Here is a 224,899-nt window from a genome sequence, read left to right as displayed (position 1 = left end):
ATTATTGCGTTCTTTTCGGAGGCTTCTTTGCCTATCGCTTTTCGACGGCTTTTTTTGCAATCTCGGCCCTAGGCTCAAGTGTCATGCTGATGACGTGGGACTTGTCGCCCTTCCGCCTCGGGGCGACCGCTGCCGGATCTTTCTCCGAGGCTTAGCCCGCCGCAATATCCGCAATCATCTTGGCGAGCCGATTTGCGTCTGCGGGCACTTCTGTCCTTTGGGGCTGCGAGGTATCAGTCTTTCCCCAAACTCTTGTTGAGTTCATCCAGCACTTCTTCGCTCTGATCCAGAAGATCAAGCTTTTCTTTCGTAAAATATCCACGGGCTGCAAGGCCACCCACCAGTGCTGATCTGACCTCTTCATTGGCAATCCACTGAATGCGCTGATGGATAGCGGTTAGGCGTGCGTTCAGCCATCTATCACGCTCTTCATCGGTCCGAAATTCCATGCTTTCCTCTGTGCTTTCCGATGGGCATGCAGGAGTCCCACCGCGATGCGACCGCTGGTCAATCCCCGTCAGGTTTTGAACCGAGACACTACCGCGGCGCGGTGAAGTAGCGCCAGCCCGCGACGGCGAGGTAGAGGCCGCACAGGCCGGCCATGACGACGATCAGGCCGTGGGGGTCCCAGAGGTCCATGCCGATGCCGGCCATGGGCGGGCCGATGAGGGCGCCGGTCGAATACATCAGCACGAAGGCCGCGTTGGCGGAGGCGAGGTCGGCGCCGCGGAACCGCTGGCCGAGCAGCGTCAGGCCGACCGTGTAGAGGCCGACCACGACGCCGCCGAAGATGAAGAGCGTGGGCGCGAAGAGCCAGAGATTGTGGGCGACAAGCGGGATGGCGCTCGCGCCGAGCAGGCCGACAAGCGCGCAGACCAGCAGCACCATGCGGCGGTCTGCGCGATCGGCCCAGATGCCGATCGGGATCTGGCAGAAGATGTTGCCGGCAGCGAAGATCGACAGCACGAAGGCGGCGGTCTGTTCGGTCATGCCGGTGCGCACGCCATAGACCGGCAGCAGGTTGAAGATGTTGGTTTCGGTGGCGCCGTAGACGAGGCCCGCGAGCGTGGCAGCCGGAGCGACGACGAGGAAGCTCACGAAGCTCTTCGAGGGGCGCTCGGTAACGCGCGGCGCGAGGCCGCGCCCGAAAAGGATCAGCGGGACGCCGGCCAGCAGGATCAGGCTGCCGATGGTGGCGAAGGGCAGGAGGCCCTGCGTGCCGACCAGGAAGAGCAGCACCGGACCGGAGGCGAAGCCGCAGGACAGCACCGTGCCGTAAATGCCGATCAGGCGGCCGCGATTTTTCTCGTCGGCCAGCGTGTTGACCCAGAATTCGCTGACGACGAAGAGGCCGGTGAGCGCGAGGCCGTTGGCGAAGCGGATCGGAAACCAGAGCCAGACATTGGGGAAGAAGTAGTAGGCCGGCATGGCGATGGCCGAAACCAGGATGCAGACCAGCAGGAAGGTGATGGCCGGGACGCGGCGGAGCAGCGCCGGGATGAAGGGCGTCAGCAGGAAGGTGGCGAGCGCCGGCATGGCCGTGTTGAGGCCGATGATCGAGGCGGGCACGCCCTGACGCTCCATCAGCAAGGCGAGCAGCGGGATCGAAACGCCGAGGCCCATGCCGACAACACTGATGCAGGCGATGACCGCGATCAGGCTGCGGCGGCGCTCCGCAGGCGAGAGCGGCGCCTCGGCCAGCATTGTGAGGGTTGTCGGGTCTTGCATGGATTCTTCTGTGTGCCGATGTTCAGCGCCCCCGCCCCAAACGGTCTTCGACCATTTGACCCTCCCCCAAGGGAGGGTGGAAGAAATGGAGCAGCCTTAAGCCCGCACGATCGGTTTGTCGTTGCGGTAGGAGTATAGCGGGATGCGGGTGCGGGCGCCTTCGCGGTGGCGGCGGCCGATCTCGCGCAGGACGAATTCGGTGACGTCGATCACCGGTAGTTTCAGCGCATCGGAAAGCGGATACCAGTCGAGTTCGCTGAGTTCGCCGCTGCCTTGCAGCGTGCCTTCGGCGCTCGATGCCGGGGCGGCAAAGAAGCGGGCATGGAAGCGGATCGGGCTTGAGGCCGGGGTGATGGCGCGGGCAACGAAATCGAGCACGTCGAGGCGCGGCGCGATCCCGCGTTCGCGGAAAGGCTGCCAGCCTTCGCCTGCCGTGTCGCCGACATGGCCGGACCGCGCGACGATGAGGCCGGTTTCCTCGAAGGTTTCGCGGATGGCGGCCATGGCGAGCGCCTCGGCCTTCGCGCCGGCGGCGGCGCTCTGCATCATCCTTGCGGTCTCGCCGGAGAAGCCGGTGGCGGGACGCGCCAGAAGATCGCCGGCGTCGAGCTTGCCGCCGGGAAATACGAAGGCGTCGGGGATGAATTTCATCCGGGCATGGCGGCGGCCCATCAGGATGCGCGGTTCGCCGCCCGCGTCGTCGATCAGCACGAGGCTGGCCGCGTCGCGCGGACGGATCGCGCGGGGGCGCGGCGTTTCGACATTCACAGGCTTCAATCTCCGATGGTGTCGCGGATGGCGTTGCCGCCGCGAAAATAGATGAAAGGGGTGGCACGCGCGTTTTGCGCTGCCGTTGCGAGACGCAGGCGCTCGTCGATTTCGTCGAGAACGACGCGGGTGATGTTGGGCAGGTCGAGGTCGCGCGCATCGGCGAGGGTCAGCCAGTGCAGTCCCTGCAATTCGCCGGAGCCCGCGACCTTCAGCGGATCGCCCTGGATCGCTTCGGTATCGGCGATGAAGAAGCGCGTGTCGAAGCGGCGGGTGCGGTAGGGCGGGGTGATGGCACGGGCGACGAAATCGAGCGAGCCGAGCGCCGGCGCGACGCCTTGCGCGAAGTATTCGTTCCAGTCGGGATGTTTGCTGCGCGCGGGCGCGGCGACGGGCTGGCCGATGACGAGACCGGTTTCCTCGAAGGTTTCGCGGATTGCCGCCAGCGCCAGCGCACGGGCGCGGCGTTCGGTCGGGGTGCCGCGCATGCGCGCCATCAGGCGGCGCGCAACCGGCGCGCGCAGATCTTCAGCCGGTGCAATGCGGCTGTCGGCCGGATCGACGCGGCCGCCGGGAAAGACAAATTTGTTGGGCATGAATTTGTGATCGGCATGGCGCTGGCCCATCAGCACGCGCGGCGCCGAACCGTCGCGACGCACGATGATGAGTGTCGAGGCGTCGCGCGGACGTACCGCACGGCCTTGCGTCGTCTCGCGATATTCCTGCTCGCGCGACTTTTTGGGGTCGAAGACGCCCCGATGTTCGTCGGCCATGTTTTCGTTCCGATTCCCGAATTTCGTTGTGCGGGCAGGATGCCCGGGGGCGGGGAGACTGTCCAGAGAGGGCGGAAAAGGCCGTTTTATCGGCTATTTACGCGCAGTACACAAATATGCCGCTATCGTAGGGGAAGTGTGGTCTATTCCCGCACATCATTGTACCGCCCGCGCCGTTCGCCCTTACAGATGCGACCGCCCGGGTTCAGCACGGGTCTTGCGCATTTGAGTATTGGGCACAACACAGGCGCACCCGCCGCCGCAGCACGTACCTGGATACAAATTCTCAACCGCTACAGGGAACCGAGCCACGGGCGCGGCGCCATTGAGCTCGCGATCACGGCCTTGCCGCTCGTTGCGCTGTGGTTTGCCGCCTGGTTCACCTATTCGCTCGGCTATTGGTGGGCGCCGCTCGCCATCGCGATACCGGCTGCCGGCTTTCTGGTGCGGCTGTTCGCGATCCAGCACGATTGCGGGCACGGTTCGTTTTTTCCGCGACGCTGGATGAACGACTGGGTCGGCCGCGCGATCGGCGTGCTGACGGTGACGCCCTACGACGTGTGGCGGCGCAACCATGCGATCCATCACTCGGCGGCCGGCAATCTCGACAAGCGCGGCGTTGGCGATGTCGATACGCTGACGGTGCGCGAGTATCTGGCGCTTTCGCGCTGGGGGAAGTTCCGGTATCGCCTTTACCGCCATCCGCTGGTGCTGTTCGGCATCGGGCCGGCCTATCTGTTCCTGCTGGAGCAGCGGTTGCCCATCGGCATGATGCGCGGCGGCTGGCGGCCCTGGATCAGCACGCAGGTGACCAACGCGGCGATGCTGGCAATCGCGGCGGGTCTGATCTGGCTTGTCGGCATCAAGGCGTTCCTGCTGGTGCATGTGCCCATCGTCGTCATCGCGTCGTCGATCGGCGTCTGGATGTTCTATGTGCAGCATCAGTTCGAGGACACGTTCTGGAGCGAAGAAGGCGGCTGGGATTTTCACGAAGCGGCGCTGCGCGGCTCGTCCTATTACGATTTGCCGTGGCCGCTGCGCTGGCTGACCGCCAATATCGGCATTCACCACGTCCATCATCTTCACGCGCGTATTCCGTCGTACCGGCTGCCACGCGTGTTGCGCGACCATCCCGACCTGCGCGAAATCGGAAGGCTGACGCTACTCGACAGCTTGCGCTGCGTGCGGCTGGTGCTGTGGGACGAGGGGAAAAAGCGGCTCGTGACATTTCGCGAGGCGCGCACCGGGAGCTGATTGCGGTCAGTCTTCGGTTTCGCCGCCGAAGCCGTGCATGCGCAGCGCCCATTGCCAGCCGACAATGGCGCCCTTGAGACGCGGCAGGAACCAGAGCGAGAGCGCGAGCGTCATGGCCGGCCAGAGCGCGGCATGGACCCAGATGGGCGGCAGGTAGGCCAGCTCCGTCCAGAGCATCATCGGCACGACGATGTGGCCGACGATCATGATGGTGAAATAGGGCGGCGCATCGTCGGCGCGGTGATGGAGTAGCTCCTCGCCGCAGTGGCCGCATGTGTCGGCGATCTTCAGGAACTGGCGAAAGACATTGCCGTGGCCGCAGGCCGGGCAGCGCATGGCGAAGCCGCGGCGGATCGCCGGGAAGGCCGGGCGGGGCGCTTCATCCGCTGCCTCGAAGATGCGGGGTTCGGTCATGTCCATCGGGTACTCATTGCGGATCGTACAAGGCTAGCGGCCAAAAGAGCCGGACGGCGGGCCGCTGCCGCAACGTCTCCCAGCAAAATGGTCGGATTTGGCGCCAGATGAAATGTGGCAGGTTGCCGCGCGGCGCGGGGCCCCAAGTCAGCGGCGGGATTTGGCTTTGCGTTCGGCACCGGGCTTGCCGCGCGGCGGGCCGCGCCGGGGGGCCGGACGGCGATTGCCGCCACGTCCGGCGGGTTTGCCCTCGCTTCCGCCTTCGAGAAGCTCGAGGCGGAGGCCGCCGGTGATCGGCACGGCTTCGACGAGGCGCACCAGCACGCCGTCGCCGAGGCGATAGGTGAGGCCTGTGCGTTCGCCGATGAGGGCGTGCAGGATTTCGTCATGGTGGAAGAAATCGCCACCGAGCGTCGAGATCGGCACGAAACCGTCGGCGCCGGTTTCATCGAGTTTGACGAACAGGCCGAAGCGCGTGACGCCGGCGACGCGGCCGCGGAACTCGGCGCCGATGCGCGCTTCGAGGAAGGCGGCGATGAAGCGGTCCTTCGAGTCGCGCTCGGCCAGCATCGAGCGGCGCTCGGTCATCGAGATGTGTTCGGCGATTTCAACGAGGCCGGCGGCTTCGTCGTCGGTCTGGCCGTCTTTGCCGAAATCGAGGCTTGCGACCAGCGCACGATGGACCGTGAGATCGGCGTAGCGGCGGATCGGCGACGTGAAATGCGCGTAGCGGCGCAGGTTGAGGCCGAAGTGGCCGATATTGTCGGGCGAATAAACGGCTTGCGCCTGCGAGCGGAGAATAACGTCGGAGACCATGCGGTCGTGCTCGGTGCCGTCGACCGATTTCAGGATGCGATTGAAATTCGCCGGGCGGACCGTTTCGCCTTTCGCGAAACTGAGATTGAGCGTCGCCAGGAATTCGGCAAGCGCAACCAGCTTTTCGCGCGTCGGCGCGTCATGGATGCGGTAGATGACCGAGCGGCGCTTCGCCTCGGCGCTTTCGGCGGCGCAGACATTGGCCTGGATCATGAACTCCTCGATGAGTTTCATCGATTCATGTTTTTCGCCGATGCGGATCGCGCCGATGCGGCCTTCGGCGTCGATGTCGATCTTGTATTCGGGCATGTCGAGGTCGAGGGGCCCGCGCGCCTCGCGCGCTTTCGCCAGAATGCGGTAGGCGGCCCAGAGCGGTTTCAGCACAGGCTCGAGCAGCGGGCCCGCGACGTCGTCGGGGCGGCCGTCGATCGCCTGCTGGACCTGTTTGTAGCTGAGGCTCGCGGCCGAGCGCATCAGACCACGGATGAATTCGTGGCCGCGCTTCTGGCCGTTGCGATCGAAGACCATGCGCACCGCGAAGCAGGCGCGATCCTCGCCATCGACCAGCGAGCAGAGATCGTTGGAAATGCGTTCGGGCAGCATCGGCACGACGCGATCCGGGAAATAGGTCGAGTTGCCGCGTTTGCGCGCCTCGCGGTCCATCGGCGAGCCGGGCTTCACATAGGCCGCGACATCGGCAATGGCGACGATGGCGACGACGCCGCCTTCGTTTTTCGGATCGTCGTCGGGCGCCGCCCAGACCGCGTCGTCATGGTCGCGCGCGTCCGGCGGGTCGATGGTGATGAGGGGGATGTCGCGCAGATCGGTGCGGCCCTTGAGGCCGTGATGCTTCGCCGCCTCGGCCTCGGCTATCACATCGTCGGGAAAGGCATCGGGGATGCCGTGCGTGTGAATGGCGATCAGGCTGATCGAGCGCGGATCGGCGCTGTCGCCGAAGACCTCGCGGACGCGGGCGCGCGGCGTGCCGTAACGCTTGCCGGGGATGGTTTCGGCGAGCACCAGGTTTCCGTCCTCGGCGCCTTGTGCGTCGTCGAGGCCGATCTCGAATTCGACGCGGACTTTCTTGTCGACGGGGATCAGGCGCGCCACTTTCGCGCCCTTCGCGCGGCGAAAGAGACCCATGATGCGTTCGGCGCCCTTGCCGACGCGGCGGATGACGCGCGCCTCGAAGGGCCATGTTTCGTCGTCGGTCTTTTCGATGCGCGCCAGCACGCGGTCGCCGACGCCGGCCGGTGGCTCGTCGACGGTTTCGTGTTTGCCGCGGCGCTTCATGTCGGGTGTGACGACGATTTGCGGCGGTGGCGTTTCGCCGGGCCATGAGACCGGGCGGGCGATCAGGTCACCATCGATGTCGGTGTGGGTGATTTCGATGACGGTGACGGGCGGCAATTCGCCGACGCGGCGCAGGCTTTTCGTTTCGTCCTTTGCGATCAGGCCTTCGTCCTTCAGCTCCTTCAGCAATTGCTTGAAGGGCAGGCGGTCATCGCCCTTGATGCCGAAGGCCCGGCCGATCTCGCGCTTGCCGAGCTTGCCGCCGTTTTCGGCGATAAATTTCAGGATGTCGTCGCGCGAGGGGAGGTGGCCGCCGGATTTTCTTTTCTTTCCGGCCCCGGATTTTTTCGGCTTGCTGCGCTCGGCCAATGTCAATCCGCCGGTTCTGCGATTTTAGCGGCGCTCTTCGATTTCGAGGCGGGCTTCTTCGCGGGCGTTTTCTTCTTTGCCGCGGGTTTCTTTTTCGTGGCAGGTTTTTTCGCGGCGGCTTTTTTCGCGGGCTTGCTTTCGCCGCCGGATTTTTTGGCGGCGGCTTTCTTCGCCGGTTTCTTCTTGCCGCTTTTTGTTTCGCGTTCGGCGACGAGCGCGAGCGCTTCTTCGAGCGTCACCGCCATCGGGTCGCCCGATTTCGGCAGCGTCGCGTTGGTGGAGGCGTGTTTGACGTAAGGCCCGTACTTGCCTTCGCGGACCTGCACCGGTTTGCCGGTTTCAGGATGCTCGCCCAGTTCCTTCAGCACCTTGCCGGCGCGCTCTTCGGCGCGAATGATTTTCTCGGCGAGGACGGCGATCGCACGGTTGAGGCCGATGTCGAAGAGTTCCTCGGGGTCTTTCAGGTTGGCGTAGGTGCCGTCGTGCAGGACGAAAGGTCCGAAGCGGCCGAGGCCGGCGGTGATCTTCTTGCCGGTTTCGGGATGAATGCCGACCTCGCGCGGCAGCGTCAGCAGGCGCAACGCCTTTTCGAGATCGACATCGGCGGCCGACATTTTGGCGGGCAGGCCGCTGCGCTTTGGCTTTTCGTCGGGACTGAGCGGCGCGCGTTCGACGTAAGGACCGAAGCGGCCGGTCTTCAGCGAAATCTCGGCATTGGTTTCGGGGTCGGTGCCGAGCACGCGGTCGCCGGACTGTTCCTCGCCGTCGGCGCCGACCGTCAACTGGCGCGTGAAGCGGCATTCGGGATAGTTCGAGCAGCCGACAAAGGCGCCGAAGCGGCCGACCTTCAGCGAGATGCGGCCGTCGGCGCAGGCCGGGCATTTGCGCGGGTCGGAGCCGTCTTCCTTTTCGGGGAAGACATGCGGTGCCAGCACTTCGTTGAGGCGGTCGAGCACTTCGGTGATGCGCAGTTCGAGCGCCTGGGCGACGTCGACGGTGAATTCCTTCCAGAATTCGCGCAGCAGATCCTTCCAGTCGAGTTCGCCGGCCGAGACCTTGTCGAGTTTTTCCTCCAGCGCCGCGGTGAAATCGTATTCGACGTAGCGGGTGAAGAAGTTTTCGAGGAAGGCGGTGACGAGGCGGCCCTTGTCGTGCGGCACGAAACGGTTCTTGTCCATGTGGACATATTCGCGGTCGCGCAAGGTCTGCAGCGTCGAGGCGTAGGTGGAGGGGCGGCCGATGCCGAGTTCTTCCATGCGCTTCACGAGCGTCGCTTCGGTGAAGCGAGGCGGCGGTTCGGTGAAATGCTGTTCGGGCCGCACCTTGTCGAGGCCGAGCTTGTCGCCGCGCGCGACTTTTGGCAGGCGGCCGCCATCCTCGCCTTCCTCCGGCTCGTCGCGGCCTTCCTGATAGAGACGCAGGAAGCCGTCGAAGACGATGACGGAGCCGGTGGCACGCAGGCCGATGGGTGCGTCGTCGGCCTCGATCTCGATGGTGGTGCGTTCGAGCTGCACGCTTTCCATCTGGCTGGCGACGGTGCGGTTCCAGACCAGTTCGTAGAGGCGGCGCTGATCGTCTTCGAGGCGGGCGGCAACGTGTTTCGGCAAGCGGGCGAGGTCTGTCGGGCGGATCGCTTCGTGCGCTTCCTGTGCGTTCTTCGCCTTGGTCGTGTAGACGCGCGGCGCGTCCGGCAGATAGGCCTCGCCGAACTCGTTGTTGATGACGGTGCGCGCCTGGGCGATCGCTTCCGGCGCGATCTGCACACCGTCGGTTCGCATGTAGGTGATGAGGCCGGTCGTTTCGCCGTCGATCTCGACGCCTTCATAGAGGCGCTGCGCGACCTGCATGGTGCGGCTCGCCGAGAAGCCGAGCTTGCGCGAGGCTTCCTGCTGCAGGGTCGAGGTGGTGAAGGGCGGGTTCGGGTGACGGCGTGCCGGCTTGCTCTCGACCGACTTGACGGAGAAGCGCGAGGCCTTGATGCGCGCTTCGATTTCTCGCGCGGATTTTTCGTCCGGGATGTCGAACTTGTCGAGCTTCTTGCCGTCGAGATTGACGAGGCGGGCGACGAAGGCGGCGTTCGAGCCGGTCTTCATGTCGGTCTCGACGGTCCAGTATTCGCGGGCGCGGAAGGCCTCGATTTCGAGTTCGCGGTCGCAGATGAGACGCAGCGCAACGGATTGCACGCGGCCCGCCGAGCGCGAGCCCGGCAGCTTGCGCCAGAGGACGGGCGAGAGCGTGAAGCCGACCAGATAGTCGAGGGCGCGGCGCGCGAGATAGGCGTCGATCAACTCCTTGTCGAGGCCGCGCGGATGCGTCATCGCCTCGGTGACCGATTGCTTGGTGATCGCGTTGAAGACGACGCGCTGGATCTCGACGTCCTTCAACACCTTTTTTTTGTTGAGAACTTCCAGCACATGCCAGGAAATCGCCTCGCCCTCGCGATCCGGGTCGGTGGCGAGGATCAGGCGGTCGGCGCCTTTGACGGCGGCGGCAATTTCGTTGAGGCGCTTCTGGGATTTGGCGTCGACGTCCCAGGCCATGGTGAAGTCTTCGTCCGGCAGGACCGAGCCGTCCTTGGAGGGCAGGTCGCGGACATGGCCGTAGGAGGCCAGGACCTTGTAGCCCTTGCCGAGGTACTTGTTGATCGTTTTCGCCTTGGCCGGCGACTCGACAATGACGACGTCCATCGAACGCTCGAACTCTCTTTATATTGTGGCCTGCCGTCTCCGGGCGCCATCAGCGCGCGGGCGATCCGGTCGCCGATATGCCGTGAGAAACCGGAGGCCGCCGCTGCATCCGGCTGCCTTCAGCCGCCGGGTGAACATGGTGAAAAGGGCAGAGACTGTCAAATCCGGCGGAAATCCTTGGAAAAATCGATGCCGCAGCGCAGTCGGACCGGATTGGACCTTGTCGGGCAGGTTCGCCAACCCCCGATACGATGAATTGATATAGTCTAAGGGTCTAGATCGTTAGTCCTGAACGGTGCCTTGTCAGAGCATCGCGCGGGGTAAGGATGCGGAGGATGCGGATGAGTGTCATGCATGTGGAAACGGCTGGATTCTCGCGGGTAGCGCGAGATGAGGGCCTCCAGACGAAGGCGGCGGTGCGCCCGGAACCGCTGGAAAATGCGGAGGATGCCGAGATTGCGGCCTATCTTCTCGACCTGACGATTGCGGCGCGGCGCATGGCGATGGCGCGGGGGTTCGAATTCCTCGCCTATCTCGTCGGCGTGGCGGCGGAAGAGGCGCGGATGCTGAGTCTCGGAAAGTCGGCGGTTAAGAAGAAAGAGTAATCCGAACAGAGGGTTAGATCAGGCTGAGGCGGTCGCCGGGATCGCGGTGCAGGCGGCCGGCAAGCTCCAGTTCGAGCACGACGGCGCGCACCACCGGAACCGAAACGCCCGACTGGCGGACGATTTCGTCGAGCGGTGTGGGGGTCGGACCCAGCGCGGCGAGGACGGAATCGCGGGCACTGTCATCGAACTGCCGAGAAACTGTCATGCCGGATTGGGCGCCGTTGTAGGCCGGGGGGCCGGGTTCGCGCAGTGCGCGGCCGAGAGGGGTCGCCAAGGCCGCGATCACGTCCTCCGCCGTCTCGACAAGGGGCGCCCCGTCCTTGATGAGGCGATTCGAACCGCCGGCGCGGGGATCGAGCGGCGATCCGGGAACGGCGAAAACATCGCGGCCCTGTTCCAGCGCGAAACGGGCGGTGATGAGCGAGCCCGAGCGGTGCGCCGCCTCGACCACGACGACGGCGAGCGCGAGGCCGGAGATCAGGCGGTTGCGGCGCGGGAAGTGACGGGCCTGCGGGCTGGTGCCGGGCGGCATTTCCGAAACCAGCGCGCCGCTCTCCGCGATCGACGCCTGCAGATCACGATTTTCTTCCGGATAGACGATGTCGACGCCGCCGGCGAGCACGGCGATGGCGCCCGTGTCGAGCGAGGCGCGGTGCGCCGCCGTGTCGATGCCGCGGGCCAGACCCGAGACGACGGCAAAACCCTCCGTACCGAGAGCTTTGGCGATGTCGCCCGCGATCTTGCGGCCGGCGGCCGAGGCGTTGCGCGAACCGACGATCGCGATCGACGGGCGGGCGAGATGCTCTGTGCTGCCTATGACCGAGATCACGGGCGCGGGCGGATCGAGGGCGGCGAGGCGCGGGGGGAAGTCAGCATCGCCCCAGACAAGAAGGCGGGCGCCGAGCCTTTCAAGGCGCGACAGTTCGGCGTCGGCTTCGGCGGCGCTCGCGACTTTTATCGCGCGCTTCGCACCGCCGCGCGCCGCGAGATCGGGTAAGGCGTCGATGGCGGCAACGGCGTTGCCGCAATGTTGCAGGAGATCGCGGAAGGTAACGGGACCGACATTTTCGCTGCGGGCGAGGCGCAGCCGCGCGATCCGCTCGGTCTCGGAGAGCGGTGCGATCATGGCGGTCAGGACCCGGCCGGTTTTTGTCCGATGCGGGATTCGGTGCCGGCAAGCAGGCGGCGGATGTTTTCGCGATGGGCGATGTAGATCAGGACCGCCAGTACAACGCCGAGGCCAACCAGATGCCAGTGATCGAGCCAAGCCAGATAGACCGGCGTCAGCAAGGCGGCGACCAGCGCCGACAATGAGGAGTAGCGCGAGATCGCGGCGACAAGCGCCCATGTGGCGCAGAAGAGCAGGCCGACCGGCCAATGCAGCGCCAGCAACACGCCGATGAGGGTCGAGACGCCCTTGCCGCCCTTGAAGCCGAGCCAGACCGGATAGAGATGACCGAGAAAGGCGGTGAGCGCCGCGACCGACGACATCCAGCCGATGTCGGTTCCCGTCATGGCGCCGAGCCGCGCGGCAAGGAGGACGGCGACGGCGCCCTTGCCCGCGTCGCCGATCAGCGTGCCGGCGGCGACCCAGCGATTTCCGGTTCTGAGCGCATTGGTGGCGCCGATATTGCCCGAGCCGATGTCGCGAATGTCGCCGAGGCCCGCAAGACGCGTCAGCAGCAGGCCGAAGGGGATGGAGCCCAACAGGTAGCCGAGCGCGGCGACGGCGAGCAGCAGAGGCGCAGCGGCCATGAAATCGATTTCAGCGGGCATTCAGTGTTCCTCCCCCAAAGCCACCCGGCGGAAAGACTAGCGCCCCGCGTCCTCGCCGTGAACATAAACTGTGCGGCCGCCGACCATGGTGCGGATGGCGCGGCCCTGGAAGCGGCGGTCCTCGAAGGGCGTGTTCTTCGAAATCGACTTCAGCTTTGCCGGATCGAGCACCCAGGGGGTGTCTGTGTCGATGAGGACAAGATCGGCGGGGAGGCCGGCGGCGAGACGGCCGCGGCCGAGACCGAGCAGGTCGGACGGCGCGTGGGTGAGCGCGGCAAGAAGGCGGGCGAGCGAGAGATCGCCGGCGTGAACCAGCGCGAGGCCGGCGGGAAGCAGGGTTTCGAGACCGATGGCGCCGAAATTCGCCTCGGCGAAGGGGCGGCGCTTCACTTCGGCGTCCTGCGGGTCGTGGCTCGAGACGACAACGTCGATGGTGCCGTCGGCAAGGCCCTCGACCAGCGCGCGGCGGTCGGCCTCGCCGCGCAGGGGCGGCGAGAGCTTGAAGAAGGTGCGGTAGCTCTGCACGTCGTTTTCGTTGAGCTGCAGATGCGCGGCCGAGACGCCGCAGGTGACGGGCAGGCCGTGGCGCTTGGCGCGGCGGATGATCTCGACCGAGGCCTCGCAGGAAACCTGTGCGACGTGATAGCGCCCGCCGGCAAGTTCGAGCAGGCGCAAATCGCGCTCGATGACGATGGTTTCGGCGACGGCGGGGATGCCGGCAAGGCCGAGGCGGGTCGCGAGTTCGCTTTCGTTCATCACGCCGCCCGAGAGCGAGGGTTCCTCCGCATGCTGAACGATCAGCGCGCCGAAATGCGCCGCATAAGTCATGGCGCGGCGCATCACCTGGGCGCTTGCTAGGGCCTTGTCGCCATCGGTGAAGGCGACCGCACCTGCATCGCGCAGCAGACCGATTTCGGTCATCTGTTCGCCGTGGAGGCCCTTGGTAAGGGCAGCCATGGTGTGGACATTGACGATGGCGGTGTCGCGGGCGCGGCGCTCGATGTAGTCGACAAGGGCGACATCGTCGATCACGGGATTGGTGTTCGGCATCACGATCATCGTCGTGACGCCGCCGGCCGCCGCCGCCTGGCTCGCCAGCGCCAGCGTTTCGCGATATTCGGCGCCCGGTTCGCCGGTGAAGACGCGGCAGTCGATGAGGCCGGGCGTCAGAACATGGCCGCCGCAATCGACGATCTCCACGCCGTCGGGCAGGCCGTCATTGAAGAGTTGGGGGCCGAGATCGGCGATGCGACCGTCTTCGATCAGCAGGCCGCCTTTTTCGTCGTAGCCGCTTGCCGGGTCGAGCAGGCGCGCATTGGTGAAGGCGGTGCGGCTCATGCGGCGCCTCCATTGCCGTTGCTGCGCTCGTTCGGCAGGTTGCGGGCCAAAGCGTCGAGCACCGCCATGCGCACGGCGACGCCCATTTCGACCTGTTCGCGGATGACGCTGCGGGCGAGGTCGTCGGCGACGGCGCTGTCGATTTCGACGCCGCGGTTCATCGGGCCGGGATGCATGACCAGCGCATCGGGCTTTGCGACCGCGAGCTTGGCGTAGTCGAGGCCGTGGAAGTGGAAATATTCGCGCTGCGAGGGGACGTAGGAACCCGTCATGCGCTCGAGCTGGAGGCGCAGCATCATCACGATGTCGACGCCTTCGAGGCCCTTCATCATGTCGTGGAAGACCTCGACGCCGAGACGCTCGACGCCTTTCGGCAGCAAGGTCGGCGGGGCGACGACGCGGACGCGGGCGCCCATCGCATTGAGCAGCAGGATGTTGGAGCGGGCGACGCGGCTGTGCATGATGTCGCCGCAGATCGCGACGGTGAGCCCTTGCAGCTTGCCTTTGCGGCGGCGGATGGTCAGCGCGTCGAGAAGGGCTTGCGTCGGGTGCTCATGGGAACCGTCGCCGGCATTGATGACCGAGCAGGAGACTTTCTGCGAGAGAAGCTCGACCGCGCCGGACGAGCCGTGGCGGATGACGATGAGGTCCGGGTGCATCGCGTTCAGCGTGACCGCGGTGTCGATCAGCGTTTCGCCCTTCTTCACCGAGGAGGCGCCGACCGACATGTTCATCACATCGGCGCCGAGGCGCTTGCCGGCCAATTCGAAAGAGCTCTGGGTGCGGGTGGAGGCTTCGAAGAAGAGATTGATCTGGGTGCGGCCGCGCAAGACCGAGCCCTTTTTGTCGACCTGGCGGTTCTGCTCGACATAGGTGTCGGCGAGGTCGAGAAGGGCGGTGATGTCGGCGGGGGAAAGGCCCTCGATCCCCAGCAAATGCCGGTGCGGGAAGAGGGTTTGGGGCTGTTTTTCAGCGCTGGTCATTAAAGCCGCATTGTATAGGGCGGATTCCCGGGGGCGGCAAGGCTCGGATTCGAATGCTGGCGCGGGGATGTTTGCGGAATAAATCCCGTTCATACTTCGGGCGGCTTGCGGGCGAGAATTATTGGGGGTACATTAATTCGTGTTCACGTGGGATGAGAAGAAGCGCGCCGCGAACAAGATCAAGCACGGCGTCGACTTTGCCACCGTCGAAGATTTTGAGTTCGATGCGGCCCTCATTCACGTCGATGACCGTTTCGATTACGGCGAAGTCAGAGAGGTTGCCCTCGGGCCAATAGGCCGGCGGCTCTATGTTCTGGTTTTCACCCGCCGTGGCGATAGCGTGCAGGTTATCAGTTTACGCAAGGCGAATGCGAAAGAGGAGGCCGCCTATGGCCGAAGGTAGAAAGAGGACAACCAAACCGGCGCATATCAGCCAAGCCGATTGGGACGCCGTCGACTCGCCGCCGTTAAGCGATGAATTTCTTGCGAAGATGCGTCCGGTCAAGGAGGCCGCACCGGAACTCATAAGGAAGCGCGGCCGACCGAAATCAGACGCGCCCAAGGAAGCAATCAAGCTGCGGTTGTCGCAAGATGTGCTTGCTTACTTCCGGTCCACCGGGCCCGGATGGCAGACACGCATCGACGAGACGCTGCGAAAAGTTGTGAAAGGCGGAAAACGGCAATGACGAATCCCAACGCCTTCGCGACGCATGAGGTGTTCAACCAGCCGCCGCCGCTGGAGGACGTCAATCTGTTTACCGCCGATACGGCGCTTCAGGAGACCGTGGAGCGCGAGGGCGCGGGCGCGGCGAAGGCGTCGCTGACGGCGTTCGGGAAAATTGCCGGGAGCGCCGAGACGATCGATCTCGGGCGGCAGGCGAATGCTTACCTGCCGGTGCTGAAAAGCTTCGATCGCTTCGGCCATCGGGCGGACCGGGTGGAGTTTCACCCTTCGTATCACAAGCTGATGGCGATTTCGGTCGCGCAGGGGCTGCACGGTTCGCCCTGGGATCATCTGAAGGACGGGCTCGACGCGCGCCCGAAGCCCGGCGCGGTCGTGGCGCGGCTCGCCGGCACCTACATGATGACGCAGGTGGAAGCGGGGCATGGCTGTCCGATCACCATGACCAATGCGGCGGTGCCGGCGCTGATGTTCCAGCCTTCCCTCGCCAAGGAATGGGTGCCGCGGATTCTTTCCCGCGACTACGACGAGCGGTTTGTGCCGGCGGCGGAAAAGAAGGGTGTGACGCTCGGCATGGGGATGACCGAGAAGCAGGGCGGCACCGATGTGCGCGCCAACACGACGGCGGCGATGCCGGTGAACGGCGGTGGGCCTGGGGCGGAATATCGGATTACCGGGCACAAGTGGTTTTTCTCGGCGCCGATGTGCGATGCGTTCCTCGTGCTGGCGCAGGCACCGAACGGGATCTCATGCTTTCTGATGCCGCGCTTCACGCCGGACGGGGAACCGAACACCATCCGCATCCAGCGGCTGAAGGACAAGGTGGGGAACAAGTCGAATGCGTCGTCCGAAGTCGAGTTTCAGGCCGCGTCGGGCTGGCTGATCGGCGAGGAAGGGCGCGGGGTGCGCAACATCATCGAGATGGCGACCTATACGCGGCTCGACTGCGCGGTGGCGACGGCGGGGATGATGCGGCAGGCGGTTTCACAGGCCGTGCATCACTGCTCCTATCGGACTGTGTTCCAGAAGAAGCTGATCGACCAGCCGCTGATGGCGAATGTGCTGGCGGACCTCGCGCTCGAAACGGAGGCGGCGACGGCGTTGTCGTTCCGCGTCGCGCGCTCGTTCGACCGGGCGCATGAGGACGAGGCGGAGGCGGCGTTCCGGCGGATCATGACGCCGGTGGCGAAATACTGGGTCTGCAAGCGGGCGCCGAACCTTGCTTATGAGGCGATGGAATGTCTCGGCGGCAATGGCTATGTGGAGGAGGGGATTGCGGGGCGCATCTATCGCGAGATGCCGGTGAATGCGATCTGGGAAGGCTCGGGCAATGTGATGTGCCTCGACGTGCTGCGCGCGCTGGCGCGGGAACCGCAGGCGCTCGATGTCGTGTTTGCCGAGTTCGACGGCGCGCGGGGCGCGAATGCGGCTTATGACGGGGCGCTCGAGGCGCTGAAGGAGGCGTTTGCCGATTTCGGTTCGCTGGAGGTGCGCTCGCGGCAGGTGGTGGAGCAGATGGCGAAGGTGGCGGCCGGATCGGTGCTGCTGCGGCATGCGCCTTCGTTTGTTTCGGACGCCTATTGCGCGACGCGGCTCGGGCGCGACTGGGGCGATGTCTACGGGACGCTACCGGTGGGCGCCGATGTGCGCGCGATTGTCGAGCGGGCGCGGGTGGCTTAGTTACCCCAACAACCACAACATCAGCGGCATGGTGATGGCCGCGAGGATGGTGGAGCCGGTGATCAGGCTTGCCATCAGTGTTGCGTCGCCGCCGAGCTGGCGGGCGAGGATGTAGGAGGATGTCGCGCCCGGCACCGCGCCGCAGAGGATGACGACGGCGGCGGGGAGGCCCGTTACGCCGAAGACGAAACACCAGCCCGCCATCAGCACCGGCATGACGAGAAGCTTGAGGCCGCTCGTGAGCGCGACGATCCAGCCGGTTTCGAGGGCGTGTTTCGGTTGCAGGCCGGCGCCGATGGCGATGAGGCCGATGGTGAGGGCGGCGGCGCCGAGAATGTCGAAGGTTGAGGCGAGCGGGCCTGGCAGACCGATGCCGGAGACATTGAGCGCGATGCCGGCGGCGCAGGCGAGGATCAGCGGGTTCTTCGACAAGAGGCGCAACACCGCGACGATGCCGGCCGGTTCGTCGCCGGCATAGCGCGTCAGGATCAGCACCGAGAGCACGTTGACGGTGGGCACCAGCACCGCGAAGGCGACGGCGGCGAGCGTGACGCCTTCGGGGCCGAAAAGCGAACCGATGGCGGCGAGCGCGACGAAGCCGTTCCAGCGCGCGGCGCCCTGGAACACCGACGAGAATTGCGGGCCGGAAAGCGGCAGCGCCTGCTTCATCAGCATCAGGATCGCGACCATCGAGAAGAGGCCGGCGCCGAGCGCCGAGGCCATGGGTCCGATGTCGTGATCGGTGAGGTTGGCGGTCGCCAGCGTGTGCAGCAGCAGGGCAGGGAAGAAGACGTAATAGGTCAGGCGGTCGAGCGGCGCCCAGAGGCCTTCCCCCGGAAAATCCATCCGCTTGATGACGAAACCGAGCGCGATGACCAGGAAGACGGGGATCAGGGAGTTCAGGATGGGGAGCATGGGTGTTTCTTCTTGTTCTTTGCTCAGAGCTTCTTAAGCCGGTCGAGCGCGCCTTGCAGAATGTACGCCGCCGCCATCTTGTCGACCAGTTCGGCGCGGCGGGCGCGGCTGGCGTCGGCGTCGAGAAGCGTGCGGGTGACGGCCTGGGTGGACATGCGCTCGTCCCAGAAGGCGATGGGGAGGGCGGTCAGTTTTTCGAGGTTGCGGATGAAGGCGCGGGTCGACTGGCAGCGCGGGCCTTCGGTGCCGTCCATGTTGAGCGGCAGGCCGACCACGAGGCCGCCCGCATCGTGTTCTGTGGCCAGCGCCAGCAGGCGGGCGGCGTCGGCGGCGAACTTGGTGCGCTTGATGGTTTCGAGGGGGCTTGCGATCGACAGCGAGACATCGGAGAGGGCAAGGCCGATGGTTTTCGAGCCGAGATCGACGCCGAGCAGGCGCTGGTGGCGCTTCAGCGCCGATTTCAGCTCGTCCAGTGACTTCAGATTGCCGCTCAAGTGGCTGTCATCCTTGAAAAAATTGGTTCGAGCGGACAATAGTGAGGCGGGGGGAGCGGCGCAATCGGCTTGCCTCATATAAAGAGAGCGGCGGCGTTGCGGCGCGGGCCCGCCGCTTGTTATGTTCCCCCGCGATTCAGCGAGCAAGGGGCGGCTTCCGCCCCCCGGACCCCGCTCTCAAAACCAGGATAAGGCAGGCCCATGTCGGTCGATCAGAAAACGGTCCGGCACATCGCCCGGCTTGCGCGGATTGCCGTGCGGGACGATGAGCTGGAGGCGCTCGAAAAGGAACTCAACGGCATTCTCGACTGGGTCGAGCAACTGGGCGAGGTCGACGTGACCGGCGTCGAGCCGATGACCAGCGCCGTGGAGGTCGCCATGAAGATGCGCGACGACGTGGCGGTGACCGAGAACCTGCAGAAGGAAGTGACGCGCAACGCGCCGGGCGCCGAGGACGGCTTCTATGTGGTGCCGAAGGTGGTGGAGTGAGCATGAGCGAGTTGACGAAACTGACGCTGGCGGGTGCGCGCGACGCGTTGCGGAAAAAGGAAATCAGTTCGGTGGAGCTGACCGGCGCCTATCTCGCAGAGATGGAGGCAGGCGCGGCGCTCAATGCCTATGTGACGGCGACGGGGGAGAAGACGCTGGAGATGGCGCGCGCGTCCGACGCGAAGCTCGCCAAGGGCGAGGGCGGGCCGCTGGAAGGGCTGCCGCTCGGCATCAAGGATCTCTTCTGCACCAAGGACGTGCTGACGACGGCATCGAGCCACATCTTGGACGGGTTCCAGCCGCCTTACGAGTCGACCGTGACGGGGAATCTGTGGCGCGACGGGGCGGTGATGCTCGGCAAGCTGAACAATGACGAATTCGCCATGGGTTCGTCCAACGAGACGAGCTATTACGGGCCTGTCGTCAATCCGTGGCGGCGCAAGGGCGATGCGACGAAGCTGGTGCCGGGCGGTTCGTCGGGCGGCTCGTCGGCGGCGGTGGCGGCGAAGCTCTGCCTCGCGGCGACGGCGACCGATACGGGCGGTTCGATCCGCCAGCCGGCGGCCTTCACCGGCACGGTCGGCATCAAGCCGACCTATGGGCGCTGCTCGCGCTGGGGGATCGTCGCCTTCGCCTCGTCGCTCGACCAGGCCGGGCCGATCACGCGCGATGTGCGCGACGCGGCGGTCATGCTGCGCTCGATGGCCGGCCATGACGAGAAGGACACGACCAGCGTCGACCGGCCGGTGCCGGACTACGAGGCGGCGCTCGGGCAGGGCGTGAAGGGGCTGAAGGTCGGTATCCCGAAGGAGTACCGCGTCGACGGCATGCCGGCCGAGATCGACGCCTTGTGGTCGCGCGGCATCGAATGGCTGAAGGCGGCGGGGGCCGAGATCAAGGAGGTCAGCCTGCCACATACCAAATATGCGCTGCCGACCTATTACATCGTCGCGCCGGCGGAATGTTCGTCGAACCTCGCGCGCTACGACGGCGTGCGCTATGGCCTCAGGGTCGAGGGACGCGACATCACCGACATGTACGAGAAGACGCGGGCGGCGGGTTTTGGCGCCGAGGTGCGGCGGCGGGTGCTGATGGGCACCTATGTGCTGTCGGCCGGCTATTACGACGCCTACTATCTGAAAGCACAGAAAGTGCGGACGCTGATCGCGCGGGATTTCGCCCAGGCGTTCGCCGATGTCGATGTGCTGCTGACGCCGACGGCGCCATCGGCCGCATTCGCTATTGGCGAAAAAACCGACGATCCGCTGTCGATGTATCTCAACGACGTGTTCACCGTGACGGTCAACCTGGCGGGACTGCCGGGGATTTCGGTGCCGGCCGGGCTGTCCGCCGAAGGGCTGCCGCTCGGGTTGCAGCTTATCGGGCGGACGTTCGACGAGGAGACACTGCTCAGGGCGGCCTATGCGGTGGAGCAGGCGGCAGGTTTCAGCGCGGAACCCGAAGCGTGGTGGAAAGCATGACGACGATGGTGAGCGATTTCGAACGCGCGATGCGCAAGCGCGAACCGCGCGAGGAAGACTTGATCCGCGGCGCGACCGGCGACTGGGAGATCATTCTCGGGCTTGAAGTTCATGCCCAGGTGACGTCGCAGGCCAAGCTTTTCTCGGCTTCGTCGACCAAATTCGGCGCCGAGCAGAACAGCCAGGTCAGCTTCGTCGACGCGGCGATGCCGGGCATGCTGCCGGTGATCAACCGCTATTGCGTGGAGCAGGCGGTGCGCACGGGGCTTGGGCTCAAGGCGCAGATCAACCTGCGTTCGGTCTTCGACCGGAAGAACTATTTCTATCCGGACCTGCCGCAGGGCTACCAGATTTCGCAGTTCAAGCAGCCGATCGTCGGCGAGGGCGAAGTGGTGCTCGACATGCCGGATGGGCGCACGGTCGTTGTCGGTATTGAGCGGCTGCATCTCGAACAGGACGCCGGCAAAAGCCTGCACGACCAGCATCCGTCGATGAGTTTCGTCGATCTCAACCGGTCGGGCGTGGCGCTGATGGAGATCGTTTCGAAGCCGGACATGCGCTCGGCGGAAGAGGCGCGGGCCTATGTGACGAAGCTGCGGACCATCCTGCGCTATCTCGGCACCTGCGACGGCAACATGGAAGAAGGCAGCCTGCGCGCCGACGTTAACGTTTCGGTGCGCAAGGTGGGGGCGCCGCTCGGCACGCGCTGCGAGATCAAGAACGTCAACTCGATCCGGTTCATCGGCCAGGCCATCGAGCATGAGGCGCGCCGGCAGATCGACATTCTCGAAGACGGCGGCGCCATCGTCCAGGAAACGCGGCTGTTCGATCCGAAGACCGGCGAAACGCGGTCGATGCGCTCCAAGGAAGAGGCGCATGACTATCGCTACTTCCCCGATCCCGACCTGCTGCCGCTCGTGCTGAAACAGGACGAGGTGGACGCCATCCGGACGTCGCTGCCGGAGCTTCCGGACGAAAAAAAGGCGCGGCTGATCTCCGAATACGGGCTTACGCCCTATGACGCGACCGTCCTGATCGGCGAATCCGCACGCGCGGACTTCTTCGAGGCGGTTGCGAAGGGGCGGGATGCGAAGCTGGCAGCCAACTGGGTGACGGGCGATTTCTTCGCCGCGCTGAACCGCGAAGGGCACTCGATCGAACAGTCTCCGGTCACCGCAAAACAGCTCGGAGAGCTCCTCGACCTGATCTCCGACGGCACCATCTCCGGACGAATCGCCAAGCAGATTTTTGATTCGATGTACAAAACGGGCCGCGACCCCTCCAAAATCGTCGAAGAAGAAGGCCTAAGGCAAGTCACGGATTTTGGGGCTATCGAGGCCGCAATCGACGCCGTCATCGCGGCGAACCCCGATAAAGTCGAGCAAACGAAAGTCAAGCCTCAACTTGCAGGCTGGTTTGTCGGACAAGTGATGAAATCCACGTCTGGCAAGGCAAATCCGCAAGTCGTGAACGAAATCCTCGCGCGAAAACTCGGTCTATCATCCGACGGCTGACGAAAATTTCCGGCCTCGAAGTGAACCGTTTGTAAACCTATCTCGGCAGAGAGTGGGGCGGGCGCGCTTGCACAAAACTGTTGCAATGTGTTGCCGAGCGCTTTTTCGGCGCTCATATTATTCGTGTGCGCCTGAGGGGTACGAGGGCGCTCGTAGTGTGTGCGTTGCGAATACACAGATTGTCGCCAACGATAACGGCACATCAGGAGCTAGAGAAACATGGCTACCAAGACCAAAGCTAAGCCGAAAGCGGCGGCCAAAAAGGCCCCCGCCAAGAAGGCCGCGGCCAAGAAGAAGCCCGCTGCCAAGAAGAAGGCTGTGAAGAAGCTCGCCGCCAAGACCAGCGCGGCGAAGAAGGCCCCGGCGAAGAAGAAGCCGGCCGCCAAGAAGAAGCCGGCCAAGAAGAAGGCCGTGAAGAAGGCCGTCGCCCGCAAGACCGCCGCCAAGAAGGCGCCGGCGAAGCGGAAGCCCGCGAAGAGGAAGCCCGCCGCCAAGAAGACGGCTGCGAAGAAGGCTCCTGCGAAGCGGAAGCCTGCGGCGAAGAAGAAGCCGGCCGCGAAGCGCAAGCCCGCTGCCAAGAAGACCGCTGCGAAGAAGGCCCCCGCGAAGCGGAAGCCTGCGGCAAAGAAGAAGCCGGCCGCGAAGCGCAAGCCCGCTCGCCGGAAGGCCGCCAAGAAGGCCTGAACGAACGATACTCGCCGGCCAAAACCCGCGAAGGCGGCGGCGAAGCGTTCTTCCATCAGGCGGAGTCCCGCATCCTCGCGGGACGAAGCCGAAGCGATTGGAGAGTGCAAGCCGCCTTACGCGGTCCGGCCGGTGAATATCGGTATTGGTGACCCGTTCAAGCGATCCATTTGAAGATCGCGCTGAACAAACGGATGCCGGCCATCGCGGACCCGACGGTCCCGGGGGGAAACCGATTTCGATCTTCGAGTCGGGGCTATCCTTCAATATCTCGACGCAGGGCGGGTGTGATCCATCCGCCGGCGGAGGTTCGAGAGTTGAGGTCGACCAATGGCTGATCCAGCGGATGGCTGGGCTTGGTCCGATGACGGACCAAGCCCATCATTCCGCTCAACGACGAGATTCCATTCCCGAGGGGAAGGTTCGAACGGGTTCACATCCCACCGGCCATCCAGAGGGAGTTTGCCCTGGGCGCGATTGGCGCCGGGGTTTCATCGGCGACAAGCCCAAGGAGCCGGACGGGCCAAGAAAAATCCCGTTCGGGCAACGCACACAATGAGTTAACGGGCCGCTCTTAACGTTCGGTCCCAATATGCTAAGCTGGCGGCGCTTTCGGGAAACCGGAGGCGCCGTTTGCATTCCCGGGGAGCCCATCATGCGTGTCTACATACAGGCCATGCTGCTCGCGGTCGCCACCGCGCTGGCGCCCCATGCGGCGGGCGCCGGGACGGCGACGGGAACCGGAAGCATGATCAAGAAGGATGCTTACGGCACCGAGCGCCAGTGGGGGCGGGCGCTGGTGGTCCCGCGCGACGGCGTCGTGACGCGCGTGATGTACGGCACCTACGGATTTTCGATCTTCGACGCCGAGGGCCGGACCGTCGGCGATTTCCTGGCGCCGGAAATGGCGGTGGGCACCCGCCTTGCCGCCGGCGAATATCGCATCGAGCCCTACGTCTGCGAAAAGCACCGGCATCATCACGTCGAAGTGACCGTCGCCTACTAGGCGCCGCTCGCGGCGGCGCGTCCGCTTCCTATATGTCCTCAATCCCTATCCATGCGGGCTTGGCCAGAGCCCGCAATTCCGCATATGCGAAAGGCGCCGCGCGATGATCGATCTCTATACCTGGACGACACCCAATGGCCGCAAGGTCTCCATCATGCTCGAGGAGGCAGGGCTTCCTTACGCGGTGCATCCGGTCAACATCGGCAAGAACGAACAGTTTGCGCCCGCCTTCCTGAAAATCAGCCCCAACAACCGCATTCCGGCGATTGTCGACAATGATGCGGATGACGGCCCGCTTGCGGTTTTCGAGTCCGGTGCGATCCTGATCTACCTCGCCGAGAAGACCGGAAAGTTTCTCGCCGCCAAGGGCGCGCAGCGCGCCAAGGCGCTCGAATGGCTGATGTGGCAGATGAGTGGCATCGGGCCGATGTTCGGGCAGCTCAACCATTTTGCCAACGCCGCGCCCGAAAAAATTCCTTATGCGATCGACCGCTACGCAAGCGAGGCGGCAAGGCTGATTGCCGTTCTCGACAAGCGGCTCGGGGAAGCGCAGTTCCTCGGCGGCGATTATTCGATTGCCGACATGATCACCTATCCGTGGATCGTGCCGGCGCTGGACCTGATTGTGGGACTGAAGCCCGAGATCGCCGGCGAAGCGGCCAATGCGCGGCGCTGGCTGGCGGAAGTCGGCGCGCGGCCGGCCGTGCAACGCGGCATGGCCGTGCCGAAGGTCTGACGGCGGTTCCGTTCAGACGGCCTTGATCGAGAATTCTCCGGCAAGCTTCATTGCGAGTTTCATCGACTGGAAGCCGTTTTCGGGATCGCGCACCCAGGCGAGGTAGTCCGCGTGGTCTGCGGGAAAGGCTGCCGCGTTGCCGCAGAGCACCGCAGCGCCGGCGCGCATATGCGGCGCCAGAAGTTTCAACACCGGCAGCGTGAAACGCGGGAAACCGTCGTTGAGCAGGAAGTCGACAGGGCCGTCGATGTTGCGCAAGGTTTCGAGCGCGTCGCCCTCGCGAATGTCGACAAAGGCGTCGAGGCCGGCATCGCGCAGGTTCGTTCGTGCACGCGCGACCTTTTCCGGCAGCATTTCCGTTCCGATGACGATGCCGCCGCCATTGTCGCGCACGGCGAGCGCGAGATAGATCGTCGAGACGCCGAACGACGTTCCGAATTCGACGATGCGGCGCGCCTGCATGGCGCGCGCGAGCAAGTAGCAAAAGACGCCGTTGGCCGGATCGAGGGCGAGATACATCTCGGAGAGTTTCGGTTCGAGCCGTGCCCAGGGGAGAGGGCGGCCGCGCAACAGCCGCGGAATTTGCGTTGCGAAGCGGGCGGCAAGGCCGACGTTCTGACGCGATGCCTCGCCGTGAAGATGGATCAGGACGTCGCGGGCGCGTATGTCGGTGATTGCCTTGAGGGCGGGGTGAGCGGCGGCCATCCTCTATCTCCTTGTTCGGTAAGGGTTTTTCTTCGGACTAGAATACAAGTAAAAGCTCGCATATGTTACTCGCATGCCGCGACGCCCCTCATCGAGCGACCTGACGCCCCGAAAACGCCCGCGACAGGCGCGGTCCATCCGCATGACCGAAGAGTTGCTGGAGGGGGCTGCTCGCGTTTTGGCGCGCGACGGCGCGGCGGCGTTTACGACCAATCGCGTGGCGGAAGCCGCGGGTGTGTCGATTGGATCGCTCTATCAATATTACCCGAACAAGGTGTCGCTGTTGCTGGCGCTGCACGAACGCGACGCCGAGCAAGTCTGGGGCAAGCTGGCCGGCGTACTCGACGACGAGACATTGCCGCCGCGCGCGCGACTTGATGCTGCGATACAAGGGTTTTTCGACGCAGAGATCGCAGGCGACGAACTTCACGCGGCGCTGGCCGAAGCGCAGGCATTGATCTCGGCAACGCCGGCATTTCAGGAATTTGAATCGCAGGTCATTGAGAAGCTGCGCGCTTTTCTCGAAAAGTCGCTTCCTCACCGCCGCGACGAGCATGAGTATCTGGCCAGGGTCTGTTTTGCGGTTGTGACGGCGACCGGCGAAAGGGCTGCCGTGCGGCGGCTGGACAGCGCGCAGACGCGGGAACTCGGCGCGGCGACGGCACGCATGATGTGCGATTTCCTTGGCGTTTGAGTGAGCCTGACAAAGCCTTGTTTGGTGACTCCGGCGTTAACCATTTTTTCAGGGGGGTCATGGAAAGTGGTCTCGTGGGCAAGGGGGGAATCCTTGCCTCTTCGATGAACGGCGGGCGCAGATGGGCAATGGGCCGGGGCGCACCGTTCCTTTGAGGAGGGACCGATATGGCGCGCATGCAGCTCGACGAGATCGGGAAAGGCGAACTGGCCGGCGATGTCGGCAAGTGCGACGCGCTCTACAATCTCGGTCTGATGTATTCGACGGGCCGGGGCGTCGATGTGGATCTCGTGACCGCGCATAAATGGTTCAATCTGGCGGCGATGCAGGGCAGCGACGCGGCGCGGATGTGCCGGGCGGAACTGACCGTCGAAATGACGCCGGCGCAGGTCGCCGAAGCCCAGCGCCAGGCGCGCGAGTGGCTGGCGAACCAATAGACCCCCGCTGATTTCTTTGCCCTTCCGGCCGTCCCAAAGACGGTGACAGCCCCGCGACGGGCGCTTATGTTCCGCCTTTCCGAATGCCTCGCGCGACAGGAGAGACCGGGCCCATGACCGACAAATCCCCGAACGATGGCGCAAGCGCCGACAAGGACGCGGTCGAAGACCTCATCCAGATTCTCGACCTCGAGCAGATCGAGGTGAACCTGTTTCGCGGCCACAGCCCCGATGTGAGCTGGCAGCGCGTCTTCGGCGGGCAGGTGATCGGGCAGGCGCTGGTGGCGGCCTACCGGACCGTCGAGGAGCGGATATGCCATTCGCTGCATGCCTATTTCATCCGGCCGGGCGATCCGAAAATCCCGATCCTTTATGAAGTCGACCGCTCGCGGGACGGCAAGAGCTTCACGACGCGGCGCGTCGTGGCGATCCAGCACGGCAAGCAGATTTTCAATCTGGCGGCGTCGTTCCAGGTGCCCGAGACGGGCTTTGAGCACCAGGCGGCGATGCCCGACGTGCCGGCGCCGGAAGACCTGCCGAACGAACGGGAGCTGCGAAAGGCCATCGAAGGACGGCTGCCGCCGGAAATCGCCAAACATTTCGCACGGCCGCGGCCCATCGAAATACGTCCGGTCAATCCGCAGGATTATATCGATCCCTCGCCGATGGAGCCGCTGCAGCATGTCTGGTTCCGCGCCCGCAAGGAGGTCGAGGATCTGCCGTCGCTGCATCAATGCATCACGGCCTATGCCTCCGACATGACGCTGCTCGATACCTGCATCCGGCCGCATGGCGTGAGCTGGCTGTCGGGGAAGCTGCAGACGGCCAGCCTCGACCACGCGATGTGGTTTCATGCGCCGTTCCGCAGCGACGAATGGCTGCTCTATACGCAGGACAGCCCGTCGGCCTCGGGCGCGCGGGGCTTCAACCGGGGCAGTATCTATACGCGGGCCGGGCGGCTGGTGGCGTCCGTGGCGCAGGAAGGGCTGATCCGCTATCACGACAAGGCCGGGCGCTGAGGCGTGGGGCGCGCCTGGATATGGCGCTTGAAGCGGGGCCCGATCTTGGGCATACACGGGGGAGCCGGAGAGGTGGCCGAGTGGCTGAAGGCGGCGGTTTGCTAAACCGTTGTGCAGTGTAAAGCTGTACCGTGGGTTCGAATCCCATCCTCTCCGCCATTTTCCCGCGTGATCCGGCTGAACAATCCCTACCCGCACCCGCAGGAACGGAGCGCGCGGCCATGACCCATTTTCATCTTCTGATGTCGCTGCAATTCGTCGGTATTGCGGCCTTCGCGGTGTCCGGGGCGCTGGCGGCCGGTGAGCGGCAGATGGACTGGTTCGGGGTGATGGTGCTCGGGATCATCGTGGCGGTCGGCGGCGGGACGCTGCGCGACTTGCTGCTCGACGCGCCGGTCTTCTGGATCGATCAGTCCTGGTATGTCGTGGCGGCGGCCGCCGCGGCGCTTGCGACGATCCCGGTGGCGCGCTGGGCGCAGAAGGCGCGCCGTCCGGTGGCCATTGCCGATGCCGTGGGGCTTGCGGTCTTCGTGGCGCTTGGCACGCGCAAGGCGCTGGAAATGGATATGCCGGGTTTTGTCGCCGTCATCATGGGCGTCGTGACCGGCATTGCCGGCGGCATCATCCGCGATGTGCTCGCCAACCGGACGCCGATCATTCTCAAGAAGGAAGTTTATGCGCTGGCGGCGCTGACAGGGGCGGTACTCTATGTCGCCGCCGACAGCTATGGCGTCGATCCGGTTCTCGGCCTGTGGGGCTCAATTGTGGCGGTGCTCGCCATCCGGTTGCCGGCGATTCTTTACGGCTGGTCGATCCCGACATTGAAAATCGATCCCGACGAGGGCGACTAGCGATGCGCCGGCGGCACGGGGGACGGGGCTTGTCGTTCGTGCGTCTTCTCGTTTGCGTGATCATGGCATTGACGCTGTGGCCGGCCGGTCGTGCGATGGCCGACACGCATCGCGTATTCATTTCGAGCAATGGCTGGCACACGGGCATCGTTGTTGCGATCGCCGATATTCCCGACGAGCGTATTCCCGAGGCGGCGGATTTTGCCGGAGCTGCCTATCTCGAGTTCGGTTGGGGGGACGCGGATTTCTATCCGACACCCGATCCCGGTATCGGCATGACATTGCGGGCGACGTTTCCAGGCCCCGCCGTCGTTCATGTGGCGCCGCTCGACGCGCCGCCGGGCGAGGCATTCATCGATGTCGAGGAGGTCGCGCTGTTGCTGGACGCAGATCAATTTCGACGGCTGGTCGACTACCTGCATGAAAGCTTTGAACGCGACAGGAAGCACCGCGTTTGGCCGAGCGCGCGCGGGCTTTACAGTTTCAGCATGTTCTATCCGGCGACCGGACGGTTTCATCTGTTCAACACCTGCAACACATGGACGGCGCGCGGGCTGGCGGCGGCGGGGCTGGATGTTCGTGTTGCGGGCGTGCAGCGGGCGGAAGATCTGATGCTGCAGTTGCGCGGCATCGGAACGGAGTGACGCGGCCGCCTTTCGCGCCTAAGCTTTGCAAAACAAAGAGGGAGGGCGGGTGTGGGCAAGTGGCAGGTTGGTGCGGTGACGATCACCAAGGTGGTCGAGGTGGAGGCGACGGGCGGGACGAAGTTTATCCTGCCGCAGGCGACGCCGGAGGCGGTTGCGCCCTATGACTGGATGAAACCGCATTTCGTCGATGAAAACGGCAGGCTTCGGATGAGCGTTCATGCGCTTGTTGTCGAGACGCCGTCGCGCCGGATCGTTGTCGATACCTGCCTCGGAAACGACAAGGAAGGCCGCGGCGTGCCCGGCTGGAACAAGCTGCAGGGACCCTTTCTCGAGAATATGGCCAAGGCCGGCTATGCCCGAGAGAGCATCGACACGGTGATGTGTACGCATCTTCATGTCGATCATGTGGGCTGGAACACGATGCTGGTCGAGGGAAAGTGGGTGCCGACATTTCCGAATGCACGCTATCTGATGGCGCGCAGCGAGTTCGACTATTGGCAGGCCGAAAGCGACAATGCCGAGCAGCGCAATGTTTTTGTCGATTCGGTGCAACCGGTTTTCGATGCCGGGCTTGTCGACCTTGTCGATACGGATCATCGAATTTGCGATGAGGTTTGTCTTGTTCCGACCGTCGGTCATACGCCCGGGCATGTCAGCGTTCGCATATCGTCGGAAGGCGGGGAGGCGCTGATTACAGGCGATTTCATTCACCATCCTTGTCAGATGGCGCGACCCGACTGGGCGGCGACCGTCGACTACGATCCCGTGCAATCGACGAAGACGCGACGCGAGATGTTTTCCAATCTCGCCGGTTCAGGCGTGCTCGTTGTCGGTACGCATTTCGCGACGCCGACAGCCGGACATATAGAGCGCGATGGCGATGCGTTTCGTCTCGATGTGTGACATCGCTTGATTGCATACGCGGTAACGCACGGATATCGGACGAATTTCGCATATTTCACGCTTGCAGGTTGATCCATGCGGCATGCTTTGTTAGCTTGCATTCGCTGAGCGGGCTTATTTGTGCTGTGCATTTGCATATGTGGCACACGCCGCCAGTCGCTTCCCTGCGGCACCTGTCGCTTTCGTCGCACGATCTATCGTCGACTTCTATGGGACGCGGCCCGTTTTCGTGCGTCTTGCGCGACTGAATTTTGCGGGCAAAAGAAACAGTTTTCATAGGCGCCGGCCACAAGTTGACCCGGAGCCGTTTGTGCGTCTGGCGGCAGCGGAAACGCGCGTGCGCGATGCATTCACTATTTCCGAAGGATAGCCCGATGAAACCGATCGCCAACAAGAAGCAGGAATTCGGCGAGGACCCGCTCACGGTCAGAGAGACCGACCACTATGTGGAGGAGTATGTCGAATCCTTTGTCGAGAAGTGGGACGACCTGATCGACTGGGACAGCCGTGCGGAGAGCGAAGGGCAATTTTTCATCGACATTCTGAGAGAGCGCGGCAAACACAAGATTCTCGATGTGGCGACCGGCACCGGCTTCAATTCAGTTCAGCTGATGAAGGCGGGGTTCGACGTAACGAGCGTCGACGGCAGCGCGGAGATGCTTTCAAAGGCCTTCACGAATGCCCGCGATCATGGCTTCGTCATGCAGACCGTGCATGCGGATTGGCGTTGGCTGAACAAAGACGTGCACGGGAAGTTCGACGCCATCATCTGTCTCGGAAATTCATTTACGCATCTTTTCGAAGAGCGCGACAGAAGGCGCGCGCTGGCGGAGTTTTACGCCGCGCTGAAGCATGACGGCTTGCTTATCCTGGACCAGCGCAATTATGACGCCATTCTCGACAAGGGATTCAGCAGCAAGCATAAATATTACTATTGCGGCGATCGGGTGACGGCCGAGCCCGAGCATGTCGACGACAGTCTGGCGCGCTTCCGCTACGAATTTCCCGACAAGAGCGTCTATCACCTCAACATGTTTCCGCTGCGCAAGAACTACACGCGGCGCCTGATGCACGAGATCGGCTTCCAGAAGGTCGAGACCTATGGCGATTTCCAGGAGACCTACAAGGACGCCGACGCCGACTTTTTCATTCACGTTGCGGAGAAGACCTACCATGACGAAAGCTAGATCGACCGCGGTGGAGCAGGCGGAGGCCTATTACGACAGCCCGGACGCGGACGCATTTTACTTTCATGTGTGGGGCGGCGAAGACATCCATATCGGCATGTACGAAAACGACGACGAGCCGATCGTCGAAGCGAGCCATCGCAACGACGAAACGCTGGCGTCGATGCTGGAGGGATTGGGGCCGGAACATCGCGTGCTCGACATCGGCGCGGGCTATGGCGGCGCGGCGCGGCATCTGGCGAAGACGCGGGGATGCCATGTGACATGCGTCAATATCAGCGAGACGCAGAACAGACTCAACCGCGAGCTGACGCAGAAGGCAGGGCTCAGTGGGCTGATCGACGTACAGTACGGCGATTTCGAGAACATTCCGGCGGAAGACAAGAGCTTCGAATTTGTGTGGTCGCAGGATGCGATCCTGCATAGCGGTAACCGGCGGCGCGTGCTCGACGAGGTGAAGCGCGTGCTGAAGCCTGGCGGGGAGTTCATCTTCACCGATCCGATGCAGGCTGACGGATGTCCAGACGGCGTGTTGCAGCCGATCCTCGATCGCATTCATCTCGAAACGCTCGGCAGCTTCGGCTTTTATGAGAAGGAGCTCGCGGCGCGCGGATTCGAGAAGATCGAAGTCAGGGAAATGACGCACCAGCTTCGCCGGCATTATGCGCGGGTTGCCCGCGAGCTGACCGACGGCTATGACCGGCTCTCGGACATTGCGTCCCGCGACTATCTCGACAACATGATCAAGGGGCTTGGCCATTGGGTTAACGGCGCCGACAAGGGCTATCTCGCCTGGGGCGTCATGCATTACCGCTTGGCAAAATGAGACGGCAGGCATAGATTTGCCGCCGCCGGACAATCCCGGCGCGAGGACAGAGCGATGATCGAAGCGATCCGCATCAACGGCGCGTGGTGGACCACCTAGAGGGTGGCCCCGTTTCGTCGTCTGTCGTCTGACCCGGACAAGGCCGCCCCGCTGGAGGCGGCCTTTTCGTTTGAGGATTTTCCATCGAAGGCGCCTCCCGGATGCGGTTCCGGATTTTCGAGGAGTTGGAAATGGTCAAGGAAGTGCAGCGTATTTCATCGCCGGAGTTCGATCTCGGGGGCGTCGTGCCGTGGGGGCGGCGTTTCGACGAGTACCAGGCGTTCTTCGCGCTCGACAACATGGCGGGCATCGGACCGGTGCTCGATGCCGGTGGGGGGCCTTCGTCATTTGCGGCGGAGACGGCGTCGGCGGGCGTACGTGTTATCGCGGCCGATCCGATATACCGCTTTCCGGGCGAAGCGATTGCCGCGCGCTTCGAGGAGACGGCGGTCGCGATGCGTGAGGGCATGACGCGGGCGGCCTATCGTTTCAACTGGCAGTATTACGGCTCGGAGGCGGCGATCCACCGTTTGCGGCGGGAGGCGCTGGCGCTGTTTCTCGCCGACTTCGAAGCAGGCAAGGCGGCAGGGCGCTATGTGCCGGCGGCGCTGCCCAATCTGCCGTTTGCCGATGGCACGTTCGGGCTGGCGCTTTCCTCGCACCTGCTCTTTCTCTATGGCGACACGCTCGATTTCGATTTTCATGTGGCGGCGATGAGGGAGCTTTTGCGGGTGGCCGACGAGGTCCGGGTTTTCCCGCTGTTCAATCTGGACGGGCGGCCGTCGAGCCATTTGCCGGGTGTGGTGGAGGCGTTGCGCGGAGACGGCGTGCGCTGCGCGTTGCGGGAGGTGCCGTTCGAGTTTCAGAAGGGCGCGCGGCGGATGCTGGTGGCGTGGCGGGAGTGATGCACGGGGGTCTTCCTTCGGTCCCGGAAGTTGCGATAATCGGCGCGGCGGAAGGAATGTCTGATCCATGAGCATCGAAAGCGCGACCGGCCTTCTGGGCGGACTTGGGCTCTTCCTCGTCGGCATGTGGCTGATGACCGAGGGGCTGAAAGTCGCGGCCGGACCGTCGCTGAAGCGGATACTCGAAAGCTGGACCGATACGCGGGTGAAGGGCCTTGCGGCGGGCTTCGCGTTGACGGCACTCGTACAATCGTCGAGTGCGGTCACCGTGACGGCCATCGGTTTTGTGAATGCCGGAATATTGACCCTTGGACATGCGGTTTGGGTCATTTTTGGCAGCGCGGTCGGCACGACGATGACCGGCTGGATTGTGTCCGCGGTCGGTTTCAATGTGGACATCAAGTTTCTGGCGCTGCCGGCTATCGGTATCGGGATGATCCTGCGCCTGTCCGCACCGGGCCAAAGCCGTGGCGCCATTGGCGAGGCTATTGCGGGGTTCGGTATCTTCTTCCTCGGGGTCTCGGTGCTGAAGGACGCGTTTGAGGGTGTTGCCGCAGGCGTACACATCGAAGCTTTCAGCGGAACAGGGTTCTTCCACTATCTGGCGTTTGTGATGGCCGGCTTCGCCATCACGGCTATGGCGCAGTCGTCCAGCGCCTCGATTGCGGTCGCTCTCTCCGCTGTCTCCGGCGGATTGATTGGGCTTGAAACCGGTGCGGCAATGGTGATCGGCGCAAACATCGGCACGACCGTCACCGGTATTCTGGCGGTGATCAACGCAACGTCGAATGCCAAGCGCGTGGCGGCAAGCCACTTCATTTTCAATTTTCTGTCGGCGACGATCGCCTTCCTGATCATGCCGCTGTTCTTTTTCGGCCGTGCGTGGATGGACACCGCCGGCTGGGCGTTGCCCGGCCCGGCAATGACGCTGGCGATCTTTCATACGTCGTTCAATGTACTTGGGTTGCTGGTGGTCTGGGTGTGGGCGGATCGCCTGATTGTCTGGCTGGGCGGCCGGTTTGTGTCGCAGGAGGAAAACGAGGCGCGGCCGCAGCATCTCGACAGGACGCTGGTGGACATGCCGCCGCTGGCGGTCGAAAGCCTGATGATGGAAATGCGCAGGCTGGGACGGATCGTATTCGAAGGAGGCTCCGCCTACCTGCGGGAGCCGTCGCAATATGAAACGCAGCTGCGCCGCCGGTTCGTGGTGTTTGAGACACTGGCTGATTCAATCCGCGAATATGCGGCCGCGCTTTCGGAATCACGACTTTCGTCGGGTTTGCCGGATGCGCTCGCCCATCTGCTGCGTGCGCTTCAGCACTGTAACGCCGTCGTTCACGAACTCAGAAATGTGACGTCGTTTGTCGCGACGGAGTCCCGGATGCCGTCGATCGTCCGGGAGCGCGTGGAAACATACAGAACGGCGCTGATCGATCTTATGAATGACGGACGTCTTTTCGACGAACAGGCAGATGTCGAATGGCTGAACGCGCAAGGCAAGGAGTTCGAGGCCAATTATCAGTCGACAAAACAGTTCATTCTATCGGCGGCGTCACGAGGCGATCTTGAGTATCTCGCCTATCTCGACGACGCGATGCGCGAAACGGATTTGTTGCGCCGGATTGCGCATCACACCGTTCGCTGGGCGACGCGATTCAAGGCCGCGCGCGATGTTCTTGCCGTTCCGGTCGATACAGCGCCTCAGGAAAGCGCACCAGCGCCTACCGAAGTCGTGCGCAATGAGTGAGTGCGTTCAGCCGACGTCGTTTTTCAGGAAATCGCCGATGGCGGCCAGCACTTCCGGCTCGTCGAGGAAGGGCGCGTGGCCGCGATCCCGCGCGACCACGGACTTCATGCCGGGATGTTCGACCGCCATGCGGTCGACGATTTCAGCGGTCAGCAGATCGGAGTTCTCGCCGCGTACGACCAGCACCGGCACCTGAGCCAGCGCCTTGAACTGGGGCCACATCGTCGGCACCTCACCCTTCGATGCCTCCATGCCCTTGCGCATCGCCGTGCCGATCTTTGCGTCGTAGTCGAGCTTCGGTGCGCCGCTTTCCTCGGCGAAGGTTCGCCGCGCGAAAGTGCGCCATTGCTCGGCCGTCAGATTGGGAAACTCGCGTTCATTCATCATCCGCAGTTTCACCGCCGCCTCGTCCCATGTGGCGGGTGTCTCCATGACGCCGACATAGCCGGCAATGCGCGCGATGCCCCTGGGGTCGACTTCCGGGCCGATGTCGTTCAGCACCGCAGCCTTGATGACATTGGGCCGGAAGGCGGCCAGTAGCATGGTGACGAGACCGCCGCGGGAAGTGCCGATGAACACGGCGCTGGAAATGCCGGCCGCACCCATCAGGTCGAGCGTGTCCATCATTTCGTGAACAGGCGTGTAGTCGTCCCACTTGTCGCAATACTGGGAGCGTCCGCGCCCGCGAAAATCCGGACAGAGTACACGGTGACGCTTTGCCAGGTGTGTTGCCAGCGGCTGGAAGTCCTTGGAGTTGCGTGTCAGGCCCGGCAGGCAAACGATCGGCGGACCCTTGGCCGTGCGCTCGCCATAATCGAGCGCGAAGAGCTTCAAGCCGTCCTGGCTGGTATAGAAAATTTCGCGAATGGGGGGCTTCGCCATGATCGTCTCCGGGCCAAAGGGAAGGGGATCATGGGCGAGACGCAACGAACCGGCAAGGCGAGATGATGTGTTGTCAGCGAACCGCTGAAGCCTCGTCGTCCTCGACGACCGGCGCCATGGCGGCCGTTCCCGCGGGCGGCGCGACTGGCGCCGGCACCGAAATCGGCGTCGAGGCCGGCGTCGGGGTGGCAGGCGGCGCGAGCGGTACACTCGACGGACGCGGCGTCGGCGCCGGCGTCGAGAAGGGGGCGCCGGTGTGGCGACGCAAATCGTCCTCGATGCGCGTCGGCAGGGCCTCGCCGGCCAGACGGCCACGATAGACTTCCAGATTTTCGATGACGCGCTGGACGTAGTTGCGCGTTTCCGAAAACGGGATGGTCTCGATCCAGTCGATGGGATCGACCGCGCTCGAGCGCGGATCGCCGAACTGGCCAATCCATTGGCGGACCCGCGAACCACCGGCGTTGTAGGCGGCGATGCTCATGATGTAGGAGCCGGCAAAGTCGTTCTCGATGAGATCGCCCAGATGCGCGGCGCCAAGCGTTGCGTTGTAGACCGGATCTGTCAGGCGGTTGGCCGAGTAGGGAAGGCCGACCTGCCTGGCGACGATGCGCGCGGTGCCGGGCATCAATTGCATCAGGCCGCGCGCGCCGGCGGGGCTCAGGGCCTTCGGGTCGAACTCGCTCTCCTGACGCGAGAGGCCGTATACCAGCGCCTTCTCGACCGGTGGGCCCTTGTGCGTCCATTGGGGCATCAATGTCGTCGGGTAGGCATGTTCGGGCAGGATGATGTTGCGCGAGGCGGCCGCTTTGGCGATGCGCAGCGACAACTTCTGATCGCCGAAGCTGCGGGCGAGGTCGGAAAGTGCCGCAAGTTCAGCCGGATCGGTCAGCGTGTCCGCCATGTGCAGCATGACCGTCCAGCGCGTGCGCTCGCGATCGAGGTCCTGAAGGATGCGTGCGGCATGCACCAGCTCGCGATTGTTGAAGCGCTGTTTCACTTCGGCGGAATGTGCGGGGTTGGCGGGAAAATTCAGTTTTCCGTCGCCGCCGGCGCCCGCAAGCGCGGCCGTCGCGAGCTGACCGTAGAAACTGACGGGATAGGTTGCAGCCTGGCGATAATATCCGTCTGCCGCTTCCTTGTTGCCGGTGGCGGAGGCGGCGCGGCCGCTCCAGTAGTAGGCGCGGGCCTTGCTGATCGGCGTCGAGACACCGCCGCCAAGGCGCTTGAAATGCGCGAGCGCCAGATCGCCCTTGTTGAGAAATTGCAGGGCGATCCAGCCGGCCATGAATTCGCCTTCGGCAAACTCGACGCCTTCGGTCAGTCCATGCGCGGCGCTGAGGTCGTAGGCCTGCTGGTAGAGGCCGCCCGCGAGCGCCTTGCGGGCCAGTATCTTGCGCTCGACCCACCAGATGTCCGGACGGATCATCTTGTGCGGCTCGGTCGGCGCGGTCAGCAGCAACGGAAGCGCGGTGTGATCGTTGCCGCGGCGGCGTTCATAGCGCACCTGGTCGTAGAGCAAGCCCGGATCGGCGCGCAACGCATCGGGGACGCGCGACAAGGCGGTATTTGCCTGGCTGGAGCCGGCGATAAACTGGATACGCGCGTCAGCCAGCATGCGCGCATCCTGACCAACGAGATTTGCCGCCGTCTTTGCGTCCGTCGTTCGTTGTTCCCAGAGCAGGCGCGCAAGGCGCGCTTTCTGGGTTTCGGCATCGAAATGGCTTCCGTAGGCGGTCAGAATTTCCTTCTGGCGCGTTGCCGAAAAGTCGTGATCGACCCAGCCGCGACGGATCCAGCTCACGCCTTCGTCGGCCTTGCCGGTGTCGATCAGCGCCTTGCCGTAGCGAATTTTGCCTTCGCCGGTGGCGGGCGGATTGGCCGAGAACCAGGCCACGACGTCGCTGCTCGACATCGGGTAGGCGAGAAGCGCGTTTTCGGCGCGAAGGGCGAGCGTCGCGAGCCGCGGCCAATCGGGGTTTTGTTCGCGGAAGGTGGTGATCTCGGCGAAGGTCGAGCCGCTGTTATCGGCCTGCAGGCGGGTCCAGAGGATCAGCTTGGCGGCCACGGGATCGGAAATGCGTCCCGCGTGCTGGCGGGCGGCGATCCAGTTGGCCCGGTCGGCCTCGGCAAAGGCGTCGCGTGTTGCGGCGAGATCCGCGGCATTGAGCCGCGAGACGGTGCCGGTCGTGGCGGCGGCGGCACGGGTCGCAGGGTTGGCGGTGGCGCTCGGCGGCTTCTGGCCGTCGGGACGCGCCAGCGGAACGATCGACGCCGCCGCAGCCGAAACGGACAGCATCAGGCAGACGGCCGCAACGGCCGCGCTCCGCGCACGCAATTTCAAGCTAATTCCCATGTCGATTATCACAACGCGTTCCCAAAACTCCAAAGGCGCGCGGACCGGTCGAAGCGGCCTCCACTGGAGGTTCCTCCGGTCCGGGATTTCCGCATCGGGACATCCGGCGCGGTCGGCCTCGGCGTCACGGATTATCCACCAATGAGACTACCTGTGTGCTAACGCTCCCGGCAATAGGCCGCAGGCCGCGAAGTTGGCTGTTTTCTTGCCGCTGGTGCCGCTTATGGGTATCTTGCGCGCCTTCGGAGCAGCCGAAGAATTTACCGCCCGCCGGACCGGCCGGGCGGCACCGGAGCCAAAGCCATGTTCAAGGGATCGTATGTCGCGCTCATAACGCCGTTTCGGGACGGCGCGGTGGATGAGGCTGCGTTCGTCAAACTCGTGGAATGGCAGATCGAACAGGGCACGCATGGGCTCGTTCCCTGCGGCACGACCGGCGAGTCGCCGACGCTGAGCCATGACGAGCACAAGCGGGTGGTCGAGCTTTGCGTCAAGACCGCCAGGGGCCGGGTGCCGGTGATCGCGGGGGCAGGGTCGAACAACACGCTTGAGGCGATTGAACTGACCAGGTTTGCAAAGAAGGTCGGCGCCGACGCCGTGCTGAGCGTGACCGGTTACTACAACAAGCCGTCGCAGGACGGCATCTACGCGCATTTCAAGGCCGTCAACGACGCGGTCGATATCCCGATCGTGCTCTACAACATTCCCGGCCGCACCATCGTCGATATCAACCTCGAAACGATGACGCGCCTGTTTGAATTGAAGAACGTGATTGGCGTCAAGGACGCAACGGCGAACCTCGCGCGGGTCAGCCAGCAGCGGCTGGCCATGGGATCGGATTTCTGCCAGCTGTCGGGTGAGGACGCGACCGCGCTCGGATTCAATGCGCATGGCGGCGTCGGCTGCATTTCGGTGACGGCCAATGTCGCGCCGGCGCTTTGCGCGCAGTTTCAGACGGCGACGCTCGACGGCGACTTCGGCAGGGCGCTCGACATTCAGGACCGGCTGATGCCGCTTCATCATGCATTGTTCCTCGACCCCAATCCGGCACCGGCCAAGTTTGCGTTGAGCCTGCTCGGGTTCTGCGCCAATGAATTGCGGTTGCCGCTGGTGACCGCCTCGACGGCGACCGAGCAAAAGGTTCGGGAGGCCATGCGGGCCGCCGGACTGGTCAACTGAGACGGCCGAGCAAAGGGCCGGTGAGCCATGTCCTCCAAAAGCGGCGGCGCCAAGAAGAAGGCCGGAGACGGCCGGAAGATCATTGCGGATAATCGCAAGGCGCGTTTCAACTACAGCATTTCCGAAACCTATGAGGCCGGCATCGAGCTGAAAGGCTCGGAGGTCAAATCGTTGCGTGCCGGCCAGGGCAGCCTCAACGAAGCCTATGCGCAGGCGACGAAGAGCGGCGAGATCGTGCTCGTCAATGCCTATATCCCGGTCTACCTGCAGGCCAACCAGTTCAACCACGAAACGCGCCGTCCGCGGAAGCTGCTGCTGCACAAGCGCGAAATCGAAAAGCTGATCAACGCCATGCAACGGCAGGGCATGACCGTCGTGCCGTTGAAGATGTATTTCAACGACCGCAACATGGTGAAGGTCGAGATCGGGCTGGCGCAGGGCAAGAAACTTGCCGACAAGCGCGAGACGCTGAAAGAGCGAAGCTGGGCGCGCGACAAGGCCCGGTTGCTGCGCGAGAAGGGCTAGTCGAGAAACGCCCTGACATCGGCGAATACCGAGCGGAACATCTCTTCGGTCAGACGCCGCGTATTGGTGTTGTAGCGCGAGCAGTGGTAGCTGTCGAAAAGGCGGAGGCCGCTGCCTATGTCGTGCGACGCGCCGTGGCCGAAAACCGCCGACGAACGTTTCAGCCCGCGTGCCGACAATGCGGCGTCATGGGCGATGCGGCCAAGCGCCAGCACCGCCTTGAGGCGCGGCAAGGCGGCCATTCGTGCGGTCAGGAAACCGAGACAGGTTCTGGCCTCCTCCGGCGTCGGCTTATTCTGCGGCGGCACGCAGCGCACGGCATTGGCGATCATCGCGTCGACGAGTTCGAGGCCGTCGTCGGGACGGGCCGCGTAGGTGCCCTTCGCAAATCCGAAATCGAGCAATGTCGAATAGAGAAGGTCGCCCGCGAAGTCGCCGGTGAAGGGGCGGCCGGTGCGGTTTGCACCCTGAACGCCGGGCGCCAGTCCGACGATCAAGAGGCGTGCGTTTTCGGTACCGAACGAAGGTACGGGCGCATTGAACCAGTCGGGATGCGCGACGGCGTTTTCGCGGCGATAGGCGACGAGCCGCGGACAGAGCGGGCAGTCGCGCGGTGCTTCGGGACCGGGTGTCGGCACGCGGCGCGACTCAGGCGCTGGCCGGCCGGTCGAGGGCTTCCTCGTCCTCGTCGTCATATTCGTAGTCGAGATCGTTGCGCATGGGCGCGGGCGCCACCGCCGGGCGGTCGCTATGGGCACGGCCAACAGCGTCGCGCAGCGATTCCAGCTCGATGAACTGATCGGCCTGACGGCGCAATTCGTCGGCGATCATCGGCGGTTGGCTGCGCATGGTCGAGACGACGGTCACGCGCTTGCCGCGACGCTGGACCGCTTCGACCAGACGGCGGAAGTCGCCGTCGCCGGAAAAAAGAATCAGATGGTCGATCTGATCGGCCATTTCGAGGGCGTCGATGGCCAGTTCGATGTCCATATTGCCCTTGACCCGCCGGCGGCCGTCGGCGCCGGTGAATTCCTTGGCGGGCTTGGTCACGACCGAATAGCCGTTGTAGTCGAGCCAGTCGATCAACGGCCGGAGCGGCGAATATTCCTGATCTTCGAGAAGGGCGGTGTAGTAATAGGCGCGGACCAGCGTGCCCTTGGCGCGGAAATGATCGAGAAGGCGTTTGTAGTCGATGTCGAAATTCAGTCCGCGGGCCGCCGAATAAAGATTGGCGCCGTCAATAAAAAGAACCATGCGTTCATGCGCATAAAAGATCATCCTGAAACTCCTGTGTATAAAATGCTTGCGATCAAATTTCGGCGACGGAATCGGTTCGTAATTCGAAGTGTTGGCAAAGCATTACGTGCAAATGCCCGGCTTCGGCAAGTCTCTCCGCCGTAATTTCATGAGGGCCGGCGCCATGAACAGCCTTGCCGTGAAAGATATAGAGCGGCCTGCCGGTGCGACCAGCGTCGTCCTCGTGGCGCTTGGCGGCAATCTGGCAAGCGCCTCGGGCGGGCCGCGACAAACGCTTGAGGCCGCATTGACGATGATGCCGGCGTTCGGGCTGCGGGTTCGCAAAGTAGCGCCCTTCTACCGGACGCCGTCGCTTTCGATTTATACACAAGATTATTATGTTAATTCGGTAGTCGAGATCGAAACGGCGTTGCCGCCCAATGCCCTGTTGGCGGCGCTGCACCGGATCGAAGCCTTGTTCGGGCGCGTCAGGCGGGACCGCTGGGGGCCACGGGTGCTCGATCTCGATTTGCTGGATTATCGCGGCCTGATCGTGCCGGCGGTAGGGCGTCGCGGTCCTGAGGCCGGCGCCGGGCCGCTGCCTCTGGCGCTGCCGCATCCGGCGATTACCGAACGGGCTTTTGTGCTGCTGCCGCTGCGGGACGTCGCGCCGGGCTGGCGGCATCCGGTAACCGGGGAGCATGTCGACGCGCTGATCCGCGGTCTTCCGGCGGATGCCTTGCGGGGAATTGAGCGGTCCGGCGGTTAAAATTGCCGCAGATTGACTTCTAAATGCCTGTTCTTGCTTGCGTTCTGCTATTCTGGCCCCTACATAAAGGGCCAAATCAGGTTCCCGCCCATACTGGAGTTTTGCAATGGCCCGCGTGACCGTTGAAGATTGCGTCGACAAGGTGCCCAACCGATTCGAGCTGGTTCTGCTTTCGGGGCACCGCGCGCGCGCCATGTCGGCCGGTGCCGAATTGACGGTTGAGCGCGACAACGACAAGAACCCGGTGGTGGCGCTGCGCGAGATCGCCGAGCGGACCATCCTGCCGGAAGATTTGCGCGAAGACCTGGTCGCCAGCATGCAGAACCGGGTGGAGACCGAGGAGCCGGAAGTCGAGAACATGCAGCTCCTGATCTCGGGCGAAGCGGCCGGCGAAGTCGCCGACACGTTCGGCGCGGCGGAAGGCTCGTCGGACCGCATGAGCGAGGAAGAGCTGCTGCGCGCGATCCAGAGCCAGATCGACTCGCCGCAGCAGAAATCGGCCGACGCGGACGACATGGACGGGGAAGACTGAGAACGGGCGAGGAGGGCTTGGTCCCACCGCAGACGTCAATCGGTTTGAGCGCCGCCCGGCCGGAAGGTGAGGGGCGGCGCTTTTCGTTTGTAAGGGCGGGTCGTTTGTAAGGACGGGTCGTTAGGAAGTTGGCAAGACGCGGCGCAGGAGAATCGTTGGATGTTGCGTCAGTATGAGCTCGTCGATCGCGTGCTCGGCTACGATCCGAAGGCGGACGAAGCCCTGATCAACCGCGCCTACGTCTATGCCATGAAGCAGCATGGCAGCCAGATGCGGGCCAGCGGCGACCCTTATTTTTCCCATCCGATCGAAGTTGCCGGCATCCTGACGGAATTGAAACTCGACACCGCGACCATCGTGACGGCGCTCCTGCACGACACGATGGAAGATACCGGTTCGACGATGGACGAGCTGACCAAGCTGTTCGGCTCGCAGGTCGCCGGTCTTGTCGACGGCGTGACCAAGCTGACGCGTCTCGAACTCACCTCGGAACGCTCGAAGCAGGCGGAGAATTTCCGCAAGTTCCTGCTCGCCATGTCCAACGACATTCGGGTGTTGCTGGTCAAGCTTGCCGACCGGCTGCACAACATGCGGACGCTGCACTTCATCGATTCCGCCGACAAGCGCCAGCGTATCGCGCAGGAAACGATGGAAATCTATGCGCCGCTTGCCGGGCGCATGGGCATTCAGGAAATTCGCGAAGAGCTCGAAGATCTCGCTTTCAAGGAGCTTAACCCCGAAGCGCGCGAGGCGTTGTTGCGGCGCCTCAACGAGTTTCGCGAAGAGAGCGGCGACACGGTGAGGCAGATTGCCGCCGAGATCGAAGCGAAGCTCAAGGAAGAAGGTCTTGCCGCCGAGGTGATCGGGCGCGAGAAGCGCCCCTACTCGATGTGGCGGAAGATGGAACGCCGCGGCATTTCGCTGGAGCAGCTTTCGGACATTTTCGGCTTCCGGGTCGTTGTCGATGAAGTGCCGGACTGCTATCGGGCGATCGGCATTCTGCATACGTCGTGGCCGATGGTGCCTGGCCGCTTCAAGGACTACATTTCAACACCGAAGAACAACGGATATCGCTCGGTCCATACGACGATGATCGGGCCGCAAAAAAAGCGTGCCGAGGTTCAGGTTCGGACGCGAAAGATGCACGAGATCGCCGAATACGGCATCGCCGCGCATTGGCTCTACAAGGAAGGGCCTGTGGACACCGAAGCGTCGGGGGAGTTCGCGGCCACATTCAGCTGGCTTCGGCAGTTGATTGAAATGCTCGAACATGGTGGTACGCCCGAAGAATTCATGGAGCACACCAAGCTCCAGATGTTCTCCGATCAGGTTTTCTGTTTCACACCCAACGGCATGCTGATCACGCTGCCGCGCGGTGCGACGCCGATCGATTTCGCTTACGCCGTACACACGGAGATCGGCGACACCTGCGTCGGTTGCAAGATCAATGGCCGTCACATGCCGCTGCGCACCCGGCTTGAAAATGGCGACGAAGTCGAGATCATCCGCTCGCAGGTGCAGCGGCCCTCGCCCGCGTGGGAAGCGTATGTTGCGACCGGCAAGGCGCGTTCGGCAATTCGCCGTTCGATCCGCGCCGCCAAGCAGGCCGAATTCAGCCGTCTCGGCCGGCAGATTCTCAAAAGTGCCTTCGAGGCAGCCGGCAAGGATGCGTCCGACACGATCCTCGAACGCGCGCTCGGCCCGCTGCGCAAGTCCGATGTTGCCGAGCTGCTTGCTTCGGTTGGCGACGGTACGGTGAGTGCCGAACAGGTGCTGCATACGGTCTATCCCGAGGAACCGCTCGCCAAGCGCGGCCGGAAGCGGGTCGGCGCCAACGGGAAAGACCAGCGCAACGGTGCTGTGCGTGTGACGGGGCGCGGCGCCGGGCTCGGCATTCAATTCGCGCCCGATACATTCCCGCTTCCCGGCGAACGCATCGTCGGCATCATGATGCCGGGCGAGGGCGTCACGGTTTATCCAATCGATGCGCCGACGCTTGAAACTTTCGATGGCGAGCCGTCGCGCTGGATCGACGTGACGTGGGATATCGACCCGGAAGTTCCGCAGACCTTTCCGGCGCGGCTGCGCGTGACGGCGCGCAACGAAGTCGGTTCGCTCGGTCACATCGCGACGCTGATCGCCGATTACGGAAGCAATATTTCCAACCTGACGCTGGCGCAGCGCGACGCGGACTTCTACGACCTGCAGATCGATCTCGATGTGCGGGATATCAAACACCTGACCCGCATCATGTCGGCGCTCAACGGACTGTCCTGCGTCAACACCGTTGCGCGCCCGCGCCATTGACCGACACTGCCTCAACATCCGAAAGCCGGTGAGCACAGAAAAATGAAAGAAGCCAAGGTCCTCAAGGAATTCGAGAAAGCCGGTGCGCTGCTGAAGGGGCACTTCATCCTGTCATCGGGTCTGCACAGCCCCGTTTTCCTTCAGAAGGCGCTCGTCTTCATGAGTCCGAAGCGGACGGCGCGGCTTTGCAAGGCATTGGCGGCGAAAATCGAGGCGGAAGTCGACGGTCCGATCGATGCCATTATTTCGCCCGCTGTCGGGGGGATCATTCCGGGCTACGAAACGGCGCGTCACCTGGGCGCGCCGGCAATGTATGTCGAGCGGGAGAAGGGTGAGTTCGTTTTGCGGCGCGGGTTTCCGCTGAAGAAGGGGATGCGGGTGGTGATGGTCGAGGACATCGTGACGACCGGATTGTCGTCGCGCGAGTGCATTCAAGCGATCCGCAAGACCGGTGCGAAGGTTGTTGCGGCGGCATGCCTCATCGACCGTTCGGGCGGCCGGGCAAAGGTCGGCACGAAGCTGATCTCGCTGGCGCGTATCGACATACCGGCTTATCCGGCCGACAAGTTGCCGAAGGAGCTTGCGGCGTTGCCAGCCGAAAAGCCCGGCAGCCGCGGCATCGCCTAGAGGAGACGGTTCCTTGTTTCGGCGTCGCGTCGATCTTCATCCGCTGCGGAAACTGCGCGAGACCTTCTGGCCGAGCGCGGGCTGGAAGCGCGCGATCCAGTATGGATGGCGGCGGGTGTGGCGTTTGTCGGGAACGCCGCACGCAATTGCGATAGGCGTCGCGGCCGGCGTGTTCGCGTCGTGCACACCGTTCATCGGCTTTCATATTCTGATCGCGATGCTTGTTGCCTGGGTATTGCGCGGGAATCTGATCGCGAGCGCGCTTGGCACTTTTGTCGGCAATCCGCTGACTTTTCCGGCGATCTGGCTGATCGTTTATGAAGTCGGGAAGTACATGGTGGGCGCGCCGGCGGGGCCCGATCCCGACATTGCGGAGACGCTGCAGAGCGATCGTGCCTTCGACATGATCCTGCCGCTGCTGGTGCCGCTGACGGTCGGCGCCGTCCCGGTCGGTATCGTCTTCGGATGCGTCGGCTATGTCATGACACGCAGCGGCGTCGAGGCGTATCAGTTGCGGCGGCGGCGGCGTTTGGCAGAGCGTTCGCAGGCGCCTGCGCCATTTCTCGACCCGAACCCTCCGGCCGGCGAGACGCGGGATTAGTCATGGAAAAACAACGGAACCGGCAGCCATGAGTCCGAAATCTCATCTGCGCCTCGGCGTCAATATCGATCATGTCGCGACGATCCGTAATGCGCGCGGGGGCGAACATCCGGACCCCGTGCGCGCGGCGAAACTGGCCGCGGCGGCGGGGGCCGATGGCATTACCGCGCATCTGAGAGAAGACCGGCGCCACATCCGCGACGGCGACATTGCGCGGTTGAAGGACGAAACCGGATTGCCGCTCAATCTCGAAATGGCGGCGACGCCCGAAATGCTCGAGATTGCGCTGCGCCACAGCCCGCATGCCTGCTGCATCGTGCCGGAGCGGCGCGAGGAAGTGACGACGGAGGGCGGGCTCGACGCCGCGGGTCTTCACAATCATCTGGCGCCGGTCGTCGCGCGACTTTCCGACAAGGGCATTCGCGTGTCGCTGTTCATCAATGCCGAGACGCGGCAGCTTGAAGCGGCGCGTTCGCTCGGCGCGCATATCGTGGAACTTCACACCGGCGCCTATTGCGATGCGGTGATCGCGCGGGAAAGCGCCAAGCGCGACGCAGAACTGGCGCGGCTGGCGGAGGCGGCGCGCAATGGCGCGGCGCTGGGGCTGGAAGTCCATGCAGGTCATGGACTTACGTTCGACACGGTGGCGCCGGTGGCGGCGATGCCGGAGCTTGCCGAACTCAACATCGGTCACTTCCTGATTGGCGAGGCGATTTTCACGGGGCTCGATGCGAGCATCAAACGGATGCGGGCCGTGATGGACGAAGCGCGGCACGGGGCCGACGCCGGCGAAGCAATGGGCCGCGCATGATCATCGGAATTGGCAACGATATCATCGACATACGGCGCATCGAACAGACGCTCGACCGCTTTGGCGAACGGTTTATCGGCCGCATATTCACCGACATCGAACGCGCGAAATCCGAAGGACGGCGGATGCGCGCGGCTTCCTATGCCAAGCGTTTTGCCGCCAAGGAAGCCTGCTCAAAAGCGCTCGGGACCGGGTTCCGCCGCGGCATCTATTGGCGCGACATGGGGGTGGTGAATCTGCGCTCCGGACAGCCGACGATGGCGCTGACGGGGGGTGCGGCGGCGCGGCTCCAGGAGATCACGCCTGAGGGCATGGAGGCCGTCATCCATCTGACGATCACCGACGATCACCCGCAAGCACAGGCTTTTGTTATCATTTCCGCGATATCCCGCGTTTGAACCACGGGGAAGACGCGACGGCGGATTGTGGTATGGTCCGCCGTTTTCGAGGGGCAGGAGCCGAGAGATGACGTTGATGGAAAATGCCAGGAAGTTGCGCAGCGGGTCGCTGGCCGAGAATTTACGGACCATCGGCTATGCGCTGCTGATTGCGCTTTTCATCCGGGCGTTCCTTTTCCAGCCCTTCTTCATTCCGTCGAGCTCGATGGAATCGACGCTGCTGATCGGCGACTATCTCTTTGTTTCCAAATACAGTTATGGCTATTCGCGGCACTCGCTGCCGTTCAGTCCGGGGCTCTTCAACGGACGGATCATGGGGGCGACGCCGCAGCGGGGCGACATTGCGGTGTTCAAGGTGCCGGTCGACAACCGGACCGATTTCATCAAGCGGGTCATAGGCTTACCCGGCGACACCGTGCAGATGAAGGACGGGGTGCTCCATATCAACGATGCGGCGGTGCCGCGCCAGCGCGTCGACGATCATATCGAGCGCAGTCCTTCTGGCAATGTGCGCCGTATTCCACAGTATCTGGAGACGCTCCCCAACGGCGTTTCATATATTACGCTGGATATGAGCCCGAATAGTGTGTGGGACAATACCGGTCTCTACATCGTTCCGCAGGGCCATTACTTCATGATGGGCGACAATCGCGACAATTCGAGCGATAGCCGGGTGCCGGATGCTGTCGGATACGTGCCGTTCGAGAATCTGGTGGGCCGCGCCGAGATCATTTTCTTCTCGGCCGACGGCAGCGCCTCGTTCTGGCAATTCTGGAAATGGCCATCGGCGATCCGATGGGAACGGATCGGCAAGTGGACCGATTGAGCGCCGCGCTCGAACAGAAATTGTCCTATAAATTCAAGGACATGGGCCTTTTTGCGCGGGCGCTTACGCATCCGAGCGCCGGCCCGGAAAACTACCAACGGCTCGAATTTCTCGGCGACCGCGTGCTGGCGCTCACCGTCGCGGACTGGCTGATGCGGCTTTTTCCGGATGCGGATGAAGGCGAATTGGCAATCAGATTCAATGCGTTAGTGCGCAAGGAGGCGTGCGCCGAGGTGGCCGCGCGCATCGATCTCGGCCGGTACATCACGATGGGGCCGGGCGAGGAAAAGGCCGGCGGAAGGCGGAAAACCGCCATTTTAGCCGATGGCTGCGAAGCGCTGATCGCGGCGCTTTATCTCGATGGCGGGATGGCGGCGGCGACACAATTCATCGAGCGCGAATGGGCGCAACTCGTTGATAAACATGCGGAAATTCCGCAGGACGCCAAGACGGCATTGCAGGAATGGGCGCATGCGCAGGGGCTTCCGGCGCCGACTTACCGGCAGACCGGGCGCAGCGGACCGGACCATGCGCCGGAATTCACGGTCGAGGTGTTGCTGGAGGGCTGCAAGCCGTTGACCGGAAAGGGAAACTCGAAACGGCAGGCGGAGCAGGCGGCAGCCCAGGCGGCGCTCGAATCCGCGAATGTGCGGAAAGGCTAAGTCATTGATATTTCACACTGTCACGCAACTGTCAGCCAACTGTCAAAATACTGTCAAATAACTGTCACAACCGGGATTCCATGCAAAACCAGACCGACCGGACGGAACCGACACGCTGCGGGTTTGTCGCCATAATCGGGGCGCCGAACGCCGGCAAGTCGACGCTGGTCAACCGGCTGGTCGGATCGAAGGTGGCGATCGTCACCCACAAAGTGCAGACGACGCGGGCGCGCATCCGCGGCATCGCGATGGAGGGCCGCACCCAGATCGTGTTTGTGGACACGCCCGGCATCTTCAAGCCGAAGCGGCGGCTCGACCGGGCGATGGTGGACGCGGCCTGGGGCGGGGCGGGCGACGCCGACCTGATCGTGCTGATGGTCGACATGGAGAGCGGGCGCGACAGCGATGTCGAGCGGATCGTCGAGGGGCTGAAGCGCCAAGGCAGGAAAGCCATCCTTGTACTGAACAAGGCGGATGCCTGCGACCGCGAGAAGCTCCTGAAGACGGCGGCGAAGCTCAACGAGACAGGACTCTTCACCGAGACCTTCATGGTGTCGGCGCTGACGGGGGACGGCGTTTCCGATCTCAAGCGCCATATCGCGGCGCTTCTGCCGGAAGGCCCGTGGCACTACCCGGAGGACCAGGCGGCCGATGTGCCGCTCCGGTCGCTCGCCGCCGAAATCACGCGCGAGAAACTTTTTCTTCGGCTGCATGACGAGCTTCCCTATTCGCTGACCGTCGAAACGGAAGAATGGGAACAGAAGAAGGACGGCTCGATCCGCATCGCGCAGGTGATTTATGTCGAGCGCGACAGCCAGAAGAAAATCGCGCTCGGCAAGGGCGGGCAGACGATCAAGACCATCGGCCAGATGGCGCGCGAGGAATTGCAGGAGATGCTGGAAACGAAGGTCCATCTTTTCCTGTTTGTGAAGGTGCGCGAGAACTGGTCGGACGACCGCGAACGCTACCGCGAGATGGGGCTCGACTTTCCGAAGGAGTGAATTGCGAAGAACGGCCAGGGGTTCGCGACGCCGGATGGAAGTTCCGGCATGGGGCTTGTAAAGCACCGGGGCGAATGATTAAGTCGTTGCCTGACGAGCGTTTGAAAGATATGGCAATCACGACAACAATTACGGCCGCGAAGGCGGGTGCGGGCGCTGCCCTGCGCGCGATGTTGTGTTTTGCCTTAATCCTGCTGGTTTCAATGTCCTGGGGACCGGCGCCCATGACATGGCCGGCGGGCGGAACCGCCGGATCGGCCTCGCCTTATCCGGAAAACCATGCCGCCGGCGCGCTTGCACCTTCCCGCGACACCGTCCGAAACGGCTGGGCCGATCGCAATGCGTTCGCTTCGCGTTTGTCCGCGGCTAACGGCGATGACCTGCCGGCCGGACTGCCATCGGTATTTGCACAAGCCCTCCCGCCGGCCGGATTTACTGCCGATTTCGTCTTCGAGGACCATGCGCTTCACCCGGTGCGATTTGTTCGTCCGGGTGCTACGGGCCCGCCAGCGGCTCTCTAGGCTGCGCCCGCCTCGGTAGCGGGCAGCGAAAACTCCCTTTCTGAAATTTTCGGGGTCATTGCGAGCGCGCGCATCGGCGCGCCCGGCGATCGTCCCCGCATGGAGGCACTTGATGCGCACATCACGATCCGTGCTGGCGAGTTATGTGGCGATTGTCCTGTTCGGTATCGCTGCGGCCCTACCCAATCTATTGACCCCAGCGCAGCTTGACGCCTTGCCCGGTTGGCTCCCTCATCAACAGGTGACGCTGGGTCTCGATCTGCGTGGCGGCTCGCATCTCGTGCTCGAGGTCGATGCAGATACGCTTGTCGGCAACAAACTCGAAACGATGGCCGACGACGCGCGGCAGGTTCTTCGCGAAGAAGGGATTGGCGTCACCGATGTAAAACGGCAGGGCCAATCGATCGTCGTGACGCTTGCGCGGCCGGATGTGACGGCGCTTGCCAGCGCGGAGCGGGCGCTCCGGCAAGTCGTTTCGCCGGCTCAACCGACAGCATTCGGCGAAGCCGGCAAGGACATCGACGTGCGGCCGGAAGAGGACAGGTTCATTCGCCTGACGCTGACAGAGGCAGGTGTGCGCGCACGCGTGAATGCCGCCATCGAGCAAAGCCTTGAAATCGTCCGGCAGCGCGTGGACCAGATCGGTGTCGCCGAGCCGACACTCCAGCGTGTCGGCGCCGACCGGATTCTCGTCCAGTTGCCCGGTTTGCAGGATCCGACGCGACTGCGGACCATTCTCGGCAGTACGGCGCAGATGAGCTTCCATATGCTTTCCCGCGAAGCGCCCGCCGATGGACGGGCACCGATCGGGACAAGAATGCTGCCGTCGGCGCAAGGACCGGAACGTTATCCGGTGGAGAGACGTACGGCACTGAGCGGCGAGCGGCTGACGGATGCGCGCGCCGGGTTCGATTCGCAGACCGGCGAGCCGGTGGTGACTTTTCGTTTCGACAGCCTGGGGGCGCGGCAGTTTGGCGACATCACCCGGAACAACATCGGACGGCCCTTTGCGATCGTGCTTGATGGCAAGGTGCTGAGCGCGCCTGTCATCCGGGAGCCGATTACCGGCGGGACCGGCCAGATCAGCGGCAACTTCACAGTGGAAGACACAGTGACGCTTTCGGCGCTGCTGCGCTCCGGCGCGCTGCCGGCGCCACTCACCGTTATCGAGGAACGAAGCGTGGGCCCCGGTCTCGGCAGCGACGCGATCAATATGGGCATATGGGCGGGACTGGCGGGCTTCGGGCTCGTGATTGCCTTCATGCTGACGCTATACGGGCGGTGGGGCCTTGTCGCCAATCTGGCGCTCGGGCTCAACGTGATCCTGACTTTCGGTGCGCTCAGCCTTCTCGGTGCGACGCTGACGCTGCCCGGCATCGCCGGCATCATTCTCAGCATCGGCATCGCGGTCGACGCGAACATCCTGATCAATGAGCGCATACGCGAGGAGACGAAAAAGGGGCTGAAGGCGCTGGCGGCGCTGGAGACCGGATTCTCCCGCGCCTATTCGACCATCATCGACGCCAATGTGACGACGCTGATCGCGACGGCACTGCTGTTCAGTTTCGGTTCAGGGCCGGTGCGCGGTTTTGCGATCACCATGATGATCGGCATCGGCATCTCGATGTTCACGGCAGTGGCGGTCGTACGGCTCGTCATGGCATGGATCGTGAGGCGGCAGCGAATAAAGGTGCTGCGGATCGAGCCACCCGTTCGCTTCATGCCGGAGGGGACGAAGATCGGCTTCATGAAGGCGCGTTACCTGGGGATCGCGGTTTCGATTTTTCTGTCGCTCGCTTCCGTCGGCCTCTTCATCAACCCGGGATTGAGCTACGGCATCGACTTCAAGGGCGGCATCCAAATGGAGGTGAAGACGGGCGCCCCCGCCGATCTTGCGCAGATGCGTGCCATGCTGGGCGGGCTGGGGCTCGGCGAGATAGCGATGCAGGAATTCGGCGACGACCGCAGCGTGCTGATCCGCGTCGAGCGTCAGCCGGGCGGCGATGCGGCGCAGAGCAAGGCTGTGACCGAAATGCGGAAAACGGTGGCTTCGGTCGACGGCGGTGCAAGCGTGGAGCGCGCGGAAGTCGTGGGGCCGAAGGTGAGCGGCGAGCTGGCGCAGGCGGCGCTGCTTTCCGTCGCTCTCGCGAGCCTCGCGATGCTGGTTTACATCTGGTGGCGTTTCGAGTGGCCGTTCGCGGCTGGCGCCATCGTCACACTCATTCTCGACGTGACAAAGACGGTCGGGTTTTTTGCGCTGACGGGGCTCGACTTCAATCTTACGGCAATTGCCGCCTTGCTCACCATCGTCGGCTATTCAGTCAACGACAAGGTCGTGGTGTACGATCGCATGCGCGAAAACATGCGGCTCTACAAGAAAATGCCCCTGAGAGACCTTATCGACATGAGCATCAACCAGACATTCGGGCGATGCCTGTTTACGTCGATGACGACATTTTTGGCATTGCTGCCAATGGCCATCTGGGGCGGGAGTGCGGTTGCGAGTTTTGCCTTGCCGATGATCTTCGGTGTCGTGATAGCCACAAGTTCGTCGATCTTCATTGCCGCGCCGATTCTGCTGTTTCTCGGCGACTGGCGCGAGAGGCGGCGGAAAACAGGTTTGGAGGCCGGGAAAGCGGCAATGCGCGCAACGGTGCGATAACGGCAGGAGACCGCTTACCCCGCCTTCCGCATCAGCGCCACGTCGGGAGCGGGGAACTCGCAGGACCAGTTGCGCGTGGTTGCGACGGCGCGGAGTGTCGCTTCGTTGTAGAAGACGACGTGCGTTGGATCCTTGCGGTAGTGCCAATCGGCAAATTTTTCGTCGGCGGGGCGGAAGGCGGTCATCAGAGCTAGCCAGCCGCCGGGGCGCAGCAATGTGTCGAGGCGGTCGAACTCGTCGGCCGGGCGGTGGAAATGTTCGGCGGTTTCGGTGCAGGCGATGAAATCGTAGTTGCGGGCGAGGGCGCTTTCATCGGCGTGGAAAAACGGGTCGTAGAGCGCGACGTCGTGGCCGGCTTCGCGGAGCATCGCGGCGAGCGCCGGGCCGGGGCCGCAGCCGTAATCGATGCCGGAGGAGGCGGGCGAGAGGCGGGCCAGCAGCGGCATTGCGAGCTTTGCGAGAAATTTGCGGTAGCGCGGATCGGCGGGATCGTTTTCGTGCGTCAGGTAGTGGGCGCGCTCGACATCGGGCGCCGGGTGCTGCGCCGGATCGAGGAAGCGGGCATCGCAGGTTTGGCATTTCCAGTAGCGTTGCGGGCCGACATCCATGAAAGGTAGCGGCGCGGCTGCGCGGCAGACGGGGCAGGTGGCGGTACTTTCCATTGCCGACATCAATGGCACAACAAGGCCGGGCGCGCTACGCTTGGCGGGCCGGGCGCGCTACGCCCGGGCGTGTGGAGGCCAAATGACGGAAAAAGCACTTGCCGCGCGTTTCCGGCCGCTGCTCGAAGCGGAGCTTGCGGAGCTGCGTGCGCAATCGGAGATGAGAGCGGATGACCGGGCACCGGTGACGCTCGACCAGCAGAGCGTCGGGCGGCTGTCGCGCATGGACGCGATACAGTCGCAGGCGATGGCGCAGGCGACCGAAAAGCGGCGGCACCAGCGCATGGCGCAGATCGAGGCGGCGTTCCGGCGGATGGAGGCCGGCGAATACGGCTATTGCGCGAGCTGCGGCGAGGCGATTGCCGAGAAGCGGCTGGCGGCCGATCCGGCGGCGCATTTGTGCGTCGGGTGCTCGAAGGGGCGGTGAAGGCGCATGGAATGGCGCGACGAGGGGTTTGTGCTGTCGGCGCGGGCGCATGGCGAGAACGGCGCCATCGTCGCCTTGTTCACGCGCGAACAGGGGCGGCATCTGGGGCTGGTGCGCGGCGGCGCCTCGCAGCGGATGAAGGGCGTGCTGCAGCCCGGCAACAAGCTCGCGGCGCATTGGCGGGGGCGGCTGGCCGAACATCTCGGCACCTATCAGGTGGAACTTGTGAAGCCGCTGGCGGGGCTCTTGATGGACGACGCGACCGCGCTGACGGCGCTGAGCGCGGCGAGCGCCATTGCCGAGGCGATCCCCGAAAGGGAGGCGCATCCCGCACTTTACGATGCCTATGACGTTCTGCTTTCGACGCTGGAAGACGGCCATGTTTGGCCGGCGGTTTTCGTGCGCTTCGAACTCGGGCTGTTGCAGGAACTCGGCTTCGGGCTCGACCTCACGCAATGTGCGGCGACGGGGGGGCGGGACGACCTGATTTATGTGTCGCCGAAAAGCGGGGCGGCGGTGAGCCGCGAAGCGGGCGAGCCCTACAAGGACCGGCTGTTCCGGCTGCCGGGCTTTCTGCTGGCATCGCAGGCCGGCGAGGCGAGCGCGGCGGAGGTCGCCGAGGGTTTGCGCATGACCGGGCATTTTCTCGAACGGCATCTCTATGCGCCGCAGGGGCGGCATTTGCCGGATGCGCGGATAAGGCTGATGGAGAAGCTGGCGCGGGGCTTGTGAGGGCGAATCGCTGGTATGATGGGGGTGCACGATGGTGCATACGCCGTGGAGACGCAGCGCCCCCGCCCCGAACGATCTGAGATCGTTCGACCCTCCCCCCAGGGGAGGGTGGGAAGAGCGAAAGCCACTTTGCAATGACGATCTTATTTTGAGTTTGAGAGCATGACCAAAGCCGTTACGCCGCCGCCGATCGAGCCCGAGCATGAAGTCAATTTGCGCGAGGCGCTGGAGACGCGGTATCTCGCTTATGCGCTGTCGACGATCATGCATCGGGCGTTGCCGGATGTGCGCGACGGGCTGAAGCCGGTGCATCGCCGGGTGCTGTTCGCGATGCGGCAGTTGAAGCTCGATCCGGGGTCGGGGTTCAAGAAGTCGGCGCGGGTGGTGGGCGACGTGATCGGCCGTTATCACCCGCATGGCGACCAGTCGGTCTATGACGCGCTGGTGCGGCTGGCGCAGGATTTTTCGGTGCGCTATCCGCTGGTCGACGGGCAGGGCAATTTCGGCAATGTCGACGGCGATAACGCGGCGGCGATGCGCTACACGGAAGCGCGGCTGACGGCGGTGGCGGGGCTGCTGCTCGACGGGCTGGAAGAAGACACAGTCGATTTCCGCGAGACTTACGACGGCGAGGACAGCGAGCCTGTCGTGCTGCCCGGCGCCTTTCCGCAATTGCTGGCGAACGGCGCGGCGGGGATCGCGGTCGGCATGGCGACCAGCATTCCGCCGCACAATGCGGCCGAACTCTGCGACGCGGCGCTGCATCTGATCAAATATCCCAATGCGCGGACGGCGAAGCTTGTCGAATTCGTGCAGGGCCCGGATTTTCCGACCGGCGGCATCATCGTCGAACCGCGCGAGGCGATCCTCGAGGCTTATGAGACCGGGCGCGGCGGCTTTCGCGTGCGGGCGCGGTGGGAGAAGGAGGAACTGGCGCGGGGCGGCTGGCAGATCGTCGTCAGCGAAATTCCCTATCAGGTGCAGAAGTCGAAGCTGGTGGAGAAGCTTGCCGAACTGCTGCAGGCGCGCAAGTTGCCGCTGCTGGAAGATGTGCGCGACGAGAGCGCCGAGGAAATCCGGCTGGTGCTGGTGCCGAAATCGCGCAGCGTCGAGCCCGCGCAACTGATGGAAACGCTGTTCCGCTCGACCGAACTCGAAAGCCGCTTCCCGCTCAACCTCAACGTGCTGTCGGCCGGACAGGTGCCGGGCGTGATGAATTTGCGCGAGGCGTTGCGCGCCTGGCTCGAACACCGCAAGGAAGTGCTGGTGCGGCGCTCGAATTTCCGCCTCGACAAGATCGCGCGGCGGCTCGAAGTGCTGGAAGGCTATCTCGTCGCCTATCTCAATCTCGACGAGGTGATCCGCATTATCCGCGAGGAGGACGAGCCGAAGCCGAAGCTGATGAAGAAATTCAAGCTCAGCGACAACCAGGCCGAGGCGATCCTCAACATGCGGCTGCGGAGCTTGCGCAAGCTTGAAGAAATGGAGATCAAGGGCGAGCACAAGAAGCTGTCGGCCGAGCAGAAGGAGCTGAAGGGACTGGTCCGGTCGGATGCCAAACAATGGGAACGGGTGGCCGGGGAAATCAAGGAGGTGCGGGCGACGTTCGGGCCGAAGTCCGATCTCGGCAAGCGGCGGACGACATTCTCCGACGCGCCGAAGGTCGAGTTCGTGCCGGTCGAGGCGATGATCGAGAAGGAGCCGATCACCGTCGTCTGTTCGAAGAAGGGCTGGATCCGCGCGATGAAGGGGCATCTCGGATCCGATGCCGACATCAAATACAAGGAAGGCGACGGCGAGAAGTTCGTGCTGAATGCCGAGACGACCGACAAGGTGCTGATTTTCGCCACCGACGGGCGCTTCTATACGCTCAATGCCGACAAGCTGCCGGGCGGACGCGGACACGGCGAACCGCTGAGGCTCGCCATCGACATGGATGAGAGCCATGACGTCGTCGAGATTTTCGTGCATCGGCCGGGGCGCAAGCTGATCGTCGCCTCGCATGAGGGCAACGGGTTCGTCGTGCCGGAAGACGAGGTGGTGGCGATGCGGCGCGCCGGCAAGCAGGTGCTGAATGTCGGCGGCACCGACGAGGCGGCGGCTTGCGCGGCGGTCTCGGGCGATCATGTGGCCGCGATCGGCGAGAACCGCAAGCTGCTGATTTTCCCGCTGAAGGAACTGCCGGAGATGACGCGCGGCAAGGGCGTGCGCCTGCAACGCTATGGCGATGGCGGACTTGCCGACATCAAGACGTTCACGCTGAAAGAGGGACTGACGACCTACGACAAGGGCGGGCGGTCGCGCAGCTTCACCGAGTTGAAGGACTGGATCGGCGCGCGCGCGCAGGCCGGGCGGTTGCCGCCGAAGGGCTTTCCGGCGGACCGGAAATTCGGCGGCGCGTTCGGGGCGGTTTGAGCGGCGCCTATTCGATCGTGAAGCTCCGGCGGACTTCATAGCCCCAGTAGCGGACGAGGAGGCGGTAGTCGCCGGGCGTCACACGCTTCGGATCGAGTTCCAGCGCGTAGGCGCCGGTCAGCGAGTGTTTCGGATCGAGGAAGCCGGATACCGGAAGGTCGATGCAGGCGTCGCCGCCGGCTTGCGACTGGACGAATTCGCTTTCGGCGTCGAGGACAATCCAGCGGAAGATATCGCATTGCGATGCGACTTCGAGGGCCAGACCCTCATTGCTGTTGTTGGCGATCTTCACTTCGACGTCGAGCTTCACAGGCGCGCCGGCAACCCATGTGCCGACCTGGACCGGCGTTGCCGTGATGACGAGGGGTTCCTCGAGTTCGACGCGGCCGGTGGCGATGAAGAAGGTGACGACGCCGACAACCGCCATCGCCACGAGGCCAATGCGCATCATGTTGCGGCCGGCGGTGTCGGCAACGTCGTTGGGGCCTCGGGACGGCGGTACTCTGGACATAAGTTTTTACATTCCGCTGAAGAGAAGTTTCGGGAGCCATGTCGCCAGCGCGGGGAACATGGCGATGACCGCGAGCGCGAATATCTGAATCAGGACGAAGGGAACCGCGCCGCGATAGATCTGCATGGTGGTGACGGTGTCGGGGGCGACGCCGCGCAGATAGAAGAGAGCGAAGCCGAAAGGCGGCGTCAGGAAGGAGGTTTGCAGGTTGATCGCCATCATGATGCCGAGCCAGACCGGATCGACGCCCATCATCAGCAGGATCGGCGCGACGATGGGCACGACGACGAAAATGATTTCGATGAAGTCGAGGAAGAAGCCGAGCAGGAACATGATCGCCATGACGATGATGACGGCGCCCATCGGGCCGCCCGGCACGGCGGTCAGGAATTCGCGCACCGTGTCGTCGCCGCCGAGGCCGCGGAAGACGAGGCTGAAGAGCGCGGCGCCGATCAGGATGACGAAGACCATCGAGGTAATGCGCGCCGTCGACTGCACGACGTCGGACAGGACCTTGCCGCCAAGAAGGCGGATGAGGCAGGCGAGGAGGCCGTAAGCGACGCCGGCGCAAAGCGCGTAGGCGAGCCAGATGCCGGCGCGGTCGGCGTCGGAGATTTCGCTGCGCGCGGTGCGCAGGTCCATCGCCCAGGTGAGGATGAGGAGCGCGATCAGCGAGAGCGCGGCGAGGCGGGCCGGGAACTTCATACCCTGGAGGCGGTCGCCGGCGAGCAGGATTGAGCCGATGGCACCGAGAGCGGCGGCTTCCGTGGGCGTTGCGATGCCGCCGAGGATCGAGCCCATGACGGCGACGATGAGCGCGACGGGCGGGATCAGCGCGCGCAGCGTGCGGCGGTAGAGCTCGGCGGTTGTGAGCGTGTCGTCGGCGGGCATGGCGGGCGATGATTTCGGGTCGAGCGCGGCGCGGACGATCTGGTAGAGGATGTAGAAGACGACCAGCATCAGGCCGGGGATCAGCGCGCCGGCAAAAAGATCGCCGACCGAGAGCGTGTCGGGCGCGAAGATGCCCTGGTCGAGCTGTGCGCGCTGATAGGAATTGGCGAGCTGGTCGCCGAGCAGCACGAGGACGATCGAGGGCGGGATGATCTGGCCGAGCGTGCCGGCGGCGGCAATGGAGCCCGAGGCCAGCGCCGGATCGTAGCCGCGCCGGAGCATGGTGGGGAGCGCCAGCAGGCCCATCGTGACGACGGTGGCGCCGACGATGCCGGTGGAAGCTGCGAGCAACGCGCCGACGACCGAAACCGAAATGCCGAGACCGCCGCGCAGGCGGCCGAAGAGGCGGCCCATGTTTTCAAGCAGTTCCTCGGCGACGCGCGAACGCTCCAGCATCGTGCCCATGAAGACGAAGAGCGGCACGGCGATCAGCACGTCATTGGTCATGTTGCCGTAGATGCGCTGCGGCAGCGCGGCCATGAAGCCGAAATCGAAGACGCCGAAGGCCATGCCGATCAGGCCGAAGATCAGCGCGATGCCGGCCAGCGTGAAGGCGACCGGAAAACCGGTCAGCAGCACGACGCAGAGCATCGCGAACATCAGCAAGTCGAGCGAGTCGCGCAGGTCCATCGACGGGGCCTAGAGAACGGGCGAGGCTTCCTCGACGGGCTTTTCGAGCCCGGCAAGAACGCGCAACGCATGAATGACGGTGGAGAGGCCCTGCAGCGCCAGCAGCACGACGAAAACGAGGATGACGCTTTTCAGCAGGTAGACGCCCTGGATGCCGCTGGTCTCGCGGCTTCCTTCGCGCACCGACCAAGAGCTTTCGACATAGGGGAAGGCGACATAGAAGATCAGGAAGCAGACCGGCCAGAGAAGCAGCAGCGTGCCGAGGAGATCGACGCGGGCCTTATAGGCCGGAGAGGCGGTGCGGTAGAAAACGTCGACGCGAACATGGCCGTTGTGCAGCAGCGTGTAACCTGCCGCCAGCATGAACAGCGTGCCGTGCATGTAGACGATCGATTCCTGCGCCCAGACCGAGCCGACGCCGAAAATGTAGCGCATCAGCACGACGGCGAATTGCGCGAGCACCATGAAGAGCGCGAGCCACGCGACGGCGCGGCCGACGCGCTCGTTCAGGGCGTCGATCAGGGTGGCGAGGCGGGCGAGAGCGTTCATGCGTCCGATTGCGCCCGCGTCAGTTGCGGCGCGCCTCCACGAAACCTTCGTCGCCGATGCGCGTCCATTCCTCGGAGATTTCGAGGGCCTCGCGGAAGCTCGCATAGATTTCGGCGGTGACGGGATCGCTTGCGGCGGCGTCTTCGAGCACTTCGCGCGAGGCCTTCTTGAAACCCGCCAGCACGTCGGCCGGGAACTTGCGCATCTGGACGCCGTGCTGTTCGACCAGCGTTTTCAGGGCGCGGCCATTGTGGTGGGTGTATTCGGCCAGCGTGTAGTCGTTTTCGGCGGCGCAGGCGGCGCGGACGACGGCTTGCTGCTGCGGGGTGAAGCTTTCCCATACTTTGAGATTGAAACCGGCGGCGAGGCTCGATCCCGGTTCGTGGAAGCCCGGCCAGTAGTAGAACTTCGCGATGCGATAGAAGCCGAAGGCCATGTCGTTCCAGGGCGCGACCCATTCGGCGGCGTCGATGGTGCGGTTTTGCAGGGCCGGGAAGATGTCGGGGCCGGGCAAGGTGACGGCGGCGGCGCCAAGGCGGCGCATCACTTCGCCGCCGAGACCCGGCATGCGGATTTTCAGACCTTTCAGGTCGTCGAGCGAATTGATTTCGTTGCGGTACCAGCCGGAAAGCTGCACGCCGGTGTTGGCGGCCATGAACGGCTTGATATTGAAGCCCTTGGCGAGATTGTCCCAGAGCTGCTGGCCGCCGCCGTGATAGATCCAGCCGTTGATTTCGTTGGCGGTCATGCCGTAGGGCACGGCGGTGAAGAAGTTGTAGGCCTTCGACTTGCCCTGCCAGTAATACTCCGCGCCGTGATAGATGTCGGCGGCACCGCTCGAAACGGCGTCGAAGGATTCAAGCGCGGGCACCAGTTCGCCGGCCGCGAAGACCTTGATGTCGATCTTGCCTTCGGTCATTTCGTGAATGCGCGTCGCCAGCCGTTCGGCGGAGGTGCCGAGGCCCGGATAGTTTTTCGGCCAGGTGGTGACCATTTTCAGTTGCCGCGACGCGCCCTGCGCGATGGCGGGCGCGGGCATGGACGCGGCGGCGAGGGCGGCTGTGCCGGCTCCCGCCAGAAACGAACGGCGCTTCATCGATTGCTCCCGAATTACTTCTCCCCTGACGCCGACGCGTCGAAGCGAGGCCAGTATAGGCGCGCCCGCGCGGGGCGCAACGGCATTTGAAAACAAGGAGTTAGGGGGCGGGGTTCAGATCGCCGGCGGACGGCGTCATCTCGGTCCAGCCGTGGAAACCGAGCGCCTCGAGCGGCCGGAAGCGGGTCTTGTAGGCCATCTTGCGGCTGCCATCGACCCAGTAGCCGAGATAGACGTAAGGAAGGCCGAGCAGGCGGGCGCGTTCGATGTGGTCGAGCACCATCCATGTGCCGAGGCTGCGGGCGGTCTCGGAGGGTTCGTAGAAGCTGTAGACCATCGACAGGCCGTCATCGAGCGTGTCGGTCAGCGCCGCGGCGACCAGCGGCCCCGGACCATCGGCGTCGCTGCTGTGCGGCAGCCGGTATTCGGCGATGCGGGTGGCGACCGTGGTGTCCTCGATCATCGCTACATAGTCGACCGGCGCCATGTCGGCCATGCCGCCATCGGCGTGGCGGCTGTCGAGATAGCGGCGCAGCAGCGCGTATTGCTCGTCGGTGGCGCGGGGCGCACGCAGGCCGACCGTGAGATCGGCGTTGCGGGCGGTCAGGCGGCGGAAGGTGCGGCCGGGACGGAAGCGGTCGACGATGACGCGGACCGAGACGCAGGCGGAGCAGTTGTCGCAAGCCGGACGGTAAGCGATGTTCTGGCTGCGGCGGAAGCCGGCCTGGGTCAGCATATTATTCAGCGAGATGGGCTCGTCGCCGAGGAGATGCGTGAAGACCTTCTTCTCGTAGTGGCCGGCCAGATAGGGGCACGGCTGCGGCGTCGTGATGTAGAACTGCGGGAAGCGGATGCGGGATTGATCGGTCACGGTTTGCTGGCGCCTGTCACATCGTTGCTCCGGCGCCCCGGCGGTTCAAAGTCCGTAGTACCAAGGCGCGAAGAAAGAATAGGCCAGCCAGAGCAAGATGACGAGGGGGGTGCCGGCGCGCACGAAATCCCGGAATTCATAGTGTCCGGGGCCCATAACCAGGAGATTCGTCTGGTAGCCCATCGGCGTCGCGAATGAGCAGTTGGCGGCGAAAATCACCGCATAGACGAAAACCATCGGATCGACGCCGAGCTGGTTTGCCGTGCTGATGGCGATGGGGGTGAAGAGCACGGCCGTCGCGTTGTTGGTGAGGACGTTGGTGGTGATGGCGGTGGCGAGGAAGAAGGCCGAGAGAATCACCGGGACGCCATAGCCCGAGAAGAGCGCGACGGAGGACTGGGCGATGGCCTGCGCGCCGCCGGTGACGTCGAGCGCGGTGGCGACGCCGAGCATCGCGCCGACCATCAGGAAGATGCGGCGGTCGATGGCGCGGGCCGCCTGGCGGACGTTCAAAACGCCGGTTGCGATGATGGCGCCGGCGCCGGCGACGGCGGCAATTTCGATCGGCAGCCAGCCGAGCAGCACCGTCGTGACCATGATGCCGAAGACCGCAAGCGCCCGATAGCCAAGCTTCGGGTCGGGCAATTCGGTCGCCGACCATTCGAGCAGCAGCACGTCGCGGTTGTGACGGAGATCCTGGATGCGGGCGCTCTTGCCGAGCACCAGCAGGACGTCGCCTGCTTCGAGGCGGATGTCGTTGAGGAGGCTGCGGATCATGCGGCTGCGGCGCTGGACGCCGAGCACGATGCAGCCCGTCTGGTGGCGGAAGGCGATTTGTTCGATCGTCTGGCCGATCATGCGCGAGCCCGGCGCGACGACGGCCTCGGCCAGGGTCAGTTCACCGCCGGGACGGGACGGCGCATCGCCATTGCCGGCGCCTTCGGCGAAGCGCTCCTCGAGCATGCCTTCGAAAATCTTCGAGCCCGATTTCAGCGACTCGGTGAGCGTCTGGCGCGTGGCGGCGATGATGATGACGTCGCCGGTTTCGAGCGAGATGTCCTCGAAGGGCGGCAGGATCGGATGCTCGCCGCGCTGGATCATGCGGACCGTCATGTCGCGTAGCGGCGGGAAAAGACCGGCGACGGCGCCGATGCCGACCAGCGGATGATCGGCGGTGACTTCGATCTGGGCAATGTATTGCTTGCCGCTGCCCTGGTCGGCGCCACCGATCTCCTGTGCAGGACCGGCGCGATCGGGCACGAGGCGCGGTACGGCGAACGTGGCGTAGAGGAAGCCGATGGTGGCGAGAAAGACGCCCGGCACGACGAAATCGAAAATGCCGATGGGCGGGAGTTTCGTGTTCATCACAACGCCGGCGGCAAGAAGGTTGGTCGAGGAGCCGATCAGCGTTGTCATGCCGCCGAGGATCGAGACGAAGCTCAGCGTCATCATCACCTTCGGCGCGCGCTGGCCGAAGCGGCCGGCGAGCGTCGCAAGCACCGGAATGAACATCACGACGATGGGCGTGTTGTTGAGGAAGGCGCTGGCGATGGCGACAAGCAGAAAGGTCAGGAAGATCGTGCGGGCCGGATGCCGCGAACCGAAATCGGCGACGGTGCGCGTCACGCCGTCGAGCGCGCCGGTCTGGAACATGCCTTGTCCGATGACCAGCAAGGCGAGTACCGCGATCAATGCCGGGTTGGCGAAGCCCGACATCAGCGCCGTGGTGCCGAGCAGGTTGCGGCCGTCGGGACCGGGGATCGGGAAGAGGTAGAAGAAGATCAACAGGGCCGTCAGGATCGCCAGTGCCGAGATTTCGAGCGTCAGGCGCTCCATGCTGAACAGCACGACGGCCGTCAGCACCAACGCGTAGACGGCCCACATCTGCCAGACGAAGGGGGTCAGCGTTTCCATGCGCGCATCAGCCTCGCGGGTTCACGGGACGACGGCTAAACGGAACGGCGAACGAAAACGGTGCCGCAGAAATAGTCGTGCAGACAACGGCGGCGTTCGTTGAAGAAAGGAACGAGCAGGACGAACGGCGTGATGGCCGCGGTCGTGACATAGAAGAGGATCGTTTGCAGTGCGCCCTGCAGGTAGCCGGGGCGGCGGCCGTCCCAGGTGCGCAGTTCGATGCCCTGCCAGCGCATGCCCGACGTCGCCGAATGACGGCCGCCAAGGGTCAGCGTGAAATAGGCCAGCGCGATCAGCGGCGTCAGCGCGGCACCCGGCCAGAGCAAGCCGAAGGTCAGCACACCGAGCACGGCAAAGAGTATGTTCGCCGCGAAAAGAAGGACGCAGATCACCAGCAGGTCGGCGAGAAAGGCGAAGCAACGGGCGGCGATAACGCCTTCGAAAGCGCCGGCCGACCAGCGCCACTCTTCAGACGAAAACGGAGAAGTGGGGGCTATCTGGTTCTGTTCGCTCATATTTTCTCCAGGCGCCGAACTGGGGGTCCCGACGATCCGAGAGGTGAGACTTAAGACCAGATCGGCGCCAAGGCAAGGGCCAGCATCGGGCTATCAGGGGCTGAAGCCCGGCGGGGTGACCGGCGCCTCGCGCAGCAGCACGATCGACAGGCGGCGGTTGGCGGCCATGTAGGGGTCTTCGGGGAAGAGCGGGTCGCTGTCCGCCTTGCCGATGACCTGATAGATGCGGTCGCTGGAGAGGCCGGCATTTTCGACGATGCGGCGGGCGGCATTGGCGCGGTCGGAGGTCAGTTCCCAATTGCCGTAGCCGGCCTTGCCTCTCACCGGGTTGGCGTCGGTGTGGCCGGAAATGCTGACGCGGTTGGGGAGCTTGATCAGTATTTTCGCGACTTCGTCGATCAACTGTCGGGTGCGCTCATAGGGCTCGGCCATGTCGGCGGGGAACATCGAGCGGCCGTCCTGATCGACGATCTGGATGCGCAGACCTTCGGGCGTTTCATCGACGATGACATTGCGCGAGAGCTGGGCGAGGTCGGGGTTTTCGCGCATGGACTGGCGGATGCTTTCGGCGGCGCTGCGGAAATTGCGTTCGTCGCGCGCCGACTTTTCCTTCAGCAGTTTTTCCATCTGCGCGGCGGCGGCTTTTTCCTCGGCCGTTTCGGGGCTCTTCGGTTGGGCGGGCGTTGAGACCGTCATCACGATCTGCGGCTTGGTGCCGGGCATGCGGGCGCCGGTTGCGTCGAAGGCGGTGCCGCCCATGATGCCGCCGGCGCCGCTGGTGGAGCGGCTGACATTGGAGGGCGCGAAATAGTCGGCGAGGCCCTGCTTCTGTTCGGGCGTCGTCATGCTGATCAGCCACATCAACAGGAAGAAGGCCATCATCGCGGTCACGAAGTCGGCATAGGCGATCTTCCAGGCGCCACCGTGATGGCCGTGGACGACCTTCTTGACCTTCTTGATGATGATCGGCTGTTCGTTCTTCGCGGCCATGCCGGAACTCCTCGCGCCGCGCTAGCCGGCGGCGCCGGGCTGAAGGGCAGCCGTCGACTGTTCGACTTCGATGAAAGTCGGGCGTACTTCGGTCATCAGCGCCTTGCGGGCGAACTCGATGGAGACAGCGGGGGCATAGCCGGCCATGTGGGCGAGGAGGCCGGCTTTCATCGACAGGTAGTATTTCGATTCGGCTTCGTAGGTGTTGCGCAACGACTGCGCCATCGGGCCGAAGAAGCCATAGGCGACGAAGACGCCGAGGAAGGTGCCGACGAGCGCGCCGCCGATGAGACCGCCGAGCACTTCGGGCGGCTGGTCGATGGAGGCCATTGTCTTGATGACGCCAAGCACGGCGGCGACGATGCCGAGGGCGGGCGTCGCGTCGGCAAGCGCCTGGACGGCGGAAACGATGCGCTCGCGTTCCTGATGATGGGTTTCGAGTTCCTCGTCCATCAAGGCTTCGAGCTCATGGGCGTTTTCCGTGCCCAGCGTGATCATGCGCAGGTAGTCGCACATGAATTCGACGGCGTGCTTGTCGGCCGCAAAAAGCGGGAACTGCGCGAAGATCGAGGATTCGCCGGGGTTCTCGACATGCGCTTCGAGGGCGAGGTTGCCCTTGCTCTTGGCGAGTTTGAAAAGTGTGTATTGCAGGCCGAGCAATTCGAGAAAGGCCGCCTTGGCGTAACGCGGACCCTTGAACAGCGTGCCGAGGACGCCGCCGACGGCTTTCAGCACCGAAGGCGGATTGGCGATCAGAAAAGCGCCAAGCGCGGCACCGAGAATGATGACCGCCTCGAAAGGCTGCCAGAGCACTTCGAGGTGTCCGCCCATCGCGGCATAGCCACCGAAGACGCTAAATATGACGATTACGATGCCGACAATCAGCCGCATTTGCCCCAGCACTCTCTTCGCTTTTTTACGCCCCGCAGACCTGCCGGGATGCAGGCCAGCCCCGCCTTCGCGCCCATTCTTGCGGTGCGGCCCTTAACAGCCGGTTTAACCAAAGGGATTTGCGCGGAAATTCGGGCGTTTTGCGCTGGATCGCGGTTGCGTGACCTCGGCCGGATGGCTTAAACCGGGCCAAGGCCCTGCGAGGCGTTAACGTAAGATTGACAAGGCCCCGCGGGGCGGCCCCGTGGCGTGAGGAAAGTGACCGCGCGATGAGCGACACCAAGGACGCAAAAATGACGGAGGTGGACGTCCATGACGCACGCCGGTTCCGCAATGCGCTCGGCTGGTTCACGACGGGCGTCGCGGTGGTGACGACCCGCGTCCGCGGCGGAGAGCCGATCGGCATTACCGTCAATTCGTTTTCATCCGTGTCGCTCGATCCGCCACTGGTGCTGTGGTGCCTCGACAAGAAATCGGACACGCTGGCCGCGTTCGAGACGGCGACGCATTTCACGGTCAATGTGCTGCGCGAAGAGCACCAGGAAATTTCATCGCGGTTGTCGCGCAAGGGCGATCACAGCCTTGCCGGGCTTGCGGTCGTCGAGCGCGAGAGCGGATGCCCGGCGCTGCGCGACGCGCTGGCGCATTTCGAATGCGAAATCGAGGCGCGGCACGACGCCGGCGATCATGTGATCATGATCGGGCGGGTGCTGAATTTCGATCATGCGGAAGACGGGCGGCCGCTGCTGTATCACCGGGGCGGCTACCAGATGCTTCCGCCGCTCTGAGACCGTTCAAGCGCCGGTTTTTTCGCGATCGATTGCGTCGAGTTTCGAGACGTTGTCGCGCATCCGCTTCAGGCAATCGAGCATCGTCAGATAGTCCTTGCGCGCGATACCTTCGATCGCCGTGCCGTGGATGGCGGCGTAATGTTCCTGGCCGACATGCTTGTTGGCGTGAAGGAGCGGAGTCAGGAAAATACATTTCGCGCGGCCGTCTGTCGGGTGGGTGCGGCGCTCGACCAGCCCAAGCGCTTCGAGCTCGGCGACATAGATGCCGACAGAGACCTTGTGGATGCTGAGCGCGTGGGCAAGCTCGGTCTGGGTCTGGCCGTCGCGTTGCAACAGTTCGATGACGATGCGGGTCTGGTTGCGCGTCAGGCCGGAGCGACGGTCGTAGACCGCGGCCAGCAAGGTTCCGAGATTGTTGATGACTTCAAGAAAGTGCTGGGGTGAGAGCAGATCGTCCGTATGGGGCGCCTGCTCCGGCACGATGTCGATTTTCGCTCGCGACATGCCTGTTTGCCCCCTCGATCTTCGCTTGTCAGCCGCTCGATACCTGCATATTGAAGCTATCGCCGCAGCGAGGCCACGGAATTTACACTGAACCAAAAAAATGATGCCATGCCGCGCTTGATCGCTTGACGGCTTGGCCCGGCGGTGATTTCGTAAATGAAGTTTACTAAAATGAGGCGCCGCCGTCACGCTCTTTTGCGGAGGGACGGGAAGGTCGTCACAGATCGCGTACCTGTTCGGTCGGGAGGAAGTCGAGAATGCCTGAGGAAATGCCCGTAAACGACGAGGCTGCCGGGGAAGCGCTGAGCGGGGCCGCGGAGATCATCGCCGAATCGGGGGGCGCCGAGGCCTGGTACGCGCTGGGACCGCTGCTCGACAAGGGCGGGCCGATCGTCGCGATCCTGCTGGTGCTGTCGGTCATCTCGGCGGCGGTGATCCTGCTCAAGATATTCCAGTTCTGGTCGGCCGGGCTTTCGCGCCGCAGCTTCGTCGATCCGGCGGTCGACCGCATCGAGGCGGGCGACGCGGCGGGCGCGCTCGACATTCTCAGGAAGCACAAGACGCCGCTGGCACGCGCCATGGCGGCCGGTGTGCGCGCAAAGGTGCGCGGCGATTTGCGCGACGAGGACGTGGCGGCCGAGATTGCGCGTGTGGGCGCGATGGAACTGGGCGCGTTGCAGCGCTATCTGCGCTGGCTCGAAGTGATCGGCAACATCTCGCCGCTGCTCGGCCTGCTCGGCACCGTGATCGGCATGATCCAGGCGTTCCAGCGGCTTGAAGAAGCGGGAACGCAGGTCGATCCGGCGCTGCTGTCGGGCGGCATCTGGGTGGCGCTGCTGACGACGGCGGTGGGCCTGATCGTTGCGCTGCCGGCCATCACGGCGCTCAACCTGCTCGAAGGCAAGATCGACCAGGTGCGTCTGTCGATGCGCGATGCTTCGGCACGTGTGATCGCGGCGCTGCATGCGCGGCCCGGCGCGGCGAAAGCCGCGCAGTAAGACGAACGGAGAGCCAACGCTCATGTTCGACGAGCCCGTACGGCGGAGAAACATGGCCAGCCTGACGCCGCTGATCGACGTGGTGTTTCTGCTGCTGATTTTCTTCATGCTGACGACTTCGTTCCTGAAGACGCAATCGCTGTCGGTGGTGACACCGGCGCCGAGTGCCGACGAGCTGCCGACGGATGCGCGTGTCGTCGAAATCTGGCTGATGGGCGACGGGACGTTGCGCGTCGACGGGACGCCGGTGGAACGCGAGGGCCTTGTCGAGGCCGTCAAGGCGGGCATCGGTACGCGCAAGGACATGACCGTGACTATTCTCGCCGAGCGCGGGTCGAAGACGCAGGCCTTCGTCTCCGCCATCGAGGCGGCGCGGCAGGCCGGCGCGCATGATGTCGGCACGGCACGGGTGGAGAAGATCACGCCATGATGATTGACTTCGATCAGGATCCGCCGAAGCGCCAGTTCGAGACGTTGATTCCGCTCATCAATGTCGTCTTCCTGCTGCTGATCTTCTTCCTGCTCGCGGGCACCATGACGCCCGCCGACAATGTGGCGGTGAAGCTGCCGGTCGGCGCGCTGAGCGATGCGGAACGCGACGCGCCGGCGACGGTGCTCGTCGAGGCCGACGGTTTCGTTTGGCTGGGCGAACGGGTGGTCGATCCGAAGATCGCGCAAGGTCCGCTTCGCGAATATCTCGCCGACAAGGGCATGGAGCGGGTCGCCGTGAAGGCGGATGCGGAAGCATCGGCGGAATCGTTGTTGCTGCTGATGGAGGCACTGCGCGAAATCGGCGTGAAGCAGGTGACGATCGTGACCGAGCGAGGCCGGTAGCGATGGCGGCGGCGGCACATAACGGGGTGCTGGCGGCGATGGAGGGCCGGAATTTCGACATCCGGAAATTCATCCTCGTTTCGATCCTGCTGCATATGCTGCTCTTTCTCGCGATGCTGCTGACGGTGGGCGGAATATTCGGTGGGCCGGGACCGGGCGGTGGCGATTCCGTGACGTTCGAGCTTTCGGCGGGCGTGGCTAATGATCGTTTTGCGGCGCCGCCCGAGCCGGTGGCCGAACCGGAAATTCCGCAACCCGAACCGGTGATCGTGCCGCCGAAGAAACCGGAAGCGCCGCCTCGCCGCTCCGAGGAGACGCCGCCGCCGGAAGAAGAGGCCGAGGAGATCAAGGAAGTCGTCGACGCCGCGCGGGCGGGCGGCGGCGTCGATGCGGGCCAGGCGCTGGGCGCCGGCGGCGACGCGGCCGAGACGATCCTCAACCGCAAGGGCGATTCCCTGTCGGCGGGACAAATCCGCGCGCAGGTGGTCGGCAAGACCTTTCATCTCGAGATGGGGCGGCTCGACCAGCAGGGCGGCAGCCGGTTGATCAACACGATCATCCAGCTCAACGCGGACGGAACGACCAACATCACGCTGATCCAGTATTTCCACCGCATGTATCATACCCAGGGTTCGGGTACGCGCAGCCGCAGCGGCCGCGGGACGTGGTGGATCGAAGGCAACCAGTGGTGTCACAGTTCGCCCGAAATCCAGTACGGCACACGCGACTGCTACGACATGACGCGCGAGGGCAACATCGTGCGTCTCTACTACGCGCCTTGCACCGGCACGTCGTCGACGCTTTGCCGGTCGGGCCGCATCGCCGCCGAAGGCGAAATCCGCTGACGCCGCCCTCCCTCCGCCGTTCTTTGCGCCGCCCGGCTTCGATCTGCTAGACAGGTCGTGCCGCAAATCCGTGGGAGGCCGACGTCATGGGCAAGGTTGTATTTCTTGGGCTCGGAGTGATGGGATATCCGATGGCCGGGCATCTCAAGAAAGCCGGCCATGACGTGACCGTCTACAACCGGACGGCGGCCAAAGCGGCGCGCTGGACGACCGAACATGGCGGCGCGCGCGCGGCGACGCCGAAGGAGGCAGCGCGGGGCGCCGAAATCGTTTTTGCCTGTGTCGGCAATGACGACGATTTGCGGCAAGTGACGTGCGGGCCGGACGGCGCCTTTGACGGCATGACGCGCGGCGCGGTTTTCGTCGATCACACGACGACATCGGCGACCGTCGCGCGCGAGCTTCACGCGCTGGCGGCGGCGAAAGGGATCGGGTTTGTCGATGCGCCGGTGTCGGGCGGGCAGGCGGGCGCCGAGAACGGCGTGCTGACCGTGATGGCGGGCGGCGACCCGGCCGACTTCGCCAGGGCCGAACCCGCGATCGCGGCCTATGCGCGGATGGCGCGGCTGATGGGGCCGAGCGGCGCCGGGCAGCTCACCAAGATGGTCAATCAGATTTGCATCGCCGGGCTCGTGGAAGGACTTTCCGAGGGCATTCATTTTGCCAAGCGCGCGGGCCTCGACGCCGCCGCCGTCATCGAGGTGATCTCGAAGGGCGCGGCGCAAAGCTGGCAGATGGAAAACCGATACAAGACGATGATCGAGGGAAAATTCGATTTCGGTTTCGCTGTCGACTGGATGCGCAAGGATCTCGCCATATGTCTTGAAGAGGCGCGCAGGAACGGCGCGCATCTGCCGGTGACGGAAACGGTCGACCGGTTTTATTCGGAGGTGCAGGCGATGGGCGGCAATCGCTGGGATACGTCGAGCCTGATTGCACGGCTGGAGCGGAAATGAGCAGCGCCGCACGGGAACTGCGCTTTGCCTCCGTTGCCGACGTGATCGCAAGGCTCGATCCGTCCTATCCGGTGTTCTGCGTCTTTCCGGATGTGTTGCGGAAGCGGGCGCGCGATTTCGTGGAGGGGTTTCCGGGCACCGTTCTCTATGCGGTCAAATGCAACCCGCATCCCTTCGTGCTGAAAGCCTTGTGGGAAGGCGGCATCCGCCACTTCGACACGGCGTCGATTTCCGAAATTGCCAAGGTCAACGAGCAGTTGCCCGACGCGCATTGCTATTTCAACCATCCGGTGAAGGGACGCGGCGCGCTGGAGGCGGCGGCCGATGTTTACGGTCTCAAGGATTACGTTGTCGACACGTTGAGCGAGCTCGACAAGGTGATCGGGATTGCCGGAACCGACATCACCATCGAAGTCCGGATCGCGACGCCGAAGGGCAAGGCCGTTTACGACCTCTCGTCGAAATTCGGCGCGACACCGGATGAGGCGGTGGCGCTGTTGCGCGAGGCGTCGCGGCGCGGCTGCCGGACGGCCATTGCGTTTCACGTCGGCAGTCAGTGCCTCGATCCGGATGCCTACCGCGTGGCGATGGAAATGTCGGCGGATGTGGCGGCGCGGGCTGGCGTCAAACTCGAATATCTCGATATCGGCGGCGGCTTTCCGGCGATCCACGGCGTCGACGTGGCTTCGCTGCAGGGCTATTTCGATGTCATCGCCACGACAAACGAGAGGCTGGGTCTTGGCATACCGCTTTTTGCCGAGCCTGGTCGCGCGCTGGTGGCCGAAGGCTGTTCGGTGCTGACGCAGGTGCATCTCGGGAAGGGCGACAGTCTCTATATCAATGACGGCATCTATGGATGTCTTTCGGAAATTCGCGACGGCGACTTCGATCCGCCGGTGCGCGCGATTTCGAAGGCGGGGCCGGTTGCGGGCCCGCTCCGTCCGTTCCGGATTTTCGGGCCGACCTGTGACAGCCTCGATGTTCTGAAGCAGAAATTCAATTTGCCGGAATCCATCGGCGAGGGCGACTGGATCGAGTTCGGGCTGATGGGCGCTTATTCGATCGGGATGCAGACCGGCTTCAACGGTTTCGTTACCGATACGATCGTGCGTATCGACGGGCCGCAGGACGGCTTTAATTCTTAACCATTGGTATCCGGGTCAATTATCCGTTCACGGATCGTTCGCAAATTAACGTTGACATTTATGTTAACGTTGCTAACATGGCGAATATTGAGACAAAGCGGGAACGCAAGGGCGGGGAGCAGATGCGCGCACGGCTTCGCGGACAGAAAACTTCCTATCATCACGGCGACTTGAGGCGCGGGCTGATGGATGCCGCGATCACGCTGATCGACATTCGCGGGCGGCATGCGCTGACGATGCGCGAAGCGGCGCGGCGCGCCGGCGTTTCGGAGGCGGCGCCCTATCGGCATTTCGCCAATCTCGACGAGCTGTTGGGGGCCGTGGCACTGGAGGGCTACGAGATATTGATTGGCGATCTGGAGACCGCGTCGAGCGCACGCTCGCTGCACGACGCTTACCTGGCGTTCGCCGAAGATTTTCCCGGACGTTATGAATTGATGTTCGGACGGCTCGGCGACCGCAAGGCGGCGGCCAAGCGCCGCAAGCTCGTGGACGAGGTTGCCGATCTCACCGAGGAAGCGGGCGGCCTTGCGACGCTGCACGGCATCGCGTCGCTGAGGCTGGCGGGGCTCGGTTAACGGGCGAGCAGTTTCGCCGCGTCGAGCGCGAAGTAGGTGAGGACGCCATCGGCGCCAGCGCGCTTGAAGGCGGTCAGGCTTTCCAGGATGACGCGATCGCGGTCGAACCAGCCACGCTCAATGGCGCCGGCGATCATCGAATATTCGCCGGAAACCTGATAGGCGAAAGTCGGCATGCCGAACTCGGCCTTCACGCGCGTCACGATGTCGAGATAGGGCAGGCCCGGCTTCACCATCACCATGTCGGCGCCTTCGGCAATGTCGAGCGCCACTTCGCGCAGGGCCTCGTCGCCGTTTGCCGGGTCCATCTGGTAGGTGCGCTTGTCGCCTTTCAGCGCGCCCGTCGATCCGATTGCATCGCGGAAAGGGCCGTAGAAGGCGGAGGCATATTTGGCCGCATAGGACATGATTTGCGTGTCCTTGTGTCCGGCCGCTTCGAGCGCCGCTCGGATCGCGCCGACGCGACCGTCCATCATGTCGGAGGGGGCGATGATGTCGCAGCCCGCCTCGACCTGCACGAGCGCCTGGGCGACCAGCGCTTCGAGCGTTTCGTCGTTCAATATGACGTCGCCCTTCATCAGACCGTCATGGCCGTGGCTGGTGTAGGGATCGAGCGCGACGTCGCAAAGGACGCCGATGTTCGGTACCTCGGCCTTGATGGCGCGGGTGGCGCGACAGACCAGATTTTCGGGATCGGTGGCGAGCGAGCCGGTGACGTCGCGCTTCTCCGCCGCGGTGTAGGGGAAGAGGGCGATCACCGGTATGCCGAGCGATGCCGCTTCGGCGGCCGCGCGCACCGCCTCGTCGACCGAGAGGCGGGAGACGCCCGGCATCGTCGCGACCGGTTCGCGCACGCCCTTGCCTTCAGTCAGGAAAAGCGGCCAGAGCAGGTCGTTCACCGAAAGCGCATTTTCGGCGACGAGGCGCCGCGACCAATCGGCCTTGCGGTTGCGCCGCATGCGGATGGCGGGAAAGGCGGGGGCGGGGCTCTGCTTGTCGCTCATGCGCCACTCATAACGCCTGGGCGCGGCGGGTGCAATGTGGCCTTACGCTGCGGCAGGACGGGCGTTCGTTGACAGGGTTAAGGGGGGCGATTATCACCGCTTCGACGCCTTTCGGGCGCCGTTCGGGGAGGATGATGGATGCGGTTCGAGCTGACCGAGGAACAGCAGGCATTTCAGGACGTGGCGCGGCAATTCGCGGCCGACGAACTGGCGCCCTTCGCGGCCGACTGGGACCGGGACGCGTTCTTTCCTGTCGAGACGATGCGCAAGGCGGCGGCGCTCGGCTTTGCCGGTATCTATGTGCGCGAGGATGTGGGCGGTTCTGCGCTGACGCGGCTCGACGCGGCGCTGATCTTCGAGGCGTTGTCGGAAGGCTGCACCTCGACGGCGGCGTTCATGTCGATCCACAACATGGCGTCGTGGATGATCGACCGTTTCGGCAACGAAGCGCAGCGGCAGAAATGGCTGCCGCGGCTGACGCCGATGGAACTGATTGCGAGCTACTGCCTGACCGAACCGTCGAGCGGATCGGACGCCGCGTCGTTGAAGACGAAGGCGGCGCGCGATGGCGACCATTATGTGCTGAACGGCTCCAAGGCCTTCATCTCGGGTGCGGGCACCTCCGACATCTATGTTTGCATGGTGCGCACAGGCGAGGCGGGGCCGAAGGGCGTGTCGTGCCTTGTTGTCGAGAAGGGGACGCCGGGTCTGTCGTTCGGCGCGCCGGAGCGCAAGATGGGCTGGAACAGCCAGCCGACGGCCCAGGTGATTTTCGAGGATGCCCGTGTGCCGGTGGCGAACCGGATTGGCGAAGAGGGCGAGGGCTTCAAGATCGCGATGATGGGGCTCGACGGCGGACGCCTCAATATCGGCGCCTGTTCGCTGGGTACGGCGCGGGCGGCGCTGAAACGCGCACAGGCCTATCTCGGCGAGCGCGAACAGTTCGGCAAGAAACTGGCGCAATTTCAGGCGCTGCAATTCAAGCTTGCCGACATGGCGACCGAACTCGAAGCGGCGCGGCTGATGATCATGCAGGCGGCAACGAAGGTGGACGCGAGGGCACCGGACGCGACGATGCAGGCGGCAATGGCGAAGCGCTTCGCGACGGATGTGGGCTTCAATGTCATCAACGAGGCGCTGCAGATCCATGGCGGTTACGGTTATCTGAAGGATTTTCCGCTGGAGCGGCATCTGCGCGACGCACGCGTGCATCAGATCCTCGAAGGCACCAACGAGATCATGCGCGTCATCATCGCGCGCGAATTGCTGAAAGAGTGAGGATGAGCGACGAAGCCGAAGTCCTGTTCGAGCGGCGCGGCGCGGCCGGCTTCATCACGCTCAACCGGCCGAAGGCGCTCAATGCGCTGACGCTCGACATGGTGCGCGCGATCCATCCGAAGCTGATCGAATGGGCGGACGATGCCCATGTGCAATGTGTCGTTGTCGAAGCGGCGGGCGACAAGGCGTTCTGCGCGGGCGGCGACATTCGCGCGCTTTACGACTGGGGACGCGCGGGCGATCCGACAGCGCTCGATTTCTGGCGCGAGGAATACAAGCTCAACACCTATATCAAACGCTACCGGAAGCCTTATGTAGCGCTGATGGACGGCATCAACATGGGCGGCGGCGTCGGCATTTCGGTGCATGGGTCGCATCGCGTGGCGACGGAGAAGCTGACCTTTGCAATGCCGGAAACGGGCATCGGACTCTTTCCGGATGTCGGCGGCACTTACTTTCTGCCGCGTTGTCCCGGCGAGACCGGCATGTATCTCGGGTTGACGGGAACGCGGCTGAAGGCGGCGGATGCGATCTATGCAGGCATTGCGGATGCCTATGTGCCGTCGGTGCGGCTCGACACGCTGAAGGACAGGCTGGCGGGTGGGACCGAGCCGCGCGTCGCGCTGCGCGAGGTTGTGGAAGAAGAGGGGCCGGCGCCGCTGGCGTCGATGCAGAAAGAGATTGGCGCGCATTTCTCGAAGGGGTCCGTTGCGGAAATACTTTCGTCGTTGCGCGCCGATGGCGGCGAATGGGCGACGAAAACCGCCGACACGATCGAAACGAAATCGCCGACGAGCACGCTGGTCGCGTTCCGGCAGATCCGCGAAGGCGCGGCGCTGGATTTCGAGGATTGCATGAGGCTCGAATACCGGCTGATCGAACGTTTCGTCAAAGGGCATGATTTCTACGAGGGCGTGCGGGCGGTCGTGATCGACAAGGACCAGGCGCCAAAATGGAAACCGGCGACGCTTGCCGAAATGCGCGCGAGCGATGTGGATGAATATTTTGCGCCGCTGGGCGCGAACGAACTGACGCTTCCCTGAGAAGCGCCGAAGGAGGACGCGATGGCGAAGGTCGGATTTATCGGGCTCGGCAATATGGGCGGGCCGATGGCGCGCAATCTCCTGAAGGCCGGACACGAGCTCAAGGTGTTCGATCTCAGCGAGAAGGCGGTGGCGGGGCTTGTGGAAGCAGGCGCCGCGAAGGCGTCCCGCGCAAGCGACGCGGCGCGCAATGTCGAATTCGTCGTGACGATGCTGCCGGCGGGCGAGCATGTGCGGTCTGTCTATCTCGGAGACGAGGGGCTGGTCGCGGCGGCGGCCAAGGGCACGGTGTTCATCGATTCCTCGACCATCGACGTCCCCTCGGCGCGCGAGACGATCGCGGCGGCCGAAAAGGCAGGCATGCAGATGGTCGATGCGCCGGTGTCCGGCGGCGTCGGCGGGGCGGAGGCGGGCACGCTGACATTCATGGTCGGCGGAAGCGACGAGGCGTTCGGCAAGGCGAAGCCGCTGCTGGAAAAGATGGGCAAGAACATTTTTCATGCCGGCGCTGCGGGCAACGGGCAGGTCGCCAAGGTCTGCAACAACATGATTCTCGGCATTTCGATGATCGGCGTGTCGGAAGCCTTCGTGCTGGGCGAGAAGCTCGGGCTCGACGCGCAGACGCTGTTCGACATTTCCTCCACCGCTTCGGGTCAGTGCTGGTCGATGACCTCTTATTGTCCCGTGCCGGGACCGGTGCCGGCGTCGCCCGCCAACCGCAACTATGCGCCGGGCTTCAGCGCGGCGATGATGCTGAAGGATTTGCGGCTGGCGCAGGACGCGTCCAAAACGGCGCGGACGCCGACGCCTCTCGGTGCGCAGGCCGCGCAGCTCTACGCGCTGATGGAGGCGGCCGGCGAGGACGGTCTCGATTTCTCCGGCGTCATAAAGCTCATTCGCGGTGAAATATAGTTTTAAGCATGTTTCCTTCGGAACGGTGCGCAAGGCGGCGGGTTTAAGGCCTCGTTAGGATGACGGCGAATATGGTGGCGCGAGCGGGCCAGAAGGCTCCGCAGCGACGCTGTATCGTGCGAGTTCGAGGGCCGACCCATGGGTATGACCAACATCAAGACCACCGATGCCATTGCGGATCAGGAAGATTCGGGCAAGAAAACCGCATATCTGGAGGCGCTGACCTATGTCGAGCGTCTGCATCGGCGGCTTCTCGATGTGATCAAGGACGAGCTCGACCGTATCGATGTGACCGAGATCAACAGCGTGCAGGCGCTGCTGCTGTTCAATATTGGCGATGCCGAGATGACGGCGGGCGAGCTCAGGACGCGCGGCCACTATCTCGGCTCGAACGTTTCCTACAACCTCAAGAAGCTTGTCGAGGCCGGCTATATCCATCACCAGCGCTCGCGTTCGGACCGGCGCTCGGTTCGCGTCAAGCTGACCGACAAGGGCCGGGCGATCTGCGCGGCGATCGACGATGTCTACAAGAAGCATTGCGCGATGATTGCCGATGTTGCCGACATCACGGCGGACGAACTGCGGCAGGTCAATGCAACCCTGTTCAAGCTCGAACGCTTCTGGACCGACCAGATCCGTTATCGTCTCTGATTTTTCCGCGCCGTCTCCGGGCTCAGCGCTTTCGCTTCGGCGGCAGCGGAATGAAGCCGCTCGTCCGCGCGACATATTCGTCGTAGCCGGGGCGCGACTTCCGGAGGCCGCGTTCCAGCAGCGCCTTGCCCGAGACCTTGACCAGAAACCAGGTCATGACGGCCGGGCCGATCGCCGTCCACCAGAGGGCGGGGACGGAAAAGGCGATGACGAACAATCCCCACCAGACCAGCGCGTCGCCGAAATAGTTCGGATGGCGCGTCCATGCCCAGAGACCGCGGTCCATCACCTTTCCCTTGTTGGCGGGGTCGGCCTTGAAGGCCATCAATTGCGCGTCGCCGATGCTTTCAAAGGCGAGGCCGGCGAGTACCATCAGCGCGCCCGCAAGGTCGAGGAACGTCAGATGGGCGGGCGCCGGCGCCATGATGCCGAATTGCACCGGCAGCGAGACGAGCAGCATGATGACAGCCTGGAGGCCGAAGACGATGTAGAGGCTTTGCCACCAGAAAGCCGGGCCACGCTTCGCGCGCATGGCGGCATAGCGGCGGTCCTCATGGGGTTCGCCGCGCCAGCGGATGAACAAATAGAGCCCGAGGCGCAGGCCCCAGAGCATTGTCAGGCCGGCGATGAGCGCCGCGCGGGCGCCGTAGCCCGGATTGGCCGCCCAGGTCACGAGCGCGATGACGGCGAAGCCGAGACCCCAGAAAACGTCGACAATGCCCGCGTCGCGCAGCGCGAGGCTGAGGGCCCAAACAGCCAGCATCAGGGCCAGAATGACCCCCGCATTGAGCACGAAAGTTGCAATTTCATCACTCATCGCAAGGAGACTGGCCGATTCTGAGCCGCGCGGCCACAAATGTTGATGTTTGCTGTTACATAATATGGGGCGTTTCCGCGAAATGCGGGCGCCAGTTTCGATACGCTGTCCCAAAATGGTAAAGCCGGGGCAGGCAACATCCGGCCCTGAAGGAGGGCGTGGCGTTTTGAAGTGGGTTTTCGGGGCAATTGCGAGGCGCGTTTCGCTTCGCCGGGCAGTACTGGCGGCGCTGTTTTGCGCGGCGGGCGGCGCAGGCGCGGCATCGGCCGAGACGGCGGCGCATTACGGGCAGTCCGAGACGCATTGGGTCGATCCGTGGCAGGCCAACAGCCAGTCCGCGCCGATGGCCGACGCCGTGCAGCGGTCGGCCGCGCCGGTGCTTGCCGAAGACGGCTTGTTGCCGCTGGCGCAGGCGATTGCGATGTATCGCGAGATCGCCAATTGGGGCGGCTGGGAGCGCGTGCCGGCCGGCGAGCGGCTGGAGCTCGGTGTGCGCGATGCGCGCGTCGCGGTGGTGCGCAAGCGGCTGCTGGCCGAAGGCGACATGGCCGTTTCCGACGGCGACCCCTATCTCTACGACGAGACGGTGTATGAGGGTGTGAAGCGCTATCAGGCGCGCAATGGACTTGAGCCTGACGGCATCGTCGGACGCCGGACCGTGGCGGCGATGAATGTGCCGGTTCAGACGCGCATCCGGCAGCTCGAACTCAATCAGCGACGGCTCGGTGAGATCATCCCGAAGCTCGAACGGCGCTATGTCTTCGTCAACATCGCCGGTCAGGAAGTTGAAGCCGTCAACAACGGCGTCGTCGAATTCCGCGAACGCGTGATCGTGGGTACGCAGGGCCGTCAGACGCCCGAGATCGTCAGCCAGGTCAATTCGATTACCTTCAATCCCTATTGGTATGTGCCGAAGTCCATTGCGATGGCGGACATGCTGCCGAAGATCAGGGCCAATCCCGATTTTCTGAAGCGGCAAGGCATTCGCGTGCTGCAGGGGTGGGACTCCAATATTCGCGAACTCGACCCGCACCAGATCGACTGGTCCAACCCGCGCATCAACGAGGCCTATTATCTCCGGCAAGATCCGGGGCCCTACAATTCGCTCGGCACGGTCAAGATCAACTTCCCGAACAACCAGGCGATCTTCCTGCACGATACGCCGACCAAGACGCTGTTCGGTCGGCAGGAACGAAACTTCAGCTCGGGCTGCGTACGGGTCAGGAATGTGCACGGTCTCGTGACATGGCTGATGCAGGGCGACGACCCCGAATGGGATGCGGGCCGTGTCGACCGCATGATCGAATCCCGCCAGTATCGCAACGCCTATCTGACGCAGCAGGTGCCGATTTATCTCGTCTATCTGACGGCATGGGTTGCCGATGACGGTGTTGTCAATTTTCGCGACGATGTTTATTCGCGCGACGGCAGCGTCAGTACGAGTGCGCTTGAAAACTAGAACAACAAGAAGCGGCGGGCGGAACGATGCGGCCGGCGAAGTATCCCTATCTCGAACATGACGGGCTTCTGGCCTTCGCGCATCGCGGCGGCGCAGGGTCCTGGCCGGAAAACACGATGCCGGCCTTTCAAGGGGCGGTCGATCTCGGCTACCGCTACATCGAGACCGACGTTCATGCGACACGCGACGGGGTTTTGCTGGCGTTCCATGACGACAAGCTCGACCGGGTGACCGACCGGACCGGCGTCATCGCCGAGATGGATTATGCCGATGTGAAGCAGGCACGGGTCGACGGGCGGGAGCCGATCCCGCTGATGGCCGAGCTGCTTTCGGCGTGGCCGGAGTTGCGGATCAATATCGACCCGAAGCGCGACAATGCGGCCGGGCCGCTGATCCGGCTGTTGAAGGATATGAAGGCCATCGATCGGGTTTGCGTGACCGCGTTTTCAGGAAAACGGACGGCCGGCATTCGCGCCGCGCTCGGCCCCCGCCTGTGCACCGGCATGGGGCCGATGTCGACCGCGCGGCTGCGGTTTTCGAGCTGGAGCGGGCCGCTCGGTTTTGTCTGGGGCGGCTTTGCCGAGGGCTGCGCGCAGATCCCCGTGAAGCAACACGGTATCCGGCTGGTCGACCGGGCGCTGGTCAACCGCGCCCATGAACTCGGCCTTCAAGTGCATGTCTGGACGATCGACGACCCGGCCGAAATGCGGCGGCTGATCGATGCCGGGGTCGATGGGCTGATGACGGACGAGCCGGCCTTGCTGAAAACGGTTCTCATCGAGCGCGGGCTCTGGCCCTCGTAGCGTCCCGCGAGGCGGTGCCATTCGGCTCCATGTATTTTATGCGACAATTCGCGTCTGGCCGGGCTGCGAGGGCGGCCTAAGGTGTGGTAGACATGAAATGCCGGTTCTCCAGCGGGAACGGCCCGGGACGGGATGCGGCCTATGAGCTTCGACGCCATGGACTATGAACAAAAGCTGGCCGAGGCCCTGCGCGCGGTGAAGGACGAGGGGCGCTATCGCGTCTTCGCCGACATCGTGCGTCATCGCGGCTCCTTTCCGCGCGCGACGTTCCACACGCCGGATGGCCGGAAGGACATCGTTGTCTGGTGCTCCAACGACTATCTGGGCATGGGCCAGCATCCCGCTGTGCTTGAGGCGATGCACCGGGCGATCGACGAGGTTGGCGCCGGCTCCGGCGGCACCCGCAACATTTCCGGCACCACGCATTATCACGTCGAGCTTGAGCGCGAGCTGGCCGACCTTCACGGGAAGGAAGCGGCGCTGCTATTCACGTCGGGCTATGCGGCCAACGACGCGACATTGTCGACGCTGGCGCGCATTCTCGGCGATTGCGTCATCATTTCCGACGAGATGAACCACGCCTCGATGATCGAGGGTATTCGTCGCGGCGGCGGCCCGAAGCGGGTGTGGCGTCACAACGACCTTGCGCATCTGGAAACGCTGCTGAAGGAAATCGATCCGGCGCAGCCGAAGATCGTCGCTTTCGAATCCGTCTATTCGATGGATGGCGACATTGCGCCGATCGGGGCGATTTGCGATCTGGCGCGGAAATACGGTGCGCTGACCTATCTCGACGAGGTTCATGCGGTCGGCCTCTACGGTCCGCGCGGCGGCGGTATTGCCGAGCGCGACGGCGTGCTCGACAAGGTCGACATCATCGAGGGGACGCTGGCCAAAGGCTTCGGTGTGATGGGCGGCTACATCGCCGCGTCGGCGGCGGTTGTCGATGTGGTTCGGTCCTATGCGCCGGGCTTCATCTTCTCGACATCGCTGGCACCGGTTTTGGTGGCGGGCGTGTTGGCGGCGGTGCAGCATCTCAAGGCAAGCGATGCCGAGCGGGAACGGCACCAGGAGCGCGCGGCGACGCTGCGCCGGTTGCTGGCGGATGCCGGTTTGCCGGTGATGATGTGCGAGAGCCATATCGTGCCGGTGATGGTCGGCGATCCGGTCGTCTGCAAGCAGGTCAGCGACGATCTGCTGCAGGATCACAATATCTATGTGCAACCTATCAATTATCCGACGGTGCCGCGCGGCACGGAGCGGCTTCGCTTCACGCCTTGCCCCGTGCATACCGACGACATGATGCGCGATCTGGTGAAGGCGCTCGACCAGGTATGGACGCGCCGCAAGATACGGCGTGCCGCCTGATCGTCCCCAGGACGGCGATGCCGGCTCCAAGGGCGGAGCAGGCGGGGTGCGCCGTGAGGTCATCTTCGAATTCACGCCGATCGGCACCAGCGTCAAGGTGACGGCGCTCGATGTCACCACCGATCTCGAGGTGTCGGTCGTGGCGCCGTCTTCGGCGTCGCGAAACGAACTCGAGCGCATTGCGCTGCAGAAGCTGCGCTACATGCTCAACCGGCAGGGTGAAACGGACTCGGACGCGAAGAAGCCCGGCGACCGGGAGGAGCCGGGCGGCGGCGGGGGGATCGTCGTCTAGCGGATCAGCGCACCGTGCGCTTCTTCTTGCGGCCTCGTGCCGGGCTGCCAATGCCGGCGCCGACACGGCCAAGACCGATCTGCTTCGCCAGCTTCGAACGCTGGGCGGCATAGTTGGGCGCGACCATCGGATAGTCGTGCGGCAGGCCCCAGCGGGCACGGTATTCCTCGGGCGAGAGACCGTATTGCGAGCGCAGGTAGCGCTTCAGCATTTTCAGCTTCTTGCCGTCCTCGAGACAGATGATGTGATCGGCGGTGACCGACTTCTTGATCGGTACGGCCGGGGTCAATTCGGATTCCCTGTGGCCGCCGCCTTGTTCGATATCTGTGAGTGTCGTGTAGACCGTTCGGATTAGCCCCGACAGATCGGCTGTCGCCACGGTATTGTTGCTGACATAAGCGGCAACGATTTCGGTCGCCAGGCTCAACATTTCCGTCGCATCGGATTGCGGGGACGATTTGGTCTCGTTCATTTCAAGCGTGATGCCTCTTTGGGGAACGCCGTCTGCCGTCTGTACATGCGGCAACAGTAACAGGCATCTTCTAGCGCGATTTGGACACGACAATCAAGGATATCGCGCATCTCTTCTATGATGAATTCCGTCTAAATTTGTTTCAATCAAGGTGAGTTTCAAGCAGGCGCGGGTGCTCGATAGGAGAATAACTTGGGTTTTCAAGTAAATTTTCGATTTCTAGTCTTTGATACATGGGTTGCGGCGGCGGTCAAGGCGCGGGCACTTGCGTAGTGCGGATTTCAGCCCGGAATGACGCGCCTGGGCGGCGGCTGAAAATTTGTGGTGAATTGGCCCCTGCCGACAATATGTGGTATCACGCCCGATATCGATCCCGGGCGGCCCGTGGAGCGCGCGGTGGCGCGTTTGCCTGCGGCCGCGAGTTCTTCCGGAATAGAAGGTAGGTCTATGTCATTGAGCAATGCAGCCGCCGCGCCCGGCGGCTTTTCGGGCTTTTTCACCGACGGTCTGGCCAGCAGCGACCCTGATGTCCTGAAGGCGATCGAGCTGGAGCTGAACCGTCAGCAAACCCAGATCGAGCTGATCGCGTCGGAGAACATCGTCTCGCGCGCCGTGCTGGAGGCGCAGGGCTCGATCATGACCAACAAGTATGCGGAAGGTTATCCGGGCAAGCGGTATTACGGCGGCTGCGAGTTTGTCGACATTGCCGAGGAACTGGCAATCGACCGCGCCAAAAAGCTGTTCGGCTGCGCCTATGCCAATGTGCAGCCCAATTCCGGTTCGCAAGCCAACCAGGGCGTGATGATGGCGCTCTTGAAGCCGGGCGACACCATCATGGGCATGAGCCTCGCGGCCGGCGGTCACCTGACACATGGCGCGGCGCCCAACCAGTCGGGCAAATGGTTCAACGCGGTGCAATACGGCGTTCGCCAGCAGGATCATCTGGTCGACATGGACGAGGTTGCGTCGCTGGCGAAGACGCATAAACCGAAGATGATTATTGCCGGCGGATCGGCCTATCCGCGCGTCATCGACTTCAAGGCCTTTCGCGAGATCGCGGATTCCGTGGGCGCGCTGTTCATGGTCGACATGGCGCATTTCGCCGGACTGGTCGCCGGCGGCGCGCATCCGAGCCCGCTTCCTTTCGCCGATGTGGTGACGACGACGACCCACAAGACGCTCCGGGGTCCGCGCGGCGGCATGATCCTGTCGAACAACGAAGATATCGGGAAGAAGGTCAATTCGGCGATCTTCCCCGGCATCCAGGGTGGACCGCTGATGCATGTGATCGCCGGCAAGGCGGTCGCGTTCGGCGAAGCGCTGCGTCCGGAATTCAAATCCTATGCCCGCGCCGTCGTCGACAATGCGCGCACGCTTGCCTCGACGCTGGTCGATGGCGGCGCGGCGATCGTTTCGGGCGGCACCGACACGCATCTGATGCTGGTCGATCTCAGGCCGAAAAAGCTGACGGGCAAAGTCGCGGAGGCGGCGCTCGAGCGCGCGCATATCACCTGCAACAAGAACGGCATTCCCTTCGATCCGGAAAAGCCGATGGTAACGTCGGGCGTCCGGCTCGGTACGCCGGCCGGCACGACGCGCGGTTTCGGGGCTGCGGAGTTTGCGACGGTCGGCCGTCTCATCGTCGAAGTACTGGACGGGCTGGCGAAGAACGGCGAAGAAGGCAACACTGAAGTCGAGGCGGATGTTCGCGGGCGCGTCGTCGAGCTTTGCCGGCGCTTCCCGATCTATGGCGGGCCGAAGTAAAAGTTCCGCAGCGGCGGCGGATATTTCAAGTCAGGGGGCTGGCGGCGCATGCGTTGTCCATATTGCGGAAACGAAGATACCCAGGTCAAGGACTCGCGTCCGACGGAAGACAATACGGCGATCCGGCGCCGGCGGTTCTGCACCGCCTGCGGCGGCCGGTTTACGACCTTCGAGCGGGTCCAGCTCCGTGAGCTGACAATCATAAAATCCAACAACCGCAGGGTGCCTTTCGATCGCGATAAACTCATGCGTTCCGTGCAAATCGCGATGCGGAAACGCCCGGTTGAGCAGGAACGCATTGAGCGTATGGTGAGCGGCATCGTCCGGCGCCTCGAAAGCATGGGCGAGAACGAGATACCGTCGGCGATGATCGGACGGCTGGTGATGGAAGGGCTGATGTCCCTCGACGAAGTCGCCTATGTCCGTTTCGCCTCGGTCTACAAGAATTTCCGCGAGGCCCGGGACTTCGGGACATTTCTGGACGAACTCGGCGGTCCCGTGCGCGACGAGGTCGACGACGACCGATAAAGCCGATGTCGCCGGGCATGCGCTTGCAGGGAAGAAAATGAGCCGGCCCCACGACACACATTTCATGAAAACGGCACTGACGCTCGCCGAACGCGGGTTGGGGCAGGTTGCGCCCAATCCGGCGGTCGGCTGCGTGATTGTGCGTGAGGATGAGGGTCATCGCATCGTCGGGCGCGGCTGGACGCAGGCCGGCGGCCGGCCGCATGCCGAGACGGAAGCGCTGGCGCGCGCCGGTGCCGAGGCGTCCGGTGCGACAGCCTATGTCAGCCTCGAGCCATGCGCACATCAGGGCAAGACCGGACCTTGCGCACAGGCGCTGATCGATGCGGGCATCGCGCGTGTCGTCGGCGCAGTGAGCGACCCCAATCCGCAGGTTGCCGGGCGTGGCTTTGCGATGCTCGAAGCGGCGGGTGTCGAGGTGACGGAGAATGTCTGCGGCGACGAGGCGCGTCATCTCAATGCCGGATTTTTTCTGACGATGTCGGAAGCACGGCCGCTCGTTACGCTGAAGATTGCGAGCTCGCTCGACGGACGCAGTGCGACGCATGATGGCCAGAGCCAATGGATCACCGGCGAGCGCGCCCGCAATCGCGGGCATCTGCTGCGCGCCACGCATGACGCGATCATGGTCGGCAGCGCAACCGCGGTGGTCGACGATCCACAGCTTACCTGCCGTCTGCCGGGGCTCGGCACACGGTCGCCGGTGCGCATCGTTGCCGATGGCCGGCTGCGGTTGCCGCTGACCTCGAAGCTGGTGCGCGATGCGCACAAGATTCCGGTCTGGATTTTGACGCTGCCGCAGGGCGACGCGGCGCGGCGCAAGGCGTTCGAGGATTGCGGCGTGACATTGATCGACGTCGCGCCGGGCGAGGGCGGAGTGATGGACATGCGCGACGCGCTCGAGAAAATCGCGGCGCGCGGCGTGACGCGGCTGCTCGTCGAGGGAGGGGCGCGGCTTGCAGCCTCGCTGATGCAGGCACGGCTGATCGACCGGATCGAATGGTTCCAGTCGCCCAAGGTCATCGGCGGCGACGGCTATCCGGCCATCGCGGGGCTCGGCGTCAAGCATGTCGAGAAAGCGCCGGTCTTCGCGCTGCGCGAGTTGATTTCACTCGGCGAGGACTCGCTCGCCAGCTATGTGCTTCGGAGCTAGTTGTTCATGTTCACTGGTATCGTCACCGATGTCGGTCGCGTTCGCGCGCTGGAGAAGCGAAGCGACGCGCGCTTTGTCATCGGGACGGCCTACGATTCCAGCGGCATCGACATTGGCGCCTCCATTGCCTGTTCCGGCTGCTGCCTGACGGTGGTCGAGAAGGGCCGCGATGCGGAGGGCGACTGGTTTGCGGTCGATGTCTCGGCGGAGTCGCTCGATTGCACGACGCTCGGCACATGGACCGAGGGGACGCGGATCAATCTCGAGCGGGCGCTCAAGGCGGGCGACGAGCTGGGCGGTCACATCGTCAGCGGGCATGTGGACGGCGTGGCGCGCATCGTCGACATAAAGCCGGACGGCGCATCCCAGCGGTTCGTTTTCGAGGCGCCGGAAGAGCTTGGCCGGTTCATCGCGCCCAAGGGGTCGGTCACCCTCGACGGCACGTCGCTGACGGTCAATGAGGTTGAGGATGTGGCTCCTGCAGGGGCAAAAGAGCGCCGGACCCGGTTCGACATCAATATCATTCCGCACACCCAGGCGGTGACGACCTGGGGGATGGCGAAAGCCGGCGATCCCGTTAATCTTGAAATCGACATGCTGGCCCGCTATGTGGCTCGCCTGGTTCAGAAGGACTGAGACCCCGTGTACAAAGAATACCTCTCTCCGATCGAGGAAGTCATCGAGGACGCGCGCAACGGCAAGATGTTCATTCTTGTCGATGCGGAGGACCGCGAGAACGAGGGCGACCTCGTCATCCCGGCGCAGATGTGCACGCCGGAGGCCGTCAATTTCATGGCGAAATACGGCCGCGGTCTGGTGTGTCTGACGCTGACCAGCGACCGGGCCAAGCAGCTCAATCTGCAACTGATGTCGGCGACCAACCAGTCGCGTCACCAAACGGCCTTCACCGTTTCGATCGAAGCCCGCGAAGGCATATCGACGGGCATCTCGGCGCATGACCGTGCGCACACCGTTTCCGTCGCCATCGATCCGACCAAGGGCGCGACCGATATCGTTTCGCCGGGCCATGTGTTTCCGCTGGTGGCGAAAGATGGCGGCGTGCTGGTACGTGCCGGCCATACGGAGTCCGCCGTCGATATTGCGCGGCTGGCGGGGCTTTATCCGGCCGGCGTCATTTGCGAGATCATGAACGACGACGGGACGATGGCGCGGCTGCCGGACCTTGTGCAGTTCGCGCAGCTTCACGGGCTGAAGATCGCGACCATCGCCGACCTCATCGCCTATCGCCGCCGCTACGACAATTTCATCCATCGCGCGATCGAGACCGAAGTCGACACAAAGGCCGGCGGCGAGTTCAAGCTGATGGTCTATCTCAACACCGTCGAATATGCCGAGCACATCGCGCTGGTGAAGGGCGATATATCGACGCCGGAACCTGTGCTGGTTCGAATGCACGCCATCAATGTTTTCGACGACATTCTGGGCGCAACCGGACCGCGGTCCGAACTGCTCGAGCAGTCGATGCGGATCATCAATGAGGAAGGACGCGGCATCATCGTGCTGATCCGGGATACGACGGCGACCGTCGTTTCGGATATGTTGCTGCGCAAGGGCGAGGGGGGCGAGCAGGGCATGCCGCGCCGCTTGCGCGAATATGGTGTCGGCGCGCAGATTTTGCTCGATCTCGGCGTCCATGACATGGTGCTCTTGTCCGATACCGACCGCAGCATCGTTGGCATCGACGGATATGGATTGCGGATCGTCGATCAACGGCCTATCACCGATGCCGGGGCGAGCGGCACGAAGGCGCGGCGCGCCAGGGAGACGACATCTTGACGACGGTCAATGCTCACATCCTGATCGTGGAAGCGCGTTTCTACGAAGATCTTGCCGACGAGCTGGCGCGCGGCGCCATCGCGGCCATCGAAGCGCGCGGCGCGACGTGGCAGCGCATCGCCGTGCCCGGCGTGCTGGAGATCCCGGCGGCGATCATGTATGCGATCGACGCGATGAAACATGGCGCCTTCACCAAGGCCATCGACGGGTTCGTGACGCTTGGATGCGTCATTCGCGGCGAGACGACGCATTACGACATTGTGTCGAACGAGTCGGCCCGCGCGCTGATGGATATTGCAGTCGAGCGGTCGCTTGCGGTCGGCAACGGCATCCAGACCGTCGAGAACGAGGCGCAAGCCTGGGCGCGCGCCAAGGTGGATCAGAAGAACAAGGGCGGCGGCGCGGCCAATGCCTGCCTCGACATGATCGCACTCAAGCGCAGCATGGGAGCGTGAGCGGTCGCTCGGTATAAAATGACCTCTGTGCCCGCACAACCAGCCTCAGGCCAAAGCGTCGATCCGCGAGCGCGCAGCGCCGCGCGCCTCGGCGCAGTGCAGGCGCTCTACCAGATGGACGTTGCGGGTACGCCGCTGGACGACGCCGTCGAAGAATTCACACAGCATCTGCTCGAACGGCCGACCGAGGACGAGGAAATCGTCGAAGCCGACACAGCGCATTTCGATGACATCGTGCGCGGCGTCGTGCGCGAGCAGCGCGAGCTCGACCGCGAGGTCAACGGCGCGCTGGCGAAGGGCTGGGCGCTGGGGCGGCTCGATGCGACGTTGCGCGCCATTCTGCGCGCCGGCGCCTACGAGATTCGGCGCTGCAAGGACATTCCGGTGAAAGTCGTCATCAACGAATATGTCGACGTGGCGCACGCCTTCTTCGAGGGCGACGAGCCCGGCGTCGTCAATGCCGTGCTCGACCGGCTCGGCCGTGAGATCAGGGGCGGCACGGGAGCGGATCATGACGCCGCCGGACAAGGCTGACGCGCCCGACGAATTCGAACTGATCGCGGAACTGTTCGCGCCGCTGGCGGCATCCGCGCCGGAGGCGCTGGCGCTCAAGGACGATGCCGCGCTCTATGCGCCCACACCCGGTTGCGAGACCGTGCTGACCGTCGATGCGATGGTCGAAGGTGTGCATTTTCTTTCCGACGACCCGGCCGAAAGCGTGGCGCGCAAGCTGCTACGCGTGAACCTGTCGGACCTTGCCGCCAAGGGCGCGACGCCGCGGGGCTACCTCCTGGTGACGGCGTGGCGCGACGGCACGCCGCTCGCGTGGATGCGCGATTTTGCGCGCGGGCTGGCGGCCGACCAGAAAATCTTCGGAATCGCCCTTTGGGGCGGCGACACGGTGCGGATGCCGGGGCCGGCGAGCTTCACGTTGACGGCCATCGGCGAGGTTCCGGCTGGGCAGATGCTCCGGCGGGGCGGCGCCAGCGCCGGCGACGGGCTCTATGTCACAGGCGCGCTGGGTGACGCGGCGCTCGGCCTGATGGTCCTGCAGGGCGGTCTTGAAGAGCTCGGCGCCACGCACCGGGACGATCTGGCGGGCCGCTACCGGCTGCCGGAGCCGCGGGTGGCGGCGGGTATGCGGCTGCGCGGGATCGCCAGCGCGGCGCTGGACGTCTCCGATGGGCTGATGGCCGATCTGGGGCATTTATGTGCGGTTTCGGGCGTCGGGGCGCGAATCGAAATCGATCGGCTGCCCTTGTCCGAGGCCGGGCGCGCCGCGCTGGCGCTCGACAAGGGGCTCATCGAGGCGGTCGCCGGCGGCGGCGACGACTATGAAATCCTGTTCGCGGCCCCGCCGGGCAGCGACGCCGGTATTGCCCGTGTCGCTGCGGAAACCGGGACCCCAATTGTCCGGATCGGGACCGTTCTGCCGGTGGCCGATGGCATAAATCCGGTCGACGGCGCCGGCCGGCCGGTCGCTCTCAAGCATTTGGGATACCGTCATTTTTAGGATCGGCCCCCGGCCGGACGGGCGGTTGCTTTCCCATGCCGTATTTGGCATCTTTCCGCGCGATTTCTGCATTCGGCAGGGGGAGGACTTCCGGCGCGCCCCGCGCTGGAGGCCGAGTGGAAAATTCCCGCCGGTACAATCCGTCAAGGAACCTAAGGACAAAACAATGAGCACTGCTTTGTGGGCTATTATCGGCTGCGGGCTGCTCGCGCTCGTCTACGGCATCTGGGCTGTACGCTCGGTGCTGGCGATGGATGCGGGCAATGCGCGCATGCAGGAGATCGCAGCGGCGATCCAGGAAGGCGCCAGCGCTTATCTCGCGCGCCAGTACACGACCATCGCCGCCGTCGGCGCCGTCATCTTCCTCATCGTCTGGTATCTGCTGACGCTGAAGGTCGCGGTCGGCTTCCTGGTCGGTGCGACGCTTTCGGGCGCTGCGGGCTATATCGGCATGCTGGTTTCGGTGCGCGCCAATGTGCGCACCACGCAGGCCTCCAGCGTCAGCCTTGCGGCCGGCCTTGACGTTGCCTTCAAGTCTGGCGCCGTGACGGGCATGCTCGTTGCCGGCCTCGCGCTGCTGTCGGTCGCGGTCTACTATGCCGTGCTGACGGTTCATCTGGGTCTCGACGCTGGTTCGCGCGAAGTGATCGACGCGCTGGTGGCGCTCGGTTTCGGCGCCTCGCTGATCTCTATCTTCGCCCGTCTCGGCGGCGGCATCTTCACCAAGGGTGCGGATGTCGGCGGCGATCTCGTCGGCAAGGTCGAAGCCGGTATTCCGGAAGACGATCCGCGCAACCCGGCGACCATCGCCGACAACGTGGGCGACAATGTCGGCGACTGCGCCGGCATGGCGGCCGACCTCTTCGAGACCTATGCGGTGACCGTCGTTGCCACGATGGTTCTGGCCTCGATCTTCTTCGTCGGGGCAGGCCTCGGCAACATGATGCTTTACCCGCTGGCGATCGGCGCGGCCTGCATCGTGACGTCGATCATCGGCACGTTCTTCGTGCGGCTCGGCAAGAGCAACAACATCATGGGTGCGCTCTACAAGGGCTTCATCGCTTCGGCGGTGCTGTCGCTGATCGCGCTCTATTTCGTGACCGACGCCGTGATCGGCCTCGACTCCGAATTTGTCGTCAACGGAAAACCCTTCACCGGCTTCAGCCTCTATATCTGCGGCATCGCCGGCCTGATCGTGACGGGCCTCATCATCTGGATCACCGAATACTACACCGGCGTCAACTTCCGCCCGGTGAAGTCGGTGGCGGCGGCCTCGACCACCGGTCATGGCACCAACGTCATTCAGGGTCTGGCGATTTCGATGGAAGCGACGGCGCTGCCGGCGCTCACCATCGTGGTCGGCATTCTCGTGACCTACGGTCTGGCGGGCCTCTTCGGCATCGCTATCGCGGTGACGACGATGCTGGCGCTGGCCGGCATGGTGGTCGCGCTCGACGCCTTCGGTCCGGTGACGGACAATGCGGGCGGCATTGCCGAGATGGCCGATCTTCCGGCCGATGTGCGCAAGACGACCGATGCGCTCGATGCTGTCGGCAACACGACGAAAGCCGTTACCAAGGGCTATGCGATCGGTTCGGCGGGCCTCGGCGCGCTGGTGCTGTTTGCGGCCTATACGGAAGACCTGAAGTTCTTTGCCGCCAACTCGGAGACCTATGGGTACTTCGCCGGCGTCAGCCCGGACTTCTCGCTCTCCAACCCCTATGTCGTGATCGGTCTCTTCATCGGCGGGTTGCTGCCCTATCTCTTCGGTTCGATGGGCATGACGGCCGTTGGCCGTGCGGCCGGTTCGGTCGTTGAGGAAGTGCGGCGTCAGTTCAAGGCCGATCCGGGCATCATGGCGGGCACATCGAAGCCCGATTATGCGCGCGCGGTCGACATGCTGACCAAGGCGGCGATCAAGGAAATGATCGTCCCGTCGATGCTGCCGGTGCTCTCGCCGGTCGTGCTGTACTTCATCGTTCTGGGCATTGCCGACAAGTCGGCCGCCTTCTCGGCGGTCGGTGCGATGCTGCTCGGCGTCATTGTGACGGGTCTCTTCGTCGCGATCTCGATGACGTCCGGCGGCGGCGCCTGGGACAATGCGAAGAAGTACATCGAAGACGGCAACTACGGCGGCAAGGGCTCGGAAGCCCACAAGGCCGCCGTTACGGGCGATACGGTCGGCGATCCCTACAAGGACACCGCCGGTCCGGCCGTCAACCCGATGATCAAGATCACCAACATCGTGGCGCTTCTGCTGCTCGCGGTGCTGGCGCACTAATCCGGCCCAAAGCCGAGAAGGAAAGGCCCCGAGGGAGAAATCCCGCGGGGCCTTTTCATATTGCGGGACGTTTGACCGGCGGTTGGAATAGAATAAGACTGCAGGTGATACGACAGGGAGGGGCGGGTGCCGGAAGCGACGGTTTTTTATGAAATAGCGGCCCTTTTGATGCTGGCTTCGCTGATCGGGCTGATGGGCATCTGGTTGCGCCAGCCGATGATCGTCAGTTTCATCATTGTCGGCATGCTGGCGGGCCCCGCCGGTTTCGATATCGTCCAGTCGACCGACTATCTGAAGCTACTTTCAGAACTCGGTGTGACGCTGCTCCTGTTTCTCGTCGGTTTGAAGCTCGACCTCAATCTCGTGCGGACGCTCGGCGTGGTCGCGCTGAATACCGGCCTCGGCCAGATACTCTTCACCTCCGTTGTCGGCTTTCTGATCTGCCTCGGTCTCGGCATGTCGCCGATTGCCAGCCTGTACGTGGCTGTGGCGCTGACCTTTTCCAGCACCATCATCATCGTCAAGCTGCTGTCGGACAAGCGCGAGCTGGATGCGTTGCACGGCCGTATCGCGCTCGGTTTCCTGATCGTTCAGGATCTGGCGGTGGTTTTTGCAATGGCCGTGATGTCGGCGCTGACGGCAAGTGCGGCCGATGAAACCGGTCTTCTCGACGCGGCACTGGCGCTTGCCGCCGGTGCGGTGCCCCTGATCCTGCTCTGGCTGGTCGTCAGCCGCGTGGCGCATCCGATCCTGAGCCGCATGGCGAAGGCGCCCGAATTGCTGATCGTCTTTGCGCTGGGCCTTGCGGCGGCCTTCGCCGCGCTCGGCGAATATCTCGGCTTCAGCAAGGAGCTTGGTGGACTGATCGCCGGCGTCGCACTGGCTTCGACGCCGTTCCGCGAAGCGATCGGCTCGCGGTTGACCAGCCTGCGCGACTTCCTGCTGGTGTTTTTCTTTATTTCGCTCGGTTCGCATCTCGATCTGCGTGTGGTCGGCGATGCGGTCGGCCCGGCGCTGCTGCTGTCGCTGTTCGTGCTGGTCGGAAATCCGCTGATCGTGATGATCATCATGGGGCTGATGGGCTACCGCAAGCGGACAGGGTTTCTGGCCGGCCTGACCGTGGCGCAGATCAGCGAGTTCTCGCTGATCTTCATTGCACTCGGGCTCGGCCTCGGCCATGTGAGCGAGGATGCTGTCGGTCTCGTAACGCTGGTCGGCGTCATCACGATCGGCCTTTCGACCTATATGATCCTTTATTCGCAGCCGCTCTATACGTTTCTCGAACCTTATCTCGGCATTTTCGAGCGCAAGGTCGCGCATCGCGAAGAGAAGATTGCCGATGGCGCACATGCCGCGCGATACGACGTCATTCTTTTTGGGCTCGGCCGCTATGGGCGCGCTTTGCATGGGGGGTTCAGAGAGCGCGGTCTCAGTGTGCTTGGCGTCGACTTCGATCCCGACGTGATCCGCGACTGGGCCCATGATCACGCCAATGTCATGTATGGCGATCTGTTCGATCCGGACATGCACGAATCGCTGCCGCTCGGCGCGGCGCGATATGTCATCATCGCGGTGCCGCCGCACGAGATCGGCGTTACGCATCAGGACCCGCGCGTGGCACTAGTCGAGGAAATTCGAGGGCGCGGATTCACCGGACATATTGCGGCGATTGCGCGCAACGATGCCGACAGTGCGATGCTGAAATCGAAGGGCGTCGATACGACGCTCCGGCCTTTTTCGGATGCGGCCGAGCGAGCCGTTGAAAGGCTCTTCGAGAAACCGGCCGCTGCCGCAGGATAGCTCGCGGTTATCGACGGTTGGGGTTGCCGGCACCGGTGGTGGGTATGCCGGCGCCCGGTGCGTTGTAGCGGCCGAGATTGCCGAAGAGCTGGCCGAGGATCGTCAGTTCCTTGCCGCGGGTCGGTGTCGTGCGGTTGACGAAATTGACGATCTGTCCGTCTTCGAGGCCGTAATAGGCGACTTCCTGCACCACGTCGGTCTTTTCGAAATAGAACGCCGCGATGGCCCGATCGATTTCCTGCGGACGATTGAAGGTGTAGGTTTCGAACTTGCTCGAGATGTAGTACCACGCCTCGCCGTCGATCGTGGAGGTCGTCGAGGGCGATCCCATGATCGTCCGGACCTGCTCCTTGCTCGTAACGCCGGCCTGTATTTTTGCCAGGTCCTTGGGATCGAATATGTAGCCCCGATCTTCCTTGACCGGCGAACAGGCGGCCAGCACCGCTCCTGCCGTTACAAGGCAGACGGCGGCCAGGATCGACCGGGCGGTACGGCGCAGACGCGGCGGTATCATGGTGGGGCTCCTCGGACCGAAAGTTCTTACGTTGACCTACCCTTGTCGCCGGGTAAATTCAATCGGCATATGCGGCCCCGGGCAAGCCGTGTGCGGCCCGGCGGGAGCGAAACCATGATATGGAAACGAATTTTCGGGCGCCAGCGCGGCGAGGAAGAGGCTTTTTCGCTTTACCGGGCGGTCGTGACGCAGGCGCGCCTGCCTGCGTTTTACCTTCACGGTGGCGTTCCCGACACGGTGGAGGGCCGATTCGAGATGGTTTCTCTGCATGTCTTCATGGTTCTGCGGCGGCTGCGCGACGGGGGTGCGGATGGCCGCGCGCTCGGCCAGCGGATTTTCAACGTGCTTTTCGACGATATGGACCAGACCCTGCGCGAAATGGGCGTTGGCGACCTGTCGGTCGGCAAGAAGATCAAGGGACTGGCTTCGTCCTTTTACGGTCGCATCGGCGCCTACGAAGAAGGATTGCGAGCCGAGGGCGACGCAGTTCTGGCCGATGCGATTGCCCGCAACGTGTTCGGGGAGCCGGACATGACGGATCGGGCGGCAAAACTGGCGGACTATGTCCGGCGTTGCGATGTCGCGCTTGCCGCGCAATCCTTCGCCGATATTGCCGCGGGCCGTGTCACGTTCGTTGCGCCTCCCGCGCCAACGGACGCTGCGGCGGCGCATATCGCCGGGCACTGAGACGTGGCGCCCGTGTCTTCGTCTTCCCCCGCACCTGAATTCAGCCTGAAGCTGGCGGCGAAGGATGTGCCGCCCGCCGGCAAGAGCATTGAGTTCAACGCCAATGCCGAAATATGCGCGGCGCTGGCGCGGCGTTTCGGCATTCTCGAACTGCAAGGTCTCAAGGGAACGGCGAGGGTCAGGCCGTTTCGCAAGCAGGGCTTGATTGCCGATTGCCGTTTCGAGGCGACGGTCATTCAGGCTTGCGTGGTGACGCTCGATCCGGTGACGCAGCGGATCGAGGAGAGCTTCACGCGGCGCTGGCTGCCCGAACAACCGACCGAACCGGAGACCGGCGCCGTGGCGCGCGAAGTGCTGATCGAGGCGGAAGGCGAGGACGCGCCCGAGCCGATGACCGGCGGCGCGGTCGACATCGGCGAGGCTGTCGCCGAAGAGCTGGCACTGGCGATCGAACCTTATCCCCGCAAGCCGGGTGTCGCGTACGATCTGCCTTCCGAGGCTCCCGAAGACGTTGCGGAAGAGCGGCCGAATCCCTTTACTGTATTGGAAAAGCTCAAGAAAAATGACTGAGCGCGCGAAATATTCCTCCACATCTGCCTATTGTCTCGCAACGTCAACCTTGTATCTTCTGGGCGCGCGCCGGCTGGCGGCGGGCGCAGGTATTTGAAAAGGGCGCCCGGGTGACACGAGGGCTAACCATTGCGCTGGACGGCATGGGCGGCGACCACGGCCCGGCGACCGTTATTGGCGGCGCCGAAGTTGCGTCGATCCGGCATCCCGATATCCGTTTTCTGATTTACGGCAATGAAGCCGAGATCGCGCCGCTGCTCGAGAAGCATCCGCGTGTCGCGTCGGTAAGCGAGATCGTCCACACCGATGTTGCCGTTTCGATGAACGACAAGCCGAGCCAGGCGCTGCGGCGCGGCCGCAAGACGAGCAGCATGTGGCTTGCCATCGACGCGGTGAAAGAGGGCCGGGCGCAGGTCGCGGTGTCGGCAGGCAACACCGGCGCGCTGATGGCGATGTCGAAGGTGATCCTCAAGACGATGCCGAATGTCGAGCGGCCGGCGCTTGCGGCGCTGTGGCCGACGGCGCGCGGCGAAAGCGTGGTGCTCGATCTCGGTGCGACGATCGGACCGGACGCGGCGCAGCTCGTTCAATTCGCGGTGATGGGCGAAGCCTTTGCGCGCGTCATTTTCAACCTCGAACGCCCCTCGGTCGGATTGCTCAATATCGGCGAAGAGGAAGTGAAGGGTACGGAGCAGGTCAAGGACGCGGCGCATATGTTGCGCGCCGCGCGGCTGCCAATGTTGTTCCACGGCTTCGTCGAAGGCGACGACATTGCCAAAGGTACCGTCGATGTGGTCGTGACGGATGGATATACGGGCAATATCGCGCTGAAGACGGCCGAAGGAACGGCGCGTCTGATCATGGACTATTTGCGCGCCTCCATCGCCGGCTCGCTGATGGCGCGTATCGGCTATGTCTTTGCGCAAGGCGCGTTTCGGGCTCTCGCCAAGAAACTCGATCCCCGCGCTTCCAACGGTGCGGTCTTTCTCGGTCTCAACGGGCTTGTCGTCAAAAGCCACGGCGGAACGGACGCGACGGGCTTTGCGGCAGCGATCGACGTTGCGGTCGATGTCGCCTCCGCCGATCTGGTCAGCAAGATCGTCGCCGACCTCAATTTGATCGACAGGTTCGGAACCGGCGCAACCGGCCAGAACGAAAATACAAAAACACCGGAATCCGAGGCAGTTCTTTCGTGAGTACAATCAGAACAATTATTGCGGGCACGGGGAGCTATCTGCCGGCCCGGGTGATGACCAACGACGACTTGTCGAAGATCGTCGAGACGACCGATGAGTGGATCGTCGAGCGGACCGGCATTCACAGCCGGCACATCGCGGCGGACGGCGAATTGACATCGGATCTGGCGCTGGCTGCGGCGCGCGCGGCGATCGCCGATGCCGGCATCGACGCGCAAGAGATCGATACAATCATTCTGGCGACGACGACGCCCGATTATACATTTCCGGCAACCGCGGTGACGGTGCAGGCCGAGCTCGGCCTGCATCACGGTGCAGCCTTCGACATCCAGGCGGTCTGTTCGGGCTTCGTATATGCGCTGACCATCGCCGATACCTTCATCCGCACCGGGCAGTCGAAGACGGCGCTGGTGATCGGCGCCGAGACGTTTTCACGGCTGCTCGACTGGACCGACCGGACGACCTGCGTGCTGTTCGGCGATGGCGCGGGTGCCGTGGTGGTCAAGGGCGCGGCGGGCGAGGGGACGAATGCCGATCGCGGCGTCCTGACTGCGCATCTCCATTCCGACGGGCGTTACAAGGACAAGCTCTATGTCGATGGCGGGCCGTCCTCGACGCAATCGACAGGGCATGTCCGGATGGAGGGGCGCGAGGTTTTCCGTCACGCCGTGGTCAATATCGCCGAGGCGATCACCGAATCGCTGGCGGCGACGGGGCTCAATGCCGATGACATTGACTGGTTCGTGCCGCATCAGGCCAACAAGCGGATTCTCGACGGCACGGCCAAGCGGATCGGCCTGCCGCCCGAGAAGGTTGTGCTGACGGTGGCCGAACAAGGCAATACCTCCGCGGCGTCCGTGCCACTGGCGTTCGACACGGCGGTCAAGGATGGCCGAATCAAGAAAGGCGACCTTGTGCTGCTTGAGGCGATGGGCGGCGGATTTACCTGGGGATCGCTGTTGCTGCGATTCTAGGGCAGGCGTCGAATTAGAACTTGAATAAAATCGGCCATCCCATTGATATTGACGGGTTTCCGGGGGCGCAATAGGCTTCGGTTGAAACTACAGAGGTGGAGGCCATGGGGGAAACTGTGACGCGCGCGCATTTGAGCGAGGCGGTCTATCAGGAAGTCGGTTTGTCGCGGAACGAATCCACCGAGCTCGTGGAACTGGTGCTGTCGCAGATCGCGGACAGCCTGGCGCAGGGCGACACCGTGAAACTTTCATCGTTCGGATCGTTCTCGGTACGGAAGAAGGGTGGCCGCATGGGCCGTAATCCGAAAACCGGCGAGGAAGTGCCGATCAAGCCGCGGCGTGTGCTGGTGTTTCGTCCGAGCCATGTGCTCAAGGAGCGCATCAACGGGGCGCTGAACGGCAAGTCGGCGGCGGCCGACTAAGCGGCGGCGGACGGTGCAATTGAGCAGATCCGCGTTCATCCATCGGGTTGGGGAAGACCGGCAGGGACCTGATTTGACGATACAAAAGTCAGCGGACGCCTTTCGTACAATCAGCGAGGTCGCGGCCGAGCTGGATGTGCCCCAGCATGTGCTGCGTTTCTGGGAGAGCAAGTTCAACCAGATCAGGCCGCTGAAGCGCGGTGGCGGAAGGCGCTACTACCGGCCCGAGGATGTGGACCTGCTGCGCGGCGTGCGGACGCTGCTCTACAATGACGGCTACACGATCAAAGGCGTCCAGAAAGTCTTTCGGGAACAAGGCGTTAAGTTCGTCACCGAAACCGGCAAGGGCATGGTCGACGCATCGGTCGCCGAACTGGCGCGCGAGGCGGTGGAGCGCGGCGACCAGGACGAGCGCGACGGACCGGCGCGCCCGATCGGCGCGCGCGGCCGCAAGCAGCTGGCGGCGGTGCTGGAAGACCTGATTTCGCTCAAGGACGAGATCGACGAGACGCTGTGGGCCGACGAGGAAGAGGAAGGCTAAGGGCCTTCAAAAATAACGGAAAAAGGCCGGTTTGAGCCGTTGCCGCGATGTGGTCTCGCGTCTATAGTCCGCGCCGCCCGAGGGGTTCGCTCCTCGTCCGGTCGGAGCGTAGCGCAGCCCGGTAGCGCACTTGTCTGGGGGACAAGGGGTCGTCGGTTCGAATCCGGCCGCTCCGACCAATTATCGCCAAACTACAAGGAGTTAGCCGATGATCGACGCCATTCTTCCGATCGTTCTTTTCATCGTCGTCATCTTCGTGCTCAACAAGGTCGTGACCGGCCGCTTCGGCTGAAACGGCGCTTCTGGCGTTCGACTGTCATCGAACTGTCAAAAATCTGTCACAAATGCTTCGGCGCGAGCGGCGGATGGCTCTCGGGGGCGGGGATAAAATAAACTTGTCCCCGGTTTCAGGCCGGGTCGGGACGGACCATCCAGACGATCAGATATTTCGCCGGGAAGGCCCAGGCGACACCCGCCGTCAGGTAGTAGAAAAACTGCACCGCGCCGTTGTCCGGCAGGTGGCCGCTGACCGCAACCGTCATCACCAGAAACGAATAAAGCGTCAGGCCGATCAACAGCACGACGGTGCCGATCAGTTTGCGGGTGCGGATGCCGAGACGCATGGGAACTCCGAATTGGCCGGGCGGAACAGCGAGGCCTTTCGATTAGCCCATCCGGGCGCGCCTGCATAGACCGGCGCGGCGAGGCGTCGCGGCCCGAACGGGCTAGGCGCGGGCGGCCCCAGCGGCTATTCCTAACTTCCATGAGCCTTCTGTCCCGGATCAATGCCGCCGAACGCAGCGACGCTGACCATCGCGCCATCGCGATCTGGCTGGCGGCGGTCGCCGCACTCGTCTTCATCATGGTGGTGGTGGGCGGGCTGACGCGGCTGACCGAAAGCGGGTTGTCGATCACCGAATGGAAGCCCGTGACCGGCGCGTTGCCGCCGATGAGCGAGGAACACTGGCAGGCCGAATTCGATCTCTACCGCCAGATCCCGCAATACCAACTCATCAACAAGGGCATGTCGCTTGCCGAATTCAAGACGATCTACTGGTGGGAGTGGAGCCATCGCTTTCTCGGGCGGCTGATCGGGCTCGCCTTCTTCGTGCCCTTCGTCTGGTTCCTCGTGACGCGGCGCGTCGAGCGGGCGCTGCTGCCGCGGCTTGTCGGGCTGTTCGTGCTGGGCGGCATGCAAGGCGTGCTCGGCTGGTGGATGGTGATGAGCGGGCTGACGGAGCGCACGGAGGTCAGCCAGTACCGGCTGGCGGCGCATCTGGGGCTGGCGACGCTGATCTATATGGCGCTGGTCTGGACGGTGTTCGACCTCCAGCGCGGCAAGGCGACGCGGGCGCTTGGCGGCATCGCCAAGGCGGCGCTGGCGCTGGTCATCTTCGTCTTTCTACAGACGATCCTCGGCGCCTTCGTGGCGGGCTTGCGGGCGGGCGCCGTCTACAACACCTGGCCGCTGATGGACGGCGCATGGCTGCCGGACGGGCTGATGCGCATGTCGCCGCTCTGGCATAATTTTTTCGAGAACCATCTGACCGTGCAGTTCCAGCACCGGATCGCGGCCTATCTCTTGTTGCTGGCGGCGCTGTGGCACTGGTTTGCGGCGCGCCGGACGGCGGCGGCGGACAGCGCGGGGCTGTTGCTGCTCGCGATTGTCCTGCAGGCGCTGCTTGGCATCTGGACAGTGTTGTGGGTCGTGCCGATCCCGCTTGGCGCGGCACATCAGGCGGGCGCGCTGATCGTGCTGACGTTGGCGTTTGCGCATGCGCACCGGGTGATGCGGTAGGGGCTTGCAGAAAGGGCCCGGCGCGGGGCCGGCGACATCTTGAGGCGCACTTGCATTATTTACCGTGTGCACGATCTGGGTTATCGTCCGGCGAGCTTGGATTTTGTGCCGACAGTAACGAACGGGCCAAGCTGCCTGAACATCAAGGACAGCAATGAACGTCGTACTGATCTTCGGCGCCCGGCGTACCGGGACGACTCTTCTCAATCAAATCCTTTGCAACGACCCCGATGCGAATGCGCATGTCGGGGAGTGTCAGTTGCTGACCCGGATGCTTGGCAGCTTTCGCTGGGCGACGACAAATTACGACCGTGTGGTGCAGTGGTACTTCGACGACTACGAGGGTTGCAGGGATTTGTTCAGAAGGCAGATCGACGATTTCCTGCGCGTTTCGGCCGCGCATTTCGGCGGCGTGGAAAACCTGGTTCTGAAGAACCCCGAGATGAGCAGATTCAAGGCCGAAATCGACGTGCTGATGCCCACCGCCAAGCAGGTGATCTGCGTTCGGGATCCGCGCGACCAGATTGTATCGGAGCTCGATGTGGGCAAGCGGCAGGCGGAGCGGGGGATGGACGGCGACGCGGCCAAGGCTTTCAAGAACAGGGACGTTGCCGGGTTGGCGAAGAAGTACACGTCCTACTATGCGCCGATGCTGTCCGGTGAGCCGGAAAATTCAATGTTCGTGCGTTATGAAGACGTGATACAGGCGCTCGAGCCGACGCTAAGAAAAATCGAGAAATTCACGGGGCTCGATCTGTCGCAGTACGATCCGGATTCGGAATGGAAGCGTTTCGAGCACAAGGAGCACATACGCAAGATGCCGGCCTATGTCGAGCAGTACGGTTCCGCGCTCGACGCCTCCCGCGTCGGCCGATTTCGGGAAACGCTGACGGAGAAGGAAGTGGAAACGATCGACGCAATCTGCGCTGAACCGCTGGCGAAGTTTTATGGCGGCCGGATGCATTCGGACGATCGTGTTCATGGGCGGTGATCTTTCCTTCGTTACCCTGTTTGACGACCGAGGGCCGCTCTATCCGTTGAAGGCATTCAATTTGCTCTGCCTTGCGGCGACGTGGGCGCATCATGTGCGTGACGGTTCGGGGATTCCGCTTCGGGTTCATGTCGTGCGACCGCAGAGCACCCGGCTCCTCGATTTTCTGGAAGGGACCGGCGCGTCGCTTGTCGTGCACGAGAACCCGCACTACCTCTGCAACTATTCCGGCACCTACAACAAGCTGCTGGCTCTTCTCGACCAGAAAAAGACCGAGGCGCGCATTCTGCTGGACAACGATGCTGCATTCGTCCGCGATGTGCCCGACCTGATCGAGCCGGCAAGGCGCTGCATCATGGCGGACCTGGCGGACAAGGAGCGCGCGCCGAAGGAGATCGTCGACACCGTGCGCGAACAACTCGGGCTCGATACGATCCACGCGGCGTGGGAGCCGTGGCAGTACAAATATGAAAGGCTGGCGAACGGCGATCCGTTGCGCGAGATCGAGTGCCTGTATTTCAACTCGGGCGTCGTGACGTCGCCGCTCAACTCGCGGCTTCACTGGATATGGCAGCGCCATGCGACGAAGATCTCGCACCACTTCAAGAACCGGTTCCCGAAACAGAAGCAGCGTGGCGCTTTCGGGTCCGATCAATTGCCGCTATCGACGGCGGTTCTGGAGCATGGGCGGTTCGAGCCGTTGCGGCCGGCATTCAATTACCGGGTCTATCAGTTCCTGCTCGGGGAATGCACCGCGGAAGAGATCGGGATTGTGCACCAGGTCGGGCTGCGGCGATATGAAGGCGACGTGTTCGCCGACGGACTGAGCGATCCGGCCGGTCTTATCCATCACTACTACAGTGAATTCATGGAAGCGCCGATCCGGCGCGACGCACTGGACCGCAAGGCGGAAAGGGTTGCCGCCGTTGCGCATGTCCGCACCGGCCTTGCGTCGTGTATCGAAGCACTCGGGATCGCCGATATGAGCGAGCTTGGAGCCGTCGGCGGGAGTTAGCGGGCGCGGCGCATCAGGCCGGCGCGCTGATCGTGCTGACGGTGGCGCTGTGGCATGCGCATCGGGTGATGCGGTAGGGGTTTTTCTTCAACCAAATTTGGATGTCACCCCGGCACTTGTTGCCGGGGTCCATTGGCCCTCCGTTTCCCGGTGAGGTGGATTGGGTCCCGGGGACAAGCCCCGGGATGACACCTGTTTTTTATACGAGTCAGAACGATACGGCTCACGCCCCCAGCGCCTGTTCGAGGTCGGCGATGATGTCGGCGGGGTCTTCGAGGCCGATGGAGAGGCGGACGACGTCGGGGCCGGCGCCGGCGGCCTTCTGTTGATCCTCCGTCAACTGACGATGTGTGGTGGAGGAGGGGTGGATGATCAGACTGCGGGTGTCGCCGACATTGGCGAGGTGGCTCAAGAGTTCGACCTTGCCGACAAGCTCGACGCCCGCCTCGTAGCCGCCCTTGACGCCGAAGGTGAAGACGGCGCCGGCGCCTTTCGGCGAATATTTCTTCATCAGCTTGTTGAAGGGGTCGCTGTCGAGGCCGGCATAGGAGACCCAGGTGACCTTGGGGTGATCCTTCAGGAACTTCGCCACCTTCAGCGCCGAGTCTGAATGGCGCTGCATGCGGAGCGGCAGCGTTTCGATGCCGGTCAGGATCATGAAGGCGTTGAAGGGCGAGATGGCGGGGCCGAGATCGCGCAGGCCGAGGACGCGGCAGGCAATGGCGAAGGCGATGGGGCCGAAGGTCTCGGCGATCTTCAAGCCGTGATATGAGGCGCAAGGCTCGGTCATGGTCTTGTACTTGCCGGACTTCACCCAGTCGAACTTGCCGCTGTCGACGATGATGCCGCCCATCGAATTGCCGTGGCCGCCGAGGAACTTGGTCGCGGAGTGAACGACGATGTCGGCGCCGTGTTCGATCGGCCGGCAGAGGTAAGGCGAGGCCAGCGTGTTGTCGACGATCAGCGGCACGCCGGCGTCATGCGCGACCTTGGCGATCGCCGCGATGTCCATGACGATGCCGCCGGGATTGGCGAGGCTTTCGATGAAGACGGCCTTGGTCTTCGGACCGATGGCGGACTTGATCGAGGCCGGATCGGTGCCGTCGGCCCAATCGACTTCCCAGCCGAATTTCTTGAAGGAGTGACCGAACTGGTTGATCGAGCCACCGTAAAGCTGCTTGACGGCGACGAAGCGGTCGCCCGGTTCGAGCAACGTGTGGAAGGCGAGCATCTGCGCCGCGTGACCGGACGCAACGGCGAGCGCCGCCGTGCCGCCTTCCAGCGCCGCGACGCGCTCTTCGAGCACGGCGGTCGTCGGGTTGGTGATGCGGGTGTAGATGTTGCCGAAGGCCTGGAGGCCGAACAGCGAGGCCGCGTGATCGACATCGTCGAAGACGAAGGAGGTCGTCTGGTAGATCGGCGTGGCGCGGGCGCCTGTGGTGGGGTCGGGCTTGGCGCCGGCATGGATGGCGAGGGTGTCGAATTTGCGGTCGGTCATTTGTAGCCTCGTTGGTTTTCTTCGTTGTCACCCCGGCGAAAGCCGGGGTCCATTGGTTCCCTCAGCAGGGGAGTTGGCGGGCGGCGTCAGCGCCATGTGCAGAATTGATACCTGCGGCAAGCGGCACTGCGAGTGGGCCCCGGCTTTCGCCGGGGTGACACTGAATGTTGAGCGAGGTTGGCGGCAAGAAATTACACCCCCAATTTCGGTATCTCGATTTTCGGACACCGGTTCATCACGACTTTCAGGCCGGCGGCGCGGGCGCGGGCGGCAGCTTCTTCGTTGACGACGCCGAGCTGCATCCAGATGTATTTGGCGCCGATGGCGACGGCTTCGTCGGCGACGGGGCCGGCGGCTTCGGAATTGCGGAAGACATCGACCATGTCGATCTTTTCGGGAATGTCGGAGAGTGCCGCATAGACCTTCTCGCCGTTGAGGCTCTGGCCGGCGAGGCCCGGATTGACCGGGATCACGCGGTAGCCTTTTGCCTGAAGGAACTGCATCACGCCATGGGAGTCGCGGCGCGGATTGGAACTGGCGCCGACAAGGGCGATCAGTTTCGTCTCGTGCAGGATGTGTTCGATGTCGCCGGGCTCGACCTCATTTGCGGTTGGCATCAGCGGTCTTCCCATTTCGGGTCGCGCTTTTCGATGAAGGCGCCGATGCCTTCCTCGGCGTCGCGGGCGAGCATGTTTTTGACCATCACTTCGCTGGCATAGTCGTAAGCCTCGGCGAGCGGCTTTTCGAGTTGCTCGTAGAAGGCGCGCTTGCCGATCGAGACCGTGTGCGCCGATTTCGAGGCGATGAGGCGCGCAAGATCCGTCACCGTGGCGTCGAGTTCTTCGGCCGGTACCGCGCGGTTGACGAGGCCGATCTCGACGGCGCGGGCGGCGGAAATCATTTCGCCGGTCAGCAGCATTTCCATCGCCTGCTTGCGGGCGACGTTGCGCGACAAGGCGACCATCGGCGTCGAACAGAAGAGACCGATATTGACGCCGGGCGTCGCGAATTTCGCTTCGGTCGCGGCGATGGCGAGATCGCAGCTGGCGACAAGCTGGCAGCCGGCGGCCGTCGCGATGCCGTGGACGCGGGCGATGACCGGCTTCGGACAATGAACGATCGCCTGCATCAGCGCGCTGCATTGACGCATCGTCGCCTCGTAGAAGGCGCGGCCGCGATCGGCTTCGGCGCGGGCGGCGGTCAGTTCCTTCAGGTCGTGGCCGGCGCAGAAGCCGGGACCGGCGCCGGTCAGCACGACGACGCGCACCGCGCGGTCCTCGGCGATGCGCGCGAATTCGGCCTGCATCGCGTCCATCAGGTCGTGCGACAGGGCGTTGCGCTGCGCCGGGCGGTTCATGGTCAGGCGGGCGATGCCGGATTTGTCCTCGCGGATCAGCAGGGGCTCGGCGGCGGTTTTCGCGGCGGGCTGGCTCATCGTGGCGTCTCCCGGTTTTGCTTTTGGGGGAGCATAGCGGGGTGGGGCGCCGGAGTCAGGGGCGCTTCATCCGGTAAAGCACATGCCGCCGGAGCTTGTGGCCGGGGGCGAGGTTCGGGTGGTCGAAATCGTCCTTCGGGTCGTGGGTCATGCCGAGGCGCTGCATGACGGCTTGCGAGCGCAAATTGCCGGTGACGGTGAAGGAGACGATTTCGGGGAGGCCGGCGCCGAAGCCGTGGGCCAGCGCGGCGCGAGCGGCCTCCCACGCATAGCCCTTGCCCCAATGGGCCGGCGCGAGGCGCCAGCCGATCTCGACCGCAGGGGTGAAATGCGCCTCGAAGGTGACGGGGCGGATGCCGGTGAAGCCGATGAAGGGGGCGACGCCCGGCACTTCGACGGCCCAGAAGCCGTAGCCCATGATTTCGATGTCGGATTTCAGGATCTGCGCGACATTGTCGCTTTCGGCGCGGGAGAGCGTGCCCGGGAAATGCTCCATTACTTTGGGGTCGGCCGACATGGCGGCGAAGGGCGCGAAGTCGGCGTCCCGCCAGGGGCGCAGGATCAGGCGTTCGGTCGTGAGCGTGACGGGGGGCATGGCTTTCTCCTCAAGGGCGGCGGAGTTTAACCGCGCCGGCGCTTGGGGTAAAAGCGGCGGGCAACAAGGGGAGGGGCGGGTGGCCGATCTGAAGCCGGTGATGAGCGTCGAGGCGCTGGAAGACTTCATGGCGCGGGAGTTTCCGCAGATGCGGGAAGGGGGCGCGCTGACGCGGATCGAGGCGGTGGGGCCGGGTTTTGCGCGGCTCAGGCTTGCCTTCGCCGAACGCAATCTCCGGCCCGGCGGCACCGTATCCGGGCCCGCCATGATGGCACTCGCCGACTATGCGATGTATGCGGCGGTGCTGGCGCATATCGGTCCGGTGGCGCTGGCGGTCACCACCAACCTTTCGATCAATTTTCTGCGGAAACCGAAGCCTGCCGAGATTATCGGCGAGGCGCGGCTGTTGAAGCTCGGGCGGGCGCTGGCGGTGGGCGAGATCGCGATGTGGCAGGAGGGGGCGGCGGACGACCCTGTGGCCCATGCGGTTTCGACCTATTCGATCCCGCCGAAGTGAGGGGAATGGGGTATTATAATACCCCATCGGCAAAAGACTGTTATTTCAGCGTTTTTCGGGCCTCGGACACGCCGGATGTTGTTGACAGGCCTCCGGGGATCGCCTAGAAGCAGCGCCGAACAGGGGCCGCGATTGCGGCCCTTCCAGATTTTTCAGGATGTTTCGCAATGAAGACCTATTCCGCGAAAGCCTCGGAGATCGAGAAGAAGTGGATCGTGATCGATGCCGAAGGCATCGTGCTCGGCCGGCTTGCGTCCTATGTCGCCAATGTGCTGCGCGGCAAGACCAAGGTGACCTACACACCTCATCTCGACTGCGGCGACAACGTGATCATCGTCAATGCGGCGAAGGTGGCTCTCACCGGCGCCAAATACGACGACAAGCGCTACTACCGCCACACCGGCCATCCCGGCGGCATCAAGGAAACGAGCCCGAAGCGCATCCTCGAAGGGCGCTTCCCGGAGCGCGTGATCGAACTCGCCGTCAAGCGGATGATCCCGCGCGGGCCGCTCGGCCGCAAGCAGATGGGCAATCTGCACATCTATGGCGGCGCCGAACATCCGCATGAGGCGCAGCAGCCGCAGAAGATCGACTTCGCGGCGCGCAACCGCAAGAACGTCAGGATCGCATGACCATGTCCGAAACAACCACGCTTGAAGGCCTGAAAGAAGCGATCGCACCGGCGGCGGAAGCCGCGCCGGCGGAGCCGAAGCTCGACAAGTTCGGCCGCGCCTATGCAACCGGCAAGCGCAAGAACGCCGTTGCCCGCGTCTGGATCAAGCCGGGCTCGGGGCGCATCAGCATCAATGGCCGCGCGCTCGAAGTCTACTTCGCGCGTCCGGTGCTGCGCATGATCCTCAACCAGCCGCTGGTGACAGCCGCGCGCGAGAAGCAGTACGACATCACCTGCACGGTGGTGGGCGGCGGCTTGTCGGGCCAGGCGGGCGCCATCCGTCACGGCATTTCGCGGGCGCTGACCTTCTTCGAACCGGGCCTGCGTCCGGCGCTGAAGAAGGAAGGCTTCCTCACGCGCGACAGCCGCGTGGTCGAGCGCAAGAAATATGGCAAGGCGAAGGCCCGCCGCAGCTTCCAGTTCTCGAAGCGCTGATCCCCTCAGGGGTTCACGGAAAGGCGCTTCGTGGAAACGAGGCGCCTTTTTTGTTTTTGTGGAGAGAGAGATGACGACGAAGGTTTTCATCGACGGCGAAGTGGGGACGACGGGGTTGCAGATCCGGGCGCGGCTCGACGGGCGCGACGATCTGGAACTGATTTCGCTCGGCGAGGCGAAGCGCAAGGATGCGGGCGCGCGGAAAGATGCGCTCAACGCCGCCGACATCGTGGTGCTGTGCCTGCCGGACGATGCGGCGCGCGAGGCGGTGTCGCTGATCGACAACAAGACCACGCGCGTCATCGACGCCTCGACGGCGCATCGGGTGGCGGACGGCTGGGTTTACGGGTTTCCCGAAATGACGGCGGCGCAGCGGCAGCTTGTGTCGGGCGCGGCACGCGTCACCAATCCCGGCTGCTATCCGACCGGCGCCATCGCGCTGACGCGGCCGCTTGTCGAAGCGGGGCTGCTGCCGGCCTCATGGCCGCTCACCGTCAACGCGGTGTCGGGCTATTCGGGCGGCGGCAAGCAGATGATCGCCGAGTTCGAGGACGAGGCGTCGTCGAACTACACGCTCGAAGCCTTCCGCGCCTATGCGCTCGGCCTCGCGCACAAGCATGTGCCGGAGATGCAGGCGAATATGGGGCTTTCGCATCCGCCGCTCTTCACGCCGAATGTCGGGCGCTATGCGCAGGGCATGATCGTCGAAGTGCCGCTGCAGCTCTGGGCGCTGCCGGGCGCGCCGGCGCTTGGTGGCGTGCATGAGGTGCTGGCGGCGGCCTATGAAGGCGCGCGGTTCGTGTCGGTGGCGGCGCTTGCCGACAGTGCGGCGATGACCAAGCTCGACCCCGAGCAATTGAACGGCACCAACGCGATGAAGCTGTTCGTTTTCGGCAACGAGAAGACGAAGCAGGCGCGGCTTGTGGCGCTCCTCGACAATCTCGGCAAGGGCGCGTCGGGCCAGGCGGTGCAGTGCCTCAATCTGATGATCGGCGCGGATGAGGGGCTTGGCGTCAATCTTTGAAGGAAGGTTTTGCACGCGAAGACGCGAAGGCGCGAAGACGCGAAGAAGAAGTAAGGGAAGGTATCACGCAGAGACGCAGAGAGGAATGTATGTGTGGCAGGCTCCCGTTTCCTGTCGCCCGATTCCTTTGCCGGGCAAAGCCCGGCAAGAAAAAAGGGCGCTTGTGGGAGCCCATGCCCGTATCCCGCATAACAGCACCTCTGCGTCTCTGCGCCTCTGCGTGAACAATTCTTTCTTCTTCGCGGCTTCGCGTGCCAATTCCTTCCTACATTCTGAGCAATATAACGCCCGCCGCGACGACGCAGGCGGCGGCGATGGCGCGCCAGCCGAGGCCTTCTTTCAGCAGGAGGCCGGAGATGAGGGCGGCGAAGACGACGCTGGTTTCGCGCAGCGCGGCGACGGGGCCGAGCGGCGCCAGCGTCATCGCCCAGATCACCAGCCAGTAGGCGATGACGGACATCACGCCGCCGGCAAAGCCGATGGCCATGGCGCGCTGCGGCACCAGGAATTTCCGGCCGCGCCGCCAGAGCACCAGCAGGAAGAAGATCAACCCGTCGCCGGCGAAGAGCCAGATCACATAGATGTGCGGGCTTTCGGCGATGCGGCCGCCGAGGCCGTCGTTCAGCGTGTAGGCGGCGATGAAGAGCGAGGTGCCGAGCGCATAGGCGAGCGCGCGCGGATCGTTCGGCAGGCCCGCGCCATTGGTGCGGCGGAAGGCGAGGCTGACAATGCCGAGCGCGACCAGCGCGATGCCGATGAAAGCGGGCGTGGGCAGGATTTCGCCGAGCCAGATTGCGCCGATGACGGTGACGATCGCCGGGGCGAGGCCGCGCGACAGCGGATAGACCTGGCCGAAATCTCCGTGTTCGTAGCATTTGACCAGGAAGAGTTTGTAGCCCGCATGCAGCGCGAAGGAGAGCGCGAGGATCCTGGCGACGTCCCAGCCCGGAAAGGGAATGAAGGGCAGGAAGGGCAGCGCGACAAGGCCCGTCGCCGCCGCGATCCAGCCCATGGTCATCAGCCGGTCGGCGCCGGTCTTGACCATCGCGTTCCAGGTGGCGTGCAGGACGGCGGAAAGAAGGACGGCAAGCGTGACGGTGAGGGTCAAGGAGAAGCGCTCCGGCGGGACCGCGGAATGGCGGCGGAGGGGAGGCTAGCGGTTTCGGCTGAGTCTGCCGAGGGGGGATTTAGGCGAAGGGGTTTGCGTGGGGGAAGGGGCGCAGCGGAATTCTTCACCTCCCCCTCGCGGGGAGGTCGAAGGGCGAAGCCCTTCGGGTGGGGGCGCTGAGGCTAAGGGATGGGATAGAGTTTGCCGCGACGCCGCAACCCCCACCCGAGAAATCCGCGTCCCGCGAATTTCTCGACCTCCCCGCAAGGGGGAGGTGGAAGGTTGTTTCAGAGGTTCAGTCCATATCCGCCGTTATGAGGAGGCAAAGCCGACGAAGCAATCCAGATTGCTGCCTTCTGGGTTACTTCGCTTCGCTCGCAATGACGATCTTTTTGCGTTTGAGCAACCCGACAATGTCATCCCGGCACTTGTTGCCGGGATCCAATCCACGCTGCGGCGAGCGGTGAGGCGAGTGGGCCCCGGGAACAAGTCCCGGGGTGACACATGAGGTTGGGGCGTATACGGAGTATCCGAGGTCTCAATCCTCGCTCTTCACCATCACGTAAAACCCCGGCGCATCTTCCAGCACCTTGAGTTTGCCGTTTTCGATTTCTTCGCTGCGCTTGTACTGAAGGTCCTGTGATAGACTCTGACGCAGAGGTTAGTTGGAAATCTGAAGATCGTAGAGTTTATCCTCTCGATCTCGACATACACCCAGTCCTGAAATGCGAAGACCGACCATGGAGTATTTGAACTCACATCGCATGGTTGCGCCGTCGCCCGCGCTGAGATTTGCCACACCTGTCCCGGATGCAGAATCGGATGTCAGGCGCCCGCTGCTACCGAATGCTGTTCCGCCGACGTGTCCCTGTTCGCTGTGATAGTAAGTCTCGCCGCCAGTCGTTCGCATGACTGTCCAAGGTCCTTCAAAAGTCTTGTCAGCGAGTGCGATCTTCATCGTCCCCGAATTTGCGCCTGCATCCGCAGTGCCTTTTCCAACTAATCCTGTTTGTTGTTCAATCAACGTGACATTGACTGTCGTGCACGCAGCCATCAAAGCTGCCAGACAAATCACTCCAATTTTTTTCATGGCTAATTCCCTTCGAGTTGATCGAGTGAATACGTCATGCAACCAATGGAGCGTCGCTGGCGGACACTGCACCAAAAACAGATTTGCGGGACAGAATTATATCCCTCAGTCCTCGCTCTTCACCAGCACGTAAGACCCCGGCGCATCCTCCAGCACCTTGAGTTTGCCGCTGCCGGGTTTGCGCGCAGGGACCATTTCGCCTGACTTTTCGCTGAGCCATGCTTCCCAGTCCGGCCACCAGGAGCCCTTGTGGTCGGTGGCGCCCTCAATCCATTCGGCGGCGGTGGCGGGGAGGTTGTCGTTGGTCCAGTGGTTGTATTTGCCGGCCGCCGGGGGGTTGATGACGCCGGCGATGTGACCGGAGCCGGCGCAGATGAAGCGCACCGGGCCGCCGAAGAGTTTCGTTGCCTTGTAGACGGAGTTGTAGGGCGAGATGTGGTCCTCGCGGCTCGATTGCAGATAGACCGGCACCTTGACCTTGTGCAGGTCGAGCGTTTCGCCGCCCAGCACCATGCGGCCCTCGGCGAGTTTGTTTTCGAGATAGCACTCGCGCAAATAGCCGACATGCATGGCGGACGGCAGGCGCGTCGCATCCGAATTCCAGAACAGGATGTCGAAGGGCATCGGCTCGCGGCCGAGCAGGTAGTTGTTGACGACATAGTTCCAGATCAGGTCGTTCGACCGCAGCATGTTGAAGGTCGAGGCCATGGTCGAGCCCTTCAGGTAGCCGCCTTCCTGATGCATCTGGCGTTCGATGTCGGCGATCTGTTCCTCGTCGATGAAGACCTTCAGTTCGCCGGCCTCGGTGAAATCCATCTGAGCGACAAGGAAGGTCGCCGACTTGATGCGGGTGTCGCCGCGCGCCGCCATGTGGGCGAGCGAGCAGGCGAGCAGCGTGCCGCCGATGCAATAGCCGACCGCGTTGACTTCCTTCTCGCCGGTCGCCAGCTCCACCGCGTCGAGCGCCGCATAGACGCCTTCGGTCATGTAGTCCGCGAAGGTCTTCAGCGCGAGGCGCGCATCGGGGTTGACCCAGCTTGCGATGAAGACCGTGTAGCCGTTGTCGAGCGCATGCTTGATGAAGGATTTTTCCGGCGTCAGGTCGAGGATGTAATATTTGTTGATCCAGGGCGGGAAGATGACGAGCGGGCGCTTGTGGACCTTTTCGGTCGTCGGCTCATATTGAATGAGCTGCATCAACTCGTTCTGGTAGACGACCTTGCCCGGCGTCGTCGCGACGTTGACGCCCAGCGTGAAGGCCGACATGTCGGTCTGCTGGATGTCGATATGGCCGTGGCCGCGCTCGATGTCTTCGAGCAGATGTTCCATGCCGGCAACGAGGTTCTCGCCGTTCGAGTTCAGCGTCGTGCGCAGGATTTCCGGGTTGGTGAAAATGAAGTTCGAGGGCGAGACCGCGTTGGCGATCTGGCGGATATAGAAGTCGGCCTGTTCGCGCGTATGCGGATCGACGCCTTCCGCGGCGCGCACGCGGTCGGTCATCCATTTGCCGGTCAGCAGATAGGCCTGCTTCATCAGGTCGAAGACGATGTTTTCCTGCCAATCGGGATCGCGGAAGCGCTTGTCGCTGCGGCTCGGGGCGGCCACCGGCGGCACCTCCTCGCCGAGCAGGAAGCGGCGCGTCATCGAGCCGGCCAGCGTCAGGTAGCCCTGCCAGAGCGCCGCCTGCGCCTCGAAGATTTTCGCCGGGTTTGCCATGTAGCTGCCGGCCACCGTCATCAGCGTGCGGCCGACGCGCTGCAGATCGTGCAGGCTGCGGTCGGCGCCGCCGGACGAATCGTCGGCGTTCATCAACCGCCGCGCCGCCTTCTGGCCGAGCACGGCGGCCTGCATCAGGTTGAGGGCGAGCGCCCCCATGTCGGGCACGGCGTAGCTCAGGGGCGCTTCGGCGGTTTTTTCGGGCGCGGGCTTTTTGGGTGAAGAGGGGCTTTTCTTGCGGGTTTTCGGGGGGCTCATCTGCAGTCCTTGGAGGGCGGCGGCGGGCGCTTTTCCTGTCGATATGGGGCGGTGGGCGCTTCTGTCACCCCCCTGTCACCGACAAATTGTTTCTTCGCCGGAGCCTATACTATACGCTTGCACATGTCCGCCGGATGACGCCGCTTCGCGCGCGCAGGGGCGGGCGGGACGAAAGAAAATTCAAGGGAGTTCGAGAGATGTCCGCTCTGGCGAAGGTGGGGCCGGCGACGGCCGCGGTGCTTCTGGCGGGGCTCGCGCTCGGCGGCTGTTCGATGATTTCGGACGATGCCAAGCCCGAGGCGCTATACGGCGGCACGCCCGCGCCGGCATCGGCGGATGCGACCTTCCCGGACCTTCGCAGCGTGCCCCAATCGGCGCCGCAGGTGACGTCGCCGGCCGAGCAGCAGCAGATCGCCGACGGGCTTGCCGACGACCGCGACCAGGCGCGCTATGCCGACCAGCTTTTGCGCAGCGGCACCGCCGCGCCGGCTTCGTCGCGGCCCGCCGGCCCCGTGCCGCCGCCGCTCCCGCCGCTCGAGAACATCCCCGCCGGCATGGAAGACAAGCGCGCGCTCTATGAGAATGCGCCGATCATTCCGATGCCGGCCCGTGGCGGCCACCGGGACATGACGGCCGTCTTCAAGATCGAGACGGCCTCGCGCGCGCCGACCGCCGAGGAGGCCGCCACCGTGACCGAGGACGGCGCACCCGCCGCCGCGCCGGCCCCGGCCGCGTCCTCCGGCGTCGATACCGGCCCGGAAGTGACGCCGGCCCCGACCAAGCGGGTCACCGTCAAGCCGGTGATCGGCCAGCCGTAAAGGCGCCGGACGGCGCCCCGGCCGCGGCGGCCACGTTTCCGCCGGATTTTCCACCTATCCGACTGCCGCAGGGCTTTGGCGGGGCGGGCTTTGGCGTTATAAGGGCGCCCTGTGCCCCGGCGCGCACCCCGCGCCCGTTCGCGTCTCCAGGAAGCTGCCATGAGCGAAGAGTTTCATCGCATAAAGCGTCTGCCGCCCTACGTCTTCGAGAGCGTCAACAAGCTCAAGGCCAAGGCGCGCGCCGAAGGCCGCGACATCATCGATTTCGGCATGGGCAATCCCGACATGCCGACGCCGCCGCATATCGTCGAGAAGATGATCGAGGCGGTGCGCGATCCGAAGACGCATCGCTATTCGTCGTCGCGCGGCATCCCCGGCCTCCGGCGGGCGCAGGCCGCCTATTACCAGCGCCGCTTCGGCGTGACGCTCAATCCGGAAACCGAAGTCATCGCGACGCTCGGCTCGAAGGAAGGGCTCGCCAATCTGGCGCAGGCGATCACGGCGCCGGGCGACGTCATTCTCTGTCCGAACCCGAGCTATCCGATCCACGCCTTCGGCTTCATCATTTCCGGGGCCGTCATCCGCTCGGTGCCGTTCGAGAGCGAGACGGGCTTTTTCGACATGCTGGAGCGCGGCATCCGGCACAGCGTGCCGAAGCCGGTGGCGCTGGTCGTTTCCTATCCGTCCAATCCGACGGCGCAGGTGGCCGATCTCGATTTCTACCGCGAGGTGATCGCCTTTGCGGCCAAGCACGATCTTTTCGTGATTTCCGATCTCGCCTATTCGGAGATTTATTTCGACGGCAATCCGCCGCCCTCGATATTGCAGGTGCCGGGCGCGCGCGAGCGCACCGTCGAGTTCACCTCGCTGTCGAAGACCTTTGCGATGCCCGGCTGGCGCATGGGCTTTGCGGTCGGCAACGAGCGCCTCATCAACGCGCTCGGCCGCGTCAAATCCTATCTCGACTACGGCGCCTTCACGCCGATCCAGGTGGCGGCAACGGCGGCCTTGAACGGCCCGCAGGACTGCGTCGCCGAAATCCGCGGCATCTACAAGCATCGCCGCGACGTGCTGGTGGACAGCATGGCCCGTTCCGGCTGGGACATTCCCTCGCCGCCGGCCAGCATGTTCGCGTGGTCGCCGATCCCGGAAAAGTTTCGGCATCTCGGCTCGATGGGCTTTGCGACGCTGCTGCTCGAACAGGCCGACGTCGCCGTCGCGCCGGGCATCGGCTTCGGCGAATATGGCGACGGGCATGTGCGCATCGGTCTTGTCGAGAACGAGCAGCGCATCCGGCAGGCGGCGCGCAACGTCAAGCGCATGATGACGCATGCCGACCAGATCATCGCCGAATATGAAGAGCGCGTCGGGATCAAGGGAAGCGTCGTGCCTCACCCCAGTTCAACGAGGGCGGGCCGGACGTGACAAAACCACTGCGGATCGGGATTGCCGGCCTCGGCACGGTGGGGGCGGGCGTGGTCAAGATTTTGGCCGCGCGTGGCGAATATCTGGCTGCGGCGACCGGACGCCGGATCGAGATTGCCGCCGTGTCGGCGCGCGACAGCAACAAGGATCGGGGCATCGACCTTGCGGGCATCCGCTTCGAGCGCGATCCGCTGGCGCTGGCGGCCGCGGACGACATCGATGTCGTGGCCGAGATGATCGGCGGTTCGGAAGGCGTGGCGCGCGACCTCGTGGAAGCGGCGCTGAAGGCGGGCAAGCATGTCGTCACCGCCAACAAGGCGCTGCTTGCGCATCACGGCGCGGGCCTTGCGCGGCTCGCGGAAGCCAAGGGCGTTGCGCTGAATTATGAGGCGGCGGTGGCGGGCGGCATCCCCATCGTCAAGACGATGCGCGAGGCGCTGGCCGCCAACGAGATCCGCAGCATTCACGGCATTCTCAACGGCACCTGCAACTACATCCTGACCGAGATGGAGACGACGGGGCGCGACTTCGCCGATGTGCTGAAGGATGCGCAGGAACTCGGCTATGCCGAAGCCGATCCGTCGTTCGACGTGGGCGGCATCGACGCCGCGCACAAGCTGGCGATCCTGACCAGCCTCGCCTTCGGCACGGAGGTCGATTTCGGCGCCGTGCAGATCGAGGGCATCGAGAAGATCAGCGCCACCGACATCTCCTTCGCGCGCGAGTTCGGCTACAAGATCCGGCTGCTGGCCATCGCCGAGAAGCTCGATAGTGGCATCGTGCAGCGGGTGCATCCGGCGCTGGTGCCGGAGGGGACGCCGCTTGCGGCGGTGTCGGGCGTCTACAACGCCGTGGCGGTCGATGGCGACCGTGTGGGGCATATGGTGCTCGAAGGCCGCGGCGCGGGCGAGGGGCCGACGGCATCGGCCGTCATCTCCGACATCGCGGACATCGCCCGCGGGCTGGTGCTGGCGCCCTTCATCGTGCCGGCTGACCGGTTGAAGAAACTGGTGCAACCGCCTGTGGATACACATAAAAAGGCGTTTTACCTGCGGGTGCGGGCGATGGACCGGGCCGGCAGCATGGCCGCCATCACGCAGGCGCTGGCGCAGGCTTCGGTCTCGATCGAGCGCATCGTGCAGCGCGGCGACCGGCAGGACGGCAGCGGCCGTCTGCCCGTCGTATTCGTGACCCACGAGACCGACGAGGGCACAATGGCCCGCGCGCGGGCACATTTGGCAGAACATGAAGATGTGGCGGGCACACCGCTGGTTTTGAGAATAGAAGACGGGGAGCTGCGCTGAGAGGCGGGGCCGACAAAACACGCCCATATGCAAGGGCGAAGACCTGATGGGGATTTTGATGGCGACGAAGATTACGAACCTGAACCGCATGCTGGCGCTCGAGATGGGGCGCGTCACGGAGCGCGCGGCGGTTCGGTCGTCCTTGTGGGTCGGGCGCGGCGACGAGAAATCGGCCGACCAGGCCGCCGTCGACGCGATGCGCAAGGAACTTAACGTGCTCGATATCGACGGCGTCGTCGTGATCGGCGAGGGCGAGCGCGACGAGGCGCCGATGCTTTACATCGGCGAGAAGGTCGGCACCGGCAAGGGCCCCAAGGTCGACATCGCGCTCGATCCGCTGGAAGGCACGACACTGACCGCCAAGGCGATGCCGAACGCGATGACCGTGCTGGCGGCGGCGGAAGGCGGCACGCTGCTTCACGCGCCCGATTGCTACATGGACAAGATCGCCATTGGCGGCGGCTATCCGGATGGTCTTGTCGATCTCGATGCGACGCCGGCGGAAAACCTCAAGGCGCTGGCGAAAGCCAAGAAGGTCGATGTGCCGGAACTCACGGTCTGCATTCTCGACCGGCCGCGCCATGCCGATCTGATCCGCGCCGTGCGCGAATGCGGCGCGCGGGTGACGCTGATTACCGATGGCGACATTGCAGGCGTCATTGCGACGACCGATGCCGAGACCGGCGTCGACCTCTATATGGGTGTCGGCGGGGCACCGGAAGGCGTGCTGGCGGCGGCGGCGCTCCGGTGCATCGGCGGCCAGATGCAGGGCCGCCTCGTCACCGCGGTCGAGGAACAGAAGGTTCGGGCCGCCAAGATGGGCGTCAAGGATTTCAACAAGAAATACACGATGGGCGAGATGGCGTCGGGCGACGTGATTTTCGCCGCCACCGGCGTCACCGATGGCTGGCTGCTCGACGGTGTGCATCATGTGAATGGCGGCGTCACCACGCATACCATCGTCATGCGCTCGGCGACCGGCACCGTCCGTCGGCTGAAGTCCTTCCATTCCAATATCGAGAAGTTCGGCTAGGCCGGGAGCTTGCAAGGAGGCGCGGTGTCCGGGGCGTTGACGAGACATTTCCTCGGCGTCGACCGGTCCGTCACGGGCCGCGCCTGGGTGAGCCGTCTGGCGGACGACCGGCTGGCTCTCGCCATCGCGCAGCGCGAGGGACTGCCGGAAATCGTAGCGCGCGTGCTGGCCGGGCGCGGCGTCGCGCCCGAAGACTGCGCGGCCTATCTGGCGCCGTCGCTGAAAAGCCTGATGCCCGATCCCCGCGTTCTCATCGATATGGAAAAGGCGGCGTCGCGGGTCGCCAAGGCCATTATCGACCGCGAGAAGGTCGCGGTGTTCGGCGACTACGATGTCGACGGCGCAACGTCGTCGGCCTTGCTTTACCGATTCTTCCGCGCCGTGGGCCGCGAGCTTCGCGTCTACATCCCCGATCGCATCCGCGAGGGCTACGGGCCCAATGCGCCGGCGCTGCTGCGGTTGAAGCAGGAAGGCATCTCTCTTCTCCTTACGGTCGATTGCGGGACGATGGCGCACAAGGCGCTGGGGCTCGCGGCGGATGCGGGGCTGCCCTCCGTCGTCATCGATCATCATCAGGCCGAGCCGGCGCTGCCGCCGGCCTATGCGCTGGTCAATCCGAACCGGCTCGACGACGAGAGCGGCCTCGGCCAGCTTGCCGCCGTCGGCGTCGCCTTTCTCTTTGTCGTCGCCGTCAACCGGGCGCTGCGTGAGGCCGGCTACTACGCCGGCCACGACGAGCCCGACCTGATGCAATGGCTCGACCTTGTGGCGCTCGGCACGGTTTGCGACGTGGTACCGCTGACGGGTCTCAACCGCGCCTTCGTCGCGCAGGGGCTTCGCATCATGGGGCGGCGGCGCAACGTCGGCATGGCGGCGCTTGCCGATGTGGCGCGGATGAACGGCGCGCCCTCGACCTATCATCTGGGTTTCCTGCTCGGGCCGCGCGTCAATGCGGGCGGCCGCGTCGGCCGCGCCGATCTCGGGGCGCGGTTGCTCGTGACCGAAGACGAGGAAGAAGCGCGTCACCTTGCCGAAGAACTGAATGTGATGAATGCCGAGCGGCAGGCGATCGAGGCGCAGGTGCTGGAAGAGGCGCTGGCGCAAGTCGATGCAAGGCTCAGTGCTTCCCGCGCGAACGCGCTGCCGCCGCTCATTCTGGCGCAGGCGGCGGGCTGGCATCCCGGCGTCATCGGCATCGTGGCGAGCCGTCTCAAGGACAAATACGACCGGCCCTCGATGGTGCTGGCCTTCGACGCCAAGGGCGAGGGCAAGGGCTCGGGCCGTTCCATTCCGGGCGTCGATCTCGGCCGCGCCGTCACCGCGGCGCTTGAGGCGGGGCTTCTCGTCAATGGCGGCGGCCATGCGATGGCGGCCGGTGTCACGCTCACCGAGGACAAGCTCGAGGCCTTTGAGGCATTCCTGACGAAGCGCCTCGAAGATGCCGTCAGCGCCGCCTCGGAGGCGAAGGCGCTCCGGCTCGACGGCGCGTTGTCGGCGCGGGGCGCGACGCGCGACCTCTACGATCTGATCCAGCAGGCGGGACCTTATGGCGCCGGCAATGCCGAGCCGCGATTCGCCGTGCCGTCGGTGCGCGTGGTGAAGGCCGACATTGTCGGCAAGGCCCATGTGCGCTGCATACTGACCGGCGAGGATGGCGGGCGGCTGAAGGCCATTGCCTTCCGCGCCGCCGAGACGCCGCTCGGGCAGGCGCTGATGGACCGGGGCAGCGGCTTGCTGCATGTCGCGGGGCGGCTCACCGCCGACGACTGGCAGGGAAAACGCGACGTGCAGCTGACGCTCGAGGACGCCGTTCCGACGCGGGATGCGACGCCCTGAAATTGCAGGTGAAAATTCCGGCTTTTCGGCGGGTTTCCGGGGGGTTGCCAGCCGCGCCCCGGCCCCTTATAAGGCCCGCTCATGGCCGGTTTACCCGGCCTCAGCGTGCGCCCTTCGTCTATCGGTTAGGACGCCAGATTTTCATTCTGGAAAGAGGGGTTCGACTCCCCTAGGGCGTACCATTATTTTCCGCCGCCGCGAGCTCGCCGAGCCAGGCGAGGATCAGCGGCGCAGCCGCCAGCATCGCACTTTCGTGGTCCAGCGGGCCGAGATCGACGGCCTGTACATTCGCACCCTTTGCCCGCATCGCCCTTTCGGCGTTCAACGCTTCCTCGGGCACGACATCGACATCTTCCGTGCCGTAATAGAGCCTGACCGGCGCGCGGGGGCCCCAGTCGCTGACATCGTTTGCCGCGATAGCGTCGAGCAGCCAGTTCGGTTTGCCGTTGTCGAAAGCATCGAGAAATTCCGCATTGAACATTGTGCGTGGCGCGGCGGGCAGGGCGGCGATGATTTCCGACGGTGAGTGCGGATTGCCGAACAGTTCCTCCACCAGAGCCGCATGTTCGGGCGTCAGCACGCTCTCAACCGGATGGCCGTAGCGGGCGGCGTATCCCCGCGCCAGGTAGGCCAGATAAAGCGCATGCGATTGCGCGCCGCCGGCCAGCGCCGCGCCGAGCGAGATGTTGCGCAGGTCGTAGGCGCTCGACACGGGCGCTGCGCCGAGCACCGCCGCACCGTTCTCCTCAAGCAGGCGCAAGGCCGCGAGGCTCGCCTGTCCGCCTTGCGAAAAGCCGGAAAGGAAAACCGGACCGCCGGGCACGCCGTCGATCCGCCGCGCCGCCGCGATCATGTCGATCACCGCGCGGCCCGCATCTTCGGCGACCAGATAGGGGTGGATCTCGTCGGAAACGCCGAGGCCGATATAGTCGGGCGCGATCAGCGCATAGCCATTGCCGGCAAAGAGGATGGCGGCGGCAACGCCCGTTCCGTCCAGCGCCGAGGGCACGCGGTCGCGCGATGTCGAGGTGCCGTGCTGGAAGCTCGCCAGATGCCGCGCCGTCGTGCCGCGCGGCAGGGCCAGCAATCCGCTCACCGCGATCTCGCGGCCGTCGGCGCTTTGCGTGCGATAGATCATCCGGTAGCAATCGACGCGGTGTTCGACGCCGATGCCCGACAGGCCGGCCGCCCACATCATCGCGCGGGCCTCAAGCGTGCCGTAGCTGCGCAGCGGCGTCAGCTCGATGCCGTCCGCTGCTTCGCGCGGCGCGGGCTCGGCGCAAGCGGCCAGAAAGATCAGTAGGGCGCACACAGGCGCCCAACGGCCCGATGTCATGCGCATGGATCGTCCCGCCGCTTGTGCATCCGCTCAGTAATATCCGAGATTGGTCTGGCTGCCGGGCAGGATGTAGCTCTGGCCCTGCGCGTCGCGGCATTCGACGGCGTGCCAGTTGGCCATGCGGCCGACCGCGTCGGGCGCGTTCATCATCACGGTGCGGCAGGCGCCCTGCGGATCGCGGGCGGGGTCGCGGCTGCTGCCGAAGCCGCTTCGTTCGGGAAAGACGCGCGAATAAGGCACCGCGTCCGAGGGCGCACCGCCCGGCCGGCCCCATTCGTTGGGTGTCTGGTTCTGGAAGCCGGGCGCGCCATAGACGTTCGGCCGCATGCTGTCGCCGAGGCCGTAGTGGAACTGCGCGGCGGGCTCGGCCAGTGCGCTGCCCGGTCCCGCCAGAAACACCGCCATCAGGGCCGCTATGAGGCTTCCGCGTGTCATGGACGCAAGCCTAGCATAAAGCGGCCTTACCAGTGACCCGTATTCGGCATCGAGGCCCAGGGCTCGGCGGGGGCCAGCGCGCCGCCCTTTTGCAGCAATTCGATGGAAATGTTGTCTGGCGAACGCACAAAGGCCATACGGCCGTCGCGGGGCGGGCGATTGATGGTGACGCCGGCCTTCACCAGCCGGTCGCAGGTCGCGTAGATGTCTTCCACCTCATAGGCCAGGTGGCCGAAATTGCGGCCTTCGCCGAGTTCTTCTTCGTCCCAGTTCCAGGTCAGCTCGACCTGCGCTTCCTTCTGACCGGGGGCGGCGAGGAAGACCAGACTGAAGCGGCCACCCTCATTGTCGTAGCGGCCCAGATTTTCGAGTCCGAGCTTGTCGCAATAAAATTCGAGCGCCTTGTCGAGATTGCCGACGCGCACCATCGTGTGCAGATATTTCATGTCGAGCCTTTGCCGGATGATGTGGTTTCGGCCATCATCCCCCATCGGGCGGTGCCAAGTCAAAACGGGGAGACATGACAAACGAGCTGAAACGGGCGATCGACGAGGCCTACCGTGTGGTGGTGTTCACCGGCGCGGGCATCAGCACGGAATCGGGCATCCCCGATTTCCGCAGTCCCGGCGGCTTGTGGACCAAAATGTCGCCCATCGATTTTTCGGATTTCATCCGTTCCGAGGAATTGCGGCGCGAGGCCTGGCGGCGGAAATTCGAGATCGACAAGACCATCGTCGCGGCCGAGCCCAACAAGGGGCATATGGCGATTGCAAAGCTGGTGGACAGCGGCAAGGCTTCCCACGTCATCACGCAGAACATCGACAATCTGCACCAGCATTCAGGCGTGCCGGCCGAGCGCATCATCGAATTGCACGGCAACGGCACTTACGCGAAATGTCTCGATTGCGGCGAGCGGCACGAGTTGCATGAAGTGAAGGCGATCTACGATGCCTCACCCGCCGCACCCGTTTGCAAGTCGTGCAAGGGCATCGTCAAGTCGGCGACGATTTCCTTCGGGCAGGCGATGCCGGAAGAGGAGATGCGCCGCGCCGAGGAGGCGACGCTCGGCTGCGATCTTTTTCTGGCCATCGGCTCGTCCTTGCAGGTCTATCCGGCGGCGGGCTTTCCGATCCTCGCCAAGCGCAACGGCGCGACGCTTGTCATCCTCAACCGCGAACCGACCCCGCTCGACGAAATCGCCGACCTCGTGGTCCATGACGAAATCGGACCGACGCTGGCGCCGATCGCGATGCTGAATTGAGGGGGACGACTCTGTCAAAAATTCCGTGTCACCCCAGCGAAAGCCGGGGCCCACTCGCGGTGCCTCTTGCCGCAGCGCTCAATACGGTGCGATGGCGCTTTCGCCGTTCACAAACGCACTTGCTGAGGGAACCAATGGATCCCGGCTTTCGCCGGGATGACATGCGTGTGTGTGGTCGGCTTCATACGCCTTCGTCGCCGAATGTCGCTTCTTCTCCAACAAGGAATCCCGATCCGTGACGCAAAAAAATCCCGACTGGTGGAAGGGCGCCGTTGTCTACCAGATTTATCCGCGCAGCTTTCGCGACGCCAATGGCGACGGCATCGGCGATCTTCGGGGCATCGAGGAAAAGCTCGATCATGTCGCCGGGCTCGGCGCCGATGCGATCTGGCTGTCGCCGATCTATCCCTCGCCCAATCGCGATTTCGGTTACGACGTTTCGGATTATTGCGGCATCGCGCTCGAGATGGGGACGATGGCGGATTTCGACCGGCTGCTGGCCGCCGTTCACAGTCGCAGCATGAAGCTCATTCTCGATCAGGTGCTGGCGCATTCGTCGGACCAGCACGCGTGGTTCGCCGAAAGCCAGCTCTCGGCCGACAATCCGAAATCGGACTGGTATGTCTGGGCGGACGCGAAGGAAGACGGCACGGTGCCCAACAACTGGCTCTCGGCCTTTGGCGGGCCGGCATGGTCGTGGAACCCGGTCCGGCGGCAGTACTACCACCACAAATTCCTGAAGAGCCAACCGAAGCTCAACTTCCACAACCCGGAAGTCGTTTCGGCCTGCATGGATGTGTTGCGCTTCTGGCTCGACAAGGGCGTCGACGGTTTCCGCCTCGATGTCGCCAATTCCTACCTGCATGACGCGGCGCTGACCGACAATCCGCCTTTGCCGCGCGACGAGCGCAGCTTCCTCGACTGGGCGCATGCGCCGCGCCTGCAACGCCACATTCACGACGCCAACATGCCCGAGAACGAATGGGCGATGAAGCGTGTGCGGGCGACGATGGACGAGTACGAAGACCGTCTTGCCTTCGGCGAATTTTCGGAACGGCCGGAAATGTTCGGTCTCTATGCGGGTGGGCCGGAGCGGCTCCACACCGGCTACACGTTCGACTTTCTCGAGGACTGGAGTTTCGCGCCGGCGGTCTTCCGCCGCTATTACGAGGAATTGCTGGCGCCGCTGCCCGATCTCTTTCCCTGCGTCACCTTTTCCAACCACGACATCGTGCGTCCGGTCACCCGCTGGGGCGGGGGCAGGGGCGACGAGGAACTGGCGCGGCTCGGCCTGACGCTGCTTGTCGCGCTCAAGGGCACGGTGCTGATGTTCGAGGGCGAGGAGCTCGGGCTGCCGGAAGTCGATCTCGAGCGGCACCACATCAAGGACCCGGTCGGCGACCTCTATTTCCCGTGGTCGAAGGGCCGCGACGGCTGCCGCACGCCGATGCCCTGGGAACGGCACGCGCATGAAGCGGGCTTCACCGCCGCTGCGCCATGGCTGCCGATCCCCGACTATCACCGCGAGCGCGCCGTCGATGTTCAGCAGGCGGACGGAAACTCGGTGCTTGCCCATGCCCGCGCCGCCGTCGCGCTCCGCAAGGCGCATCCGGTGCTCAAGCGCGGTGCGATCAGCTTTCTCGACGCAGGCGACCCGGTGCTGGCTTTCGAGCGGGAGGGCGAGGGGGAAAAGCTCATCTGCGTCTTCAATCTCGGCAAGAAGCCGGAAGCGGCGGCGTTCGAGCTGCCGGCCGGCGCGGGCGATGCGGTGTTCATGCTGGGCGATGTGGCGCGCGACGGATCGGCGCTGAAGCTCGGCGCTCGGGCGGCGGCGATTTTCAGGGGGTAGGTGAGACCCCACACAAGAGTGTGTCACCCCGGCGAAAGCCGGGGTCCATGTGCCTCTCCACTTGATGCTACCGCCCATGGATCCCGGCTTTCGCCGGGATGACAGTTGATGTTGGCTCGCGCGCCGCGACCCATCGGCGTCCCCCGTTTCCTCCGTATTAAGATTAAAAGCAAAAGCCGTAATCCGGCCTTTATCCCGCCGGAATTGGGGTCCAGATTCTGGAGACTACGCGGGGGGATTTGGGCAACCTTGAAGAGGAGCCCGCGTCCAATCCGCGGGCTGGAGGATATGAAGCACTCCCCGGTTTCCCGGATGTCGCTTCGACAGCGGCTCTGGGCTTCTTCCCTTCTCTTCCTGCTGGTCGCGGCATGTGCGGCGCTTTCCGCCTCGCCGGCATCGGCGTCCGATGAACCGCTGCCGGAGGGTTCGCTTTCCTTCGCCTCACCCTTGTCGCCGCTTGCGCCGCAGACCTTCTGGTTCAGCACGCCGTCAAGCCTGCCGGACGAGAACGCCATCGACCTGCGCCTGCATCGCGCGCTCGGCATCACGCTCGCGCCGCGCTCCGAGGCTGCCGCGCCGCGCGGCGGCGTTCATTCCAAGGGCACGCTCTCGACATCGTTGCGCTCGGCCGTCGAACGCGCCAATGACAGCACCGGCCGCCGCCTCGAATTCAGCAAGGGCGACGTGATCCTCAATATTTCCGACACGCTCTTCCTGCGCCTCGACGAACAGGAGATCACGTATCGCATCAGGTTTTGAGGGGAGGGGCAGTCACGCCCCGCGCCGCCGCTCCATCTCTTCCATCGTGTCGATATCCTTCAGCGCCGCGTCGTCCGGCATCGGCACTTCGCAGACGGCATCGGCATGTTCGCCGATCAGGTGCTTGGCGCCTGTGTCGCCTTTGGTCTCCGTCATCGCCGCAAACCATTCGCGGCCCCACAGCACCGGGTTGCCGCGCTTGCCGTTCACGGTCGGCACGCAGATGGTGCGGCCCTCATCCGGGTCGAAGGCGGCGATCAGGCGGTCGAGGTGGTGGCTACGGATGTCCGGCATGTCGCCCAGGCAGATCAGCGCCGCGTCCACCTCGCCGGGCAGGCCATTTATCCCCACCCGCAACGAGGTGCTCAGACCCTCCTTGTGACAGTTATTTGACAGTTTGATGACAGCGAGGCCTTCGAGCGCCTGTTCGACCTCTGCCGCGCGGTCGCCGGTGACAACAATCACCGGGTCCGCCGACGACGCCAGCGCCGCCTCGGCGACGTGGCGGACCATCGGCTTGCCGCCGACCGGCATGGTCAGTTTGTTCGGTCCGCCCATGCGGCGCGACTGGCCGGCGGCCAGAATTATCGCGGCGACACGGGGACTTGCGGCTTTCGTGCGGCCGCCCTCGCGCGGCTGCGGGCGCGACGGGATCTCCTTCAGCAAGCCGCCGACGCCCATGGCGGCGACATCGGCGGGCGTCACGTTGAGCCCGGCCAGCAGCCGCGCCAGCACCCAGTCGAAGCCGTTGAGCTTCGGCGAGCGGGCGCAGCCGGGCAGGCCGATCACCGGCGTTTTATCGTGTCGAGCCAATAACATAAGGTTGCCTGGGTCGACCGGCATTCCGAAATGCAACACCGCGCCGCCGGCTTTTTCGATGCCGGCGGGCACGACGTCGCGGCGGTCGACCGTTGCCGAGGCGCCGAAAATCAGGATGGGCGACAGCCCCGCTGCGATCATTTCGCCGACCGCGCCGGCCACCGCCAACTCATTGTGATCGCAGCGGATTTCGCGTGCGATCGTGCTTCCCATCGCGGCGAGACGTGCGTCGAGCACGGCGCGGCTTTTGTCCATCACGCTCTGCTTCGTCTCCGGCAGCTGCGTCGCGACGAGGCCGATGCGGTGCGGCTTGAATACATGCAGCGTCATTGCGCTTGCGCCGTCGGCTGCGATGGCGAGCGCGCGGTCGAGTTCGGCCCGCGGCACGGCGAAGGGAATTATCTTAATGGTGGCAAGCATTTGCCGCGTCGTGACGGTTTCATGCGGTGCGAGCGTTGCCACTGTGATCGCCTCGCCGATGGCGTTGATCGCGACGATGCGCGCGGCGTCGATTTCAACGATGCCGCCGGCTTCCGCATGGAGATTGGCGCGGCCGGTGAAGGGGGCGGCGGCGCGAATGTGTTTGCCGGCCAATGCCTTGGCGAGCGCTTCGGCCGCTTCGTCTTCCGCCACATCATCCGCTTCGAGGCGCGCGGCAATGACGGTGGCGACGCCCGCCGCTTTCAGCGCCGCGACATCGGCGGCGCTCAAGTGCCTGCCTTTCTTGAAGGTTTCGCTGCCGACCTTGCGCGAATGGGCGAGGATCGCGCCTTCGGCTTCTTCCGGTTTCATCTCGCCGAAGATCATTGGCGCAAGGTCTCCGTGATTTGCGCCATGATCGAGATGGCGATCTCGGCGGGGCTCTTCGCACCGATCGACAGGCCGACCGGCCCGTGAATGCGAGCAATATCAATGTCTTCGAAGCCCGCCGCCTTCAGCCGCGCAACGCGGGCCGCATGCGTCTTCTTCGAGCCGAGCGCGCCGATATAGAAGGCGGCGCTTTTGAGCGCGGCCTGCAGCGCCGGGTCGTCGAGCTTCGGGTCGTGGGTCAGCGTGACCACCGCCGTCCGTGTGTCGGGGGCGAGGGCGGCCATTGCCTCGTCGGGCCAGTCGTGGCGCAAGTCGATGTCCGGAAAGCGGTTTTCGGAGGCGAAGGAGGTGCGCGGGTCAATCACCGTCACATCGTAGCCAGCGAGCTGGCCCATGCGCGCCAGCGGCTGCGCGATGTGAACCGCGCCGACTATGATGAGGCGCAAGGGCGGATTGAAGGGATTGAGGAACCAGTCGCCATCGGGCCCGGCGACGATGGCCGCGCGGTCGCTCGCCAGCACTTCATGCGATGCTTTAATTAACCAGTTTTCTTCTTGTTTTTCAGTTGGATAGACGAGTTTTCCGAATCCATCTGTTAACCGTGTTGCCAACACCACAGGCCGCTTGGCGGCGCGGTCTTCGACCAGTTGTGCAAGGATTCCGGTGTCCATTTCAGCCTGTCACCGGTTCGACCATGACGCGGATGCGGCCGCCACAGGCGAGCCCGACCTCCCAGGCCATCGCATCGGAAACGCCATATTCGAGGATTTCCGGTTTGCCGCTGGTCAGCGTCTCAAGCGCGCGTGTCACCACGTCGCCTTCGATGCAGCCGCCCGAAACCGAGCCGACGAAGCTGCCGTCGTCGCGGATCGCGAGCTGGCTGCCGGTCGGGCGCGGCGCCGAGCCCCAGGTTTCGATGACGGTTGCGAGGGCGACCTTGCGGCCCTGCGCCCGCCAGTTGGCTGCATCCTCCAACACGTTGTCGTCGCTGATGTTTTGGCCGTTCATGCGGCTTTCCTTTCGGGCTTCGGCGTGGCGGAAAGCGCCTTGATCAGCGCCGTCAGCGAGGCGATGTTGTGGACCGGACGGAACTCGTCGACATGCGGCAACAGCGCCCTTATCCCCAATGATTTCGGTTCGAAGCGCTCGTAGCGCAAGAGGGGGTTCAGCCAGATCAGGCGGCGCGAGCGGCGGTGCAGCCGCGCGATTTCGGGGCCGACACCTTCGCCCGCATCGCGGTCGAGGCCGTCGGTCACCAGCAGCACCGTCGCACCCTGTCCGAGCACGCGCCGGGCCCAGTCGATGTTGAAACGGCGCAACGTCTCGCCGATGCGGGTGCCGCCGTCCCAGTCTTCGACCTTCGCGGCGACCCGCGCCAGCGCCTCGTCGACATCGCGGTGGCGGAGCTCGCGGGTGACATTGGTCAGGCGGGTGCCGAAGAGGAATATGTGGACACGGTCGCGGTCGTTGGTCAGCGCGTGCAGGAAATGCAGGAAGACGCGGCTATAGGCCGACATCGATCCGGAAATGTCGCAGAGCACGACCAGCGGCGGGCGGCGGTGACGAAAGGTCCGACGCTTCAAGGGGATGACGCCGCCGGCACGCAGGCTCGCCCGCAAGGTGGCGCGCATGTCGATCATGGGCCCGCGGGCTGCGGGTTGCGTGCGGCGGATGCGGGTGTCGTCCTGCGTCAGGCGCAGACGGGCGATGGCCGCCCTGGCTTCGGCGAGCTCGGCCACCGACATCTGCTCGAAGTCCTTGTGGCGCAGCAACTCCTCGGCCGAGAAGGTTTCGCTGCGGTCGATTTCGATGTCGGGTTCGGCCGTTTCGCGCGGCCTGCCGTCGCCGAAAAGCGCTTCGGCGAGGCGGCGGCTTTGCTCCTCGCGCGCGGCATCGGGCGGCGTCGCGATCTCGGGCAGCATCAGCGCCATCATCCGGTCGAGCAGCTTCGGGTCGCGCCAGAAGACATGGAACGCCTGATCGAAGAGGTGGTGCTGGTCGCGGCGCTTCACCAGCGTCGCATGAAGGGTCCAGTAGAAATCGGATCGCGCGCCGATGCCGGCCGCCTCGACCGCCTCGACCGCGTCGAGTACCTGGCGCGGGCCGACCGGAAGCCCGGCGCGCCGCAGCACGCGGGCGAAGTGGACGATATTTTCGGCGAGCCGGCCCATGTCAGTCGGCGGCCCGCGCCGCCATCCTGATTTCTTCGAGGAGGCGGGCGGCCTCGCTGCCGGCGACGCGGGCGATGTCGTCCTGATATTTCAGCAGCGCACCCAGCGTGTCGTTGACCAGTTCCTTGTCGAGCGCGACGGCGTCGAGTGCGGTCAATGCTTCCGCCCAGTCGATCGTCTCGGCGATGCCGGGGCTCTTGTAGAGGTCGAGGCCGCGCAGCTTCTGAACGAAGGCCACGATGTCGCGGGAGAGGTTGTCCGGCGTTTTCGGCGCCTTCAGTTTCAGGATCGCAAGTTCGCGCGTCGCATCGGGATAGTCGACCCAGTGGAAGAGGCAGCGCCGCTTCAGCGCGTCGTGGATTTCGCGGGTGCGGTTCGAGGTGACGACGACGATGGGCGGATGCGCGGCCTTGATGGTGCCGATCTCGGGCACCGTCACCTGAAAGTCCGACAGCACTTCCAGAAGGTAAGCCTCGAAAGGTTCGTCGGTGCGGTCGAGTTCGTCGATCAACAGCACCGGCGGCCCTTCGACGGCGGGTTCCAGCGCCTGCAGGATCGGACGGCGGATCAGGAAGCGCTCGGAGAAAACGTCCTTGCCGAGTTCCGAACGGTCCTCGACGCCTTCGGCCTCTGCCAGACGAATTTCGATCATCTGCGCCTGATAATTCCACTCATAGACGGCCGCCGCGGTGTCGAGACCTTCGTAGCATTGCAGGCGGATCAGGCGGCGGCCGAGCGCCTCGGCCAGCACCTTGGCGATTTCGGTTTTTCCGACGCCGGCCTCGCCCTCGAGCAGCAGCGGGCGCCCCATCTTGAGGGCGAGAAAAATGACGGTTGCCAGCGAGCGGTCGGCGACATAGGCGCCGCGCGCCAGCAACTCGACGGTTTCGTCGATGGTGGAAGGCAGGTTCATCGCTTCAATCTATGCCCGAACGGCCGGGTCCGCAAAATCAGCCGGCCGCCGCCACGGCGCGCTTCGCCATGACGGTAATCAGATGAGCGCGGTACTCGGCGGTGCCGTGGAGGTCGGCGTTGAGGCCCTTGGCGGGCACCTTGATGCCGGCGACCGCGTCGGGCGACCAGCTTTTGGTCAGCGCGTCTTCCATTTCCTTGACCCGGAAGACGCCGTCCTGACCCGCACCGGTGACGGCGACACGGATGCCCCACGGACCCTTCGAAACGAAGACGCCAACCATCGCATAGCGCGAGGCAGGGTTGGGGAACTTCATGTAGGCGGCTTTTTCCGGGTGCGGGAAGGTGATCTCCTTGACGATCTCGCCGTCTTCAAGCGCCGTTTCGAACATGCCTTTGAAGAATTCGTCGGCTTCGATCAGGCGCTTCGTGGTGTGGATTTTCGCGTCGAGCGCAAGGCAGGCCGCCGGGTAGTCGGATGCCGGATCGTTGTTGGCGATCGACCCGCCGATGGTGCCCATGTGACGGACGGCGGGGTCGCCGATGCCTTCGGCGAGGGCGGCCAGCGCCGGACTGTGCTTCTTCACATCGGGCGATTGGGCCACCGTCGCATGTTTCGTCGCCGCGCCGATCATCACGGCGTTGCCTTCGGCGCGGATGAAGTCGAGTTCCTTCAGGCCACCAATGTCGATCAGGTCGCTCGGCATCGCGAGGCGCTGTTTCAGCGTCGGGATCAGCGTTTGACCGCCGGCCAGAAGTTTCGGATCGTCGGCCTTTGCGAGCAGCGCCTCGGCTTCGGCGAGCGACTTCGGACGGACGTAGTTGAACTGGTACATCGGGCTCTCCTTATTCGGCGGCGGCGCGCGGGCGGGACTGGATGGCCGCCCAGACGCGGGCAGGCGTCGCCGGCATTTCGATGTCGCGGATGCCGAGGGCATCCGTAACGGCGTTGATGATGGCGGGCGGCGAGGCAATGGCGCCGGCTTCGCCGCAGCCCTTCATGCCAAGCGGATTGGATGGGCAGACGGTTTTCGTGAAGCCGAGATTGAAGCTCGGCAAATCGTCGGCGCGGGGCATGCAGTAATCCATGTAGGAGCCGGTGACGAGCTGTCCGGACGCCGGATCGTAGATGCCGTGTTCGAGCAGCGCCTGACCGATCCCTTGTGCGATGCCGCCATGCACCTGACCCTCGACGATCATCGGATTGATGATGGTGCCGAAATCGTCGACCGCGACGAAATTGACGATGCGGGTGACGCCGGTATCCGGGTCGATCTCGACTTCGCAGATGTGGCAACCGGCCGGGAAGGTGAAGTTGGTCGGGTCGTAGAAGGCGCCTTCCTTGAGGCCGGGTTCGATTTCGGCCGAGGGAAAGCCGTGCGCCGTGTAGGCGGAGAGGGCAAGTTCGGCCCATGCGAGTGACTTGTCCGTCCCCTGCACGGTGAAGGTGCCGTTCTCGAAGACGATGTCCTCGACGGCGGCTTCCATCAGATGGGCGGCGATCTTTTTCGCCTTGGTCTCGATCTTGTCGAGCGCCTTGACGATGGCGCTCATGCCGACGGCGCCGGAGCGCGAGCCATAGGTGCCCATGCCGAACTGCACCTTGTCGGTGTCGCCATGCACGATCTCGACCTGCTCCATCGGAATGCCGAGGCGGGAGGCGACAAGCTGGGCAAAGGTCGTTTCATGGCCTTGGCCGTGGCTGTGGGAGCCGGTCAACACTTCAACATTGCCGGTCGGATTGACGCGCACTTCGGCGCTTTCCCACAGGCCGACGCCGGCACCGAGCGAACCGACAGCGGCGGACGGGGCGATGCCGCAGGCTTCAATATAAGAAGAGAAGCCGAGGCCGCGCAGCTTGCCGCGCTTTTCGGCTTCGGCCTTGCGCGCCGGGAAACCCTTGTGGTCGACCGCTTTCATGGCGGCATCGAGCGAAGCTTCATAGTCGCCGGCGTCATAGGCCATGATGACCGGCGTCTGGTGCGGGAAGGTGCGGATGAAATTTCGGCGGCGGATCTCGGCGGGGTCGATGCCGGTTTCGCGCGCCGCCGTTTCGACGATGCGTTCGATGAGATAGGTGGCTTCCGGGCGGCCGGCGCCGCGATATGCGTCGACGGGGGCGGTGTGGGTGTAGACGCCGTCGACCTCGACATAGATTGCCGGGATGTCGTATTGGCCCGAAAGCAGCGTGCCATAGAGATAGGTCGGCACGGAGGCCGAGAAAGTCGAGAGATAGGCGCCAAGATTGGCGACGGTCTTGACGCGCAGGGCGAGGAACTTTCCGTTCTTGTCGAGCGCCAGTTCGGCATGGCTCAGGTGGTCGCGGCCATGCGCGTCCGAAAGGAAGGCCTCCGAGCGATCGGCCGTCCATTTGATCGGGCGGCCGACTTTCGCGGCGGCCCAGACGCAGGCGGTTTCTTCCGCATAAATGAAAATCTTTGAGCCGAAACCGCCGCCGACATCCGGTGCGATGACACGCAGCTTGTGTTCGGGCGCGACGCCGACAAAGGCCGAGAGCACGAGGCGCGCGACATGCGGGTTCTGGCTCGTCGTGTGCAGCGTGTAGACGCCGCTCCCCTTGTCGTATTCGCCGATGGCGGCGCGGGGCTCCATCGCGTTCGGGATCAGGCGGTTGTTGGTCAGGTCGAGCTTGACGATTTTATCGGCCTTCGCGAAGGCGGCTTCGGTTTCGGGCTTGTTACCAAGTTCCCATTCAAAGCAGGTGTTCCGCGGCGCTTCGGGGTGGACCTGTGGCGCGTCTTTCGACTGGCAGGTGGCGAGGGCGACGGCGGCAGGGAGCGTTTCGTAGTCGACATCGATCATCTCGGCGGCGGAGCGCGCTTCGGCCAGCGTTTCGGCGACGACCATTGCGACGTGGTCGCCGACATAACGCACTGTGTCGAGGGCGAGGATCGGGTGCGGGCCGACCTTCATCGGCGTACCGTCCTTCGAGGTGACGGTCCAACCGCAGATCAGACCGCCCAGACCGTCGTCGGCGACGTGTTTGCCGGTGAAGATGGCGACGACGCCCGGCGCGGCCTCGGCCGCCTTCGTGTCGATCTTGCGGATTTTCGCATGCGCATGTGGCGAGCGCAGGAAACAAGCCCAGGTCTGGCGAGGCCTCGCGATGTCATCGGTGTAGTGGCCGTTTCCGGTGATGAAGCGGAAATCTTCCTTGCGGCGAACCGGCTGGCCGATGCCTTCGCCCGTGGCTGCGTTCGACATGGAACTCCTCCCTGAGATTCCGTGGTCGCGTCGTTCAGCGCATCTCCTGCGATGCGGCGAGGATAGCTTTCACGATGTTGTGATAGCCGGTGCAGCGGCAAATGTTGCCCTCCAGCTCCTCGCGCACCGTCTTTTCATCGAGGTTCGGCTTGCGGCGGATCAGATCGACGGCGGTCATGATCATGCCGGGCGTGCAGAAGCCGCATTGAAGGCCGTGATGTTCGCGGAAGGCCTGTTGTACCGGATGCAATTCGCCGTTCTTCGCCAGACCCTCGACTGTCAGTATTTCGGCGCCTTCGGCCTGAACGGCGAGAATTGCGCAGGATTTGACCGCGCGGCCGTCGACATGCACCACGCAGGCGCCGCATTGGCTGGTGTCGCAGCCGACATGGGTGCCGGTGAGGCCCAGTTGTTCGCGGATAAACTGGACAAGCAGCGTCCGCGCCTCGACATCGGCGCTTGCAGGCTTGCCGTTGACGGTCATGGCGACAACAGGCATGCGCAATCTCCCTGAATTATGTATGGCCTCGAATTCGTATTGCCGGGGGTTTTCCGCCGCGTGAGGCCGTTTAACGGAGTCTCGGCTCTCGGTCGCGCGAGGTCAAGCGCGGGCGGGCCGGATCAGAGGCCGAAGATCCAGACCAGGACGACCAGAACCAGGATGACCGCCGGGCCCCAGACCCAGGGCGAGAGGCTTAAGCCTGCCTCTTCGTCAGGGACGAGGGGTACGCCGGTCGGCGAGATCGCGTCGCGGTCCGGCGATTTGGTCGGGATGCCATGCGCCATTTCGTCGACCAATTCGGGAAGTTCGCCGGAGGGGGCGACGATTTTCGAGCCGCCGGCGAGCGCCGAGAAATTGCCGAAGAATTCCTCGGCCATTTTCGAGGCCGTCGAGTCGATGAAGCGCTGGCCGATCTGGGCCAGCTTGCCGCCGACCTGGGCGCTGACCGAATAAGCGAGAATGGTGCCGCCGCCCTCGGCTTCGGTCAGGGTGACTTTCGCCGAACCCTTGGCGAAACCGGCCGCGCCGCCATTGCCTTCGCCGGAAATCGTGTAGCCGTTTGGCGGGTCGATGTCGGTCAGTTTGACCTTGCCCTTGAAGCGGGCGCTGACCGGGCCGACCTTGGCCTTGGCGACCGCTTCGAACTCGTCGTCGGCGATCTTGGCAACCGACTCCGCGCCGGGGATCGACTTCAGCAGCACGTCGGCATCGTTGAGCGCCGTCCAGACGTCCTCGCGGGATGCGGGAATCCTGTATTCGCCGGACATTTCCATCGGGACGTCTCCTTCGTTGCGCGGCCTCTATACGTAGGTCAGGACCAGCGTTGTGCCAAGCAGGATGGCGATCCAGAGCACCATCGAGCCTGTGGGCCACGTGCGGGCCAGAATGCCCTGGGGCCCATGAGCGCGATAGACACCGCTCAGGAAATGGTCGAGGCGGTGCTGGCCGACGACGACCGCCCAGCGCCACATTCCGCCGCCATACACCGAAACGAGGCCGAGGCCGGATGTCAGCAGGCGACGATAGAGCCAATCGGTGTCGAGAAGGATGGTGCGGGACCGCGCGGACCAGAAGCCGGCCTTCATCAGCAAGGCAAAGGCGAGCGCCGCAAACAGGACGAGTTGGAGCTGTGTGACCAGATGCGAAAGCGTGTAAGGCTCATAGGCGACATCGTTGGGGAGCAACGCATAAAGCGGATCTGGGTAGACGCCGATGCCAATGGTGATCGCCGCGGCGAGCGTCATAGCGATCAGCATATGCGACGGCGCTTCCTTGGCGCGCAATCCGCGGTCCGGCCCGAAGAAGGCGCTCAAGGGAACGCGGATCGAGGTGTGCAGGACCGCGGCTGCGTTGGCGGCAATCAACGCCAGCCAGACAAGGTAGAGGCCGCCATAGCCGGCGGCGCTCAAGACCAGGGATTTCGACACGAAGCCCGTGGTCGCCGGCAGAGCTGCGATCGACAGGCCACCGACAATGCAAAATAGCGCGGTCCATGGCATCTGTCGCGCGAGGCCGCCGAGATCGGATGCGCGCGACGAACCAATGCGGAAGAGGACGGCGCCGATGCTCATGAAGAGAAGCGCCTGATAGAAGATGCTGCTGAGTGCGTGGGCGATGGCGCCGTTGATGGCAAGCGGCGTGCCTATGCCGATACCGACGACCATGAAGCCGAGCTGGCTGTTGAGCGCGTATGTCAATACGCGCCGCAGCTCGTTCTCGACGAGTGCGTATGCGATGGGGAATAGAGCCATCGCGACGCCGACATAAATCAGGATTTCGGTGCCGGGAAAGCCGCGCGCGAGGGCATAGATCGCCAGCTTGGTGGTGAAAGCCGAGAGGATCACTGTGCCGGTGACGGTCGCGGCCGGGTAAGCGTCGTGCAGCCAGTTGTGCAGCAACGGGAAGGCGCATTTGATACCGAAGGCGAGCAGGATCGCCCAGGTGGCGGCGTCGCCAAGCTCCATCGCACGGAAAGCGACGGAGCCGGTTTCGCGATAGAGAAGGATGATGCCGGCGAGCAGGATGACGCCGGACCCGACCTGGACGATCAGGTAGCGCATGCCCGCGGCATAGGCGCCCTCGGTGCGACGGGCCCAGATCAGGAAGACCGAGGCAATGGCCGTGCCTTCCCAGAAGATGAAAAGCGTGACGAGGTCGGCGGCGAAGACCGCGCCGATGGCGGAGCCCGCATAGAGCAATGTGGCAACCTGCTGGACCGTGTCGCGGATATGCCACGCATAAATGACGACCATCAGGGCTGCGAGCGAGAACCCGAGACCAAAAATGTAGGAGAGCGCATCGACCCGCATCAGGCCGATATGCATGCCCATCAGGTTGAAATTGCCATAAGTCCCGTGCGGCAGGTCCCAGAACATCGCCGCGCCGGCAAACGGCGTCAGGATCATCAGAAATTGCCGCCACCGCCCGTTCGGAATGAAGGGCAGCGCGAATGCGGCGCCGACATAGACCAGCGCTGGCGTCATGAATTCAAACATCGGCCGTCTCCCGCTCAAGATCGGTTGCGGGATGCTCTTCGGCATCGGTTGACGCGGGCGCATAGTAGTTTGCGTCGCGCGTCAGCAATGCGCGAACGGCGAGCGCGACCAGCCCGAGCGCCACGCTGGCGGCAAGTGCGTAGAACCCGTGGAACCCCGGCAAATGCTCGAAGGCAAAGTAGCCGTGTTTGTCATAGGCAAGGTCGGCCAGCGCCGATGCGATGCAGAGCGCGGCCAGCAGCAGTATCCAGTTGCGGCCGGTCATGGCGTCGTCTCCGGCAGGATCGGAATGTGGAGCAGGAATTCGTAAAGACCACCGATCGCAAAGAAGAGCACGATGCAGCCGATCGCCGTGATGCAGATCGGCACGAGGCAAAGGAGCGGCGCCTCCTCGATCCGGGTGTCGGGAGCCGCGGCGGCGCCCAGCGAATGTGCGGGCATCGCAGACGGCGCGGCGAAGAATGCACGGGCGGGGATCGGCAAGAGATAGGCGACGTTCAACAGCGAGCTCAGCATCAATACGCCAATCATCGCGATCTGGCCCGCATCGGCGCTTGCGAGCATCAAATACCATTTGCTCCATGCACCACCCATCGGAGGCAGGCCGATGATACTCAGAGCGGCGATGGTGAAGGCGATGAAGGTGATGGGCATCTTGCGCCCGAGCCCGTCGAGTTCACTGATCTTCGTTTTATGAGCGGCGACGTAGATTGCGCCCGCGCACATGAAGAGCGTGATCTTGCCGACGGCATGCGTGGCGATGTGCATCGAGCCGCCGATGACACCCATCTGGTTTGCGAGCGCCACGCCGAGTGTGATGTAGGAGAGTTGACTGACGGTTGAATATGCAAGCCGCGCTTTCAGATCGTCCTTGGTCAGAGCGACGACGGAAGCGATCAGGATCGAGGCCGCGGCAAGCCACATCAGCCATTCGGCCGCGCCCGTTTTCGACAGGAAGCCGACGCCGAAGATATAAGTGCCGACTTTCAGCATGGTGAATACGCCGGCCTTGACGACGGCGACCGCATGGAGAAGTGCGCTAACCGGCGTCGGCGCGACCATGGCGGCCGGTAGCCATCGATGGAAGGGCATCAGCGCGGCCTTGCCGATGCCGAAGGCAAAAAGCGCCAGCAGGAACGGTGCGAAGGACGGATCGAGTTTGCCGTCGAGAATGCCGCCGGCGCGGAAATCGAGTGTGCCGGCAATGTTCCAGACCCAGACAATGCCGACCAGCAGGAAGGCAATCGAGGTCGTCATCAGGATTGCGAGATAGGTGCGCGCTCCGGCGCGCGCTTCCGGCGTTTCCTTGTGGGCGACCAGGGGATAGGTCGAGATCGTCAGAATTTCATAGAAGACGAACAGCGTGAAAAGATTTGCCGAAAAGGCGATGCCGATGGCGCCGGAAATCGCAATGGCAAAGCAGATGTAGAAGCGCGTCTGCTTCTTCTCGCCGGCGCCGCGCATGTAGCCGATCGAGTAAATTGCGGTGACGATCCAGAGGCCCGACGCTACAACCGCGAACAACATGCCGAGCGGCTCTATCGAAAAGGCGAGCAGCAGACCGGGCATCACTTCGAAAAGCGCGACTTCGGGCCGCGCACCCTCCATGACCGGCCCGAGAAGCATCAGAACCGCAATAAATGTCGCAATGGCGGCGAGCACGCTCGCACCGTCACGCAGGTTGGGACGGCTGCCGAGCGCGGCGATCAGGAAGGTGACGCCGGCCGGAATGAATATCGCGAGCAGGAGGACTGTGCCGTGGGTCATATCATGCACTCACTGCCACAACATGTTGGAAGCGCTGATCAGCGCCGTCGCCGCGCGGCTTGCGGCGGCGGTGGTGAGCGCGGCGTAGGTGCCGAAGAAGACCGAGAGGGCTGCAAGACCCCATGTCGGCAGCAACATCCAGAGCGGCGCCTCCTTGCGTAGGACGCCTTCCGGCGGCGGCTGCAGATAGGCCGTCTCGACGACACGCCATATGTAGACAATGGCAAGCAGCGACGAGGCCATGATCAGCAGCGCCACCGGCCACCAGTTCAGCTCCAGCGCCGCCAGCACGAGATACCACTTGCTGACGAAGCCGACTGTTAATGGCAGCCCGATAAGGCTCAGGCCGGCGGTGACAAAAGCCGCGGTCGTCCACGGCATGTCGCGGCCGATGCCGCGAAGGCTCGAAATCGAACTCGTGCCGGTCGCGAAGACATAACAGCCGGCGACCATGAAAAGGGCACCCTTGGTGACGGCGTGGTTGAACAAATGGATCACCGAAGCCATGAGGCCGGTATGCGAGAGGAGGGCGAGGCCGAGCAGCATGTAACCGACCTGGGCGATGCTCGAATAGGCGAGCATCCGTTTCAGGTCGTCCTGGAACACCGCGACGATTGAGGCCGCGAACATTGCGACGATCGCCAGCGGCAACACGACATGACGAAGCGTTGCGGCCTGAAAATCGTAGTCGAAGCCGAAAACCGTGAACATGAAGCGCAACAGCACATAGATTGCGACCTTGGTGGCGGTCGCGGCGATGAAGGCGGTCACGGCGGATGGTGCAAAGCTGTAGGCGTTGGGCAGCCAGAGATGCAGCGGGAACATTGCGAGCTTCAGCCCGACACCGATCAGGATAAATACGAAGCCCATGCGCAGGGTGCTGCTGTCGCCATGGTCGACGATGCGTTGCGCAAGGTCGGCCAGGTTCAACGTGCCCGTGACCATGTAGAGCATGCCGATGCCGATAACGAAAAAGGTCGCACCGACCGTACCCATGATCAGGTAGTTGTAGGCTGCGGTCAGGGCACGCTTGTTGCGCTCGGCACCGGTCGCGATCAGCGCGTAGGTCGAAAGCGATGAAATTTCGAGGAAGACGAATATGTTGAATGCGTCGCCCGTGATGGTGACGCCGAGAAGGCCGGTCAGGCAGAGCAGGAACGCCGAGTAAAACAGCGGCTGCCGCTCTTCGGAAATTTCGAAGGCGATGCTCGCTCGCGCGTATGGCAGGATAAACAGGGCAATGCCCGAAACCACCATCAATACAAAGGCATTGAGAATGTCGACACGGTACTCGATGCCGATTGGCGGCGCCCAGTTGCCCATTCGATAGGAAATGGTTGCACCGTCCAGCGTGGCGATGAAGAGAGATACCGAGACGGCAAAGGTCAGCACGACCACTGCCATTGTCAGCGTCCATGCGCGCGTACCCCGGCCAAGCACGGCACATACCGGCGCAGCCAGCATCGGCAGAACGACCTGCAATGCGGGCAGGTTTGCCTCAATCATGGCCAGCATCAACGTTCGCCCCCGATAGCGGCGTCCATTTCATGCTCCAGTGCGATGATCTCGTCCTCCTCGACCGTGCCGTAGGTTTCGCGGATGCGCACAACAAGCGCCAGCGCAAGGGCTGTTGTCGCGATGCCGACGACGATCGCGGTCAGGATCAGGACATGCGGCAGCGGATTTGAGTACACGGCGTCGGGATCGTCGGTGAGAATGGGCGCTGTGCCGCCGACGATCTTTCCGGTCGAGACGTAAAAGAGAAAGACGGCGGTCTGGAAAATATTGAGCCCGACAATCTTTTTGACGAGGTTGCCGTAGCTCACAGTGATGTAGAGGCCCGTCATCATCAGGACCACGAACATCCAGTAGTTGTAATGCGTCAGGACGAACCCGAGATCGAAGAGAAGCTCCTCCATTACCAGTCCTCGTCCTTGATCGGCGGATTGTGCGAGGCGAAAGCGACGAAGATTGCCATCATCACCGCGGCAACCGTCATGCCGACACCGATTTCGACGATGACGATTCCCCATTCCTGTGCGTGCGGAGGATCGGCGGCGAGCGCGTTGTAGCCGAGATATGCGTCGCCCAGCAGCATGGTGACGACGCCGGTGCCCGCGAATATCAGAACGCCGGTGGCGGAAAGGATGAGCAACAGGCGGGGGGGCAGAATTTCGGTCATGGCCTCGATGCCAAAAACCAGCGCATAGAGAATAAAGGCGACGGCAAAAATAACGCCGGCCTGGAAGCCGCCGCCCGGACCGTATTCGCCGTGAAATTGCACGTAGAGCGCGTAGAGCAGAATTGGCGGTATCAGCAGCTTCGAAACGACGCGAAGGATCGAATGATGTTCCATGAAATCAATCCTTCTTTCGCTCGCCGGCCACGTTGTCGTGCCGGCCCGACCGCCCGCCTCCGCCCAGCAGGAGCAACACCGCGATGGCGGCGGTGAAGACCACGACAACTTCGCCCAGCGTGTCGAAGCCGCGATAGCTTGCAAGCACGGCGGCCACGGCATTTGGGATGCCGATTTCAACCGGTGTTTGCTCAAGGTAGTAGGGTGCGACATGGGTCTGCACCGGATTGTCGGCCGCACCGAAAGGCGGCATGTCGAGTGTGCCGTAGATCAATGCGGCGCCGGTGATTGCGCATACCAGCAGCGGCAGAAAAGGCGAATGCGTAACGGGCTTTTCCTCGCGCACGGTGAGCGCCAGCGTGCCGAGCATCAGCACCGTCGAGATGCCGGCGCCGACCGCCGCTTCGGTGAAGGCAACGTCCATTGCATCGAGCGTTACGAAGAGGCCGGCCGACAGCAAGCTGAAGACGCCCGCCAACATGGCGACGGCAAACAGGTTGCGCAGCCGCGCGATGGTAATGGCGATCAGCACCAGAAAGAGAAACAGGAGGATGTCGATGATGGCGATGCCAATAAGCCCGGCGCTCATGATTTCGTCTCCCTGCCAAGAACGTCGGCGGATTGGTTCTTTCGGAGGTTGAGGGGGCGCAATCCGGCTGTGAAGGCCGCGTTGGCGACGGCATGGGTTGCCGTCGGGCTGGTGACAAAGAGAAAGAGGCCGATCAGGAGAAGCTTGAGAGATGCCTGTGTGAGCCCGGCCTGCAGGATCATGCCGAAGACGATCAGTTCGGCACCGATGGTGTCGATTATGCCGGCGGCATGAACGCGCGCCCATACGTCGGGAAGTCGGATCATGCCGAGCGCGCCGATCAGCAGGAAGGCGAGGCCGACCGCGAAGGAAATGCCGCTCGCAATGTCGCGAATGAGGTCGAGCGTGATGTCCATGATCACTCCTCGGCCAGCGGTGAGCGACGGCCGAGTGCGCGATAGCGGAAGAATTTCAGAATTGCGATCGTCGCAACGAAATTTATCAGCGCATAGAGAATGGCGATGTCGAGAAAGTCGGGGCGTTCGGTAATGAAGCCCAGAAGCCCGAGGAGCAGCACCGTCAACGTGCCGAAGGTGTTGACCGCCAGCACCCGATCATAAAGGGTCGGCCCCGCAAAGAGACGGATCAGCACCATCATCATGGCGACGAAGAGTGCGGCTGCCGTTGCAAGGAGCATCGTCATTTCATCGGGCCTCGATTTCGGCGACGCGGCGGCCCATTTCGGCAAAACCATCGGCATCCGCCGCGCTTTCCGTCAGCGCGTGAACGAGAAAGAGACCGGGCCGCGTTTCGACGGTGACGGTGCCGGGGGTCAGCGTGATCGAGTTGGCGAAGATGACGTGGCCCATATCGGTTTTCTGAGTGACCGGCACGGCAATCAGCTGCTGTTGAAGCGCCATTTCGCGGGCCAAGATAATCTTGGAAACCGCCATTGCCGACTTGAAGATTTCGCCGCCCAGCCAGCCCCAATAGAGCAGCAGGGCGGGTCGCAGCTGGATCGGCACTGCCTCGTCGTCCAGCAGTTTCATCCGGAAGGCCAGGTAGAGCGTCAGCAGACATGACAGAACGCCCAGCATCAGCAGGAACGGCTTGAAAAACCCGGACAATGTCAGCCATAGGGCGAACAACGCCACCGACAGGCCGATCGCTTTTGCCATACTTCCCCCTGCTTGCTGACGGTCGGGCCGCAGAAGCCCTTTGGCTGCCCGGCTTCGGATCGGAAGCCGCATACCTTCGAGGGCAGATGAGGACATCCATCCGCCAGCAGGGCCAGAATCCCTCGTGAGGCGGCCAATATGCAATGCGGCGGCGGCCAAGGGCAAGGAAGACCGGCGCAATACGGTCAAAAATCCGGCCTTTTGGCCCGCTTTCAATGCTTAACCGACACTGTTATAGTCAATAATTCAAAACGGGGGGTCCTGGGGAGGAACCACGGACCAGTGAGAAATTCCAGAGCGGCCAATACTTGAGGCCATTTCAGTTTTGACCGTCTGGATGTCGATCGTGGTGGGGATGGAAGAGCGGTTCGAAATCTCGGCGGATTCGGTCGGTGTGTCGTTTGAAGTCACCGGCGTGGTCAAGTGGTTCGATGCGGTCAAAGGATACGGCTTCATCATCCCCGACGACGGGCGCGACGACGTGCTCGTGCATTTGTCCTGCCTCAAGCAATTGGGAATCGACACACTCGAGGAAGGCGCGACGGTGACGTGCGAAGTTGTGCGCCGTCCAAAAGGCAATCAGGCCGTCCGCGTGATCGATGTCGACGAGACGACCGCGGTGAAGCCTGCGGGCGCCGCGGCGCGGCCGGCCAACCGCTCGGCGATGTCGGGTGTGGTGCCGATCGGTGATTTCGAGACGGCGATCGTCAAATGGTTCAACCGGGCGCGTGGCTACGGATTTGTGACGCGTGGCGAGGGTACGCCGGACATCTTCATTCACATGGAGACGCTGCGGCGGCACGGCATCCGCGATTTGCTGCCCGGCCAGCAGGTCCAGGTCCGTTTCGGGGAAGGCCCAAAGGGCCTGATGGTGGCCGAGGTCGCACCGGATACGCCTTCCGGCGACTGATGCCGGCACTTAGATAACCGGCAATTGCGCCGTCGTGCCGTACCCCTTAGGGGTGGCCGTTCAGTTGGGTAAATCAACGGCAATATGACCGAAAGCGAAGACGACAATCCGCCGGCGGGCTTTGTGGCGTCGACCGGCAGGGGCCCTTACACGAGCCACAACGGGCCATTTTTTCACAAAGTAACCGACGAGGGATTTGTACATGGCGTCCGGGTCCGGAAGCGCCACTGCAATTCGCGCGGGATCACGCATGGCGGCATGCTGATGGCTTTTGCCGACGGCCTTCTGGGTACGGCGGTCTGGCGCGAGACACAGACGGTTGCGTTGACGGTGCGCATGAACAGCGACTTTCTTTCGTCGGCGCGGCCGGGCGAATGGCTCGAAGGGACGGCGCGCGTTACGCGGGCCACACGATCGGTCGCGTTCTGCGAAGCGGAGCTCTATGTGGGGACGAGGCCGGTGCTGAAGGCAACCGGAGTCTTCAAGCTGATGCAGCGGCACAAGGAAAAAGCCTAGGATAGGTGTCCTGGCGGTTGCCGGAGGGTGCGCGGCCGGTGTATGGCAAGCCGGATCGGGCGGCTTCGTGTTCGCCGGATATGTCGGGGCGTAGCGCAGCCTGGTAGCGCATCTGCTTTGGGAGCAGAGGGTCGCAAGTTCGAATCTTGCCGCCCCGACCAATATCAGGATTGGCGGTCAGGCCGCCTGGGGCATCGAAGTCTTGATTTCCGAACCATCGAGCCACCATGCGCGGCTGGCAAGCCTCTCAACGCTGCGCGCCGGCCAGAGCGGCGTCCCGCTTTGCGAGATCGACTGCGTAAGGTCGAGCACGCATTCGATGTCGGTCCGGTTGAAGCCATGTGCGGCGAGCAGCGCGGTCGCGGCCTCGCGATCGAGGTAGGTATTCATTTCCGGTGCTCCTTCGAACTCGGGGAGGCATTCGGGACTTGGGCGTCCAGCGCCGCCGACCCCTGCGATGATGTTGTTATCGCTTGCAAATCTGGCTGTTTTAGGGCGATAAGAATAAAGTTTCGCGACGTTCTCCGTTGGTACGGGGATTATGGTTCAGGGGCATCGATTGGCAGCCGCGCGCATCTACAAACCCGCCAAGACGGCTATGCAGTCCGGCCGGGCCAAGACCAAAAAATGGATGCTCGATTTCGAGCCCGCCAGCGCGCGCAGGATCGAGCCGCTGATGGGCTGGACAAGTTCGGGCGACATGAATTCGCAAGTCACGCTTCGCTTCGACAGCAAGGAAGAAGCGATCGCCTATGCGGAAAGACTCGGGCTCGACTACCGGGTTTTCGAGCCCCGGTCGCCGCGCCGTTCGATCAAGGCCTATGCCGACAATTTCAAATATGGCCGTCAGGAACTCTGGACTCACTAGGCCCGCCCGGCATCTCGATCCCGTAGCTCAACCGGATAGAGCAACAGATTTCTAATCTGTCGGTTGCAGGTTCGAGTCCTGCCGGGATCGCCATGGGGGTTTGCCGCATAGAGGCTTGTCTATGAAGGTTGTCTTCGACCCGGCGCAGAAGCGTCACTATCCCCGTCATTTTCTCGTCAACGGCGTTGTCGAGTCCAATCCGGAAGTTCCAGAGCGGGCGGACCGGCTGCTGGCCGCGGCGCGGCAGGCGGGTCTTGAGCATGTCACGCCGAAGGATCATGGTCTTGGACCGATCTCGGCGGTTCACACGCCTGAATACGTCGCCTTTCTTTCGACCATCCATGAGCGCTGGCTGCGGATCGAAGGCGGCTCCGATGAAGTGGTGCCGGGTATCCATCCGGACCGGCGCGATGGGGCCTACCCGCTCTCGGCAGTGGCGCAAGCCGGCTACCACATGGCGGACGGCGCCTGCCCGATTGCGGCGGGAAGCTGGGAAGGCATCAAACGCAGCGCCGATGCCGCGGCGGATGCCGCCGGCATGGTTCGCGACGGCGCGTCCTGGGTCTATGCGCTGAGCCGGCCGCCGGGTCATCACGCGTTTGCCGATATGGCCGGCGGCTTTTGCTACGTCAATAATTCGGGGGTGGCGGCACAGGTGCTTCGCGGCCACCACGACCGCGTGGCGATTCTCGATGTCGACGTTCATCACGGCAACGGTACGCAAGGAATGTTCTATGGCCGGTCCGACATCCTCACGGTGTCGATCCATGCCGATCCCGTCCGCTTCTATCCGTTCTTCTGGGGACATGCCGATGAGCGCGGCGCCGGCGTTGGCCTTGGATACAATTACAATCTGCCGCTGCCGCGTGGCACCGGCGATGACGCCTATATGCCGGCACTGACGGCTGCGCTGCGCCGTATTGAGGCCTTCGCGCCGGGGGCGCTTGTGGTTGCACTGGGGCTCGATGCCTACAAGGACGACCCGCAAGGGGGATTGTCGATCACGACCGGCGGATTCGGGCGGATCGGCGAAACGATCGGCCGGATTGGTCTGCCCACTGTGCTGGTCCAGGAAGGTGGCTATCTCTGCGACGGTCTCGGCCCCAATCTGACCAGCTTTCTCGAGGGTTTCGGCACTTCCCATAAGCTTTGAGCGGGTCCGGCTTGCTGGGGCGGGGTTTGTGACCAACCTTTAACTTGCGTGTTTGGAACCGCTCCGGATCATGGTTTCCGGGAAATATGGGCCAAGAGGGAAAAAATCCCTGCAGGTGCCCGAGAGGGAGAGAAAAATGCGCCGACAGACCCCCAGTGTGTCCGCCGCGACGAGCGAGGGACGGCTGTTTTATGCCGCCACCGCCTTTTTGATTCTGCTCGCCGCCCTGATGTTTGCCGCCGGATCGGCGGTGGCCGCCACGTTGGCCGACCCGACAAAGCCTGATCCGTCGATCGAGGGCCAACCGAACGAGGCGTCCGGGCAGGATCTCTATGTGCGCGGCTTTTATCCGGAAGCGCTGGCCGAGTGGAAGAGGGCGGTCGAGGTCAACAAGGATCCCGGCGCGGCCTTCCGTCTCGGCGAGGAGCACTTCGATGCGAAGGTTGTCGAGCGCGACGTGGAGACGGCGCTCAAATACTATTTCATCGGTGCGAACGGCGGCGACAGGCGCGCGCAAATGGACCTTGGCTCGATGTACGACAAGGGATGGGGTGTGCCGCAGGACATGAAAGAATCCGCACGATGGTTCGAAGCGGCGGCACGGCAGGGCCTTGAAAGCTCCCAGTACAACATCGCCACCATGTATGAGGACGGCGTTGGCGTCGAAGCGGACAAGGTCAAGGCGTATATGTACTACCAGTTGGCGATCGAGGGCGGCTTCCCGCGCTTTGCGGCGGAGGCGATCGAGCGGTTGTCGGAATCGATGACGCCGGCCGAAATCAAGCAGGCATCGATCATGGCGCGTGACTTCAAGCCGTTGACGCGCGAGGAAAGCGCGGCGGAAATGGCGGCCGCGGACGCGAATTGACAACGCAACGTATGCCGAAAATCGAAGCCCCGGAGCTGTACTCCGGGGCTTATTTCTTTTGACCGGGCGGGCGAAACGCTATCATCCGTGCAGCTGAAAATGGAGATGCGGAATGACGGATGTCTGGTCGAACTGGTCGGGGTGGGTAAAGGCGTGGCCGCAAGGCATTGCGGCGCCGACGACCGAGGAGGAAGTGGCTTCGATCGTTCGCGATGCGCCGGCACCCATTCGTACCGCCGGGCGGGGACACTCTTTCACGCCATTGGTCGAAAGCGATGGGACGATTCTGACGTTGTTCGGTTTGTCCGGTGTCGTCGACCATGACCCGACAGAGATGACGGCGCGCATCAAGGCCGGCACGACGATACGCGATCTCGGGCCGCTGCTCTTCGAACGCGGGCTCGCGTTGCTCAATCAGGGAGACATCGACAGACAGACGCTGGCCGGCGCCGTCGGGACGGGTACGCACGGCACGGGTGGCGGGCTCGGCTCGCTTTCCGCGGGCGTCAAGGCGTTCCGGCTCGCGACAGCCAGTGGCGAGGTTCTCTCCTGCAGCCGCACCGAAAATTCAGACGTTTTCGATGCAGGCCGTGTCAGCTTCGGTAGCCTCGGCGCGATGACCGAGATCACAATGCAATGCACGAAAATCTATGCATTGGAGGAAACCGGCGGGCGAATGCCGATTGCGGAAGCGCTCGACAAGGCAGAGGCAATGCGGGACGAAGCACGGCATTTTGAGTTTTTCTGGTTTCCGTTTGCAGATCAGGCGCTCGTCAAGTTCCTGAGAGAAACGGACAAGGAAGCGCGTCCGCGGCGAAGGCGGCCGGACGGCGAAATGTCGCGCGACGACAAGATCATGAAACTGACCTGCGAATTTTCAAGGACGTTGCCGTTCTTGCGGGGGCCGCTGCAGAAGTTCCTGACTTCAGCGAGCGGGTCGCGCTATTCGAGCGGGTCGATCAACGGCGTCGAAGGGCAGGCGACCAAGGTGCGCTGGTCGCACGATGCATTTCCGAGCGACCGAAATGTGCGCTTCAACGAAATGGAGTATGCGGTGCCGGCAGAAAAAGGCCCCGATTGCATTCGCGAGGTTGCCGAGCATATGCGCAAATGCGGAACCAACTTTCTGTTTCCGCTGGAGTTTCGCTATGTCGCGGCCGACGATGCGTGGCTGTCGCCATTTTATCGCCGCGACAGCGTGACGATTTCGGTCCATCAGTATCATCGTCAGCCCTACAAGGAATTATTTGCGGGCGTCGAGGATATTTTTCGCCGTTATGACGGACGGCCACACTGGGGCAAGCTGCACACGCGCGGCGCAAAGGATTTCGAGGCGCTCTATCCGAAGTGGGATGCTTTCCGGGAGGTGCGACGACAGCTCGACCCGGCGGGAAAGTTTCTCAACGCGCATCTGAAGCAGATATTCGGAGATGCGTGAGCGTTAGCCCTGTTCGACGATGGCGACTGGCTGGCCTTCTTCGACCATATCTTCTTCGGCGACAAGAATTTCGACCAGCGTGCAGTCGGCGGGCGCCGCCACGGGAATTTCCATCTTCATCGATTCGAGGATCAGGATTGCGTCGTCCTCCGCCAGCCGGTCGCCTGCTTTCGTCTCGATCTTCCAGACCTTGCCCGCGATTTCGCTTTTGACTTCAATTCTGGTCACGTTGCGTCTTCCGTTATTCGTTGCAGGCGCGGAGCCGCTCGAAGCCCGCATCGAGATCGGCAATCAGGTCGTCCGGGTCTTCAAGGCCGGCATGAAGGCGCAGCATCGGACCTTGTGCCTCCCATTTTGTGGCCGTTCGGATTTTGGCCGGGTCTTGCGGGATGATCAGGCTTTCGAAGCCGCCCCATGAATAACCCATGCCGAAAAGTTCCAGACCGTCGAGCATGGCGGCGAGCGCGGCTTCGGATGCCGGCTTGAGTTCGATGCTGAAAAGCCCGCTCGCGCCGGTAAAGTCGCGCTTCCAGAGCGCATGGCCGGGATGGCTCGGCAATGCCGGATGAATGACGCGGGCGACTTCGGGCCGCGCGGCGAGCCAGCGCGCCAACTTCAACCCGGTCTCCATATGCCGCGCGAGGCGGACGGACAATGTGCGGATACCGCGCAACACCAGATAGACGTCGTCCGGCCCGGCGCAGAGTCCGTTTGCGCCGTGGCTTGCGACCGTGTCGCGCCATGCGGCTTCCGTCGTCGTGATCGCGCCCATCATTACGTCGGAATGGCCGCATAGATATTTGGTCACGGCCTGGATCGAAACGTCGACGCCGTGTTCGAACGGCTTGAAATAGAGCGGTGAGGCCCAGGTGTTGTCGATCATCACGATTGCGCCGGCCTTGTGTGCGGCTTTGGAGATGGCCGGGATGTCCTGCACCTCGAAAGTCACCGAGCCGGGGCTTTCGGTGAAGACGACGGCGGTGTTCGGTTTGATCAGCGCCGCAATATCGCTTCCCAGACATGGGTTGTAATATTCGACGTCGACTCCATAGCGTTTGAGAACGCGCTCGCAGAAATGACGCGACGGCTCGTAGGCGCTGTCGGTCATCAGCAGGTGGTCGCCGGTCTTGAGATGCGCGAGGAGGGCCGCGGTGACGGCGGAGAGGCCCGAGGGGGTCAGCAGCGTGCGATAGCCGCCCTCAAGCTCGGCAATCGCCTCCTGCAGGGCGGCGGTTGTCGGCGTGCCGCGCCGGCCATAGGTGAAGGGCTGCTTGCGCGTCCGGACTGCATCGAGGGTTGGGTAGAGAATGGTCGATGCGTGATAAACGGGTGGATTGAGGATGCCGAAATTAGCCTCCGGGTCGCGTCCGGCGGTGACGATCAGCGTGTCCTGCTTCTTCTTCATCCGGCATCGTCCGTCAATTGGCGTCGGCCGATCATGCCCGCGGCCCTTTGCGCCCTTCAAGGCCAAAACGCCAATTGGCGAAATGGAGGCGGGTTGGAATGGACTACAGGGTTTGCGTGTGGGCCGCCTGCGGTTAGTCTCAACGAATCCAGCATAGCATTTTCATCGAACAGGCTGACAAAGGACGCTGAATGAGGAATCCCGTGGCCGCCCTTCTTCTGGGCATCCTGATCGGCGTGGGCGGGCTCTATTTCGTGCTGCCCTACGATGCGGCGGCCGTGCTGGCCGGACGAGGGACAGCACCTGCGACAACGGTGGAGACGGAACCGGGCGCCGAGCGGACGGGCGCGGGCGAGACGTTGAGGCGCGTAATGCGGCGCGGCTTCCTGCAATGCGGTGTCAGCCAGGGGCTTGCCGGCTTTTCCAGTCCCGACGAGCGCGGCCGGTGGTCCGGCATCGATGTCGATTATTGCCGGGCGATCGCCGCGGCGATTTTCGGCGACGGCGAGAAGGTTCGGTTCCGGCCGCTTTCGGCAAAGGACCGCTTCACGGCGCTGCAATCGGGCGAGGTCGACATTCTGTCGCGCAACACCACATGGACAATGTCGCGCGACACGCAGCTCGGCTTCGATTTCGCCGGCGTCATCTATTATGACGGGCAGGCGTTCATGGTGCGGAAGAGCTCCGGCATCACCAAGGCCGAACAGCTGGCCGGCGCGACGATCTGCACACAGACCGGGACCACGACCGAACTCAATCTCGCCGATTATTTCCGCGGCCGTGGGCTCGACTACCGGGTGCTCTCCTTCGAGAAGAACGACGAGGCGATCAGCGCCTACGATCAGGGACGGTGCGACGGTTATACGACGGACGCTTCGGGCCTCTATGCCGAACGGCTGAAGATGCAGCGTCCGGAGGACAATATCGTTCTGCCCGAGATCATATCCAAGGAGCCGCTCGGGCCCGTGATACGGCAGGGCGATCCGCAATGGGCCGATATCGCGCGCTGGACGCTTTCGGCGTTGCTGAATGCCGAGGAGCTTGGCATCACATCCGAAAATATCGAAGAGATGCGTGAGAGCGAGAATCCGTTGGTTCGCCGTCTGCTGGGCGCGGAAGGCTCGTATGGTGCATCGGTCGGACTTGGGCCCGACTGGGTGATCGATATTGTGCGCGCCGTCGGCAATTACGGCGAGATTTTCGAACGCAATGTCGGTGTCGACACACCACTTGGCATTGAGCGCGGCCTGAATGCGTTGTGGACCGACGGGGGCGTGATGTACGCGCCGCCGATCCGCTGACGGATCGCAGGCGAGGGGGCCGGGGAAGGTATGCAGAAACCCGTTAAACGCGGATCGGGCATGGGGATCAGTTGGTATAACCCCCGCGTCCGTTCAATCGTCTACCAGGCAGGCGTATTGGCTGCCGTCATCGCCGTCGTCTGGTTTTTCACGGCGACGGCGCAGGAAAATCTCGAGCGTCTCAACATTTCGACCGGTTTCGGCTTTCTCGACACGACGGCCGGTTTCGGCATCATCCAGACCCTGATCCCCTATACCGAGCAATCGAGCTACGGCCGGGCGTTTCTCGTCGGGCTGCTCAACACGCTCTCGGTCGCGGTGATCGGTATCGTGCTTTCGACAATGCTCGGCTTTGTCGTTGGCGTGGCGCGGCTGTCGCCGAACTGGCTGTTGTCAAAGATCGCGGCGGCCTATGTGGAGGTAATGCGGAACATTCCGCTGCTGCTGCAACTCTTCTTCTGGTACTTCGCGGTGCTGCGGCCGCTGCCCGGCCCGGCCGAAAGCATCGAGGCGCTGCCGGGGGTCTTTCTCAGCAATCGCGGATTGATCCTTCCCGATCCGGTGCTGGATGCGGGCGCCGGGTTGTTTTTCGGCGCGCTTGCGGCGGCGGTCGTGGCCGGCTTTGTGCTGGTCCGGTGGGCGCGAGCGCGGCAGCGCGCGACGGGTCAATTGTTTCCGGCGCTGCGCGTCGCCGCGACGCTGATCGTCGTTCTGCCGCTTCTCGCATGGGCCATCGGCGGCACACCCTTCCATCTGGAATATGCGACGCGCGGCGACTTCGATTTCAGCGGCGGTGTACGCCTGTTGCCGGAGTTTGTGGCGCTGGTTCTGGGGCTCACGCTCTACACGGCGGCTTTCATCGGCGAAATCGTCCGCGCCGGTATTCAGTCGGTCGACCGGGGCCAGGGCGAGGCGGCGGCGGCGCTCGGCCTCAAGGACAGCACGACGCTGCGGCTTGTGGTGGTGCCGCAAGCACTGCGCCTCATCGTGCCGCCGCTGACCAGCCAGATACTCAATCTCACGAAGAACTCCTCGCTGGCGGTTGCCATCGCCTATCCCGATCTCGTGGCGGTGTTTGCCGGCACGGTGCTCAACCAGACGGGGCAGGCCATCGAGGTTATCGCCATCACCATGGCGGTCTATCTGACGCTCAGTCTCGCGACGTCACTGGCGATGAACTGGTACAATGCGCGCATCGCGCTCAGGGAGCGGTAGGCCATGAGCGTGATCGACACGATGGGACCGCCGCAAAAATCCGGAAGCGTTCTCGGCTGGCTGCGGCGCAATCTCTTTTCGAGCATCGGCAACACGGTGCTGACACTTGTTGCCGCCTATCTGCTGTGGCTCACCGTGCCGCCGCTGCTCAACTTCGCGATCTTCGACGCCGTGTGGACGGGCGAAACACGCGAGGCTTGTCTCGGTGAAGGCAAGGGCGCGTGCTGGCCGCTGGTCTGGGCGAATTTCGGCCAGTTCATCTATGGCCGCTATCCGGAATCGGAAATCTGGCGGGTCAATATCGTGTTTGCGCTGGGCTTCATCGCACTGGTGCCGATGCTCATTCCGTCGGCGCCTGCCAAACGCTTCAACGTGATTTTCCTGCTGGTCGTCTATCCGCTGATCGCGCTGGTGTTGCTTGCCGGCGACCGGCCCGGTCTGCCGCCGGTGCCGACCAGCGAGTGGGGCGGGTTGCTGGTCACGCTGGTCGTCGCCGTTACCGGCATCGTCGTTTCGCTGCCGCTCGGCATTGTGCTGGCGCTCGGGCGGCGTTCGTCGATGCCGGCGATCCGCATGTTGTCGATCATTTTCATCGAGTTCTGGCGCGGTGTGCCGCTGGTGACGGTGCTGTTCATGGCGAGCGTCATGTTGCCGCTGTTTCTGCCGGAAGGTCTCAGCCCCGATAATCTGTTGCGCTGTCTCGTCGGTGTCGCGCTTTTCTCATCGGCCTATATGGCGGAAGTGGTGCGCGGCGGGCTGCAGGCGATACCGGCGGGGCAATACGAGGCGGCGCGGGCCGCCGGCCTCAGTTATTGGCAGACGATGGGGCTCGTCGTGCTGCCGCAGGCGCTGCGCCATGTCATTCCGGGCATTGTCAACACCTTCATCGGTCTCTTCAAGGATACGACGCTGGTGCTGATTGTCGGCATTTTCGACGTGTTGGGACAGGTCAGAGCGCAGCTTTCCGATCCGAACTGGACCGTGCCGCAGGGCGCGCTGACCGGCTATCTCTTTGCCGGGATCGTCTTCTGGATCTTCTGTTTCGGCATGTCGCAATATTCAAGTTTCATGGAGCGCCGGCTCAATGCCGGGCGCGGCCGCTAGGAGGTCAGGATGGCGGCGGATACCGCAAAAGCGATGCGCGTTTCGGACAAGGTGATGATCGAGATGTCGGGCGTGCATAAATGGTTCGGCGATTTTCATGTGTTGAAGAATATCGACCTGACGATCAAGGAGGGCGAGCGGATCGTCATTGCTGGGCCGTCAGGCTCGGGCAAATCGACGCTGATCCGCTGCATCAACCATCTCGAAACGCATGATGCGGGGAAAATTGTCATCGACGGCATCGAGCTGACCGAAGACCTGAAACGCATCGACGAGGTCCGGCGCGAGGTTGGCATGGTGTTCCAGCAGTTCAACCTCTTCCCGCATATGACGGTCCTCGAAAACTGCACGCTGGCGCCGCTCTGGGTGCGCAAGATGCCCGAGGCCGAGGCGCGCGACCTTGCGATGAAGTTTCTGGAGCGCGTGCGCATTCCCGAACAGGCTGACAAATATCCCGGTCAGCTGTCGGGCGGACAGCAGCAGCGCGTGGCAATCGCGCGGGCGCTCTGCATGAACCCGAAGATCATGCTGTTCGACGAACCGACCTCGGCGCTCGACCCGGAAATGATCAAGGAAGTTCTCGATGTGATGGTGGAGCTGGCGCGCGAGGGCATGACGATGCTTTGCGTGACGCATGAAATGGGCTTTGCGCGCGAGGTCGCCAACCGGGTCGTCTTCATGGACGAAGGCGAGATCATCGAGCAGGCCTCACCGGAAGAGTTTTTCAGCGCCCCGAAGAACGAGCGCACCAAGTCGTTTCTGGCGCAGATACTGGCGCACTAGGAGCTGGCGTCAGTCGATCTCCTCCAGCTCGGTCTCCTCCTGCGCGTAGGGCGTGAAGCCGTGCCGCTGGTAGAGGGGGAGGGCGCGGGGATGGTCCAGCGTGCAGGTTTGCACGATCAGGCGCTTCGGGCCGCGCGCCCAGGCGAGCGCGATGGCTTCGCAGAGCAGGAAACGCCCGAAGCCCTTTCCGACATGCTCGGGCATCACGCCGAGGAATGAAAGTTCCGCGCGTTCGGGATTGCGGAAATCGAGTTCGAAATAACCCGCCGGAACGCCGCCGCTATAGAGAATGTAAATCTCGACCTCGTCGTTCTGGACGATGCTGGCGAGGGCTTCATCCGAGAGCCGTTTGCGGTTGACCCAGACATAGTGGCTGCCGATCTCGTGATAGAGGTAGCGATAGAAATGGACAGGCGGCTTTTCGGCGCGCATCAGCGCATATTTTCCGAGCGGGCGCGGCGCCGGCGGTAGCCGCGGTTCGGCCAGCATTTCGAGATGCGTGACGATCGTCTTGTGTTTCTTCCCCATGCGCTCCGTCCCGGCTGCCCGGATCAGGCCTCGACGGGCATCTCCATGACGGCGCCCCATTCGGCCCATGAGCCATCATAGACGGGGACTTGCGGCTTGCCGAGTACGGCAAGGCCGAGCGCGAGGATGGAGGCGGTGACGCCAGAGCCGCATGTCGTCACCACGGGCGTCGAAAGGTCGAGGCCGGCACGCTCGAACAGGGCGCGGAGCTCGTCGGGTTTCCGGAGTGTGCCGTCGGCGGCGATCAGTTCCGAGGCCGGAAGGTTGAGGCTGCCCGGAATGTGTCCGCCGCGCAGGCCGGAGCGCGGCTCGGGCTCGGTGCCGTTGAAGCGGCCGGCGCTGCGGGCGTCGAGCACCTGTTCGGCGCGCGTGTCGAGATTGGCCATCATTTGCGTCCGGTCGCGGATCAACCCGGAATTGCGTCGCGCCGTGAAGTGGCGGGCGCTGTGGCGGGGTTTCATGTCGTCAAGCGGCCGGCCTTCGTCTTTCCACTTCCGTAGGCCGCCATCCAGCACCGCGACATCGTTGTGGCCCATGACGCGAAACATCCACCAGATGCGGGCGGCGCTGAAAAGCCCGGCACCGTCATAGACGACGATGCGGGCGCCGTCGCCGAGGCCGAGGGCGCGGACGCGCGAGGAGAATTTCTCCGGCGACGGCAGCATGTGGGGATAGGGGCTGTCGAGGTCGCAGATCTCGTCGATGTCGAAGAAGACCGCGCCGGGGATATGCGCGCGTTCATATTCGGCGCGCGGATCGCGCTGCGCTTGCGGCAGGTACCATGAAGCATCGACAACCCGCACATCCGGCGCGTCGAGATGCGCGGCCAGCCATTCGGTCGTCACCAGCGTTGAGACGGGGGCGGGCATCCTTGGGCTCCTTGCGGTTGACGCTCAGAGCCAGTCCGGTGCGGGCAATCCCTTTTCTTTCAGGAAGGCCGGGTTGAACATCTTGCTCTGGTAGCGCGTTCCGTAATCGCAAAGGACCGTGACGATTGTGTGACCGGGTCCCATCTCCCGGGCGAGGCGGATGGCGCCGGCGACGTTGATGCCGCTCGAGCCACCGAGGCAGAGCCCTTCCTCTTTCAGCAGATTGAAGACGATGGGCAAGGCTTCTTCGTCGGGAACCTGAAAGGCGTCGTCGATGGGTGCATCCACAAGGTTGGCCGTGATGCGGCCCTGGCCGATGCCTTCGGTGATCGAGGTGCCCTCGGCCTTCAGCTCGCCATGCTTGTAGAAATGATAGAGCGCCGCGCCCATCGGGTCGGCAATGCCGATCCGGACATTCCGGTTGCGTTCCTTAAGCGCCATGCCGACGCCGGCCAGCGTGCCGCCGGTGCCGACGGCGCAAATGAAGCCATCGACCTTGCCGTCGGTCTGCTTCCAGATTTCGGGGCCGGTGGTTTCAATGTGGGCGAGGCGGTTCGCCACATTGTCGAACTGGTTCGCCCAGATTGCGCCGTTCGGCTCCTTTGCCGCCAGTTCCTCGGCGAGGCGGCCGGAATATTTCACGTAGTTGTTGGGGTCCTTGTAGGGAACCGCCGGCACTTCGATCAGCTCGGCGCCGCAAAGCCGCAGCATGTCCTTCTTTTCCTGCGACTGCGTGTCGGGAATGACGATGACGCTCCGAAAGCCGAGTGCATTGCCGACAAGGGCGAGGCCGATACCGGTATTGCCGGCCGTGCCTTCGACGATGACGCCGCCGGGCTTCAGCGTGCCGCGTTTCACGGCGTCCTGAATGATGTAGAGCGCCGCGCGGTCCTTGACCGACTGGCCGGGATTGAGGAACTCCGCCTTGCCGAGTATCTCGCAGCCGGTTTCTTCCGACGCGCGCCGCAGGCGCAGCAGGGGCGTGTTGCCGATCGAATCGACCAGTCCGTTCTTAATATCCATGAGATCCGGGCGCTTTGCTTTGTCGGTGGCGGGGGAACTGGAACATACGGACGAGGCCCCTTGCATTCAAGACGAAACGGGTGGATTTCAGGTTCATGCCATTTGCGACTTGTTCAATATAAGCCATTGAATCATAAGGGTTGTTTTTGCGTCGACGATGCGTCCGTCCTGGGTGGCGGCATAGGCGTCGGCGAGCGGCACGACGACGGCGCGAATATCCTCATGCTCATGTGCGAGCCCGTGAATGCCGCCGACGCCGGCAAGGTCGGTCGGCGCGGCATAGAGATAGGTGCGTTCGCCGTATCCGCCGGGCGACGACCAGACGGTCGAAATCGGATGCGGCGTTCCGATCTCGCAGCCGGCCTCTTCCCGTGCCTCGCGCGCAGCAACCCCGGCCGGCGTCTCGCCGTCATCGACAATGCCGGCAACCGCCTCGAAAAGCCAAGTCGCCTCGCCCCAGACAAGCCCGCAGGCGCGGAACTGTTCGATCAGCAACACCGCATCGAGCCGGGGATCGTAGGGCAGCACCATCGCGACCTCGCCGATGGTGTACATGTCGCGCGTCACCTCGTCGGACCAGCCGCCATCGAAGCGGCGGTGGCGGAAGACGAGGCGTTCGAGCTTGCCCCAGCCGCGGCCGATGATGTCGCGCGAGCGGAGATCGACGTCGGCAAGGCTGCGCGGCGTCGGAATCAGGCGATTTTCCATGAACGGACTCCAGACTGGCGGGAAAGCGCAGTCTAGCAGTCCGGTTCAAGGACGCGCGAGTGTCACCTGCGTGACGTCGATATTGCCGGCGCGGAAGCCTGCTTCGCAGTAGGCGAGATAGTATTCCCACATGCGGCGGAAACGTTCGTCGAAGCCCTGGCGCTGAATGTCGGGCCAAGCGGCGCGGAAGCGTTCGCGCCACTGGCGCAGCGTTTCGGCATAGTCGAGGCCGAATTCCAGATTTCCGGCCCAAGTCAGGCCGGCGCGCTGCACCTGCTGTTTCAGGATCGACGGCGAGGGCAGCATGCCGCCGGGAAAGATGTAGCGCTGGATGAAGTCGGCGCGCTTGCGATACGCGGCGAAGGAGCGGTCGGCGATGGTGATGATCTGCAAACCGGCCTTGCCGCCGGGTTTCAGACAATCGCGAACCTTGTCGAAATAGGCCGGCCAGTATTCCTCGCCCACCGCTTCGAACATCTCGATGGAGGCGACACGGTCGAACTTCTCCTCAACATCCCGGTAATCCTGGTAGCGGATATCGACCTTGTGAGAGAGCTGCCTCTTCTCCATCCGCTCGCGGGCGAAGGCGAGCTGTTCCTTGCTGATCGTGATGCCCGTCACGCGGCAGCCGATCTCGCTTGCCGCATACTCGGCGAAGCCGCCCCAGCCGCTGCCGATTTCGAGCAAATGGTGCTCGGGCCGGAGGTCGATACGTTCGGCAAGCGAGCGATACTTGTTGATCTGGGCGGACGACAGATCCTGTTCCTTGTGCGCAAAGCGCGCCGAGGAATAGGTCATGGTCGGATCGAGCCAGCGGCGATAGAAGCCGTTGCCGAGATCGTAGTGATATTCGATGTTGCGCTTCGATCCGGTTTTCGAGTTGCGGCGCAGCATGTGCCCCAGCCGCGCGACGAAGCGGAAGACCGGGTTGCCCGTCAGCTTTTCCTGCAAGGCGTCGGCGTTGCCGAGAAAGAACTCCAGAAATGCCGTCACATTGGGGCTGTCCCACATGCCGTCGAGAAAGGCTTCGGCCGCGCCGAGGTCGCCGCTGGCAAAGAAGCGCCGGGCGAGGCCGAAGTCGCGAATGATCATTGTGGCGTCGCTGCCGGGTTCGGTGCCCTTGAAACGCAAGCTGCGTCCGTCTGGCAGGATGACCGTCAGCGAGCCGTGCCTGACGCGCAGCAACAGCCGGAAGGCGAGGCGGACGAGGCGTGGAATGCCGTCCAGCGTGGCGAGATTTTCGGCCGTGACATCGACCGGCGCCGGATGCACAGCCGGTTCCTCGGGCTTGTCGTGAGCGCCGCGCTCGGCGGCAAGTGGCGTGTCCTGCATCGCTGCGAGACCTCCTCCTCCAATCAGCCGTTGCAAAGAGTATAGGCCATTAGCCGCGCAGGCCCAACGCTTCCCGGTCCTGATGGCTACGGGGCGGAGGGCGGGGCGGTTCAATCGGAAAGGAGGTTTTCCGCGGTGCGGACGAAAAATCGGCCGTGCGAAGCGCGCGCGGCCTTAAATCGTGTGACGCCAAAAATGAGGGTGAAGACGAAAATGGCTCCCCGGGCCGGATTCGAACCAGCGACCAACCGGTTAACAGCCGGTTGCTCTACCACTGAGCTACCGGGGAGCAGACCGGCGATGCGCCATATGGCGACCGCCGACGAAGGCTGCGTATAGCAAAGACATTTGCCCCATGCCAGCCAAATGTCTTGTTCCCGCCACCTTTTCCCCTTATCTGCCTTGGCGGCGGGCCGCTCGTGAGGGCGCCTACTCAAACCTCACGCGGAGAGCGATCTGTCATGGCGGCCGTGCGGCTGGGCAAGCGGAGAATCAACGTTCCCGGAACGCCGATCGTCCGGATTGTGATCGGTGTACTTCTGATCATCTTCGGAATGTTGGGCTTCCTGCCGTTCTTCGGCTTCTGGATGTTGCCGCTCGGCGTCGTCGTGCTGTCGGTCGATTTGCACCCGGTTCGCCGGTTCCGGCGCCGCTTCGAGGTCTGGTGGGGCCGTCGCCGGCTGCGCAAACGGGCCGAACGGCGCGCGGCGCGGCAGCGTCAATTGCCGTCGTCAGTCGATCCCCAATGAACGGATCGGCCGGGCGAGGGCGAAGGGCAATCCGCTCAGCAAGGCTTCCAGCATGCGCCGGTCCTGATATTCCCCGTTGAGCGAGAGGCGCGGCAGGCGGCATGGCCGGCATGCGTGTTCGGGTCTGACAAGCCCCTTGCGCGTCGTTGTGGCCGAGCGGAAGCCGAGCGCTTCGGCGCGCGCGAAGTCGGCGTCGCCGGCCGATGACGGGTCGCCATAGGGATAGGAGAAATGACGCGGGCGATAGCCGAGTTCGGTCTCGATGCGCGTCATGCCCTGTTCGATATCGGCGCGGGCGCGCATATCCGGAAGCCCGGCTTGCGCGAAATGTTCGGCCGTATGCGCCTCGATGCTCGCCAGCGGGTGTCCGGCGAGCACCCGCACCTCGTCCCAGCTCATCGCCAGTTCGCGTGTCAGCGCTTGCATGTCGAGCCCCTGTTCGGCGGCGAGGCGCCGCACTTCGGCGCGCAGAACGTCTTCGGGCAAGGCGCGCAAAGCCCAGTAGATCTTGTTCCAGGCTGCATGCTTCTCAATGCCGTCGCGCGTGAACATCGCGATCTCGCCGTCCGGCAGCATCACGCGGATCGCAACGGACGATGCGATGATGCGCTCAAGCGCGACCCACCATATTTCCGCCGTTCCGTCCGGCAGGCCGGTCGTCAGATACACCGTGAACGGAACATTGTGACGTTCGAAAACGGGCAGGGCATCGGTCAGGTTGTCGCGATAGCCGTCGTCGAGCGTGAAAACGGCGAAGCGTTCCGAGAGGTCGCCCTCGATCAGTCGCGTTACCGCTTCGTCGAGACTGAGACAGGCATAGCCGAGCTCGCGAACGAGGCCGATCGTTTCCTCCAGAAAACCGGGCGTGATTTCGAGAAGGCGGTTGGGGGCGAAGTCGGTGTCATCCGGCTCGCGAACGCGATGCAACATGAAGATGACGCCGACGCCGGCAAGCGATGCTGGCGCCAGCCGGACCGCCCCGCTGGCATGGAGCGCAAGCAGCACCCGGCCCATGGCGGTCGGTTTTCGATAGGGGTTCGTTAGCGGGGTCGTCATTCCTGAAACCTGTGAGGGGGCCGGTGGGCTGCATTCTGGCGTGGAAAGGTTAATGCGATTCCACCTTGCACGGGCCTTGCAGCGGCAGTGGCAAGCGGGAAAGAGCGTCCGAAATCGAGAAAAATGACGCCGCCCGTTGAGCGACAAACGACAAACCAGCGTGGCGAGGCCCCCCGATGACGCCGCTGACGAAGACGAATGCCGATATGCGTGCCGTTCCTGTCCTTCCGGACGGCGAACCGCATGATTCCGCGAAAATTTTGACCGGCCCCTGGGACGATAACCCCCTCGCAGGCCCGGATGTGCTGCTTTCGGTCCATGAGGACTTCGAGCCGCTGAAGGCCGTTTGGCAGGAACTGGAGCGTGCGGGTGACTGCACGGCGTTTCAGACCTATGCCTGGCTCACGGCCTGGCAGCGTCACATTGGGACAAAGCAGGGCGTTCGGCCCGCGATTGTCGTAGGATGGGACAGTGCCGGCGGCGCGCTGTTCATCCTTCCGCTGGCGATCGAGCGGAACTGGCTGTGCCCCCGTCTCGTCTGGCTGGGTGGCGATCTTTGCGACTATCAGGCGCCGCTTCTGTCGAAGGATTTTTCGCGCCGGATCGGCGTTGCCGGCTTCCCGGCACTTTGGGCCCAGATTCGCAATCTGCTGCCGTCCCACCAGATCGTCTCGCTCGACCGGATGCCGGAGCGCGTGGGCGCGCAGGCCAATCCGTTCATGGCGCTGGACGGCAACCGCCATCACCCCTGTTTTGCACACAAGACGGTGCTGAAGTCCGATTGGGAGAGTTACTACGGCGAGAAGCGTTCGTCGGCGAGCAAGAAGCGCGACAAGCAGAAGCGCCGCAAGACCGAGGAACTCGGACAAGTGTCGCTTGTCACCCCGGTGACGGCTGAGGAACGTCTGCGCGCGCTTGATACGCTGATGGCTCAGAAGTCGGCGGCCTTTGCCCGCATGGGTGTCGCCAATCTCTTCGACAAGCCGGGGTATCGCGATTTCTACCGCGATCTGGCGACGAATGACGATGCGGGCGACATGATTCATATCTGCTATCTCGATGTCGGCGGCGCGGCTGCGGCAGCGAACTGGGGCGTCAGCTTCGGTGGTCGCTACTCTTATGTGTTGGCGAGCTACGACGAGACGGCCGAAACGGCCAAATACGGGCCGGGCGTCATCCAGCTCATGGAGCTGATGGCCCATGCCACCGCGACCGGCCATAGCGAGTTCGATTTCACGATCGGCGACGAGGCCTACAAGGAGCAGTGGTGCGAGGTCGAGGTTCCGCTTCACGACCATATGGAGCCCAACAGTCTGATGGGCTGGATCGGTCTCGGACCCGAAATCGCCTATTTCCAGGTTAAACGTTTCATCAAGCATAGCCCGGTACTTTGGCACTGGTTTACCCGGTTACGCGCCGCCGCCGGTTCGCTGCGGGCGACCGGCGCCTGAGGGCTTTCGACATGGACGTTAATGCACTCCCGCAACCGCTGCGGCGGATCGGCGAGGCTGTTGCCGCGAGGCTCGACGACGGGCATCTGGCCGGCGTCGTGCGCGGGGCCGCGTTCGTGATGGGAATTCGGATTGCCGGCGCCGCCATTGCGCTGCTCAGCCAGGTCCTGTTGGCGCGCTGGATGGGCGCCTACGAATACGGAATTTTCGCCTATGTCTGGGTCTGGGTGATCGTGCTCGGGATTGTCGTGCCGATGGGTTTCGGCACGTCCATCCTCCGCTTCGTTCCCGAATACCGCGCCAAGGCGAAGTGGCGCCGCATGGCCGGCATGCTGACGGCCTCTTTCTATATTGTCCTGGCGCTCGGCATTGCGACGGCGTTTGTCGGCGTCGCTATTCTCTGGGCGGCGCGCGGGCACATCGAAAGCTATTACATCCTGCCACTGGCCGTGGCGCTGCTCTGCGTGCCGGCCTTCGCGTTGACGGACTGGCAGGAGGGCGCGGCGCGGGCTTTCGGCTGGGTCAACCTCGCCTATATCCCGTCCTATATCGTGCGGCCGCTCGCCATCGTCGCGTTCGCCGGCGCCATTCTTCTGTTCTCGGGCACGCCGACCGGGTTGCAGGTAATGTTTGCGGCGCTTGCCGCCACGGTGCTGACGCTGGTCGGCCAGCGCGTCTTGCTGATGCGCCGCGTTGCGCGAACGGTGCCGCCGGCAAAGCCAGTCTTTCACGTCCGGCACTGGGTTGTCGTATCGGCGCCGCTGGTTCTGGTCGAAGGCCTGTTTCTTGTCCTGATTAACACCGACATCGTGCTGCTCGGCTATTTTGTCGACCCGGACGAAATCGGCGTCTACTTCGCCGTAACGCGCATTGCCAATCTGATGGCGTTCATCTGCTTTGCATTGTCGGCGCTCGCGGTGCCGAAATTCGCCGAGCTCCATGCTGCCGGCAAACGCGACGAGTTGCAGAACTTCATGCATGGCGTCATCCAGTGGATTTTCTGGCCGACGCTCGCGGCGGGATTGTTCCTGCTGGCAATCGGCGAGTTCGCACTCGGTCTTTTCGGCGAAGGCTTTGCCGTCGGCTATCCGGTGTTGTGGTTGCTGATGCTGGGTTTCCTCGCACGCGCCGCCACTGGCCCGATCGAATATCTGCTCAACATGACCGGCAATCAGAATGCGACCGCCATCGCCTACAGCTGCGCCGCGGTGCTGAACGTCGCGCTCAATCTTGTGCTGGTGCCGCGCTTCGGTCTCGAAGGCGCCGCCGCGTCGACCGCCATTTCGATCATTTTCGCCACGGCCTGGCTTGCCGTCATTGTCCGCCGGCGCCTCGGCATCACCGCCTTTGTCTTTGCCGGCTTCCGGCATCGCCTGTTCGCAACCGCCTGAAAACGGCGCAAGGAATTCGTATGACCGATATTCGCCGATATCCGCTTTTGCCCGGCTTTGGTGCGCGCGACGAGCGCGCAGCGCTTCTCTCCGTCGAAACGCTGAGCCATGCGGCGCGCTATGCCTATGACAGGCCGCCATCCGCCGACATCGTCGTGCTGGAAAGTGCCGATGCGATGACACCCTATCTCGATTGCATCGACGAACTTACGCGCGCTTCCACTGACACCAATCCGCAATTTGAAAGCGTGACGCTGGCGGCCTCGATGGAGCATTTGCAGGGCGGGGCGGCCGCACGCGTCGCGCTGGTCTGGAGTGCGCCGGACAGTGGTGGGAAACGCCAATTGCTCGGCGTTTTTCCCTACAAGAGCGTTCGGGGACATTTCGGGATACCGGCGCCGGTCTGGTCGCTCTGGGAGCACATTCACAGCTACACCATCACGCCGCTGGTCCGCGCCGGGCATGAGCGCCATGCGATCCGGCGGTTCCTCGATTTCGCCGATCAATCGGGTGCGGCGCTCGTTCGCTTTCCGGTGTTCGAGGCGCTCGGTGCATTCGATGCGGCGCTCGACGAAGTTTTGCATGGACGTGCATGGCGCGAGACCGACAGGCACGAACGCGCCTTTCTGCAATCCGATCTCGACGAGGACGCCTATCTGGCGACCCATATCCGCAAAAAGAAGCGGAAAGAGTTTTCGCGGCTGTGGAACCGGCTGGCCGAACAGGGCGATCTGAAATTCGTCGTGCATGAAGGCGGCGAGGGCACGGCCGCCTGGGTGCAGCGGTTCCTGACGCTCGAAGCGGCCGGCTGGAAGGGCAAGCGGGGCACGGCGCTGAAAGTCCGTCCGCATGAGCGCGCCTGGTTCGAAGCGATTTGCGCGGGTGCCGCGGCGCAGGACAAGCTTGTCCGCACCGAACTGACGCTCGACGGCAAACCGGTGGCGATGCTGGCAAGCTTCCGCGCCGGCGCCGGCCTCTACACGTTCAAGATCGCCTTCGACGAGGCCTATGCGAAGTATTCGCCGGGCACGCTGCTGATGCTGAAGGGCATCGGCGCATTCCTGCGCGATGGCCGGACCGAATGGGTCGATTCCTGCGCCATCCCCGGCCATCCGATGATCGACCACATCTGGGCGCAGCGCCGCACGATGCGCAGCGTCACGGTCGCGACGCGGCATCGCGCCGGCCCACTTTTCCTTTCGTGGAGTGTCGCCGCGACGCGTCTCGCCGAGAACGCGCGGGCAAGGTTGCGTGTTCTCTATTACAGATTTCGCAAGGAGATCGAGAATGACCAGGCTGATTGAAATCGAACCGGGTTCCGTTTCCTCGTCGTTGCCGGAGGCGTCGTTTCGCGTCAGCCATCGTCTGGCCGACCATCCGCTGTTCCAGCTCGACCGTCTGGCGCGTCTCGCCGCGTCGCTGCCCGCCGACCGGATCGAATTCAACGGTCCCGTCGAGCCGAACCAGGACCCGAACCTGACGCCGTCGAACGGCATGACGCCGGAAGAGACCGTGCGCCGCATCGAACAGGCGAAATCGTGGATGGTCCTCAAGAACGTCGAAGCCGATCCCGAATACAAGGCGCTGCTTGACGCCTGTCTCGATCAGGCGGCCGAACAGACCGGCGGCTTGATGGGTGCCGCGCTCGATCGGCAGGCGTTCATCTTCGTGACGTCGCCGGGCAATGTGACGCCGTTCCATTCGGACCCGGAGCAGAATTTCCTGTTGCAGATCCGGGGCGCCAAATGCATGTCGCTTTTCGATCACCGCGATCGCGAGATCGTCAGCGCCGAGGATTCCGAACTCTTTCCCGGCAAGCACCGCAATCTGCCATACAGCGACGCATTCGAGGCCAAGGCGACGCATCAGCATATCGAACCCGGCGAAGGCATCTTCGTGCCGATCTTCGACCCGCATTGGGTGAAGAATGGCGACGCGGTCTCGATTTCGTTTTCGATCACCTGGCAGACGGAGGAAACGCGGCGGCTGGTGCAGCTTTCCTACGTCAATGCGGTGTTACGCCGGTTCGGCTGGCCGCAAAAGGCGGCCGGTGCCAACGAGACATGGGACTGGGTGAAGATTGCCGCCTACAGGGCGCTGCGTCCGGTCTACGATGCGGTCAAGAAGCTGGTCGGCGACCGGCGCAAGGCGCTTGCGATCTTTCTCGGGCGCAAGGCAACCGAAGCCGCCGTCTGAAGCTCATCGCATCGCGAAACGGCGGCGCGGCGCGCGTACCGGATATTCCTCGATCACCGTGTCGGTGTAGCGGCGATAGCGCCGGACATCGACACGCGTGAGCAGGATGCCGACGCGGCGGCTGCTGGCCGCTGACAGCATTTTCAGAACGCGCGCCACCACATGACGGCCGGTCGAGGACCAGCGCACGACGAGGACGGTGACGTCGGCGAGCCGGGTCAGGACCTGCGCGTCGGCGGCGGCCATGGCGGCGGGCGAGTCGATGATGACGTAGTCATAGGTCTGTTGAAGCGCCGACAGCACCCAGAGCATTTGCGGCGAGGCGAGCGCTGCCGTCGGATTGGCGAGCGGGGCGCCGGCCTGCAGCACATGCGCCGGGCTTCCGGGCTCCTTGCGGAGAACATGCTGGAAGGCGGCACGGCCGGTCAGCAGTTCCGACAATCCGGGCTGCGGCGCGGCGCCGAGCGCGGTGTGAAGCGCGGGCGCGCGCATATCGGCATCGACGACGATCGTGCTGTGTCCGCCGAGTGCGAAGACGCGGGCAAGGCTGGCGGCCGTCGAGGTCTTGCCCTCGCCGGCGACCGATGACGTCACGAGCACGGTGCGGGCGCGGCGCTCGCCGATGCGCGCCATCAGCACATTTCCCTGCAAGGCGCGGATTGCCTCGGCGTAGAGGCCGTGTGGATCGCGCAGGACGTCCGCGGCCGGCAGGTGGGTGCCGGCGCGCCGTTCAAGTTCCGGTGTCAGTCCGAGGAAGGGCATGCCTGTAGCGCGCTCGATCTGTTCGCCGATCCGGAATCCGCGCGCGAAAACTTCGATCAGAAACACGACGAGGAAGGCGAGGGTCAGTCCGGCGGCGGCGCCAAGCGTCAGGGCGGCGCCGGCGCGCGGCGATGTTGGCGTAGTAGGCTGTTGCGCACGGGAGACGATGCGCGCGTTCGCGGCCTGTGCGTCGGCCTCGGCGCGGGCCTTGGCTTCCTCGTAGCGGCGCAGGAACGACTCAAGCAGCCCGCGATTTGTTTCGGCGTCGCGCTGCAGCGCCCGGAGCTTCACCTCGTCCTGGTTGAGCTGCGCAGTGCGGCGCTGGGCGCGGTCGAGATTGCCGCGCAGCGCGGTAACGCGCGCATTGGCAACCCGCGCTTCATTCTCGAGCGCGTCGATGACCTTGTAGACTTCCTTCTCGATCTGCGTTTCGAGATCTTCGAGGTTTGCGAGCGATTCCATCATGCGCGGATGCGTCGGCAACAGCGTCTCGGCCATTTGTGCAATCTGCGCGCGCAGCGCCACTTCCTGCTGGCGAAGGTTCTGGATCAATGGCGATTGCAGCACTTCGGCGGCCGAGTTGACCGCGTTTCCGTTGGCGATCAGGTTTCTGGCGTTGGAGAGTTTTGCCTGCGCAGCGGCGCGGTCGGCTTCGGCGACCGAAAGCTGGCTGTTCAGTTCGGTCAGCTGCTGTTGCGGCACCGTGGAGCCATTGGTCAGGAAGAGGCCCGACTCGGTTCGATAGGTTTCGACGGCTGCTTCCGATTCCTGAACCTTGACCCGCAACTCGTCGATCTGCTGGGCGAGCCAGCGTGTCGCCTCGTTGTTGACGCCGGTCCGTTGCTCGATCTGCTGGGCGATGTATAGCTCGGCCAGCCGGTTGGGGATCGCGGCGGCCATGCGCGGATCGACCGAGGTGAATACCAGTGCGATGACGCGCGAGCCCGATTTCTGGAAGACTTTGAGGCGGCCGAGCACCTGATCGACGATTTCGTCGATGTCGGTGACGGGGTCGCGGTCGCGCAGGCCGAAGGCAATGGCGAGACGCCCGAAGAAATCGGGGCTGCGCAGCGCCGGGTTGAATTCCGGATTTGCGGCAAGCCCCATATCCTCGATCAGCCGCGCGGCCAGCAGGCGCGAGGTCATCACCTGAATTTCGCTCTGCACCGTTTCGCTGTCGGGCAGCGGGCCCTGCAGGTCGGTGTCGAATGTCGAGATTTCGCCGGCGCGTGGCGAGAGCATGATACGTGTTTCGACGGTGTAGATCGGTGTCGCGGTCGCGAGCCAGAGGAGCACCAGCGTCATGAAGCCGGCAAACACCAGAACGACGATTTCCTTGCGCGCCCATATGCCGCGCAGGATGTCCCACGGCGAAATATCGCCGATCGCGCCGTCGCCGGGCGCGGCGCGGCGCCTGTCGCCGAAGGTCACAGCCTGATTCATCTGGGTATCGGTCATCAATTCCGCCCGCCGGTATGTGCAAGACCGCGCCTGCCGGTGGCGCGCGGAGCCTCGCAAATACCCCGTCCAATGCAGCCTGCAGTAGACGGCTTTTGGGTAACGGAAGGCTTAACGGGAAACCATGGAAACGCCGGGATGCCTGAGTTAGCCGCAGCTTTTCAACACTCTGCCCGCCTCGATGATTCCAAAAAATTAACCGATCCGGCGCTACCGTCCGGATGGACAAGTCGGCATGGAAAGTGGCGCGGATGAAGGCTGGGTTTACAGGCATTTTGGTGGCCGTTTGCATGAGCCTCGCGGCTTGTGCGCAATACGGCGTCCTCGAGCAGCGCGAAATTGCCGGCGAGAACGACGTCTATTTGCTCGACACCGGCGACAAGCTCAGGATCACCGTCTTCGGGCAGGCCGATCTCAGCGGCGATTTCGCGGTCGACGGTGCGGGTTCGGTTTCGATGCCGCTCTTGCCGCCGATCGTGGCGCGCGGCCTGACGACCGACGAATTCGAGGCGTCCGTTGCGGCCGAGCTTGGCCGCCGCCTGCTTCGCAACCCCAATGTCAGTGTTCAGGTGATGGAGTTCCGGCCGTTCTTCATCCTCGGCGAGGTCCAGCGCGCCGGCCAATACCCTTATGTCAGCGGCATGACGGTTCAGAGCGCGGTCGCGATTGCCGGTGGTTACACCTATCGCGCCAATGAAGATCGGGTCCGCATCACGCGCAATATGGGCGACCGGATTGTAGAGCTCGGCGTCAACAGCAAATCCGTCGTCATGCCGGGCGATACGATCCTGGTGCGGGAACGGTATTTCTGATGCCCCCGTCCGCGCATGGCCGCGCAGCTTCTCCGGCAAGGGTTCTGCATGTCATGAGGTCGCCGGTGGGCGGTCTTTTTCGTCATGTGCAGGATCTTGTGGCCGGCCAGCAGGCGGCGGGCATCGCGGCAGGGGTCGTCTGCGGCGAGGCGCCGGGCACCAGCGCTTGCGCCGCGCAGCTTGCGGCGCTCGAAGCGCAATGCGGACTTGGCCTTCATATCGTGCCGATGCGGCGGCTGCCCGGTTTCGGCGACATTTCCAACATGCGCGAAATCGGTGCGCTGATCGACCGCCTCCGGCCGGATGTGGTTCACGGTCACGGCGCCAAGGGTGGATTGCTGGCGCGTCTGGCCTCGGCGCATCACGAGGCGATCCGTGTCTACACGCCGCATGGCGGCACGCTTCACTACAGCGGCATGACGCCGCACGGCCTGGCGTTTCTTGCCGCCGAAAGGCTGATGCGCGGCTGGACCGACGGATTCATTTTCGAGTCGGAGTTCAGCCGGTCGGCGTTCATCGCCAAGATCGGCCAACCGCGTGCGCCCACGGCAGTCATTCACAACGGTCTCGCCCGGAATGAGTTTTTGCCCGTCGGTCATGCCGATGCAGCGGCCGATTTTCTGTTCATTGGCGAGCTGCGCATGCTGAAGGGTGTCTCGACGCTCATCGAAGCGCTGCGGCAGTTGAACCGGCCGGTGCGTTTGCGGATTGTCGGCGACGGCGCGGACCGTGCGCATTTCGAGGCGCTCGCGCGTTCGCTGCCGTCGAACGCCCATGTCGAGTTTCTCGGTGCGATGCCCGCGCGCGCGGCGTTCCGTCTGGCGCGCATTGTCGTCATGCCGTCATGGCACGAGTCGTTGCCCTATGTGGCGCTCGAAGCCGCCGCGGCCGGCATTCCGCTCATTGCGACGCGGGTTGGCGGGCTGCCGGAGATTTTTGGCGGCGAGGCGCATCGTCTGGTCGCGCCGGGCGATGCCGCCGTCTTGTCGCAGGCGCTTGGCGCTGCGCTTGCAGAACCGGGCGAGATCGCGGCTTCGGCCATACGGCTGCAGGCGCGCGTGGCGCAGATGTTTTCGGTGACGGAAATGGTGGCGTCGGTCAACAGCTTCTATGCCCGCATTCTCGATGGCCGGAAGTCGCGCCGCGCTTCGGTGCCGGCCGTACCGGTTCTCGAAGGCGCCGGACGATGAGCGTCGAGGGCTGGCAGATCGACACCGCCCCGCGACGCACCGGCGCGTCCGGCCTTCGCTCAATGCCCGGTCTCGGCGAGTGTCTCGTCGTGCTGGTTTTGCTGACAAGTTTCTATGTTCGCTCCGAGCAGGGCGCCGACGATCCGACGCCCTACGACCTGTTGATGGTGCTGACCGTCGGCACGCTGTTTCTGTTCGGTCTCAAGTTTCCGCGCGGTCTCGGATGGCCGGCGGCGCTTTGGGGTCTCGTCGTCATCGGCTACGGCATCGGCGCGATGGACGCGCTTTATCTCGAGAAAGTTCGTCCCGCGCTGATCGTGACGATCTATCTGGTTGGCTCCTTTCTCTTCTTTGCGTCTTTCGTCTATGCCGATGCGGCGCGGCGTCTCGGCTTGATGTTCTGGGCCTACACCGTGGCGGCCTGCTTCGTCGCAGCGCTTGGCGTCGGCGGCTACTTCCATCTTTTTCCGGGTTCGGAATCGTTTCTGGTTTTCGGCCGCGCGACCGGAACGTTCAACGATCCCAACGTGTTCGCGCCCTTTCTCGTCGCGCCGATCCTTTTTCTGGCGATGAAGCTCAGTACGGCGCAGCGCCTTCGTTCGCTCTGGATGCTGGCCCCGCTCGGCCTTCTGGTCATGGCGATGCTGCTCAGCTTTTCGCGCGGCGGCTGGGGCAACCTGTTCCTGTCGGCCGTCGTGTTCCTCGTCCTGACGCTGGCGACCTCGCGCTCGTCGCAACAGACTTTCCGGTTGATCGGCTTTGCGGCGCTGATGGGCTTTGCGCTGACGATCCTGATCGGCGTGGCGCTTTCAAACCCGCGCGTGTCGGAACTGTTCACCGAGCGTGCTTCCCTGACCCAGGATTATGACGTCGATCCCGAGCGCGGGCGTTTCGAGAGCCAGGCGCGGGCGTTTTCGATGGTGCTGCAAAATCCGTGGGGCATCGGGCAGGCGCAATGGGCGATCATCAACGATCTCGACACCCACAACGTCTATCTGCATGTGCTGGTGGCGGGCGGCTTCCTGTCCGGTCTGGCCTTTCTCGGCTTCATCGGGGTGACGCTGGTCAGGGGCGCGCGGGCCGCGTCGGTGCCCGGACCGCAACAAGGCATGCTGATCGTCGCCTATGCGGCGCTCGTCGGCCATTTCGCCGAGGGCGTCATTATCGACATCGACAGCTGGCGCCATCTCTATCTGCTGCTGGGCATGCTTTGGGGCGCGATGCTGGCGGTCGAGGCCCGAAAGCCCGGCAGCATGGCGGCCGAGCCCGCGCCGACGGTCTGGCGCTAGGCCGGGCCGGAACGTCATATTCCACAAATGCGAGGGTCCCTGGAGGCCACGCCCGGAATCGAACCGGGGTATACGGATTTGCAGTCCGCTGCGTCACCACTCCGCCACGTGGCCATTTCCGAGGGCGGGCGGGGTATAGCAATTCCCCGGCCCGGGTACAACGACCATTAGACCAATGGGATTGCCGGCGTCTTAATGGCGGCTTTGTCTTTCTTTCAGGTCGATTTCGATGGCGGGGTGAATTGAGTTTGCCGGGCAGGACCAGTATAAACGCGGCGGGCGCCCGCCGCTTTGCCCGTTCTCAATTCATGGCCAGGACTTCCCGATGACCGACTTCGCCGCCGCCCGCCACAACATGGTCGAGAGCCAGGTACGGGTCAACGCGGTCACGGACAGCCGCGTGATCGACGCCATGTCGTCGGTGCCGCGCGAGCGCTTCGTGCCGATGTCCCGTCAGAGCCTTGCCTATATGGACGAGGACGTTCCGGTCGGCGAGGGCGGTGCGCCGCGGTTTCTGATGGAGCCTCGGGTCTTTGCCAAGCTTGCGCAGCTTGCCGCGGTCGGGCCCGACGATCTGGTGCTCGATGTCGGTTGCGGCACGGGCTATTCGACGGCCGTGTTGTCGCGTCTCGCCGGAACGGTCGTTGCGCTTGAGAGCGACGGCGATCTCGCGGCGCGCGCTGGCGCCACGCTTTCCGATCTCGGTGTCGACAACGCGGTGGTTGTCGCCGGTCCGCTGAACGAAGGCTATGCCAAGCAGGCGCCCTATGATGCGATCTTTCTCAACGGTTCGGTCGGCGTCATCCCCGAGGCTTTCAAGTCGCAGTTGAAGGATGGCGGACGGCTCGTCGCGGTGGTCGGAGACGGAATTTCGGGCCGGGCGCGTCTCTTCGTCCGTTCCGGCGACTCGTTGAGCAGCCGCGATGCCTTCGATGCCAACATCAAGCCCTTGCCCGGTTTTCAGGCCGAAGAGAGCTTTGTTTTCTGAAATTGATGGCAGATTGCATCTATTCCTGATTTTCCGGGCATTGTCGTGTCCTACTGGGAATAGTAATTGAGGCTCACTACATCTAGCCTGCTTGAGACGAGGTTCATTCGCGGATGCGTTGAGGGACGGAGCCGCCTCTTTCGCGGAGAAGTAAGAAGATGAAACGATCCCTGGAAACGTCCCTGAAACGAATAATGGCGCTGGCGCTCGGCACCACGGCGCTGACGGGTGTGCTCGCGATGTCATCGTCGGCATCCGCCGACACGCTGATCGACGCGCTCACCGCCGCCTATCAGACCAACCCGGTCCTGCAGGCGCAGCGCGCCCAGTTGCGCGCCATCGACGAACAGGTGCCGCAGGCACTATCCGGCTGGCGGCCGACGGTGCAGGCGCAAGGCACCTATGGTGCGGTCAACACCGACACGACGCCGGTCGGCGGCGTTACGCTTGGCGACAACCGCCGCCCCTACACAGGTTCGGTCACGCTCAACCAGAACGTCTTCGCCGGCGGCCGCACGGTCAGCGCGACCGACCAGGCCGAATATTCGGTGCAGGCCGGCCGCCAGGGTCTTGCCAGCGTCGAACAGCAGACACTGCTCGGTGCGGTGCAGGCCTATATGAACGTGATCCGCGACGAGAGCGTCGTGCGGCTCAACGAGAACAACGTCGCGGTGCTTCGCCGTCAGCTTGAGGCGACGCAGGACCGGTTCCGCGTCGGCGAGTTGACGCGCACCGACGTCGCGCAGTCGGAAGCGCGGCTGAGCCTCGCCCGCTCGAACCTCACAAGCGCCGAGGCGCAGTTGACCGCGAGCCGATCCTTCTATGCGCGTGTGGTCGGCCAGGCGCCGGGCACGCTCGAAAAGCCCGTGCCGCTGGCGGGGCTGCCGGCCGGCGAAGACGAGGCGCGGGAACTGGCGGCGCGGAACAACCCGGCGCTGCTGGCCGCGCGTCACACCGAATCGGCGAGCCGGGAGGCAATTTCGGTCGCCAAGGGCGCGCTGCTGCCGAGATTCGACGTGCAGGCGGGCTACCAATATGCGCGCGACCCGTCCTCGACCATTCGCGACGCCGAGGAAAGCTCGATCCTCGGCATATTGACGATCCCGCTCTACCAGAGCGGCGTCGAATATTCCCGCGTCCGCGAGGCCAAGGAGATCAACAATCGCAGCCGCCTCGAAGTGGCGGCGGCCATGCGCGATGTGGATGAGGCGGTTCGCATCGCCTGGGAGCAGTTGCGGACCTCGCAGGCCCGCATCGTCTCGACCGGCGAACAGGTCAATGCCAGCGAGATCGCGCTTGAGGGCGTCCGGCAGGAATCCGAGGTCGGCGCGCGGACCACGCTCGACGTGCTCGATGCCGAGCAGGAACTTCTCAACGCCCGTGTGGCGCTTGTCGGCGCCGAGCGGGACCTGGCGGTCTCGGAGTACAATCTCCTTGCCGCCACCGGCCAGCTTACGGCGCGCCAGTTGCAGCTTCCGGTCGAGTATTACGACCCGGAAGTGAATTATGGCGAAGTCCGCAACAAGTGGATCGGCTTCGGCACCGCGGGCGACGAGTAGTTTCATCCGGTTAGCGAAGTCTTTAGGGGAAGTTGGCAATATCGTTCAACTTCTCCTAAGGTTCTTTTGATATCCGTAGGAGGCCGGAAGGGCGGAATCCGGAAGGGCAGGATCAAGGCATGAGCAATCAGGGCACGGCGCAGGAACCGACGATGGAGGAGATTCTGGCCTCCATCCGCCGGATCATTTCGGAGGATAGCGGGCCCGAGGAATCGGCCGCGCCCGCCGCCGCGCCCGAGCCCGAGGAAGTCCCGGAGCCTGAGCCCGAGCCCGTGCAGGAGGAGCCCGCGACCCTCTCCGCCGAGGACGAGGCCGACATTCTCGAACTGACCGAACCTCTGCCCGAAGAGCCTCTGATGGCCGAACCGGCCCCGGAACCGGAGCCTGCCTATGTGCCGGAGCCGGCCGAGGAGATGATCGAGGACGATATCGAATTTGCGCCCGAACCGGACCCCGTGCCGGAACCGGCGCCCGCACCCGAGCCGGTCGTGGCCGCCGCGCCGCAGCCGGAGCCTCCCGCGCCTGCGCCCGCCGCTCCGGTGCAAGCGGAACCCGTTATTGAGGAGCCTGCCATGAGTGCCCAGAGCCAACCGATCGTATCGGGCGATGCCGAAAAGGCCGCCTCGGCCGCTTTCGGTGCGCTGGCCAGTTCGCTGGCGAGCGGCGGCGAAGGCCGGACGCTGGAAGAGATCGTGTCCGACATGCTGCGGCCGATGCTGAAGGAATGGCTGGACGGCAACCTGCCGCCGCTGGTCGAGCGTCTGGTCGCCGAGGAAATCGAGCGAATCGCCCGCCGCCGCGGCTAAGCCCGGCTTTTCCGGTCGAAATCTGCCCCGATGCTTGATCGGTCCGGGGTGCCTGTGCTGTAACACGGGCCCCGGCGCGGCTTGATTTGCGCCGGCGTTTCACGGATACCGATCCCCATGCTCGACAAGACATTCAGCCCGCAAGAGGCCGAGGAACGGCTTTACCGCCTCTGGGAAGAGAGCGGCGCCTTCAAGGCCGGGGGACCGGAGGGCGCGAAGCCCTATTGCATCGTCATTCCGCCGCCCAACGTCACGGGCAGCCTGCATATGGGCCATGCGCTCAACAACACGTTGCAGGATGCGCTGATCCGCTTCGAGCGGATGCGCGGCAAGGACGTGCTCTGGCAGCCCGGCCTCGACCATGCCGGCATCGCGACGCAGATGATCGTCGAGCGCCAGCTTGCGGCGGAAGGCAATATCGGCCGCCGCGAGATGGGCCGCGAGGCCTTCATCGAGCGCATCTGGAAATGGAAGGGCGAGTCGGGCGGCACCATTGTCGGCCAGCTTCGCCGCCTCGGCGCTTCCTGCGACTGGAGCCGTGAACGCTTCACGCTGGACGACGGGCTGTCGAAAGCCGTTTTGAAAGTCTTTGTCGAGCTTTACCGGCAGGGGCTCATCTATCGCGACAAGCGGCTCGTCAACTGGGATCCGAAGCTCCAGACCGCCGTTTCCGATCTCGAAGTCGAAAACATCGAGATCAAGGGCCACTTCTGGCATTTCCGCTATCCGCTCGCCGACGGCGTCACCTATGAGTGGCCGTTGACCGACGAGGAGGGCAATCCGGCGGGCAGCGAGACGCGCAACTACATCGTCGTCGCCACCACGCGCCCCGAAACGATGCTGGGCGACACCGGCGTCGCCGTGAACCCCGAGGACGAGCGCTACAAGCCGCTGATCGGCAAGTTCGTCGACCTGCCGCTGGTCGGCCGCCGCATTCTGATCGTCGCCGATGAGCACGCCGACCCGGCGCAAGGCTCCGGCGCGGTCAAGATCACACCCGCGCATGACTTCAACGATTTCGAGGTCGGCAAGCGGCAGGGGCTCGAACAGATCAACATTCTCAATCCCGACGGTTCGCTGAACGACGAAGTGCCGGAACCTTATCGCGGCCTCGACCGTTTCGAGGCGCGCAAGCATGTCGTCATGGACATCGAGGCGCTCGGGCTGCTCGACCGCATCGAGGACAAGATCGTCATGGTGCCGCATGACGAGAAATCCAAGATGGTCGTCATCGAGCCTTATCTGACCGACCAGTGGTATGTCGATGCCGCGACGCTCGCGAAGCCCGCCATCGAGGCGGTCGAGCGCGGCGCCACCACTTTCGTGCCGAAGAACTGGGAGAAGACCTATTTCGAATGGATGCGCAACATCCAGCCCTGGTGCATCTCGCGCCAGCTCTGGTGGGGCCATCGTATTCCGGCATGGTTCGGGCCGGACGGGCATATTTTTGTTGCCCATAGCGATGAAGAAGCCGCCGCCGAAGCGCAAAAGCATTACGGCAAGCCGGTCGAACTGACGCGCGACGAAGACGTCCTCGACACATGGTTCTCTTCCGCGCTCTGGCCGTTCTCGACGCTGGGCTGGCCCGACGAGACGCCGGAGCTGAAGCGCTACTACAAGACCGATGTGCTCTCCACCGCGCACGACATCATCTTCTTCTGGGTCGCCCGGATGATGATGATGGGCCTGCACTTCATGCAGGAAGCGCCGTTCCACACTGTCTACATCCATGCGCTGGTCCGTGACGAGAAGGGCCAGAAGATGTCGAAGACGAAGGGCAACGTCGTCGATCCCCTCGAACTCATCGACGCTTACGGTGCCGACGCGTTACGCTTCACCATGGCGGCGCTCGCCGCGCAGGGCCGCGACATCAAGATCGCCACGTCGCGCGTCGAGGGTTACCGCAATTTCGGCACCAAGCTCTGGAACGCGGCGCGTTTCTGCGAAATGAACGAATGCGTGCGCGTCGAGGGCTTCGATCCCGCCGCGCTCACCCAGACCGTCAACAAATGGATCGCCGGCGAGGCCGCGCGCGCCGCCGCCGAAATCACCGAGGCGCTCGAAACCTATCGCTTCAACGACGCGGCGGGTGCGGCCTACAGGTTCGTATGGAATGTCTTCTGCGACTGGTATCTCGAATTCGCCAAGCCGCTGCTCATGGGTTCGGACGAAGCCGCGAAATCCGAAACGCGCGCCACCGCCGCCTGGGTGCTCGACCAGATTCTGCTGATGCTGCATCCCTTCATGCCCTTCATCACCGAAGAGCTCTGGCAGCGCACTGCCGAGACGGGGCCGAAGCGCGCGACGATGCTGGTCAAGGCCGCATGGCCGAACCTTTCCGGTCTCGGCGACGCGGCGGCCGATGCCGAAATGGATTGGGTTATCCGCTTCATTTCCGAAGTGCGTTCGGTGCGCGCCGAAATGAACGTGCCGGCGGGCGCGAAACTGGCGCTGCTCATCAAGGACGCCAGCGCTGAAAGCCTGGCGCGTCTCGATCGCCACCGCGATCTGATCCAGCGTCTGGCGCGCCTCGAAAGCACGGCGATCGCAAGCGCGATCCCGGACGGCGCGCTGCAACTTGTGCTCGACGAAGCAACGTTGATCCTGCCGCTCAAGGGCGTCATCGACCTCGCCGCCGAAACGGCGCGGCTGAAAAAGGAAGTCGGCAAGCTTCAGGACGAAGTGAAAAAGATCGACGCCAAACTCGGCAACGCCAAGTTCCTCGCCGGCGCGCCGGACCACGTGGTCGAGGAACAGCGCGAGCGCAAGGCCGAGGCCGAGGCCGCGATGGCGAAATTCGCCGATGCGTTGAAGAGGCTTGAGGGCGCGGCTTAGTTTTTGAGCACAGGTCAAGCGGTAAATATCCGTCCCCGGATAAAAAAGCACTTCTGCCCGGACCATTGCGCCGCCAAAATGCCGATAGCGGGCGGGGTGCCCGTTTCTTATCGGGGGGATTTCATGTCACGTATTATATTGCTGGCAGGCGCTGCACTGGCGCTTGCCGGTTGCTCGACGGTGGTCGATGGCACGTCGCAGACGCTGGGTGTCAACACCAGTCCAGCCGACGCGAGTTGCGTCTTCAATCGCAACGGCCAGCAGATCGCCAAGATCGATCCGACGCCCGGCACTGTGAAAATCGACAAGACCAAGCACGACATCATCGTGGAGTGCACGAAAGAGGGCTATCAGAAGGCGACGTTCATCAACAAGTCGGACGTCAACTCGGCCACTTTCGGTAACATTCTGATTGGCGGCGGTATCGGTTGGGCAATCGATTCCGCAACCGGGTCCGACAACAAGTATCAGGCGACGGTCAGCCTGACGCTCGTCCCCGACGACGCGCCGCCGGCGCCGGTTGTCGAACCTGATCCGAACATCAGACAGGATGTCGGGGCCGCGCTGACGAATTAATCCAGCGTTCCAGCGGCGCAACAAAAAAGGCGGCTCGCGAGAGCCGCCTTTCGTCTTTCGCATGCGCGCCGGTTCAGTTGGCGGTCGCGCTGCCGCGTCGCTCCGACATGAACTGGTCGAATTCGGTCTGGTCCTTGGCGCGGCGCAGGCGTTCCATGAATTCGCCGAAGGCCTTCTGTTCTTCCTCAAGGCGCTTCAGCGCCTCGTCGCGATAGCTGTCGAAGGCGGTGTTGCCGCTCGACCGGTGGCGGCGAAACTGCGCGCCGCAGCCGCGCATACCACTTCGATTCCATCCCTGCATTTTTCCGCTCCAGAGCATGTAGAAGAGGATACCGAGCCCGATCGGCCAGAAGAGGATGAAACCGATCACCATCATCGCGATCCAGGCGCCTTTCGGCAGGTCGTCCAGCATTTCAGCCGTAGGCATTGAGGGGGTCCTCCCGGTGGGGTTCGCATTGAACACAAAGGGTAGGTGGATATTGAGGGGGCCTGCGTCAAGGCGCCGCAGGCCGATTTCCGGCAAAAAGAAAAGGCGGCCCTTTCGAGCCAGCCCCTATGATAAATGTTGAAAGGCTGTGAGGCCGGTTCCCCAGCCCCTTTGGTCCCCGAATTGTCGTAGCCTTCTAACGCCAGCGTCCCCTTTCTGCCCTCTGCAGGGTGCTTATCTGCACACCGCTACGTTTCACAACTGGTTGCGGGATTTCAGAAATCCGATTTGAACCTCCGCTTGCAAGGCGGTTGATTTTGTTGAAGTGGGACAGTGCATGCAAAACAAAACCCCGATAACCGATTGGTTTTGCGGGGTTTTTGTTGTGTGATCTGGTTACGGTGGAGGCAACCGTCTCAACTTGTGGCTCCTCTTAACCTGCCGGCCAGTACTCGACCAGCTTGCCCAAGAGAGCTGTAGCGGATTGTTTCGTGCCGCAGCGTAGTATTTGCAACCCCCGCCACAAAACGACAATTATATAATATATTACATGTTTTTCTTGATAATCAGGATCGTCTTGCTCCCACGTATATACCTGTCCCGGTTAAGGCGGTGATACCCTTGCCGGGGAGACCGGCGGCGTTCGCCCGCATGCTCGCCGACGTGATGTCGGGCCAGCTCGTCATCTCGTCTCACAATGCCCGGATTAGGGATTGAAATTTCGGACTCTCTGATATACATTCCGATGCGTCGGAATATTTAATCAGGAGGTTCCCATGCCCGCAGTCGCGGAAATGCTGAAGGTCAGCGAGGTCGCCGTTGTCTCGCGCGTGAGCCTGCGCGACGTCAATCGTGCTCTCGACGAACACATCCTGCCGGACGCCTTCGTCTCGTTCGACAATGGCCGTTACGTCCTGGCCGGCGCCTGTTCGCTCATCACCTTCTATTTCGCGAGCGCCCGGCGCCTGACCTCGGAAGAGCGCCTGTCGGCCATCAGGACCGCAGAGCCTCGGCTTGCGCGGTCCCGCGCCCTGCCTTGGGCTGCGCTGTTGCGTGAGGATTGGACCGTCCGCGACGATTTCCTGACCATCGACCTGCTGCCCTTCATGAAGGGCGCGAGCGAGCGGCTGGACGATCTCGCCACCGCGCGGGAGATGGTCACGACCTCACCCGACATTCTCGGCGGCACACCCGTCATTCGGGGCACCCGTGTTCCGGTCTATGATGTCGCGGCATCCGTAGCCGCCGGCCATTCGACGGAGCGCATCCTCGCGACCTGGCCCAGCCTAGATACCGAAAAAGTCAGGCTTGCCACAATCTACGCGGAGGCAAACCCGCTGCGCGGTCGCCCACGCGCTCCCGCCGATCTTTGCGAAGGCTCGGTCATTATCACGGATCGCCGCATTCCTCGAGCCAGGAAGGCGGGATGAAGTTTCTGATCGACGAGTGCCTAAGTCCCGAACTGGCGAAGCTGGCATTGAAAAAAGGATATAACGAGACCAGCCACGTTGTCTGGATGAAGCTCGCCGGCCTGAAAGACTGGGAGCTGAAGCCGATCATTCTCGGCGGAGACTGGACGTTCGTCACCAGGAATTCGGTGGATTTCCGGGGTCCGAAAGATAAGCCAGGCACCAAGGGCCAGTATGCCGACGTCGCCATCCATGCCGGGTTGATCTGTCTCAACGGCCCACCCAGCATGAATCTCGACATGCACATCGAGCTGTTCGAGCAGGCGCTGGTCGAACTCAGTGCCGACGATGATCTCATCAACCAGGTTCTTGAAATCTTTCTGGAGGACGGGATTGAGCTTCGGGTGCTGCGCTACGCCTTGCCCAAGGATTGAGCAGCACCGGATCGGATAGAGAATCCGTCATCGTCGCTTAGACCATCAAGGTTTCCCCAGAAAGACGGGACGCCCACTCGTTCATGCTCACGCTGGGGGAGACTTCTCTCCTTGGCCCGCACTTCGTTGCAGTGCGGGCCGGGTTTCCGTGACGGGTTGGTTGCCGGAGAGATGCTCCCGAGCCTCGCGCTCGACAAGAAATTCCCTGCCTCGCCATCTGGGGAAGCGGCGCGATCCTTAGAGTTTCCATCGAAGAAGCTTCTTGACTCGGGATATCGCACATGTTTTTGTTCTTGTTATGTTCTAATGGTGCCCTTAGCCTGCCTCCGATCAACAAGGAGGACGGACATGGTCATCTATGTAGGACGGGAAGGTGTTCTGCGAACGAACCACCTGAATGAGGAACTGGCGCGGCTGAAAGAGCTCTGCGTCGATCTCGAATGGCTGAGAGCCGGCGTCCTGCCGTCATTCGAAGACCTCGAGGACGCTCCCTTCATCGACGATTATTCATTCGTCCAGCGTGGCGTGGTCGCGCTGCAGGGAAAGGTCACGGGTCATCCCCTTCTCGGAGCGACGACAGCCATGACGTCGGACCTCTGTGTGTTCGCCCCCGACCTCGGATGGGCCCGAACTCTCTCCCGCTTCTACAGGCTCGGATCGCCATCTCCGGCAATGGCGAAATGGATACAGGCCTGATGCCGGGCGGGATTTAATCTGCGGTTCCGGACAAAATATGTCCGGAACCGCAGATTAAAGCGCAGAGCAGGCGGAGAACGCCGGTAAAACAGCAATCGGCACGGCAAGCGCGCAGAAGCCGCCGCTATCCCGTCACCCGAATGGCAGGCCATGAAGAACCCGGCAATGTCATTCCCCAGCGCCGCAGGAGCGCTTCCATGTCAAAGGCATCCAGCACCGAACAAAAGGCCGCTGCCAGACTGGCTGAGCAGCTGGACAGGCTTCCCGCGGATATCCGGAGGGTTCTGATGGAGTCTTTTGCCGATGCCGCAGAGGCGATAGCGGAGCGATACGATCCGGGGCGCGAGCAAAACAAGCCTCTGACCGATGCCGAACGGAAAGCTCTCGAATCCGTCGGTGTATCGGTCGATCGCTCCGGGACGTTCTATCGTCCGATCGTGCGGACGGCCATTCTCGAGGGCACTCTCCTCGCAACAGCGCTGTCGCCGGCGCAGGCGGCGAGGGTTCTAGGTATTTCCGGCCGCCGGCTGCGCCAGCACCTCTCTGAGCGGACGCTGATCGGTGTCAAAAGAGCGAACGCGTGGCTCATTCCGTCATTCCAGTTTGCCGGGGAAAGCGAGTTGCCCGGGCTTGCCATCGTTCTGAAGGCAATCCGGGAAACGGCCCTGCCGATCGAGATCGCCGGTTTCTTCGAGAGCGAACAACCCGATCTCGTCGACGAATCCGAAGAACCCATGACGCCGAGGCAGTGGCTGATCGAGGGACGGGATCCTCAGGCCGTCGCCAGTCTCGCCAGGGGGATTTGATGGCGCGGGTATCGATGCCGAAGTTTACGCAGAGACTCGGAGTGCTCGTGCAATTGCTATGGGAAAGCCACACCCCAAGACCCACAAGACATAGAAACAGGTCACCTCAACCCGGTCGAATAACCTGAGTTTGGGTCATAGGTACATTCAGATAGTCTCGAACGAATGCGACGATTTCCGCCGCGTCTTCTTCTATTCCCATCACGAGCGCAGAGGCACGGTTGCGTTGCCAGGGCAAGCCAAGATGAAAAAGACCGGGGACGGAGGTTCGTCCGCCTTCGTGCTGGAAGCGGCCGTGTGGATCCTTCGTGCCGGGGATATCAAGCCATGCGTTGTCGCCATGATAGCCGGCACACCAGATGACACAGTTCAACTCCCGCGTCGATCCATCGGCAAAGAATGCGGTCCGGCCATCGGCACCGACGAGGCGGGGGACAACCGCGACACCCAGGACCCGTAAATCGTCGAGACTACGCCCCCGGTCGGGGAAGGGGTCGGTGCGGCGCATCAGGCGGCCCGCAAGCGAGCCCGGTTTCGCTTTCATCAATCCGAGAATCCTCAACCACCACCATGTGCTTTTGCCGAGGATGCGTTCGGGAAACAGCCGGCGTCTCCGGCCCGTTGCAAGCGCGACATTGTGGGTCACCGATAGCTCGGCGGCAATATCGCGCCCCGACGCTCCGTCTCCAGCCACCAGGACAGCGCCTCGCGGAACATCACCGGGATTGCGATAGGTGTCCGGTGTCAGTTGCTTGACGGTGTTGTCGAAATCGGCGGCAACCGGCGGAATCCGGGACTTCTGGAAGGCACCCGTAGCGACAATCACGGCTCTGGCTGCGATTTTCCGTCCATCGTCGAGCGTTGCCTCGAAGCGCCCGGCCCGTAACCGGAGTTGTTTCACCCCGTTGCCGGAAAGGACGGGCAGATCAAAATAATCTGCATAGGTCTCAAGATAGTCGGCGAACTCATCGCGTGTTGGATAGCCATCCGGCGCACCATCGAGAGAGAGCCCCGGGAGCATACTGAAAGCCCGTGGCGTAAACAGGGTGAGTGAATCGTAGCGTCCGCGCCAGCTGTCTCCGATACGGGCTTGGCGATCTACAATCAGAAAGGAGCATCCCGTTCCGGCAAGACGATACCCCGCGGCGAGGCCCGCCTGCCCGGCACCGATGACCAGCACATCGAACGTCTTCGCCCAAAGCTCCGCCGTTCGGCCATCATCGGGATGCACAACCTCCGGTATCATCCTCATGTCTTCCTGTTGTTGCACGTCGTCTCTTGCAGGACGCCTGGGCTTCCACAGCTCCTAACTCACCTATTTCGATGGCTCGCGAACAAGAAGACGCAGCGCGTTGGCTGTAACAAGCACAGTAGCACCCGTATCCGCGAGGATCGCCATCCACAACGTTGTGACGCCGAGAAGAGTCGTTGCGAGGAAGACGGCCTTCAATCCCAGCGCGATTGCGATGTTCTGCCGGATGTTGCCAAGGGTCGCCTGCGACAGGTCGATGAGATCGGCGACGCCCGTTACCCGATTTTTCAGGAGTGCGGCGTCCGCCGTCTCCAGCGCGACATCGGTGCCGACACCCATGGCAACGCCGACCGAGGCCGCAGCGAGCGCGGGCGCGTCATTGATGCCGTCTCCCACCATGACGACAGGGCCATCCTCTTTAAGCCGGCTGATTTCGGCGAGCTTGGCGTCCGGCAGAAGCTCGGCACTCGCCTCCATGCCGAGGTGACCCGCAATGGCGTTGGCCGTGCGCAGGTTGTCGCCGGTCAGCATCAAGGCACGGATGCCACGCTCCGTCAGCCTCTTCACGCCCTCCATCGCGTCTTCACGCGGTTCGTCGCGAAGTGCAATCAATCCCTCGACGGCTTTTTCCGACAGGAGCACGACAACCGTCTTGCCCTCGCTTTCCAGCGTCGCGATCTTCTCTGCGACCTCGGCGGCGATGGCAGTCTGCTCCGCAGCATAACGGGGTGAACCGACAGAAGCAAAGCCGGTTTCTAGCCGCACCGTCACTGCCTTGCCAGGTGTTGCGGTGCCGCCGCCGAAGGTAGCCGGCATGTCCAGCCCGCGCATCACCGCCACCTCGACGATCGCGCGACCGAGCGGGTGACTGGTGTTGCGCTCGACCGCTGCCGCTACCGCCAACACCGAATCTTCACTACCCATGACCGGCACGACATCCGTTACCTGCGGGCAGCCGCGTGTCAGCGTTCCGGTCTTGTCGAAAGCAACGGTCCTGACCTTGCCAAGCGTTTCGAGCGCCGCACCCCCCTTGATCAACAATCCCCGCCGCGCTCCGGCGGCAAGGCCCGAGGCGATTGCCGCGGGCGTCGAGATGACGAGTGCGCAGGGGCAGGCGATCAGCAGCGTGGCAAGTCCCCGATAGGTCCACGTCATCCAGTCGCCGTCAAAGGCGAGTGGTGGAACCATGACGATCAGAGCCGCCACAACCATTGCACCCGGCGTATACCACCGGCTGAAGCGGTCGATCAGGCGCGCGGTCGGCGCCTTTGATTCCTGGGCTTTCTCAACCATGTGGATGATGCGTGTAATCGTGTTGTCGGACGTGACACGGTCGATCGAGACACGCAGCTCGCCATTGGCGTTGATGCTGCCGGCATAGACCGTCGAACCTGCTTTCTTGAGTGCCTGCACGGACTCGCCGGTCACTGGCGCTTCGTCGACCTCCGATATGCCGTCGATCACCGTGCCGTCGGAAGGAACACGGTCGCCGGGCCGCACTACGACGACATCGCCAACAACCAGATCTTCCGCCGCGACTTTTTCGACCGTGCCGTTACGCTCGCAAAACGCCACGCGCGGCACGAGGTCGATCAGCGCCTTGATGCCCGCTCGCGCCCGGCCGGCCGCGACGGTTTCGAGCAGCTCTCCGACCGCGAACAGGAAAATGACGACGGCAGCTTCCTCGGCCTCTCCGATGACGACCGCACCGAGCACCGCAATCGTCATCAGCGTCTCGATAGTAAAAGGCGAGCCGGACATTGCTCCGGCAACAGCGCGCCTCGCAAAGGGAATGACGCTTAAAAGCGCGGCGCCCGAATAAAGCCATTGTTCCCGTTCGGGAAAGATCTGCGCCATCGCGAAGGCAAGTGCGAAGAGGGCGCCGGTCAAAAGGACGAGTCGGCTCTTGCGCCCCTTCCACAAAGGCTCCCTGGCGCGCTTTCGGGGTATTCTCGCTTCCGGCTCCACATGACCGGCCAATGGGATGTAGCCAAGCGATCGAACTCTCTCCTCTATGAGGAACGATGCGGTACGATCCTCATCCAGTTGCAGCGCAAGCGTTCCGTTTGCATGGCTGACATCGACATCGCTCACGCCGGGCAGGTGGTACATCGCCTTTTCGATTTTCAATGCGCAGGCGGCGCAATCCATGCCGTCGATATACAGCTTGTAGGGGCGTGTCGCCGCCATGATGTCACCTCGACAAACTCGATGTGACGCACTAGATAGACCCTGTAGTAACTACAGGGTCAAGCGATGAACCGGGAAATCCTGACAATCGGCCATCTGGCGCGGCAGACGGGCACCAAAGTCGAGACGATCCGCTTCTATGAGAAGAACGGTCTCTTGCCGGAACCTTCGCGCACCGACGGCAATTATCGTGCCTATGAACAGGAACATCTCGACCGGTTGAGCTTCATCAGGCGTGCCCGCGACCTCGGCTTCTCGCTCGACCAGGTCAGGACGCTATTGATGCTCGCCGACGACCGCAGCCAGTCCTGTGCGGCCGTCGATGCAGTTGCCAGGGAACGTCGAAACGAGGTCGAGAGAAAGATAAGCGACCTTATCGCGCTCAAGGGTGAACTCGACAGGATTATAGATCGGTGCGAATGCGGGATAGTTGCCGACTGCAGAATCATCGAGTCGCTATCAACAGCAGGCTCGTAGTCTCCCACACCGGTATGTCCTTCACGCATTCAGGTTGATAACGCGCTCCCGGGTTCCATATGTGGCTTTTCGCAACGTTCGGCTGAACGGGTTGAAATTTCGCGAGAATTGGTCAGTATCGCATGATGTCCCGTTTCCTCGCCCAGCTCATTGTCGTCAGCCTTTTGTGGGGGTGCCTGTCCGCTGGCGCATCCGCCGACTCGTTCTATGGTGAGGCGAACGAGGCCATCGTTCATGCGACAGGAACGGAGCGCGCTGCGGATTCCACTTCCGGCTCGATCTGCGATGTCTGCCACATTCTCCAGCATGTCGTGCTTGTGCCCCGAAGCGAGTTCCTGGTGACGCTCGCGACGAGCCATGTTCCCGTTTCCGGTGACGAAAGTGCTGCAAGCCGGCTGCTTTATCCCGAAGGTCCCCCTCCAGAAATAGCGATCGCCTGAGCCTGAACGCGTTCCCGTCCGGGGACGCCCGATGTCTTTTATCTACAGGTGATCCATGAAAGGTTCATTCCGCCCTTGGCGGAGAGCCCTGTCCGGCATTTTTCTGTCGGCGGGACTCGCGATGCCGGTGTTCGCGTCGGACACGGCATCGGTAACGCTCGACGAAGCCATCGCCATCGCGCTGTCGCAGAACACGCAGGCGCGCATCGCTTTCGAGGCAATCGGTGAACGAACCGCAGAAGCGCGGCAAGCGGGGCTTCCGCCCAATCCCGAACTCGGCCTCGAAGTCGAGAATGTGCTCGGCTCCGGCCTCTATCGCGGCACGGAGGAGGCGGATGTCACGCTCGGCCTCACGCAGCGTATCGAAACGGGCGGCAAGCGCGAAAACAGGAAGCGTCTCTCCCGCCTTTCGGAAGCGGTCGCCGCCGCAGAAAGAGATGTTGTGGAGCGCCGCCTGCGCGAGGCGGTAACGCATGCCTTCAACGGATTGCTTGCCGCACAGCAAGAAGCGGAAACGACTTCGGCCGCGGCGGAGCGGGTCCGCGGCCTCGTGCCGGCGCTGCGTCAGCGCTTCGAACGGGGAGCTTCTTCAGAAGCCGATCTCAATCGCGGATTGCTCGCACTCGATCTCGCCGAGATCAGGGCGGGGACGAAACAGGCCGAGTTGCGCACGGCACAGCAAACACTGCTCGCCCTCTGGTCGGAGAGCGCCTATCGTCCGTTACGCGCCGAGGGCGCTTTCGCCGTTCCGGCAACGCCGCTTCCCGGCCTCGACGAACTCGAAGCCATGCTCGACAGCCATCCGGCGGTGCTGGGCGGACAACAGACCGTGAGTGTGCGCCGCGCGGCCTTCGACCTGGAAAAGTCGAATGCCTATCCGGATGTGACGCTGGGCGCAGGCGCCCGCCATTTCGCAGGAACGGACGAAAGCGCGTTCCTCTTCTCCGTCTCCATTCCTATCTCCGTCTTCGACCGCAATCAGGGCAATATCGACGCCGCATCGAGCCGCGTCGTGCAAGCCGATCTCGATGCGCGGCGAACGAGGGTGGAACTCGCCCGCGAATTGCAACAGTCGCATCAGACCTACAGCAGCCGTTGCCGTGAAGCGGAGCGGCTTGGCAGATCGGTCGTCCCCACATCGGCAAAAACATCCGCCGCAATCCGCGAAGGCTATCTCGCGGGCCGTTTTGGCGTACTCGATCTTCTCGATGCGCTGCAGACCAGCGCCGACAGCCGGATGCAGGAAACGGAGGCCCTTCTCGCCTGCCGTAATGCGCTGGCCTCCATCGAAATTCTGACCGGCCTTTCCGGCAAGGAAGAAGCGGCCGAAGGAGATGCACAATGAAAACGATCAAGACGGAAATCCTGGCGCGCCGGTTGCTCGCTTCGGGCCTGGCTGTCGCCCTCGCCATATCGCCCGCCCTGGCACAGGGCGACCGCGATCATGACCATGGCGGCGACAAGGCCGTGGAGGAACATCACGACCATCGTGATGGGAGTGAAAGCGAAGAGGAGCACGACGCTCATGGCGAGGACGCCCATGACGGTCACGGCCACGACGAAGAGGATGGACATGACGAGAGCGGCCACGGGCACAGCCATGACGACGAGCATGACGAGCATGAAGATGGTCATGTAACGCTGACGCCTGCGCAGATCGGCAACGCACGGCTGGAAATCGCCGAGGCGGGGCCGGGCATGCTCCGCCCCTCGCTCAATCTTTTCGGTATCGTCAGGCCCGATCTCGACAGGCTTGTCCATGTCGTGCCGCGCTTTCCGGGGATCGTGATCGGTGTGAACAAGCGCCTTGGCGACCGCGTGGAGCGGGGAGACATTCTGGCGACCATTGAAAGCAACGAGAGCCTGCGCGCCTATCCGCTCATCGCTTCCGTTTCCGGGCGCGTCATCCTCGGAAATGTCGTGCCCGGCCAGTTCGCGGGAACGGACGATCCGCTGATGGTCGTCGCCGATCTTTCGACCGTCTGGCTCGATCTTCAGGTTCATCGCCACGATGCCGGCCTCATCCGCGAGGGACAGCGTGTCGTTTTTCCATCGGAGAATGGCGGCGGCGAGGTCGAGGCGGTGATTTCCTATGTGTCGCCTATCGCCGCGCAGGACACGCAGAGCGTACTCGCCCGCGCGACGGTCGCGAACCCGGAGGGCCATCTTCAGCCCGGACTTTTTGTTACGGCCTCGGTGATGCAGGAACCCTTAGCGGCGCCGGTGACGGTGAAGCGCGAGGCGATCCTCCATGACGGTGCGGCGGCATTCGTCTATGTGCCGGGCGAGGAAGGCTCCTTCGAGCGGGCGCCGGTGAAGACCGGCCGGAGCGACGGCGTCCGCATCGAAATCCTCGAAGGGCTCGATGCAGGCGCATCCTATGTCGCGGGCAATGCCTTCCTCCTCAAGGCCGAGGCGGGCAAGAACGCCGCCGCGCATTCGCATTGAGGAGATGAAACATGATACCTGCAATCGTCTCCTTCTGCGTCAGGCACCGCTGGCTGGTGCTGCTGACGGTCGCCTTCGTCGCGGGCTTCGGCGCCTATAATTTCACGCGCCTGCCGATCGACGCCGTGCCGGACATCACCAATGTCCAGGTGCAGATCAACACCTCCGCGCCCGGCTATTCTCCCGTCGAGGTGGAGCAGCGCATCACCTTTCCGCTGGAAACGGCGATGGGCGGCCTGCCCGGCCTCGACTACACGCGCTCGCTTTCGCGCTACGGCCTGTCGCAGGTCACGGTCGTCTTCGTGGACGGCACGGACATCTACCGCGCGCGGCAGTTGATTGGCGAACGTATTCAGGCCGTTTCCGGCGAGTTGCCGCCCGACGTCGAAACGGCCATGGGCCCGGTTTCGACCGGCCTCGGCGAAATCTACATGTACCGCATGGAGGCCGCTCCGGATGCGCGCAATGCTGAAGGCGTGCCCTATACGCTCTCGGACCTGCGCGCGATCCATGACTGGATGGTGCGTCCGCAACTGCGCACCGTTCCGGGCGTGGTCGAGGTAAATGCCATCGGCGGTTATGAGCGGCAGATCCATGTCGTGCCCGACCCTTACCGGCTCACCTCCTTCAATCTCTCCTTCGCCGATGTCGCGAAGGCGCTCGAGGACAACAACGTCAATCAGGGCGCGGGCTATATCGAGCGGAACGGAGAGCAATATCTGATCCGCCTGCCGGGCCAGCTTGGCGATGCGGCGGAGTTCGGCGAGGTGCTGCTCGGCACGCATAATGGCAGGCCAATCTATATCCACGATGTCGCGGAAGTGACCTTCGGCAAGGAGCTCCGCACCGGCGCGGCGACGCATGACGGCGAGGAAACCGTTCTCGGCACCGCTGTGATGCTGATGGGCGAGAACAGCCGCGAAGTGGCAAGCGCCGTTCGCGGCAAGCTGAAGCAGATCGAGCGAAACCTGCCCGACGGCGTGACAATCGAAACGCTCTACGACCGCACCGATCTCGTCCAGAAGACCATCGCCACCGTCCGTAACAATCTCGTGGAAGGCGCGGTGCTCGTCATCGTTGTCCTTTTCATGCTGTTGCGAAGTATCCGGGCGGCGCTCATCACCGCCGCTGTCATTCCGCTTTCCATGCTGATCGCGGTGACGGGCATGGTGGAGTACCGCATCAGCGCCAACCTGATGAGCCTCGGCGCCATCGACTTCGGCCTGATCGTGGATGGCGCCGTCATCATCACAGAGAATTGCTTGAGACGTCTTTCCGAAGAACGGAAGCATCTGGGGCGCACACTCGGCCTCGACGAACGCTTCGCTGTGGTGGTGGACGCGACGCGCGAGGTGATAACGCCGGCCATGTTCGGCTCCTTCATCATCACGGTCGTCTATCTGCCGATCCTCACATTGACCGGCGTGGAAGGAAAAATGTTCACGCCTATGGCGGTCACGGTCGTCCTCGCGCTTCTCGGGGCAATGGCGCTGGCGGTCACTTTCGTTCCGGCGGCCATCGCCATTTTCGTGCGCGGCGATGTGGAGGAGAAGGAGAGCCTCATCATGCGCTGGGCGCAGAAGGGTTACCAGCCAGCACTTCGCTTCGCGCTTGGCCGTCAGAAGACAATCGCCATCGCGGCGGCGGCGCTCGTGCTCGTGGCCGCGCTCGGCGCGACGCGCTTCGGCACCGAGTTCATCCCGAGGCTCGACGAGGGCGACGTTGCGGTGCAGGTGCTCCGCATGCCGGGCACGAGCCTTACGCAATCGGTGGAGATGCAGAAACAGGTCGAAAGGGCACTGATCGAGCTTCCCGAAGTGCGGGAGGTCTTCGCAAGGACGGGCACGGCGGAAGTTGCAACCGACCCTATGCCGCCCAGCATCTCGGACGCCTATGTGATGATCGAACCGCGCTCCTCCTGGCCGAACCCGCGCAAGCGGAAAGCCGAGCTTCTGCAGGAGATAGACGAGAAGCTCGCCGCCATACCGGGAGCGAATTACGAGGTCTCGCAGCCCATCGAGCTCCGCTTCAACGAGCTCATCTCGGGCGTCCGTTCGGATGTCGGCATCAAGATATTCGGCGACGATATGGACAAGCTCCTCGCCTCTGCGAACGAGGTGGCCGCTATCGTTCAACGGATCGAAGGCGCGACCGACGTGCAGGTGGAGCAGGTGGAGGGGCTTCCCGTCCTCTCCATCGAGGTGAAGCGCGATGTGGCGGCCCGCTTCGGGCTCTCCGTCGCGGAGATACAGACGGTCGTGCAGGCGGCGATAGGCGGCGCGCGGGCAGGTACCTTTTATGAAGGAGATTGGCGTACGCCCGTTTTCGTGCGCCTGCCTGAGACACTCCGGCAGGATATGGACCGCCTGCGGGAACTGCCGATTCCGCTACCGCCGGCACATGAAGCGGAGGACCGTTTCGCGCCTGCCTCCTATTCACCCTTCGGCGAAGGCATGCCGCGCGTCGTACCGCTCCGCGAGGTGGCGGAGATCGCCCTCGCGCCCGGACCGAACCAGATCAGCCGCGAGAACGGCAAGCGGCGGATCACGGTGACGGCCAATATCCGCGAGCGCGACCTCGGCTCCTTCGTGGACGAGGCGCGGGCTGCCGTGGCGGCGCAGGTGCAATTGCCGCCCGGCTACTGGTTCGAATGGGGCGGGCAGTTCGAGCAGCTCGTCTCGGCGGCGAAGCGGCTTTCCATCGTCGTGCCCGCAGCGCTGGTGCTGATCTTCGCTTTGCTCTTCGCGAGCCTCGGCACGGCGAGGGACGCGCTGCTCGTTTTCTCGGGCGTACCGCTCGCGCTCACGGGCGGGCTCGCGGCGCTGGCGCTTCGGGGCATGCCGCTCTCGATCTCGGCGGGCGTCGGCTTCATCGCGCTCTCGGGCGTCGCGGTGCTGAACGGCCTCGTCATCATCAGCTTCATCAAGAACCTGCGGGCGCGGGGTCTTCCCCTCGATGAAGCGATCCGGCAGGGGGCCATGACGCGGCTCCGCCCGGTGCTGATGACGGCGCTCGTTGCCTCGCTCGGCTTCGTGCCTATGGCGCTGGCGACAAGCGCGGGCGCGGAGGTGCAGCGCCCGCTCGCCACGGTGGTGATCGGCGGCATCCTGTCCTCCACCATCCTCACGCTGCTCGTGCTGCCCGCGATCTACCGCCTCGCCCATGCGCGGGACGAAGAAGAACGAGCAGCCTGACGGGTCCGTGCGGACCCGATGGCGGCACCCCCGGCCGGGCTTCCGTGTCCCGGCCGGGGGGCATCTTTCGACGCTTCTCCGAGGATCCGGAATGAAAAGAAAATCAATCGCCTGGCTCGTCTGGATCAACAATGGTCGATTGAATCACATTGGACCTGCTTCTAAGAACCCGAACCCGCGCTGGCAAGAGGATAGGCAAGCATGACCGAGAAACTTCGCCTGGACATTCCGATCCTGTTGCCGGAGGTCAACACCGCCGCCGACGCCTGCGTCCAGATCCTGATTGAGCAGATTGCGGGGAAGGAAGGAGTGGAAGACGCGCATGTCGTGGCGGGCGTGGACGGCGAACCGGCGCGGCTTTGCATACATTACGATCCTGACATCCTGCCGCTGCCGCGTATCCGCGACCTGATCGCCGCCGCGGGCGCCAGGATCTCGGAACGGTATGGGCACGCGGTCTGGCAGCTTGATATTCCGCACCAGCGGCGAGCGCGGTCCATTGCCGAACGGCTGAGAACGCTCGACGGCGTGATAGAGGCTGAAGCGAGCGCCACCGGCACCGTGCGCGTGGAGTTCGATAGATCAGCCACATCCGAGGCGACACTCAAGGGCAAACTCGACAAGTTGCAAACCGGCGGCGCAAGGCCGGAAAGGGATTCCCGGGCGGATGAGCATGCCGGTCATGATCACGAAGGCGGCGCATTCGGAGCGAACACCGAGCTGATCTTTTCCTTGCTTTGTGGTGCTCTGCTCGCCGGGGGCTATCTCATCGGGAAGCTTCTGACGGTCCCGGCCTGGCTACCCTTCGCCTGTTATCTCGGTGCCTATTTCTTTGGCGGTCTCTTCACCTTGCGTGAGGCGATAGAGAACCTGCGCCTGAAGAAGTTTGAGATCGACACCCTGATGCTGGTGGCGGCGGCCGGCGCCGCTGTCCTTGGTGCCTGGGCGGAGGGGGCTCTGCTGTTGTTCCTGTTCAGCCTTGGTCATGCCCTTGAGCACTACGCCATGGGACGCGCGAAGCAGGCAATCGAGGCTCTGGCGAAGCTCGCGCCAAGGACCGCACTGGTACGGCGCGACGGCGAATTGCGAGAGGTACCGGTAGAGGATCTCGCCGTCGGCGACATCGTGATCGTCAAGCCGGATTTGCGGCTACCCGCTGACGGTTTCCTGATCAAGGGCGTCAGCAGCGTCAATCAGGCGCCGGTCACCGGCGAAAGCATCCCCGTGGACAAGCGGCCGGTGAGCGATGCGGACGCGGCGCGGGCCAATCCCGACAAGGTCAATGCGGCCCACCGCGTCTTCGCGGGCACCATCAACGGCAATGGCGCTATCGAGATCGAAGTTACGCGCAAGTCTTCCGACACGACCCTCGCAAAGGTCGTGAAGATGGTCAGCGAGGCCGAGACCCAAAAATCGCCGACGCAGCGCTTCACCGACAAATTCGAGCATATCTTCGTGCCGGTGGTACTGGCGTTGGCGGTCATTTTACTGTTCGCCGGACTGGTGATCGACGAACCGTTCCGCGACACCTTTTATCGCGCCATGGCGGTTCTGGTCGCCGCCAGCCCCTGCGCGCTTGCGATCGCAACCCCGAGCGCGGTTCTCTCCGGCGTCGCGCGGGCCGCGCGCGGCGGTGTGCTGGTCAAGGGCGGCGCTCCGCTGGAAAATCTGGGATCCCTGACCGCGATTGCCTTCGACAAGACCGGCACGCTGACGTCCGGAACCCCGCGGATCACCGATATCGTGCCGGCTCATGGCGTGACCGAAAATGAATTGCTGGCGGTCGCGGTTGCCGTGGAAAGCCTCAGCGACCATCCGCTCGCCCGCGCCATTGCGCGGGATGGACGCGAGCGGCTGGGCGGCAAGCCGGTGCCGGAGGCGGACGGCCTCGACAGCCTGACCGGACGTGGTGTGTCGGCGCGCGTCGGTGGCGAAACTGTGTTGATCGGCAAGGCGGAAATGTTCGGGGCCGAGGGCATCGCGCCACTGTCGGATGCCATGCAGAAGACTATCGCGAGGCTGCGTGAGGGGGGCCGAACGACAATGGTGGTCCGGCGCGGCGACCGCGACATCGGCGCCATCGGGCTGATGGATACGCCGCGCGAGGCCGCGAAGATCGCGCTCGCCCGCCTTCACGAACTCGGCATCAAGCGGCTGATCATGATATCTGGCGACCATCAAAAGGTTGCCGAGGCCATTGCCGGTCAGGTTGGCATAGACGAGGCATGGGGCGATCTGATGCCGCAGGACAAGGTCGAGGCGATCAAGAAGCTCCGATCCGAAGGCAAAGTCGCCATGGTTGGCGATGGCGTCAATGACGCGCCCGCCATGGCGACAGCGACGGTCGGCATCGCCATGGGCGCGGCCGGCTCCGACGTTGCCCTGGAGACAGCGGACGTGGCGCTCATGGCCGATGATCTCTCTCATCTTCCTTTTGCGGTGGGGCTGAGCCGGACCGCACGGGCCGTGGTCCTGCAGAATGTGATCGTGAGCCTCGGCGTGGTTGCGCTGCTAGTTCCGTTGACGATCATGGGCCTTGGCATCGGTGCCGCTGTCGCTGTCCATGAGGGATCGACGCTGCTCGTTGTGTTCAATGCGCTGAGGCTGCTCGCATACCGGAAAGAAGTATGAGGCTGAGCGACCACTGATCAGAGACAGGCCACACGCATGCCAAGCCTGAAGCGAGAATGCGGGACCGTTACACAGATTTCCATACTGATGCGTGTCGGAACATGGGAATCTTCGGGCAAGAAAAACTTTGGCACAGGAGTCAATTCCATGAGTTTTCGTGACATTGTCGTTGATGCTTGCCCCAGAAACGACATTCCGCGGACGCTTGAACTGGCGCGTGAAATGGCCATCGCATTTGACGCAAGGCTGTTCGTCGTCGCTTATGCTTGGCCGGTCACAACTGCCGCAGATGTGCTTGCCGGGAACAGGCTCATCGCCGAGAGGCAGATGCAGGAGGCGCTATACGTCACGCGCGCCGCCTTCGATCGCGTTTTCGAGGATACGTCGATTAACGTTGAATGGTGTTCGGGAGTCGGTGATCCGACCACAGTGTTGGGTGAGCATCTCTTGACCGCCGATCTCCTGATCACGAGCGCAGCCGAAGGCCATGGTAACGTTGCGCCCGAGCCGGCAAATCTCGCGCTAGGATCTGGCGCGCCCGTTTTACGACTAGGCTCCGCCTCAGTGACAGGTCGCTTTTCCAGCGTTCTTGTGGCGTGGAAAGGGTGCCCGCAGGCACGTCGCGCTTTACATGACGCATTGCCTATCCTGAAGCGCGCTGACAAGGTGACCGTCGTCGGGGTTGGAAACGAGACAACCGTTGCACAACTCGAAGCGGTTGCCGAACATCTATGCCGGCATGATGTGACGGCAAGCCACCTGCACCTTTCGCATTCGGAGCAAGACGTCTGCGCCGAGCTCATCGGCCATGCACAGCGGGAGAACGCGGACATGATTGTCGCCGGAATTTACAGTCGCGGTCCCCTTGCCCAGCGCGTTTTGGGCGGCGTGACCAGAGAATTGCTCAAGACGTCCGATCTGTCCTGGTTTATGGCCCGTTAATCCCCTCGGTGCCGAAAAACGCCTACAAGGCGGGCAAACAAGGAATTGGCCCGACGGAATCGCCAAACTTCGCGCGGGCCTCCGATTATTCTGGCTCATTGAAAGATTGGCAGCAGGCTGAGGGTCCTGTCTCTCAAGCAGCCACTACCCCGGCATTGTGGGCTCTTCGCTTTCATCAATGGAATTCGGATGAACGGTCTGGAAGACCCCGGCGATATCGACAGGCAAGGCCGTTTTCCGATTGTCGTTTCGCACCACTACCTTCTTCCAGTTCCGCGCTAAATCTCCGGTTCCGGACATATTTCGTCTGGAGCCTTAGATTTAAGTGCGAAGCCGGAAAAAGTTGAAACGAACTGGTAGCGGGCGACCTGCGCTTCGACCCGGTTGCCCCTGCGGCAGGAGGATCGCCGTCGGAGCGATTGCCGGCCTCGTTCCCTGTTCGCTCACTCTCTTCGTCATGACGTATTCGGTATCCTGCGAGACGCCCGGAGCGGGGCTCGCCTTCGCCGCCATCATGATGATCGACGTGGTCGTGACCCTGTGCTTCGTCGCATGGGCAAGTATTTTTGCGCAGCAAGACCTTCTGACATTTATTGCGGAACAGCCTGTGCTTATTGACCGGGCGACGCGATCGCTCGAAGGAGGCGCTGGTGTCGTATTTCTCGCCGTCGCAGTCTTTGAGTTCCTCTAATCCTCTCCTATAAAAACCAGGTTGCGAGGCACCCCATAGCCAACACTCGACAGCGCCGACACGATATATTCCCTCCCACAGTGAATCGAGCACCTGTCACCGCGAGGAGAATGGAAGATTCAAACCTGCGATAGACCGGCGGCAGCATAGTGCCCGAGCCCTGATCAACCGGGTAGTGCTTATCGCACCTGTTATCCAAAACCGAACAGATCGCGTTCATAGACAATGCCTCTCGCCAACCCGAGCTTCATCGCCGGCGTCGCTTTCTCTTTGCCTCGCGGCAGCATGTAGTTGTGATAGAAGCGCAGGATCGTCGCAAGCTTGGGCACCATCTCGGGATTGTAGAAGCTGTAGGCGTGCCAGATGCGCTGCCTGTTCGAGGCCGTGGGAAGGCCGCGCTCGAAGCCCGCGATGCGGCGGCGGGCAAGGTTGAAATAGGCGTCGACCGGATGGATGCTTGCGCGCGTCATGAACTTCGCGAGTCCGTCCCAGTCCATCAGGCCGATATCCGTTTTCAGCCGGATGGTCTTTTCCGGCTCCGCCTTGGAATGATATGGCCAGTCCAGGCCAATTGTCGCCAGCATCTTGCCGCGCGCCGGTTGCGGACCCGGGCCGCAGGTGAGGCGAAGGATGTGGACCGCAAGCGCTTCCTCGTCTTCGATATCGGGATACTCGACCTGGATTTGCGCAATCTCGGCCGCGAAGCGCTTCAGCTCCTCGCGGTAGCGCTTGCGGCCTTCAACCGCCAGTGCCGCCCGCTCATCGTTGGTCAGGCCTTTCGAGAATGAAATCTCCGCGATATTGACCTTGCCGGCTTTCACCTCATCGACCAAAAGCGCCGCGATTGCATTTGCAAGTCCCGATTCCGCATCGACGCAGAAATTCGCAACGCGATACGAGCGTCCGACCAGCTTCCTGACGAGCATCATATGGGCGTAGTGGAAGATGTCGCCCCGCACACGCGAGCCCCGGCCGGGCAGTTCGTATTTGCCGCCAGCAGCCAGGTCTTCCCTCGTGAAGATGTGCGGCAAGCGTTTCACGACCGATGCCCGGTATTCGCTCGCTGGCCAGAGGCGCGCGAACCGGCGCATCGACCGGGGCCTGGCGAAGTCGCCCGCGGCGTCCATGGCCTTCTCCAGCTCGTCCGGGTCGACATCCGGGTCGTAATCGATGGTTGCCGCCACCACGAACTGCGATGATTTGTGAACGGTCGCCATGTGAAGGAGCGGGACTGTTCCTCGCCGGTTCTTGATCGGCCAGTTCACAAGGATTGTCTGGGCGTCGGTCGAGAAGAAGGGCTCCTTGCCGTCGAAGCACTGGTGAAGCCGCGCTTCCCGCTCTCCGGCGAAGGCCAGGCATTGGTTGAAGAGGAAATCTATCTTGGAATGGATGTGCGGAAAGGTGACCTGCGCTGTTTCGCATAGCCGGCTCATGGCCATCTTGTTCACCAGCCCGCGCATGATGGCGCCCGTCTTGTCCGTCTTCTTGTGCCGCCTGGTGGGAAGCCCGATGGAAAAGGTCTTGCGACAGGCCTTGCATTGATAGCGGGCATCGCCCTTCGCGGTCTTCCCGAACAGTCTGTAGGCGGACGGCATCAGGCCTATCGGGAGCCGATGATTGCCGCAGACGGCATTCGGACAGGTTTCCCGTTTTGTTCTCCTATACAGGTCCGAGAGGCGGGAATACTCTTCCGCTATCGCGTGATTTGATTTGATCGCGTGGGCAAGACCGCAAGCCGGGCAGAAGAACGAGCGGTCATCGCCCGCGCCTGTAATCTTCCCGTGAGGCTGATTTCCGGGAGACGGGCTTTGGCCGGTGCGCCGATACGGGTCCGGCGGAATGCCGAACAGCCGGCATTGCGCGTTGCGGCAGAAATTGACCGAAAACACCCCTACATTGCGAGGGAGGCGGCGCGTTTGCGCTCTCGAAGATTTCTTCGGGGCATTTGCCGCCGGTATCGACTCGCCCTCGGACACTAAGCCCCCGATTCAAAACAGGAAACGCCGACAGGTTACTGTCGGCGCTCCGTCGAATCAACATTTAGCTTAGGGGCTGGCCCTTTCGAGCCGCCTTTTCGTTTTCGTGCCGCCGGGCTCAGGTGTCGAACACGATCACCGAGCGGGCGAGTTCGCCGCGCTTCAATTCGTCGAAGGCCTCATTGACCTGTTCGAGTTTGATTCGGCGCGAGATCATTTCGTCGAGCTTCAGTTTGCCCTGCATATAGAAATCGACGAAGCGCGGCATGTCGACCGGGAAGCGGTTCGAGCCCATCACCGAGCCCTGGATGCGCTTCTCGCCGAGGAATTCGGCGCCGTGCAATTCGATGTTCACGCCGACCGGGATCATGCCGATGATGTTGGCCGTGCCGCCACGCGCCAGCATCTTGAACGATTGCTCGGCGGTCGCTTTCAGGCCGATGGCCTCGAAGGAGTGGTGCACGCCGCCATTGGTGAGGTCCATCACCTGCTTCACCGGGTCGCCGTCCTTGGCGTTGACGACATCCGTCGCGCCGAACTGCTTGGCGAGGTTCAGCTTCGAGCCTTGCGTGTCGATGGCGATGATGCGTCCTGCGCCGGCAATCGCCGCGCCGTTGATGCAGGCGAGGCCGACGCCGCCACAGCCGATCACGGCGACGGTTTCGCCGGGCCGCACCTGCGAGGTGTGGATCACCGCGCCGACGCCCGTCGTCACCGAACAGCCGATCAGCGCCGCGAGGTCGAGCGGCATGTCCTTGCGGATTTTGACGCAGGCATGTTCGTGAATCAGCATCTGCTCGGCGAAGGACGAGAGATTGAGGAACTGGTTCATCGCCCCCGGCGCCGCGCCGAGGCGCGGTTCCTCGTCGCCGCCGCGTTTCGTCTCGGGGCTGACGCAGCGCGACATATGGCCGGTCAGGCAGTGCTCGCAATGGCCGCAAAAGGCCGAGAGGCAGGTAATCACATGGTCGCCCGGCGCGACGGTGCGCACTTCGGAGCCGACCTGCTCCACGATGCCGGCGCTCTCATGGCCGAGCACCGCCGGGAGCGGGTAGGGGTAGGAGCCTTCCACGAAATGAAGGTCCGAATGGCAGACGCCGGCGGCGGCGGTGCGGATCAGCACCTCATGCGGGCCCGGCTTGTTGATTTTCACGTCCTCGATGGCGAGCGGCTTGCCGACCTCGCGCAGAACTGCGGCCTTCATGCGTTTTCTCCCTGTGCCCGGATATTGGGGTTTTGTGGTTTTGGGGTTCCGGTTAAGACGATGTTCCCCCGCCGTCAGCCGTTGGTCAACCGGCGGATTTCAGGGCTTTATCCTTCGCTGCCTTCCCCCTAGTATCCGCCCGACTTTCATCCCCGAGAAGCCGGAGGCGCCCCTTCAACCGGGCGCGATCACATGACCGCCAGTAAATTCGACAAATCGAAGCTGCCGAGCCGCCACGTCACAGTCGGGCCGGAGCGCGCGCCGCACCGTTCCTACTACTACGCGATGGGGCTGACGGAAGACGAGATCAACCAGCCCTTCGTCGGCGTGGCGACCTGCTGGAACGAGTCCGCGCCCTGCAACATCTCGCTGATGCGCCAGGCGCAGTCGGTCAAGCGCGGCGTCACGATGTCGGCCGGCACGCCGCGCGAGTTCTGCACCATCACGGTGACCGACGGCATCGCGATGGGCCATCAGGGCATGAAGTCGTCGCTCGCGAGCCGCGACGTCATCGCGGATTCGGTCGAGCTCACGATGCGCGGCCATTGCTACGATGCGCTGGTCGGTCTTGCCGGCTGCGACAAGTCGCTGCCCGGCATGATGATGTCGATGGTCCGTCTCAACGTGCCCTCCGTCTTCATGTATGGCGGCTCGATCCTGCCGGGCAGGTTCCATGGGCGCGACGTCACCGTCGTCGACGTTTTCGAGGCGGTCGGCCAGCATTCGGCCGGCAATCTCGCGAACGAAGACCTGCACGAGCTCGAATGCGTCGCCTGTCCCTCCGCCGGTTCCTGCGGCGGTCAGTTCACGGCTAACACGATGGCCTGCGTCGCCGAGGCGATGGGCCTTGCGCTGCCGGGTTCCGGCGGTGCGCCGGCGCCCTACGAGAGCCGCGACGAATATGCGGAAGCCTCCGGCCGTGCGGTCATGCATCTCCTCGCCAACAACATCCGCCCGCGCGATATCGTCACCCGCAAGTCGCTCGAAAACGCCGCCGTCATCGTCGCCGCGACCGGCGGCTCGACCAATGGCGGGTTGCATCTACCGGCCATCGCGCATGAAGCCGGCATCGATTTCGACCTGATGGAAGTCGCCGAAATCTTCAAGAAGACGCCCTACATCACCGACCTCAAGCCCGGCGGCAACTACGTCGCCAAGGATCTTCACGAGGCGGGCGGCGTTTCGATGGTCCTCAAGGTGCTGCTCGACGGCGGTTACCTGCATGGCGATTGCCTGACCGTCACCGGCCAGTCGCTTGCCGACAATCTGAAGGACGTGAAGTTCAACCCGGACCAGAAGGTCGTCTATCCGCTGTCCAATCCCTTGTCGCCGACCGGCGGCGTCGTCGGGCTGCAAGGCTCGCTTGCGCCGGACGGCGCCATCGTCAAGGTCGCCGGCATGGAGAAGGACCATCTGAAGTTCTCCGGCCCGGCGCGCTGCTTCGACAGCGAGGAAGAATGCTTCGAGGCGGTCGGAAATCGTCAGTACAAGGAAGGCGAGGTTCTGGTCATCCGTTACGAGGGCCCGAAGGGCGGTCCCGGCATGCGCGAAATGCTGTCCACCACTGCGGCGCTTTACGGCCAGGGCATGGGCGACAAGGTGGCGCTGATCACCGACGGCCGCTTCTCCGGCGGCACGCGCGGTTTCTGCATCGGCCATGTCGGGCCGGAAGCGGCTGTCGGCGGCCCGATCGCGCTGATCGAGGATGGCGACATCATTTCGATCGACGCCGAAAAGGGCACCATCGACCTCGACGTCGACCCGGCGGTTCTCGAAAAGCGCCGCAAGGCCTGGAAGCCGCGCGAGACGATCTATGCCTCGGGCGCGTTGTGGAAATACGCCCAGCTTGTCGGCACCGCCCGCAAGGGCGCCGTCACGCATCCGGGCGGCGCAGCCGAAAAGCACGTCTACGCCGATATCTGAGGTCACAGCTTCACCATATTCCGGCTTTAGGCTTGGGTTTCGGGACTGTTCTGCCAGAATGGTCCCGAAGTCCCTTGTCCGCCCGGGAGTATCCATGACCGTCCGCAAAAGCCTCGCCTCGCTTGCTGCCATGCTCGGCCTGACCTTCACGCTGACCGGCGGCGTGCTGGCCGATCCGCTGCCGGAGGCGCAGGCCGCCTTCGATCGCGGCGTTGCGGCGCATCGCGCGGGCGATGTCGATGCCGCTCTCGCCGAATGGGCGTCGGCGGCCGAGGGCGGACATACAGGCGCCGCATGGGTGCTCGGCAATCTCTACGACAAGGGCGTCGGCGGCGTCGTGCGCCATCCCGGCAAGGCCTATGAGTATTACCTCCAGGCCGCGCGCGGCGGACAGCCGGAAGCGGCGGTGCGGCTTGGCCTGATCTATCTCGAAGGCAACGAGGCAATCGGCCTCAAGCGCAACTATCTCGAAGCGATGAAATCATTCGAGATGGCCGCGCTCGCGCCGCGCGCCGATGCGCAATATCACATCGGCATGATGCACCGCGCCGGTCTCGGCGTGCCGCTCGACCGCACGGAAGGCCTGCGCTGGCTGATCCTGTCGTCGAAGAAGCGCTATGCGCCGGCGCTGGCCGAGCTCGGCCGCATCCATTTCGAAGGCGAGGGCGTCGCCGCCGACCGCGTCGAGGGCTGGTCCTATCTGATGCTGGCCAACCGCTTCGGCACGCCGGAAGAACGCCGCGCCGTCGATGAACTCTTCGAGAAATACGAAAACCGCATGAAAACCGGCGAGCGCGAGCGGGCTCTCGAAATGGCCGATGCATGGACGGCGGCGAATAGCGGTAGCTAGAACACCACCTTCTCCTCGCCGAACCAGAGTGGCGATTTTACAAAATCGATGAACTTGGCTTCGTCTTCCAGAAGCTGACGTCCGGCTTCCATGCCCTCGGGTGTTGCCGTGGCGGCCGCGATATCCTCTATGCTTTCCCACCAGAGCTGCGCCACGCCGTCATAGATCGCCGGCGCCCTGTCGAGCCCGCCGGCGCGCGTTTCGCGGAGTGCATCGGCGAAAGCTGGATCGGCGGAATGCATCTGCACATAGCGCTTGATACGCAGGGCCTCCCGGTGGCTCTTCACCAGCGGCGCATGCTTGTTCCACCAGTAGTCCTGGAATTCGGCCAGCGTCAGGTTCGGCAGCCGGGTCAGGCAGAAGGTGAGCTTGATCATCGACGTGTTCCTCGGCGGTTTGATTTGATGCAAGTATAGGCGAGGCGTTGGATACCGGGCGGAAAATCAACTAAAACCGGGCGAAGCAGAGGAACCATACAAATCATGCGCATCGCGGTCGGCGGCTTCCAGCACGAGACCAACACCTTCGCGCCGTCGAAGGCCGACTATGCCGCTTTCGCGCAGGCCGATTCCTGGCCGGCGCTGCAAAGCGGGGCGGGCCTCCTCACCGCCTTCACCGGTATGAATGTGCCCGTTGCGGGCTTCATCGATGCGGCAACGAAAGCCGGCCACACGCTCATGCCGCTCGTCTGGTGTTCGGCGACGCCGTCGGCGCATGTGACCGAGGACGCCTTCGAGCGCATCGCCGCGATGATGCTCGACGCGCTTGAAGGATCGGCGCCGTTCGATGCCGTCTATCTCGATCTTCACGGCGCGATGGTGACCGAGCATCTCGACGACGGCGAGGGCGAGCTCCTTGCGCGCGTCCGCGCCGCCATCGGACCTGATGTGCCGCTCGTCGCCAGTCTCGACCTGCACGCCAATGTGACGCCGCGAATGGTGGCGCAAGCCGATGCGCTGATCGGCTACCGCACCTATCCGCATGTCGACATGGCCGAGACCGGCGCCCGCGCCGCCGCGCATCTCGACAGCATCTTCGCAGGTCTGCCGCGCCAGGCGAAGGCGATGCGCAAGCTCGACTATCTGATCCCGCTGACCGCGCAATGCACGCTGATCGAGCCCGCGCAACATCTCTACGCGCATCTGGCGAAACTCGAAGGACAGATGCTCGGCAATGGCCGCGTCGGCTCCGTCTCTTTCACCACCGGCTTCCCGCCCGTCGATATCGCCGATTGCGGGCCCACCGTCATCGCCTATGCCGACACGGAAGCCGCCGCCGAGGCTGCCGCCGACGCGCTCGCCGCCGAAATTGCCGCCGCCGAACCGCGCTTCCGCGAAAAGCTCTGGAGCGCGCGCGAGGCGGTTGCCTATGCGATCGCCAATGCCGATGGCGGCCACGGCCCCATCGTGCTGGCCGACACGCAGGACAATCCGGGCGCTGGCGGCAATGGCGACACGATCGGCATTCTCACCGAGCTGATCGCGCAAGGCGCGCCGCGCGCCGCGCTCGGCGTCCTCTACGATCCCGAAAGTGCCGGCACGGCGGCGCAGGCGGGCGAGGGCGCGCAGGTGCGCCTCGCGCTCGGCGCGAAGACCGGCGGCGCGCCGGACGAGAAACCCATCGAGGCTGAGTTCGAAGTGGTGCGCGTCACCGATGGCGAGTTTCTGGCGACCGGCCCCTTTTATGGCGGCTCGCGCATGTCGCTCGGGGTCACGGTGCGCTTGCGCATCCGCGGCGTCGAAGTTGTCGTCGCCTCGCGCAAAGCTCAGTGTGCGGATCGCGAGATGCTGCGCCACACCGGCATCGAACCGGCCAATCTCGCCATTCTCGCGGTCAAGAGCTCGGTCCATTTCCGCGCCGATTTCGGGCCGATGGCGCGCGAAGTGCTGGTCGTCGAAAGCCCCGGCCCCAATATCGCCGACCTCTCGAAGCTGCCCTACAAGCGCCTGCGCAAGGGCATCCGCGTGATGCCGATGGGTGAGGGGTTCGGGGGGTAACTTCTCTTCGGTGTAGAGCCCGTCTTTACAACGCGCCCAACTCTCCCAGAAACCGCTTCGCAAGCGCGATGCGCAAGCCCGCCTGCTCGATCTCCGTCATATCCATGTTGAGCGCGAAGGCGAAAATCCTGCCGTCGCGTTCCACCCAGCCGACGAACCAGCCGAGATCGGTCTTGTCCTCGTAAAAGGCCCAGCCGGTCTTGCCGTAGAGTTTCGCGCCGTCGATCTCTTCCATCAGCAGGATTTCCCGCACCTGTGTCTGACTGCGGTCCGTCAGCGGCAAGGCGTTTGTCGCCAGCGCGGCAACGAAGCGGGCTTGCTCCACCGCGCTGATTTCGAGCGGCCCGTCGAGCCAGAAGCGATCGACAACATCGCCGGGGTCGGCATTACCATAGCCGAGCCGTTCCAGCATGCCGCGCATGCGTTCGAGGCCGATGCGCCGCGCGACCTCCTGATAGACCGGCACGTTCGAGGCGCGGATCGCCTCGCGCATGCTCATGTCGCGTTCCCATTGCGGAAAGGGTTGCGGCTTGCCGCCATAGGGCAGCACCTCGTCGACATCCGCCACCGCGCCGGTTTCGAGCGCGATCAGGCTGTTGGCGATCTTGAAGGTCGAGGCCGGCACGTCGCGGCGCAGCGCGCGCGCCGGATGAACGAGCGTGAGCGTATTGCCCTGCACGTCATGCATCGCGAAAGTGCCGGTGATGCCGGCTGCATCGAAGAACCGTCCAAGGTCAGGACGTTCCTCGAAGTTGGACGATTGCGCGCCCGCCAGCGTCGGCAGCATGAGGAGAGCGGCAAGGATCGCGAGTATCCATCGGACGGGCATATGGGCTCCGGAAAAGGACAGGCAGGAGGGAAAGTCGCCGCGCTTTATGGTGACAGTGGGGCTGTCATCGGGCCGAACTCGGGCGATGGTGCCGTATGTCGGAAATTTGCGCTGCCGGTATGGTTCCCCGATATGATCCCTAAATGGGGATTGAGCGTTGCGCTGACAATTGGGGATATCTTTTTCGAATGCTTTTTCCGCGTTCGCGCAGTGCCGGAGGTCGGCGTCGATGTCTGACGCTGTTGGATCGGTTCGTCATGGGCGCCTCCGCTTCGGCGCCCGCGCCGGCGCATCGTGTTCCGCCGAAAGATCGTCGAGGATCGGACAATCGGGCCGGTTGTCGCCGTGGCAGGTCGCGGCGAGCTTGCGCAGCGTGGCGGCGACGGCTTGCATTTCGGCGATCTGTCTTTCCAGTTCGACGACATGGCCGAGCGCCAGCTTCTTCACCTCGGCGCTGTTGCGGTCATCGTCGCGCCAGAGGCCGAGCAGCGTTTCGATGCGCTCCATCGAGAAACCCATCGTCCGCGCGCGCTTGACGAAGCGCAGCACATGCAGGTCGTTTTCGCTGTAGACGCGATAGCCGCTCTCGCTGCGCGCCGCCGGGTCGATCAGGCCGACGCTCTCATAATAGCGGATCATCTTGGCCGAGACGCCCGAGGCCTTCGCCGCTTCGCCGATGTTCATGGGTTCGTTCCGTTCGTTGGCTCACCCGAGCTTCGCCTGCCGCAGCCGCAGCGCGTTGCCGATCACGCTGACCGAGCTCAGCGACATCGCAGCCGCCGCGATTACCGGCGACAGCAGGATGCCGAAGAAAGGATAGAGCAATCCGGCCGCCACCGGAACGCCCGCCGCATTGTAGACGAAGGCGAAAAAGAGGTTCTGCCGGATGTTGCGCATCGTCGCCCGGCTCAATGCCCGCGCCTTGACGATGCCGCCGAGATCGCCACCGAGCAGCGTGATGCCGGCGCTTTCCATCGCCACGTCGGTGCCGGTTCCCATGGCGATGCCGACATCGGCGGCGGCGAGTGCCGGGGCATCGTTGACGCCGTCGCCGGCCATAGCCACCACGCGGCCCTGCGCCTTCAATTCGCTCACGATCTCGGCCTTGCGTTCCGGCAGCACTTCGGCCTCCACATCGAGAATGCCGAGCCGCCGCGCCACGGCCTCGGCAGTCGTGATGTTGTCGCCGGTCAGCATGACGATGCGGATGCCGTCGGCCTTCAGCGCGTCGAGCGCCGCCGGCGTCGTTTCCTTCACGGGGTCGGCAATCGCGATGACGCCCGCCGCCTTGCCGTCGATCGCGGCGAAGATCGCCGTTGCGCCGTCGCGGCGCAGCCGTTCGGCGGTCTCCCTCAAGGCGTCCGTATCGACGTCGCATTCGGTCAGATATTTTGCGTTGCCGGCGATGACGGCATGGCCATCGACCTTGCCGCGCGCGCCGCGCCCGGCGGGCGAACTGAAATCGACGACTTCCACCAGTCGAAGCCCGCGTTCTTCGGCCGTCTTGACGATTGCCGCGCCCAGCGGGTGTTCGCTCGCCCGTTCAAGGCTGGCCGTCAGGCGCAGCATTTCATTCTCGTCGGCGCCGGCCGCCGCGACGATCTCGACCACGCGGGGGCGGCCCTCGGTCAGCGTGCCGGTCTTGTCGACCACCAGCGTGTCGATGCGCTCCATGCGTTCGAGCGTCGCGGCGTCGCGCACCAGCACGCCGAGGCCCGCGCCGCGGCCGACGCCGACCATGATCGACATCGGTGTCGCAAGGCCGAGCGCGCAAGGGCAGGCGATAATCAGCACCGCGACGGCCGCGACCAATGCGAAGGCAAGGCGCGGTTCGGGTCCGAAGACCGACCAGACCGCGAAGGCCAGCACCGCGACCGCGATCACCGCCGGCACGAACCAGCCGGACACCCGGTCCGCCAGCCTTTGTATCGGCGCGCGGGAGCGTTGCGCGGCGGCGACCAGGCCGACGATCTGCGCCAGCATCGTGTCGCGGCCGATCTTTTCGGCCTTCATCGTGAAGCTGCCGGTCTGGTTGACCGTGCCGGCGATCAGCCTGTCGCCGGCCCGCTTCGTCACCGGCATCGCCTCGCCGGTAATCATCGCCTCGTCGATCGCGCCGCCGCCGTCGAGAAGCGCGCCGTCCACCGGCACCTTCTCGCCGGGGCGTACGCGCAGCACGTCGCCGACGGCTATGTCTTCGATGGCGACGTCCTCGTCTCTGCCATCCGCGTCGACTCGCCGCGCCGTTTTGGCTTCGAGGCCAAGCAGCGCCTTGATCGCGTCGCCGGTCGTTTCGCGGGCCCTGAGTTCGAGCACCTGTCCGAGCAGCACCAGCACGGTGATGACCGCCGCCGCCTCGAAATAGACCGCGACCGTCCCATGCCCGTCACGGAAGGCGTCCGGGAAAATATCGGGCGCCAGCGTCGCGACCATGCTGTAGGCCCAGGCGGTGCCGGTGCCCATGGCGATCAGCGTGAACATGTTGAGATTGCGCGTGACGAGCGATTGCCAGCCGCGCTCGAAGAAGGGCCAGCCCGCCCACAGCACCACCGGCGTCGCAAGCGCCATCTGCATCAGATTGTTGGTCTGCTGCGCGACGACATGCGACAGGCCGGTCAGATGCGCGCCCATTTCGAGCACGAAGACGGGCAGGGCGAGGGCCGCACCGATCCAGAAGCGCCGCTTCATATCGGCATATTCCGGGTTCGGAGCATCTCCGGCCGCCGGCATTATCGGCTCCAGTGCCATGCCGCAGATCGGGCAGGAGCCGGCTACATCGCGGATGACCTCCGCATGCATCGGACAGGTCCATTGTGCGCCTGCCGGCACGTCCACGGGTGCGGGTTTCGTTCCGGTCCCGTGACAATGATGGGCATGGTCGTGGTGTTCGCATCCGCTCATGGAAAGCTCCTCTGCTCGGATACAGATAGGGCTTCCCATGATGGGAAGGTCAAGGCCGGGGATAAGTCGTCTCGGCCGCTCAATCCTGCACAGTGCGCGGTCCGCGGGCGAACGGGCCGAACGGCTCGTGACAGTTTTTTGACAGAACGGTGACAGCCGGCCCTTTCGGGCCCCTCAGAGGTCGAGTTCCACCCACACCGGCACATGGTCGGAAGGCTTTTCGCGGCCCCTCACATTGCGGTCGATGTCGCAGGCTTTCAGGCGGTCGGCGGCCTGCGGCGACAGCAACAGGTGGTCGATGCGGATGCCGTTGTCCTTCGCCCAGGCGCCGGCCTGATAGTCCCAGAAGGTGTAACGATGGGCTTCGGTGTGGCAGGCGCGGAAGGCGTCGGTGAAACCGAGATTGATCAGCTCACGGAACTTCGTCCGCGTTTCCGGGCGGAACAGCGCATCTTCCGCCCATGCTTGCGGGTCGTGAACGTCGTCGGCGGTCGGTATCACATTGTAGTCGCCGGCGAGCACCAGCGGCTCTTCGAAGGCCAGCAGGCGGTGCGCGTGGTCGATCAGCCGGTCCATCCAGTGCAGCTTGTATTCGAATTTTTCGCTGTCGACCGGATTGCCGTTCGGCAGATAGATCGAGGCGACACGCAACGCGCCGTCCGCGGTCGATACCACCGCCTCGATGTAGCGCGACTGCTCGTCGCCATTTCCGCCGGGCAGGCCGCGGGTTACGTCCTCAAGCGGCAGCTTGGAGATAATCGCGACGCCGTTATAGGTTTTTTGTCCGTGTACCGCGACGTTGTAGCCCAGTTCCTCGATCTCGCCGCGCGGGAAGGCGTCGTCGAGGCATTTCAACTCCTGCAGGCACACGATGTCGGGCTCGGCTTCTTTCAGCCATACTGTCAGGTTCGCAATGCGCGCCTTGATCGAATTGACGTTGAAGGTCGCGATCTTCATCTGTCGCCCCGCCTTCCTTCGGTCATCGCGGTTCCCTCTGCCCACTGAACGATTGCCTCGCCGTCCGGCAATCCCTGTCCGACCTCGATGAATTCGAAGTGGGTCGCCGGCGCCATGAAGATCGGCCGCCCGCCGGTCCTGGTATAGGGTACCGTGCCGAGCGGTGTCACCACCATCACGATCAACCGGCCTTCGCCGTCGTCGGTGCGCAGGGGAAAACCGGTCACCTCCACCTCCGCCGCGAAACCGCGCTGGTATTCCTCGCGATGTACGGAAACGAAGCCGCAGGGTGTCGCGTGGAAGGCCTTAACCCGTGCGGCGGCGCGCGCCACCTGCATCGGTTCGGCGAAGTCGCCATAGCGCTTGCCCGTTATGTTCATCCCTTGCCGTTCGACGAGGCCCGTGCCGGCGTAGCGGAAAACGAGATCGCCGTCCGCGAGTTCGGCGATCACCATATGCGGCATCAGCGGTGCGATTTCGGAGGTGAGCTTGAAGGCGGCGCGGGTCGGGACTTCGTTGCCGGTTCGGATCGCTTTCCAGTAGTTCCCCAGCTTTTGACCGGCTTCGGTCAGTACGCGACTGTTCATCGGGTTACGCTTGCACCTCCTCCACACAGAATCACTCAAGTGGCTAGAGACTACCGGCGTTTTCTCTATGGTAAAACCGTCATTGTGCCATTTCGGCACAATAATTTGAGTATATCCGCCCGCTAGACTGAGAAGGAAGTGCCGCAACCGCAGGATGACGTTGCGTTAGGATTGTTGATCTTGAAAGCCGAACCGATCAGATCGTCCGTGTAGTCGATCTCGGAGCCCGCCAGATAATTGACCGACACCGCGTCGATCAGCACGGTAACGCCGTCCCTTTCAAGCACCAGATCGTCGTCCTGCTTGCTGTCGTCGAGCGTGAAGCCGTATTGAAAGCCCGAGCAGCCACCGCCTTGCACGGCCACGCGCAGCATGGCGCCTTCGCCTTCGCCATCGATGATTTTGGCGATCTGGCGGGCGGCGCGCGCCGTCAGTGTGATCGGTGGGGCAAGTTCGGCGGTCTCGGTCATGCGGTCTTTCGTGCGTTCGGGCCGGAAACAGTGCTTTCGGCTTTGAACAATACCAGAATTGGCTTAGCAGATATGTAGGCGTCCGCCACCCGGTTTTCAAATCGCAAACCCGGGGCCTGGGGCCGAAAAGTTGAGGTTTTACTTGCCGATAGCCAATCCCGCCGCCACCGCGCCCTATGCCACTCGTGCCGAGGAAACGCGCGGGCGGCTCTTTGCGGAAGCCGAGAGCGCCACGCGGACGCCGTTCCAGCGCGACCGCGACCGGATCATTCATTCCGGCGCCTTCCGCCGTCTCAAGTACAAGACGCAGGTCTTCGTCTATCACGAGGGCGACAACTATCGGACGCGGCTTTCGCATTCGCTGGAAGTGGCGCAGGTCGCGCGGTCCATCGCCCGTGTGCTCGGTCTCGACGAAGACCTCGCCGAAACGCTGGCGCTGGCGCACGATCTCGGTCACACGCCGTTCGGTCATGCCGGCGAAACAGCGCTCGATCGCTGCATGGACGGCTTTGGCGGCTTCGATCACAACGCCCAGACGCTGCGCATCGTCACCAAGCTCGAACGCCGCTATGCGCGTTTCGACGGCCTCAACCTCACATGGGAAACGCTCGAAGGTCTGGTCAAGCACAACGGGCCCGTGCTGACGCCGAAACGCGGCGTCGATGCCTTGCCGCGCGCCTTGGCCGAATATGCCGAGACGCAGGATCTCGAACTGACGACCTATGCGGGACCGGAGGCGCAGGTGGCGGCGCTGGCCGACGACATTGCCTACAACAATCACGACATCGACGACGGCCTGCGCGCCGGCCTTTTCGAGATCGAGGATCTGATGGCGCTGCCGTTGGTCGGCGACGCCTTCCGCGCGGTCCTCGACGAGTTTCCGGGGCTCGAAACCACACGCGTGATACACGAAGCGGTGCGGCGGCTGATCGGCGCGATGGTCGACGATTTGCTGGCCGAGACGCTGCGCAGGCTCGCCGACGCACGACCGGCTTCCGCCGCCGATGTCCGCGCGATGGACCGGCCGCTGGTCGGTTTCAGCGCGACGATGCGCGAGCACAATGCGGCACTGAAATCCTTTCTGATGCAGCGCATGTACCGCCACTACCGGGTCAACCGTTCGATGAGCAAGGCGCAACGGATCGTCACCGACCTTTTCGAGTTGCTGCATCGGGAGCCCGACCTCCTGCCGCCGGAATGGCAGGAGGGCTGCGATGGGGCGGGTGGGCTCAGGACTTCGCGGCGGGTTTGCGATTTTATCGCCGGCATGACCGACCGCTTTGCGATCGAGGAGCACAGGCGGCTCTTCGATCTCCACGATTCAAGGGCCTGATCGGGGCTGGAAACGGGTCTTCGGCGCGGCTAGAGTGCGCGCCCGGCAGCCCCATAAGTGACGGCAGAGATGAACATTTTTCGCTATTTCGAGGATCGCGTCGAGGCTGCCCTGAAGGCCCTCGAAAAAGAAGGCGCACTGCCGGCCGGGCTCGACACCTCGCGCGTTGCCGTCGAACCGCCGCGCGATCCTTCGCATGGCGACCTCTCGACCAATGCGGCGATGGTGCTGGCAAAGCCTGCGAACATGAAGCCGCGCGATCTCGCCGACCGTCTGGCGGCGAAGCTCGCGGCGGAAGAAGCGGTGACGGAAGTTTCCGTTGCCGGACCTGGCTTCATCAATCTGCGCCTCAACGCCAGTTTCTGGCTGGCGCGCATTCCCGAAATGCTGCGTTCAGGGCCGGCCTACGGTACGAGCGAGCTGGGCGCGGGCGAGGCGGTCAACGTGGAATATGTTTCGGCCAATCCGACCGGCCCGATGCATGTCGGCCATGTGCGCGGCGCGGTTTTCGGCGATGCGCTGGCAAACCTGCTTGAAAAAGTCGGCTACCGCGTCTGCCGCGAATACTACATCAACGATGCGGGCGGGCAGATCGAAGTGCTGGCGCGCAGTGTCCTGCTTCGCTACCGCGAGGCGCGGGGCGAGGCGATTGGCGCGATCCCCGAAGGCCTTTATCCGGGCGACTATCTGAAGCCGGTGGGGCAGGCGCTTGCGGCAACGCATGGCGGCGGTCTGATCGAAGGGAACGACGAGACGGAAGCGCTGCGGATTGCACGCGAGGCCGCCGTCGAGGCGATGATGGAGCTGATCCGCGGCGATCTCGCCGTGCTCGGGATCACGCATGAAGTCTTCTTCTCCGAGCTTTCCCTGCACCGGTCGGGCGCGATCGAGGAAACGGTGAAGCTGCTGGAAGACAAGGGCCTCATTTATGTCGGCGTGCTGGAGCCGCCGAAGGGCGAGACGCCGGAAGACTGGGAACCGCGCCCGCAAACGCTTTTCCGTTCGACGCAGTTCGGCGACGACGCCGACCGGGCGCTCAAGAAGTCCGATGGAAGCTGGACCTATTTCGCGCCGGACATTGCCTATCACCACGACAAATTCCGGCGCGGTTACCGGACGCTGATCGATGTCTGGGGCGCCGATCATTCGGGCTACATCAAGCGCGTCAAGGCGGCGGTGGCGGCGATCACCGACAATGGCGCCGAGATCGACGTCAAGGTCTGCCAGATGGTGCGGCTCTTTCGCAACGGCGAGCCGGTGCGCATGTCGAAACGCGCCGGCGATTTCGTGACCCTGCGCGAAGTCGTGGACGAAGTCGGCAAGGATGCCGTCCGCTTCATGATGCTGACGCGGAAAAACGATGCGCCGCTCGATTTCGACTTCGTCAAGGTGAAGGAGCAGTCGCGCGATAATCCGGTGTTTTATGTGCAGTACGCCCATGCGCGCATCCATTCGGTTTTGCGCAATGCGGCCGAGGCCGGTTACGATCTCTCCGACGGCGCTTTGGCAAACGCCGATCTGTCGCGTCTCGGCGACGAGGCGGAACTTGCGCTGCTTCGGCTGATGGCCGGCTTTCCGCGCCAGGTCGAGCAGGCGGCCATTGCGCATGAACCGCACCGGATCGCCTTCTATCTCGACGACCTGGCGGCGGCCTTCCATGCGTTGTGGAACAAGGGCAAGGACGATGCGTCGCTGCGCTTCATCCGCGAGGATGACAGGGATGCTACGCTTGCCAGACTCGCTTTGATTCGCGCTGCCGCATATGTCGTTGCCGCCGGTTTGGGGATTCTGGGGGTGGAGCCGACCGAGGAGATGCGCTGATGCCGAACCGGGATGGCCACTGGGACGAGGATCCGGAATACGACTTCGATCCCGACGTCGAGGACTACGAAGTTTATGACGAAGAGGAAGGGCGCCGCCGCGGGCCGCTGATGCTTCTCAGCGTCGTGGCGTTGCTGGTGGTTTTTGCCGGTGTCGTTTTTCTGGCCTATCGGCAGGGTGACACCGGCGGCGCCATACCGCCGCTGCTGCGCGCCGATGGCGAACCGACCAAGGAAGTCCCGGCCAATCCCGGCGGCAAGAAATTCCCGCATCAGGATGCCGGCATTTACGATCGCATTGGCGGCGATACGGCCGGGCGCGGCGAGGGCGAACAGTTGCTCCCGCCCGCCGAAGAACCGCTTGCCATCGACCGGCCGTCCGAAATTTCGCCGCGCGACCAGCAAGCGATGGACCGGCTGGCGCAGGCGATCGAAAGCGCGCCGCTGGAACCGATTGTGCCGGCAGCGCCCCAGGCAGAGCCCGAGGCTGTCGTTCCGTCGGCGCCCGAGGCGCCTGCGGAAGCAGTGCCGCCGCCGGTTGCGAACAACACCGGCACGCATGTCGTGCAACTCGCGGCCTTCCGCGACGAAGCGGCGGCGCGCGATGCTTTCGAGAAGCTCCGGGGAAAGTTTCCCGATCTTCTCGGACCGCTCGTCATCGACATCCAGCGTGCCGATCTCGGTGAGCAGGGCATCTATTACCGGCTGCGCGGCGGTTATCTCGAAAAGGATGCGGCCGACAGGCTTTGCGGCCAGCTCGATGCGCAAGGGCAGGGCTGCTTCGTCCGGCCGCGATGAGCGTTTCCGCAGCGATCTATGGATGTGCGGGGCTCGAACTTGATGAGGTCGAGCGCGCATTCTTTCGTGCAGCGCAGCCCTGGGGCTTCATTCTCTTTGCGCGCAACATCGACACGCCGGATCAGGTGCGGCGACTGATCGCGAGCCTTCGCAAGGCCGCCGGTCACGATGCGCAAATCCTGATCGATCAGGAAGGCGGCCGCGTTCAGCGCCTGCGTCCGCCGCACTGGCATCGCTATCCGCCCGGGCGCGCCTATGGTGCGGTCCATTCCGCCGATCCCGAAACCGGCATTAAAGCAGTGCGGCTCGGCGCGCGGCTGATCGCCGAGGATCTTCGCGATCTCGGCATCACGGTCGATTGCCTGCCTGTTCTCGATGTGCCGGCGGCAGGCGCGCATGATGTGATCGGCGACCGCGCCTATGCTCAGTCGCCGGACGATGTCGCGGCGCTCGGCCGTGCGGCGGCGGACGGCTTGCTGGCTGGCGGCGTGTTGCCGGTGATGAAGCATATTCCGGGGCATGGCCGCGCCGGTGTCGACAGTCACAAGAGCCTGCCCGTTGTTTCGGCCTCCCGGCGCGAACTCGAGGAAACGGACTTTCCTCCCTTCCGAGCGTTGCTCGATCTGCCGCTGGCGATGACGGCGCATGTCGTCTATGCGGCCATCGATCCGGACGCACCGGCGACCACTTCGAAGAAAGTGATTGGCGAGATCGTGCGCGGCCACATCGGGTTCGACGGTTTGCTGATGTCGGACGATCTTTCGATGGAGGCGCTGGCGGGCGATCTGGGTGCGCGGGCGCGGGCGAGCCTCGCCGCCGGCTGCGATGTCGTCCTGCACTGCAACGGCCGGATGGCCGAGATGGAGGCGGTGGCTGGCGAGGCCCCACTGCTGGTGGGCACAGCAAGGACCCGCGCCGAATCGGCCGAGGCAATGCGGCTGCAGCGTACCAAGGCGTTAGACCCGGCGGAAAATCATGCGCGACTTGCCGAAATTCTGGCGGATTACGGGTAAGATCGCTGGGGATAAACCGATAAACAGGGTACCCGCGCCAGAGGGTGCGCGGTATAAGGGTCAATCGTCCCCGGCCGATGGGCAGAATCGGATCGCGGATGCTTGGGGACTACAAGAATCCGGGTCATATGCACAAGGCAGCCATGAGCGAGGCGCCCACACAAGGCGAAGCTGACGACGGCGCACCGGCAGGCGACGCCGCGGCGGGCGATGCCGTTTCCGGATTCGAGGAAGGGCCGCCGCGGAGTGCCGCCGATCCCGGCGATATGCTGATCGTCGATCTCGACGGTTTCGAGGGGCCGCTCGACGTCCTGCTGACGCTGGCGCGCAACCAGAAGGTCGACCTCACCCGCATTTCGATCCTGAAACTTGCCGAGCAATATCTCGACTTCATCGCCCATGCGCGGCGCATGGAGCTCGACCTTGCCGCCGATTATCTGGTGATGGCGTCGTGGCTCGCTTACCTGAAATCGAAGTTGCTGTTGCCGCCGCCCGAAGAGGAAGAGGGCCCGTCCGGCGCCGAGATGGCGGCGCGGCTTGCGTTCCAGTTGCAGCGGCTGGAGGCGATGCGCAACGCGGCGCAACAGATTTTCGGGCGTCAGTGCCGGTTGGGGCTGCAGGTTTTCCAGCGCGGTGCGCCGGAAGGTATTCGCGTCATCAAGACAAGCAATTATCAGGGAACGCTATACGAGCTTCTGAAGAGCTATTCCGAGCAGCGCCTGAAGGGACATGAAACCAAGTGGGAGCCCAAGCGGCTTCCGATCATGGCGATCGAGGCGGCGCGCAAGCGCTTCGAGGCGATGATGGGCATGATGTTCGACTGGGGCCGGATCGACAATTTCCTGCCTGCCGACGAGATGAGCGCGCCGATGCGGCGTTCGGCGATGGCGAGCATGCTGAGTGCGGCGCTGGAGCTTGCCAAGGACGGGCATATGGAGCTGCGCCAGGCCGGTGCCTTTGCGCCGCTGTTCCTGCGCCGCCGCGAGGCCAAACCAGACCAGACCACCCCAGAGAAGACCGAAGAATGACGGACGAGACAGTGCAGAATACGGAAGCCGAGGGCGGTATCGAGATGGAAATCGACGAGGACGAAGGAGGCGGCACGGGCGATGCGCCCGAGAACGTCGTCCGGTTTCCGGTCAACGCGACCGAACATGCGGCGCTGATCCGCATGGTCGAGGCGTTGCTTTTCGCGGCCGCCGAACCCCTCGACATCGACAGCATCGCCAGCCGGCTGCCTGAGGGCGCCGATGTCGGTGCGGCAATCGAGGACCTGCAGCAGACCTATGAGGGGCGGGGCGTCAATCTGGTCCGCGTCGCCAACAAGTGGATGTTCCGCACCGCCGACGATCTGGGTTTCCTGATGGAGCGCGAGGCGGTCGAGCAGCGCCGGTTATCGCGCGCCGCGATGGAGACGCTGGCCATCGTCGCCTATCACCAGCCCGTCACCCGCGCCGAAATCGAGGAAATCCGGGGCGTCAGCGTTTCCAAGGGGACGCTCGATGTGCTGATGGAGACTGGATGGGTGCGGTTGCGCGGGCGCAAGCGGACGCCGGGCCGGCCGGTGACCTACGGGACGACCGAAGATTTCCTGGTGCATTTCGGGCTCGAAAATGTCGGCGATCTGCCGGGCATCGACGAGTTGAAGGCGGCGGGCCTTCTCGACGGGCGGCTGCCGCCCGGCTTCGATGTTCCCAATCCAAGCGAGAGCGGCGGCGAAGGCGACGGCGAATTTGCCGACGAGGAGGAATATGGCGCGGCGCTCGACGAGCATCTCGCGCAGGACGCGGTGGAAGACAAGTAGCCGGTCCAACTTCGTCCAATATCTGAATTCCGCGACGATTTTCGTTTAATATCATCCCGGTGTTGTGGTTTGTTAACCATGAACATTCGCGCGGCGCAGGCGGCGCGGAAAATCCGGAATGATGTCGCAATCCGGCGGCGAAACGCCCATATTGGGCAAAGGTAATGCCGGTTACAGGGGCGCGGGCATCTTCGCGCCGGTGGAGAAAGAAATGCCGAGTTGGACACAAATACTGCTGGTCGTCGTGCTGATCCTTCTGCTGTTCGGCCGGGGCAAGATCTCCGAGATGATGGGCGACTTCGCCAAGGGTATCAAAAGCTTCAAGCGGGGGCTTTCGGATGAGGAAGAGGCCGATGCGGCCGGTTCCGAACCCAAGACCATCGATGCAACGGTCAACCGGGAAGAGAGTGCCGAGGCCAAGAACAAGGCCACAAACGGCTAACGGGCTCGTTTGAACGCACTCCGGCTCGAGGCATTTCAGAAGTCATATGTTCGATATCGGATGGTCAGAGCTGCTCATCATTGCGGCGGTCGCCATCATCTTCGTCGGTCCGAAGGACCTTCCGCGGATGATGCGTACGATCGGCCGCTATGTGACCAAGGTCAGGTCGATGGCGCGCGAGTTCCAGAGTTCCTTCGAGGATCTGGCGCGCGAAACCGAGCTTGACGAGCTGCGCAAGGAAGTCACCGGCCTTCGCGATGCCGCGACGGCGCCGCTGAAAAAGCTCCAGCAGGAAATCGACAAGCCGGTCAAGATCGGCGGGGGCGGCGCGGGCGCCGCGGCGGCGGCTGCCGCATCGGAAGCGCGGGCGGCTGAAATCGCCGCCGGCGAGCCGCCGGAGACCGACGAGATTTCGCCCGAGATGCAGGAGGCGTTGCGCGAGGCCAAGGCCGTCGAGGCGTTCGGCGTCAGCGATCCGGGGCGCGACGACAAATGAGCGCCAATGCGGCCATGCCGGAGCCGGAAGACGATGTCGAGGCCTCCCGGGCACCGCTGATCGACCACCTGATCGAGCTGCGTTCGCGGCTGATCCGTTCGGTGATCGCCATTGTGATCGCTTTCGGCATCTGTTTCGCCTTTGCCGACGATATTTTCAATATTCTGATCCTGCCGTATGAGACGGCTGTCGGCACGGGGCCGGAAGCGCGTTTCATCTTCACGGCGCCGCAGGAATTCCTGATCACGCAGTTGAAGCTCGCCTTTTTCGGCGCGATGTTTCTGGCCTTCCCCATCATCGCCTCGCAGATTTACATGTTCGTGGCGCCCGGCCTCTACAAGGACGAGCGCCACGCCTTCCTGCCATACCTGATCGCGACGCCGATCCTGTTCCTGATCGGTGCGGCGCTGGTTTATTTCGGGGTGATGCCGCTCGCCTTGCAGTTCTTCATGGGCATGCAGCAAGAGGGCGGCGAGGGCCGGGCGGCCATCGAATTGATGCCGCGGGTCAGCGAATATCTCAGCCTCATCATGACGCTGCTCTTCGCCTTCGGCATGTGCTTCCAGCTTCCCGTGATCCTGATGCTGCTGGCGCGGATCGGCGTGGTCAATGCGGCCCAGCTTCGCAAAGGTCGGCGCTACGCCATCGTCGCCGTCTTCGCCGTTGCGGCCTTCCTGACACCGCCGGATTTCTTTAGCCAGATCGCGCTCGGGGTGCCGACGCTGTTGCTCTACGAACTGTCGATCTTCGGCGTCGCCTGGACCGAAAAGCGGCAGGCGGCCGCGGCTGAGGATGAGGCCGCCGAAGCCTGACCCCTGTCTGGACGGTCAGGGCCTTTCCGCCTATACAAGGCGCCGAAACGGGCAGGCGGACCGGAAGTGATTCGGGTTCCGGCCGGCGCCTTCGTATCCGTATTTCCCATCATTTTGGGGTGTCATGTTCGACATCAAAGCCATTCGCGACGACGCCCAAGCCTTCGATGCCGGGCTCGCGAAGCGCGGGCTCGAGCCGCAGGCCGTGCGCCTTGTCGAGATCGACGAGCGGCGGCGGAAGGTCGTTACACGTTTGCAGGAGATGCAGCAGCGCCGCAACGACGCTTCGAAGCAGATTGGCCAGGCCAAGGCGAAGAAGGACGAAGCGACCGCGAAGAAGCTGATGGACGAGGTCGCGGCGCTGAAGGGCGACCTTCAGAAAGGCGAGGAAGAGGAACGGCAGGTCAATGCCGAGCTTGAAGCCGCGCTGGCGTCGATCCCCAACATTCCGCTCGACGAGGTGCCGGTCGGCCCGGACGAGAGCGCCAATGTCGAACATCACCGCGACGGTGCCCCGCGCGCGATGAATTTCGCGCCGCGCGAGCATTTCGATCTCGGCGAGGCGCTGGGCCTGATGGATTTCGAGACGGCGGCCAAGCTTTCCGGCGCGCGCTTCTCCGTGCTGAAAGGCGCGCTCGCGCGGCTCGAACGCGCCATCGGCAATTTCATGGTCGATCTGCATACCAGCGAATTCGGCTACGAGGAGGTCGCGCCGCCGTTGATGGTGCGCGACGAGGCGATGTTCGGCACGGCGCAACTGCCGAAGTTTGCCGACGATCAATTTGCGACATTCAAGGGCCAGAGCCGGGACGATCAGGAGAAATACTGGCTGATCCCGACCGCCGAAGTGCCGCTGACCAATCTGGTGCGCGAAAGCATTCTCACCGAAGAAGAACTGCCGAAGCGTTTCACCGCCTACACGCCGTGTTTCCGCGCCGAGGCAGGGGCGGCAGGGCGCGATACGCGGGGCTTGATCCGCCAGCATCAGTTTTCGAAGGTCGAGCTGGTTTCGATCACGACGCCCGAAAAATCACTCGAGGAGCATGACCGGATGCTGGCCTGCGCCGAGGAAGTTTTGAAGCGGCTCGGGCTGCACTACCGGGTGATGGTGCTTTCGACCGGCGACATGGGCTTTGCGGCACGCAAAACCTACGACATCGAAGTCTGGCTACCGGGGCAGAATGCCTATCGCGAGATTTCGTCCTGCTCGGTCTGCGGCGATTTCCAGGCGCGGCGGATGAATGCGCGCTACCGGCCGAAAGGCGAAAAGAACACGCGCTTCGTGCACACGCTGAACGGCTCCGGCCTCGCGGTCGGGCGAACGCTGGTGGCGGTGATGGAAAACTACCAGCAGGCCGACGGCTCGATCGAGGTGCCGCAGGCGCTGCGTCCCTATATGGGCGGGTTGGAGGTTATTGCACCTCATGGGTAAGTCTGCGTCCAAGGCCCTTCGCATTCTGGTCACCAATGATGACGGCATTCACGCGCCGGGGCTCAAGGTGCTGGAGAAGATTGCGCACAAGCTGACGCGCGATGTCTGGACCGTCGCACCGGAAGAGGAGCAGAGCGGTTCGGCGCATTCGCTGTCGCTGGCAAATCCGTTGCGCGTCCGCAAACTCACCGCGCGGAAATATGCGATCAAGGGCACGCCGTCCGACTGCGTGCTGATGGCCGTGCGTCACATCATGAAGGACGAGGCGCCCGACCTCATTCTCTCGGGCGTCAATCGCGGCCAGAACATCGCCGACGACGTGACCTATTCGGGCACCATCGCGGCGGCGATGGAAGGAACGCAGCTCGGCATTCCGTCGATTGCGCTCAGCCAGGCATTCGGCTTTGGCGGCAATATGAAGCTCAAATGGTCGACGGCCGAGCAATTCGCGCCTGACATCGTCAAGAAACTCGTTGCCGCCGGTTGGCCCGCCGATGTGCTCATCAACATCAACTTCCCGGATGTCGTGCCGCAATCTGTGACGGGCATCGAAGTGACGCGGCAAGGCAAGCGCGACCAGTCGCTCGTGCGTGTCGAAGAGCGGATCGACGCGCGCAACAATCCTTACTACTGGCTCGGTTTCGAGCGCATTCTCAGCAATCCGCCGCAGGGCACCGACCTGCGCGCTATCTATGAGGGGCGCATTTCGATCACGCCGCTGCATATGGACCTCACCCATGCGCGCACGACCAATGCACTCAATGCCGCGCTCGGGACGATGCCGGTGAAGCGCCCGCGACGGAAGGCGTGAGGTTCCGGTGAGCGACGAGACGCCCATGGACGAGATCGAGCAGGGCAAGATCGAGTTGATCATGGGCCTGCGCCGCCAGGGCATCCGCGACAAGCGCGTGCTGTCGGCGCTGGAGCGGGTGCCGCGCGAAAAATTCATCAGCGGCACGTTTCGCAAGCAGGCTTACGAAAATCACGCGCTGCCCATCGAATGCGGGCAGACGATCAGCCAACCCTACATCGTTGCCTACATGACCGAGCAGCTTCAGGTCGGCGAGCGGATGAAGGTGCTCGAGGTCGGCACGGGGTCGGGCTATCAGGCGGCCGTACTGGCGCGGCTCTGCCGCCGCGTCTACACGATCGAGCGCTATCGCACGCTGCTGAAAGACGCGCTGAAGCGTTTCGAGGAACTCAACATAAACAACATCACGGCCAAGGTCGGCGACGGCGCGCAGGGCTGGCCCGAGCAGGCGCCGTTCGACCGAATCATCGTGACCGCCGCCGCGCCGGCCGTGCCGCAAAAGCTGGTCGAACAGCTCAAGGAAGGCGGGCTGATGATCGTGCCGGTCGCGGCTTCCGGCGGCCGGGGCGAGCAGAAACTTGTACGGATCGAGCGGACGGGCGAAGGTGTGAAGCGCGAGGAGCTTCTGCCGGTCCGCTTTGTGCCGCTGGTCGAGGGTGTCGCGAAAGAGTCCTGAACGCCTGAGAGGGAGCGGCCTGACAAGATGCGGCGCGGACACGGGATGAGGGTGGCGAAGTTCGCCGGCGCGCTCGCGTCGATGCTGCTCGCCGCCGCCTGCGGCAGCAGCGAGCGCCCGTGGTGGGACGGCGGGCCGTCCGCAGCCGGCAGCCCGCGTGCGCCGCTGGCCCGGCCCGCGCCGATGGTGGCGCCCGGCGGCACCTATGTCGTCCGGCGCGGCGACACGGTGCACTCCATCGCGCGGGCGCATGACGTGCCGCTGCGTTCGATCATCGACGCCAACAGGCTGAACGCGCCTTATACGATCGAGGTCGGGCAGCGGCTGACAATCCCGGCCGGGCGCTTTCACATCGTCCAGTCCGGCGACACCGTCTACAGCATTTCCCGGCAGCACAACGTCGACATGGCGTCGCTGACCAGCCTCAATCGCATTCAGGCGCCTTACACGATCAAGGTCGGCGAACGTTTGCAGCTTCCCGGACGCGGGACAGCACCGCAACCCGCCGCCATGACGCGCGATGTGGCGGGCGGCCCGGTGCCGATGGCACGGCCCGTTGCAGGGACCGCGACCGCCGCGGTGCAGCCGGCGAGCACGACGCCGAGCGTGCCGAAAACGCCGCTGCCTGCAACGCCAGCCGCAACCGGCGGCTTCGTCTGGCCGGTCGAGGGGAAGATCCTGTCGTCATACGGTCCCAAAGCCAACGGGCTGCACAATGACGGCATCAACATAGCCGCCGAGATGGGCGCGCCCGTCAAGGCTGCGCAAAACGGTGTCGTTGCCTATGCGGGCAATGAATTGAAGGGTTATGGCAACCTGCTGCTGATCCGCCACGAGGGCGATCTGATCACCGCCTATGCACATAACAGCAAGTTGCTGGTGCAGCGCGGCGATACGATCCTGCGCGGCCAGACCATCGCGCAGGCCGGCAATTCCGGCAGTGTCGTGACGCCGCAAGTCCACTTCGAGGTTCGCCGGGGTGCCAAGGCGCTCGATCCGATGACGGTGATCGGACGTTAGCCGAGCTGCTGGCCGAGGCGGCCGGCGAGATCCTGAATGAACTGCCATGCCACGCGGCCCGAACGCGCGCCACGCGTCGCCGCCCATTCGATCGCTTCGGCATGCAGGCGCTCCTGCTCGACCTCCAAGCCATAATGCGCGGCATAGGCTTCGACCATGCCGAGGAATTCGGCCTGGCTGCAATTATGGAAGCCGAGCCAGAGGCCGAAACGATCCGAGAGCGAGACCTTTTCCTCGACCGCTTCGGATGGATTGATCGCCGTCGAACGCTCGTTCTCCACCATGTCGCGGGGCATCAGGTGGCGGCGGTTCGATGTCGCGTAGAAGATCACGTTGCGCGGCCGGCCCTCGATGCCGCCTTCGAGCACCGCCTTCAGCGACTTGTAGCTGGTGTCGTCGTGATCGAAAGACAGGTCGTCGCAAAAGACGATGGCGGGACGGGTTTGTCCGCGCAGAAGCGACATCAGGCGCGGCAGGCTTTCGATGTCCTCGCGATGAATCTCGATCAGGATCAGGCTGCGCGGCGTTTCTTCGTTGATGGCCGCATGCGCCGCCTTGACGAGCGAGCTCTTGCCCATGCCGCGCGCGCCCCAGAGCAGCGCATTGTTGGCGGGCAGGCCGCGCGCGAAACGGCGCGTATTGTCGAGCAGTATGTCGCGCACCCTGTCGATGCCTTTCAGCAGCGGCAGGTCGACCCGTGCGACCTCGGCGACCGGCTCGGGCATCTCGGCGTCGGCATTCCAGACATAGGCGTCGGCAACGCTGAAATCCGCCTCGTCGGCCCGCGGCGGCGCGATCCGTTCGAGCGCATCGGCGATGCGGCCGAGCAGGGTTTCTGTGCTGGATTTGTCGGTCATATGGGCTTGCCGGAGAACGGTCCAATGGGAGCAGGGGATGCGGACCCTAGCACCTCGGACCTTGCGCGAAAATCCCTGTCCTTGCCGGAGCTTAGGCGAGGCGCGGGACGCCCCGGGCGACGGTTTGCAAATGCCCTGACGGCGGCTATAGTCCGCCGCAATCCAGCGCAGGCCGGCCCGGCCCGCCGCAGGCATGACAGTCGAAACAGGAGAAATCGATGGGTGGCGGCGGTACTTCGGAATTCTTGATCTCGCTCTTCCCGTTTATCGCGCTGTTCGCGATCATGTATTTCCTCATCCTGCGCCCCCAGCAGAAGCGCATGAGGCTGCATCGCGAGATGGTCGCCAATGTCCGCCGCGGCGATGTTGTGGTGACGGCGGGGGGGCTCATCGGCAAGGTCGTCAAGGTTGAGGACACCGAGGCTCAGGTCGAAATCGCCGATGGCGTCCGGGTACGCGTGGTCAAGACCACGCTGACGGATGTGCGCTCGAAGTCGGAACCTGTGCCCGCCAACGCCAATACCCCTTCCTGACACCCTTAGCGGGAGCCGCCCGACAAGGGGGGACATGCCGACATGCTGCATTTCGAACGCTGGAAAATAACGCTGATCGTCTTGCTGTGCGTGGCGGGGCTGGCCTATTCGGCGCCTAATTTCGTACCCCGGGATTCGCTTGAAGGCATTCCGGGCTGGCTGCCGAACCAGCAGATCAATCTCGGTCTCGATCTTCGGGGCGGCTCCTACATGCTGCTCGAGGTCGATACGAGTTCGCTGATCCAGGACCGCCTGCAATCGCTGGTCAACGACGTGCGCGCGGCGCTTCGCAGCGAGCGGGTCCTCTATACCGGCCTCGGCATTCGCAATTCAGAGGTGACGGTTCGCATCACCCAGCCGGACGACGTTCAAAAGGCACGCGGGGCGATTGAGGGCGTCGGCACGACGGTTGCTGGCAATGTGTTCTCGGCCGTGCCCGAGCGCGATATCGCGGTCAGCGTCAACGGCCAGAACATCACGGTGGTGCTGACGGAGCCCGCGATTGTCGCGCGCACGCAGTCGGCCGTTCAGCAATCCATCGAAATTGTCCGCCGCCGCATCGATGAACTCGGCACCACGGAGCCGGTTATTCAGCAACAAGGCGCGAGTCGCATTCTGGTGCAGGTGCCCGGCCTCGACGATCCACAACGATTGAAGCAACTTCTCGGCCAGACGGCGAAAATGAACTTCCGGCTGGTCAGCAACGCCATGTCCGGCGAACAGGCGCTGGCGACGCGAACCGTGCCGACGGGCACCGAAATCCTGTTCATGGCCGAGGCACCGAACGTACCGGTGCTGGTCGAGCGACGGATCATGGTCGGCGGCGACCGGCTGGTCGATGCGCAGCCGGCCTTCGATCAGCAATCGGGTGCGCCGGTCGTCAATTTCCGCTTCGACTCGACGGGCGGGCGGCAATTCGGTGAAGTGACGCGCAACAGCGTGGGGCGCCCTTTCGCCATCGTTCTCGACGACAAGGTGATCAGCGCACCGGTGATCCGCGAACCGATCATGGGCGGCTCGGGGCAGATCAGCGGCAACTTCACGGTGCAGGCGGCCAACGATCTGGCGATCCTGTTGCGCGCTGGCGCTTTGCCGGCGCCGCTCAATGTGCTTGAGGAGCGGACGGTGGGTCCGGGGCTCGGCGCTGACTCGATTGCGGCCGGTGAGATCGCGGCGGTGATCGGCGGTGTCGCGGTTGTCGCCTTCATGATCGCGAGCTACGGATTCTTCGGCGTTTTGGCCGTGGTGGCCTTGACCCTCAACATGGCGATGATCTTCGCCGTTCTGTCGGTCCTGCAGGCGACGCTCACATTGCCGGGGATTGCCGGTATCGTCCTGACCATCGGCATGGCGGTCGATGCCAATGTGCTGATTTACGAGCGCATACGCGAGGAACTCGCTTCAGGCAAAAGCCCGGTTCCGGCGATCGAGGCGGGTTACAACAAGGCGCTGTCGTCCATTCTCGATGCCAACATCACGACGCTGATTTCCGCGGCGATCCTGTTTCAGATGGGGTCGGGGCCGGTGCGCGGCTTTGCGGTGACGCTTGGCGTCGGCATCATCACTTCGGTCTTTACCGCCTACACCGTCAACCGCTTGATGCTTTCGGTCTGGATACGCCGCCGGCGGCCGAAGACGATTTATCTGTGACCGCCGGGACGGAGCCAGAAACATGCGACATCTCAAGCTGATTTCGGACGACACGCATATACCGTTCGTAAAATTCCGTCAGATCGCGGTGGCGTTTTCACTGTTGGTCATTGCGGCGTCGGTGGCGCTTTTCTTCGCGCGGGGTCTCAATTTCGGCATCGACTTCAAGGGCGGCATCATGATCGAGATCGCCACCGACGGGCCGGCGGATCTCACGCAGTTGCGCGCGACGATGGGCGGCCTTGGACTTGGTGAGGTCCAGATTCAGGAGTTCGGTCAGGCCGACGACGTCTTGATCCGCATACCGTCGCCAGCCGAAGGCGGGGAGGCGGCGTCGCAGGAAGTCGTCAATGCCGTGCGCGCGGCACTCGACGATGTGGTGGTCGAATACCGGCGCGTCGAAGTGGTGGGTCCGCAGGTCAGCGGCGAGCTCGTCCGCAGCGGCATCATCGCCGTCGTGCTCGCGATGGCGCTGATGCTTATCTACATCTGGTTCCGCTTCGAGTGGCAGTTCAGTCTCGGCGCGATCGTCTCGCTGGTTCACGACGTATTTGCGACCATTGGAATTCTTTGCATCCTGCAGATCGAATTCAATCTGCAGATGATTGCCGCCATCCTGACCATTGTCGGCTATTCGATGAACGACACTGTCATCGTTTATGATCGTGTCCGGGAGAACTTGCGCAAATACAAGAAGATGGATCTTGCCGAGCTGGTCGACCTGTCGATCAATCAGACCTTGTCGCGCACGGTCATCACCTCGGGCACGACATTGCTTGCGCTGCTGGCTCTTTTTGTCTTCGGCGGCGAGGTGTTGCGCGGCTTCACCTTCGCGATGATTTTCGGCATCCTGGTTGGCACCTACTCGTCGATCTTCATCGCCGCTCCGGTCATTCTGGCGGTCGGCGTGTCGCGCGACTGGTCGGGCAACACGACCGGCAAGACGGCGGAGGGAAAGTCCGGGGCAAAGGCGTGAGCGGTGGCCCATCGGGCATGAAGCCACGCTTTTCGGGACAACCGCCGGTCGATGCCTATGGAGACGGCGGCTTTCGCCTCGAAGGACAACGTTTCGAAGGTTCGATTATCGTCACGCCGCAAGGCCTGCATCCCTGGT

At 63.7% G+C, this 224,899-nt stretch carries 227 protein-coding genes and 7 tRNA genes (1 of these 234 only partly in view); 145 read left to right on the top strand and 89 right to left on the bottom strand.

All coding sequences use genetic code 11. The features are described from left to right. Positions 1-233: 233 nt before the first annotated feature. From KF719_RS02045 to KF719_RS02030, 4 genes are all read right to left on the bottom strand, one after another. Entirely contained in the window at positions 234-449 is a 216-nt protein-coding gene (locus KF719_RS02045; protein ID WP_293506672.1) for a hypothetical protein, read from the bottom strand. Between the two features lie 88 nt (positions 450-537). Beyond that, positions 538-1,728, bottom strand: a complete 1,191-nt coding sequence (locus KF719_RS02040) for an MFS transporter (RefSeq protein WP_293506671.1) — start codon at positions 1,726-1,728, stop codon at positions 538-540. 96 nt (positions 1,729-1,824) lie between these two features. After that, positions 1,825-2,496: an NUDIX hydrolase gene (locus tag KF719_RS02035; RefSeq protein ID WP_293506669.1), complete on the bottom strand. Its 672-nt coding sequence runs from the start codon at positions 2,494-2,496 to the stop codon at positions 1,825-1,827. A gap of 5 nt (positions 2,497-2,501) precedes the next feature. Then, complete coding sequence (locus tag KF719_RS02030) at positions 2,502-3,269, bottom strand: NUDIX hydrolase (protein WP_293506667.1); 768 nt, start codon at positions 3,267-3,269, stop codon at positions 2,502-2,504. Between the two features lie 225 nt (positions 3,270-3,494). On the opposite strand from KF719_RS02030, the gene KF719_RS02025 reads away from it, so the two are divergent. Then, the gene (locus KF719_RS02025; protein WP_293506665.1) at positions 3,495-4,523 is read left to right on the top strand and encodes a fatty acid desaturase; all 1,029 of its coding nucleotides are present in this window, start codon (positions 3,495-3,497) and stop codon (positions 4,521-4,523) included. A 6-nt stretch (positions 4,524-4,529) separates the two neighbouring features. Here the strand turns inward: KF719_RS02025 and KF719_RS02020 are convergent, their stop codons facing one another. The 3 genes from KF719_RS02020 to topA form a co-directional block, all read right to left on the bottom strand. After that, positions 4,530-4,943 (bottom strand): DUF983 domain-containing protein, encoded by a 414-nt coding sequence (locus KF719_RS02020; RefSeq protein WP_363318000.1) that lies wholly within the window; start codon positions 4,941-4,943, stop codon positions 4,530-4,532. Positions 4,944-5,084: 141 nt separating this feature from the next. Further along, the gene (gene rnr / locus KF719_RS02015) at positions 5,085-7,415 is read right to left on the bottom strand and encodes a ribonuclease R (protein ID WP_293506663.1); all 2,331 of its coding nucleotides are present in this window, start codon (positions 7,413-7,415) and stop codon (positions 5,085-5,087) included. 2 nt (positions 7,416-7,417) lie between these two features. Continuing rightward, positions 7,418-10,102, bottom strand: a complete 2,685-nt coding sequence (gene topA / locus KF719_RS02010) for a type I DNA topoisomerase (RefSeq protein WP_293506661.1) — start codon at positions 10,100-10,102, stop codon at positions 7,418-7,420. Between the two features lie 341 nt (positions 10,103-10,443). Here topA and KF719_RS02005 point away from each other — a divergent pair, with 341 nt between their 5' ends. Further along, positions 10,444-10,707 (top strand): hypothetical protein, encoded by a 264-nt coding sequence (locus KF719_RS02005; protein ID WP_293506659.1) that lies wholly within the window; start codon positions 10,444-10,446, stop codon positions 10,705-10,707. A gap of 13 nt (positions 10,708-10,720) precedes the next feature. Here the strand turns inward: KF719_RS02005 and dprA are convergent, their stop codons facing one another. The 4 genes from dprA to KF719_RS01985 are packed head-to-tail and all read right to left on the bottom strand — an operon-like array spanning position 10,721 to position 14,807. Next, entirely contained in the window at positions 10,721-11,836 is a 1,116-nt protein-coding gene (dprA, locus tag KF719_RS02000; RefSeq protein ID WP_293506658.1) for a DNA-processing protein DprA, read from the bottom strand. Positions 11,837-11,841: 5 nt separating this feature from the next. Further along, positions 11,842-12,486, bottom strand: a complete 645-nt coding sequence (gene plsY, locus KF719_RS01995; protein WP_293506657.1) for a glycerol-3-phosphate 1-O-acyltransferase PlsY — start codon at positions 12,484-12,486, stop codon at positions 11,842-11,844. Positions 12,487-12,522: 36 nt separating this feature from the next. After that, entirely contained in the window at positions 12,523-13,824 is a 1,302-nt protein-coding gene (locus KF719_RS01990; protein ID WP_293506656.1) for a dihydroorotase, read from the bottom strand. Continuing rightward, complete coding sequence (locus KF719_RS01985; protein ID WP_293506655.1) at positions 13,821-14,807, bottom strand: aspartate carbamoyltransferase catalytic subunit; 987 nt, start codon at positions 14,805-14,807, stop codon at positions 13,821-13,823. Before KF719_RS01985 ends, KF719_RS01990 begins: the two co-directional genes overlap by 4 nt. 139 nt (positions 14,808-14,946) lie before the next feature. Here KF719_RS01985 and KF719_RS01980 point away from each other — a divergent pair, with 139 nt between their 5' ends. The 3 genes from KF719_RS01980 to KF719_RS01970 are packed head-to-tail and all read left to right on the top strand — an operon-like array spanning position 14,947 to position 17,169. Further along, the gene (locus tag KF719_RS01980) at positions 14,947-15,210 is read left to right on the top strand and encodes a BrnT family toxin (protein ID WP_293506653.1); all 264 of its coding nucleotides are present in this window, start codon (positions 14,947-14,949) and stop codon (positions 15,208-15,210) included. Then, positions 15,197-15,493 (top strand): BrnA antitoxin family protein, encoded by a 297-nt coding sequence (locus KF719_RS01975; RefSeq protein ID WP_293506651.1) that lies wholly within the window; start codon positions 15,197-15,199, stop codon positions 15,491-15,493. The genes KF719_RS01980 and KF719_RS01975 overlap by 14 nt, the downstream gene beginning before the upstream one ends. Then, a complete protein-coding gene (locus KF719_RS01970; protein WP_293506650.1) occupies positions 15,490-17,169 on the top strand; it encodes an isovaleryl-CoA dehydrogenase in 1,680 nt (559 codons plus the stop codon). Before KF719_RS01975 ends, KF719_RS01970 begins: the two co-directional genes overlap by 4 nt. On the opposite strand, the gene KF719_RS01965 is transcribed toward KF719_RS01970, so the two are convergent. Both KF719_RS01965 and ruvX read right to left on the bottom strand, forming a co-directional pair. Next, entirely contained in the window at positions 17,170-18,084 is a 915-nt protein-coding gene (locus tag KF719_RS01965; RefSeq protein ID WP_293506649.1) for an AEC family transporter, read from the bottom strand. It lies immediately after the preceding gene. Positions 18,085-18,107: 23 nt separating this feature from the next. Beyond that, on the bottom strand, positions 18,108-18,578 hold the full coding sequence (gene ruvX, locus KF719_RS01960) for a Holliday junction resolvase RuvX (protein WP_293506648.1): 471 nt from the start codon (positions 18,576-18,578) through the stop codon (positions 18,108-18,110). Between the two features lie 201 nt (positions 18,579-18,779). Here ruvX and gatC point away from each other — a divergent pair, with 201 nt between their 5' ends. From gatC to gatB, 3 genes are read left to right on the top strand one after another with little or no spacing between them, the layout of a single operon-like run. After that, positions 18,780-19,067, top strand: coding sequence for an Asp-tRNA(Asn)/Glu-tRNA(Gln) amidotransferase subunit GatC (gatC, locus tag KF719_RS01955; protein WP_293506646.1), 288 nt, complete (start codon positions 18,780-18,782; stop codon positions 19,065-19,067). Between the two features lie 2 nt (positions 19,068-19,069). After that, positions 19,070-20,548 (top strand): Asp-tRNA(Asn)/Glu-tRNA(Gln) amidotransferase subunit GatA, encoded by a 1,479-nt coding sequence (gatA, locus tag KF719_RS01950; protein WP_293506645.1) that lies wholly within the window; start codon positions 19,070-19,072, stop codon positions 20,546-20,548. A gap of 5 nt (positions 20,549-20,553) precedes the next feature. Further along, positions 20,554-22,062: an Asp-tRNA(Asn)/Glu-tRNA(Gln) amidotransferase subunit GatB gene (gene gatB / locus KF719_RS01945; RefSeq protein ID WP_293510556.1), complete on the top strand. Its 1,509-nt coding sequence runs from the start codon at positions 20,554-20,556 to the stop codon at positions 22,060-22,062. A 209-nt stretch (positions 22,063-22,271) separates the two neighbouring features. Here the strand turns inward: gatB and KF719_RS01940 are convergent, their stop codons facing one another. Next, complete coding sequence (locus KF719_RS01940) at positions 22,272-22,802, bottom strand: hypothetical protein (protein WP_293506644.1); 531 nt, start codon at positions 22,800-22,802, stop codon at positions 22,272-22,274. A gap of 599 nt (positions 22,803-23,401) precedes the next feature. Here KF719_RS01940 and KF719_RS01935 point away from each other — a divergent pair. Both KF719_RS01935 and KF719_RS01930 read left to right on the top strand, forming a co-directional pair. Continuing rightward, positions 23,402-23,752: a hypothetical protein gene (locus KF719_RS01935; protein ID WP_293506642.1), complete on the top strand. Its 351-nt coding sequence runs from the start codon at positions 23,402-23,404 to the stop codon at positions 23,750-23,752. A gap of 103 nt (positions 23,753-23,855) precedes the next feature. Further along, complete coding sequence (locus KF719_RS01930) at positions 23,856-24,488, top strand: glutathione S-transferase N-terminal domain-containing protein (protein WP_293506640.1); 633 nt, start codon at positions 23,856-23,858, stop codon at positions 24,486-24,488. Positions 24,489-24,500: 12 nt separating this feature from the next. Here the strand turns inward: KF719_RS01930 and KF719_RS01925 are convergent, their stop codons facing one another. After that, positions 24,501-25,193, bottom strand: a complete 693-nt coding sequence (locus KF719_RS01925) for a class I SAM-dependent methyltransferase (RefSeq protein WP_293506639.1) — start codon at positions 25,191-25,193, stop codon at positions 24,501-24,503. 142 nt (positions 25,194-25,335) lie between these two features. Here KF719_RS01925 and KF719_RS01920 point away from each other — a divergent pair, with 142 nt between their 5' ends. The 11 genes from KF719_RS01920 (at position 25,336) to KF719_RS01870 (ending at position 34,448) form a co-directional block, all read left to right on the top strand. Further along, positions 25,336-25,887 carry a TetR/AcrR family transcriptional regulator gene (locus KF719_RS01920; RefSeq protein ID WP_293506637.1) on the top strand — a complete coding sequence of 184 codons (552 nt, stop codon included), beginning with the start codon at positions 25,336-25,338 and terminating at the stop codon, positions 25,885-25,887. Positions 25,888-26,054: 167 nt separating this feature from the next. Then, entirely contained in the window at positions 26,055-26,324 is a 270-nt protein-coding gene (locus tag KF719_RS01915; RefSeq protein ID WP_293506635.1) for a hypothetical protein, read from the top strand. A 113-nt stretch (positions 26,325-26,437) separates the two neighbouring features. Further along, positions 26,438-27,343 carry an acyl-CoA thioesterase II gene (gene tesB / locus KF719_RS01910; RefSeq protein ID WP_293506633.1) on the top strand — a complete coding sequence of 302 codons (906 nt, stop codon included), beginning with the start codon at positions 26,438-26,440 and terminating at the stop codon, positions 27,341-27,343. Between the two features lie 66 nt (positions 27,344-27,409). Next, positions 27,410-27,502, top strand: a tRNA-Ser gene (locus KF719_RS01905). A 62-nt stretch (positions 27,503-27,564) separates the two neighbouring features. Then, a complete protein-coding gene (locus KF719_RS01900; RefSeq protein WP_293506631.1) occupies positions 27,565-28,194 on the top strand; it encodes a trimeric intracellular cation channel family protein in 630 nt (209 codons plus the stop codon). A gap of 38 nt (positions 28,195-28,232) precedes the next feature. Beyond that, entirely contained in the window at positions 28,233-28,838 is a 606-nt protein-coding gene (locus tag KF719_RS01895) for a DUF2459 domain-containing protein (RefSeq protein WP_293510554.1), read from the top strand. Between the two features lie 51 nt (positions 28,839-28,889). Continuing rightward, complete coding sequence (locus KF719_RS01890) at positions 28,890-29,744, top strand: MBL fold metallo-hydrolase (protein ID WP_293506630.1); 855 nt, start codon at positions 28,890-28,892, stop codon at positions 29,742-29,744. Positions 29,745-30,118: 374 nt separating this feature from the next. Next, on the top strand, positions 30,119-30,931 hold the full coding sequence (locus KF719_RS01885; protein ID WP_293506628.1) for a class I SAM-dependent methyltransferase: 813 nt from the start codon (positions 30,119-30,121) through the stop codon (positions 30,929-30,931). Continuing rightward, on the top strand, positions 30,918-31,757 hold the full coding sequence (locus tag KF719_RS01880) for a methyltransferase domain-containing protein (RefSeq protein WP_293506627.1): 840 nt from the start codon (positions 30,918-30,920) through the stop codon (positions 31,755-31,757). The genes KF719_RS01885 and KF719_RS01880 overlap by 14 nt, the downstream gene beginning before the upstream one ends. A gap of 200 nt (positions 31,758-31,957) precedes the next feature. Next, the gene (locus KF719_RS01875) at positions 31,958-32,701 is read left to right on the top strand and encodes a hypothetical protein (protein WP_293506626.1); all 744 of its coding nucleotides are present in this window, start codon (positions 31,958-31,960) and stop codon (positions 32,699-32,701) included. Between the two features lie 67 nt (positions 32,702-32,768). Then, the gene (locus KF719_RS01870) at positions 32,769-34,448 is read left to right on the top strand and encodes a Na/Pi symporter (RefSeq protein WP_293506625.1); all 1,680 of its coding nucleotides are present in this window, start codon (positions 32,769-32,771) and stop codon (positions 34,446-34,448) included. Between the two features lie 6 nt (positions 34,449-34,454). Here KF719_RS01870 and KF719_RS01865 read toward each other — a convergent pair whose 3' ends face one another. Together KF719_RS01865 and KF719_RS01860 are read right to left on the bottom strand one after the other, a co-directional pair. Next, positions 34,455-35,330: an alpha/beta hydrolase gene (locus KF719_RS01865; protein WP_293506624.1), complete on the bottom strand. Its 876-nt coding sequence runs from the start codon at positions 35,328-35,330 to the stop codon at positions 34,455-34,457. A gap of 73 nt (positions 35,331-35,403) precedes the next feature. Beyond that, positions 35,404-37,674 carry a lytic transglycosylase domain-containing protein gene (locus KF719_RS01860; RefSeq protein ID WP_293506622.1) on the bottom strand — a complete coding sequence of 757 codons (2,271 nt, stop codon included), beginning with the start codon at positions 37,672-37,674 and terminating at the stop codon, positions 35,404-35,406. A gap of 315 nt (positions 37,675-37,989) precedes the next feature. Here KF719_RS01860 and dapA point away from each other — a divergent pair, with 315 nt between their 5' ends. Together dapA and smpB are read left to right on the top strand one after the other, a co-directional pair. Next, positions 37,990-38,865 (top strand): 4-hydroxy-tetrahydrodipicolinate synthase, encoded by an 876-nt coding sequence (gene dapA, locus KF719_RS01855; protein ID WP_293506620.1) that lies wholly within the window; start codon positions 37,990-37,992, stop codon positions 38,863-38,865. Between the two features lie 27 nt (positions 38,866-38,892). Next, on the top strand, positions 38,893-39,390 hold the full coding sequence (gene smpB, locus KF719_RS01850; RefSeq protein WP_293506618.1) for an SsrA-binding protein SmpB: 498 nt from the start codon (positions 38,893-38,895) through the stop codon (positions 39,388-39,390). On the opposite strand, the gene KF719_RS01845 is transcribed toward smpB, so the two are convergent. Beyond that, positions 39,387-40,085 (bottom strand): uracil-DNA glycosylase, encoded by a 699-nt coding sequence (locus KF719_RS01845; RefSeq protein ID WP_293506616.1) that lies wholly within the window; start codon positions 40,083-40,085, stop codon positions 39,387-39,389. The two genes, smpB and KF719_RS01845, sit on opposite strands and share 4 nt — an antisense overlap. Next, positions 40,039-40,665 (bottom strand): NYN domain-containing protein, encoded by a 627-nt coding sequence (locus tag KF719_RS01840; protein ID WP_293510552.1) that lies wholly within the window; start codon positions 40,663-40,665, stop codon positions 40,039-40,041. Before KF719_RS01840 ends, KF719_RS01845 begins: the two co-directional genes overlap by 47 nt. Before the next feature lie 94 nt (positions 40,666-40,759). Between KF719_RS01840 and folK the strand changes: the two genes are divergently transcribed. The 12 genes from folK to secD (KF719_RS01780) all read left to right on the top strand — a co-directional run bounded on the left by folK (position 40,760) and on the right by secD (KF719_RS01780) (position 52,343). Beyond that, positions 40,760-41,395 (top strand): 2-amino-4-hydroxy-6-hydroxymethyldihydropteridine diphosphokinase, encoded by a 636-nt coding sequence (folK, locus tag KF719_RS01835; RefSeq protein WP_293506614.1) that lies wholly within the window; start codon positions 40,760-40,762, stop codon positions 41,393-41,395. A 106-nt stretch (positions 41,396-41,501) separates the two neighbouring features. Beyond that, positions 41,502-41,927 (top strand): DNA-directed RNA polymerase subunit omega, encoded by a 426-nt coding sequence (gene rpoZ, locus KF719_RS01830; protein WP_293506612.1) that lies wholly within the window; start codon positions 41,502-41,504, stop codon positions 41,925-41,927. A gap of 159 nt (positions 41,928-42,086) precedes the next feature. Next, a complete protein-coding gene (locus tag KF719_RS01825; RefSeq protein ID WP_293506610.1) occupies positions 42,087-44,234 on the top strand; it encodes a bifunctional (p)ppGpp synthetase/guanosine-3',5'-bis(diphosphate) 3'-pyrophosphohydrolase in 2,148 nt (715 codons plus the stop codon). A gap of 42 nt (positions 44,235-44,276) precedes the next feature. Next, positions 44,277-44,861, top strand: a complete 585-nt coding sequence (pyrE, locus tag KF719_RS01820) for an orotate phosphoribosyltransferase (protein ID WP_293506608.1) — start codon at positions 44,277-44,279, stop codon at positions 44,859-44,861. Positions 44,862-44,874: 13 nt separating this feature from the next. Then, the gene (locus KF719_RS01815) at positions 44,875-45,462 is read left to right on the top strand and encodes a DUF2062 domain-containing protein (protein WP_293506607.1); all 588 of its coding nucleotides are present in this window, start codon (positions 44,875-44,877) and stop codon (positions 45,460-45,462) included. A gap of 28 nt (positions 45,463-45,490) precedes the next feature. Continuing rightward, the gene (locus tag KF719_RS01810) at positions 45,491-46,273 is read left to right on the top strand and encodes a pyridoxine 5'-phosphate synthase (RefSeq protein ID WP_293506605.1); all 783 of its coding nucleotides are present in this window, start codon (positions 45,491-45,493) and stop codon (positions 46,271-46,273) included. Then, positions 46,270-46,671, top strand: a complete 402-nt coding sequence (acpS, locus tag KF719_RS01805) for a holo-ACP synthase (RefSeq protein WP_293506603.1) — start codon at positions 46,270-46,272, stop codon at positions 46,669-46,671. Before KF719_RS01810 ends, acpS begins: the two co-directional genes overlap by 4 nt. A gap of 67 nt (positions 46,672-46,738) precedes the next feature. Continuing rightward, a complete protein-coding gene (gene lepB / locus KF719_RS01800) occupies positions 46,739-47,497 on the top strand; it encodes a signal peptidase I (RefSeq protein ID WP_293506602.1) in 759 nt (252 codons plus the stop codon). Beyond that, positions 47,485-48,159, top strand: coding sequence for a ribonuclease III (gene rnc / locus KF719_RS01795; RefSeq protein WP_293506601.1), 675 nt, complete (start codon positions 47,485-47,487; stop codon positions 48,157-48,159). The genes lepB and rnc overlap by 13 nt, the downstream gene beginning before the upstream one ends. Before the next feature lie 80 nt (positions 48,160-48,239). Then, entirely contained in the window at positions 48,240-49,160 is a 921-nt protein-coding gene (gene era / locus KF719_RS01790) for a GTPase Era (protein WP_293506600.1), read from the top strand. Positions 49,161-49,234: 74 nt separating this feature from the next. Then, complete coding sequence (locus KF719_RS01785; RefSeq protein ID WP_293506599.1) at positions 49,235-49,681, top strand: hypothetical protein; 447 nt, start codon at positions 49,235-49,237, stop codon at positions 49,679-49,681. 112 nt (positions 49,682-49,793) lie between these two features. Next, positions 49,794-52,343, top strand: a complete 2,550-nt coding sequence (gene secD, locus KF719_RS01780) for a protein translocase subunit SecD (RefSeq protein ID WP_293506597.1) — start codon at positions 49,794-49,796, stop codon at positions 52,341-52,343. 14 nt (positions 52,344-52,357) lie between these two features. On the opposite strand, the gene KF719_RS01775 is transcribed toward secD (KF719_RS01780), so the two are convergent. Continuing rightward, the gene (locus tag KF719_RS01775; RefSeq protein ID WP_293506595.1) at positions 52,358-53,005 is read right to left on the bottom strand and encodes a class I SAM-dependent methyltransferase; all 648 of its coding nucleotides are present in this window, start codon (positions 53,003-53,005) and stop codon (positions 52,358-52,360) included. A gap of 82 nt (positions 53,006-53,087) precedes the next feature. Between KF719_RS01775 and KF719_RS01770 the strand changes: the two genes are divergently transcribed. From KF719_RS01770 to parC, 3 genes are all read left to right on the top strand, one after another. Continuing rightward, positions 53,088-53,432 (top strand): TraR/DksA family transcriptional regulator, encoded by a 345-nt coding sequence (locus KF719_RS01770; protein WP_293506593.1) that lies wholly within the window; start codon positions 53,088-53,090, stop codon positions 53,430-53,432. Positions 53,433-53,438: 6 nt separating this feature from the next. Then, positions 53,439-54,164: a DNA repair protein RecO gene (recO, locus tag KF719_RS01765; protein WP_293506591.1), complete on the top strand. Its 726-nt coding sequence runs from the start codon at positions 53,439-53,441 to the stop codon at positions 54,162-54,164. A gap of 162 nt (positions 54,165-54,326) precedes the next feature. Continuing rightward, on the top strand, positions 54,327-56,579 hold the full coding sequence (gene parC / locus KF719_RS01760) for a DNA topoisomerase IV subunit A (protein ID WP_293506589.1): 2,253 nt from the start codon (positions 54,327-54,329) through the stop codon (positions 56,577-56,579). 7 nt (positions 56,580-56,586) lie between these two features. On the opposite strand, the gene KF719_RS01755 is transcribed toward parC, so the two are convergent. The 9 genes from KF719_RS01755 to motA all read right to left on the bottom strand — a co-directional run bounded on the left by KF719_RS01755 (position 56,587) and on the right by motA (position 65,497). Then, on the bottom strand, positions 56,587-57,090 hold the full coding sequence (locus KF719_RS01755) for a hypothetical protein (protein WP_293506587.1): 504 nt from the start codon (positions 57,088-57,090) through the stop codon (positions 56,587-56,589). 6 nt (positions 57,091-57,096) lie between these two features. After that, a complete protein-coding gene (locus tag KF719_RS01750) occupies positions 57,097-58,671 on the bottom strand; it encodes a TRAP transporter large permease subunit (RefSeq protein WP_293506585.1) in 1,575 nt (524 codons plus the stop codon). Between the two features lie 9 nt (positions 58,672-58,680). Next, positions 58,681-59,220 (bottom strand): TRAP transporter small permease subunit, encoded by a 540-nt coding sequence (locus tag KF719_RS01745; RefSeq protein WP_293506583.1) that lies wholly within the window; start codon positions 59,218-59,220, stop codon positions 58,681-58,683. Positions 59,221-59,239: 19 nt separating this feature from the next. Next, complete coding sequence (locus tag KF719_RS01740) at positions 59,240-60,316, bottom strand: TRAP transporter substrate-binding protein (protein ID WP_293506582.1); 1,077 nt, start codon at positions 60,314-60,316, stop codon at positions 59,240-59,242. 100 nt (positions 60,317-60,416) lie between these two features. Continuing rightward, the gene (locus KF719_RS01735; RefSeq protein ID WP_293506580.1) at positions 60,417-61,187 is read right to left on the bottom strand and encodes an arginyltransferase; all 771 of its coding nucleotides are present in this window, start codon (positions 61,185-61,187) and stop codon (positions 60,417-60,419) included. Positions 61,188-61,232: 45 nt separating this feature from the next. Next, positions 61,233-63,101, bottom strand: a complete 1,869-nt coding sequence (locus tag KF719_RS01730; RefSeq protein WP_293506578.1) for an SLC13 family permease — start codon at positions 63,099-63,101, stop codon at positions 61,233-61,235. A 35-nt stretch (positions 63,102-63,136) separates the two neighbouring features. Continuing rightward, a complete protein-coding gene (locus tag KF719_RS01725; RefSeq protein ID WP_293506576.1) occupies positions 63,137-63,616 on the bottom strand; it encodes an RDD family protein in 480 nt (159 codons plus the stop codon). A 93-nt stretch (positions 63,617-63,709) separates the two neighbouring features. Further along, the gene (locus tag KF719_RS01720; RefSeq protein WP_293506574.1) at positions 63,710-64,606 is read right to left on the bottom strand and encodes a flagellar motor protein MotB; all 897 of its coding nucleotides are present in this window, start codon (positions 64,604-64,606) and stop codon (positions 63,710-63,712) included. A 21-nt stretch (positions 64,607-64,627) separates the two neighbouring features. Further along, positions 64,628-65,497: a flagellar motor stator protein MotA gene (gene motA, locus KF719_RS01715; RefSeq protein WP_293506572.1), complete on the bottom strand. Its 870-nt coding sequence runs from the start codon at positions 65,495-65,497 to the stop codon at positions 64,628-64,630. Between the two features lie 269 nt (positions 65,498-65,766). Between motA and KF719_RS01710 the strand changes: the two genes are divergently transcribed. Then, a complete protein-coding gene (locus tag KF719_RS01710) occupies positions 65,767-66,285 on the top strand; it encodes a flavin reductase family protein (protein ID WP_293506570.1) in 519 nt (172 codons plus the stop codon). Positions 66,286-66,291: 6 nt separating this feature from the next. Here the strand turns inward: KF719_RS01710 and KF719_RS01705 are convergent, their stop codons facing one another. Then, positions 66,292-66,792, bottom strand: a complete 501-nt coding sequence (locus KF719_RS01705; protein WP_293506568.1) for a MarR family transcriptional regulator — start codon at positions 66,790-66,792, stop codon at positions 66,292-66,294. A gap of 257 nt (positions 66,793-67,049) precedes the next feature. Between KF719_RS01705 and KF719_RS01700 the strand changes: the two genes are divergently transcribed. From KF719_RS01700 to KF719_RS01670, 7 genes are all read left to right on the top strand, one after another. After that, positions 67,050-67,790: a MotA/TolQ/ExbB proton channel family protein gene (locus KF719_RS01700; protein WP_293506566.1), complete on the top strand. Its 741-nt coding sequence runs from the start codon at positions 67,050-67,052 to the stop codon at positions 67,788-67,790. A gap of 52 nt (positions 67,791-67,842) precedes the next feature. Beyond that, entirely contained in the window at positions 67,843-68,220 is a 378-nt protein-coding gene (locus KF719_RS01695) for a biopolymer transporter ExbD (protein ID WP_293506564.1), read from the top strand. Continuing rightward, a complete protein-coding gene (locus tag KF719_RS01690; protein WP_293506562.1) occupies positions 68,217-68,624 on the top strand; it encodes a biopolymer transporter ExbD in 408 nt (135 codons plus the stop codon). Before KF719_RS01695 ends, KF719_RS01690 begins: the two co-directional genes overlap by 4 nt. Positions 68,625-68,626: 2 nt before the next feature. Then, a complete protein-coding gene (locus KF719_RS01685) occupies positions 68,627-69,469 on the top strand; it encodes a hypothetical protein (RefSeq protein WP_293506560.1) in 843 nt (280 codons plus the stop codon). 86 nt (positions 69,470-69,555) lie between these two features. Next, positions 69,556-70,425, top strand: a complete 870-nt coding sequence (locus KF719_RS01680) for an NAD(P)-dependent oxidoreductase (protein WP_293506558.1) — start codon at positions 69,556-69,558, stop codon at positions 70,423-70,425. Further along, a complete protein-coding gene (locus KF719_RS01675; protein WP_293506556.1) occupies positions 70,422-71,570 on the top strand; it encodes a type III PLP-dependent enzyme in 1,149 nt (382 codons plus the stop codon). The genes KF719_RS01680 and KF719_RS01675 overlap by 4 nt, the downstream gene beginning before the upstream one ends. Positions 71,571-71,692: 122 nt before the next feature. Next, entirely contained in the window at positions 71,693-72,148 is a 456-nt protein-coding gene (locus tag KF719_RS01670) for a helix-turn-helix domain-containing protein (RefSeq protein ID WP_293506554.1), read from the top strand. Here KF719_RS01670 and hemB read toward each other — a convergent pair. Then, positions 72,145-73,152 (bottom strand): porphobilinogen synthase, encoded by a 1,008-nt coding sequence (gene hemB / locus KF719_RS01665; protein WP_293506552.1) that lies wholly within the window; start codon positions 73,150-73,152, stop codon positions 72,145-72,147. The two genes, KF719_RS01670 and hemB, sit on opposite strands and share 4 nt — an antisense overlap. Positions 73,153-73,290: 138 nt before the next feature. Here hemB and KF719_RS01660 point away from each other — a divergent pair, with 138 nt between their 5' ends. From KF719_RS01660 to KF719_RS01645, 4 genes are all read left to right on the top strand, one after another. After that, the gene (locus KF719_RS01660; protein WP_293506550.1) at positions 73,291-74,430 is read left to right on the top strand and encodes an isobutyryl-CoA dehydrogenase; all 1,140 of its coding nucleotides are present in this window, start codon (positions 73,291-73,293) and stop codon (positions 74,428-74,430) included. A 2-nt stretch (positions 74,431-74,432) separates the two neighbouring features. Further along, positions 74,433-75,473, top strand: coding sequence for an enoyl-CoA hydratase/isomerase family protein (locus KF719_RS01655; RefSeq protein WP_293506548.1), 1,041 nt, complete (start codon positions 74,433-74,435; stop codon positions 75,471-75,473). A gap of 21 nt (positions 75,474-75,494) precedes the next feature. Further along, the gene (gene mmsB, locus KF719_RS01650) at positions 75,495-76,385 is read left to right on the top strand and encodes a 3-hydroxyisobutyrate dehydrogenase (protein WP_293506547.1); all 891 of its coding nucleotides are present in this window, start codon (positions 75,495-75,497) and stop codon (positions 76,383-76,385) included. Between the two features lie 138 nt (positions 76,386-76,523). Next, positions 76,524-77,036, top strand: coding sequence for a winged helix DNA-binding protein (locus tag KF719_RS01645; protein WP_293506546.1), 513 nt, complete (start codon positions 76,524-76,526; stop codon positions 77,034-77,036). Between the two features lie 22 nt (positions 77,037-77,058). Here KF719_RS01645 and KF719_RS01640 read toward each other — a convergent pair whose 3' ends face one another. Next, the gene (locus KF719_RS01640; RefSeq protein WP_293506545.1) at positions 77,059-77,853 is read right to left on the bottom strand and encodes a DUF1295 domain-containing protein; all 795 of its coding nucleotides are present in this window, start codon (positions 77,851-77,853) and stop codon (positions 77,059-77,061) included. Between the two features lie 166 nt (positions 77,854-78,019). On the opposite strand from KF719_RS01640, the gene KF719_RS01635 reads away from it, so the two are divergent. From KF719_RS01635 to KF719_RS01620, 4 genes are all read left to right on the top strand, one after another. Continuing rightward, positions 78,020-79,312: a L,D-transpeptidase family protein gene (locus tag KF719_RS01635; RefSeq protein WP_293506544.1), complete on the top strand. Its 1,293-nt coding sequence runs from the start codon at positions 78,020-78,022 to the stop codon at positions 79,310-79,312. 26 nt (positions 79,313-79,338) lie between these two features. After that, positions 79,339-80,115: a glycerophosphodiester phosphodiesterase gene (locus KF719_RS01630; protein WP_293506542.1), complete on the top strand. Its 777-nt coding sequence runs from the start codon at positions 79,339-79,341 to the stop codon at positions 80,113-80,115. 156 nt (positions 80,116-80,271) lie between these two features. Continuing rightward, entirely contained in the window at positions 80,272-81,483 is a 1,212-nt protein-coding gene (gene hemA / locus KF719_RS01625) for a 5-aminolevulinate synthase (protein WP_293510551.1), read from the top strand. A 46-nt stretch (positions 81,484-81,529) separates the two neighbouring features. Then, a complete protein-coding gene (locus tag KF719_RS01620; protein ID WP_293506540.1) occupies positions 81,530-81,775 on the top strand; it encodes a serine hydroxymethyltransferase in 246 nt (81 codons plus the stop codon). A gap of 4 nt (positions 81,776-81,779) precedes the next feature. Here KF719_RS01620 and KF719_RS01615 read toward each other — a convergent pair whose 3' ends face one another. Then, positions 81,780-82,247, bottom strand: coding sequence for a MucR family transcriptional regulator (locus tag KF719_RS01615; RefSeq protein ID WP_293506538.1), 468 nt, complete (start codon positions 82,245-82,247; stop codon positions 81,780-81,782). A gap of 447 nt (positions 82,248-82,694) precedes the next feature. Here KF719_RS01615 and glyA point away from each other — a divergent pair, with 447 nt between their 5' ends. The 10 genes from glyA (at position 82,695) to KF719_RS01565 (ending at position 93,538) form a co-directional block, all read left to right on the top strand. After that, entirely contained in the window at positions 82,695-84,011 is a 1,317-nt protein-coding gene (gene glyA / locus KF719_RS01610) for a serine hydroxymethyltransferase (protein ID WP_293506536.1), read from the top strand. A gap of 48 nt (positions 84,012-84,059) precedes the next feature. Then, positions 84,060-84,539, top strand: a complete 480-nt coding sequence (gene nrdR, locus KF719_RS01605) for a transcriptional regulator NrdR (RefSeq protein WP_293506534.1) — start codon at positions 84,060-84,062, stop codon at positions 84,537-84,539. A 37-nt stretch (positions 84,540-84,576) separates the two neighbouring features. After that, a complete protein-coding gene (gene ribD, locus KF719_RS01600) occupies positions 84,577-85,692 on the top strand; it encodes a bifunctional diaminohydroxyphosphoribosylaminopyrimidine deaminase/5-amino-6-(5-phosphoribosylamino)uracil reductase RibD (protein ID WP_293506532.1) in 1,116 nt (371 codons plus the stop codon). Positions 85,693-85,698: 6 nt separating this feature from the next. After that, a complete protein-coding gene (locus tag KF719_RS01595) occupies positions 85,699-86,328 on the top strand; it encodes a riboflavin synthase (protein ID WP_293506530.1) in 630 nt (209 codons plus the stop codon). A 6-nt stretch (positions 86,329-86,334) separates the two neighbouring features. Next, positions 86,335-87,489, top strand: a complete 1,155-nt coding sequence (ribB, locus tag KF719_RS01590) for a 3,4-dihydroxy-2-butanone-4-phosphate synthase (protein WP_293506528.1) — start codon at positions 86,335-86,337, stop codon at positions 87,487-87,489. Next, complete coding sequence (gene ribH / locus KF719_RS01585; protein ID WP_293510549.1) at positions 87,483-87,944, top strand: 6,7-dimethyl-8-ribityllumazine synthase; 462 nt, start codon at positions 87,483-87,485, stop codon at positions 87,942-87,944. The genes ribB and ribH overlap by 7 nt, the downstream gene beginning before the upstream one ends. A gap of 18 nt (positions 87,945-87,962) precedes the next feature. Beyond that, positions 87,963-88,478, top strand: a complete 516-nt coding sequence (nusB, locus tag KF719_RS01580; RefSeq protein WP_293506526.1) for a transcription antitermination factor NusB — start codon at positions 87,963-87,965, stop codon at positions 88,476-88,478. Beyond that, positions 88,456-89,457, top strand: a complete 1,002-nt coding sequence (thiL, locus tag KF719_RS01575) for a thiamine-phosphate kinase (protein WP_293506524.1) — start codon at positions 88,456-88,458, stop codon at positions 89,455-89,457. Before nusB ends, thiL begins: the two co-directional genes overlap by 23 nt. Positions 89,458-89,623: 166 nt before the next feature. After that, entirely contained in the window at positions 89,624-91,738 is a 2,115-nt protein-coding gene (locus KF719_RS01570; protein ID WP_293506522.1) for a sodium-translocating pyrophosphatase, read from the top strand. 126 nt (positions 91,739-91,864) lie between these two features. Next, positions 91,865-93,538, top strand: coding sequence for a cation:proton antiporter (locus tag KF719_RS01565; RefSeq protein WP_293506520.1), 1,674 nt, complete (start codon positions 91,865-91,867; stop codon positions 93,536-93,538). Between the two features lie 7 nt (positions 93,539-93,545). On the opposite strand, the gene bamE is transcribed toward KF719_RS01565, so the two are convergent. After that, positions 93,546-94,052 carry an outer membrane protein assembly factor BamE gene (gene bamE, locus KF719_RS01560; protein WP_293506518.1) on the bottom strand — a complete coding sequence of 169 codons (507 nt, stop codon included), beginning with the start codon at positions 94,050-94,052 and terminating at the stop codon, positions 93,546-93,548. Between the two features lie 114 nt (positions 94,053-94,166). Here bamE and KF719_RS01555 point away from each other — a divergent pair, with 114 nt between their 5' ends. The 7 genes from KF719_RS01555 to KF719_RS01525 all read left to right on the top strand — a co-directional run bounded on the left by KF719_RS01555 (position 94,167) and on the right by KF719_RS01525 (position 98,621). Further along, positions 94,167-94,739, top strand: a complete 573-nt coding sequence (locus tag KF719_RS01555) for a ubiquinol-cytochrome C chaperone family protein (protein ID WP_293506516.1) — start codon at positions 94,167-94,169, stop codon at positions 94,737-94,739. Positions 94,740-94,751: 12 nt separating this feature from the next. Then, a complete protein-coding gene (locus tag KF719_RS01550) occupies positions 94,752-95,309 on the top strand; it encodes a DUF177 domain-containing protein (RefSeq protein WP_293506515.1) in 558 nt (185 codons plus the stop codon). 110 nt (positions 95,310-95,419) lie between these two features. Beyond that, positions 95,420-96,505, top strand: a complete 1,086-nt coding sequence (gene plsX, locus KF719_RS01545) for a phosphate acyltransferase PlsX (RefSeq protein ID WP_293506513.1) — start codon at positions 95,420-95,422, stop codon at positions 96,503-96,505. Next, entirely contained in the window at positions 96,502-97,479 is a 978-nt protein-coding gene (locus KF719_RS01540) for a beta-ketoacyl-ACP synthase III (RefSeq protein WP_293506512.1), read from the top strand. Before plsX ends, KF719_RS01540 begins: the two co-directional genes overlap by 4 nt. A gap of 95 nt (positions 97,480-97,574) precedes the next feature. Next, positions 97,575-97,901, top strand: a complete 327-nt coding sequence (locus tag KF719_RS01535; protein ID WP_293506510.1) for an integration host factor subunit alpha — start codon at positions 97,575-97,577, stop codon at positions 97,899-97,901. 73 nt (positions 97,902-97,974) lie between these two features. Next, positions 97,975-98,442 carry a MerR family transcriptional regulator gene (locus tag KF719_RS01530; protein WP_293506508.1) on the top strand — a complete coding sequence of 156 codons (468 nt, stop codon included), beginning with the start codon at positions 97,975-97,977 and terminating at the stop codon, positions 98,440-98,442. 102 nt (positions 98,443-98,544) lie between these two features. Next, positions 98,545-98,621, top strand: a tRNA-Pro gene (locus tag KF719_RS01525). Positions 98,622-98,849: 228 nt separating this feature from the next. Here the strand turns inward: KF719_RS01525 and KF719_RS01520 are convergent. Further along, the gene (locus KF719_RS01520) at positions 98,850-99,065 is read right to left on the bottom strand and encodes a DUF2842 domain-containing protein (RefSeq protein WP_293506506.1); all 216 of its coding nucleotides are present in this window, start codon (positions 99,063-99,065) and stop codon (positions 98,850-98,852) included. A gap of 140 nt (positions 99,066-99,205) precedes the next feature. On the opposite strand from KF719_RS01520, the gene KF719_RS01515 reads away from it, so the two are divergent. The 3 genes from KF719_RS01515 to KF719_RS01505 all read left to right on the top strand — a co-directional run bounded on the left by KF719_RS01515 (position 99,206) and on the right by KF719_RS01505 (position 102,246). Further along, the gene (locus KF719_RS01515; protein ID WP_293506504.1) at positions 99,206-100,240 is read left to right on the top strand and encodes a COX15/CtaA family protein; all 1,035 of its coding nucleotides are present in this window, start codon (positions 99,206-99,208) and stop codon (positions 100,238-100,240) included. Between the two features lie 154 nt (positions 100,241-100,394). Beyond that, positions 100,395-101,231, top strand: a complete 837-nt coding sequence (locus KF719_RS01510) for a sulfotransferase (RefSeq protein ID WP_293506502.1) — start codon at positions 100,395-100,397, stop codon at positions 101,229-101,231. Further along, a complete protein-coding gene (locus tag KF719_RS01505) occupies positions 101,221-102,246 on the top strand; it encodes a hypothetical protein (protein ID WP_293506500.1) in 1,026 nt (341 codons plus the stop codon). Before KF719_RS01510 ends, KF719_RS01505 begins: the two co-directional genes overlap by 11 nt. Before the next feature lie 223 nt (positions 102,247-102,469). Here the strand turns inward: KF719_RS01505 and KF719_RS01500 are convergent, their stop codons facing one another. From KF719_RS01500 to KF719_RS01485, 4 genes are all read right to left on the bottom strand, one after another. After that, complete coding sequence (locus KF719_RS01500) at positions 102,470-103,744, bottom strand: O-acetylhomoserine aminocarboxypropyltransferase (RefSeq protein WP_293506498.1); 1,275 nt, start codon at positions 103,742-103,744, stop codon at positions 102,470-102,472. A 191-nt stretch (positions 103,745-103,935) separates the two neighbouring features. Next, the gene (locus tag KF719_RS01495) at positions 103,936-104,361 is read right to left on the bottom strand and encodes a CoA-binding protein (RefSeq protein WP_293506496.1); all 426 of its coding nucleotides are present in this window, start codon (positions 104,359-104,361) and stop codon (positions 103,936-103,938) included. After that, on the bottom strand, positions 104,361-105,179 hold the full coding sequence (locus KF719_RS01490; RefSeq protein WP_293506494.1) for an enoyl-CoA hydratase: 819 nt from the start codon (positions 105,177-105,179) through the stop codon (positions 104,361-104,363). The genes KF719_RS01495 and KF719_RS01490 overlap by 1 nt, the downstream gene beginning before the upstream one ends. Positions 105,180-105,234: 55 nt before the next feature. Further along, positions 105,235-105,774 (bottom strand): GNAT family N-acetyltransferase, encoded by a 540-nt coding sequence (locus tag KF719_RS01485; protein WP_293506493.1) that lies wholly within the window; start codon positions 105,772-105,774, stop codon positions 105,235-105,237. A 100-nt stretch (positions 105,775-105,874) separates the two neighbouring features. Here KF719_RS01485 and KF719_RS01480 point away from each other — a divergent pair, with 100 nt between their 5' ends. The 4 genes from KF719_RS01480 (at position 105,875) to argC (ending at position 108,423) form a co-directional block, all read left to right on the top strand. Further along, positions 105,875-106,291 (top strand): PaaI family thioesterase, encoded by a 417-nt coding sequence (locus KF719_RS01480; RefSeq protein WP_293510547.1) that lies wholly within the window; start codon positions 105,875-105,877, stop codon positions 106,289-106,291. Between the two features lie 167 nt (positions 106,292-106,458). Further along, positions 106,459-106,923, top strand: a complete 465-nt coding sequence (gene rplM / locus KF719_RS01475) for a 50S ribosomal protein L13 (protein WP_293506492.1) — start codon at positions 106,459-106,461, stop codon at positions 106,921-106,923. Between the two features lie 2 nt (positions 106,924-106,925). Then, on the top strand, positions 106,926-107,399 hold the full coding sequence (gene rpsI / locus KF719_RS01470) for a 30S ribosomal protein S9 (protein ID WP_293506490.1): 474 nt from the start codon (positions 106,926-106,928) through the stop codon (positions 107,397-107,399). Positions 107,400-107,469: 70 nt separating this feature from the next. Then, positions 107,470-108,423, top strand: a complete 954-nt coding sequence (gene argC, locus KF719_RS01465) for an N-acetyl-gamma-glutamyl-phosphate reductase (RefSeq protein ID WP_293506488.1) — start codon at positions 107,470-107,472, stop codon at positions 108,421-108,423. A 265-nt stretch (positions 108,424-108,688) separates the two neighbouring features. Here argC and KF719_RS01460 read toward each other — a convergent pair whose 3' ends face one another. The 3 genes from KF719_RS01460 to phaC form a co-directional block, all read right to left on the bottom strand. Next, complete coding sequence (locus tag KF719_RS01460; RefSeq protein WP_293506486.1) at positions 108,689-109,531, bottom strand: EamA family transporter; 843 nt, start codon at positions 109,529-109,531, stop codon at positions 108,689-108,691. A gap of 661 nt (positions 109,532-110,192) precedes the next feature. Continuing rightward, positions 110,193-110,621: a hypothetical protein gene (locus KF719_RS01455; RefSeq protein WP_293506484.1), complete on the bottom strand. Its 429-nt coding sequence runs from the start codon at positions 110,619-110,621 to the stop codon at positions 110,193-110,195. A 105-nt stretch (positions 110,622-110,726) separates the two neighbouring features. Next, entirely contained in the window at positions 110,727-112,595 is a 1,869-nt protein-coding gene (gene phaC, locus KF719_RS01450) for a class I poly(R)-hydroxyalkanoic acid synthase (RefSeq protein ID WP_293506482.1), read from the bottom strand. A gap of 197 nt (positions 112,596-112,792) precedes the next feature. Here phaC and KF719_RS01445 point away from each other — a divergent pair, with 197 nt between their 5' ends. From KF719_RS01445 to KF719_RS01420, 6 genes are all read left to right on the top strand, one after another. After that, positions 112,793-113,413 (top strand): hypothetical protein, encoded by a 621-nt coding sequence (locus KF719_RS01445; protein WP_293506480.1) that lies wholly within the window; start codon positions 112,793-112,795, stop codon positions 113,411-113,413. 159 nt (positions 113,414-113,572) lie between these two features. After that, entirely contained in the window at positions 113,573-114,838 is a 1,266-nt protein-coding gene (locus KF719_RS01440; protein WP_293506478.1) for an LL-diaminopimelate aminotransferase, read from the top strand. Further along, on the top strand, positions 114,835-116,142 hold the full coding sequence (locus tag KF719_RS01435) for a homoserine dehydrogenase (RefSeq protein WP_293506477.1): 1,308 nt from the start codon (positions 114,835-114,837) through the stop codon (positions 116,140-116,142). The genes KF719_RS01440 and KF719_RS01435 overlap by 4 nt, the downstream gene beginning before the upstream one ends. Positions 116,143-116,200: 58 nt before the next feature. Next, positions 116,201-117,175 carry a class II fructose-bisphosphatase gene (gene glpX / locus KF719_RS01430; protein ID WP_293506475.1) on the top strand — a complete coding sequence of 325 codons (975 nt, stop codon included), beginning with the start codon at positions 116,201-116,203 and terminating at the stop codon, positions 117,173-117,175. Between the two features lie 24 nt (positions 117,176-117,199). Then, positions 117,200-119,011 carry a single-stranded-DNA-specific exonuclease RecJ gene (recJ, locus tag KF719_RS01425; RefSeq protein ID WP_293506473.1) on the top strand — a complete coding sequence of 604 codons (1,812 nt, stop codon included), beginning with the start codon at positions 117,200-117,202 and terminating at the stop codon, positions 119,009-119,011. A gap of 107 nt (positions 119,012-119,118) precedes the next feature. After that, positions 119,119-119,193, top strand: a tRNA-Glu gene (locus tag KF719_RS01420). Here KF719_RS01420 and KF719_RS01415 read toward each other — a convergent pair. The 3 genes from KF719_RS01415 to KF719_RS01405 are packed head-to-tail and all read right to left on the bottom strand — an operon-like array spanning position 119,181 to position 121,231. Then, positions 119,181-120,353 (bottom strand): lipase family protein, encoded by a 1,173-nt coding sequence (locus tag KF719_RS01415; protein ID WP_293506472.1) that lies wholly within the window; start codon positions 120,351-120,353, stop codon positions 119,181-119,183. The genes KF719_RS01420 and KF719_RS01415 overlap by 13 nt on opposite strands. Positions 120,354-120,380: 27 nt before the next feature. Then, positions 120,381-120,785: a hypothetical protein gene (locus tag KF719_RS01410; RefSeq protein WP_293506470.1), complete on the bottom strand. Its 405-nt coding sequence runs from the start codon at positions 120,783-120,785 to the stop codon at positions 120,381-120,383. Between the two features lie 26 nt (positions 120,786-120,811). Further along, positions 120,812-121,231 carry a VOC family protein gene (locus tag KF719_RS01405; RefSeq protein WP_293506468.1) on the bottom strand — a complete coding sequence of 140 codons (420 nt, stop codon included), beginning with the start codon at positions 121,229-121,231 and terminating at the stop codon, positions 120,812-120,814. Positions 121,232-121,305: 74 nt separating this feature from the next. Between KF719_RS01405 and KF719_RS01400 the strand changes: the two genes are divergently transcribed. From KF719_RS01400 to KF719_RS01390, 3 genes are all read left to right on the top strand, one after another. Continuing rightward, positions 121,306-122,046: a Sir2 family NAD-dependent protein deacetylase gene (locus tag KF719_RS01400; protein WP_293506466.1), complete on the top strand. Its 741-nt coding sequence runs from the start codon at positions 121,306-121,308 to the stop codon at positions 122,044-122,046. Between the two features lie 235 nt (positions 122,047-122,281). Next, on the top strand, positions 122,282-123,895 hold the full coding sequence (locus KF719_RS01395) for an alpha-glucosidase family protein (protein ID WP_293506464.1): 1,614 nt from the start codon (positions 122,282-122,284) through the stop codon (positions 123,893-123,895). A gap of 312 nt (positions 123,896-124,207) precedes the next feature. Then, a complete protein-coding gene (locus tag KF719_RS01390; protein WP_293506462.1) occupies positions 124,208-124,654 on the top strand; it encodes a hypothetical protein in 447 nt (148 codons plus the stop codon). A 12-nt stretch (positions 124,655-124,666) separates the two neighbouring features. Here KF719_RS01390 and KF719_RS01385 read toward each other — a convergent pair whose 3' ends face one another. The 19 genes from KF719_RS01385 to KF719_RS01295 all read right to left on the bottom strand — a co-directional run bounded on the left by KF719_RS01385 (position 124,667) and on the right by KF719_RS01295 (position 141,418). Beyond that, positions 124,667-126,280: a molybdopterin-binding/glycosyltransferase family 2 protein gene (locus tag KF719_RS01385; RefSeq protein WP_293506460.1), complete on the bottom strand. Its 1,614-nt coding sequence runs from the start codon at positions 126,278-126,280 to the stop codon at positions 124,667-124,669. After that, entirely contained in the window at positions 126,277-126,954 is a 678-nt protein-coding gene (locus KF719_RS01380; RefSeq protein ID WP_293506459.1) for an XdhC family protein, read from the bottom strand. The genes KF719_RS01385 and KF719_RS01380 overlap by 4 nt, the downstream gene beginning before the upstream one ends. A 1-nt stretch (position 126,955) precedes the next feature. After that, entirely contained in the window at positions 126,956-127,291 is a 336-nt protein-coding gene (locus KF719_RS01375; RefSeq protein WP_293506457.1) for an XdhC family protein, read from the bottom strand. Beyond that, positions 127,288-128,454 (bottom strand): VWA domain-containing protein, encoded by a 1,167-nt coding sequence (locus KF719_RS01370; protein WP_293506455.1) that lies wholly within the window; start codon positions 128,452-128,454, stop codon positions 127,288-127,290. Before KF719_RS01370 ends, KF719_RS01375 begins: the two co-directional genes overlap by 4 nt. Position 128,455: 1 nt before the next feature. Further along, positions 128,456-129,367, bottom strand: coding sequence for a MoxR family ATPase (locus KF719_RS01365; RefSeq protein ID WP_293506453.1), 912 nt, complete (start codon positions 129,365-129,367; stop codon positions 128,456-128,458). A 37-nt stretch (positions 129,368-129,404) separates the two neighbouring features. Then, on the bottom strand, positions 129,405-130,202 hold the full coding sequence (locus KF719_RS01360) for a xanthine dehydrogenase family protein subunit M (RefSeq protein ID WP_293506451.1): 798 nt from the start codon (positions 130,200-130,202) through the stop codon (positions 129,405-129,407). A 10-nt stretch (positions 130,203-130,212) separates the two neighbouring features. Then, complete coding sequence (locus KF719_RS01355) at positions 130,213-132,591, bottom strand: xanthine dehydrogenase family protein molybdopterin-binding subunit (protein ID WP_293506449.1); 2,379 nt, start codon at positions 132,589-132,591, stop codon at positions 130,213-130,215. A gap of 34 nt (positions 132,592-132,625) precedes the next feature. Continuing rightward, the gene (locus tag KF719_RS01350; RefSeq protein WP_293506447.1) at positions 132,626-133,090 is read right to left on the bottom strand and encodes a (2Fe-2S)-binding protein; all 465 of its coding nucleotides are present in this window, start codon (positions 133,088-133,090) and stop codon (positions 132,626-132,628) included. A 122-nt stretch (positions 133,091-133,212) separates the two neighbouring features. Beyond that, entirely contained in the window at positions 133,213-133,866 is a 654-nt protein-coding gene (locus tag KF719_RS01345) for a carbon monoxide dehydrogenase subunit G (RefSeq protein ID WP_293506445.1), read from the bottom strand. 27 nt (positions 133,867-133,893) lie between these two features. Further along, positions 133,894-135,588, bottom strand: coding sequence for a Na(+)/H(+) antiporter subunit D (locus KF719_RS01340; RefSeq protein WP_293506443.1), 1,695 nt, complete (start codon positions 135,586-135,588; stop codon positions 133,894-133,896). Further along, entirely contained in the window at positions 135,581-135,853 is a 273-nt protein-coding gene (locus tag KF719_RS01335) for a hypothetical protein (RefSeq protein WP_293506441.1), read from the bottom strand. The genes KF719_RS01340 and KF719_RS01335 overlap by 8 nt, the downstream gene beginning before the upstream one ends. Beyond that, positions 135,850-137,355, bottom strand: a complete 1,506-nt coding sequence (locus KF719_RS01330) for a monovalent cation/H+ antiporter subunit D family protein (protein ID WP_293506439.1) — start codon at positions 137,353-137,355, stop codon at positions 135,850-135,852. The genes KF719_RS01335 and KF719_RS01330 overlap by 4 nt, the downstream gene beginning before the upstream one ends. Before the next feature lie 9 nt (positions 137,356-137,364). Next, entirely contained in the window at positions 137,365-138,870 is a 1,506-nt protein-coding gene (locus KF719_RS01325; protein ID WP_293506437.1) for a monovalent cation/H+ antiporter subunit D family protein, read from the bottom strand. Then, a complete protein-coding gene (locus tag KF719_RS01320) occupies positions 138,870-139,274 on the bottom strand; it encodes a cation:proton antiporter subunit C (RefSeq protein ID WP_293506435.1) in 405 nt (134 codons plus the stop codon). The genes KF719_RS01325 and KF719_RS01320 overlap by 1 nt, the downstream gene beginning before the upstream one ends. Then, entirely contained in the window at positions 139,274-139,711 is a 438-nt protein-coding gene (locus KF719_RS01315) for a Na(+)/H(+) antiporter subunit B (RefSeq protein WP_293506433.1), read from the bottom strand. The genes KF719_RS01320 and KF719_RS01315 overlap by 1 nt, the downstream gene beginning before the upstream one ends. Before the next feature lie 4 nt (positions 139,712-139,715). Next, on the bottom strand, positions 139,716-140,300 hold the full coding sequence (locus KF719_RS01310; RefSeq protein WP_293506431.1) for a DUF4040 domain-containing protein: 585 nt from the start codon (positions 140,298-140,300) through the stop codon (positions 139,716-139,718). Then, a complete protein-coding gene (mnhG, locus tag KF719_RS01305; RefSeq protein ID WP_293506429.1) occupies positions 140,297-140,656 on the bottom strand; it encodes a monovalent cation/H(+) antiporter subunit G in 360 nt (119 codons plus the stop codon). Before mnhG ends, KF719_RS01310 begins: the two co-directional genes overlap by 4 nt. Before the next feature lie 2 nt (positions 140,657-140,658). Further along, positions 140,659-140,937 carry a monovalent cation/H+ antiporter complex subunit F gene (locus KF719_RS01300; RefSeq protein WP_293506427.1) on the bottom strand — a complete coding sequence of 93 codons (279 nt, stop codon included), beginning with the start codon at positions 140,935-140,937 and terminating at the stop codon, positions 140,659-140,661. A gap of 7 nt (positions 140,938-140,944) precedes the next feature. Further along, on the bottom strand, positions 140,945-141,418 hold the full coding sequence (locus KF719_RS01295; protein WP_293506425.1) for a Na+/H+ antiporter subunit E: 474 nt from the start codon (positions 141,416-141,418) through the stop codon (positions 140,945-140,947). A gap of 325 nt (positions 141,419-141,743) precedes the next feature. Between KF719_RS01295 and KF719_RS01290 the strand changes: the two genes are divergently transcribed. The 3 genes from KF719_RS01290 (at position 141,744) to KF719_RS01280 (ending at position 143,005) form a co-directional block, all read left to right on the top strand. Further along, positions 141,744-142,328, top strand: coding sequence for a cold shock domain-containing protein (locus tag KF719_RS01290; RefSeq protein ID WP_363317999.1), 585 nt, complete (start codon positions 141,744-141,746; stop codon positions 142,326-142,328). Positions 142,329-142,412: 84 nt separating this feature from the next. Continuing rightward, on the top strand, positions 142,413-142,844 hold the full coding sequence (locus KF719_RS01285) for a PaaI family thioesterase (RefSeq protein ID WP_293506423.1): 432 nt from the start codon (positions 142,413-142,415) through the stop codon (positions 142,842-142,844). Positions 142,845-142,928: 84 nt separating this feature from the next. Then, positions 142,929-143,005 (top strand) — tRNA-Pro (locus KF719_RS01280). A gap of 16 nt (positions 143,006-143,021) precedes the next feature. Here the strand turns inward: KF719_RS01280 and KF719_RS01275 are convergent. Continuing rightward, positions 143,022-143,234 (bottom strand): hypothetical protein, encoded by a 213-nt coding sequence (locus KF719_RS01275; protein ID WP_293506421.1) that lies wholly within the window; start codon positions 143,232-143,234, stop codon positions 143,022-143,024. Positions 143,235-143,403: 169 nt separating this feature from the next. Between KF719_RS01275 and KF719_RS01270 the strand changes: the two genes are divergently transcribed. The 5 genes from KF719_RS01270 to KF719_RS01250 all read left to right on the top strand — a co-directional run bounded on the left by KF719_RS01270 (position 143,404) and on the right by KF719_RS01250 (position 147,171). Continuing rightward, a complete protein-coding gene (locus KF719_RS01270; protein ID WP_293506419.1) occupies positions 143,404-143,712 on the top strand; it encodes an ETC complex I subunit in 309 nt (102 codons plus the stop codon). 16 nt (positions 143,713-143,728) lie between these two features. Further along, positions 143,729-143,805 (top strand) — tRNA-Arg (locus KF719_RS01265). Positions 143,806-143,833: 28 nt separating this feature from the next. Further along, complete coding sequence (locus tag KF719_RS01260) at positions 143,834-144,865, top strand: histone deacetylase family protein (protein ID WP_293506417.1); 1,032 nt, start codon at positions 143,834-143,836, stop codon at positions 144,863-144,865. A gap of 136 nt (positions 144,866-145,001) precedes the next feature. Beyond that, positions 145,002-145,733 (top strand): tetratricopeptide repeat protein, encoded by a 732-nt coding sequence (locus tag KF719_RS01255; RefSeq protein WP_293506415.1) that lies wholly within the window; start codon positions 145,002-145,004, stop codon positions 145,731-145,733. Positions 145,734-145,845: 112 nt separating this feature from the next. Next, positions 145,846-147,171, top strand: coding sequence for a D-arabinono-1,4-lactone oxidase (locus KF719_RS01250; RefSeq protein ID WP_293506413.1), 1,326 nt, complete (start codon positions 145,846-145,848; stop codon positions 147,169-147,171). Positions 147,172-147,174: 3 nt separating this feature from the next. Here the strand turns inward: KF719_RS01250 and KF719_RS01245 are convergent, their stop codons facing one another. Continuing rightward, a complete protein-coding gene (locus KF719_RS01245) occupies positions 147,175-147,399 on the bottom strand; it encodes an acetyl-CoA carboxylase biotin carboxyl carrier protein subunit (protein WP_293506412.1) in 225 nt (74 codons plus the stop codon). A gap of 13 nt (positions 147,400-147,412) precedes the next feature. Beyond that, positions 147,413-148,576 carry a cystathionine beta-lyase gene (metC, locus tag KF719_RS01240; RefSeq protein WP_293506410.1) on the bottom strand — a complete coding sequence of 388 codons (1,164 nt, stop codon included), beginning with the start codon at positions 148,574-148,576 and terminating at the stop codon, positions 147,413-147,415. A 371-nt stretch (positions 148,577-148,947) separates the two neighbouring features. Here metC and KF719_RS01235 point away from each other — a divergent pair, with 371 nt between their 5' ends. The 4 genes from KF719_RS01235 to KF719_RS01220 are packed head-to-tail and all read left to right on the top strand — an operon-like array spanning position 148,948 to position 152,979. Continuing rightward, positions 148,948-149,877: an amino acid ABC transporter substrate-binding protein gene (locus KF719_RS01235; RefSeq protein WP_293510543.1), complete on the top strand. Its 930-nt coding sequence runs from the start codon at positions 148,948-148,950 to the stop codon at positions 149,875-149,877. Positions 149,878-149,907: 30 nt separating this feature from the next. After that, the gene (locus KF719_RS01230; protein WP_293506408.1) at positions 149,908-151,092 is read left to right on the top strand and encodes an amino acid ABC transporter permease; all 1,185 of its coding nucleotides are present in this window, start codon (positions 149,908-149,910) and stop codon (positions 151,090-151,092) included. 3 nt (positions 151,093-151,095) lie between these two features. Next, positions 151,096-152,196: an amino acid ABC transporter permease gene (locus tag KF719_RS01225; RefSeq protein ID WP_293506406.1), complete on the top strand. Its 1,101-nt coding sequence runs from the start codon at positions 151,096-151,098 to the stop codon at positions 152,194-152,196. Between the two features lie 9 nt (positions 152,197-152,205). Beyond that, the gene (locus KF719_RS01220) at positions 152,206-152,979 is read left to right on the top strand and encodes an amino acid ABC transporter ATP-binding protein (RefSeq protein WP_293506404.1); all 774 of its coding nucleotides are present in this window, start codon (positions 152,206-152,208) and stop codon (positions 152,977-152,979) included. A gap of 9 nt (positions 152,980-152,988) precedes the next feature. Here the strand turns inward: KF719_RS01220 and KF719_RS01215 are convergent, their stop codons facing one another. From KF719_RS01215 to KF719_RS01190, 6 genes are all read right to left on the bottom strand, one after another. Further along, entirely contained in the window at positions 152,989-153,507 is a 519-nt protein-coding gene (locus KF719_RS01215) for a GNAT family N-acetyltransferase (protein ID WP_293506402.1), read from the bottom strand. Positions 153,508-153,530: 23 nt separating this feature from the next. Then, the gene (gene sseA / locus KF719_RS01210) at positions 153,531-154,376 is read right to left on the bottom strand and encodes a 3-mercaptopyruvate sulfurtransferase (protein WP_293506400.1); all 846 of its coding nucleotides are present in this window, start codon (positions 154,374-154,376) and stop codon (positions 153,531-153,533) included. A gap of 24 nt (positions 154,377-154,400) precedes the next feature. Then, positions 154,401-155,399, bottom strand: a complete 999-nt coding sequence (locus KF719_RS01205; RefSeq protein ID WP_293506398.1) for a cysteine synthase A — start codon at positions 155,397-155,399, stop codon at positions 154,401-154,403. Positions 155,400-155,492: 93 nt separating this feature from the next. After that, entirely contained in the window at positions 155,493-156,107 is a 615-nt protein-coding gene (locus KF719_RS01200; RefSeq protein WP_293506396.1) for an NUDIX domain-containing protein, read from the bottom strand. Between the two features lie 45 nt (positions 156,108-156,152). Further along, entirely contained in the window at positions 156,153-157,439 is a 1,287-nt protein-coding gene (locus KF719_RS01195) for a cyclopropane-fatty-acyl-phospholipid synthase family protein (protein ID WP_293506394.1), read from the bottom strand. 214 nt (positions 157,440-157,653) lie between these two features. Next, positions 157,654-157,728: transfer RNA gene (locus tag KF719_RS01190), tRNA-Asn, on the bottom strand. Positions 157,729-157,900: 172 nt separating this feature from the next. On the opposite strand from KF719_RS01190, the gene KF719_RS01185 reads away from it, so the two are divergent. Beyond that, entirely contained in the window at positions 157,901-158,188 is a 288-nt protein-coding gene (locus KF719_RS01185; RefSeq protein ID WP_293506392.1) for a hypothetical protein, read from the top strand. On the opposite strand, the gene KF719_RS01180 is transcribed toward KF719_RS01185, so the two are convergent. Next, positions 158,171-159,244 carry a polysaccharide deacetylase family protein gene (locus KF719_RS01180; protein WP_293506390.1) on the bottom strand — a complete coding sequence of 358 codons (1,074 nt, stop codon included), beginning with the start codon at positions 159,242-159,244 and terminating at the stop codon, positions 158,171-158,173. The two genes, KF719_RS01185 and KF719_RS01180, sit on opposite strands and share 18 nt — an antisense overlap. Before the next feature lie 176 nt (positions 159,245-159,420). Here KF719_RS01180 and KF719_RS01175 point away from each other — a divergent pair, with 176 nt between their 5' ends. The 4 genes from KF719_RS01175 to KF719_RS01160 are packed head-to-tail and all read left to right on the top strand — an operon-like array spanning position 159,421 to position 164,282. Beyond that, positions 159,421-160,695 (top strand): GNAT family N-acetyltransferase, encoded by a 1,275-nt coding sequence (locus KF719_RS01175; protein WP_293506389.1) that lies wholly within the window; start codon positions 159,421-159,423, stop codon positions 160,693-160,695. Positions 160,696-160,706: 11 nt separating this feature from the next. Beyond that, positions 160,707-162,086, top strand: coding sequence for a polysaccharide biosynthesis C-terminal domain-containing protein (locus tag KF719_RS01170; protein ID WP_293506387.1), 1,380 nt, complete (start codon positions 160,707-160,709; stop codon positions 162,084-162,086). A 20-nt stretch (positions 162,087-162,106) separates the two neighbouring features. Continuing rightward, positions 162,107-163,390 (top strand): GNAT family N-acetyltransferase, encoded by a 1,284-nt coding sequence (locus KF719_RS01165; RefSeq protein WP_293506385.1) that lies wholly within the window; start codon positions 162,107-162,109, stop codon positions 163,388-163,390. Next, entirely contained in the window at positions 163,374-164,282 is a 909-nt protein-coding gene (locus KF719_RS01160; protein ID WP_293506383.1) for a cupin-like domain-containing protein, read from the top strand. The genes KF719_RS01165 and KF719_RS01160 overlap by 17 nt, the downstream gene beginning before the upstream one ends. A 3-nt stretch (positions 164,283-164,285) precedes the next feature. Here the strand turns inward: KF719_RS01160 and KF719_RS01155 are convergent, their stop codons facing one another. After that, positions 164,286-166,502, bottom strand: coding sequence for a polysaccharide biosynthesis tyrosine autokinase (locus KF719_RS01155; protein WP_293506381.1), 2,217 nt, complete (start codon positions 166,500-166,502; stop codon positions 164,286-164,288). Between the two features lie 290 nt (positions 166,503-166,792). Here KF719_RS01155 and KF719_RS01150 point away from each other — a divergent pair, with 290 nt between their 5' ends. Genes KF719_RS01150 through KF719_RS01140 form a run of 3 tightly spaced genes read left to right on the top strand, consistent with a single transcriptional unit; the run spans position 166,793 to position 169,793 of the window. After that, complete coding sequence (locus tag KF719_RS01150) at positions 166,793-167,314, top strand: polysaccharide biosynthesis/export family protein (RefSeq protein WP_293506379.1); 522 nt, start codon at positions 166,793-166,795, stop codon at positions 167,312-167,314. Between the two features lie 53 nt (positions 167,315-167,367). Further along, positions 167,368-168,504, top strand: a complete 1,137-nt coding sequence (locus KF719_RS01145) for a glycosyltransferase family 4 protein (protein WP_293506377.1) — start codon at positions 167,368-167,370, stop codon at positions 168,502-168,504. Beyond that, on the top strand, positions 168,501-169,793 hold the full coding sequence (locus KF719_RS01140) for an O-antigen ligase family protein (protein WP_293506375.1): 1,293 nt from the start codon (positions 168,501-168,503) through the stop codon (positions 169,791-169,793). Before KF719_RS01145 ends, KF719_RS01140 begins: the two co-directional genes overlap by 4 nt. 40 nt (positions 169,794-169,833) lie before the next feature. Here the strand turns inward: KF719_RS01140 and KF719_RS01135 are convergent. Beyond that, a tRNA-Cys gene (locus KF719_RS01135) sits at positions 169,834-169,907 on the bottom strand. Between the two features lie 211 nt (positions 169,908-170,118). Between KF719_RS01135 and KF719_RS01130 the strand changes: the two genes are divergently transcribed. The 5 genes from KF719_RS01130 (at position 170,119) to KF719_RS01110 (ending at position 176,557) form a co-directional block, all read left to right on the top strand. Beyond that, positions 170,119-170,781 carry a protein-L-isoaspartate O-methyltransferase gene (locus KF719_RS01130; protein ID WP_293506373.1) on the top strand — a complete coding sequence of 221 codons (663 nt, stop codon included), beginning with the start codon at positions 170,119-170,121 and terminating at the stop codon, positions 170,779-170,781. Positions 170,782-170,939: 158 nt separating this feature from the next. After that, the gene (locus tag KF719_RS01125; RefSeq protein WP_293506371.1) at positions 170,940-172,340 is read left to right on the top strand and encodes a TolC family outer membrane protein; all 1,401 of its coding nucleotides are present in this window, start codon (positions 170,940-170,942) and stop codon (positions 172,338-172,340) included. A 119-nt stretch (positions 172,341-172,459) separates the two neighbouring features. Beyond that, positions 172,460-173,146, top strand: a complete 687-nt coding sequence (locus tag KF719_RS01120; RefSeq protein ID WP_293506369.1) for a DUF2497 domain-containing protein — start codon at positions 172,460-172,462, stop codon at positions 173,144-173,146. 117 nt (positions 173,147-173,263) lie between these two features. Continuing rightward, complete coding sequence (locus tag KF719_RS01115) at positions 173,264-175,981, top strand: valine--tRNA ligase (protein WP_293506367.1); 2,718 nt, start codon at positions 173,264-173,266, stop codon at positions 175,979-175,981. A gap of 123 nt (positions 175,982-176,104) precedes the next feature. Next, a complete protein-coding gene (locus KF719_RS01110; protein ID WP_293506365.1) occupies positions 176,105-176,557 on the top strand; it encodes a hypothetical protein in 453 nt (150 codons plus the stop codon). Positions 176,558-176,630: 73 nt separating this feature from the next. On the opposite strand, the gene KF719_RS01105 is transcribed toward KF719_RS01110, so the two are convergent. Beyond that, positions 176,631-176,984, bottom strand: coding sequence for a DUF2852 domain-containing protein (locus tag KF719_RS01105; RefSeq protein ID WP_293506363.1), 354 nt, complete (start codon positions 176,982-176,984; stop codon positions 176,631-176,633). A 776-nt stretch (positions 176,985-177,760) separates the two neighbouring features. Between KF719_RS01105 and KF719_RS01100 the strand changes: the two genes are divergently transcribed. The 4 genes from KF719_RS01100 to KF719_RS01085 all read left to right on the top strand — a co-directional run bounded on the left by KF719_RS01100 (position 177,761) and on the right by KF719_RS01085 (position 180,329). Continuing rightward, positions 177,761-178,414, top strand: coding sequence for a DUF433 domain-containing protein (locus KF719_RS01100; protein WP_012112383.1), 654 nt, complete (start codon positions 177,761-177,763; stop codon positions 178,412-178,414). Continuing rightward, a complete protein-coding gene (locus KF719_RS01095) occupies positions 178,411-178,827 on the top strand; it encodes a DUF5615 family PIN-like protein (RefSeq protein WP_012112382.1) in 417 nt (138 codons plus the stop codon). The genes KF719_RS01100 and KF719_RS01095 overlap by 4 nt, the downstream gene beginning before the upstream one ends. 348 nt (positions 178,828-179,175) lie before the next feature. After that, positions 179,176-179,523 carry a DUF6634 family protein gene (locus KF719_RS01090; RefSeq protein WP_012112381.1) on the top strand — a complete coding sequence of 116 codons (348 nt, stop codon included), beginning with the start codon at positions 179,176-179,178 and terminating at the stop codon, positions 179,521-179,523. A 197-nt stretch (positions 179,524-179,720) separates the two neighbouring features. Beyond that, positions 179,721-180,329 (top strand): hypothetical protein, encoded by a 609-nt coding sequence (locus tag KF719_RS01085; RefSeq protein ID WP_012112380.1) that lies wholly within the window; start codon positions 179,721-179,723, stop codon positions 180,327-180,329. A 106-nt stretch (positions 180,330-180,435) separates the two neighbouring features. On the opposite strand, the gene KF719_RS01080 is transcribed toward KF719_RS01085, so the two are convergent. Then, complete coding sequence (locus tag KF719_RS01080) at positions 180,436-181,575, bottom strand: NAD(P)/FAD-dependent oxidoreductase (protein WP_143710354.1); 1,140 nt, start codon at positions 181,573-181,575, stop codon at positions 180,436-180,438. A 69-nt stretch (positions 181,576-181,644) separates the two neighbouring features. Next, positions 181,645-183,771 carry a heavy metal translocating P-type ATPase gene (locus tag KF719_RS01075; RefSeq protein WP_293506356.1) on the bottom strand — a complete coding sequence of 709 codons (2,127 nt, stop codon included), beginning with the start codon at positions 183,769-183,771 and terminating at the stop codon, positions 181,645-181,647. Positions 183,772-183,837: 66 nt separating this feature from the next. On the opposite strand from KF719_RS01075, the gene KF719_RS01070 reads away from it, so the two are divergent. From KF719_RS01070 to KF719_RS01035, 8 genes are all read left to right on the top strand, one after another. Next, positions 183,838-184,248, top strand: coding sequence for a helix-turn-helix domain-containing protein (locus tag KF719_RS01070; RefSeq protein ID WP_012112307.1), 411 nt, complete (start codon positions 183,838-183,840; stop codon positions 184,246-184,248). 122 nt (positions 184,249-184,370) lie between these two features. Next, on the top strand, positions 184,371-184,688 hold the full coding sequence (locus KF719_RS01065; RefSeq protein WP_012112306.1) for a hypothetical protein: 318 nt from the start codon (positions 184,371-184,373) through the stop codon (positions 184,686-184,688). Between the two features lie 121 nt (positions 184,689-184,809). Further along, entirely contained in the window at positions 184,810-186,033 is a 1,224-nt protein-coding gene (locus KF719_RS01060; RefSeq protein WP_012112305.1) for a TolC family protein, read from the top strand. Beyond that, positions 186,030-187,136 carry an efflux RND transporter periplasmic adaptor subunit gene (locus KF719_RS01055; RefSeq protein WP_012112304.1) on the top strand — a complete coding sequence of 369 codons (1,107 nt, stop codon included), beginning with the start codon at positions 186,030-186,032 and terminating at the stop codon, positions 187,134-187,136. Before KF719_RS01060 ends, KF719_RS01055 begins: the two co-directional genes overlap by 4 nt. Positions 187,137-187,147: 11 nt before the next feature. Next, a complete protein-coding gene (locus KF719_RS01050) occupies positions 187,148-190,330 on the top strand; it encodes a CusA/CzcA family heavy metal efflux RND transporter (protein WP_012112303.1) in 3,183 nt (1,060 codons plus the stop codon). Positions 190,331-190,531: 201 nt separating this feature from the next. Further along, the gene (locus tag KF719_RS01045; RefSeq protein ID WP_012112302.1) at positions 190,532-192,961 is read left to right on the top strand and encodes a heavy metal translocating P-type ATPase; all 2,430 of its coding nucleotides are present in this window, start codon (positions 190,532-190,534) and stop codon (positions 192,959-192,961) included. Positions 192,962-192,997: 36 nt separating this feature from the next. Further along, the gene (locus tag KF719_RS01040) at positions 192,998-193,903 is read left to right on the top strand and encodes a universal stress protein (RefSeq protein WP_293506352.1); all 906 of its coding nucleotides are present in this window, start codon (positions 192,998-193,000) and stop codon (positions 193,901-193,903) included. 457 nt (positions 193,904-194,360) lie between these two features. Beyond that, entirely contained in the window at positions 194,361-194,594 is a 234-nt protein-coding gene (locus tag KF719_RS01035; RefSeq protein WP_049767825.1) for a hypothetical protein, read from the top strand. A gap of 191 nt (positions 194,595-194,785) precedes the next feature. On the opposite strand, the gene KF719_RS01030 is transcribed toward KF719_RS01035, so the two are convergent. Then, positions 194,786-196,189, bottom strand: coding sequence for a hypothetical protein (locus tag KF719_RS01030; protein ID WP_041536096.1), 1,404 nt, complete (start codon positions 196,187-196,189; stop codon positions 194,786-194,788). A gap of 499 nt (positions 196,190-196,688) precedes the next feature. Next, the gene (locus KF719_RS01025) at positions 196,689-197,774 is read right to left on the bottom strand and encodes a Zn-dependent alcohol dehydrogenase (RefSeq protein ID WP_293506345.1); all 1,086 of its coding nucleotides are present in this window, start codon (positions 197,772-197,774) and stop codon (positions 196,689-196,691) included. Positions 197,775-197,966: 192 nt separating this feature from the next. Here KF719_RS01025 and ilvD point away from each other — a divergent pair, with 192 nt between their 5' ends. Both ilvD and KF719_RS01015 read left to right on the top strand, forming a co-directional pair. Continuing rightward, positions 197,967-199,697 (top strand): dihydroxy-acid dehydratase, encoded by a 1,731-nt coding sequence (gene ilvD / locus KF719_RS01020; RefSeq protein WP_293506343.1) that lies wholly within the window; start codon positions 197,967-197,969, stop codon positions 199,695-199,697. A gap of 94 nt (positions 199,698-199,791) precedes the next feature. After that, positions 199,792-200,547: a tetratricopeptide repeat protein gene (locus KF719_RS01015; RefSeq protein ID WP_293506341.1), complete on the top strand. Its 756-nt coding sequence runs from the start codon at positions 199,792-199,794 to the stop codon at positions 200,545-200,547. Here the strand turns inward: KF719_RS01015 and KF719_RS01010 are convergent. Then, the gene (locus KF719_RS01010) at positions 200,544-200,924 is read right to left on the bottom strand and encodes an EthD domain-containing protein (protein WP_293506339.1); all 381 of its coding nucleotides are present in this window, start codon (positions 200,922-200,924) and stop codon (positions 200,544-200,546) included. The two genes, KF719_RS01015 and KF719_RS01010, sit on opposite strands and share 4 nt — an antisense overlap. Positions 200,925-201,026: 102 nt before the next feature. Between KF719_RS01010 and KF719_RS01005 the strand changes: the two genes are divergently transcribed. Beyond that, positions 201,027-202,544, top strand: a complete 1,518-nt coding sequence (locus tag KF719_RS01005) for a M81 family metallopeptidase (RefSeq protein WP_293510542.1) — start codon at positions 201,027-201,029, stop codon at positions 202,542-202,544. Between the two features lie 25 nt (positions 202,545-202,569). Here the strand turns inward: KF719_RS01005 and blaOXA are convergent, their stop codons facing one another. Next, positions 202,570-203,373, bottom strand: coding sequence for a class D beta-lactamase (gene blaOXA / locus KF719_RS01000; protein ID WP_293506337.1), 804 nt, complete (start codon positions 203,371-203,373; stop codon positions 202,570-202,572). Between blaOXA and KF719_RS00995 the strand changes: the two genes are divergently transcribed. Continuing rightward, positions 203,374-203,610: a hypothetical protein gene (locus tag KF719_RS00995; protein WP_293506335.1), complete on the top strand. Its 237-nt coding sequence runs from the start codon at positions 203,374-203,376 to the stop codon at positions 203,608-203,610. 18 nt (positions 203,611-203,628) lie between these two features. Here the strand turns inward: KF719_RS00995 and cueR are convergent, their stop codons facing one another. From cueR to erpA, 5 genes are all read right to left on the bottom strand, one after another. Next, positions 203,629-204,057 carry a Cu(I)-responsive transcriptional regulator gene (gene cueR, locus KF719_RS00990; RefSeq protein WP_293506333.1) on the bottom strand — a complete coding sequence of 143 codons (429 nt, stop codon included), beginning with the start codon at positions 204,055-204,057 and terminating at the stop codon, positions 203,629-203,631. Positions 204,058-204,078: 21 nt separating this feature from the next. Beyond that, the gene (locus KF719_RS00985; RefSeq protein ID WP_293506332.1) at positions 204,079-206,274 is read right to left on the bottom strand and encodes a copper-translocating P-type ATPase; all 2,196 of its coding nucleotides are present in this window, start codon (positions 206,272-206,274) and stop codon (positions 204,079-204,081) included. Between the two features lie 174 nt (positions 206,275-206,448). Then, entirely contained in the window at positions 206,449-207,231 is a 783-nt protein-coding gene (gene xth, locus KF719_RS00980; RefSeq protein ID WP_293506331.1) for an exodeoxyribonuclease III, read from the bottom strand. Next, a complete protein-coding gene (locus KF719_RS00975; RefSeq protein ID WP_293506330.1) occupies positions 207,228-207,818 on the bottom strand; it encodes a PAS domain-containing protein in 591 nt (196 codons plus the stop codon). The genes xth and KF719_RS00975 overlap by 4 nt, the downstream gene beginning before the upstream one ends. Positions 207,819-207,940: 122 nt before the next feature. Continuing rightward, the gene (gene erpA / locus KF719_RS00970) at positions 207,941-208,288 is read right to left on the bottom strand and encodes an iron-sulfur cluster insertion protein ErpA (protein WP_293506328.1); all 348 of its coding nucleotides are present in this window, start codon (positions 208,286-208,288) and stop codon (positions 207,941-207,943) included. 142 nt (positions 208,289-208,430) lie between these two features. Here erpA and KF719_RS00965 point away from each other — a divergent pair, with 142 nt between their 5' ends. The 13 genes from KF719_RS00965 to KF719_RS00905 all read left to right on the top strand — a co-directional run bounded on the left by KF719_RS00965 (position 208,431) and on the right by KF719_RS00905 (position 220,745). Then, positions 208,431-209,621: a deoxyguanosinetriphosphate triphosphohydrolase gene (locus KF719_RS00965; RefSeq protein ID WP_293506326.1), complete on the top strand. Its 1,191-nt coding sequence runs from the start codon at positions 208,431-208,433 to the stop codon at positions 209,619-209,621. A gap of 69 nt (positions 209,622-209,690) precedes the next feature. Next, the gene (argS, locus tag KF719_RS00960) at positions 209,691-211,442 is read left to right on the top strand and encodes an arginine--tRNA ligase (protein WP_293506324.1); all 1,752 of its coding nucleotides are present in this window, start codon (positions 209,691-209,693) and stop codon (positions 211,440-211,442) included. Then, positions 211,442-212,239, top strand: a complete 798-nt coding sequence (locus tag KF719_RS00955) for an SPOR domain-containing protein (RefSeq protein ID WP_293506322.1) — start codon at positions 211,442-211,444, stop codon at positions 212,237-212,239. Before argS ends, KF719_RS00955 begins: the two co-directional genes overlap by 1 nt. After that, positions 212,236-213,252, top strand: a complete 1,017-nt coding sequence (gene nagZ / locus KF719_RS00950; RefSeq protein WP_293506320.1) for a beta-N-acetylhexosaminidase — start codon at positions 212,236-212,238, stop codon at positions 213,250-213,252. The genes KF719_RS00955 and nagZ overlap by 4 nt, the downstream gene beginning before the upstream one ends. A gap of 143 nt (positions 213,253-213,395) precedes the next feature. Next, entirely contained in the window at positions 213,396-214,280 is an 885-nt protein-coding gene (locus KF719_RS00945) for a ScpA family protein (RefSeq protein WP_293506318.1), read from the top strand. 143 nt (positions 214,281-214,423) lie between these two features. Beyond that, entirely contained in the window at positions 214,424-215,056 is a 633-nt protein-coding gene (scpB, locus tag KF719_RS00940; RefSeq protein ID WP_293510541.1) for an SMC-Scp complex subunit ScpB, read from the top strand. 211 nt (positions 215,057-215,267) lie between these two features. After that, positions 215,268-215,498: a twin-arginine translocase TatA/TatE family subunit gene (gene tatA / locus KF719_RS00935; protein ID WP_293510540.1), complete on the top strand. Its 231-nt coding sequence runs from the start codon at positions 215,268-215,270 to the stop codon at positions 215,496-215,498. Between the two features lie 46 nt (positions 215,499-215,544). Next, positions 215,545-215,994: a Sec-independent protein translocase protein TatB gene (tatB, locus tag KF719_RS00930; protein ID WP_293506316.1), complete on the top strand. Its 450-nt coding sequence runs from the start codon at positions 215,545-215,547 to the stop codon at positions 215,992-215,994. Continuing rightward, positions 215,991-216,806, top strand: a complete 816-nt coding sequence (gene tatC / locus KF719_RS00925) for a twin-arginine translocase subunit TatC (RefSeq protein ID WP_293506315.1) — start codon at positions 215,991-215,993, stop codon at positions 216,804-216,806. The genes tatB and tatC overlap by 4 nt, the downstream gene beginning before the upstream one ends. A gap of 124 nt (positions 216,807-216,930) precedes the next feature. Further along, the gene (gene serS, locus KF719_RS00920; protein ID WP_293506313.1) at positions 216,931-218,238 is read left to right on the top strand and encodes a serine--tRNA ligase; all 1,308 of its coding nucleotides are present in this window, start codon (positions 216,931-216,933) and stop codon (positions 218,236-218,238) included. Continuing rightward, the gene (gene surE / locus KF719_RS00915) at positions 218,231-219,049 is read left to right on the top strand and encodes a 5'/3'-nucleotidase SurE (RefSeq protein WP_293506311.1); all 819 of its coding nucleotides are present in this window, start codon (positions 218,231-218,233) and stop codon (positions 219,047-219,049) included. Before serS ends, surE begins: the two co-directional genes overlap by 8 nt. A 25-nt stretch (positions 219,050-219,074) precedes the next feature. Continuing rightward, complete coding sequence (locus KF719_RS00910) at positions 219,075-219,725, top strand: protein-L-isoaspartate(D-aspartate) O-methyltransferase (RefSeq protein ID WP_293510539.1); 651 nt, start codon at positions 219,075-219,077, stop codon at positions 219,723-219,725. A 45-nt stretch (positions 219,726-219,770) separates the two neighbouring features. Beyond that, entirely contained in the window at positions 219,771-220,745 is a 975-nt protein-coding gene (locus KF719_RS00905) for a M23 family metallopeptidase (RefSeq protein WP_293506309.1), read from the top strand. Here KF719_RS00905 and KF719_RS00900 read toward each other — a convergent pair. Continuing rightward, complete coding sequence (locus KF719_RS00900) at positions 220,742-221,602, bottom strand: ATP-binding protein (protein WP_293506307.1); 861 nt, start codon at positions 221,600-221,602, stop codon at positions 220,742-220,744. The genes KF719_RS00905 and KF719_RS00900 overlap by 4 nt on opposite strands. Before the next feature lie 218 nt (positions 221,603-221,820). Here KF719_RS00900 and yajC point away from each other — a divergent pair, with 218 nt between their 5' ends. The 4 genes in view from yajC to KF719_RS00880 are tightly spaced (at most 42 nt apart) and all read left to right on the top strand, a layout consistent with a single transcriptional unit that may run on beyond the window. Next, positions 221,821-222,135 carry a preprotein translocase subunit YajC gene (gene yajC, locus KF719_RS00895; protein WP_293506305.1) on the top strand — a complete coding sequence of 105 codons (315 nt, stop codon included), beginning with the start codon at positions 221,821-221,823 and terminating at the stop codon, positions 222,133-222,135. A 42-nt stretch (positions 222,136-222,177) separates the two neighbouring features. Further along, the gene (secD, locus tag KF719_RS00890) at positions 222,178-223,785 is read left to right on the top strand and encodes a protein translocase subunit SecD (RefSeq protein WP_293506303.1); all 1,608 of its coding nucleotides are present in this window, start codon (positions 222,178-222,180) and stop codon (positions 223,783-223,785) included. Between the two features lie 22 nt (positions 223,786-223,807). Then, the gene (gene secF / locus KF719_RS00885) at positions 223,808-224,761 is read left to right on the top strand and encodes a protein translocase subunit SecF (protein ID WP_293506301.1); all 954 of its coding nucleotides are present in this window, start codon (positions 223,808-223,810) and stop codon (positions 224,759-224,761) included. Further along, on the top strand, positions 224,758-224,899 hold the 5' portion of the coding sequence (locus tag KF719_RS00880; protein ID WP_293506299.1) for an Mth938-like domain-containing protein. Its footprint extends 248 nt past the window's final position; the window shows 142 of its 390 coding nt (coding positions 1-142); it begins with the start codon at positions 224,758-224,760; its stop codon lies beyond the right edge, outside the window. Before secF ends, KF719_RS00880 begins: the two co-directional genes overlap by 4 nt.

The sequence above is a fragment of the Parvibaculum sp. genome (assembly GCF_019635935.1).
Classification (GTDB): domain Bacteria; phylum Pseudomonadota; class Alphaproteobacteria; order Parvibaculales; family Parvibaculaceae; genus Parvibaculum.
This window is presented reverse-complemented; position numbering and strand designations above follow the sequence as displayed.

Coding starts and splice junctions, on each gene's coding strand:
- dapA (WP_293506620.1), top strand. CDS start 37,990: ATGTTCAAGGGATCGTATGTCGCGCTCATAACGCCGTTTCGGGACGGC.
- KF719_RS01865 (WP_293506624.1), bottom strand. CDS start 35,330: ATGGCGAAGCCCCCCATTCGCGAAATTTTCTATACCAGCCAGGACGGC.
- rplM (WP_293506492.1), top strand. CDS start 106,459: ATGAAGACCTATTCCGCGAAAGCCTCGGAGATCGAGAAGAAGTGGATC.
- nusB (WP_293506526.1), top strand. CDS start 87,963: ATGACCTCTGTGCCCGCACAACCAGCCTCAGGCCAAAGCGTCGATCCG.
- KF719_RS01655 (WP_293506548.1), top strand. CDS start 74,433: ATGAGCGACGAAGCCGAAGTCCTGTTCGAGCGGCGCGGCGCGGCCGGC.
- KF719_RS01275 (WP_293506421.1), bottom strand. CDS start 143,234: ATGAATACCTACCTCGATCGCGAGGCCGCGACCGCGCTGCTCGCCGCA.
- KF719_RS01225 (WP_293506406.1), top strand. CDS start 151,096: ATGAGCGTGATCGACACGATGGGACCGCCGCAAAAATCCGGAAGCGTT.
- KF719_RS01730 (WP_293506578.1), bottom strand. CDS start 63,101: ATGGAAACGCTGACCCCCTTCGTCTGGCAGATGTGGGCCGTCTACGCG.
- KF719_RS01050 (WP_012112303.1), top strand. CDS start 187,148: ATGATACCTGCAATCGTCTCCTTCTGCGTCAGGCACCGCTGGCTGGTG.
- tesB (WP_293506633.1), top strand. CDS start 26,438: ATGACCGACAAATCCCCGAACGATGGCGCAAGCGCCGACAAGGACGCG.
- KF719_RS01340 (WP_293506443.1), bottom strand. CDS start 135,588: ATGTTTGAATTCATGACGCCAGCGCTGGTCTATGTCGGCGCCGCATTC.
- lepB (WP_293506602.1), top strand. CDS start 46,739: ATGACGTTGATGGAAAATGCCAGGAAGTTGCGCAGCGGGTCGCTGGCC.
- KF719_RS02040 (WP_293506671.1), bottom strand. CDS start 1,728: ATGCAAGACCCGACAACCCTCACAATGCTGGCCGAGGCGCCGCTCTCG.
- KF719_RS01825 (WP_293506610.1), top strand. CDS start 42,087: ATGTTGCGTCAGTATGAGCTCGTCGATCGCGTGCTCGGCTACGATCCG.
- KF719_RS01480 (WP_293510547.1), top strand. CDS start 105,875: ATGAGCGTCGAGGCGCTGGAAGACTTCATGGCGCGGGAGTTTCCGCAG.
- KF719_RS01360 (WP_293506451.1), bottom strand. CDS start 130,202: ATGTACCAGTTCAACTACGTCCGTCCGAAGTCGCTCGCCGAAGCCGAG.
- KF719_RS01120 (WP_293506369.1), top strand. CDS start 172,460: ATGAGCAATCAGGGCACGGCGCAGGAACCGACGATGGAGGAGATTCTG.
- KF719_RS01570 (WP_293506522.1), top strand. CDS start 89,624: ATGAGCACTGCTTTGTGGGCTATTATCGGCTGCGGGCTGCTCGCGCTC.
- KF719_RS01745 (WP_293506583.1), bottom strand. CDS start 59,220: ATGAACGCTCTCGCCCGCCTCGCCACCCTGATCGACGCCCTGAACGAG.
- KF719_RS01935 (WP_293506642.1), top strand. CDS start 23,402: ATGCGTGTCTACATACAGGCCATGCTGCTCGCGGTCGCCACCGCGCTG.
- KF719_RS01365 (WP_293506453.1), bottom strand. CDS start 129,367: ATGAACCTGCCTTCCACCATCGACGAAACCGTCGAGTTGCTGGCGCGC.
- KF719_RS01095 (WP_012112382.1), top strand. CDS start 178,411: ATGAAGTTTCTGATCGACGAGTGCCTAAGTCCCGAACTGGCGAAGCTG.
- KF719_RS00985 (WP_293506332.1), bottom strand. CDS start 206,274: ATGAGCGGATGCGAACACCACGACCATGCCCATCATTGTCACGGGACC.
- argS (WP_293506324.1), top strand. CDS start 209,691: ATGAACATTTTTCGCTATTTCGAGGATCGCGTCGAGGCTGCCCTGAAG.
- glyA (WP_293506536.1), top strand. CDS start 82,695: ATGTCATTGAGCAATGCAGCCGCCGCGCCCGGCGGCTTTTCGGGCTTT.
- KF719_RS01770 (WP_293506593.1), top strand. CDS start 53,088: ATGACGGAAAAAGCACTTGCCGCGCGTTTCCGGCCGCTGCTCGAAGCG.
- argC (WP_293506488.1), top strand. CDS start 107,470: ATGACGACGAAGGTTTTCATCGACGGCGAAGTGGGGACGACGGGGTTG.
- KF719_RS01055 (WP_012112304.1), top strand. CDS start 186,030: ATGAAAACGATCAAGACGGAAATCCTGGCGCGCCGGTTGCTCGCTTCG.
- KF719_RS01070 (WP_012112307.1), top strand. CDS start 183,838: ATGAACCGGGAAATCCTGACAATCGGCCATCTGGCGCGGCAGACGGGC.
- recO (WP_293506591.1), top strand. CDS start 53,439: ATGGAATGGCGCGACGAGGGGTTTGTGCTGTCGGCGCGGGCGCATGGC.
- KF719_RS01295 (WP_293506425.1), bottom strand. CDS start 141,418: ATGGCAAAAGCGATCGGCCTGTCGGTGGCGTTGTTCGCCCTATGGCTG.
- erpA (WP_293506328.1), bottom strand. CDS start 208,288: ATGACCGAGACCGCCGAACTTGCCCCACCGATCACACTGACGGCGCGC.
- ribD (WP_293506532.1), top strand. CDS start 84,577: ATGAGCCGGCCCCACGACACACATTTCATGAAAACGGCACTGACGCTC.
- KF719_RS01255 (WP_293506415.1), top strand. CDS start 145,002: ATGCGCCGACAGACCCCCAGTGTGTCCGCCGCGACGAGCGAGGGACGG.
- KF719_RS01150 (WP_293506379.1), top strand. CDS start 166,793: ATGAGCCTCGCGGCTTGTGCGCAATACGGCGTCCTCGAGCAGCGCGAA.
- KF719_RS01705 (WP_293506568.1), bottom strand. CDS start 66,792: ATGTCGCGAGCGAAAATCGACATCGTGCCGGAGCAGGCGCCCCATACG.
- KF719_RS01515 (WP_293506504.1), top strand. CDS start 99,206: ATGAGCCTTCTGTCCCGGATCAATGCCGCCGAACGCAGCGACGCTGAC.
- gatC (WP_293506646.1), top strand. CDS start 18,780: ATGTCGGTCGATCAGAAAACGGTCCGGCACATCGCCCGGCTTGCGCGG.
- KF719_RS01125 (WP_293506371.1), top strand. CDS start 170,940: ATGAAACGATCCCTGGAAACGTCCCTGAAACGAATAATGGCGCTGGCG.
- KF719_RS01440 (WP_293506478.1), top strand. CDS start 113,573: ATGAGCGAAGAGTTTCATCGCATAAAGCGTCTGCCGCCCTACGTCTTC.
- plsY (WP_293506657.1), bottom strand. CDS start 12,486: ATGCCCGCTGAAATCGATTTCATGGCCGCTGCGCCTCTGCTGCTCGCC.
- KF719_RS01080 (WP_143710354.1), bottom strand. CDS start 181,575: ATGATACCGGAGGTTGTGCATCCCGATGATGGCCGAACGGCGGAGCTT.
- KF719_RS01940 (WP_293506644.1), bottom strand. CDS start 22,802: ATGGAAGAACGCTTCGCCGCCGCCTTCGCGGGTTTTGGCCGGCGAGTA.
- serS (WP_293506313.1), top strand. CDS start 216,931: ATGTTCGACATCAAAGCCATTCGCGACGACGCCCAAGCCTTCGATGCC.
- yajC (WP_293506305.1), top strand. CDS start 221,821: ATGGGTGGCGGCGGTACTTCGGAATTCTTGATCTCGCTCTTCCCGTTT.
- tatA (WP_293510540.1), top strand. CDS start 215,268: ATGCCGAGTTGGACACAAATACTGCTGGTCGTCGTGCTGATCCTTCTG.
- KF719_RS01510 (WP_293506502.1), top strand. CDS start 100,395: ATGAACGTCGTACTGATCTTCGGCGCCCGGCGTACCGGGACGACTCTT.
- hemB (WP_293506552.1), bottom strand. CDS start 73,152: ATGAGCGACAAGCAGAGCCCCGCCCCCGCCTTTCCCGCCATCCGCATG.
- KF719_RS01200 (WP_293506396.1), bottom strand. CDS start 156,107: ATGGAAAATCGCCTGATTCCGACGCCGCGCAGCCTTGCCGACGTCGAT.
- parC (WP_293506589.1), top strand. CDS start 54,327: ATGACCAAAGCCGTTACGCCGCCGCCGATCGAGCCCGAGCATGAAGTC.
- KF719_RS01260 (WP_293506417.1), top strand. CDS start 143,834: ATGAAGGTTGTCTTCGACCCGGCGCAGAAGCGTCACTATCCCCGTCAT.
- KF719_RS01165 (WP_293506385.1), top strand. CDS start 162,107: ATGACCGATATTCGCCGATATCCGCTTTTGCCCGGCTTTGGTGCGCGC.
- KF719_RS01970 (WP_293506650.1), top strand. CDS start 15,490: ATGACGAATCCCAACGCCTTCGCGACGCATGAGGTGTTCAACCAGCCG.
- KF719_RS01320 (WP_293506435.1), bottom strand. CDS start 139,274: ATGGAGGAGCTTCTCTTCGATCTCGGGTTCGTCCTGACGCATTACAAC.
- KF719_RS01160 (WP_293506383.1), top strand. CDS start 163,374: ATGACCAGGCTGATTGAAATCGAACCGGGTTCCGTTTCCTCGTCGTTG.
- KF719_RS01845 (WP_293506616.1), bottom strand. CDS start 40,085: ATGACGACGAGGACGAGGAAGCCCTCGACCGGCCGGCCAGCGCCTGAG.
- topA (WP_293506661.1), bottom strand. CDS start 10,102: ATGGACGTCGTCATTGTCGAGTCGCCGGCCAAGGCGAAAACGATCAAC.
- KF719_RS01985 (WP_293506655.1), bottom strand. CDS start 14,807: ATGACCAGCGCTGAAAAACAGCCCCAAACCCTCTTCCCGCACCGGCAT.
- KF719_RS01500 (WP_293506498.1), bottom strand. CDS start 103,744: ATGACCGACCGCAAATTCGACACCCTCGCCATCCATGCCGGCGCCAAG.
- KF719_RS01455 (WP_293506484.1), bottom strand. CDS start 110,621: ATGAAAAAAATTGGAGTGATTTGTCTGGCAGCTTTGATGGCTGCGTGC.
- KF719_RS01350 (WP_293506447.1), bottom strand. CDS start 133,090: ATGCCTGTTGTCGCCATGACCGTCAACGGCAAGCCTGCAAGCGCCGAT.
- KF719_RS01010 (WP_293506339.1), bottom strand. CDS start 200,924: ATGATCAAGCTCACCTTCTGCCTGACCCGGCTGCCGAACCTGACGCTG.
- KF719_RS01085 (WP_012112380.1), top strand. CDS start 179,721: ATGTCAAAGGCATCCAGCACCGAACAAAAGGCCGCTGCCAGACTGGCT.
- KF719_RS01670 (WP_293506554.1), top strand. CDS start 71,693: ATGCGCGCACGGCTTCGCGGACAGAAAACTTCCTATCATCACGGCGAC.
- KF719_RS01370 (WP_293506455.1), bottom strand. CDS start 128,454: ATGGGCCGGCTCGCCGAAAATATCGTCCACTTCGCCCGCGTGCTGCGG.
- KF719_RS01445 (WP_293506480.1), top strand. CDS start 112,793: ATGTCCGCTCTGGCGAAGGTGGGGCCGGCGACGGCCGCGGTGCTTCTG.
- KF719_RS01110 (WP_293506365.1), top strand. CDS start 176,105: ATGTCACGTATTATATTGCTGGCAGGCGCTGCACTGGCGCTTGCCGGT.
- KF719_RS01700 (WP_293506566.1), top strand. CDS start 67,050: ATGCCTGAGGAAATGCCCGTAAACGACGAGGCTGCCGGGGAAGCGCTG.
- KF719_RS01615 (WP_293506538.1), bottom strand. CDS start 82,247: ATGAACGAGACCAAATCGTCCCCGCAATCCGATGCGACGGAAATGTTG.
- xth (WP_293506331.1), bottom strand. CDS start 207,231: ATGAAGATCGCGACCTTCAACGTCAATTCGATCAAGGCGCGCATTGCG.
- KF719_RS02045 (WP_293506672.1), bottom strand. CDS start 449: ATGGAATTTCGGACCGATGAAGAGCGTGATAGATGGCTGAACGCACGC.
- dprA (WP_293506658.1), bottom strand. CDS start 11,836: ATGATCGCACCGCTCTCCGAGACCGAGCGGATCGCGCGGCTGCGCCTC.
- KF719_RS01310 (WP_293506431.1), bottom strand. CDS start 140,300: ATGAGCGCCGGGCTTATTGGCATCGCCATCATCGACATCCTCCTGTTT.
- KF719_RS01170 (WP_293506387.1), top strand. CDS start 160,707: ATGGACGTTAATGCACTCCCGCAACCGCTGCGGCGGATCGGCGAGGCT.
- KF719_RS01205 (WP_293506398.1), bottom strand. CDS start 155,399: ATGGATATTAAGAACGGACTGGTCGATTCGATCGGCAACACGCCCCTG.
- KF719_RS01015 (WP_293506341.1), top strand. CDS start 199,792: ATGACCGTCCGCAAAAGCCTCGCCTCGCTTGCTGCCATGCTCGGCCTG.
- KF719_RS01380 (WP_293506459.1), bottom strand. CDS start 126,954: ATGGACACCGGAATCCTTGCACAACTGGTCGAAGACCGCGCCGCCAAG.
- KF719_RS01965 (WP_293506649.1), bottom strand. CDS start 18,084: ATGCTCCCCATCCTGAACTCCCTGATCCCCGTCTTCCTGGTCATCGCG.
- KF719_RS02020 (WP_363318000.1), bottom strand. CDS start 4,943: ATGGACATGACCGAACCCCGCATCTTCGAGGCAGCGGATGAAGCGCCC.
- KF719_RS01405 (WP_293506468.1), bottom strand. CDS start 121,231: ATGAAATATCTGCACACGATGGTGCGCGTCGGCAATCTCGACAAGGCG.
- KF719_RS01900 (WP_293506631.1), top strand. CDS start 27,565: ATGACCCATTTTCATCTTCTGATGTCGCTGCAATTCGTCGGTATTGCG.
- KF719_RS01040 (WP_293506352.1), top strand. CDS start 192,998: ATGCCAAGCCTGAAGCGAGAATGCGGGACCGTTACACAGATTTCCATA.
- bamE (WP_293506518.1), bottom strand. CDS start 94,052: ATGATACCGCCGCGTCTGCGCCGTACCGCCCGGTCGATCCTGGCCGCC.
- pyrE (WP_293506608.1), top strand. CDS start 44,277: ATGAAAGAAGCCAAGGTCCTCAAGGAATTCGAGAAAGCCGGTGCGCTG.
- KF719_RS01870 (WP_293506625.1), top strand. CDS start 32,769: ATGAGCATCGAAAGCGCGACCGGCCTTCTGGGCGGACTTGGGCTCTTC.
- KF719_RS01065 (WP_012112306.1), top strand. CDS start 184,371: ATGATGTCCCGTTTCCTCGCCCAGCTCATTGTCGTCAGCCTTTTGTGG.
- KF719_RS01495 (WP_293506496.1), bottom strand. CDS start 104,361: ATGCCAACCGCAAATGAGGTCGAGCCCGGCGACATCGAACACATCCTG.
- nrdR (WP_293506534.1), top strand. CDS start 84,060: ATGCGTTGTCCATATTGCGGAAACGAAGATACCCAGGTCAAGGACTCG.
- KF719_RS01880 (WP_293506627.1), top strand. CDS start 30,918: ATGACGAAAGCTAGATCGACCGCGGTGGAGCAGGCGGAGGCCTATTAC.
- KF719_RS01105 (WP_293506363.1), bottom strand. CDS start 176,984: ATGCCTACGGCTGAAATGCTGGACGACCTGCCGAAAGGCGCCTGGATC.
- KF719_RS00995 (WP_293506335.1), top strand. CDS start 203,374: ATGGGCTCCGGAAAAGGACAGGCAGGAGGGAAAGTCGCCGCGCTTTAT.
- KF719_RS01680 (WP_293506558.1), top strand. CDS start 69,556: ATGGGCAAGGTTGTATTTCTTGGGCTCGGAGTGATGGGATATCCGATG.
- KF719_RS02030 (WP_293506667.1), bottom strand. CDS start 3,269: ATGGCCGACGAACATCGGGGCGTCTTCGACCCCAAAAAGTCGCGCGAG.
- KF719_RS01250 (WP_293506413.1), top strand. CDS start 145,846: ATGACGGATGTCTGGTCGAACTGGTCGGGGTGGGTAAAGGCGTGGCCG.
- KF719_RS01915 (WP_293506635.1), top strand. CDS start 26,055: ATGGCGCGCATGCAGCTCGACGAGATCGGGAAAGGCGAACTGGCCGGC.
- KF719_RS00945 (WP_293506318.1), top strand. CDS start 213,396: ATGAGCGAGGCGCCCACACAAGGCGAAGCTGACGACGGCGCACCGGCA.
- KF719_RS01505 (WP_293506500.1), top strand. CDS start 101,221: ATGGGCGGTGATCTTTCCTTCGTTACCCTGTTTGACGACCGAGGGCCG.
- KF719_RS01285 (WP_293506423.1), top strand. CDS start 142,413: ATGACCGAAAGCGAAGACGACAATCCGCCGGCGGGCTTTGTGGCGTCG.
- KF719_RS01025 (WP_293506345.1), bottom strand. CDS start 197,774: ATGAAGGCCGCAGTTCTGCGCGAGGTCGGCAAGCCGCTCGCCATCGAG.
- KF719_RS01975 (WP_293506651.1), top strand. CDS start 15,197: ATGGCCGAAGGTAGAAAGAGGACAACCAAACCGGCGCATATCAGCCAA.
- scpB (WP_293510541.1), top strand. CDS start 214,424: ATGGTCGAGGCGTTGCTTTTCGCGGCCGCCGAACCCCTCGACATCGAC.
- KF719_RS01685 (WP_293506560.1), top strand. CDS start 68,627: ATGGCGGCGGCGGCACATAACGGGGTGCTGGCGGCGATGGAGGGCCGG.
- KF719_RS01175 (WP_293506389.1), top strand. CDS start 159,421: ATGACGCCGCTGACGAAGACGAATGCCGATATGCGTGCCGTTCCTGTC.
- KF719_RS01595 (WP_293506530.1), top strand. CDS start 85,699: ATGTTCACTGGTATCGTCACCGATGTCGGTCGCGTTCGCGCGCTGGAG.
- KF719_RS01385 (WP_293506460.1), bottom strand. CDS start 126,280: ATGATCTTCGGCGAGATGAAACCGGAAGAAGCCGAAGGCGCGATCCTC.
- KF719_RS01740 (WP_293506582.1), bottom strand. CDS start 60,316: ATGAAGCGCCGTTCGTTTCTGGCGGGAGCCGGCACAGCCGCCCTCGCC.
- smpB (WP_293506618.1), top strand. CDS start 38,893: ATGTCCTCCAAAAGCGGCGGCGCCAAGAAGAAGGCCGGAGACGGCCGG.
- acpS (WP_293506603.1), top strand. CDS start 46,270: ATGATCATCGGAATTGGCAACGATATCATCGACATACGGCGCATCGAA.
- KF719_RS01485 (WP_293506493.1), bottom strand. CDS start 105,774: ATGCCCCCCGTCACGCTCACGACCGAACGCCTGATCCTGCGCCCCTGG.
- KF719_RS02005 (WP_293506659.1), top strand. CDS start 10,444: ATGAGTGTCATGCATGTGGAAACGGCTGGATTCTCGCGGGTAGCGCGA.
- KF719_RS01180 (WP_293506390.1), bottom strand. CDS start 159,244: ATGACGACCCCGCTAACGAACCCCTATCGAAAACCGACCGCCATGGGC.
- KF719_RS01490 (WP_293506494.1), bottom strand. CDS start 105,179: ATGAGCCAGCCCGCCGCGAAAACCGCCGCCGAGCCCCTGCTGATCCGC.
- KF719_RS01775 (WP_293506595.1), bottom strand. CDS start 53,005: ATGGAAAGTACCGCCACCTGCCCCGTCTGCCGCGCAGCCGCGCCGCTA.
- KF719_RS01555 (WP_293506516.1), top strand. CDS start 94,167: ATGATATGGAAACGAATTTTCGGGCGCCAGCGCGGCGAGGAAGAGGCT.
- KF719_RS01415 (WP_293506472.1), bottom strand. CDS start 120,353: ATGCGCATGACATCGGGCCGTTGGGCGCCTGTGTGCGCCCTACTGATC.
- motA (WP_293506572.1), bottom strand. CDS start 65,497: ATGCGGCTGATTGTCGGCATCGTAATCGTCATATTTAGCGTCTTCGGT.
- KF719_RS01330 (WP_293506439.1), bottom strand. CDS start 137,355: ATGACCCACGGCACAGTCCTCCTGCTCGCGATATTCATTCCGGCCGGC.
- mnhG (WP_293506429.1), bottom strand. CDS start 140,656: ATGGACATCACGCTCGACCTCATTCGCGACATTGCGAGCGGCATTTCC.
- KF719_RS01755 (WP_293506587.1), bottom strand. CDS start 57,090: ATGTCCAGAGTACCGCCGTCCCGAGGCCCCAACGACGTTGCCGACACC.
- secD (WP_293506597.1), top strand. CDS start 49,794: ATGCGCACATCACGATCCGTGCTGGCGAGTTATGTGGCGATTGTCCTG.
- KF719_RS01375 (WP_293506457.1), bottom strand. CDS start 127,291: ATGAACGGCCAAAACATCAGCGACGACAACGTGTTGGAGGATGCAGCC.
- KF719_RS01060 (WP_012112305.1), top strand. CDS start 184,810: ATGCCGGTGTTCGCGTCGGACACGGCATCGGTAACGCTCGACGAAGCC.
- KF719_RS01140 (WP_293506375.1), top strand. CDS start 168,501: ATGAGCGTCGAGGGCTGGCAGATCGACACCGCCCCGCGACGCACCGGC.
- KF719_RS00900 (WP_293506307.1), bottom strand. CDS start 221,602: ATGACCGACAAATCCAGCACAGAAACCCTGCTCGGCCGCATCGCCGAT.
- KF719_RS01725 (WP_293506576.1), bottom strand. CDS start 63,616: ATGAGCGAACAGAACCAGATAGCCCCCACTTCTCCGTTTTCGTCTGAA.
- era (WP_293506600.1), top strand. CDS start 48,240: ATGCAAAACCAGACCGACCGGACGGAACCGACACGCTGCGGGTTTGTC.
- KF719_RS01300 (WP_293506427.1), bottom strand. CDS start 140,937: ATGCTCCTTGCAACGGCAGCCGCACTCTTCGTCGCCATGATGATGGTG.
- KF719_RS01235 (WP_293510543.1), top strand. CDS start 148,948: ATGCGGCGCGGCTTCCTGCAATGCGGTGTCAGCCAGGGGCTTGCCGGC.
- tatB (WP_293506316.1), top strand. CDS start 215,545: ATGTTCGATATCGGATGGTCAGAGCTGCTCATCATTGCGGCGGTCGCC.
- gatB (WP_293510556.1), top strand. CDS start 20,554: ATGGTGAGCGATTTCGAACGCGCGATGCGCAAGCGCGAACCGCGCGAG.
- ilvD (WP_293506343.1), top strand. CDS start 197,967: ATGACCGCCAGTAAATTCGACAAATCGAAGCTGCCGAGCCGCCACGTC.
- KF719_RS01785 (WP_293506599.1), top strand. CDS start 49,235: ATGATTAAGTCGTTGCCTGACGAGCGTTTGAAAGATATGGCAATCACG.
- folK (WP_293506614.1), top strand. CDS start 40,760: ATGCCCGGCTTCGGCAAGTCTCTCCGCCGTAATTTCATGAGGGCCGGC.
- KF719_RS01675 (WP_293506556.1), top strand. CDS start 70,422: ATGAGCAGCGCCGCACGGGAACTGCGCTTTGCCTCCGTTGCCGACGTG.
- KF719_RS01230 (WP_293506408.1), top strand. CDS start 149,908: ATGCAGAAACCCGTTAAACGCGGATCGGGCATGGGGATCAGTTGGTAT.
- KF719_RS01925 (WP_293506639.1), bottom strand. CDS start 25,193: ATGGCCGCCGCTCACCCCGCCCTCAAGGCAATCACCGACATACGCGCC.
- blaOXA (WP_293506337.1), bottom strand. CDS start 203,373: ATGCCCGTCCGATGGATACTCGCGATCCTTGCCGCTCTCCTCATGCTG.
- phaC (WP_293506482.1), bottom strand. CDS start 112,595: ATGAGCCCCCCGAAAACCCGCAAGAAAAGCCCCTCTTCACCCAAAAAG.
- secD (WP_293506303.1), top strand. CDS start 222,178: ATGCTGCATTTCGAACGCTGGAAAATAACGCTGATCGTCTTGCTGTGC.
- KF719_RS01875 (WP_293506626.1), top strand. CDS start 31,958: ATGCGGTTCCGGATTTTCGAGGAGTTGGAAATGGTCAAGGAAGTGCAG.
- KF719_RS01410 (WP_293506470.1), bottom strand. CDS start 120,785: ATGACACGCGGAAGCCTCATAGCGGCCCTGATGGCGGTGTTTCTGGCG.
- KF719_RS01045 (WP_012112302.1), top strand. CDS start 190,532: ATGACCGAGAAACTTCGCCTGGACATTCCGATCCTGTTGCCGGAGGTC.
- KF719_RS01990 (WP_293506656.1), bottom strand. CDS start 13,824: ATGAGCCGCACCGCCTTCACCAATGCGCGCCTGCTCGACCCGGCAAGC.
- KF719_RS01100 (WP_012112383.1), top strand. CDS start 177,761: ATGCCCGCAGTCGCGGAAATGCTGAAGGTCAGCGAGGTCGCCGTTGTC.
- KF719_RS01720 (WP_293506574.1), bottom strand. CDS start 64,606: ATGGCCGCGAAGAACGAACAGCCGATCATCATCAAGAAGGTCAAGAAG.
- KF719_RS01710 (WP_293506570.1), top strand. CDS start 65,767: ATGAGCGACACCAAGGACGCAAAAATGACGGAGGTGGACGTCCATGAC.
- KF719_RS01750 (WP_293506585.1), bottom strand. CDS start 58,671: ATGGACCTGCGCGACTCGCTCGACTTGCTGATGTTCGCGATGCTCTGC.
- gatA (WP_293506645.1), top strand. CDS start 19,070: ATGAGCGAGTTGACGAAACTGACGCTGGCGGGTGCGCGCGACGCGTTG.
- KF719_RS01695 (WP_293506564.1), top strand. CDS start 67,843: ATGGCCAGCCTGACGCCGCTGATCGACGTGGTGTTTCTGCTGCTGATT.
- KF719_RS01885 (WP_293506628.1), top strand. CDS start 30,119: ATGAAACCGATCGCCAACAAGAAGCAGGAATTCGGCGAGGACCCGCTC.
- KF719_RS01645 (WP_293506546.1), top strand. CDS start 76,524: ATGGGTATGACCAACATCAAGACCACCGATGCCATTGCGGATCAGGAA.
- KF719_RS00975 (WP_293506330.1), bottom strand. CDS start 207,818: ATGAACAGTCGCGTACTGACCGAAGCCGGTCAAAAGCTGGGGAACTAC.
- KF719_RS01195 (WP_293506394.1), bottom strand. CDS start 157,439: ATGCAGGACACGCCACTTGCCGCCGAGCGCGGCGCTCACGACAAGCCC.
- KF719_RS01315 (WP_293506433.1), bottom strand. CDS start 139,711: ATGGAACATCATTCGATCCTTCGCGTCGTTTCGAAGCTGCTGATACCG.
- KF719_RS01355 (WP_293506449.1), bottom strand. CDS start 132,591: ATGTCGAACGCAGCCACGGGCGAAGGCATCGGCCAGCCGGTTCGCCGC.
- KF719_RS01520 (WP_293506506.1), bottom strand. CDS start 99,065: ATGCGTCTCGGCATCCGCACCCGCAAACTGATCGGCACCGTCGTGCTG.
- KF719_RS01660 (WP_293506550.1), top strand. CDS start 73,291: ATGCGGTTCGAGCTGACCGAGGAACAGCAGGCATTTCAGGACGTGGCG.
- rpsI (WP_293506490.1), top strand. CDS start 106,926: ATGTCCGAAACAACCACGCTTGAAGGCCTGAAAGAAGCGATCGCACCG.
- nagZ (WP_293506320.1), top strand. CDS start 212,236: ATGAGCGTTTCCGCAGCGATCTATGGATGTGCGGGGCTCGAACTTGAT.
- KF719_RS01115 (WP_293506367.1), top strand. CDS start 173,264: ATGCTCGACAAGACATTCAGCCCGCAAGAGGCCGAGGAACGGCTTTAC.
- metC (WP_293506410.1), bottom strand. CDS start 148,576: ATGAAGAAGAAGCAGGACACGCTGATCGTCACCGCCGGACGCGACCCG.
- KF719_RS00905 (WP_293506309.1), top strand. CDS start 219,771: ATGAGGGTGGCGAAGTTCGCCGGCGCGCTCGCGTCGATGCTGCTCGCC.
- KF719_RS01155 (WP_293506381.1), bottom strand. CDS start 166,502: ATGACCGATACCCAGATGAATCAGGCTGTGACCTTCGGCGACAGGCGC.
- glpX (WP_293506475.1), top strand. CDS start 116,201: ATGGCGACGAAGATTACGAACCTGAACCGCATGCTGGCGCTCGAGATG.
- KF719_RS01145 (WP_293506377.1), top strand. CDS start 167,368: ATGAGGTCGCCGGTGGGCGGTCTTTTTCGTCATGTGCAGGATCTTGTG.
- KF719_RS01930 (WP_293506640.1), top strand. CDS start 23,856: ATGATCGATCTCTATACCTGGACGACACCCAATGGCCGCAAGGTCTCC.
- KF719_RS01400 (WP_293506466.1), top strand. CDS start 121,306: ATGACAAACGAGCTGAAACGGGCGATCGACGAGGCCTACCGTGTGGTG.
- KF719_RS01630 (WP_293506542.1), top strand. CDS start 79,339: ATGCGGCCGGCGAAGTATCCCTATCTCGAACATGACGGGCTTCTGGCC.
- KF719_RS01920 (WP_293506637.1), top strand. CDS start 25,336: ATGACCGAAGAGTTGCTGGAGGGGGCTGCTCGCGTTTTGGCGCGCGAC.
- hemA (WP_293510551.1), top strand. CDS start 80,272: ATGGACTATGAACAAAAGCTGGCCGAGGCCCTGCGCGCGGTGAAGGAC.
- tatC (WP_293506315.1), top strand. CDS start 215,991: ATGAGCGCCAATGCGGCCATGCCGGAGCCGGAAGACGATGTCGAGGCC.
- mmsB (WP_293506547.1), top strand. CDS start 75,495: ATGGCGAAGGTCGGATTTATCGGGCTCGGCAATATGGGCGGGCCGATG.
- KF719_RS00910 (WP_293510539.1), top strand. CDS start 219,075: ATGGACGAGATCGAGCAGGGCAAGATCGAGTTGATCATGGGCCTGCGC.
- KF719_RS00955 (WP_293506322.1), top strand. CDS start 211,442: ATGCCGAACCGGGATGGCCACTGGGACGAGGATCCGGAATACGACTTC.
- surE (WP_293506311.1), top strand. CDS start 218,231: ATGGGTAAGTCTGCGTCCAAGGCCCTTCGCATTCTGGTCACCAATGAT.
- KF719_RS01130 (WP_293506373.1), top strand. CDS start 170,119: ATGACCGACTTCGCCGCCGCCCGCCACAACATGGTCGAGAGCCAGGTA.
- KF719_RS01090 (WP_012112381.1), top strand. CDS start 179,176: ATGGTCATCTATGTAGGACGGGAAGGTGTTCTGCGAACGAACCACCTG.
- KF719_RS01810 (WP_293506605.1), top strand. CDS start 45,491: ATGAGTCCGAAATCTCATCTGCGCCTCGGCGTCAATATCGATCATGTC.
- KF719_RS01075 (WP_293506356.1), bottom strand. CDS start 183,771: ATGGCGGCGACACGCCCCTACAAGCTGTATATCGACGGCATGGATTGC.
- KF719_RS01390 (WP_293506462.1), top strand. CDS start 124,208: ATGTCGCTTCGACAGCGGCTCTGGGCTTCTTCCCTTCTCTTCCTGCTG.
- KF719_RS01325 (WP_293506437.1), bottom strand. CDS start 138,870: ATGCTGGCCATGATTGAGGCAAACCTGCCCGCATTGCAGGTCGTTCTG.
- KF719_RS01220 (WP_293506404.1), top strand. CDS start 152,206: ATGGCGGCGGATACCGCAAAAGCGATGCGCGTTTCGGACAAGGTGATG.
- KF719_RS01640 (WP_293506545.1), bottom strand. CDS start 77,853: ATGAGTGATGAAATTGCAACTTTCGTGCTCAATGCGGGGGTCATTCTG.
- secF (WP_293506301.1), top strand. CDS start 223,808: ATGCGACATCTCAAGCTGATTTCGGACGACACGCATATACCGTTCGTA.
- sseA (WP_293506400.1), bottom strand. CDS start 154,376: ATGCCCGCCCCCGTCTCAACGCTGGTGACGACCGAATGGCTGGCCGCG.
- KF719_RS01035 (WP_049767825.1), top strand. CDS start 194,361: ATGACGTATTCGGTATCCTGCGAGACGCCCGGAGCGGGGCTCGCCTTC.
- KF719_RS01690 (WP_293506562.1), top strand. CDS start 68,217: ATGATGATTGACTTCGATCAGGATCCGCCGAAGCGCCAGTTCGAGACG.
- thiL (WP_293506524.1), top strand. CDS start 88,456: ATGACGCCGCCGGACAAGGCTGACGCGCCCGACGAATTCGAACTGATC.
- KF719_RS01185 (WP_293506392.1), top strand. CDS start 157,901: ATGGCGGCCGTGCGGCTGGGCAAGCGGAGAATCAACGTTCCCGGAACG.
- rpoZ (WP_293506612.1), top strand. CDS start 41,502: ATGGCCCGCGTGACCGTTGAAGATTGCGTCGACAAGGTGCCCAACCGA.
- KF719_RS01215 (WP_293506402.1), bottom strand. CDS start 153,507: ATGGGGAAGAAACACAAGACGATCGTCACGCATCTCGAAATGCTGGCC.
- KF719_RS01335 (WP_293506441.1), bottom strand. CDS start 135,853: ATGACCGGCCGCAACTGGATACTGCTGCTGGCCGCGCTCTGCATCGCA.
- cueR (WP_293506333.1), bottom strand. CDS start 204,057: ATGAACATCGGCGAAGCGGCGAAGGCCTCGGGCGTCTCGGCCAAGATG.
- KF719_RS01030 (WP_041536096.1), bottom strand. CDS start 196,189: ATGCCGTCCGCCTACAGACTGTTCGGGAAGACCGCGAAGGGCGATGCC.
- KF719_RS01345 (WP_293506445.1), bottom strand. CDS start 133,866: ATGGAAATGTCCGGCGAATACAGGATTCCCGCATCCCGCGAGGACGTC.